The 222,781-nt window shown below is 62.6% G+C and carries 223 protein-coding genes, 2 tRNA genes and 1 pseudogene (1 of these 226 cut by a window edge); 126 read left to right on the top strand and 100 right to left on the bottom strand.

The genetic code is table 11. The features are described 5' to 3' along the window. Both ACERJA_RS06890 and ACERJA_RS06895 read right to left on the bottom strand, forming a co-directional pair. On the bottom strand, positions 1-679 hold the 5' portion of the coding sequence (locus tag ACERJA_RS06890) for a DUF63 family protein (RefSeq protein WP_373607517.1). Its footprint begins 143 nt before the window's first position; 679 of the gene's 822 nt are visible here — the first part of the coding sequence; the start codon lies at positions 677-679; its stop codon lies off the left edge, out of view. Between the two features lie 121 nt (positions 680-800). Beyond that, a complete protein-coding gene (locus ACERJA_RS06895; protein WP_373607518.1) occupies positions 801-1,778 on the bottom strand; it encodes a ribose 1,5-bisphosphate isomerase in 978 nt (325 codons plus the stop codon). A gap of 71 nt (positions 1,779-1,849) precedes the next feature. Here ACERJA_RS06895 and deoC point away from each other — a divergent pair, with 71 nt between their 5' ends. Next, positions 1,850-2,485, top strand: a complete 636-nt coding sequence (deoC, locus tag ACERJA_RS06900) for a deoxyribose-phosphate aldolase (RefSeq protein ID WP_373607519.1) — start codon at positions 1,850-1,852, stop codon at positions 2,483-2,485. Positions 2,486-2,490: 5 nt separating this feature from the next. Here deoC and ACERJA_RS06905 read toward each other — a convergent pair whose 3' ends face one another. Beyond that, on the bottom strand, positions 2,491-3,684 hold the full coding sequence (locus ACERJA_RS06905) for an NAD-binding protein (RefSeq protein WP_373608453.1): 1,194 nt from the start codon (positions 3,682-3,684) through the stop codon (positions 2,491-2,493). Positions 3,685-3,886: 202 nt separating this feature from the next. Between ACERJA_RS06905 and ACERJA_RS06910 the strand changes: the two genes are divergently transcribed. Genes ACERJA_RS06910 through ACERJA_RS06920 form a run of 3 tightly spaced genes read left to right on the top strand, consistent with a single transcriptional unit; the run spans position 3,887 to position 6,652 of the window. Beyond that, the gene (locus ACERJA_RS06910) at positions 3,887-5,137 is read left to right on the top strand and encodes a potassium transporter TrkA (protein ID WP_373607520.1); all 1,251 of its coding nucleotides are present in this window, start codon (positions 3,887-3,889) and stop codon (positions 5,135-5,137) included. Then, the gene (locus ACERJA_RS06915; RefSeq protein WP_373607521.1) at positions 5,134-6,336 is read left to right on the top strand and encodes a TrkA C-terminal domain-containing protein; all 1,203 of its coding nucleotides are present in this window, start codon (positions 5,134-5,136) and stop codon (positions 6,334-6,336) included. Before ACERJA_RS06910 ends, ACERJA_RS06915 begins: the two co-directional genes overlap by 4 nt. A gap of 31 nt (positions 6,337-6,367) precedes the next feature. After that, the gene (locus ACERJA_RS06920; RefSeq protein ID WP_006064990.1) at positions 6,368-6,652 is read left to right on the top strand and encodes a ubiquitin-like small modifier protein 1; all 285 of its coding nucleotides are present in this window, start codon (positions 6,368-6,370) and stop codon (positions 6,650-6,652) included. An 83-nt stretch (positions 6,653-6,735) separates the two neighbouring features. On the opposite strand, the gene ACERJA_RS06925 is transcribed toward ACERJA_RS06920, so the two are convergent. From ACERJA_RS06925 to ACERJA_RS06935, 3 genes are all read right to left on the bottom strand, one after another. Further along, positions 6,736-7,680 (bottom strand): N-acetyltransferase family protein, encoded by a 945-nt coding sequence (locus ACERJA_RS06925; RefSeq protein ID WP_373607522.1) that lies wholly within the window; start codon positions 7,678-7,680, stop codon positions 6,736-6,738. A gap of 83 nt (positions 7,681-7,763) precedes the next feature. Next, positions 7,764-9,014 carry a Glu-tRNA(Gln) amidotransferase subunit GatD gene (gene gatD / locus ACERJA_RS06930; protein WP_373607523.1) on the bottom strand — a complete coding sequence of 417 codons (1,251 nt, stop codon included), beginning with the start codon at positions 9,012-9,014 and terminating at the stop codon, positions 7,764-7,766. A gap of 201 nt (positions 9,015-9,215) precedes the next feature. Next, a complete protein-coding gene (locus tag ACERJA_RS06935; protein ID WP_373607524.1) occupies positions 9,216-9,413 on the bottom strand; it encodes a hypothetical protein in 198 nt (65 codons plus the stop codon). 119 nt (positions 9,414-9,532) lie between these two features. Here ACERJA_RS06935 and ACERJA_RS06940 point away from each other — a divergent pair, with 119 nt between their 5' ends. Continuing rightward, on the top strand, positions 9,533-10,117 hold the full coding sequence (locus ACERJA_RS06940) for a DUF456 domain-containing protein (RefSeq protein ID WP_373607525.1): 585 nt from the start codon (positions 9,533-9,535) through the stop codon (positions 10,115-10,117). A gap of 210 nt (positions 10,118-10,327) precedes the next feature. Here ACERJA_RS06940 and ACERJA_RS06945 read toward each other — a convergent pair whose 3' ends face one another. Continuing rightward, on the bottom strand, positions 10,328-10,984 hold the full coding sequence (locus ACERJA_RS06945; RefSeq protein ID WP_373608455.1) for an ArsR/SmtB family transcription factor: 657 nt from the start codon (positions 10,982-10,984) through the stop codon (positions 10,328-10,330). A gap of 136 nt (positions 10,985-11,120) precedes the next feature. Next, positions 11,121-11,879, bottom strand: a complete 759-nt coding sequence (locus ACERJA_RS06950; RefSeq protein WP_373607526.1) for a hypothetical protein — start codon at positions 11,877-11,879, stop codon at positions 11,121-11,123. Positions 11,880-12,369: 490 nt separating this feature from the next. Between ACERJA_RS06950 and ACERJA_RS06955 the strand changes: the two genes are divergently transcribed. From ACERJA_RS06955 to ACERJA_RS06975, 5 genes are all read left to right on the top strand, one after another. Then, a complete protein-coding gene (locus ACERJA_RS06955; RefSeq protein WP_373607527.1) occupies positions 12,370-12,747 on the top strand; it encodes a DUF5802 family protein in 378 nt (125 codons plus the stop codon). Between the two features lie 29 nt (positions 12,748-12,776). Then, positions 12,777-13,712, top strand: a complete 936-nt coding sequence (locus ACERJA_RS06960) for a Vms1/Ankzf1 family peptidyl-tRNA hydrolase (protein WP_373607528.1) — start codon at positions 12,777-12,779, stop codon at positions 13,710-13,712. Positions 13,713-13,832: 120 nt separating this feature from the next. Continuing rightward, on the top strand, positions 13,833-14,849 hold the full coding sequence (locus ACERJA_RS06965) for a DUF1611 domain-containing protein (RefSeq protein ID WP_373607529.1): 1,017 nt from the start codon (positions 13,833-13,835) through the stop codon (positions 14,847-14,849). After that, positions 14,846-15,886, top strand: coding sequence for a dipeptide epimerase (locus tag ACERJA_RS06970; protein WP_373607530.1), 1,041 nt, complete (start codon positions 14,846-14,848; stop codon positions 15,884-15,886). The genes ACERJA_RS06965 and ACERJA_RS06970 overlap by 4 nt, the downstream gene beginning before the upstream one ends. A 71-nt stretch (positions 15,887-15,957) precedes the next feature. Further along, positions 15,958-16,812: a hypothetical protein gene (locus tag ACERJA_RS06975; protein WP_373607531.1), complete on the top strand. Its 855-nt coding sequence runs from the start codon at positions 15,958-15,960 to the stop codon at positions 16,810-16,812. A gap of 97 nt (positions 16,813-16,909) precedes the next feature. Here the strand turns inward: ACERJA_RS06975 and ACERJA_RS06980 are convergent, their stop codons facing one another. Together ACERJA_RS06980 and ACERJA_RS06985 are read right to left on the bottom strand one after the other, a co-directional pair. Beyond that, positions 16,910-18,292, bottom strand: coding sequence for an FAD-binding oxidoreductase (locus ACERJA_RS06980; protein ID WP_373607532.1), 1,383 nt, complete (start codon positions 18,290-18,292; stop codon positions 16,910-16,912). 218 nt (positions 18,293-18,510) lie between these two features. After that, complete coding sequence (locus ACERJA_RS06985) at positions 18,511-19,122, bottom strand: AAA family ATPase (protein ID WP_373608456.1); 612 nt, start codon at positions 19,120-19,122, stop codon at positions 18,511-18,513. Here ACERJA_RS06985 and ACERJA_RS06990 point away from each other — a divergent pair. Then, a complete protein-coding gene (locus tag ACERJA_RS06990; protein WP_373607533.1) occupies positions 19,093-19,437 on the top strand; it encodes a cupin domain-containing protein in 345 nt (114 codons plus the stop codon). The two genes, ACERJA_RS06985 and ACERJA_RS06990, sit on opposite strands and share 30 nt — an antisense overlap. Here the strand turns inward: ACERJA_RS06990 and ACERJA_RS06995 are convergent. Then, positions 19,434-20,459, bottom strand: a complete 1,026-nt coding sequence (locus ACERJA_RS06995) for a hypothetical protein (RefSeq protein WP_373607534.1) — start codon at positions 20,457-20,459, stop codon at positions 19,434-19,436. The genes ACERJA_RS06990 and ACERJA_RS06995 overlap by 4 nt on opposite strands. Before the next feature lie 197 nt (positions 20,460-20,656). On the opposite strand from ACERJA_RS06995, the gene ACERJA_RS07000 reads away from it, so the two are divergent. Then, entirely contained in the window at positions 20,657-22,246 is a 1,590-nt protein-coding gene (locus ACERJA_RS07000) for an HTTM domain-containing protein (protein ID WP_373607535.1), read from the top strand. A gap of 53 nt (positions 22,247-22,299) precedes the next feature. On the opposite strand, the gene ACERJA_RS07005 is transcribed toward ACERJA_RS07000, so the two are convergent. Next, positions 22,300-23,100: a helix-turn-helix transcriptional regulator gene (locus ACERJA_RS07005; protein ID WP_373607536.1), complete on the bottom strand. Its 801-nt coding sequence runs from the start codon at positions 23,098-23,100 to the stop codon at positions 22,300-22,302. A gap of 244 nt (positions 23,101-23,344) precedes the next feature. On the opposite strand from ACERJA_RS07005, the gene ACERJA_RS07010 reads away from it, so the two are divergent. The 3 genes from ACERJA_RS07010 to ACERJA_RS07020 all read left to right on the top strand — a co-directional run bounded on the left by ACERJA_RS07010 (position 23,345) and on the right by ACERJA_RS07020 (position 25,642). Further along, complete coding sequence (locus ACERJA_RS07010) at positions 23,345-24,334, top strand: DMT family transporter (RefSeq protein WP_373607537.1); 990 nt, start codon at positions 23,345-23,347, stop codon at positions 24,332-24,334. A 117-nt stretch (positions 24,335-24,451) separates the two neighbouring features. Further along, positions 24,452-25,075 carry a hypothetical protein gene (locus ACERJA_RS07015; protein WP_373607538.1) on the top strand — a complete coding sequence of 208 codons (624 nt, stop codon included), beginning with the start codon at positions 24,452-24,454 and terminating at the stop codon, positions 25,073-25,075. Between the two features lie 66 nt (positions 25,076-25,141). Next, positions 25,142-25,642 (top strand): hypothetical protein, encoded by a 501-nt coding sequence (locus tag ACERJA_RS07020; protein ID WP_373607539.1) that lies wholly within the window; start codon positions 25,142-25,144, stop codon positions 25,640-25,642. 57 nt (positions 25,643-25,699) lie between these two features. Here ACERJA_RS07020 and ACERJA_RS07025 read toward each other — a convergent pair whose 3' ends face one another. The 3 genes from ACERJA_RS07025 to ACERJA_RS07035 all read right to left on the bottom strand — a co-directional run bounded on the left by ACERJA_RS07025 (position 25,700) and on the right by ACERJA_RS07035 (position 29,188). Continuing rightward, entirely contained in the window at positions 25,700-26,518 is an 819-nt protein-coding gene (locus ACERJA_RS07025; protein WP_373607540.1) for a DUF2250 domain-containing protein, read from the bottom strand. A 156-nt stretch (positions 26,519-26,674) separates the two neighbouring features. Further along, on the bottom strand, positions 26,675-27,982 hold the full coding sequence (locus ACERJA_RS07030; RefSeq protein WP_373607541.1) for a YhjD/YihY/BrkB family envelope integrity protein: 1,308 nt from the start codon (positions 27,980-27,982) through the stop codon (positions 26,675-26,677). A gap of 90 nt (positions 27,983-28,072) precedes the next feature. After that, complete coding sequence (locus tag ACERJA_RS07035) at positions 28,073-29,188, bottom strand: tRNA (guanine(26)-N(2))-dimethyltransferase (RefSeq protein WP_373607542.1); 1,116 nt, start codon at positions 29,186-29,188, stop codon at positions 28,073-28,075. Between the two features lie 98 nt (positions 29,189-29,286). Here ACERJA_RS07035 and ACERJA_RS07040 point away from each other — a divergent pair, with 98 nt between their 5' ends. Continuing rightward, positions 29,287-29,643: a hypothetical protein gene (locus ACERJA_RS07040; protein WP_373607543.1), complete on the top strand. Its 357-nt coding sequence runs from the start codon at positions 29,287-29,289 to the stop codon at positions 29,641-29,643. Positions 29,644-29,739: 96 nt separating this feature from the next. Here the strand turns inward: ACERJA_RS07040 and ACERJA_RS07045 are convergent, their stop codons facing one another. The 6 genes from ACERJA_RS07045 to ACERJA_RS07070 all read right to left on the bottom strand — a co-directional run bounded on the left by ACERJA_RS07045 (position 29,740) and on the right by ACERJA_RS07070 (position 35,093). Next, entirely contained in the window at positions 29,740-30,573 is an 834-nt protein-coding gene (locus ACERJA_RS07045; RefSeq protein WP_373607544.1) for a hypothetical protein, read from the bottom strand. 92 nt (positions 30,574-30,665) lie between these two features. After that, the gene (locus tag ACERJA_RS07050) at positions 30,666-31,865 is read right to left on the bottom strand and encodes a Cdc6/Cdc18 family protein (RefSeq protein ID WP_373607545.1); all 1,200 of its coding nucleotides are present in this window, start codon (positions 31,863-31,865) and stop codon (positions 30,666-30,668) included. Between the two features lie 941 nt (positions 31,866-32,806). After that, positions 32,807-33,469: an imidazole glycerol phosphate synthase subunit HisH gene (gene hisH, locus ACERJA_RS07055; protein WP_373607546.1), complete on the bottom strand. Its 663-nt coding sequence runs from the start codon at positions 33,467-33,469 to the stop codon at positions 32,807-32,809. Positions 33,470-33,688: 219 nt separating this feature from the next. Next, entirely contained in the window at positions 33,689-34,285 is a 597-nt protein-coding gene (locus ACERJA_RS07060; protein WP_373607547.1) for a uracil-DNA glycosylase family protein, read from the bottom strand. Between the two features lie 63 nt (positions 34,286-34,348). Next, positions 34,349-34,915 carry a DUF99 family protein gene (locus tag ACERJA_RS07065; protein ID WP_373607548.1) on the bottom strand — a complete coding sequence of 189 codons (567 nt, stop codon included), beginning with the start codon at positions 34,913-34,915 and terminating at the stop codon, positions 34,349-34,351. A 4-nt stretch (positions 34,916-34,919) separates the two neighbouring features. Then, positions 34,920-35,093 carry a DUF5786 family protein gene (locus ACERJA_RS07070; RefSeq protein ID WP_006064959.1) on the bottom strand — a complete coding sequence of 58 codons (174 nt, stop codon included), beginning with the start codon at positions 35,091-35,093 and terminating at the stop codon, positions 34,920-34,922. A 186-nt stretch (positions 35,094-35,279) separates the two neighbouring features. Here ACERJA_RS07070 and ACERJA_RS07075 point away from each other — a divergent pair, with 186 nt between their 5' ends. Then, positions 35,280-35,948 (top strand): MBL fold metallo-hydrolase, encoded by a 669-nt coding sequence (locus ACERJA_RS07075; protein ID WP_373607549.1) that lies wholly within the window; start codon positions 35,280-35,282, stop codon positions 35,946-35,948. A gap of 375 nt (positions 35,949-36,323) precedes the next feature. On the opposite strand, the gene ACERJA_RS07080 is transcribed toward ACERJA_RS07075, so the two are convergent. Then, a complete protein-coding gene (locus ACERJA_RS07080; RefSeq protein WP_006064957.1) occupies positions 36,324-36,473 on the bottom strand; it encodes a 50S ribosomal protein L40e in 150 nt (49 codons plus the stop codon). Between the two features lie 96 nt (positions 36,474-36,569). Further along, positions 36,570-37,109, bottom strand: a complete 540-nt coding sequence (locus ACERJA_RS07085; protein WP_373607550.1) for a DUF367 family protein — start codon at positions 37,107-37,109, stop codon at positions 36,570-36,572. A gap of 116 nt (positions 37,110-37,225) precedes the next feature. Between ACERJA_RS07085 and ACERJA_RS07090 the strand changes: the two genes are divergently transcribed. After that, positions 37,226-37,582, top strand: a complete 357-nt coding sequence (locus tag ACERJA_RS07090; RefSeq protein WP_373607551.1) for a nuclear transport factor 2 family protein — start codon at positions 37,226-37,228, stop codon at positions 37,580-37,582. 24 nt (positions 37,583-37,606) lie between these two features. Here the strand turns inward: ACERJA_RS07090 and ACERJA_RS07095 are convergent, their stop codons facing one another. Beyond that, complete coding sequence (locus tag ACERJA_RS07095) at positions 37,607-38,746, bottom strand: rhodanese-like domain-containing protein (RefSeq protein WP_373607552.1); 1,140 nt, start codon at positions 38,744-38,746, stop codon at positions 37,607-37,609. 540 nt (positions 38,747-39,286) lie between these two features. On the opposite strand from ACERJA_RS07095, the gene ACERJA_RS07100 reads away from it, so the two are divergent. The 9 genes from ACERJA_RS07100 (at position 39,287) to argS (ending at position 48,744) form a co-directional block, all read left to right on the top strand. Continuing rightward, positions 39,287-39,712 (top strand): DUF4212 domain-containing protein, encoded by a 426-nt coding sequence (locus ACERJA_RS07100; protein WP_373607553.1) that lies wholly within the window; start codon positions 39,287-39,289, stop codon positions 39,710-39,712. Beyond that, complete coding sequence (locus tag ACERJA_RS07105; protein WP_006064952.1) at positions 39,709-41,364, top strand: cation acetate symporter; 1,656 nt, start codon at positions 39,709-39,711, stop codon at positions 41,362-41,364. The genes ACERJA_RS07100 and ACERJA_RS07105 overlap by 4 nt, the downstream gene beginning before the upstream one ends. Before the next feature lie 2 nt (positions 41,365-41,366). Continuing rightward, the gene (locus tag ACERJA_RS07110; RefSeq protein WP_373607554.1) at positions 41,367-41,828 is read left to right on the top strand and encodes a universal stress protein; all 462 of its coding nucleotides are present in this window, start codon (positions 41,367-41,369) and stop codon (positions 41,826-41,828) included. A 337-nt stretch (positions 41,829-42,165) separates the two neighbouring features. After that, positions 42,166-42,444: a hypothetical protein gene (locus tag ACERJA_RS07115; RefSeq protein WP_373607555.1), complete on the top strand. Its 279-nt coding sequence runs from the start codon at positions 42,166-42,168 to the stop codon at positions 42,442-42,444. Between the two features lie 29 nt (positions 42,445-42,473). Further along, the gene (locus tag ACERJA_RS07120; protein WP_373607556.1) at positions 42,474-44,003 is read left to right on the top strand and encodes a stage II sporulation protein M; all 1,530 of its coding nucleotides are present in this window, start codon (positions 42,474-42,476) and stop codon (positions 44,001-44,003) included. A 204-nt stretch (positions 44,004-44,207) separates the two neighbouring features. After that, on the top strand, positions 44,208-45,167 hold the full coding sequence (locus ACERJA_RS07125; RefSeq protein ID WP_049889663.1) for a succinylglutamate desuccinylase/aspartoacylase family protein: 960 nt from the start codon (positions 44,208-44,210) through the stop codon (positions 45,165-45,167). A gap of 2 nt (positions 45,168-45,169) precedes the next feature. After that, the gene (locus ACERJA_RS07130) at positions 45,170-46,324 is read left to right on the top strand and encodes a threonine synthase (RefSeq protein WP_373607557.1); all 1,155 of its coding nucleotides are present in this window, start codon (positions 45,170-45,172) and stop codon (positions 46,322-46,324) included. Positions 46,325-46,349: 25 nt separating this feature from the next. Beyond that, entirely contained in the window at positions 46,350-46,886 is a 537-nt protein-coding gene (locus ACERJA_RS07135) for an NUDIX domain-containing protein (RefSeq protein ID WP_373607558.1), read from the top strand. 70 nt (positions 46,887-46,956) lie between these two features. Further along, complete coding sequence (argS, locus tag ACERJA_RS07140; RefSeq protein WP_373607559.1) at positions 46,957-48,744, top strand: arginine--tRNA ligase; 1,788 nt, start codon at positions 46,957-46,959, stop codon at positions 48,742-48,744. A gap of 89 nt (positions 48,745-48,833) precedes the next feature. On the opposite strand, the gene ACERJA_RS07145 is transcribed toward argS, so the two are convergent. Both ACERJA_RS07145 and minD read right to left on the bottom strand, forming a co-directional pair. Continuing rightward, positions 48,834-49,421: a hypothetical protein gene (locus ACERJA_RS07145; RefSeq protein WP_373607560.1), complete on the bottom strand. Its 588-nt coding sequence runs from the start codon at positions 49,419-49,421 to the stop codon at positions 48,834-48,836. A gap of 180 nt (positions 49,422-49,601) precedes the next feature. Further along, a complete protein-coding gene (gene minD / locus ACERJA_RS07150) occupies positions 49,602-50,474 on the bottom strand; it encodes a cell division ATPase MinD (protein ID WP_373607561.1) in 873 nt (290 codons plus the stop codon). 192 nt (positions 50,475-50,666) lie between these two features. Between minD and prf1 the strand changes: the two genes are divergently transcribed. Together prf1 and ACERJA_RS07160 are read left to right on the top strand one after the other, a co-directional pair. Beyond that, positions 50,667-51,926, top strand: a complete 1,260-nt coding sequence (gene prf1, locus ACERJA_RS07155) for a peptide chain release factor aRF-1 (RefSeq protein WP_006064940.1) — start codon at positions 50,667-50,669, stop codon at positions 51,924-51,926. A 368-nt stretch (positions 51,927-52,294) separates the two neighbouring features. Continuing rightward, entirely contained in the window at positions 52,295-53,623 is a 1,329-nt protein-coding gene (locus ACERJA_RS07160; RefSeq protein ID WP_373607562.1) for a hypothetical protein, read from the top strand. Between the two features lie 72 nt (positions 53,624-53,695). Here ACERJA_RS07160 and ACERJA_RS07165 read toward each other — a convergent pair whose 3' ends face one another. After that, positions 53,696-53,941 (bottom strand): hypothetical protein, encoded by a 246-nt coding sequence (locus ACERJA_RS07165; RefSeq protein ID WP_006064938.1) that lies wholly within the window; start codon positions 53,939-53,941, stop codon positions 53,696-53,698. 261 nt (positions 53,942-54,202) lie between these two features. Here ACERJA_RS07165 and ACERJA_RS07170 point away from each other — a divergent pair, with 261 nt between their 5' ends. Beyond that, complete coding sequence (locus ACERJA_RS07170; RefSeq protein ID WP_373607563.1) at positions 54,203-54,952, top strand: hypothetical protein; 750 nt, start codon at positions 54,203-54,205, stop codon at positions 54,950-54,952. Positions 54,953-54,970: 18 nt separating this feature from the next. Here the strand turns inward: ACERJA_RS07170 and ACERJA_RS07175 are convergent, their stop codons facing one another. Together ACERJA_RS07175 and ACERJA_RS07180 are read right to left on the bottom strand one after the other, a co-directional pair. Further along, a complete protein-coding gene (locus tag ACERJA_RS07175; protein WP_373607564.1) occupies positions 54,971-55,300 on the bottom strand; it encodes a hypothetical protein in 330 nt (109 codons plus the stop codon). Between the two features lie 86 nt (positions 55,301-55,386). Continuing rightward, entirely contained in the window at positions 55,387-56,274 is an 888-nt protein-coding gene (locus tag ACERJA_RS07180; RefSeq protein ID WP_373607565.1) for an acyltransferase, read from the bottom strand. A gap of 293 nt (positions 56,275-56,567) precedes the next feature. On the opposite strand from ACERJA_RS07180, the gene ACERJA_RS07185 reads away from it, so the two are divergent. The 7 genes from ACERJA_RS07185 to trpB all read left to right on the top strand — a co-directional run bounded on the left by ACERJA_RS07185 (position 56,568) and on the right by trpB (position 62,870). After that, positions 56,568-56,702: a hypothetical protein gene (locus ACERJA_RS07185; RefSeq protein WP_006064932.1), complete on the top strand. Its 135-nt coding sequence runs from the start codon at positions 56,568-56,570 to the stop codon at positions 56,700-56,702. Positions 56,703-56,706: 4 nt separating this feature from the next. After that, entirely contained in the window at positions 56,707-57,690 is a 984-nt protein-coding gene (locus tag ACERJA_RS07190; RefSeq protein WP_373607566.1) for a YeiH family protein, read from the top strand. Positions 57,691-58,022: 332 nt separating this feature from the next. Further along, positions 58,023-59,003, top strand: coding sequence for a PstS family phosphate ABC transporter substrate-binding protein (locus tag ACERJA_RS07195; protein WP_373607567.1), 981 nt, complete (start codon positions 58,023-58,025; stop codon positions 59,001-59,003). A 7-nt stretch (positions 59,004-59,010) separates the two neighbouring features. Then, entirely contained in the window at positions 59,011-59,940 is a 930-nt protein-coding gene (gene pstC, locus ACERJA_RS07200) for a phosphate ABC transporter permease subunit PstC (protein WP_373607568.1), read from the top strand. After that, positions 59,940-60,800, top strand: a complete 861-nt coding sequence (locus ACERJA_RS07205) for a PstA family ABC transporter permease (protein ID WP_373607569.1) — start codon at positions 59,940-59,942, stop codon at positions 60,798-60,800. Before pstC ends, ACERJA_RS07205 begins: the two co-directional genes overlap by 1 nt. After that, entirely contained in the window at positions 60,797-61,633 is an 837-nt protein-coding gene (locus tag ACERJA_RS07210) for a phosphate ABC transporter ATP-binding protein (protein WP_373607570.1), read from the top strand. The genes ACERJA_RS07205 and ACERJA_RS07210 overlap by 4 nt, the downstream gene beginning before the upstream one ends. 82 nt (positions 61,634-61,715) lie before the next feature. Next, positions 61,716-62,870 carry a tryptophan synthase subunit beta gene (trpB, locus tag ACERJA_RS07215; RefSeq protein ID WP_373607571.1) on the top strand — a complete coding sequence of 385 codons (1,155 nt, stop codon included), beginning with the start codon at positions 61,716-61,718 and terminating at the stop codon, positions 62,868-62,870. A gap of 34 nt (positions 62,871-62,904) precedes the next feature. On the opposite strand, the gene ACERJA_RS07220 is transcribed toward trpB, so the two are convergent. The 3 genes from ACERJA_RS07220 to ACERJA_RS07230 form a co-directional block, all read right to left on the bottom strand. Next, positions 62,905-63,315: an HIT family protein gene (locus tag ACERJA_RS07220; protein WP_373607572.1), complete on the bottom strand. Its 411-nt coding sequence runs from the start codon at positions 63,313-63,315 to the stop codon at positions 62,905-62,907. 79 nt (positions 63,316-63,394) lie between these two features. Further along, entirely contained in the window at positions 63,395-64,456 is a 1,062-nt protein-coding gene (locus ACERJA_RS07225) for a glycosyltransferase family 4 protein (RefSeq protein WP_373607573.1), read from the bottom strand. An 86-nt stretch (positions 64,457-64,542) separates the two neighbouring features. Continuing rightward, positions 64,543-65,223, bottom strand: coding sequence for a hypothetical protein (locus ACERJA_RS07230; protein ID WP_373607574.1), 681 nt, complete (start codon positions 65,221-65,223; stop codon positions 64,543-64,545). 332 nt (positions 65,224-65,555) lie between these two features. On the opposite strand from ACERJA_RS07230, the gene ACERJA_RS07235 reads away from it, so the two are divergent. Together ACERJA_RS07235 and ACERJA_RS07240 are read left to right on the top strand one after the other, a co-directional pair. Next, positions 65,556-67,376 carry a prolyl oligopeptidase family serine peptidase gene (locus ACERJA_RS07235; protein ID WP_373607575.1) on the top strand — a complete coding sequence of 607 codons (1,821 nt, stop codon included), beginning with the start codon at positions 65,556-65,558 and terminating at the stop codon, positions 67,374-67,376. Between the two features lie 66 nt (positions 67,377-67,442). Then, on the top strand, positions 67,443-69,242 hold the full coding sequence (locus ACERJA_RS07240; protein WP_373607576.1) for an aldehyde ferredoxin oxidoreductase family protein: 1,800 nt from the start codon (positions 67,443-67,445) through the stop codon (positions 69,240-69,242). A 36-nt stretch (positions 69,243-69,278) separates the two neighbouring features. Here ACERJA_RS07240 and ACERJA_RS07245 read toward each other — a convergent pair whose 3' ends face one another. Then, positions 69,279-70,340, bottom strand: a complete 1,062-nt coding sequence (locus tag ACERJA_RS07245) for an NAD(P)-dependent glycerol-1-phosphate dehydrogenase (RefSeq protein WP_373607577.1) — start codon at positions 70,338-70,340, stop codon at positions 69,279-69,281. 84 nt (positions 70,341-70,424) lie between these two features. Next, positions 70,425-71,414, bottom strand: coding sequence for an NAD-dependent epimerase/dehydratase family protein (locus tag ACERJA_RS07250; RefSeq protein WP_373607578.1), 990 nt, complete (start codon positions 71,412-71,414; stop codon positions 70,425-70,427). Between the two features lie 124 nt (positions 71,415-71,538). Between ACERJA_RS07250 and ACERJA_RS07255 the strand changes: the two genes are divergently transcribed. Then, a complete protein-coding gene (locus tag ACERJA_RS07255; RefSeq protein ID WP_373607579.1) occupies positions 71,539-71,955 on the top strand; it encodes a DUF123 domain-containing protein in 417 nt (138 codons plus the stop codon). A 44-nt stretch (positions 71,956-71,999) separates the two neighbouring features. Beyond that, positions 72,000-72,602 carry a peroxidase-related enzyme gene (locus ACERJA_RS07260; protein ID WP_373607580.1) on the top strand — a complete coding sequence of 201 codons (603 nt, stop codon included), beginning with the start codon at positions 72,000-72,002 and terminating at the stop codon, positions 72,600-72,602. A 630-nt stretch (positions 72,603-73,232) separates the two neighbouring features. Here ACERJA_RS07260 and gltB read toward each other — a convergent pair. Beyond that, positions 73,233-77,777, bottom strand: coding sequence for a glutamate synthase large subunit (gene gltB / locus ACERJA_RS07265; RefSeq protein ID WP_373607581.1), 4,545 nt, complete (start codon positions 77,775-77,777; stop codon positions 73,233-73,235). Positions 77,778-78,288: 511 nt separating this feature from the next. Next, entirely contained in the window at positions 78,289-79,776 is a 1,488-nt protein-coding gene (gene proS, locus ACERJA_RS07270; protein ID WP_373607582.1) for a proline--tRNA ligase, read from the bottom strand. 131 nt (positions 79,777-79,907) lie between these two features. Here proS and ACERJA_RS07275 point away from each other — a divergent pair, with 131 nt between their 5' ends. Next, positions 79,908-80,879 carry a zinc-binding alcohol dehydrogenase family protein gene (locus ACERJA_RS07275; RefSeq protein ID WP_373607583.1) on the top strand — a complete coding sequence of 324 codons (972 nt, stop codon included), beginning with the start codon at positions 79,908-79,910 and terminating at the stop codon, positions 80,877-80,879. Positions 80,880-81,158: 279 nt separating this feature from the next. Here ACERJA_RS07275 and ACERJA_RS07280 read toward each other — a convergent pair whose 3' ends face one another. Genes ACERJA_RS07280 through ACERJA_RS07295 form a run of 4 tightly spaced genes read right to left on the bottom strand, consistent with a single transcriptional unit; the run spans position 81,159 to position 88,647 of the window. After that, the gene (locus ACERJA_RS07280) at positions 81,159-81,668 is read right to left on the bottom strand and encodes an 8-oxo-dGTP diphosphatase (RefSeq protein WP_373607584.1); all 510 of its coding nucleotides are present in this window, start codon (positions 81,666-81,668) and stop codon (positions 81,159-81,161) included. Positions 81,669-81,718: 50 nt separating this feature from the next. Then, positions 81,719-85,375, bottom strand: a complete 3,657-nt coding sequence (locus ACERJA_RS07285; RefSeq protein ID WP_373607585.1) for a UvrD-helicase domain-containing protein — start codon at positions 85,373-85,375, stop codon at positions 81,719-81,721. Continuing rightward, complete coding sequence (locus tag ACERJA_RS07290; protein WP_373607586.1) at positions 85,368-86,420, bottom strand: hypothetical protein; 1,053 nt, start codon at positions 86,418-86,420, stop codon at positions 85,368-85,370. Before ACERJA_RS07290 ends, ACERJA_RS07285 begins: the two co-directional genes overlap by 8 nt. Continuing rightward, entirely contained in the window at positions 86,413-88,647 is a 2,235-nt protein-coding gene (locus ACERJA_RS07295; protein ID WP_373607587.1) for a hypothetical protein, read from the bottom strand. The genes ACERJA_RS07290 and ACERJA_RS07295 overlap by 8 nt, the downstream gene beginning before the upstream one ends. 113 nt (positions 88,648-88,760) lie before the next feature. On the opposite strand from ACERJA_RS07295, the gene ACERJA_RS07300 reads away from it, so the two are divergent. After that, complete coding sequence (locus ACERJA_RS07300; RefSeq protein WP_373607588.1) at positions 88,761-89,165, top strand: CBS domain-containing protein; 405 nt, start codon at positions 88,761-88,763, stop codon at positions 89,163-89,165. Between the two features lie 8 nt (positions 89,166-89,173). On the opposite strand, the gene ACERJA_RS07305 is transcribed toward ACERJA_RS07300, so the two are convergent. Both ACERJA_RS07305 and ACERJA_RS07310 read right to left on the bottom strand, forming a co-directional pair. Further along, the gene (locus ACERJA_RS07305) at positions 89,174-89,548 is read right to left on the bottom strand and encodes a hypothetical protein (RefSeq protein WP_373607589.1); all 375 of its coding nucleotides are present in this window, start codon (positions 89,546-89,548) and stop codon (positions 89,174-89,176) included. Positions 89,549-89,650: 102 nt separating this feature from the next. Next, positions 89,651-90,067, bottom strand: coding sequence for a hypothetical protein (locus ACERJA_RS07310; protein ID WP_373607590.1), 417 nt, complete (start codon positions 90,065-90,067; stop codon positions 89,651-89,653). A 149-nt stretch (positions 90,068-90,216) separates the two neighbouring features. Between ACERJA_RS07310 and ACERJA_RS07315 the strand changes: the two genes are divergently transcribed. Continuing rightward, complete coding sequence (locus ACERJA_RS07315) at positions 90,217-90,405, top strand: hypothetical protein (protein WP_373607591.1); 189 nt, start codon at positions 90,217-90,219, stop codon at positions 90,403-90,405. A gap of 106 nt (positions 90,406-90,511) precedes the next feature. Here ACERJA_RS07315 and uvrA read toward each other — a convergent pair whose 3' ends face one another. Next, positions 90,512-93,475: an excinuclease ABC subunit UvrA gene (gene uvrA, locus ACERJA_RS07320; protein WP_373607592.1), complete on the bottom strand. Its 2,964-nt coding sequence runs from the start codon at positions 93,473-93,475 to the stop codon at positions 90,512-90,514. Positions 93,476-93,679: 204 nt separating this feature from the next. Here uvrA and ACERJA_RS07325 point away from each other — a divergent pair, with 204 nt between their 5' ends. Both ACERJA_RS07325 and ACERJA_RS07330 read left to right on the top strand, forming a co-directional pair. Next, a complete protein-coding gene (locus tag ACERJA_RS07325) occupies positions 93,680-94,183 on the top strand; it encodes a hypothetical protein (protein WP_373607593.1) in 504 nt (167 codons plus the stop codon). Between the two features lie 200 nt (positions 94,184-94,383). Continuing rightward, entirely contained in the window at positions 94,384-96,651 is a 2,268-nt protein-coding gene (locus ACERJA_RS07330) for a PAS domain S-box protein (protein ID WP_373607594.1), read from the top strand. 21 nt (positions 96,652-96,672) lie between these two features. Here ACERJA_RS07330 and ACERJA_RS07335 read toward each other — a convergent pair whose 3' ends face one another. Continuing rightward, complete coding sequence (locus tag ACERJA_RS07335) at positions 96,673-97,506, bottom strand: universal stress protein (RefSeq protein ID WP_373607595.1); 834 nt, start codon at positions 97,504-97,506, stop codon at positions 96,673-96,675. A gap of 175 nt (positions 97,507-97,681) precedes the next feature. Further along, entirely contained in the window at positions 97,682-98,806 is a 1,125-nt protein-coding gene (locus ACERJA_RS07340; protein ID WP_373607596.1) for an aminotransferase class V-fold PLP-dependent enzyme, read from the bottom strand. 157 nt (positions 98,807-98,963) lie between these two features. Between ACERJA_RS07340 and ACERJA_RS07345 the strand changes: the two genes are divergently transcribed. The 3 genes from ACERJA_RS07345 (at position 98,964) to ACERJA_RS07355 (ending at position 101,945) form a co-directional block, all read left to right on the top strand. Further along, a complete protein-coding gene (locus tag ACERJA_RS07345; RefSeq protein WP_373607597.1) occupies positions 98,964-99,737 on the top strand; it encodes a hypothetical protein in 774 nt (257 codons plus the stop codon). A 271-nt stretch (positions 99,738-100,008) separates the two neighbouring features. After that, positions 100,009-100,473, top strand: coding sequence for a plastocyanin/azurin family copper-binding protein (locus tag ACERJA_RS07350; RefSeq protein WP_373607598.1), 465 nt, complete (start codon positions 100,009-100,011; stop codon positions 100,471-100,473). 2 nt (positions 100,474-100,475) lie between these two features. After that, positions 100,476-101,945: a sulfite oxidase gene (locus ACERJA_RS07355; protein ID WP_373607599.1), complete on the top strand. Its 1,470-nt coding sequence runs from the start codon at positions 100,476-100,478 to the stop codon at positions 101,943-101,945. Here the strand turns inward: ACERJA_RS07355 and ACERJA_RS07360 are convergent, their stop codons facing one another. From ACERJA_RS07360 to ACERJA_RS07370, 3 genes are all read right to left on the bottom strand, one after another. Then, entirely contained in the window at positions 101,946-102,479 is a 534-nt protein-coding gene (locus ACERJA_RS07360) for a peptidylprolyl isomerase (RefSeq protein ID WP_373607600.1), read from the bottom strand. A 66-nt stretch (positions 102,480-102,545) separates the two neighbouring features. Further along, complete coding sequence (locus tag ACERJA_RS07365; RefSeq protein WP_373607601.1) at positions 102,546-103,610, bottom strand: alanine--glyoxylate aminotransferase family protein; 1,065 nt, start codon at positions 103,608-103,610, stop codon at positions 102,546-102,548. 66 nt (positions 103,611-103,676) lie between these two features. After that, the gene (locus ACERJA_RS07370; protein WP_373607602.1) at positions 103,677-103,916 is read right to left on the bottom strand and encodes a PRC-barrel domain-containing protein; all 240 of its coding nucleotides are present in this window, start codon (positions 103,914-103,916) and stop codon (positions 103,677-103,679) included. Positions 103,917-104,096: 180 nt separating this feature from the next. Here ACERJA_RS07370 and ACERJA_RS07375 point away from each other — a divergent pair, with 180 nt between their 5' ends. The 8 genes from ACERJA_RS07375 to ACERJA_RS07410 all read left to right on the top strand — a co-directional run bounded on the left by ACERJA_RS07375 (position 104,097) and on the right by ACERJA_RS07410 (position 110,374). Beyond that, positions 104,097-104,246, top strand: a complete 150-nt coding sequence (locus tag ACERJA_RS07375) for a hypothetical protein (protein ID WP_373607603.1) — start codon at positions 104,097-104,099, stop codon at positions 104,244-104,246. Positions 104,247-104,255: 9 nt separating this feature from the next. Next, a complete protein-coding gene (locus ACERJA_RS07380; RefSeq protein ID WP_373607604.1) occupies positions 104,256-104,951 on the top strand; it encodes a triose-phosphate isomerase in 696 nt (231 codons plus the stop codon). A 45-nt stretch (positions 104,952-104,996) separates the two neighbouring features. Next, entirely contained in the window at positions 104,997-105,413 is a 417-nt protein-coding gene (locus tag ACERJA_RS07385) for a universal stress protein (protein WP_373607605.1), read from the top strand. 155 nt (positions 105,414-105,568) lie between these two features. Next, on the top strand, positions 105,569-106,813 hold the full coding sequence (locus tag ACERJA_RS07390) for a digeranylgeranylglycerophospholipid reductase (RefSeq protein WP_373607606.1): 1,245 nt from the start codon (positions 105,569-105,571) through the stop codon (positions 106,811-106,813). Positions 106,814-106,964: 151 nt separating this feature from the next. Further along, the gene (locus ACERJA_RS07395) at positions 106,965-107,978 is read left to right on the top strand and encodes a hypothetical protein (RefSeq protein ID WP_373607607.1); all 1,014 of its coding nucleotides are present in this window, start codon (positions 106,965-106,967) and stop codon (positions 107,976-107,978) included. Between the two features lie 6 nt (positions 107,979-107,984). Next, positions 107,985-109,049 carry an ABC transporter permease gene (locus tag ACERJA_RS07400; RefSeq protein ID WP_373607608.1) on the top strand — a complete coding sequence of 355 codons (1,065 nt, stop codon included), beginning with the start codon at positions 107,985-107,987 and terminating at the stop codon, positions 109,047-109,049. Between the two features lie 3 nt (positions 109,050-109,052). Continuing rightward, the gene (locus ACERJA_RS07405; RefSeq protein ID WP_373607609.1) at positions 109,053-109,796 is read left to right on the top strand and encodes an ABC transporter ATP-binding protein; all 744 of its coding nucleotides are present in this window, start codon (positions 109,053-109,055) and stop codon (positions 109,794-109,796) included. A gap of 134 nt (positions 109,797-109,930) precedes the next feature. Next, positions 109,931-110,374, top strand: coding sequence for a universal stress protein (locus ACERJA_RS07410; RefSeq protein WP_373607610.1), 444 nt, complete (start codon positions 109,931-109,933; stop codon positions 110,372-110,374). A 215-nt stretch (positions 110,375-110,589) separates the two neighbouring features. Here ACERJA_RS07410 and ACERJA_RS07415 read toward each other — a convergent pair whose 3' ends face one another. Together ACERJA_RS07415 and ACERJA_RS07420 are read right to left on the bottom strand one after the other, a co-directional pair. Continuing rightward, a complete protein-coding gene (locus ACERJA_RS07415; RefSeq protein WP_373607611.1) occupies positions 110,590-110,997 on the bottom strand; it encodes a hypothetical protein in 408 nt (135 codons plus the stop codon). Between the two features lie 73 nt (positions 110,998-111,070). Further along, positions 111,071-111,538 (bottom strand): phosphopantetheine adenylyltransferase, encoded by a 468-nt coding sequence (locus ACERJA_RS07420; protein WP_373607612.1) that lies wholly within the window; start codon positions 111,536-111,538, stop codon positions 111,071-111,073. 137 nt (positions 111,539-111,675) lie between these two features. Between ACERJA_RS07420 and ACERJA_RS07425 the strand changes: the two genes are divergently transcribed. Beyond that, a complete protein-coding gene (locus ACERJA_RS07425; protein ID WP_373607613.1) occupies positions 111,676-112,494 on the top strand; it encodes a ZIP family metal transporter in 819 nt (272 codons plus the stop codon). A 19-nt stretch (positions 112,495-112,513) separates the two neighbouring features. Here ACERJA_RS07425 and ACERJA_RS07430 read toward each other — a convergent pair whose 3' ends face one another. From ACERJA_RS07430 to ACERJA_RS07450, 5 genes are all read right to left on the bottom strand, one after another. Continuing rightward, the gene (locus ACERJA_RS07430) at positions 112,514-113,089 is read right to left on the bottom strand and encodes a cysteine hydrolase family protein (RefSeq protein WP_373607614.1); all 576 of its coding nucleotides are present in this window, start codon (positions 113,087-113,089) and stop codon (positions 112,514-112,516) included. Then, positions 113,086-113,883, bottom strand: coding sequence for a YqcI/YcgG family protein (locus tag ACERJA_RS07435; protein WP_373607615.1), 798 nt, complete (start codon positions 113,881-113,883; stop codon positions 113,086-113,088). The genes ACERJA_RS07430 and ACERJA_RS07435 overlap by 4 nt, the downstream gene beginning before the upstream one ends. An 88-nt stretch (positions 113,884-113,971) precedes the next feature. Then, positions 113,972-114,433 carry an MOSC domain-containing protein gene (locus tag ACERJA_RS07440; RefSeq protein WP_373607616.1) on the bottom strand — a complete coding sequence of 154 codons (462 nt, stop codon included), beginning with the start codon at positions 114,431-114,433 and terminating at the stop codon, positions 113,972-113,974. A 63-nt stretch (positions 114,434-114,496) separates the two neighbouring features. Then, positions 114,497-115,189: a YqjF family protein gene (locus ACERJA_RS07445; protein WP_373607617.1), complete on the bottom strand. Its 693-nt coding sequence runs from the start codon at positions 115,187-115,189 to the stop codon at positions 114,497-114,499. 208 nt (positions 115,190-115,397) lie between these two features. After that, positions 115,398-116,138 carry an SDR family NAD(P)-dependent oxidoreductase gene (locus ACERJA_RS07450; protein WP_373607618.1) on the bottom strand — a complete coding sequence of 247 codons (741 nt, stop codon included), beginning with the start codon at positions 116,136-116,138 and terminating at the stop codon, positions 115,398-115,400. Positions 116,139-116,263: 125 nt separating this feature from the next. Between ACERJA_RS07450 and ACERJA_RS07455 the strand changes: the two genes are divergently transcribed. Next, a complete protein-coding gene (locus ACERJA_RS07455; RefSeq protein ID WP_373607619.1) occupies positions 116,264-116,719 on the top strand; it encodes a universal stress protein in 456 nt (151 codons plus the stop codon). Positions 116,720-116,918: 199 nt separating this feature from the next. After that, entirely contained in the window at positions 116,919-117,383 is a 465-nt protein-coding gene (locus ACERJA_RS07460) for a universal stress protein (RefSeq protein WP_373607620.1), read from the top strand. A 62-nt stretch (positions 117,384-117,445) separates the two neighbouring features. Here the strand turns inward: ACERJA_RS07460 and ACERJA_RS07465 are convergent, their stop codons facing one another. Continuing rightward, a complete protein-coding gene (locus ACERJA_RS07465) occupies positions 117,446-117,871 on the bottom strand; it encodes a hypothetical protein (protein WP_373607621.1) in 426 nt (141 codons plus the stop codon). A 155-nt stretch (positions 117,872-118,026) separates the two neighbouring features. Here ACERJA_RS07465 and ACERJA_RS07470 point away from each other — a divergent pair, with 155 nt between their 5' ends. The 9 genes from ACERJA_RS07470 to ACERJA_RS07510 all read left to right on the top strand — a co-directional run bounded on the left by ACERJA_RS07470 (position 118,027) and on the right by ACERJA_RS07510 (position 125,586). Continuing rightward, positions 118,027-118,998: an ROK family protein gene (locus tag ACERJA_RS07470; protein WP_373607622.1), complete on the top strand. Its 972-nt coding sequence runs from the start codon at positions 118,027-118,029 to the stop codon at positions 118,996-118,998. 85 nt (positions 118,999-119,083) lie between these two features. Next, positions 119,084-120,460, top strand: a complete 1,377-nt coding sequence (locus ACERJA_RS07475; RefSeq protein ID WP_373607623.1) for an LVIVD repeat-containing protein — start codon at positions 119,084-119,086, stop codon at positions 120,458-120,460. A gap of 95 nt (positions 120,461-120,555) precedes the next feature. After that, positions 120,556-120,939, top strand: coding sequence for a NifU family protein (locus ACERJA_RS07480; protein WP_373607624.1), 384 nt, complete (start codon positions 120,556-120,558; stop codon positions 120,937-120,939). A gap of 154 nt (positions 120,940-121,093) precedes the next feature. Continuing rightward, a complete protein-coding gene (locus tag ACERJA_RS07485) occupies positions 121,094-121,663 on the top strand; it encodes a hypothetical protein (protein WP_006064869.1) in 570 nt (189 codons plus the stop codon). After that, positions 121,660-122,607 (top strand): homoserine dehydrogenase, encoded by a 948-nt coding sequence (locus tag ACERJA_RS07490; protein ID WP_006064868.1) that lies wholly within the window; start codon positions 121,660-121,662, stop codon positions 122,605-122,607. Before ACERJA_RS07485 ends, ACERJA_RS07490 begins: the two co-directional genes overlap by 4 nt. A 447-nt stretch (positions 122,608-123,054) precedes the next feature. Beyond that, on the top strand, positions 123,055-124,317 hold the full coding sequence (gene tuf, locus ACERJA_RS07495; RefSeq protein ID WP_373607625.1) for a translation elongation factor EF-1 subunit alpha: 1,263 nt from the start codon (positions 123,055-123,057) through the stop codon (positions 124,315-124,317). Beyond that, positions 124,318-124,626, top strand: a complete 309-nt coding sequence (gene rpsJ, locus ACERJA_RS07500; RefSeq protein ID WP_004215311.1) for a 30S ribosomal protein S10 — start codon at positions 124,318-124,320, stop codon at positions 124,624-124,626. A 131-nt stretch (positions 124,627-124,757) separates the two neighbouring features. Continuing rightward, entirely contained in the window at positions 124,758-125,435 is a 678-nt protein-coding gene (locus ACERJA_RS07505) for a rhomboid family intramembrane serine protease (RefSeq protein ID WP_006064866.1), read from the top strand. 79 nt (positions 125,436-125,514) lie between these two features. Next, positions 125,515-125,586, top strand: a tRNA-Ala gene (locus ACERJA_RS07510). A 631-nt stretch (positions 125,587-126,217) separates the two neighbouring features. Here the strand turns inward: ACERJA_RS07510 and ACERJA_RS07515 are convergent. Then, positions 126,218-126,532, bottom strand: coding sequence for a hypothetical protein (locus tag ACERJA_RS07515; protein WP_373607626.1), 315 nt, complete (start codon positions 126,530-126,532; stop codon positions 126,218-126,220). A 106-nt stretch (positions 126,533-126,638) separates the two neighbouring features. Between ACERJA_RS07515 and ACERJA_RS07520 the strand changes: the two genes are divergently transcribed. Further along, positions 126,639-127,652, top strand: coding sequence for a hypothetical protein (locus tag ACERJA_RS07520; protein ID WP_373607627.1), 1,014 nt, complete (start codon positions 126,639-126,641; stop codon positions 127,650-127,652). A gap of 33 nt (positions 127,653-127,685) precedes the next feature. On the opposite strand, the gene ACERJA_RS07525 is transcribed toward ACERJA_RS07520, so the two are convergent. Further along, positions 127,686-128,459 carry a hypothetical protein gene (locus tag ACERJA_RS07525; protein WP_373607628.1) on the bottom strand — a complete coding sequence of 258 codons (774 nt, stop codon included), beginning with the start codon at positions 128,457-128,459 and terminating at the stop codon, positions 127,686-127,688. A gap of 2 nt (positions 128,460-128,461) precedes the next feature. Further along, entirely contained in the window at positions 128,462-129,694 is a 1,233-nt protein-coding gene (locus ACERJA_RS07530; protein ID WP_373607629.1) for a PQQ-binding-like beta-propeller repeat protein, read from the bottom strand. Positions 129,695-129,900: 206 nt separating this feature from the next. Between ACERJA_RS07530 and ACERJA_RS07535 the strand changes: the two genes are divergently transcribed. The 5 genes from ACERJA_RS07535 (at position 129,901) to ACERJA_RS07555 (ending at position 133,153) form a co-directional block, all read left to right on the top strand. Beyond that, the gene (locus tag ACERJA_RS07535; RefSeq protein ID WP_006064861.1) at positions 129,901-130,218 is read left to right on the top strand and encodes a 30S ribosomal protein S24e; all 318 of its coding nucleotides are present in this window, start codon (positions 129,901-129,903) and stop codon (positions 130,216-130,218) included. After that, positions 130,219-130,353: a 30S ribosomal protein S27ae gene (locus ACERJA_RS07540; RefSeq protein WP_006064860.1), complete on the top strand. Its 135-nt coding sequence runs from the start codon at positions 130,219-130,221 to the stop codon at positions 130,351-130,353. A gap of 58 nt (positions 130,354-130,411) precedes the next feature. Beyond that, positions 130,412-132,067 (top strand): bifunctional N(6)-L-threonylcarbamoyladenine synthase/serine/threonine protein kinase, encoded by a 1,656-nt coding sequence (locus ACERJA_RS07545; protein ID WP_373607630.1) that lies wholly within the window; start codon positions 130,412-130,414, stop codon positions 132,065-132,067. A 120-nt stretch (positions 132,068-132,187) separates the two neighbouring features. Next, positions 132,188-132,472, top strand: a complete 285-nt coding sequence (locus tag ACERJA_RS07550) for a DUF5808 domain-containing protein (RefSeq protein WP_373607631.1) — start codon at positions 132,188-132,190, stop codon at positions 132,470-132,472. 129 nt (positions 132,473-132,601) lie between these two features. Beyond that, complete coding sequence (locus ACERJA_RS07555; RefSeq protein ID WP_373607632.1) at positions 132,602-133,153, top strand: XTP/dITP diphosphatase; 552 nt, start codon at positions 132,602-132,604, stop codon at positions 133,151-133,153. Positions 133,154-133,174: 21 nt separating this feature from the next. Here ACERJA_RS07555 and ACERJA_RS07560 read toward each other — a convergent pair whose 3' ends face one another. The 5 genes from ACERJA_RS07560 to ACERJA_RS07580 all read right to left on the bottom strand — a co-directional run bounded on the left by ACERJA_RS07560 (position 133,175) and on the right by ACERJA_RS07580 (position 138,349). Continuing rightward, positions 133,175-133,648 carry a hypothetical protein gene (locus ACERJA_RS07560; protein WP_373607633.1) on the bottom strand — a complete coding sequence of 158 codons (474 nt, stop codon included), beginning with the start codon at positions 133,646-133,648 and terminating at the stop codon, positions 133,175-133,177. A gap of 207 nt (positions 133,649-133,855) precedes the next feature. Then, positions 133,856-134,959, bottom strand: a complete 1,104-nt coding sequence (locus tag ACERJA_RS07565; protein WP_373607634.1) for a putative sulfate/molybdate transporter — start codon at positions 134,957-134,959, stop codon at positions 133,856-133,858. 144 nt (positions 134,960-135,103) lie between these two features. Then, on the bottom strand, positions 135,104-136,720 hold the full coding sequence (locus tag ACERJA_RS07570; protein ID WP_373607635.1) for a methyl-accepting chemotaxis protein: 1,617 nt from the start codon (positions 136,718-136,720) through the stop codon (positions 135,104-135,106). Continuing rightward, a complete protein-coding gene (locus ACERJA_RS07575) occupies positions 136,713-137,342 on the bottom strand; it encodes a heme NO-binding domain-containing protein (RefSeq protein WP_373607636.1) in 630 nt (209 codons plus the stop codon). Before ACERJA_RS07575 ends, ACERJA_RS07570 begins: the two co-directional genes overlap by 8 nt. Positions 137,343-137,467: 125 nt before the next feature. Further along, a complete protein-coding gene (locus ACERJA_RS07580) occupies positions 137,468-138,349 on the bottom strand; it encodes a dihydrodipicolinate synthase family protein (protein WP_373607637.1) in 882 nt (293 codons plus the stop codon). Between the two features lie 135 nt (positions 138,350-138,484). Between ACERJA_RS07580 and ACERJA_RS07585 the strand changes: the two genes are divergently transcribed. Next, complete coding sequence (locus tag ACERJA_RS07585; protein ID WP_373607638.1) at positions 138,485-139,501, top strand: AIR synthase-related protein; 1,017 nt, start codon at positions 138,485-138,487, stop codon at positions 139,499-139,501. A gap of 22 nt (positions 139,502-139,523) precedes the next feature. Here ACERJA_RS07585 and ACERJA_RS07590 read toward each other — a convergent pair whose 3' ends face one another. After that, complete coding sequence (locus ACERJA_RS07590) at positions 139,524-140,075, bottom strand: cysteine hydrolase family protein (protein WP_373607639.1); 552 nt, start codon at positions 140,073-140,075, stop codon at positions 139,524-139,526. A gap of 251 nt (positions 140,076-140,326) precedes the next feature. Between ACERJA_RS07590 and ACERJA_RS07595 the strand changes: the two genes are divergently transcribed. From ACERJA_RS07595 to ACERJA_RS07620, 6 genes are all read left to right on the top strand, one after another. Next, positions 140,327-141,316, top strand: a complete 990-nt coding sequence (locus ACERJA_RS07595; RefSeq protein WP_373608457.1) for an arsenic resistance protein — start codon at positions 140,327-140,329, stop codon at positions 141,314-141,316. A gap of 104 nt (positions 141,317-141,420) precedes the next feature. Further along, on the top strand, positions 141,421-142,782 hold the full coding sequence (gene thiD, locus ACERJA_RS07600; protein ID WP_373607640.1) for a bifunctional hydroxymethylpyrimidine kinase/phosphomethylpyrimidine kinase: 1,362 nt from the start codon (positions 141,421-141,423) through the stop codon (positions 142,780-142,782). Continuing rightward, a complete protein-coding gene (locus ACERJA_RS07605; protein ID WP_373607641.1) occupies positions 142,779-143,777 on the top strand; it encodes a TIGR03560 family F420-dependent LLM class oxidoreductase in 999 nt (332 codons plus the stop codon). Before thiD ends, ACERJA_RS07605 begins: the two co-directional genes overlap by 4 nt. Positions 143,778-143,853: 76 nt before the next feature. After that, the gene (locus ACERJA_RS07610) at positions 143,854-144,183 is read left to right on the top strand and encodes a tRNA-binding protein (protein WP_373607642.1); all 330 of its coding nucleotides are present in this window, start codon (positions 143,854-143,856) and stop codon (positions 144,181-144,183) included. A gap of 81 nt (positions 144,184-144,264) precedes the next feature. Continuing rightward, the gene (locus tag ACERJA_RS07615; RefSeq protein WP_373607643.1) at positions 144,265-145,686 is read left to right on the top strand and encodes an APC family permease; all 1,422 of its coding nucleotides are present in this window, start codon (positions 144,265-144,267) and stop codon (positions 145,684-145,686) included. Further along, positions 145,686-146,435 (top strand): universal stress protein, encoded by a 750-nt coding sequence (locus ACERJA_RS07620; RefSeq protein ID WP_373607644.1) that lies wholly within the window; start codon positions 145,686-145,688, stop codon positions 146,433-146,435. Before ACERJA_RS07615 ends, ACERJA_RS07620 begins: the two co-directional genes overlap by 1 nt. A gap of 66 nt (positions 146,436-146,501) precedes the next feature. Here ACERJA_RS07620 and ACERJA_RS07625 read toward each other — a convergent pair whose 3' ends face one another. Beyond that, positions 146,502-147,338 (bottom strand): universal stress protein, encoded by an 837-nt coding sequence (locus ACERJA_RS07625; protein WP_373607645.1) that lies wholly within the window; start codon positions 147,336-147,338, stop codon positions 146,502-146,504. Between the two features lie 123 nt (positions 147,339-147,461). Here ACERJA_RS07625 and mutS point away from each other — a divergent pair, with 123 nt between their 5' ends. After that, the gene (gene mutS / locus ACERJA_RS07630) at positions 147,462-150,095 is read left to right on the top strand and encodes a DNA mismatch repair protein MutS (RefSeq protein WP_373607646.1); all 2,634 of its coding nucleotides are present in this window, start codon (positions 147,462-147,464) and stop codon (positions 150,093-150,095) included. A gap of 453 nt (positions 150,096-150,548) precedes the next feature. On the opposite strand, the gene ACERJA_RS07635 is transcribed toward mutS, so the two are convergent. The 6 genes from ACERJA_RS07635 to ACERJA_RS07660 form a co-directional block, all read right to left on the bottom strand. Further along, entirely contained in the window at positions 150,549-151,208 is a 660-nt protein-coding gene (locus ACERJA_RS07635) for a DUF1028 domain-containing protein (protein WP_373607647.1), read from the bottom strand. Beyond that, positions 151,205-153,328, bottom strand: a complete 2,124-nt coding sequence (locus ACERJA_RS07640; protein WP_373607648.1) for a dipeptide ABC transporter ATP-binding protein — start codon at positions 153,326-153,328, stop codon at positions 151,205-151,207. The genes ACERJA_RS07635 and ACERJA_RS07640 overlap by 4 nt, the downstream gene beginning before the upstream one ends. Next, positions 153,325-154,248, bottom strand: coding sequence for an ABC transporter permease (locus ACERJA_RS07645; RefSeq protein ID WP_006064840.1), 924 nt, complete (start codon positions 154,246-154,248; stop codon positions 153,325-153,327). Before ACERJA_RS07645 ends, ACERJA_RS07640 begins: the two co-directional genes overlap by 4 nt. Continuing rightward, the gene (locus ACERJA_RS07650) at positions 154,248-155,207 is read right to left on the bottom strand and encodes an ABC transporter permease (RefSeq protein WP_006064839.1); all 960 of its coding nucleotides are present in this window, start codon (positions 155,205-155,207) and stop codon (positions 154,248-154,250) included. Before ACERJA_RS07650 ends, ACERJA_RS07645 begins: the two co-directional genes overlap by 1 nt. 72 nt (positions 155,208-155,279) lie before the next feature. Next, positions 155,280-156,848, bottom strand: a complete 1,569-nt coding sequence (locus ACERJA_RS07655) for an ABC transporter substrate-binding protein (RefSeq protein WP_373607649.1) — start codon at positions 156,846-156,848, stop codon at positions 155,280-155,282. 297 nt (positions 156,849-157,145) lie between these two features. After that, on the bottom strand, positions 157,146-158,396 hold the full coding sequence (locus tag ACERJA_RS07660) for a M20 family metallo-hydrolase (RefSeq protein WP_373607650.1): 1,251 nt from the start codon (positions 158,394-158,396) through the stop codon (positions 157,146-157,148). Positions 158,397-158,866: 470 nt separating this feature from the next. Between ACERJA_RS07660 and ACERJA_RS07665 the strand changes: the two genes are divergently transcribed. The 3 genes from ACERJA_RS07665 (at position 158,867) to ACERJA_RS07675 (ending at position 162,001) form a co-directional block, all read left to right on the top strand. Next, the gene (locus ACERJA_RS07665; protein WP_373607651.1) at positions 158,867-159,670 is read left to right on the top strand and encodes an IclR family transcriptional regulator; all 804 of its coding nucleotides are present in this window, start codon (positions 158,867-158,869) and stop codon (positions 159,668-159,670) included. 727 nt (positions 159,671-160,397) lie between these two features. Beyond that, positions 160,398-161,057, top strand: a complete 660-nt coding sequence (locus ACERJA_RS07670; protein ID WP_373607652.1) for a heme-binding protein — start codon at positions 160,398-160,400, stop codon at positions 161,055-161,057. A gap of 146 nt (positions 161,058-161,203) precedes the next feature. After that, positions 161,204-162,001, top strand: coding sequence for an SDR family NAD(P)-dependent oxidoreductase (locus ACERJA_RS07675; RefSeq protein WP_373607653.1), 798 nt, complete (start codon positions 161,204-161,206; stop codon positions 161,999-162,001). A 415-nt stretch (positions 162,002-162,416) separates the two neighbouring features. On the opposite strand, the gene ACERJA_RS07680 is transcribed toward ACERJA_RS07675, so the two are convergent. Further along, positions 162,417-163,241, bottom strand: coding sequence for a helix-turn-helix transcriptional regulator (locus ACERJA_RS07680; RefSeq protein ID WP_373607654.1), 825 nt, complete (start codon positions 163,239-163,241; stop codon positions 162,417-162,419). A 297-nt stretch (positions 163,242-163,538) separates the two neighbouring features. Between ACERJA_RS07680 and ACERJA_RS07685 the strand changes: the two genes are divergently transcribed. The 3 genes from ACERJA_RS07685 to ACERJA_RS07695 all read left to right on the top strand — a co-directional run bounded on the left by ACERJA_RS07685 (position 163,539) and on the right by ACERJA_RS07695 (position 167,115). Then, the gene (locus ACERJA_RS07685; protein ID WP_373607655.1) at positions 163,539-164,432 is read left to right on the top strand and encodes a dihydrodipicolinate synthase family protein; all 894 of its coding nucleotides are present in this window, start codon (positions 163,539-163,541) and stop codon (positions 164,430-164,432) included. Between the two features lie 171 nt (positions 164,433-164,603). Continuing rightward, positions 164,604-166,808 (top strand): DNA mismatch repair endonuclease MutL, encoded by a 2,205-nt coding sequence (gene mutL / locus ACERJA_RS07690; protein WP_373607656.1) that lies wholly within the window; start codon positions 164,604-164,606, stop codon positions 166,806-166,808. A gap of 97 nt (positions 166,809-166,905) precedes the next feature. Beyond that, on the top strand, positions 166,906-167,115 hold the full coding sequence (locus tag ACERJA_RS07695) for a hypothetical protein (RefSeq protein WP_373607657.1): 210 nt from the start codon (positions 166,906-166,908) through the stop codon (positions 167,113-167,115). 111 nt (positions 167,116-167,226) lie between these two features. Here ACERJA_RS07695 and ACERJA_RS07700 read toward each other — a convergent pair whose 3' ends face one another. Then, positions 167,227-168,501, bottom strand: coding sequence for an MFS transporter (locus ACERJA_RS07700; protein WP_373607658.1), 1,275 nt, complete (start codon positions 168,499-168,501; stop codon positions 167,227-167,229). A gap of 202 nt (positions 168,502-168,703) precedes the next feature. On the opposite strand from ACERJA_RS07700, the gene rtcA reads away from it, so the two are divergent. From rtcA to ACERJA_RS07735, 7 genes are all read left to right on the top strand, one after another. After that, complete coding sequence (rtcA, locus tag ACERJA_RS07705) at positions 168,704-169,807, top strand: RNA 3'-terminal phosphate cyclase (protein ID WP_373607659.1); 1,104 nt, start codon at positions 168,704-168,706, stop codon at positions 169,805-169,807. 149 nt (positions 169,808-169,956) lie between these two features. Beyond that, positions 169,957-170,910, top strand: a complete 954-nt coding sequence (gene kdgK1, locus ACERJA_RS07710; protein WP_373607660.1) for a bifunctional 2-dehydro-3-deoxygluconokinase/2-dehydro-3-deoxygalactonokinase — start codon at positions 169,957-169,959, stop codon at positions 170,908-170,910. A 238-nt stretch (positions 170,911-171,148) separates the two neighbouring features. Continuing rightward, entirely contained in the window at positions 171,149-172,168 is a 1,020-nt protein-coding gene (locus tag ACERJA_RS07715) for a thiamine pyrophosphate-dependent dehydrogenase E1 component subunit alpha (RefSeq protein ID WP_373608458.1), read from the top strand. After that, positions 172,168-173,181 (top strand): alpha-ketoacid dehydrogenase subunit beta, encoded by a 1,014-nt coding sequence (locus ACERJA_RS07720; protein ID WP_373607661.1) that lies wholly within the window; start codon positions 172,168-172,170, stop codon positions 173,179-173,181. The genes ACERJA_RS07715 and ACERJA_RS07720 overlap by 1 nt, the downstream gene beginning before the upstream one ends. Continuing rightward, a complete protein-coding gene (locus tag ACERJA_RS07725; RefSeq protein ID WP_373607662.1) occupies positions 173,178-173,456 on the top strand; it encodes a lipoyl domain-containing protein in 279 nt (92 codons plus the stop codon). Before ACERJA_RS07720 ends, ACERJA_RS07725 begins: the two co-directional genes overlap by 4 nt. A gap of 111 nt (positions 173,457-173,567) precedes the next feature. Continuing rightward, complete coding sequence (locus ACERJA_RS07730) at positions 173,568-174,737, top strand: hypothetical protein (protein WP_373607663.1); 1,170 nt, start codon at positions 173,568-173,570, stop codon at positions 174,735-174,737. 212 nt (positions 174,738-174,949) lie between these two features. Continuing rightward, a complete protein-coding gene (locus tag ACERJA_RS07735) occupies positions 174,950-175,372 on the top strand; it encodes an Hsp20/alpha crystallin family protein (protein ID WP_373607664.1) in 423 nt (140 codons plus the stop codon). Between the two features lie 46 nt (positions 175,373-175,418). Here ACERJA_RS07735 and ACERJA_RS07740 read toward each other — a convergent pair whose 3' ends face one another. Then, the gene (locus tag ACERJA_RS07740) at positions 175,419-175,553 is read right to left on the bottom strand and encodes a hypothetical protein (RefSeq protein ID WP_373607665.1); all 135 of its coding nucleotides are present in this window, start codon (positions 175,551-175,553) and stop codon (positions 175,419-175,421) included. A 217-nt stretch (positions 175,554-175,770) separates the two neighbouring features. Here ACERJA_RS07740 and ACERJA_RS07745 point away from each other — a divergent pair, with 217 nt between their 5' ends. Beyond that, positions 175,771-176,301, top strand: a complete 531-nt coding sequence (locus ACERJA_RS07745) for a GNAT family N-acetyltransferase (protein WP_006064821.1) — start codon at positions 175,771-175,773, stop codon at positions 176,299-176,301. Between the two features lie 114 nt (positions 176,302-176,415). Here ACERJA_RS07745 and ACERJA_RS07750 read toward each other — a convergent pair whose 3' ends face one another. The 4 genes from ACERJA_RS07750 to ACERJA_RS07765 all read right to left on the bottom strand — a co-directional run bounded on the left by ACERJA_RS07750 (position 176,416) and on the right by ACERJA_RS07765 (position 180,445). Then, the gene (locus ACERJA_RS07750) at positions 176,416-177,714 is read right to left on the bottom strand and encodes an RNB domain-containing ribonuclease (RefSeq protein ID WP_373607666.1); all 1,299 of its coding nucleotides are present in this window, start codon (positions 177,712-177,714) and stop codon (positions 176,416-176,418) included. A 99-nt stretch (positions 177,715-177,813) separates the two neighbouring features. After that, positions 177,814-178,107: a hypothetical protein gene (locus ACERJA_RS07755; protein WP_006064819.1), complete on the bottom strand. Its 294-nt coding sequence runs from the start codon at positions 178,105-178,107 to the stop codon at positions 177,814-177,816. 223 nt (positions 178,108-178,330) lie between these two features. Next, positions 178,331-179,701, bottom strand: a complete 1,371-nt coding sequence (locus tag ACERJA_RS07760; RefSeq protein ID WP_006064818.1) for a metallophosphoesterase — start codon at positions 179,699-179,701, stop codon at positions 178,331-178,333. A gap of 87 nt (positions 179,702-179,788) precedes the next feature. Next, entirely contained in the window at positions 179,789-180,445 is a 657-nt protein-coding gene (locus ACERJA_RS07765) for a TMEM175 family protein (protein WP_373607667.1), read from the bottom strand. Between the two features lie 181 nt (positions 180,446-180,626). Between ACERJA_RS07765 and ACERJA_RS07770 the strand changes: the two genes are divergently transcribed. Further along, positions 180,627-181,106, top strand: coding sequence for an RNA-binding protein (locus ACERJA_RS07770; protein WP_006064816.1), 480 nt, complete (start codon positions 180,627-180,629; stop codon positions 181,104-181,106). On the opposite strand, the pseudogene ACERJA_RS07775 reads toward ACERJA_RS07770, so the two are convergent. Next, positions 181,107-181,244: pseudogene (locus tag ACERJA_RS07775) on the bottom strand (DUF1028 domain-containing protein); the annotation flags it as partial. Positions 181,245-181,367: 123 nt separating this feature from the next. Here ACERJA_RS07775 and sepF point away from each other — a divergent pair. The 11 genes from sepF (at position 181,368) to ACERJA_RS07830 (ending at position 190,254) form a co-directional block, all read left to right on the top strand. Then, positions 181,368-181,730: a cell division protein SepF gene (sepF, locus tag ACERJA_RS07780; RefSeq protein ID WP_006064815.1), complete on the top strand. Its 363-nt coding sequence runs from the start codon at positions 181,368-181,370 to the stop codon at positions 181,728-181,730. A gap of 160 nt (positions 181,731-181,890) precedes the next feature. Next, positions 181,891-182,544 (top strand): helix-turn-helix domain-containing protein, encoded by a 654-nt coding sequence (locus tag ACERJA_RS07785; protein ID WP_373607668.1) that lies wholly within the window; start codon positions 181,891-181,893, stop codon positions 182,542-182,544. A 169-nt stretch (positions 182,545-182,713) separates the two neighbouring features. After that, complete coding sequence (citZ, locus tag ACERJA_RS07790) at positions 182,714-183,862, top strand: citrate synthase (protein ID WP_006064813.1); 1,149 nt, start codon at positions 182,714-182,716, stop codon at positions 183,860-183,862. A 334-nt stretch (positions 183,863-184,196) separates the two neighbouring features. Beyond that, on the top strand, positions 184,197-184,604 hold the full coding sequence (locus tag ACERJA_RS07795) for a gamma-glutamylcyclotransferase (protein WP_373607669.1): 408 nt from the start codon (positions 184,197-184,199) through the stop codon (positions 184,602-184,604). A gap of 255 nt (positions 184,605-184,859) precedes the next feature. Next, positions 184,860-186,071 carry a threonine ammonia-lyase gene (gene ilvA, locus ACERJA_RS07800; RefSeq protein WP_373607670.1) on the top strand — a complete coding sequence of 404 codons (1,212 nt, stop codon included), beginning with the start codon at positions 184,860-184,862 and terminating at the stop codon, positions 186,069-186,071. 43 nt (positions 186,072-186,114) lie between these two features. After that, entirely contained in the window at positions 186,115-186,495 is a 381-nt protein-coding gene (locus ACERJA_RS07805) for a Rid family detoxifying hydrolase (RefSeq protein ID WP_006064811.1), read from the top strand. A gap of 3 nt (positions 186,496-186,498) precedes the next feature. Next, positions 186,499-186,774: a hypothetical protein gene (locus ACERJA_RS07810; protein ID WP_373607671.1), complete on the top strand. Its 276-nt coding sequence runs from the start codon at positions 186,499-186,501 to the stop codon at positions 186,772-186,774. A gap of 27 nt (positions 186,775-186,801) precedes the next feature. Then, a tRNA-Ser gene (locus ACERJA_RS07815) sits at positions 186,802-186,883 on the top strand. A gap of 438 nt (positions 186,884-187,321) precedes the next feature. Further along, a complete protein-coding gene (locus ACERJA_RS07820; RefSeq protein WP_373607672.1) occupies positions 187,322-188,035 on the top strand; it encodes an SOS response-associated peptidase in 714 nt (237 codons plus the stop codon). A gap of 214 nt (positions 188,036-188,249) precedes the next feature. Next, complete coding sequence (gene thsB / locus ACERJA_RS07825; protein WP_193787977.1) at positions 188,250-189,899, top strand: thermosome subunit beta; 1,650 nt, start codon at positions 188,250-188,252, stop codon at positions 189,897-189,899. 214 nt (positions 189,900-190,113) lie between these two features. Continuing rightward, on the top strand, positions 190,114-190,254 hold the full coding sequence (locus ACERJA_RS07830; protein WP_006064806.1) for a hypothetical protein: 141 nt from the start codon (positions 190,114-190,116) through the stop codon (positions 190,252-190,254). 80 nt (positions 190,255-190,334) lie between these two features. Here ACERJA_RS07830 and lrp read toward each other — a convergent pair whose 3' ends face one another. After that, positions 190,335-190,796, bottom strand: a complete 462-nt coding sequence (lrp, locus tag ACERJA_RS07835) for an HTH-type transcriptional regulator Lrp (protein ID WP_006064805.1) — start codon at positions 190,794-190,796, stop codon at positions 190,335-190,337. Positions 190,797-190,922: 126 nt separating this feature from the next. Here lrp and glnA point away from each other — a divergent pair, with 126 nt between their 5' ends. Further along, the gene (gene glnA, locus ACERJA_RS07840; RefSeq protein WP_373607673.1) at positions 190,923-192,278 is read left to right on the top strand and encodes a type I glutamate--ammonia ligase; all 1,356 of its coding nucleotides are present in this window, start codon (positions 190,923-190,925) and stop codon (positions 192,276-192,278) included. 131 nt (positions 192,279-192,409) lie between these two features. Here glnA and ACERJA_RS07845 read toward each other — a convergent pair whose 3' ends face one another. Then, on the bottom strand, positions 192,410-193,081 hold the full coding sequence (locus ACERJA_RS07845) for a metallophosphoesterase (protein WP_373607674.1): 672 nt from the start codon (positions 193,079-193,081) through the stop codon (positions 192,410-192,412). A gap of 140 nt (positions 193,082-193,221) precedes the next feature. On the opposite strand from ACERJA_RS07845, the gene ACERJA_RS07850 reads away from it, so the two are divergent. Next, complete coding sequence (locus tag ACERJA_RS07850; protein ID WP_006064800.1) at positions 193,222-193,740, top strand: gamma carbonic anhydrase family protein; 519 nt, start codon at positions 193,222-193,224, stop codon at positions 193,738-193,740. A gap of 18 nt (positions 193,741-193,758) precedes the next feature. On the opposite strand, the gene ACERJA_RS07855 is transcribed toward ACERJA_RS07850, so the two are convergent. From ACERJA_RS07855 to pdhA, 5 genes are all read right to left on the bottom strand, one after another. After that, positions 193,759-194,208 carry a cyclic nucleotide-binding/CBS domain-containing protein gene (locus ACERJA_RS07855; RefSeq protein WP_006064799.1) on the bottom strand — a complete coding sequence of 150 codons (450 nt, stop codon included), beginning with the start codon at positions 194,206-194,208 and terminating at the stop codon, positions 193,759-193,761. A gap of 168 nt (positions 194,209-194,376) precedes the next feature. Continuing rightward, positions 194,377-194,523 (bottom strand): rubrerythrin-like domain-containing protein, encoded by a 147-nt coding sequence (locus tag ACERJA_RS07860; RefSeq protein WP_373607675.1) that lies wholly within the window; start codon positions 194,521-194,523, stop codon positions 194,377-194,379. A 189-nt stretch (positions 194,524-194,712) separates the two neighbouring features. Continuing rightward, on the bottom strand, positions 194,713-195,912 hold the full coding sequence (locus ACERJA_RS07865; RefSeq protein ID WP_373607676.1) for a CaiB/BaiF CoA transferase family protein: 1,200 nt from the start codon (positions 195,910-195,912) through the stop codon (positions 194,713-194,715). Positions 195,913-196,017: 105 nt separating this feature from the next. Beyond that, positions 196,018-196,515, bottom strand: a complete 498-nt coding sequence (locus tag ACERJA_RS07870) for a hypothetical protein (protein ID WP_373607677.1) — start codon at positions 196,513-196,515, stop codon at positions 196,018-196,020. A 77-nt stretch (positions 196,516-196,592) separates the two neighbouring features. After that, on the bottom strand, positions 196,593-197,720 hold the full coding sequence (gene pdhA / locus ACERJA_RS07875) for a pyruvate dehydrogenase (acetyl-transferring) E1 component subunit alpha (RefSeq protein ID WP_373607678.1): 1,128 nt from the start codon (positions 197,718-197,720) through the stop codon (positions 196,593-196,595). 103 nt (positions 197,721-197,823) lie between these two features. Here pdhA and ACERJA_RS07880 point away from each other — a divergent pair, with 103 nt between their 5' ends. Both ACERJA_RS07880 and ACERJA_RS07885 read left to right on the top strand, forming a co-directional pair. After that, positions 197,824-199,482, top strand: coding sequence for an acyl-CoA synthetase (locus tag ACERJA_RS07880; protein WP_373607679.1), 1,659 nt, complete (start codon positions 197,824-197,826; stop codon positions 199,480-199,482). Positions 199,483-199,586: 104 nt separating this feature from the next. Continuing rightward, positions 199,587-200,009 carry a universal stress protein gene (locus tag ACERJA_RS07885; RefSeq protein WP_373607680.1) on the top strand — a complete coding sequence of 141 codons (423 nt, stop codon included), beginning with the start codon at positions 199,587-199,589 and terminating at the stop codon, positions 200,007-200,009. A 210-nt stretch (positions 200,010-200,219) separates the two neighbouring features. Here ACERJA_RS07885 and ACERJA_RS07890 read toward each other — a convergent pair whose 3' ends face one another. Further along, entirely contained in the window at positions 200,220-201,668 is a 1,449-nt protein-coding gene (locus ACERJA_RS07890) for an aldehyde dehydrogenase (protein WP_373607681.1), read from the bottom strand. Between the two features lie 361 nt (positions 201,669-202,029). Here ACERJA_RS07890 and ACERJA_RS07895 point away from each other — a divergent pair, with 361 nt between their 5' ends. Continuing rightward, a complete protein-coding gene (locus ACERJA_RS07895) occupies positions 202,030-202,893 on the top strand; it encodes an SDR family oxidoreductase (RefSeq protein WP_373607682.1) in 864 nt (287 codons plus the stop codon). Between the two features lie 115 nt (positions 202,894-203,008). After that, complete coding sequence (locus ACERJA_RS07900) at positions 203,009-203,455, top strand: universal stress protein (RefSeq protein WP_373607683.1); 447 nt, start codon at positions 203,009-203,011, stop codon at positions 203,453-203,455. Here ACERJA_RS07900 and ACERJA_RS07905 read toward each other — a convergent pair. Next, the gene (locus ACERJA_RS07905; protein ID WP_373607684.1) at positions 203,436-205,082 is read right to left on the bottom strand and encodes a spermidine synthase; all 1,647 of its coding nucleotides are present in this window, start codon (positions 205,080-205,082) and stop codon (positions 203,436-203,438) included. The genes ACERJA_RS07900 and ACERJA_RS07905 overlap by 20 nt on opposite strands. Before the next feature lie 99 nt (positions 205,083-205,181). Further along, complete coding sequence (locus tag ACERJA_RS07910) at positions 205,182-205,403, bottom strand: hypothetical protein (RefSeq protein WP_373607685.1); 222 nt, start codon at positions 205,401-205,403, stop codon at positions 205,182-205,184. Between the two features lie 120 nt (positions 205,404-205,523). On the opposite strand from ACERJA_RS07910, the gene ACERJA_RS07915 reads away from it, so the two are divergent. Next, positions 205,524-205,931 (top strand): SRPBCC family protein, encoded by a 408-nt coding sequence (locus tag ACERJA_RS07915; RefSeq protein ID WP_373607686.1) that lies wholly within the window; start codon positions 205,524-205,526, stop codon positions 205,929-205,931. Positions 205,932-205,955: 24 nt separating this feature from the next. Here the strand turns inward: ACERJA_RS07915 and ACERJA_RS07920 are convergent, their stop codons facing one another. Beyond that, positions 205,956-207,218, bottom strand: a complete 1,263-nt coding sequence (locus tag ACERJA_RS07920) for a GTP-binding protein (RefSeq protein ID WP_373607687.1) — start codon at positions 207,216-207,218, stop codon at positions 205,956-205,958. A 377-nt stretch (positions 207,219-207,595) separates the two neighbouring features. Between ACERJA_RS07920 and ACERJA_RS07925 the strand changes: the two genes are divergently transcribed. The 3 genes from ACERJA_RS07925 to ACERJA_RS07935 all read left to right on the top strand — a co-directional run bounded on the left by ACERJA_RS07925 (position 207,596) and on the right by ACERJA_RS07935 (position 210,913). Then, positions 207,596-207,892 carry a hypothetical protein gene (locus ACERJA_RS07925; RefSeq protein WP_006064785.1) on the top strand — a complete coding sequence of 99 codons (297 nt, stop codon included), beginning with the start codon at positions 207,596-207,598 and terminating at the stop codon, positions 207,890-207,892. 3 nt (positions 207,893-207,895) lie between these two features. Continuing rightward, positions 207,896-208,867 carry an ArsA family ATPase gene (locus tag ACERJA_RS07930; protein WP_373607688.1) on the top strand — a complete coding sequence of 324 codons (972 nt, stop codon included), beginning with the start codon at positions 207,896-207,898 and terminating at the stop codon, positions 208,865-208,867. Positions 208,868-209,047: 180 nt separating this feature from the next. After that, positions 209,048-210,913, top strand: a complete 1,866-nt coding sequence (locus ACERJA_RS07935) for a carbon starvation protein A (protein ID WP_373607689.1) — start codon at positions 209,048-209,050, stop codon at positions 210,911-210,913. A 202-nt stretch (positions 210,914-211,115) separates the two neighbouring features. On the opposite strand, the gene ACERJA_RS07940 is transcribed toward ACERJA_RS07935, so the two are convergent. Next, positions 211,116-211,748, bottom strand: coding sequence for a hypothetical protein (locus ACERJA_RS07940; RefSeq protein WP_373607690.1), 633 nt, complete (start codon positions 211,746-211,748; stop codon positions 211,116-211,118). A gap of 104 nt (positions 211,749-211,852) precedes the next feature. Between ACERJA_RS07940 and ACERJA_RS07945 the strand changes: the two genes are divergently transcribed. Continuing rightward, the gene (locus ACERJA_RS07945) at positions 211,853-212,077 is read left to right on the top strand and encodes a hypothetical protein (protein ID WP_373607691.1); all 225 of its coding nucleotides are present in this window, start codon (positions 211,853-211,855) and stop codon (positions 212,075-212,077) included. Between the two features lie 33 nt (positions 212,078-212,110). Here ACERJA_RS07945 and ACERJA_RS07950 read toward each other — a convergent pair whose 3' ends face one another. Beyond that, positions 212,111-213,310: a redox-regulated ATPase YchF gene (locus tag ACERJA_RS07950; RefSeq protein ID WP_373607692.1), complete on the bottom strand. Its 1,200-nt coding sequence runs from the start codon at positions 213,308-213,310 to the stop codon at positions 212,111-212,113. Between the two features lie 208 nt (positions 213,311-213,518). Next, positions 213,519-213,665, bottom strand: coding sequence for a hypothetical protein (locus tag ACERJA_RS07955; RefSeq protein ID WP_006064779.1), 147 nt, complete (start codon positions 213,663-213,665; stop codon positions 213,519-213,521). A 277-nt stretch (positions 213,666-213,942) separates the two neighbouring features. Here ACERJA_RS07955 and ACERJA_RS07960 point away from each other — a divergent pair, with 277 nt between their 5' ends. The 4 genes from ACERJA_RS07960 (at position 213,943) to ACERJA_RS07975 (ending at position 216,565) form a co-directional block, all read left to right on the top strand. Then, positions 213,943-214,137: a cold-shock protein gene (locus ACERJA_RS07960; protein ID WP_008160330.1), complete on the top strand. Its 195-nt coding sequence runs from the start codon at positions 213,943-213,945 to the stop codon at positions 214,135-214,137. A 274-nt stretch (positions 214,138-214,411) separates the two neighbouring features. After that, on the top strand, positions 214,412-215,278 hold the full coding sequence (locus tag ACERJA_RS07965; RefSeq protein WP_006064777.1) for a deoxyribonuclease IV: 867 nt from the start codon (positions 214,412-214,414) through the stop codon (positions 215,276-215,278). A gap of 76 nt (positions 215,279-215,354) precedes the next feature. Beyond that, positions 215,355-215,726 (top strand): hypothetical protein, encoded by a 372-nt coding sequence (locus ACERJA_RS07970; protein ID WP_006064776.1) that lies wholly within the window; start codon positions 215,355-215,357, stop codon positions 215,724-215,726. A gap of 41 nt (positions 215,727-215,767) precedes the next feature. After that, the gene (locus tag ACERJA_RS07975; RefSeq protein WP_373607693.1) at positions 215,768-216,565 is read left to right on the top strand and encodes a class I SAM-dependent methyltransferase; all 798 of its coding nucleotides are present in this window, start codon (positions 215,768-215,770) and stop codon (positions 216,563-216,565) included. A 102-nt stretch (positions 216,566-216,667) separates the two neighbouring features. Here ACERJA_RS07975 and ACERJA_RS07980 read toward each other — a convergent pair whose 3' ends face one another. The 3 genes from ACERJA_RS07980 to ACERJA_RS07990 form a co-directional block, all read right to left on the bottom strand. Next, a complete protein-coding gene (locus tag ACERJA_RS07980; RefSeq protein WP_373607694.1) occupies positions 216,668-216,868 on the bottom strand; it encodes a hypothetical protein in 201 nt (66 codons plus the stop codon). A 164-nt stretch (positions 216,869-217,032) separates the two neighbouring features. Beyond that, positions 217,033-217,695 (bottom strand): hypothetical protein, encoded by a 663-nt coding sequence (locus ACERJA_RS07985; RefSeq protein WP_373607695.1) that lies wholly within the window; start codon positions 217,693-217,695, stop codon positions 217,033-217,035. Between the two features lie 69 nt (positions 217,696-217,764). Then, positions 217,765-218,232, bottom strand: a complete 468-nt coding sequence (locus tag ACERJA_RS07990) for a DUF4442 domain-containing protein (protein WP_373607696.1) — start codon at positions 218,230-218,232, stop codon at positions 217,765-217,767. A 151-nt stretch (positions 218,233-218,383) separates the two neighbouring features. On the opposite strand from ACERJA_RS07990, the gene ACERJA_RS07995 reads away from it, so the two are divergent. Together ACERJA_RS07995 and ACERJA_RS08000 are read left to right on the top strand one after the other, a co-directional pair. Further along, positions 218,384-219,118 (top strand): alpha/beta fold hydrolase, encoded by a 735-nt coding sequence (locus ACERJA_RS07995; RefSeq protein WP_373607697.1) that lies wholly within the window; start codon positions 218,384-218,386, stop codon positions 219,116-219,118. A gap of 63 nt (positions 219,119-219,181) precedes the next feature. After that, positions 219,182-220,141, top strand: coding sequence for a TIGR00269 family protein (locus ACERJA_RS08000; protein WP_373607698.1), 960 nt, complete (start codon positions 219,182-219,184; stop codon positions 220,139-220,141). A gap of 132 nt (positions 220,142-220,273) precedes the next feature. Here ACERJA_RS08000 and ACERJA_RS08005 read toward each other — a convergent pair whose 3' ends face one another. The 3 genes from ACERJA_RS08005 to ACERJA_RS08015 all read right to left on the bottom strand — a co-directional run bounded on the left by ACERJA_RS08005 (position 220,274) and on the right by ACERJA_RS08015 (position 222,757). Next, positions 220,274-221,047, bottom strand: coding sequence for a nucleotidyltransferase family protein (locus tag ACERJA_RS08005; RefSeq protein WP_373607699.1), 774 nt, complete (start codon positions 221,045-221,047; stop codon positions 220,274-220,276). Between the two features lie 340 nt (positions 221,048-221,387). Then, positions 221,388-222,575, bottom strand: coding sequence for a cell division protein FtsZ (gene ftsZ / locus ACERJA_RS08010; protein WP_006064766.1), 1,188 nt, complete (start codon positions 222,573-222,575; stop codon positions 221,388-221,390). 2 nt (positions 222,576-222,577) lie between these two features. Beyond that, positions 222,578-222,757, bottom strand: a complete 180-nt coding sequence (locus tag ACERJA_RS08015; RefSeq protein ID WP_006064765.1) for a ribbon-helix-helix domain-containing protein — start codon at positions 222,755-222,757, stop codon at positions 222,578-222,580. Positions 222,758-222,781 lie beyond the last annotated feature (24 nt).

The following is a 222,781-nucleotide window of genomic DNA, read 5'->3' on the forward strand; positions in this document are numbered from 1 at the left end:
CTTTCACGAGGATGAACAGCCAGCCAGCGCCGATGTACGCCTCGGTTGGCAGCGCTTCGCCGGCCTCGAGGAGCAGACGCGAGAGGGGGACTTCCTCGCTGGCTCCGAGGATGTCGTAGCCGATCGCTGTCGAAACGCCGTCTAAGGTGTGGCCGAAGACGACGAGTGCACCAGTGAGCCCTGTTGTCGCAGCGACGTCGGTAAACGAGAGACTGAGTGCGACCCAGGCGATCGCGGTGACGATGCCGGTGACGACGACGGCGATGACCGGCCAGAACGGGTCGATCGTTCCGCGCTCCCAGCCGATGTTGAATGCGATCATCGCGAAGACGGCGAAAAAGGCGGTTCCAGAGATGCCGACGAACCGCGAAATCGTCGACTGGAGGCCGCCGGCATACAGGAGACTCGCGATGATCCACGCGGCGCCGGCGATGACTGCCGTCACCAGATACACGCTTGGTGATGCGAACAACACTTCGATGTGGTCCGGATAGGCTTCGATTCGGTGGAGGACGTGCAACGTAGCACCGAACATCATCCACGGCGCAAACGCCAGCACGGTTCGATCGGTCACCGGTGGATCGAGTGCCCACAGCAGTGCGATGACTCCCGCCAGCACCACGAGTAACGGAACGAGGAGGTACCACGGCGGAAGCACGAACCCCTCGGGTAATACCATACAGGTATTGGCACAGACCAGCGACTAACAGTTTCCGATCGACAACGATTTTGATGGATGAAATTTTCTCGCCGTTCGCGTCGACGACCGTCGACGTCGACGCGAGGAGTGGTTGTGTGTCCTACGGCTCCCACGGTTCGCCAGTCGTCTCGCCGAACAGCTCTCGCATCAGCGTCACGATGCTTTCGGGCGGAAACTGGCCGCGCTCGGTGACGATGGCGTCGACGTGCCGTGGTGGCGTGACATCGAAGGCAGGGTTTTCGACGACGAGCCCATCGTCGTCGCGCTCACCAGTGATATCAGCCCGTTGGTCGTCTGCAAGGACCTCGGTTTCGTCTCGCATCTCGATTTCGACGGTGTGGCCCGTCATCGTGTCCGGATGGAGCTTGAGTGTCTGGGCAGCAACCATCACTGGCACACCTCGCTCGCGGGCGTTGACCGCCAGCCCGCTGGTCCCGATTTTGTTGACCACGCTCCCGTCGGCGGCGATGCTGTCGGCGCCGACCAGCACGTGATCTGCCTCGTCGAGATATCGCCGAGCCGCGTTGTCGACGATCAGTGTCACCGGCACCCCCCACTCGCGTAGCTGTTGGGCCGTGATGTGTCCCTGCTTTCGCGGACGCGTCTCCTTGACGATTGCCTCGATCTCCTTGCCGTCCTCGAGAGCGGCCTCGAGACACGAGAGGGCGTCCGTCGAGTGACAGTGAGTCATGACGACATCACCGTCGCGGAGTCGGTTCGAACCGACCTCGCCCAGTTGTTGCTGTGCCTGTGCCAGTTCCGCCCGGAACTCCTCGGCGCGGGCGATCGTCGTGGCTCGCAGCTCCGAGACTGTCTCGCCGTCCATCCCGCGAAGCACGTACCGAAGCGCGTTCGGCAGGCTCACTGCAGTCGGTCGAGTCTCGTAGAGCGTTTCTGCGGCGGCTCGCAGCTGGCGCTCGAACGCCGCTGGCTGCGTTGTCTCGGCTCGCTCTGCCTGTGTCGCAAGCGCCTTCGCGGCCGCATCGGCGATCGTCGCCGCCCCTCGGGTTCGCATCGCAGCGATGTCGTCAGCAGTCGCCACGACAGCTGGATCGACGTCGGGCTGGCGGTTTTCCATGTGGATACGATGCATGCCAGCAGACAAAAGTGATCGGGCGGGTTTTTGCCCGTTCGACGACTCGTTCCCGTATGAACCGCAGCGAACTCGCTCCCGTAATCGATCACACCGTTCTCGGCCCCGAAACCACACCTGCTGACGTCCGGCAGGTCCTCGAGGAGGCCCGCGAGCACGGGATGAACGCCTGTATCCCACCCTATGCCCTCGAGCTGGCAACCGAGTACGCACCCGAGGTCACGCTCGTCACCGTTATCGGATTCCCACACGGGCAGAACGACCACGACGTGAAACGGCGGGAAGGCGTCCTCGCCTGGAAGGCCGGCGCGGACGAACTCGATGTCGTCATCAACGTCGGTCGGTTGCAAGCAGGCGAGGACGACGCCATCAGAGCCGAACTCGCCGAGCTCGTCGCCGCGGTGCCGATCCCGGTCAAAGTGATCCTCGAGACCGCACTGTTGACCGACGCCGAGATCGAACGGGCCTGTGACGCGGCCGTTGCAGCCGACGCCGCGATGGTCAAGACGTCAACGGGTTTCGCCGATGGCGGGGCGACGATCGCAGACGTCGAGCGCATGCGCGAGTATCTGCCCGTCAAGGCAAGCGGCGGAATCGGCAGCTACGACGAGGCGATCGCTATGCTCGAGGCCGGTGCAACACGGATCGGTGCCTCGAGCGGGGTCGAGATTCTCGACGGTGCGCCAGAGTAGCACGCTCAGCGTGACTGCTGGTCACCGTCGATAAGCTGCTGGATCAGGTCGCTGTCGTCGCTGCCGAGTGCCGACCGCACCAGCAGGTGGCCGCCCAGCACGGAGGGGCTGATCACCGAATCCGCACCGGCGTGCTCGAGCTTTCGGGTATTCTCGCGATCAGTTGCGGCGGCGACGATGCGAGTGTCAGGCGCGAGCTGGCGTGCGGTGATGATCGCAAGTGCGTCTTCGGCGTCACGGTTGGTCGCGACGAGGATCGCGCTCGCACGGTCGATTTTCCCCCGTTGTAACGGCTCCTCGTCGCTTGGGTTGGCAGTGATCACTGCGATCCCGCGATCGGTCAGTTCCGGTGCGACTTCGCGGTTGTTCGTCACGACGACGAACTCTCGGCCGCTGCTCGCGAGTTCGTCGACGATCGGTTCCGTCAGTTCGCCGTAGCCGAGGACGAGGATGTGATCCTCGAGCAGTTCGAGTTGTGAGTCGGTCATCTTTCCGAGTGTTTTCGTGATTCTCGTCTGAATTGCCGGGCCGACGAGTGCCCCGATCGCGATACCGAAACTGGCCACGCCGAGGACGACGACGGACATCGTAAACAGCATCGCTTCGTGCGTCTCCGGGCCGATGTCGCCGTAACCAACGGTGCTCGAGGTGATCAGCGTAAAATAGAAGGCGTCGAGGATGTTCTCGATCCCGTCGAAATCCTCCCGAAGCGCGTACGCGCCGAAGGTGCCGTAGGCCTGGACACCGACGAGTGCGCCCCCGGCCGCGAGCTGTGTCGTGGTCAGCGCCAATGCCTGATCGAACCGCTTGCGGGTAAACAGGAGGAGCGGAATCGAGAGCAGCGAGAGGACGATGAGCGGTAGCGAGTACTGGCTTACCTGCAACAGCCCCTGAACCGCCGTTACGGGCATGAGGATCAGTGTCGCCCACCAGCCGGCTCGCAGCCCCCGGCGCAAAGCGAGTGCACTGCCGACCATTAGAAACCCGGTCAGCGCGCCAGTGAAGCCGACCGCCTGCTGGACGGCATCGGGGACCATTCCGACGAGCGGCCCCTCGGCGACGGTGTCCTGACTGATGTGGATCACGCCCGTGGCCACCGAGAGGAGTGCAACGATCAGCGCGAGACCGATGGCTGCGCGGACAGTCACCAGTCGCTTCCAGTTGTCCGGGAGCCGCTCGAACAGGGCCTCACCGACCATACACCGGGTCGGAGACGGCATTAGTTAACGCCTCCGTCTCGGGATGAATCTGCGGCTAGCAATCCTCGACCATCGTGGCCACTGCCGAGAAACGCCCTTTGGCTCAGCCACCTTGCTCGCTTGCCACCGCTCTCGGGCTGTCGATCCTGCGACGGGCTGCCGCGTCGGTACTCCTTTATCATTCCCGGGCCTGTCGCCCACAATGACACTTCCGGTCGAGATACTGCTCGGGCTCTATCTCGGACTCCTGACCGGCATCGTCCCCGCCTTCGTCGCCGGTTCGCTCGGATTTCTCGTCCGCTACTTTACCGGTGTTACCCTCCCTGGGTTCGGTGTCGTCGTTCTGGCGCTCTCGATCGCCAGCGTGCAGGGAGGGTTACTCGGCCTCGTCGAGCCCGACATCGCCCAATCGCCGCGGCTCCTGGTCGCCGTCCTCGTCGTGCTCATGCTTGCACTGTATGCCCACAATCAGGGCGACAAACTCGGCGCTGAACTTCCCCGCCGGCTCTCGCTGACCTCGATTCGCCAGCGAACGCTGTCGGCCGACGTCGTCGAACTCGTCGGCACGATGGGACAGGTCACGGTCCGACCAACCGGAGAGATCCGCGATATGGAGGGGTATCCGCCACTGTCGCCGGCTCTCCGGGAGACACTACAAAACGGGTCGTGGAAACTGCCCGCCGATATTCCGCTCTCGGAGCTCGAGCTCCGCCTCGAGGAACGCCTGCGCACGGATCATGATCTGGCCGACATCGATGTGACGATCGACGAGCAGGCGCGGGCAACGATCACTGCGGCACCGCCGTCGGGCGGACTCTCGCGGCGCGTTCCCGAGGGCCAACGTGCTGTCACGATCGCAACGCTGGTGCCGACGGGGGTCGCCCGCGGGGACGAGGTACTCGTCCGGACAGGTGAGCGAACGATCACTGGAACGGTACTGAGCGCTGGAACCGAAATCGACGCAGAACAGGCCGACACAGCGACCACCAAGCCACCAACCGAGGACGGAACAGCCGTGTCTCCCGACGGCGAACCCGAGTCGGACCCGGAACCAACCGAACGACCGACTGCATCGACTGCCGGCGGCGTCGGCCGTGTGACCATTGCCGTCGCCCGCCGAGCGGTCACCTCGCTACTCGAGGCGGAGTCACCACGACTCGTCGTCCGATCGCGAGGCACGAGCCAGGAGTTCGAGGCCTTCGCGCTGATCAGACGGTCCGGGTACGTGATCCGACGGCTCACTGTCGGCTCGACCGATGCGGTCGACGATCCGGCGTCGGAGACAGACGTGACAATGCTTGCCGTTCGCCGTCAGGGAAGTGAGACGGGCGGCCGTCGACACGGCTGGGTGTTCGGGCCCGGCATCAAACGCGCACTCGAGAGCGGTGATGAGGTGTTCATCGCGGGGCCGGAAGCAGCGATCGACGAGTTCGTGGCGGTGGTCGGTCGATGAGTGACCTTCTCGTCGGCCAGCTGATCACCTCGGAGACGCTGCTGGACGCGATCATCCGTCTTCTCGGCTTTAGTTTCCTCGCGGCTGGGACCGGCGCCGGCGTCGCGTTCGTCTTTCGCTGGTACAGCGCTGAGGAGATTCCCGAAGGGATCGCCATCTTGCTTGGGGTTTCGACGGTCGCGCTCTGGCTGAACACCAAGTCGGCACTCCAACAGGCGATCATCGGCGATACGGGAATGCTCGAGCCCGCGACCGCCGTCTACACCGTCGGCGCGTTCGTCGCAAGTGCAATCGCTGCCGACGGCGGCCGTCGGCTGGGCGACTACCTCGCAACGGACGTCTTCTCGATGACGGCACCCCAGACGATGACCGAAGTCGGGCAACTGGTCCGTTCGGCCGGCCGCGTCGTCAGCGTCGACCTTCCCGAGACGATCGCGGACGTCGATGGCTACGACTCCGTCGACGACTCGACGAAAACCGAACTGGCGGGCCAGACGATGCTCCTCCCACGGCGACTCTCCATCGAGCAACGTCGAACGCGGCTGCTCGACCGCCTCAAACACGATTACGGGATCGGTCACGTCGACGTCGAATTCGCGGCCGACGGGACGATCGAGTATCTCGCGGTCGGGAGCCGTCCAGCGGGGATCGGCCCGACGCTCGCACCGGGCAGTGTCGCCGTTGCGATCCGTGCCGACCCTGCACCCGATGCCAGCCCCGGCGATGCCGTTCGGATCTGGTGTCGCGAGGGGGACTCGCTTCGCCGGGTGGCCGGTGGGGAACTTCGTGGCGTCGCAGGCGACGTCGCAACCGTCGCTGTCGACGCTGACGACGCTCGGCGCCTCGAGGCCGACGACACGTATCGGCTCGTGACGCTCCCGCGAAGCCCCGGGACGGAACGAGAGCTCGTCTCCGTGCTTCGAGCGGCACCCGAGACCGTGATCACGCGGCCGATCACAGCCGGCGACGCGCTCGACGGCGCAACTATCGACTCGCTTCCAGTGCTCGTTATCGCCATCGACCGCGGCGGCTTGGATGAGAGCGGCCAGCTCGCACTGCCAGCGGGCGAGACCCGACTCGAGGCTGGCGACGTCGCCTACGTGCTGGGCCGACCGGAGGCTCTGCGTCGGCTTGCCGAGCTGGAACGCGAGGACCGATCGGGCGAGCCGTCGCCGACAGCACATCCTCAGGAGCGGTAGCTACTTGCCTCCGGCACCGATACCGCCACGTATGTCCACGGAATGGAAGCTCTTTGCTGACCTCGCCGAACATGCGGGCGACAAACACGTCACCGTCGACGCGGCTGCCGGTGATACCGTTGGTGACGCTCTCGAGGACCTCCTTGACGACCGTCCTGCTCTCGAGGAGCGCGTCCTCGACGACGACGGCGAGTTGCGATCCCAGATCAACGTGCTTCGGAACGGAACCAACGTGTTAGTCGAGGCGAAGGGCCTCGAGACGGAGCTCGAGGGTGACGACGAGTTGGCGCTGTTTCCACCGGTTAGCGGCGGATAGCCGCCCTCGAGTCGTCGGACGTGTCCGTCAGTGTCGTGCATCCGCGACGCGTGCGAGATCACAACCCGGGACGGCGGCCCGTCTCAGTGGACTGTGAGATCAATGCCAAGGACGAAGTCGGGCTCTTCGGCGAGTTCGACGCCCGCGTAAGCGGCGTCGCTGACCGCACGAGCAGTCTCGGGGATCAGGACGCGCGTCTGGTCAGCCCCACAGGCGGCAGCGTCGCGGGCAATCGCCGCGAACAGCGAGCGCCCAGCCGCGGCGTCGTCCCACGCACCGACGCCGTACTCGGCCCACGTTTCAGTGCTCGAGTCGCCCGACTCGTCCTCGACGTCCCGCTCGAACGTTCGTGAGCGGTAGGCCGCGCCTGCAAGTCCGTCCTCGCTCTCGACTGCGAAGACGGCCGTCTCGTCCGCGAACCGTTCGAAATCGTCGCGTGTGATCTCTCTGATCGCCCACGGCTCCTCCGGGGCAAGCCCGAGTCCCGAGAGCTGGGTGCGAGTGTCGCTGTGGGTCCAGTAACGCCACGTGGCTGTCGGATCGCTCGAGACTGACTGTGGCCCCTCGGCGTCCGAGTCGGGGGTTGGATGGGCGAACCGAAACTCGGTGATCGGCTCGTAGCCGCTGGCTCGCGCTGCACCGACCGAAACCGTGTTCCACGAGAAGATCATCACGCGGGCGACCGTGGCCCCCTGCGCTCGCGCCCACTCGAAGCAGGCCTCATTGAGTCGGTGGCTGACACCCCGTCCCCGGTAGTCGGCCGCGACGCGAATGCCCTGAAACCAGGCCTCGTCGGGTGTGAGCATCACCGCCTGCACGATGCCTGCGGCCTCGCCATCGACCGCCGCGAGGAACGTTTTCTTGCCCGTCTCGTTGTCGGCCTCGAGCCAGTCGTGGTAGATGTCGGGAATGTAGTCACCGCCGCGGTCAGCCCAGATGTCGCTTGTAAAGTCGACGACAGCGTCGTAGTCGTCGTGAGTCGCGCGGCGAATCTCGAGGTCGAGAGCAGCGTCTGTCGCGTCGCTCATAACCCAATTGTTCGGGCCGTAGCAGGAAAGGCCTCCCCCTCAGTTAGCGCGTGGTTCGCCAACAGCGACGAACAGCGAGCCGACTACTCCCAGGGAACCGAGCGCTGTTGAATCTCGCCGGCCAGTGACGTGCTCATCGCTTCTTCGACGTCCTCGCTGTGCTCAAGTGCCCACATCAGTTTCACTTTCGCCGTCCCGGGGAGCGTGTCGCCGGCTTCGACGACGCCGGCCTCGAGTAAGTCCCGACCCGTATCGTAAACGCGGTCACAGACCCGCCCCTCGAGACATTGGCTGGTCATGACGACCGTCGTGCCGTCGTCAACGAGGGCTTCGATCCGGGGAATAAGATCGGTGTGGATGTGGCCGAGGCCGGTGCCCTCGATGATCAGGCCTGCCGAGCCCTCGACAACGTCGAGGAACGCGGGATCCATCCCGGGCGTGAACTTCAGTAGTTCGACGTCGCTCTCGAGGGCCGTGGCTCGCTCGAGGTCGACGGCGTCTCGCTGCTGGTACGGTCGCCGGAATTCGATCGCTTCGCTCTCGTAATCCACTTCGCCCAGCGGCTCCGCCCCGACGGTCTCGAAGGCGTTTCGGCGCGAGGTGTGGTTTTTCCGGACCCGCGTGCCGCGGTGGAGTGCACAGACATCGTCGCTTTCGGTCCCGTGCATACAGACCAGCACCTCCGCGCAGTCGCTTTTCGCGGCTTCGACGGCCGAAACGGCGTTCATGACGTTATCGGAAGAAGGCCGGTCGGCCGATCGCTGGGAGCCCGTAAAGACGATCGGCACCGGCGTCTCGAGCATAAACGAAAGCGCAGCAGCCGAGTACTGCATCGTGTCGGTGCCGTGCATGACGACGACGCCGTCGGCGCCGGCTTCGATCTCCTCGGCGACGGCATCAGCGAGCTCCTGCCAGAGCGGCGGTTCCATGTTCTCCGACAGGATGTTGGCGACGACTCTTCCGCGGTAGTTCGCTCGTCCCGCCAGATCCGGCACCGCCCGCAGGACGTCCTCGGCGTCGAACTGTGCCGTCACGGCACCCGTACGGTAGTCGACCGTCGACGCGATCGTGCCACCTGTCGAGATCAGCGAGATCGTCGGCAGATCGTCGTCGAACTCGATCTCAGAGGCCCCGTCGTCGCCCGTCGCGTCCGTGCCGTCGATCTCGTAGACATCCGATTCGAGCTGTTCGACATCGGCTTCGGTGCGGTCGATCCCGATGTTGTAGCCGCCCTCGAGTTTCACGACGAGATGCTCGTCGGTGCTCGATGGGAGTAACACGCCTTCGTACGTGCGATCCGCGCGGTCGACGCGAACGCGATCGCCTGGATTCATGGGTGGGCGTTGCGCGGCATCGGACTTGAAGGCACGCTTTCTGTGGCCAGTGGCTCCAGCGGCGACTCGAGCGCGTCTGCCGGGGAGTCATGCGGGTGGCCGGACAGAGCGACGTGCAGATCGAGTCTGTCACTGCGACCATCGCCGTCGTGATGACCACGCGTTCGTGACTGGCTGTCTCTTGAGTGCCGTCTGCCGGTCTCAGCCGAACAGACCGAGCAGGACCAGGCCCAGTCCGGCCAGGAGGAGGATGCCGGCGATCATCGCGGTCAGAAGCTGTAGCGAGGACTCGGCGTCGTCGGGCAACTCGAGTCGTGGATAGAGGCGGCGGGCGGCGACCAACACCCCAACTCCCAGGGCGAGTGCGCTGGCGCCGAACGCCAACAACTCGGCGTTCATCGATCACTGGTACCGGTTCCGTCGTGAAAAAACGGGAGCCTCGTGTCGGCTGTCGAACACGGTGGCGGACTCGAATGGGCAGGGAAAAGCCCATGCTCTCGGCGACGCAACGGTTTCGTATGAGCGACCGCTCGGACGAGGTGACCGAGAGCCGCGACACCGAGGACCTCCTCGAGGAGACGGATCGACTGCTCTCGGATGCTGGCCTCGAGTCCGGTGGTGACGAGTCGTCGGCATCGGCTGATCGGCTGTCCGACACGAGTGCTGATCTGTCGGCCGAATCGACCCACGAGATGCCGTCCGACGACACGAAAACGGATTCCTCGCGGCTCGAAGGGGTCCGATCGTGGCTCTCGGCCGACTCCTATTTCTCACCGCGGGCGTTTCTCGCGTTCGTCCTCCTCATCGGCGCTGGGCTGCTCGCTGGCGGGATGACGATCCCGATCGCTGGACGGATCATCGGCATCCTCGGCGTTGCGTTTGCTGTCGGGTTGCTGACGTCCAGACGGCGCTATCTCGAGTTGACGGCTGCCGGGACCACGGTCGGTGGGGTGTCTGCGGTGGCCAGTAACGCGTTTCTCGCCGCCGCTGGCTCGTTCGAGACCGTTGTCGCCGTTGGCGTTGCCGTCGGACTGGTCGCCTCGCTCATCGGCTACTACTTCGGTCGCGACTTGCGAAACGGGTTGACCCGCGAGGTTCCGTGAAACGGTACGTTTGTCCTTCGACGGCGCGTCTCCCTGTCCTCGAAAAGCGATGCGGTTCGGCTGTGGTTCGAGATGGTACGCGTCTCGTCCTCACGAAAGACGGCCGTCTTTCGACCGACAGCGAGAGCTCTGCTCTCGCCATGCCGTGAACGGCGAGGCGTTGTGCTTGCTCCGAAAGGCTGTCCGACGGCTGTCAGTGGCGTTTGAACGCTACTCCGACGTCAGCTCCCAGCCACGCTCGGCTCGGCGAACGATTCCCTCGTCAGCCATCGACTCGAGCAGTTCGGCGACGACTTCTCGAGGGGCCTCGACGTCTCTGCTGAGTTCACCCACCGACTTCGGTTCCGTTCGAATACTTGCCAGTACGTCAGCGTAGATTCGACTTTCGGGTCCGGTACCGGCGGTTTCAGAAATCTGGTCGAGTACGTCACAGAGTTGCCCCTGCACCCACCGTTGGGCCAGTGAGAGTTCGTTTTCGAGTTGCTCTAACTCCTCGAGTGCACGCAACAGGCCGTCGAGGTCGTCCATCTCGTCGGGAAAGACGTCGAGTGTGAGATGCCGCCAGGACGTGATATCGAGGCTACTGTTTGCAGGGTAGGCGCTCTTGCTCGCAAAGCCATACGGCGAGACGTTGACCTCGAGACGGACGTGACGGGCGATATGAAAATATTTCCGGCGTTGATCGTCGACGCGGCTCTCGATCAACCCCGCGTCCTCGAGCTTTCGAAGGTGTTCGATGACTGCCTTGGGACTCACGCCGAGATAGTCGGATATTTCAGTGACATAACAGGGTTTGCGGGCGAGAAGCCGGAGAATACGCCTCCGGTTTTCGTTTCCCAACAAATCCAGCAGTTCGGCGGAATCCATCATGAGATGGTTGGGAGTCGCCGCTAAAAAGAGTGTCTGCTCGCCACTACCGTTTTCGCCCAGTTCAGGGCCGTTACCGTCTCACAGAGCCGTCAGATGCCGACGTGGGTGACAGACTGGCAGCTTTCCGATCGGCTCAACTGTCGGTGTTCGGGCTACTGTCGGAGCCAGCCCCGGCTTCTGAGCCGGGACTCGAGTCGGCATCCGAGCCGTTTGTCGGCGGTGCAGTGTCAGACTCCTGCTCGGAATCCGAACTGGCGCCTGGTGTCTCCGCCGGTGGGCCGGCCTCGGCTCCCGTAGTTGCAGTCGACTCGTTGCCTGGTGTCTCCGCCGGTGGGCCGGAGCCGTTGGATGGCCCCCCGCCAGCGAGACTCCGTGCGAACTCGGACACTTCGGGGCCGGTCAACGCTGATGCGTTTGCCTGGAGGTGAGCGACCCGGTCGCCAACACCGGCCTCGTCAGCCCGGTGTTCGATCTGTCCTGCTGATCGGTCGAGCGACTGAATTTCGACAGTGAGTCGCGTCATCCGCGCCTGATACTCCCCGGGGTGGAGGTCGTCCTGTTGCTCACGAAGCGCTTCGCGTTCGGCCTCGAGCGCCTCGAGTTTGTCCTCGAGATCAGCCGTTCGATCGTGGACGAGAGCTGTCTGACTGTCGTTGTCTGCAGCGCTATACTTCGCTTCGAACATCCCGTCGTCAACCGCGTTTTCAGTCTCGGCTGCACTGGACTGCATAAACATCGACACGGAGGTGTTTGTCGCCGAGTCGGTGGTTTCGGTCTCGGTTGTCGTCTCATCCGTTAACACTCCTGCGACGGCACCGCTTGCAATGGGGGCAATCATCAACCCAACGGTGGCGACCAACACGAGAAGTGCAACCGACCGAGTGGTGGTCATTACCCTTCTGTACTTTCGAACATACTAAAAAGACAGACCTTCGTTTGAACCGTTCAATCGGTCCACGACTGTTGAAAATCCGTTCGAAGCGTTTACACCAGCTTCACCCACGTTCACGGAAGTCCAACCGGTGCCTGAACCTCGAGTGTGGGGCCGCTGTAACCGAGTCGATCCTATAGTAACAACTGCAACGATTTACACACTGATCGCACAGCCGTCGTGCGATCAGGTGTGCATTGACTTGCAGTGGCTACTATACCACTGCGTTGGAGACCAGCGATGGCCCTCGCCAACGGTCTCACCTCGTGATCATCGTTCACAGTGGCTGTTTAACCGTTTATAAAATGCTTGTTCGACGCGCAACGACCTCGAGAGCCGAACATGTGTCTCGTTGTGTCCGAATCCTGTACCGATCTTCTGCCCTGATAGTCCTCCAACTTAACTCTGTTCGAAAATAGTTATATCTCGCCATCCCTTGGTATGACATACCATGTTCGAGGTGTTTTCGCGGAGCTACTATCTCGGACGACTCTACGTGACCCCAACCGACGGGGATCACGCCCTCATGGATAGCAAGCAACACGAACGACTAAACGAGGAGCTCTATGCACGCGGTGACGGCATTGAACGGCTCGATGCGCCACTGGTGATGAAACTCGAGTCCCAGCACTTCTCGGTTCATGGAAACGATGCCGTCCCGACGAACACGCTTGCCCTCCCCGAACCGGTACTCGAGGGAACTGACGTTCGAAATCCGCCCTCGCTTCGTGAGGTGTTGCTTGCCCGCCGCGAACGTGCCCAGCAGTTGCTCGCGTTCACTGGCGACTGGTCGGGTCCCGGAAACGACCTGCCGGACGCCGGAACCTAGAAGTATTTTCGCTTCGCCTGTTCAGTCAGATGCTCGATGAGTTGCTCGGCCGCGCCTCGCTGAAAGCGCGTATCGACGAACTCGAGGAAGAAAACGAGCGCCTGCAAAAGCGCTACGAGGCCGAATCCGACCGCCGCGCGGAGGCTGCCACGGCCAGACAGGACGTCGAAGCGGAGGTGAACCGGCTCGAGGACCGCATCGCCCAACTCGAAGGCGAACTCGAGCGGGTCGGTGACGACGAAACTGGCCTGGAGGTGCGCCGCCGCGAACAGCTTCGCGGCAGCCGACTCGCCGAGGTGGTCGACCGGCTCACCTCGTTCCGGACGGGTCCCGAAGGCGCGTTGACGGCAGTCGTCGGCGAGGACGGCCTCGCGGGGCTTCAAGACGAGGTCGATGTCGACCTCGAGGACGTCCTCGGCGAGCGAGTCGCGCTTGTCGATGACGCCGCCCCCTGCGTGGTGTGTGCTGACGATGCTGGCCTCATTAGTGTCACGCTCGAGCCGCCGGTGCATCTCGACGGTGACCACCGAGTCGGCTGGGGAGATCAGTTCGCACTCGAACGCGAGTGGTTCCTGCCGACCGGCCGCTATGCGCTTGCGCTCGTGCGGGCCGATCTGTTCGCGCTTGGGATCTACGACGGCGACGAGCGCGTCGACTATCGCGGGTTCGACAGCGACGTCAAAGGCAGTCACTCGAAAGGCGGCTTCTCGCAGGCTCGGTTCGAACGCATCCGCGACGATCAGATCGACGCCCACCTCGAGCGCTGTGTCGACGCTCTCGAGTACGTCCCCGACGACGTCGAGCGCCTGTTCGTCGTCGGCCAGCGCGGCGTCGTCGGGACGCTCGTCGACGACGCCGGCCTCGAGCCCGCGGGCACTGCGGCTGTCGATGCAACCGGCGATCCGAAACCCGCACTCGAGGATGCTCACCGGTCGTTCTGGACGACGGATCTGCGAGTGCTCTGAGGCTGGCACGCGACAGGAGACTCCTCGAGGACTGGTGTGCTGAGCGTCGCGGGAGCCGACTACCGGCTGCCATTCTCTTGTGATCTGTACGGTTAAATAGGCCGTCGACAATGCTCGTGTATGCGCGTCGCAATTCTTGCACATGAGAAGTTCCCCGACCGTGCGAAAACAGCACTTGGTGTGCTTCGGTACGCCGACTACGAAGCCGTCGCCGTCCTCGACCGCGAGACGGCCGGACAGCGAGTCAACGACTTCGTTTCGGACGTCCAGGATGCACCAATTCGTGAATCGATGGCCGACCTCGAGGCCGACGAGGTCGACGCCCTGCTGATCGGTATCGCGCCGATCGGGGGCGGCTTCGAGGAGAGCTGGCGTGTGGACGTCCGCACGGCCCTCGAGCGTGGCTGTGACGTTATTTCGGGACTGCACTACTTTCTCGACGAGGACGAAGAGTTCGTCCAGCTCGCCGCCGAGAACGACTGTGAGCTTCGAGACGTCCGAAAACCGAGCGACGACCTGACGGTCAGTCAGGGTGTCGCCAACGAGGTCGACGCCGAGGTTATCCTCACTGTCGGTACCGACTGCTCGGTCGGGAAGATGACCGTCTCGATGGAACTCGCCCGTGACGCTCGCGAGGCCGGCTACGACGCTGCCGTAATCCCGACTGGCCAGACGGGGATCATGATCGAGGGCTGGGGGAACCCGATCGACCGGGTCGTCAGCGACTTCACCGCGGGGGCCGTCGAGGAGATGATCCTCGAGAAAGGTGACGAGCACGACTACCTCTTCGTCGAAGGGCAAGGCAGCATCGTCCACCCGGCTTACTCCGCCGTGACCTGTGGTATCCTCCATGGCGCGATGGCGGACAAACTCGTGCTCTGTCACGACGCCGGCCGTGAGGTCGTCCACGGCTACGAGTCGTTCCCGCTTCCCGACCTCTCGACGTATATCGACCTCTATGAGAGCCTTGCCGCGCCCGTCGCCGACAGCGAGATTGTTGCCGGCGCGCTCAACACGTCCGACCTCGAGGACGACGAAGCCCGTAAGGCGGCTGATGAGTACGCCGACGCGATCGACGTTCCTGCGACCGACGTCGTTCGGTTCGACAGTGAGACGGTCCTCGACGCCCTGCTATGAGCCTTGAAACATCGTTCGAACGGCGCTCGCTCCCGCTCGAGTATCCGTTTACGATCGCTCGTGGGACACAGACCGAATCGGAAGTCGTGACGGTTCACGTCGAAGACGAAGACGGACGGGTCGGCATCGGCGGCGCAGGGCCGGCTCCACATTACGGTGAAACGCCGGCCACCGTCGAAGCCGTCCTGCCGGACCTGCTCGCCGTCGTCGAAGCGGTCGACGACCCGCACAACCTCGCGCGGATCGAACGTCGCATGCGCGAGACGGTCGAGCGCAACCCGGCCGCCCGAACTGCGGTCAGCATCGCCTGCCACGATCTCGCGGCGAAACGCCTCGACGTTCCACTCTATCAGTACTGGGGACTCGACCCTGCCGACACGCTCGAGACCTCCTACACCATCGGGATCGACGATACGGAGTCGATGCGCGAGAAGACGGAGACGGCACTCGAGCGCGGCTACGGCCGCCTGAAAGTCAAACTCGGCACGGATCGGGATATCGAGATCATCCGGACGATCCGATCGGTCGCCCCCAACGTCGACCTCTTCGTCGACGCCAACGAGGCCTGGGCCCCTCGCGAGGCGGTCCGGAAGATCGAGCGGTTGACCGAGTTCGACCTCGAGTTCGTCGAACAGCCCGTGCCCGCCGAGAATCGCGAGGGACTGCGATTCGTCTACGAGCGCTCGGCGTTGCCGATCGCCGCCGACGAATCCTGCGTGACCCTCGAGGACATCCCACAGATCGCCGACCGCTGTGACATCGCGAATCTGAAACTGATGAAGTGTGGCGGTCTTCGGGAAGCGAAACGGATGATCCACACCGCCCGCGCCCACGGCCTCGAGGTCATGTGTGGCTGTATGACCGAGTCTAACGCCTCTATTGCGGCGGCTGCCCACCTCGCGCCGCTGCTCGACTACGCCGACATCGACGGCTCGCTGTTGCTCGCCGACGACCCCTACGACGGCGTCCCGATGCCTGACGGCCGGGTCGACCTCGCGGCTCTCGAGCGACCGGGCACCGGCGCGGCCCTCGAGTAGTCACGCAACTGGACAGTCACGATACCCACCAGCAGGGGTTTATGAGAGTCGTTGGTGTGGACAGTGGTCGTATGGACGACAGTAACGGCCATCGACACGTGTCACGTCGGTCACTCTTGCGGGCTGCAGCGGGAACGGTCACTATTGCAGCAGTTGGGACAGGACAGGCGAGCGCGGAGGGAAGCGTCTCGACCAGCTGGTTCAACAGTCACTGTCCCGACGCAACGCTCGAGCCGAGTATGGGTCACTGCGTAGATGACGGGATGGCTGGCTGTACGGACGACCATCCAGCGACGGTCGAACTGCGAGCGGCGGTCCAGGAGACGCTCGAGGAGCAGTATTCAGATGCGGGCGCGCTGGTCGAGGCAGGGTTTAAACCGTACTTCGACACGCTCGACCGGGATGCCGACGGCTGGTCACACTGGATCAACCCGGAATACGTCGGCGACGACGCCGTTCTCGACCCCGAACGACCAGAATCCGTGCTCGTCGACAACGAGACGTGGCGCTCGATCGGTGTCATGTTCATCGCGACGGAAGACGGCGAGCCGATCGAGCCGCCCGCAGTCTACGGCGACGACACCGAGGATCTGTGTTCGCCCTGGCACTACCACGCCGGCCTCCCCGGCCGATTCGCATGGTGGTACTACCGGCAGGCCTACGAACGCGATTTCGAAGACGGCGACGTAACACTGCCCTGTCGGACGCCCTGTATGATGCACGTCTGGACGGTCGACCACCCCGAGGGTGTCTACGCCCACGACGGACCGCCGCGGGAGTATCGGGATCAAGAGCCTGCCGACGACCCCGGCTTCGAAACCGGTGCCAAACCCGGAACCGACACCCTCGATTGGGACGCGCTCCCGAGCGACCTCGTTCCCGAACAGCGCCCCGACGAGCTTGCGGCGCTGACTCCCGAGTTGTAGTTCCCCTCGACATTTGAGTCCCCGCGCTCGAAGCGCCGCGATCGCGTCGTCACTGTAGACCGACGAGCTGCGAGTGGATCGATCCCCCTGACGTGACTCATTGTGCTGGCTTGATGTTCTGGTTCACGTTGAAGAAGTTGTCCGGATCGTACGTCGCCTTGATCTCTTGCAACCGCTCGTAGTTGTCGGCGTAGGTGGCTTGTATCCGGTCCTGTCCTTCATCCATCATGAAGTTAACGTACGACCCACCTGCCGTGTGTGGGTGGACTGCTTCCCAGTAGTCGCGGGCCCAGTCCGTGATCAGGTCTCGAGTTGCAGGGTCCGAATCGACACCCGCAATGACCATAGACCAGGTAGCGTCACGGTGTCCCCAGGCAGTGTCGTGTTCGTCGACGCGGTGGACAGCACCATCGATCGGATAGAGATGCATCGTCGATTTCGGCGTCGGAACCTCCCCAAAGCGCAGGTGTTCGGCGATGGTGTCGTCGGTCAGTTCATGTACGAAATCGCCCTTCCAGTGCCACTGGTCGCCTGATGGGTAGAGATCGTCGAACATGCTCTGCAGCGCTGGATACGGAATCGGGTCGATGTGTTCGAACAGCGGCTCGGCAACGTCTCGCGCCGGTTGGATCGCGTCCGCGGCCTGGTCTTCCGGCCCCAGATAACACCAGAGGAGTCCACAAACCTTCTTGCCGTGGATCTCTTCAGGGAAGGGATCTCCCGGGACCTCGGCGACCAGGTAGAAGGCGTAGACGTCATCTGGTGCGTCTGGGAGCCACTCACGGTACCAGCGCATCGTCTCCTCAAGCTCGTCGATCGGCCAGAACAGCGGGCCGGCGACGACCGTTTCGACGGGATGTAACTGGAACTCGAAGGACGTGACCACGCCGAAGTTGCCGCCTCCGCCGCGTAGCGCCCAGAACAGGTCCTCGTTCTCGTCCTCGCTTGCGCTAACCAGGCGACCGTCGGCCAGCACGACGTCTGCGCTCACCAGATTATCGATGGTCAGGCCGTATTTGCGGGTCAGATAGCCGTGGCCGCCGCCCAGGGTCAGCCCCCCGACGCCGGTCGTGGAGACGACCCCGCTGACTGTTGCCAATCCGAAAGCGTGAGTGGCGTGATCGACGTCGCCCCAGGTACAGCCGGGTTCGACGCGGACGGTCTCGGCTTCAGGTTCGACGCGGATGCCGGTCATGTTCGATAGATCGATGACCAGTCCGTCGTCAACCGAGGACAGTCCGGCTCCGTTGTGGCCACCGCTGCGGATCGCCGTTTCGAGATCGTGTTCGCGACCGAACGTTACGGCTGTGAGTACATCTGCGACGTCAGCGCACCGAGCGATTAGCCGCGGATGCTTGTCGATCATTGCGTTGTATATCGTACGCGCGTCGTCGAACTCGGGGTCATCGGGGCGGATCAACTCGCCTCGGTGCGTTCCCTCCAACTGCTCGAGCGCCACGTCGCCGTCTGTTGTCGTCATGGATTATTTCCTCTCGTTCTCCGTTCTGGAGAGCAGCTATTTCGCCTCAGTAACTCGCGTCGTGTCACCGAGTCAAAGAAAGTCCCACTGCAGAAGCAAAGTAGCTAGCCGGTGACAGCCTGGCAGCTACTGACTGCTGTGCAACCGATGCATGGGGATCACTGCCTGCAAGCGATCGACCGATTGCGCGAGACCGGTTCGATACCACGCTCCCTGTCTCACGTCTCGTCCGCGAGCCAGCCCCACGCCTCGAGGGCACGCTCGAGGCGACCGACAGCCGTCTCGACGTCACAGTCGTCGGTATCGATCTCGAGGGCAGCGTCGGGCTCGTCGAACTCCCGGTAGACGACGTGGACGCCCTGCTCGTCGATCGGGTCGGCTCGCGATCGATTCCGCTCGAGGCAGGTCTCGAGGCTCGCGGTGACGTGGACGAACCGAACGTCCTCGAGGGTGTGAAACTGGGTCTGCCATCGGCGCTTGTAGAAGGTGCCGTCGACGATAGTGAGCGCGTCTTCGGGGTCTTCGCGTGCCCGTTCGTACAGTTGTTCGTAGGTCCGACTCGAGAACTCGTCGGAGTGATGGAGGGTGACGGCTTCGCCGCGGGCCTCGAGTCGCTCGGCGAGCGCTGTCGCGATCGTGGTTTTGCCCGCACCGGGTGGCCCGCAGATGACGAGGATCACGCACCGATCACGAGCGCTGGTAGGGGCTGGGGATAAAACAGTCGTCGGGTTCGACTGCGGACAGCGTGGGTGGATTCCGGCACCCCCATCGGTTTCACAGTCGCGTTCGAACGTTGAGGTATGGGCTACGATACCGCGACCAAGACCGATCCGGAGTCAGTCGTTCCCGAAGAGTGGGGTGGGATGTGGTTTCTCAAAGACGAACTCGAAACTGACCATCTCGGCATTTCGATCCTCGAACTCGAGCCCGGTGGCAAGGGCAAAGCACACGACGAGACCCACACCGGTCAGGAGGAGATCTATTGCGTCGTCAGCGGAAGCGCCGAAATCGAGTTGGCCGACCGGGACGAGACGGTGGCACTCGAGACAGACGACCTGATCCGACTCGATCCGGACGAGTCACGACAGATTTTCAATCGCGGCGACGAGCGCGCGAAACTCGTATTAGTCGGCGCACCACGCTAGCCGAGATCCTCGTCGCGTTCGGACTCCCGGAGAATAAAGGGCCCCATCGCGAGGGTTCGCTTTGCGATAGTCGCGATTCTGAGAATGTACGCAATGAAAATCACGAACGGCGAAAGTCCGACGACGAAGCCGGCGCTCGCCACCCAGACGAGGTTGTCGATGCCGAACGTCGTGCCGAGCAGGGCGTTGCCGTCGATGTACATGATCATGAGTCCCATTACGGTCAGCGATGGAATTGAGATGTACAGCAGCGCTCGTGAGAGGTTGATCAGCTCCCACTGGAAGTACAGCGTCTTGAAATGCTCGCGAGCCGGGCCGAACAGCTTCAACGTCTCGATCGTGTGATCGAGCTTCTCGTTTGCCTCGTCGGAAAGTGAGTCCTCGTGGTCGGATCTGATCCTGCGTGCATCGTAGATCTTCCGTGAGTAGTTGAAGTTGAGCGCGTTCCAGATCACCCCGAAAGTGCCGAACTGAGCGTTTTCGAGGTCTTTCTTGACGGTCTCAGCGTTTCCGGTGGCGTCCTCGACGTAGTCGCTGACCTTCTCTCGGAGCTCCTCGTCGCGTTCGTCTTGCATCACGTCCTCAAGTTCGATTGCTCGCTCGTGAACGCCGTCGACGAGTTCGTAGAGGAAGGCGGCGGGCTCGGGTGGACTCACATCCTCCTCGATCGTCTCTTCGACATCCTGTCGAAACGTCATCGCCTCCTGCATCCGGTTGCGCTGGTCACCGATTGCGCCGAGTTCTTGTGAGAGCACCAGCTGGTTGATCGTGACGACGATCGAGGTCCCGGTGATGATCGCGCCGATAAACGCCGAAAAGAGGAACTCGATGCCGTCCTGGTTGTCGACGATCACACGTAATGGCGTGAGGTCGACCACACTGGACGCGACGAGGACGACGTACACGATCCCGAGGATAATGCCCGTAAACGCCCAGCGGTTCAGTCGCAGTAGGAGCCACAGACGGGCCCCACCGAGTCTTTCCTGCCCATCTGACTCATCAGCTGACTCTCCATCGCTCATCGACTGTCACAGACGACACTGCCGGCTGATAAAATACCTCGGCCGGGAGACGACGGTCCCACCGCCCATACTGGTTGAGCGCAGTCACTCCCACACGGCACGGGACTCCCCCAACGACCGTCGGCAGATCGGTTGGCACTCGCTCGAGCACGCTGTAACAAGAAGACATATGCCCGTTCTGTGAACGTTTCTAACAGATGAAGGGGGCGAACGTGATCGACCCGTCCACAACGGTCCGCAGTCTGTGTGCTGCTTTGCGGGCGCGTGTACGGATCGACACACGGACGCTGGCTGTGTTCCGTATCGGCGTCGCGATGTTGATCCTCGCTGATCTGTTTCTCCGTGCACGGAACTTCTCGCTGTTTTATACGGACCAGGGTGTCGTCCCCCAGTCGCTTGCAAAGGAAGCTGCACCGATCGACGTGTGGTCGGTCTATTTCGTTTCGACGGAGCCAGCGGTGACCGCGGCGTTGTTCGTCTTGCAGGGGCTGCTCGCGGTGCAGTTGCTTGTGGGCTACAGAACCAGGATCGCGACGGTTCTCTCGCTCGTGTTTGTCGTCTCGCTCGATCTGCGGAACCCGCTCGTGTTGAGCTATGCCGACGTGCTGTTCTGGTGGCTGCTGTTCTGGGCGATCTTTCTCCCGCTTGGCGAACGGTGGTCGATCGACGCCGCCCACGCTGACCGCCAGCCGAGAGACGCCGTTGCAAACCCCGCATCTGCACTGATCCTGCTGCAGATGATCACGATGTACGTCGTCAACGGCTATCACAAATCGCAGTCCGAGCTGTGGACGAGCGGCGAGGCAGCCGTCCTCGTGCTCGGACTCGACGACATGACGTTTCTACTCGCCGACCTCGTCGGCTCGGTCCCGTCGCTGCTGCAGTACGGTGGGCTAGCGTGGTACTACATGCTGCTGTTCTCGTGGCTGCTCGTGCTCGCTCAGGGACGCACACGGACGGCTCTCGTCTCGGTATTTATGTTCGCACACCTCTCATTTGCCGTCACAGTCCGGATCGGCGCATTTGCTTTCGTCGCAATCGCTGGCCTGTGTTTGTTCTTGCAGTCGTCGTTCTGGAACGACCTCGAGGCGCTCTCGAAGCGGATTGGTGTGCCAGCCGCTGCTGACAGCGCCTATCGCTCGAGACTGGATGCGATCGCGACCTCAGTTCCACGATGGCGACTCGGGATCGATACCAGCGCGTGGATCCCACGAGAGCCACGCAAAATCGCGGTCACAGTAGCCGTTGCCGTCTTCACACTGGTCGCGCTCGTTTCGATCCTCTCGGCTGGCGGCCTCGTCGACGACGACGCCGCGTCGATCGATGGGGCAGAACGCGGTGTGGCTGCGTTCGTCGATCATCAAACCGAATGGAGCATTTTCGCGCCAACTCCCAGAACGTCGGCCAGATACTACGTGTTCCCGGCGGAAACCGAAGCGGGTGACAAGGTCGATGTCTACAACGATCGGCCGCTGACGTACGAGCGACCAGACGGCGAGCTCCAGAAACAGTATGACACGTATCGAGAGCGGTTTTATATGAATAGCGTCAGCGCTGCAGAGCCACCTGACGCGCCGACTGAGCTGGCCGAGCACATCTGCACAGAGTGGAACACGGCACGGAGTGACGAGCTCACGCACGTGAACATGTATCTCGTCGAAGAAACCGTGACCCTCGAGACGGCCCAGACGCCCGCAGAGCGTGACAGCACGGCGAGACAGCTCTACACACACGGCTGTGGCGACAACGAGCCAAAAGACGTTGGGCCACCATCGGCGTTCGAGTAGCGACGACCGCCACGTCGTGGCCCCAACTGCCGTTTCACGGACTGGCCCGCCAGTCACTCCGAAAACTCGTCGTCCTCGAGGTCGAGTGGCGTCGCATCCGCCCAGTAGTCGTCGACTGCGTCCTGTGCCCACGAGCGGACCACCTCATCGTCGGTATCGATCGACGCTCGCAAGACACCGTACTCGTCTCGCAAGAGTAGATAGACGACGTCATCGAGGATCATGACCGCGAGCGGGACGTCGCCATCGAGAACCCGTACCGAGGCGTCGTCAGTTCCAAGCAGCGCCTCGAGCCGGCCACGAAGCTCTGTGTCGGCCGCCAGCGCCTTGATTGCGCGCCGCGAGAAAACGCCGTTGAACAGCTGTGAATCAGTCGCGGTCTGTTCTTGCACGACGGTAATCGTCTGCTCATTGAACGCATGGGAGACCGTCTGGACCTCATCGGCGTCTTCGAGCAACTCGAGCAGCCGGGAGAGCGGTGCGTTCGGTCGGGTCTGGCTCGGGGTCGTGATCGTCGCGTTGGCCAGTCGCTTCAGGTCGAAGGTCATCGACGCGGCCGGCAAGAAGTCGACGACATCTCGGAGCCGGCGTTCGGTCTCGATGATCGCTTGGAGATCGGTAAACCCTGTCGCGACGAGCTCTCCTGTCGCAGTCGCCGTATACTCGCTGTCCACGCGTCGGATCCACGACCGTTCCTGAAAATCACTGAGGATTCGGCCAAGCGTCGCCTGGGAGGCACCCGTCTCCGAGGCCAGTTCGGTGCGTGTGTGGCCACGCTCTGCGAGCAACCTGAGCACGTCGACACGATTCGCCGAGAGGGCGAGAAACTCGATCTCCTCGAGTGCCGATTCCATATGATTGCTGGTCACTGTTGCATCATAGTGCTTTCGCACCGTGAAATACTTTCATAGTGTGCGAGTGTACGACGCCGATCAACTCCTGTCTGGGTACGGAAGCGTTTCTCGCTGCAACACATTTTCTGAACGAAACTATAACCCTAGCACCCATATTTGTTTCTAAGATGCAACCCGCTTCCTCCATGTTGATCGGTCACCGATCAGCAAAATTGTTGTACGAACGCCGAACCGAGGTGAGTCCGTGATCGACCGTCGTACGCTCGGGTTTTTCATCCTCTCGAGTCTGTTCTTTGGCGGGACGTTCGTCGCTGCAAAAGCTGGTCTCGAGTACTTCCCACCGCTTTTGTTCGTCGCACTGCGGTTCGACATCGCGGCGCTCGTCATGCTGGGTTATGTCGCCGTAACCGCCTCGCGTGAGGAACTGCGACCCAAGACGCGGGGTGACGTCGTCGGCATTCTCGCGACCGGTGTGCTCGTGATCGGGCTGGCGAACGCACTCATCTTCGTCGGCCAGCAGTACGCGACCAGCGCTGTCGGCGCGATCGTCTTCAGCCTCAACCCGATCCTGACGCCGGTGTTTGCAGCCGTTCTCCTCTCCGACGAGCGCCTCTCTCCTCGCGGTGCGGTCGGACTTGTCCTCGGGCTCATCGGCGTCGCGCTCGTGGTCAGCCCAGACCCCGCGAACCTACTTGGTGGTGACGCCATCGGCCGTGCGATCCTGTTTGCCGGCGCAGTCAGTGCGGCGCTTGGAGCCGTCCTCATCCGCCGTGTCGGCTCGAGTGCAACGCTCTCGAGTACGGTTCGGGTTGCGTGGGGGCTGCCCATCGCCGCGGCGCTCTCGCACGGCTTTGCGCTGTCGGCCGGCGAGTCGATGACTGCGATCACGTGGTCCTCGAACGCGCTCATCGCACTCGCATACGTCAGCCTCGTCGCCGGTGTCCTCGCCTACATCGCCTACTTCGGGCTCCTCGAGTCGACGGGCGCGATTCAGGCGAACCTGATCTTCTATGTCGTCCCGGTCGTCGCAACGCTGGGCGGCTGGGCGCTACTGGGAGAGGCCATCGCACCGCTTGCCGTCGTCGGGTTCCTGCTGATCTTCACCGGCTTCGCCGTGCTGGGGAGCAACTCCATCGACGTTCGATCGTGGCTCCCCGAGACGGTCGTCGAGACGCCGGTTGCCGATGAACGAACGTCGGTCGCTGAGGAGCCTCGAGGCTTCCGGTCCGATTGAAATCGAGGCTTTCACTCCGTCGAGGTGGCGGGCTATGTGACGGTCGCCGAAGCGTTCCCGAACCCACGACGAACCAGAGGGTTTACGGCCTTTCCCGCTAAACCGGTCGGATTATCTATGTGTGCAACGTTTACAGACGACGATGTCGGAAAGCCAGTCGAGCGTGCCGACGGAAAGGTAATCGGAACCGTTGCGTCACTCGACACGGCAACGGCTCGCGTCGAACCCGCACCCGACGTCGTTGATGCGATCAAAGCCCGCTTCGGATGGGAGGAGATCGGTGGTCCGTTCATCCTCCACGAAGCTGACGTCCGCGAGATTTCCGAGACGCGCGTCCACCTCGCCGACGGATTCTCGAGAGCGAACGCGCCGACCCCGACGGCAGATGAATCGGCGGACCACGCGGACGCCGACGGCGACGATGAGCCCGCTCCCGAAACCGACCCGGAGGACCCGAATCGAACTAACGGTGGGACGGGATCGGTTGCCAACTCGGCTGCGGACTCGAGCGGTGTCGGTCCGTTCAACAGCCGCTTTCAGATTGGAGCCGCCGTTGTCTCGGGACTCAGCTTCCTCTTTGCACTGGTGTTTGCCTGGACAGGGTATCAGGAAATGGCGCTGCTCGCCGTCGGGCCAGAACTCAACATCGTCGCCGGAATGGCTGGCCTGATGCTCGCCGGGTTCGTCGGCGTCGTTGCACTCGTTGCCGCGTTCTACATGGAACCTGGCTTCGATCAGTAACACTCGAGTCGTCCCTGACGACTGCAGGCATCACTGTCTTCTTTTCGGCTACTGGTAACACCGCGTATGTGTAGAGTGATTACAGCCGACGATATCGGCAAGCGCGTCGAGAACGCTGCCGGCGAAGACGTCGGCGTCATTACGACGATTGACGACGACGGGGCGCACGTCAGGCCCGCTGCAGACGCGATCAAATCGATCAACTCCTCGATTGGCTGGGATGACGTTGGCGACGTCACCTATCCACTCGACCCCGACGCCGTTTGCGAGATTACCGACGAGGTGGTTCGGCTCGAGGGCGGACTCCCAGCAAACGATTTCGCGACCGACACCGAGGCCGAACCGGGCGCTAGAGACGCCACGGATACCCAACACGGCGCAACCAGAACCGGGGCCGACGAGGAGACGATGGACCGCGGACTCGAGGTCGATCCAACGAAACTGGCAGGAGCGAATCAGACGGTCGGTACCCAGACCGACGCAGCCGTCGACCCGGACGCCGTCCGCGACGCCGATCGCGGATCCAAAACCGACCCTGAGGCCGACAATCGAGACGAGACGGAGTGACTGGGGCCGTGTGCTGGGCTGGCCACCGCTTTGCGATCGGGGCCGCCCGTTCGAAGCTCACGCGTCCTCGAGGTCGCGCAGAATCCGGTCTGTCACGTCCGTGGTCACGTAGTACGTGTGTTTTCGGTGGGTCTCGGTTTTTGGTTTGAGTTTCCGTTCAGTTCCCTTGATGATCGATCCCTCGTATATTCTTACGAGCCCAATCGCCTCCATCGCCCGGTAGCAGTGGCGGACGTGTGCCAGCTCCAGCCCGAGTTCGGCGGCGGTCATCCGTGGATAGTCGGGTCCACCGCGAGAGAGACGGCGAGCGAGCGTTCGCGGGTCGTCAAGCCACCGAAGGAACGTTTCCTTCCCGTCACGGTCGGCGAGAAAGTCGAGTACGCCTCGCCCGTCATCCGTGAGTCGATACGTCGTCGGCGTCTGCTCGCGATCGACAGCGACGAGCCCACTCGAGACGAGTTCGGTACAGTGATCGGCGACGCGGTCGTGGTCAGCGTCCAGATCGCCCGCCATCGACCGCGAGCCGTCGCCGTCGATCGCCGCGAGGTGATAGAGGACGAGATAGGCGAGTGGCTCCGCGGGAACCGGCGCCAGCTTCCCCGCGACGGCTTCGCGTCGCTCGAGTGCTGACTCGAGTTCACTCGCGCGTTCGTACCGCTTTTGAGCGTTTTCGGCCGCACTGCAGTCGAGATCGAGCGTCACGCCGATCGTCTCGCCGGTCGGCGTCTCGAGGTCAAGGTCGAGTTCCCGCCGGTCCCAGTGGTCGCCGGCTTCCGAACGGGCCCGCTCGAGGGCCGCAGTGACTCGCTCGAGACGCGTGAAAATGGTGTCGGCCTCGGTCCGCAGTCGTTCGATTTCTGCCCGTGAAACGACCATCAGTTGTCCGTCATTAGATTGGCTCGGATATACTGATTGCGCTCGCTGATGGTCACTCTCACAACAGTTCGAGAGCGGGGTCAGATGTCCCGGGCAACGGTTTCACCCTGCCGTAATGAGTGCAAAACAGAGACAGGTGAGCAAAACAGTGCTGGCTCAGGAGCGGCGCTCGCCGACGAGATCACGGACGCGGCCGGGGATATCGAGCAGGGAGATCCCGAACCCGAACAGCACCATCAGCACGTAGACGCCGAGCGTTGACGTCCAGACGACGAGCAGCGCAAGGATCGCCCAGCCGCCCGAAAGGAAATAAAACGCCGCGATGGACATCGCTGTCCCGTACAACAAGACGAGATACGGCCCCCAGTCGCGGGCGTGACCGTGGCGGACCCGGCGGCGGACGTAGCGTTTGAGCTCGCTCTGGAGCGACTCTTTCTTGACAGTCCGGCGCTCGACGTTGTCTTCGAACGACTCGACGCGGTCGCGCAGCCGCTCGATCTCTTCGCGGAGTGCTTCGGGATCGTCGGATCGGTCCCGCGTTCGGGCGCTTACGCGGGCGCTCGTCCCGGTTTCTGCACCCGTTGCTGCGTGGTCCTCCGTCGCCCCCTCGTCGTCACCCGTGGCGTCGTCGGTCATCGCTTCTGTTGGAACCTGTCGCACGCCGGGACTTTGTAGCTGCCGATCCATGTCACGGCTGGCAAGGACTGCGTTGAGGATCGCCCCGAAGACGAGAATGATCGCGCCGATGTAGAGCCAGATGAGCACCAGAAAGACCGCTCCCAGTGCGCCATAGACGGCGTACTCGGTCGCAAACGTCGTATACAGCGAGAACGTTCGGCTCAGTACGAACCAGCCAATCGCGGCCACGACCGTCCCGGGCAGCGCCTCACGGACATCGATACCCGAGTCCGGGAAAATGACGTACAGCGGCAGGAACGTCACGATGAGCCCGACCACGACGAAGATTGGTCCGAGAACGCTGACGCCGACAAACGGCACGAATCGGATCACCACCTCGAGGATGGCGACGATGGTCAGCCCGAACCCGATCACGACGAAGACGATCGTCGCGTCCCAGATCGTGTCGAGCAGCGATTTTGATCCAGCAGTGCCGTACACTTCTGAGAACGCCCGATCGATCCCACGGAGCACCCGACTTGCTCCCCACAACAGGCCAAGTGCCCCGAACACGGTCGCGCTCTGTCGTCCAGTCTCATCGAGGACCGTCTCGGCGAGCAGTTCCTGTGCTGACGGCGTGAGCACGTCGCTGACGGCGTCGGTCAGCTGCTCCGCAAGCGCCTCCCCGCCGATCGAGGCGGTGATCCCCAGCCCGAGGAGGGCTAACGGAATGAGCGAGATGAACCCATAGAAGGCGACGCCGGCCGCCAACAGCGTCAGCTGCTCGTTGCGCGCGAGGATGGCGACGTCACGCGCGATCTTAAGACCCTGTCTGTAGTCGATCACGTCCGTCCATATCGGCGGCCAGGGCAATATGCGGTCGTGTCGGAATCGTTATCTGAAACTGTGAGCAGATGCGGGAGAGAAAGCGGAGTGTTAGACGAGGTTGTGTTCAGTCGCTGCGCGAATTTCGCCGACGCTGGCGTCGGTTTTGAACGTCGTCCCGCCGTAGTGGGCTTTCGACGCCTCGAAGCCAGCGGCCTGTAGATCCGCGAGGAACTCGTCCATCGCATTGGCCGGCAGCCCCCAGTTGCGACAGAGTTTGTGCTGGTCATAGTGGGTCGGCTCCTCGAGTTCGGCCGCGAGCGTGTCACAGAGTTCGCGAGCCGCTGGTGCGGTGTCGAACGTATAGGGGATTTCATTACGGACTGCGGTGACGAACTCCGGCTCCTGAATCGGGCCAAGCCAGACCGGTCCGGCGGTGAGCAGTCGGCTGCCGCCACAGTGTGGACACGTCTCGAGCGGGTCGGCGATCATCCCCACGTCTGTCTCGCGGTAGAGACAGTCCTCACAGTGGTAGATGTAGCCCAGTTCGTCGATCGCTGCATCCGCAGCGGTGGGTTTGTGCTCGAGTTCGAGATAGGTGCGGACGTAGTGGCTGGTCGCATGAGTCAGGATCGGCTCGACGCCGACGTCGAAGCGAGCGCCACTGCGGGCGAGCGCAGAGATGAGAATTCGGGCGCCCATTTCGGCGTGGTAATCGGTGTTCTGGGGTACCGCAGAGTACGATCGGACACCGCTGTTGAAGTGAGCGCCACACATCGGCGCGGTATCGGTCGCGGTAACACAGAGCAGGTCTCGGCAGTTCGAAAACGCCGCATCGGCGAACGGCATCGGCGTCCCGTACGGATCGAGATCGATCACGTCGTACACCCCATCGTGCATGAGCGCGTTGACGTTCCGGTGTTCGACGGTTGCCTCGAGATCGTTTCGCACGAGGTTCGCTCGTGCGAGGTCGACTGCCTCCTCGTTGACGTCACAGCAGGTCACGTCCCAGCCGTCGGCGGCCGCCCGAACACCACGGATGCCGCTTGCTGTCATCGCATCGAGATACGTCTCGGCGCGGTCCTCACGGTCACGATAGGCCCGCAGCGTTGCGATCGTCAGATCCCGGTTCAGTTCCTGTCGCGGGTTGTAAAATACTGATTCCTCGACGCCCTCGGTCTGTTCGCCGGGGACCTCGAGTTCGACCCCGCCCTCGGTGACGCGCATACACTCCCTCGTCGGTAGCGAGCGAAAAGCAGTGTGGTCTCGAACGGAATCGTTCGCACAACCAAACCGATTTTACAGTTCGGGACACAGTTCCGGTCGTGCCGAAGGCCAACCCAGTCGAGCGATGGCAGGCGGAGCTCGAGGAGACGGGGAAACTCACGCCCGAGATCGTCGAGCAGATCACGCGCATCCACGGCGACCGTGGGGTGCGCGCGATCGAGGCCGTCAGCGAGAACCGAGTGAAGGCCTACCGCGATTTTACGATCGTCGTCGGCTACGACGATGAGTATATCGTCGAAGACGGCGGCTGTACCTGCAAGGACAGCGAGTACAATCTCGATCCCGACGACCCAACTGACCGCTGTTGGCACGCCCTCGCCGTCGCGATCGCCCGCCGGGTCGGTCACGTCGACTACCACGATATGTGGTACTCAGACGTGCGCGAGCTATTGTAATCGAACAGTGCCGTGTTTTCGCGCTCAGACGGACTGCTGGAGTCAGTGACCGCTGCTCACCAGCCCCGCCGCCCGTGATCGGTACAGCAGACCGTATCAGACGGTGAGCGCTGGTGTGTCTGCCTCGCGAACGCGCCGAATAACGTCTCGGACAGTATCTGCATCGTCCGGGTACGTGCCGTAGACGATGGTATCCGCGTGAGCCTCGAGCTGCTGTGTCAGTCCCACGAGTCGATCGGCGTCGACGCCGTCCGCCGAGAGCTGGATCGTGAGGTCCACCTCAAGGTCCTCGAGCTCGTGAGCGAAACCACGCGCCAACGACTCCACCCAGTAGGTCGTCCCGTAGCCGACATCACAGAGGGGGACGACGAACTCGTCGACGAACGGAGCGAGCGCGCTGGGCTCGAGGCCGGCGCGTTCCCGAAGGTTTCCGGGGTAGGGATCTGGGTAGAGTGTCGCGAGGAGGTCACCCTCGACGCACTCCGCCGCGGCGGCGACGAAATCAGTGATGACCGCGGTTCGCCACGCGTCGCGCTCCTCGTGGTCGCTCGCGGCGAACTCCCGATCACAGCGCTCGCAGTGACAGAACGACGCGCCGGGGAATCCAGGTGTCGTGAGTCGGACGTCACCCACCGCGCCGACTCGCTCGATTCGCTCGAGTAACGCGGCGCGGTAGTCAGGATCGGTCGGGCAGACGGTGCCCCAGTCGTGTCCCTCCGCATCGGGCGTCGCACGCGTTCCGTCGGCCGTCACGGCGGCGCGCGCTGGTTCGTCACGGACGGTTGCCGTGTCGCCCCAGCAGGCGATGGAGTTGGCCGCGCCCGCAAGCGGCTCGCGGCGTGTGCCGTCGACGGAGTCGGCGAAAAAGTGTGTGACATCACCGAGGTCGGCTCGAGCGAGGTCCCGATCTGCTGTGAGAATGCCGTGCATACCTGTGTACACCGGGTGAATCAGTATAAAACCTGACCTGCGCTGTCGATGGACTTGCGCGCCGACAGCCGATAGTGGATGAACGGCTGCCGTCAGTCGGACTCGTTGCAGGCTGCGATGATGACCTCTGGATCGTCGATCAGCCGGTTTTCCATATAGTTGCCTTTCCCTTTGCCGGCCCACTTGCGCTCCTGTTCGATGATCGAGAGGAACTCGAGTTCCGAGAGGATGTCCCGTACCCGGCGGAGCTTGAGGTGGTCCGACTGGTCGCGATCACAGAGCCGTTTGTAGAGGTCGTACGCTTCGTTGGTTTTGACCGGGACGTCGTCACCCTCCTTTTGCTGGGTGAGCAGCGCCATCGCCTCGAGAACGAGTTTCGCGTGACTCGGACTTTTCGAGATGAGTTCGGCGAGGCGGCTGGTCTCCTCGCGTTCGTGGGCCTGATCGACGCAGGCCTCGGTGACCGACTCGAGGTCGTTCTCCTCGGCGATCTCGCCGGCAAACCGCAGGATGTCGATCGCCTTTCGCGCGTCACCGTGTTCGCGCGCCGCAAGCGCCGCCACGCGCGGGACGACGCCGTCCTCGAGGACACCCTCGTGGAACGCATCCGAACGAGAGCGCAGGATCTCCCGGATCTGGTTTGCGTCGTACGGCGAGAAGACGTACTCGCGTTCACAGAGACTCGATTTGATTCGCTCGTCCAGCGAGTCTTTGTACCGGACCTTGTTCGAGATGCCGATGACACCGACCGTGCTCTCGGTGAGTTTGCCGGATTCGACCGCACGCGAGAGCTGCATCAGGATATCGTCGTCTTCGATTTTGTCGACCTCGTCTAAAATGATCAGGGCGACGTCGTAGCGGCTGTCGACAATCCGCCACAGCCGACGATAGTATTCGGACGTACTCAGCCCCGAGTGGGGGATCGAAATCCCCGTTTCGTCCTGGTCGTTGAGCTGATGGCCGGTCGACTGGACGGCCTGGGTCTCCGTCGACTCCTGTAGGCAGTCGACGTAGGCGACCCCGATCGAAACCTCGTTGTTCTTCGCGCGCTCGATCGCCTGATTCGTGATGAACTTCGAGCACAGCGACTTTCCGGTTCCTGTCTTCCCGTAGACGAGGACGTTGTTCGGCGTGTTGCCTCGAGTCGCCGGTTTGATTGCGTTCGCGAGGTTCGTGAGTTCGTCTTCACGACCGATGATCCGGTCGCCGTCGGGAAGGTGTGAAACCTGCAGGAGCTCTTTGTTCTGGAAAATCTCGTTTTCGCTCCCGAAGTAGTCCGTGGCGTCCGACATTCAATTGTCGTGAATACTATTCGGAGGTGTCTTAAGCGTTCGGAACCTGACTGCCGCTGTATTAGACAGGATTCCGGCGTGTGAGTGTCTGAGGCGCGCAAACGACACCCCTTAGTGCCGCTGTATAGACAAAAGGAGACCCCGAGTTTCCGCTGTATAGATGACGGTGGACCCCGGATTTCCGCTGTATAGCCGACAGACCCCGGAGTGCCGCTGTATCGTGAGGTCGATTGTCACTGGGGAGAAGCAAGCATCCCAGGGTCGCTCAAGCGGAGATACCGTAATTCCGCTGTATGGATTCAAAAGGATTTCTATAGGAATCCAGCCCGTCGTTTGACACCCCTCGGTGCCGCTGTATATAGACACACACACCCCGCGGTGCCGCTGTATCGATCCGAGGGGAGGTATCGATCTGAAACGGGGGTTCTGCTGGACTGGTGATGGATTGATTAGCGCTGTCCGGAACCATCGACCAGCGTGTCAGGGCAGTAATACGGCTTTCGGGATGGTGAGTTACCCACCCTCAAGAGCAGAGCACAAAAAGAAAACTGTGGGTTCAAATCGACTCGAGACCGGAGCTATCGTTCACGATCCGTGAACTAATAACGTTCACTATAGCCAATGGACTTTGACACAGGTGCTGTATTTAGTAGTTTTGTATTTGATTAAACGAAGCTACTAGATTGATGTTACTTCTCTCCTTATTCTAACCGATTCGCTCTACCCGACTGAGTATCCACTCCCTCTCTCGACGCTATACAGCGGCACTCCGGGGTGTGTCTCTCCACTGTTTTTCCACCGCCGGTTGGCCGTCGACTTCGAGACATCGTCGCCCTGTCGTACGTTTTTTCGGCGTCCAGTCACAGCTAGCACGACGGTGAAACGGATCTCAAAATCAGGGTGAAAGAAGACTGCTCCCGACCGGTCACCTTCTGCGCGGCTTACTCCGCAGCGCAGATGTCGACGAAGTTCCGCAGGATCTGCAGTCCCGTCTCGCCGCTTTTTTCGGGGTGGAACTGCGTCCCGAAGACGGTCCCATCGTCGTTGGCGATGATCGAGGGGAACTCGAGTTCGTAGTCGGTCGTCGCAACCGTCGCGCCCTCGTCGTCGGGAACGGCGTAGTAGGAGTGGACGAAGTAGGCGTACTGTCCGTCGACGCCCTCGACCAGCGGGTGATCGCGTTCGACGTTGAGTTCGTTCCAGCCCATGTGTGGGACCTTCTGGCCTTCGGCGAATCGGACGTTAGTGCCCGGAATCAGATCGAGCCCCTGGACGGCTGAGTCGCCGTCGGTTTCGCCTTCCTCGCTCGTCGTCAACAGCATCTGCATGCCGAGACAGATCCCGAACAGGGGGGTGCCGTCGGCTGCGACCTCGAGGAGGTCCTCTCGAAGCGGATCGGCGTTCTCGACCCCCTCGCGGAACGCGCCGACGCCCGGTAAGACAACACCATCGGCATCGGCGAAGGCGTTCGGATCGTCGGTGATTTCGACGTCTGCACCCGCGCGTTCTAAGCCACGGGTGACACTGCGTAGGTTCCCCAGCCCGTAGTCGACGACGACGACGGACGCAACCGACTGCTCCTGTGAAGACGAAGCGCTGCTCATACGCCTACTCGTGGTGGCGTGTTGAAGTCAATTACCTTTCGTGCAACCGGGAGTGAGTAGACGACGACAGTCGTGCAGTAGGTGGTGGAGACGACGACACGCGAGACCGCGACGCTCGAACGATGGCTTCAGCGAACGGAACTACCCCTCATTGGCGATGAACAGAGGTGGTTCCATCGAGCGACGAACGGAGGTAGCCCCCACGAGCGACGAACGGAGCTAGAATCCGTCGAGCCGTGTCTGTCCACTGTCGCTATCGCCCACGTCTGCGAGTTCTGCTGCCCGCTCGAGGGCGTTTGCGAACGTTTCCTCCTGACTGCGGTCGTACAGCGTCGCTGCTGGGTGGACACAGAGCAAGACACGTCGTGGCGTCCCCTCGATACGAACTTCCTCGAGCGAACCTGCCTCGTTCGTGATCGCCACGGAGCGGTCGAGCAAGTGCTCGCTGGGGACTTTTCCCAGCGTGATAATCACGTCCGGATCGAGGCGGTCAATCTCCTGATCGAGGTAGCCTCGACAGTGCTCGAGTTCGTCGGTTGTCGGATCGCGATTCTCCGGCGGTCGACAGCGGACGCAGTTCGTAATCCTGACGTCCGCACGCGCGAGGCCGACGTTCCGAAGGCCGTCGTCGAGGACGGTGCCGCTGCGACCGACGAACGGTTCGCCCTTTTTGTCTTCCTGTGCACCTGGCCCTTCGCCGATAAACAGCATGTCGGCGTCCTCGGGCCCGGTTCCGTTGACGATCCGGCTCCGTGAATCGACGAGCGCCGGACACCGCGTACATTCGCCGACACAGAGTCCATCCATCTCTTCCATACTGGTGGCACAGACGGCCGCCTCCTACGTCTTTCGGGTCACAGTGTCTAGGTGCCGTCAGGATCACGCGAGCGACCGAGCGTACGAATCACCGGCTCGAGCGGCCTGCCGAGCCACCCGAATCGGCTCCGGGCGGCCGCCTTCGGGTGTAAACGCGCGGACGACTGCAGCTGCCTCGTCGGCCTCACAGCCGATGTGTCTGATGTAGACGGTCTCGTCGTTGACCGACACGGCCTGGCGGTCGGGCAGCGAGCGATAGCGCTCGAGGCGGGCCTCGAGCGCGGAGCCGGAAAACGCCTCCCGAAGGCCGGTCTCGAGGCCGTCGCTTGCCTCGAACGTGACGGCAATCACTGGACGGTCGGCACGCTCGTGTATCGTCGGAACATCGAGAAGGTTGTACCACGCGGGGGCGACGGCGCCGACCAGCACGTACTGGACGTCGGGACGTCCGAGATCGCCGACGAGCCCGGCGACGGCGTCGGTCGCGTCGGTGCCGCCAACGGTACACGCACGGTATGCGAGCCCGTCGAGGACACGGTCGGCACGGACGACGGCACCGGCGAGCGTGCTCCGTTCGTCGTCGCGACCGAACGACTCGGCAATTCCCAGCGCCCGCGCTCCGGGCTTCATCTGCTCAGCTCTCGTCTTTGATCTCTTGGAGCCGATCGAGCAACTCGTCGCTTGAGGCGCCGTTTTCGAACTCGATCTCTCCGTCGTGGCTGTTTTCGCTAGATTGTACCGCGTCGTCGTCGTCAAAATCTGCGTCGACTTCTTGCTGTTCGGATTCGTCGTAGCTCCCGAATCCCATACAGTAGTACCCTCGTGCTTGGAGCTAAAAAATCTCGTGTGTCAACCAATACCATTTACCATGTCGTCTCCCTTCTTTTCATTCGTGCGGGCCTGTGAACGCCGGTCTGGACATGAGCCCCGGCAGGACGACGGTACCAGACAGCGGGACGGCACCATTTTGAGTCCGGGCCTCGAGCCGTCGTGTATGGACATCCATCACGTCACCGAACCTGCAGAGACGTTCACCTGTAACGCGTTTCTGGCAGTTGGCGAGGAGACGACACTGGTCGATGCTGGCGCGTGGGACGGCGTCGTCGACGAGATTCGAACCTATACCGACGAACTCGACGCCGTCGTTGTGACGCATCAACACGGCGATCACGTCGCCCAACTCGAGGCGGTCTGTGAGGCGTTCGATCCCGACGTCTACGCCTACGCTGAGCATCCGCTTCGAACACACACGATCGATGACGGCGACACGGTCACGATCGGTGACGAGGCGTTCGACGTCGTCTACACGCCGGGCCATGCCGACGACCACGTCTCGTTTGTCTCCGAGACATCGCTGTTTTCGGGCGACGTCGTCGTCCACGACGATGGCGCGTTCGACTACGGGAGTTTCGGCCGTACTGACATGGCCGGCCAGTCCCGTGAGCGACTCATCGAGAGCATCGAGACCCTTCTCGAGCGACTGCCCGACGGCGGTCGCGCGAGCGGTGCGAGTGCGACCTCGGGAGACGAGCGAAGCGAGTCTGCCGGTGTCGAGCACATGTACGCGGGCCACGGCGGTGTCTTCCACGGCGACGTTCGGGATGTCGTTGAGACGGCACTCGGGCGGGCAGAAAAGCGAGAACCGAAATACCCCGACGAGTAGCGCGCGCCCACTTGTCGACGGCTGAGACAGACTGCAGTCAGTCTGTGTCAGTGTATCCGCGACCTGCCCGGGGTGTACCGAGAACTCAGGACTGCAGACTGCTTCGTGGGGTGTACCGGGAACTCAGGACTGCAGACTGCTTCGTGGGGTGTACCGGGAACTCAGGACTGCAGACTGCTTCGTGGGGTGTACCGGGAACTCGAGACCGCGGACCGTCTGGGTGGCTGTGCTCTCGATGTCAACGTGCCGTTCAGCACGTCTGTCTCTCCGCGAACGCTCGACGCTCGCCTCGCGGACGAACCGTCGGCCGAACGGCACACTCACTAGCCGGCTGTTTTGCTGTAGAAAGTCGAGAGAACGGACGCAGACGGTTGGTTACGTGGCTCGTGCTTCCTTCGCCTTTGGGCGAAGCTTCTTGTAGCCGCATTTCCGACAGCGGTTTGCGTCCTTGGAGTTACGAGCGTTACAGCGCATGCAGATCATTTTTTCGAGCGTCCGTTTCTCGGCTTCTTCGAAACTGGCCATATCGCTCCGTTAGCCCGTGGTGCATATAATCGCTGTGGTCTTGGGACCGACCGGTGACGCAGACGAAACTGCAGGCAGTGGTCGCTGCTGTCGTGCTCACTGCGTTTCGCCAGCGTCGTCAGCCCGCTCCTGTTCGTCTTCGGCAGCCAAGTAGTCATCCTGGACCGCGACGATCTCACTCGAGTCCACACACTCGCTGTAGCGTCGCAGCGGCTCTTCGTTGAGCGTCAGGAAGGTCTCGCCCCAGCGGAACGGCTCGAGGAGGTCCTCGGCCGCCTCGTACTCGTCGAAGATACAGCAGGCGGCGGCGAGCGCCTCGACGGTAGTCAGCTGGAACGGACGGCCGTAGTTGACGGGGTTGGCGGCGACGAGAAACGGAAGCGCCCGGTGGACGCCGTTCATCCGGAACGAGGCCGCTTCGGCGGACTCCCACGAACAGTCGAGGGCGACGAGTGTCCCGAGACCATCCTCGGCGTCGGCCGGCGAGAGCGCTTGCTCGGCGTGTGGGTTGAGCACGACGCCGTAGGGGACTTGCTCCATTCGTCGATAGAGGGTTGCTTTATCGAACTTCTCGAGGCGACGCGCGGTGCATTTCTTCGGATCGTCGTCGCCTTCGTAGTAGACGTGACACTCCACGAGCAGGCATACGTGCAGGCGGGAGAAAAGGGGTCCGAAACGGCTGCAATGGGGCTGACTACGCGAGTGGTCCACGAGAGTCGGATGCTTTTGTCGGTGGCGACGAAGATACCGATATGGACACGGAGCCGAATACGGCTGCAGACCCTGGCGATGGGGCCGCCATTGCTCGACGATACTACGCCGCACTCGACGACCACGAGTACGACGCACTCGAGGAGCTGCTCGCCCCCCAGTTCACGCAACGTCGTCCCGACCGGACGTTCGAGGGGCGTGACGCGTTCGTGCAGTTCATGCGCGACGGGCGGCCGAACCCGGACACCAACCACGACCTCGAGACGGTGATCGCCGACGAAACCGGCGTCGCGGTCCGTGGTCGGGTGGTCGATGGTGGCACAGAACTGTTTGGCTTCGCGGATTTCTTCGCCCTCGAGGGCGGCCGAATCGTTCGCCTCGAGACGTATTCGCGGTAACCCGCGCCGGTGTTCGCACTCGGCTCAGGCCGAACAGTTGTTCGGCCCTAACTCGAGTTCCGTCCGCTCTTCGGGTGGCAGTTCGGTTGCGCCACGGTTCTGGTCGATAATCTCCTTGTAGTTCGCTGGTTTCTCGCCAGCGTCGGCCATCCGGTCGACGAACGCGGACTGCTCGAGGCTGAGCAGATCGATCTCGGTGCGTGCCTCTCGGATCGTCGTCGTAATTGCCTCGCCGGGCGCGCCATGTTCGAACTCGCCGTCGGCGGTGACCGTGACGTGGCCCGGGAGGACGGTGATACTTTCGGGTTCGGCAAGCACCGTCCGGTGGAGGGTCTCGTAGAGCAGCTTCGCCCCTCGCTTCCCCTTGTCCTCGCTGAACTCGAGTTCCGTTCGGCCGGTCGAGTTGACATGGAGCGTATCGGCGGTCAACAGCGCCTCGTCATCGACCAGGATGGAGAGTATCTCGCTCGTGTGACCCGGTGTGGCCAGTGCCTTGAGTTCACGTTCGCCGACCGCGAGGACTTCGTTTCGCCCGAGGGGCGTGAACTCGAGTTCGACATCGCGTTCTTCGGCCCGCTCGCTGAGATAGTAGGGCACGTCGAGTCGAGCGGCGAGTTCGGGACCGCCGGAGATGTGATCCGCGTGAACGTGTGTATCGATGACGCCTGTCAGCGTGAGCCCGTTCTCTTCGGCGGCGACCTCGTACTCCGCAACGTCTGCGGTCGGGTCGACCGCGACGGCGTCGCCAGTCGTCTCGCAGCCGACGACGTAGCCGAGACATCCCTTCGCACGACGCTGTATCTGGATGATACTGAGCCCGTCGCCTGCGAGTTCGACGTGGTCGTAGACGCCACTCCAGCCTTCCATTCCATCGCCGACTGTCTGGACGTCGTACGCATCGGTGGCTGACTCGAGCTGTGTTGCCAGATTCCCCGAGGAGATGCCTTTCGCACAGATGGTGATCACTCGGTCGGTGTCGCCCACCAGGGCTTCGAACTCCTCGAGTCGTCCGTCGAGTTCCTCCTCAGGACCGAACGGGAAGTGGACTGCGCCTGAAATGTGCCACGACTCGTAACTTTCCTCGGGACGTGTGTCAACGAGCGTAAACTGAGCCTCTTCGTCCTGGAGCGCTGCGAGTCGGTCCGCAGAGAGCGTGGTGACCATACAATCTACTCGGTTTACATCGCCGTAAGTCTCCCCACGGCTACTGAGCGCTCCACCGGCGACTGGTGCGACGAAGATGGGTAGTGACGTCACTGAGCGGCAGTGTCCATCTGACCGAACGACGACTGTGCGATTGAATTGCTGTTACTGATCCTACAGTTTGGCACATCTGTGTTGCCCTATCATAGAGACACCCTCACATGAGTGGAACCATCATACTACTTATGATAGAACAATCGAGCTGAGCGATTGAACAGATATTGCCGGCCTGTGCTACTGATTATCAAAATAATCAATCATGTATATTTTTGTGTGGGAAGTTATCAATACCCTTGTTCCCTCCTGCGCTTTGGTGGCAAGTCTTGCGGGCATATACGGACTTAACTATCATGATAATTCTATACTGACCTGCATGAGTGACATTCGTGGCAACAAATCTCACGAAGTGAAATATCGTATACAATTGTTATGGTCTCCGGGTGGGCCGCTCGGCCCACAGTCGGCTGGCATGACACGCGAGATTTCGGGTGAGTGCAGCCGATGACTGCTGATGAGTCAGCTGCGACTGAGACGGAAGAGCGCCGCCTCGAGACCGATGGTGGCCACGACACTGTCGACTATCTCGACGAGAAGATCCACATGTTCAAGCCCGCAACGCCGTTTATGAAAGATCACCTGAAGGTGATCTGGGGGCTGTTTGCCGTCTGGATGCTGTTTACGTTCGGACCCGTGACCGCGACGTGGGTCGCGACGGATTTCATGACGAGTACCCAAGTGCTTGGCTTCCAGTTGCACTACTTCCTGACTGCGATCGGCTCGCCGATTGGCGCGCTCGTCCTGTGTGCAGCGTACGCCTGGCAGCGTGACCGCCTCGATGCACAGTACGGCATCGACCACGAGACCGAGGCTGAAGCCGAGGCCGAAGCCGGCAAGGCTGTCGCCGCCGACGGTGGTGAACAGGCGTGATCGAGCCAGTTCTGCTCGAGTCCGTGACCGGCCTCTTCGACGGCGGGTTCAAACTCATTCCGGCGTTGACGCTCGCGGCGATGCTCGCGCTGTTCCTGGGCGTCGGTTGGTTCTTCCGTGTCGCATCGGTTGACGACATGTGGGTCGCTGGTCGATCGATCGGGAGCATCGAGAACGGGATGGCGATCGCCGCAAACTGGATGAGCGTCGCCGCCTATCTCGGTGTTGCTTCGACCGTTGCCTTCCTCGGCTACTTCGGGCTGGCGTACGTCGTCGGCTGGACAACGGGGTATTTCATCCTGCTGATCTTCCTGGCCGCGCAGTTCCGCCGGTTCGGGAAGTACACCGCGCCCGACTTTGTCGGTGACCGCTACTACTCCGATCTCGGGCGGGCGATCGCGGCAACGACGACGCTGTTGATCGCGTTCGTCTACATCATCGCTCAGGGGAACGGCCTCGGGCTGATGGCCCAGTACATCTTCGGCGTCCCGTATGAGGTCGGCGTCGTCTTGCTGATGACGATCACGATCGGCTACGTCGCGCTCTCGGGCATGCTGGGTGCGACCAAGAACATGACCTTTCAGTACATCATCCTTATCAGCGCGTTCCTGCTCGGTCTGTACGCGACCGGCTGGACGCAGGGATGGTCGACGGTCCTGCCGTTTATTGAGTACGGGTCACAAGCGACGGAGGTCGCGACGGAGATCGACCGACAGTTCACCGAGCCGTTCCAAGACGCGGGCTACTACCACTGGATCGCCCTCTGTGTCAGCCTGATTGCCGGTACGTGTGGCCTCCCACACGTCCTCGTGCGTTTCTACACCGCTGACAACGAGCGCAACGCCCGCTGGGGAACCGTCTGGGGACTGGTCTTCACGCTCCTGCTGTTCCTTGGCACGACCGCCTACGCCGCCTACGGGACCCTGCTCTACCAAGAGAACGTCGGCGAATACACCGACATGACCGGCACGGAGGCCGACACGCTCGTCGTGCTCACGGTCCATCTTGCCGAACTTCCGGAGTGGCTCGTCGGCATCGTCGCCGCCGGTGCAGTTGCAGCCGGACTGGCGACGACGGCCGGACTGTTCATCTCCGCGTCCTCGGCCGCCGCCCACGACATCTACACGAACCTCTACAAAGAAGACGCAAGCCAGCGCGAACAGATGATCGTCGGTCGACTGACCATCCTCGGACTCGGTGCAGTCGTCACGTATCTGGCGCTCAACCCGCCAGCGCTCATTGCCGAAGTCGTCGGGATGTCCTTCGCACTCGCTGGCACCGTCCTCTTCCCGGTGTTCTTCCTCGGTCTCTGGTGGGAAGACGCCACGCGTGAGGGTGCGATCGCCGGCATGTTCGTCGGGCTGTTCTTCGGCTTCGGCTCGATCGTCAACGAGATCCTCCCGCAGTATGTCAGCGCGATCTCCGGTGACGCGATTGTCCCGGCGTTCGCGACGGTCGTCCCTGCGACGTCCTCGTCGCTCGTCGGTGTCCCAGCGGTCATGCTCACGATCATCGTCGTCTCGATGTTCACCGAGGACCCGCCGGAGGACGTCAAGCGCCTCGTCCGACAGTGTCACAGCCCCAAGCCGATGGAGAAGATGGATTCGGCAGAAGACGTCGCCACTGACGGCGGCACCCCACAAGACGACTAACGATGTACGATACCATACTCATCCCGACCGACGGAAGCGATGTCGCCGAGAACGCGATCGATCACGCGATCGATCTCGCCGAACAGTACGACGCAACGCTCCACGCGCTGTATGTCGTCGACACTGATGCGATCGATATCGGTCTCGGCACCGAACAAGTCCAGCGCATCAAAGACGGGAAGTTCGGTGAGATGTCCGAACTGAAAGCGCGTGCTACCGAGGCGACCGATGTCGTCACCGAGCGGGCCGGAGACGACCTCGAGGTCGTGCAGTCAATCGAGGCTGGCCGACCCCACGCAGTTATCAGCGAGTACGCCGAGGACAACGACGTCGACCTCATCGTGATGGGATCGGCCGGACGTGGTGGCGTCCGCCGGGCCATTCTCGGCAGTGTCGCCGAACGCACGCTTAGAACGACACGGATTCCGGTGTTGGTCGTCGACGCTCGCGAAGACGACGAATAGGATCCCGTCCTCATCGAGGACGCCTAGTGGTTCGCCGCCTCTCCTGTCGACCCATTTTCCGGCACTGTCCTCGAGTTCGTGATCTGATTTCCCGAGGAACCCAACTCCGATCTAGAGCCCCCAGCTGTAGCGGTGACCGACGATGACTCGGGTTGGTCACCTCGGAGACGTTACGCTCGAGCGACATCCGCCCCCCTCGCCCGTCGAATGCGTCCCACAGCTCCGAGACCTACTCGGCTGAACGCGCTCTTCCCTTTGAGATTCGATTCAAATCACTCCTCGAGCGGGGCCGATGTCACAATACCTACGTCCTCGCATCCAAAACGCGAGTGTAACGATGTCATCGATTCGCTCCATCTTGCGTGGGCTCCTCGCCAGCGTCATCGGTATCCTCGTGATCGGACTCCTCGCAACCATTGTCTTCACGGTCGCCATCTTTGTGGTCTCGACCGGGGCCGGCCTCGCTGGCTACGATCCCAGCGCAGACTTCGTTGTCCTCTCGGCGTCGCTGGTCGTCGTCGCCGTCATCCTCACCGGCGGGTTCACGCCGCGGCTGTCCGGTGGACGCGGTGACGACGAGACAGAGGAGACGTTCGACGATCGAACGTTCAACTGATTTAACTGGTTTCCGACCGAAGCCTCGGTATGGCCCTCTCCGATTCCATCACTGCCGTCGTCGCCGTACTCCGTCGCCGACCGGCTGACATCCTGCCGTGGTATCTCCTCGGTGCTGCGGTTCCCGCGGTCGCTCGTGTGATCCCGTTTCTCGCCCTCACAATCGGCTTTCTCTACCTCGAGGTCACTGGCCGTCTCGCAGCGGCCCAGGAGGCGGTGACTGGACTCGAGACCGATCCACCAGATCCAGACGCCGACCCGGAGGCGTTCGAGGAGTGGCTAACCGAGTTCGAACCCGTTGTCGAACAACTGCTCACGCCGGGGCTTATCCTCCTCGTTGCCGTGACGATTGTCGCGACGCTGCTCGTGGGTGTGGTCCTCTATGCAGCTGTCACCGCCGGCCAGCTGACGGCCTGTGCCGCTCGGCTGCGCGACGAGCGTGGACTGACTGCTGGGCTTGCGGGTGCCCGGCGCTACTGGCTGCGATTTCTCGGCCTGTATGTCCTCGAGATCCTGCTGTGGCTTGCCGTGTTCCTGACGGTTGGAATCGGTGTCGCACTCGTCGCCGCGCTCGTCGCGGTCGCCACCGGATCGATGCTCGTCGCCGGCCTCGTGGCACTGCTTGCGGGACTCGTCCTCGTTGCCGTACTCGCCGCCGTTCGGGCGCTGTTCGCGTTCGCGCCGGTGTCGGTCGTCGTCGACGACGCGACCGTCGTCGGATCGCTGTCGAACACCGTCTCTTTCATCCGCGCTCGCCCGGTCCGGGCTGGCTTTTACTATCTCGTCGCCGTCGGCACGCTTCTTGCGTTCTCGGTCGTCTCGGGCGTGCTCACGCTCGTTGACGTCACTGCCTTCCCCTCGCTGGTGACTGTCGTGCTCGTCTTCCCCGCCCTCGATCTGTTGAAAACGGCCCTCTACAGCGGCGCTCGAGGCCGACTCTCCCCACCGGCAATGCCTGAGCGATCGCTTCGCGGCCAGTTCAGTGACGGCGTTCGTCGTGGCTGGACTGAGATGACAGTGTTCGTTCGGGGAACACTCGGCACGCACGCACTCGTCGTTGTCCTTGCCGTCGCCAGCTTCTGGGTTGGCTGGGAGCTTTCCGAGCCACTCGTTGGCCCCGTCGAAACGTCGATTTCAGCCCGCCTCGAGGGCCACATCGCCCCAGCCGCAGCCCTCGAGTTCTTCGGCAACAACTGGCTGGTCGCGCTCACGACAGCCGTCTCTGGTGTGGTGCTCGTGCTCCCCGCAATCGCCTCGCTGCTGTTTAACGGGCTCGTCATGGGTCTCTACGCACGAACTGAGGTCGCTCCGATGGAACTGCTCGCGTTCGTTATTCCGCACGGGATCTTCGAGATTCCGGCGATTTTCATCGCCACGGCGCTCGGTGTCCACCTTGGGCTCGCGGGCTGGCGAACGATGCGAGGGCGAGCGACTCGAGCAGAGTTGGCCGATGCCCTCGAGCGAGCGTTCTGGGTGCTTATCGGCGTCGGCATCCTGCTGGCGATCGCGGCGGTGATCGAGGGCTTCATCAGTCCGTACTACTTCCGGCTGTTCCTCTGATCTCGCGAGCGACGTGGGCCTGACGGCGACGGCTACAGGTCAACAGGGCGAGTGCCTCGGTGTTTGCCCCCGATCATCATCCGGACGACTCTGCGTTCCCCTTCGATGGGAGTCCGTCCGCTGGCCGGCTGGTCGACCACTCGATCTCCCCGCTGGCTGGCGAACACCGAACCAATAAAGATGAACGGGTCCGTCGTCAGGGACATGACGACGACGCTCGGAACGGCGAGCGCAAGGCCCGGAGAGATCGATACGGGCCGTCTCGAGGTTGGCGAAACCCGGGACGGAAGCTCGTTCGGTCTGCCCGTTGCCGTGATCAACGGCGAGCGGTCGGGAAAAACGCTCTACATGCAGGCGGCGAGCGATGGTGACGAACTCAACGGTGTCGGTGTTATCAAGCGTGTTGTCCCCCAACTCGACCCAGCCGAGATCGCTGGCACAATTCTGGTCGTTGGGATTGTCAACTACCACGCCTTTCAGGTCGCCGAACATCGCAACCCGATCGACGACACGAAGATGAACCGGGCCTACCCCGGCAACGAGAACGGAACCTCGAGCGAGCGGATCGCGGCTGCGACGTTCGAGGCCGCGACTCGGGCGGATCTGATCCTCGATCTCCATCAGGGGTCGACCAGCCGCATGATCGATGAGGTTCGGGTTCGCTGTGGAACACGCCACCGAATCCACGACAAGTGTCTCGAGCTGGCGAAGGCGTTTGGCTGTGGCTACATCCTGGACCAGAAAGGGCCTGATGGCCAGCTTGCCCGTGCGGCACCAAACGAGGGTATTCCGACTGTCGACCCCGAACTCGGCGGCTGTGTCGGCTGGGACGAATCGAGCATTCGGAAAGGTGTCGAGGGCGTGTTCAACGTCCTTTCCTACTACGGCTTTCTCGACGGCGAGGTCACACTCGAGACCCAGACCCGCGCCCACGGGTTCGAACAGTTCGGTGCACCAAACGGCGGACTCGTAACGTTCCAGAAAGAGCTGGGCGACCGCGTCCGCGCCGGTGAGACGCTGTTCGAACTCACGACCCCCTTTGGCGAGCCGAAAGCCGAGGTCACAGCAGACAGCAACGGAATTCTCTGGCGAACCCGCCGGCTGCCACAGGTTGCGACCGGTGAGTACGTCTGCTCTGTGGCGACCGACATCGACGAGTACTAACAATGCCGTCTGCCCTCCACTGTCCGGCTTGTGACCGTCTCTACGACCCTGGACCTGACGAACCCTGGCGCTGTGCGTGTGGCCACGCCCTCGAGTTCGCGGATCGGCCACGTCCACAGGGCGAGCCGCTCCCTCTCCATCGGCTCGACACCAGCGAGGGGCTCTGGACGTTCTTCGAGTTCCTTCCGATCGAGAAACGCGTCACGTTCCACGAGGGGTTTACCCCGCTCGTCGACGCTCCCGAATGGGACGTCCAGTTCAAACTCGAGTACGTCTTTCCGACGGGGTCGTTCAAAGACCGCGGTGCGACGACGACGCTCTCTCGAGCGCTCGAACTCGGCGTCGAGAAAGTCATCGAAGACTCCTCGGGCAACGCTGGGGCATCGATCGCGACGTACGCCGCTCGTGCGGGCCTCGAGGCGGACATCTACGTCCCGGCGGACGTCACACAGTCGAAGCTGATGGCCATCCAGCGAGCCGACGCTCGACCGGTCCGGGTCGAAGGTGATCGTCAGGCCGTCACGGCTGCCTGTCTCGAGGCCGTCGAGGGCGAGGCCTCGCAGATCCCAGACGCCGAGAGCGGAGCTGCCCCGCGACAGACGGGTTCGGGCTGGTACGCCAGCCACGCCTGGAACCCGGCCTTTTATGCGGGGACGATGACGTTCGCGTTCGAAATCGCAGCGCAACAGGGCTGGACCGTGCCGGATGTCCTCGTGCTCCCGATCGGTCACGGCACGCTCTTTCTCGGCGCTTATCGTGGCTTTTCGCTGCTCAACGAGGCCGGTATCGTCGACGGAATGCCGCGACTGCTCGGCGCCCAGGCGGCTGGACACGCCCCTATCGTCGCCGAACTCGGCGGCCGAACGGTCGCCGATACCGACTCTGACACCGATATCGCCGACGGCATCCAGATCACCGAACCGGCCCGCAAAGCCGAGATCCTCGAGGCGATCGCCGAGACCGACGGTGACGCCATCGCACTCGGCTCTGATCCGATCGAGAGCGCGCTCGACAGACTCCACCGCGGCGGATTCTACGTCGAGCCTACCTGTGCGGTTGCCCCCGCAGCACTCGAGGCCTACCGCGAGGCCGGAACCATCACCGACGATGACGATGTCGTCGTTCCTCTGACTGGAAGCGGATTGAAAACCCTATGAGGACCGAGTACTGACGGTGCGATAGATGGTCAGCCGTCCAGCCGACTACTGTCCTCACTGCGGCGAGTCACTCGAGACGATCACGTTCGACGGTCGCGAGCGCAGCCACTGTCCGATCTGTGAGGACGTGGTCTGGCATAACCCGGTTCCCTGTGCCAGCGTCGCTGTCGTCGATCGGTCGCGTTCGGAGCCCGCAGTGCTCTGTGTTGAACGGGCCGTTCCGCCAGGTATCGGCGAGTGGACACTCCCCGGCGGCCACATGGAGGTCGGTGAGGAGCCTGCGGCCGCCGCCGTCCGTGAACTCGAGGAAGAAACCGGCGTCGCACTCGCCGCCGACGCGCTCGAAATTCTCGATGCGACGACGATGCCGCCCCGGAATGGCAAGCACGTGACGACGATCCACTACGTCGCCGACTGGGCCGACGCGACCGGCAAGCCAACGGCCGGCAGTGACGCGAACACGGCCCGGTTCTGGTCGCCGACGACGTTCACCGCCTCCGGCGAGACGTTCCGGCCGATTCACGAGGCGTGGTTCCAGGCTGCGGCCACGTACTTCGACTGACAACCGACTCGACGACCGACGAGCGGCGAAACCCGACATTCCTTTAGTTGCCCCCTGAATACGAGCGGGTATGTTCCTCTCCCTACGCGCGGAGGTCGAGACCGCCCTCGAGGAGGCACTCGCAGCACTCGACTTCCCGACGGACGACCTCGGAATCGAAGAACCGCCGGAAGACGTGCCGAGCGTGCTTGCCTCGAGCGTCGCCTTCCGACTCGCTGGCGAAGCCGGAGCCCCACCGCCACAGGTCGCGGGCCAACTCGCCGACGAAATCGACGCCGACGACCTGACGTACGTCTCCGAGGTGCAGACGCAGGGCCCGTATCTCAACTTCCTGCCGAGTGACGCCTACTTCGCGGCGACGCTCGAGACGGCAACCGACGAGCGTTACGGCGCGCTCGACGACCGCGAGGAGTCCGTCGTCGTCGAACACACGAGCGCGAACCCAACCGGCCCGGTCCACGTCGGCCGCGCGCGAAACCCCATCATCGGTGATGCGGTGGCGAACCTGCTTGCTATGGCCGGCTACGATGTCGACCGACACTACTACGTCAACGACGCCGGCCGACAGATGGCCGTCTTCACCTGGGCCTACGAGACCTTCGACGCGGCTGATCTCGAGGACGAGCCCGAACGCGACCGCATCGAGTACGACCTCGTCCGCTACTACCGCAAAGGCAACGCCTACCTCGAGAACGCCTCCGAGAGCGAGGTCGAGGCGGCCGAAGCCGAGATCGAGTCGATCATGCAGGGACTCGAGGCCGGCGACGAGGAGGCCTACGAGCGCGTCAGCGAGGTCGTCGACCAGGTGCTCTCGGGCATGAAAGCCTGTCTCGGCCGGCTGCCCGCGGAGTTCGACGAGTTCGTCAAGGAGACCCGATTCATGCGCAACGGCGACACCGACGATCTCATTGCCCGACTCAAAGCACTCGACGAGGCCGTTTACGAGGAAGACGCCTGGCAGCTCGAACTCGACGACCACGGCATCGACAAGAACCTCGTCTTCCTGCGCTCGGACGGCACCTCGCTGTACGCGACCCGCGACCTGGCCCACCACGAGTGGAAGTTCGATACCTACGACCGCGCGGTGACGGTCCTCGGTGAGGATCACAAGCTGCAAGCCAAACAGGTCCGGAGCACGCTCGAGTTGCTCGACAACGACACCGACGGGCTCCAGCAGGTGCTCTACTCCTATGTCAACCTGCCCGAAGGGAAGATGTCCACCCGCCGAGGAACCGGTGTCGATCTGGACGACCTGTTAGATGAGGCGATCGACCGCGCCCGCGAGGAGGTCGAGGATCGACTGGACGATCGTATCCGAGACGACGACCTCGATGCGGACGACATCGAACGCATCGCCCACCAGGTCGGAATCGGTGCGGTCCGCTACGACATCGTCTCCAAGCAGCCGACGAAAGCGATCACCTTCGAGTGGGAGCAAGCGCTCGACTTCGAGGCCCAATCCGCGCCATACGTCCAGTACGTCCACGCGCGCTGTTGTGGCATCCTCGAGGAAGCCGGTCTCGACCCCGATGTCGACCTCGCGACCCAAGACGTCGAACTCGAGGCACTCGAGGCCGACCTGCTCGAAACCGACGCGGAACGGGACCTGCTCGAGACGATCGCCCGATTCCCGGCGGTCGTCGACGAGGCGGCCGACGATCTCGAACCACACCAGGTTGCGACGTTCACTCGCGAGTTTGCTGACCGATTCAACGCGTTCTACCGGGAGTGTCCGGTGCTCGCCGACGACGTCGACGCCGATGTTCGTGAGGCACGCCTCGCGCTCGTGGCCGCGTCGAAACATACGGTCGCGAACGCACTTTCGATCCTCGGCGTGGAACCGCCGCGGTCGATGTAAACAAGGCGCGTTCGCCAATCACCCGTCGCTACCGGGTGGTTGGTATAAAAAGTCGATACTGTCGGCCTGCTCACCACGTTCGATCGGCGCTACAGTTCCGCCGCTTTGAGTTTCGATTCGAACTCGTCTCTCGATAGCTTGCCCTCGTGGTAGTCGACGAGCCATGCAACGTCGATCGAGTATGCGGCCATCGTCTCACCGCTGTGGGTGATAAACAGCTCGATGGTCTCAATACTGTCGGCGAACGCCTCGTGGTCGATGATCCCGTGGTCGAGATCATCGGCGATCGTTTCGAGGTCCGCGTACAGTTTCTTCTGGTCGGTCGTCTCGCTGTCGACGGCGACGACGAGCGTGTCGCCCTTGCGTTTGATGGCCGAAATCGACACGTAGTCGCCTTTGAGGTCGACTTTATCTGTATCGTACCCAGGAACGTCGTCGTGTTTTTTGTCCGTTTTGTCTTTCTCCTTCTCGTCGGTTTTCTCTTTGTCTTCCGTCTTCTGTTCGTCTTTCTCGCCGTTGTCTCCGTTGTCTCCGTTGTCGCCGCTGTCTCCGTTCGTTGATGATTCGGATCCGTCGGTGTTCGATCCGCTCTCGTCGCTTGTATCCTCGCTGGAACAACCGGCCAAGAGGGTCGCGAGCGCGGTACCACTGCCGAGGAGTACGTTTCGTCGCTCCATGCTCGTTCCGTCATCACTGTCGGTGATTAGTAATGAGGCTGTTACTCTCTCACGAGTATGACTGTTTGATCCGACTGGAGTTCGACGCTTGAGTGTGCGTCCTTGATGCAGACTGACCGCTGGAGAGCGGTTTCACTTCGAATTCGATGACAGTATGGATCGCATTACGGTCAGCGATTCCTACTCGGAACCGGATTCGGCTTCGGTGATCGCACTCGAGACATCGTCGTGTGCTGCTTCCCGCTCGCCGCGGTCGCCGTCACTGTCTGCTGAACTGCTTTCGGACTCGGACTCGCCACTGAGTTCGGACACCTCCTCGTCCGTTTCGCTCGAGTCGGGGATATCGATGCCAGCCAGGTCCGCGGCGAGTTGTCGGTAGGCGGTGGCGGCAGGGCCATTGGGTTCGTAGACGATCAGCGGCGTGCCAGCGTAGACGCTCTCTCGAGCCGCGGCGTCTTCTGGAATCGTTGCCAACAGGTCTGTCTCGAGGCGTGTGGCAATCTCTTCGTGGGAGATGTCGCTGTCGGGCAACGTGCGAGTGACGACGAGTCCGGCGACCGTGCCGCCGGCCCGTTCGGTCAACTCGAGGGTTTTCTTCGAGTCGTGGACGGCTGCTGGTTCAGGTGTCGAGACGAGGATGACCGAATCGGCCAGCCCCAGCGGGAGAACAGTTTCGTGATTGACGCCGGCACCGACGTCGAGAAAGACGTAGTCGAACCGATCTCGAAGCTCGGAAACGACCTCGCGGAGCCCTTCCGGTGAGGTGTCGGCGTACTCATCGAGGCTGGTGCCGCTTGGAACGGCGACAATATTCTCAGTAACACTGTAGATGGCATCATCGATCGATGCCGCTCCGGACAACACGTCGTGTAGCGTCATCGAATCTGGAGTCAGGCTGACGAACCCGGCGAGGTTCGCCATCCCGAGATCAGTGTCAACGATAGCGACGCGTTCACCAGCCTGTGCTAGCGCCGTGCCGAGATTGACCGTCGTCGTCGTTTTTCCGACGCCCCCCTTCCCGCTCGCGATAGCATAGACCGTCTCGTGAGACATACTGATGTACTGTCCGGACAGTAGAACGGGAGCACCTTAAATCGTCACCTCAACTCCCGGCCCATGGAATGTGGCCGACACGTCGGTCTCAGCCCCGATACGGACCGTTGCGGTGGCTGTTTACCGACAGCCGTTGACAGGTCGACAGGTGTGTCAAAGGATTCTTACCCACAGCACCGTTCTGTACGACCAATGAGCCAGGAGGGCGATCAGGAGCAGTCCGACCGGAAAAAATACGAGTTCCGGAAGGTCATCGAGGATCTCAAAGATTTCGATGGCTCCGGTACACAGCTCGTGTCGATCTACGTTCCCGAGGACAGACAGATCAGTGACGTGGTCACTCACGTTACCCAGGAACACAGCGAAGCGGCCAACATCAAATCAAAGCAGACCAGAACGGCCGTCCAGGACGCACTGACGAGCATCAAAGACCGACTCCGGTACTACGATGTCTACCCACCGGAGAAAGGGATGGTGCTGTTTTCGGGGGCCGTCGACTCCGGCGGCGGCCGGACCGACATGGTCACGAAGGTCTTGGAGAGCCCACCGCAGCCCGTCGAATCCTTCCGCTATCACTGTGACTCGGATTTCCTCACCGAGCCGCTCGAGCACATGCTGGCGGACCAGGGCCTCTACGGCCTGATCGTCCTCGACCGTCGTGAGGCCAACGTCGGCTGGCTGAAAGGCAAACGCATCGAGCCGGTCAAGTCCGCTTCGTCGCTTGTCCCTGGCAAACAGCGCAAAGGTGGCCAGTCCGCCCAGCGTTTCGCCCGCCTGCGCCTCGAGGCCATCGACAACTTCTATCAGGAGGTCGCGGGAATGGCAAACGATCTGTTCGTCGCCAAACGCCACGAACTCGACGGGATCCTCGTCGGTGGTCCCTCGCCCACGAAAGACGAGTTCCTCGACGGCGACTATCTCCACCACGAGATTCAAGACAGCGTCATCGGGAAGTTCGACGTCGCCTACACCGACGAGTCCGGTCTGAAAGACCTGGTCGACAACGCCGAGGAGGCGTTGGCCGACGCCGAGGTGATGAAAGACAAAAACGAGATGGAGGAGTTCTTCAAGCAACTCAACGCGGGTGACCTCGCAACCTACGGGTTCGAGCAAACCCGACGAAACCTCGTGATGGGTGCGGTCGACCGGCTCCTGATCAGTGAGGACCTCCGCAAGGACGTCATCGTCTACGACTGTGCGGAGTGTGGCAACACGGACTACGAGGTGCTCGACCGCCGCAAGTCGACGCCGTCACACACCTGCAGCGACTGTGGGGCCGAGGTCGACGTCACGGACGACGACCGCGAGGACGCGATCGACCACCTCATCGAGATTGCCGAACAGCGCGGTACTGAGACCAAGTTCATCTCGACGGACTTCGAGAAAGGTGAACAGCTCTACAACGCATTCGGCGGCTTCGCTGGTATCTTGCGATACAGCACCGGCGTGTGAATCGCCTCGAGGGCAAGTCCCTCGAGAATCGAAGACTCTCGCGGACATCGTGGAGCTTCGCTCTGCTCAGTCACGGAAATCTCTGATTGCTGAACGACCCCAGGACAGTCTCCTAGACCGCCTGTAAACGGGACCATATCTCCTCTTCGCGCGTGTCCTGTTTGCGTGAATCGGCCACATCGCGTGACACACTTTCACGAGTCTATTCCATCCCACCAGCACTGCCTGACGAGCATCAGTTCGGTCGCGAGCAGACGAGCGAATCAGGCTGATCGGCAGTCACTGCTCGCCAACACGCTGTCCGAAAGACGTGATTGTGACTGCAACGTTGGAGGGCCTTTTGTGCTCGAGTGTCAGTAGCGACGACTATGCGAGAGGGCGTACCAAATCGGCGGACGATCCTCGAGGGGGTTGCGACAGGGATCGGTCTCTCCCTCGTCGGTGCTGGCAGTGTGACTGGCGTGACTGGCCTCGAGCGACGCTATCCGGCCAGCGAGGAGATTACGATCGAACCGGGATCGACGGTGCTGTTCGAGGCTGAGCCGCCGACCGATATCGAACCGAACGACGTTGAGTGGGATGGGGGTGGTGATGTGGATAGTGCTCCGCTCCCGGGCGACTACGTATACGCGACCGGTCGACCGGCGACGTTTCGGACGTTCGAGTCGACCGGCACGTACGACATCACGTGTACGTATCAGGGTGGAACTGGGACGAGGACGGTCGAGTGGACGGTGGTCGTCGAGTCGGGCGGTGTGAGTCCACCAACCATCGACCTCGACACTGACCCCGGTGCAGATGAGCGTGTCGGGGTTGACGAGACAATCGAAATTACGGCGAGTGCAACTGCCACAGACGGGAGTCTCGAGCACGTGATCTGGATCGAAGGGCAGAACATGACCGTTCCCGACGTGTCCAGCCTTGCGGGACGGGAAGATCGCACAACACTCACCACGAGTGCGGGGTGGATCAGCGCCGGCTATCCAACCGGTGCCAGGGCTGTCTCCGAACGTGGACTCATGAGCGAGCCCGAATACGACGACGGGCCAGCGGTCAGGCCACCGTTAACGATCGATATCGTCGAGACGAACGATCCGGTCGACGCTGGTGAAACACTCGAGGTCGTCGCCGAGGCCGAGAACACGGGTGACATGATGATGGCTGGCGACCCAACACAGCAACTCGAGTTCATTGTCGGCGAGGATCCCGTCGTCGCCGACACGGAGACCGTCTCCGTCGACTGGAACGAGACAGAACGTGTCACCCTCGAGTACGAGACGTATCCCGTCGAGCAGGACGACGAGTTCCCGGTACGCGTCGAGGGAGCGGACGACACCGCAGAACGCAGTGTGCTCGTTTCCGGTGGTGACGACGGTGAAACCAGTGGACGAGGCGTTGCCGTCGCAATTCGTGAGACGAACGACCCGGTCGACGCCGGTGAGACGCTCACCGTGACCGCCGAACTCGAGAACACTGGCAGTGAGGAAACGACACGGTCGCTCGAGTTCATTGTCGGCCACGATCCCGAGGTGGTCGAGACCCGGTCGGTGACGGTCGGTGGGAGTGCGACCGAGACGGTCACGCTGACGTTCGAGACGGCAGCCGTCGAACGGACACAGTCGTTCCCGGTCCGGATCGAAACTGACGACGCATCGGCCGAGCGTCCCGTTCGCGTGGTGGGGACGGCTGACCCATAGTAGACACCCGAATCACTGAGCGGTTTTTCGAGCGATGTGGAAACCGCAGCGATCGAACAGCCTGCCTGCTTTTCAGAGTGTGCCCCGAAGATAGACCGCATCGTCGGTGATTTTCTCGATACTGCCTTCGTCGAGCGGATATGCCGATTCGCTTCGCGTCGCCCAGCCGAGTTTTGCCTTAATCGTCTCGGTCAGACTCGGATTGGGTTCGACGTATCCGTGGCCGTCGCGAACGTCGACGATACGGCCGACTCTGGTGCCGTCGGTGTTCAGGACCAGTTTCCCTTCGTCGGCTTTGGTGAGCGCGTCCTTGGTCATCAGTTGTGACGGAGCTCGCTTTCGCTCGGCGGATCAGCTGTCAACACACTATCATCGGTGAGCGGAGCAAGTACTGGCGGCAGGTCTGCTCGAGCAATAAAGCGCGGAAATCGTTTCCATCAGCCGCGATACTGTTACGCCCCGGGTAGCAGATTTCCATCGAGTAGACAGTCCTTACACTGTGAGTCCACGTCGTCAGCACGTCTCGAGCCGAGCACAACAGAAGGGTTATGCTGGTAGTCACGTATTACCACTCGATCAATGGACGAGTCCCCGTCTTTTGCCGCGTCGTTCGACGACCCGCGGATCACCTCGCAGTTCTGCCGACGGGTGACCGGGGCGGCAGGCGATTACTATCTTCTCGGCGTCGTTCACGACCATCCTGCAAGCGTCGCCCGCGTCGAACGCGTCCTCGAGTCAGTCGACCCAGACACGCTCGCGCTCGAACTCCCCACAGCAGCGCTCCCGCTGTACCGTGCCTACGCTCGCGAGGGCACGGACGAGACGCCGCCACGGTTCGGCGGCGAAATGAGCGCGGCGATCAGTGCCGCACCCGACGCCACCACCGTCGGCATCGACGCTCCGAACTGGTCGTTTCTGCGACGGCTTGTGACGCGGCTGATCGCTGACCGTGTCTCGACGACGACGGCTCGACGCGTTATTTCGAGTCTTGGTGGAGCGACACGGGAGGCGCTGACCTGCCGGCTCGCGGCGACGCTGACTCATGCGACGTCGATGACCGTTGCCTGCGACGACCCGATCGAGTACGGCTGTGAACACACTGATCCCCCGACGGAACAGGCCGCCCACGAACGTTCACACGTCGCCAGCGTGCAGGCGCTGCTCGGCAGCGTCCAGACGGCCGACAGCGCGCTCACGTATCGGGACGAAACCCGCGAACACTGCATGATCGACCGCCTCGAGGCGCTTCGAGCGACAACTGACGGTGCCGTCGTCGCTGTCATCGGTGTCGATCACCTCGAGACGATCGCGGATGGACTGTCCGCGTGAGCCCGTTGGATCCTGTTTTCACTGACGGAGTGAAGAAATACAGTTCCAACAGTACGTAAACGTCTGATCGGCCTCGTTCCGGACACCACAGTGTGGACAACGAATCGTTTCCCCCTCGAACTCGAGTTCGTGGTCGTCCTCGAGGTCGTCGGGGTCGTCGACGTCGCCGGATGGCCCTGGATAGTGGTCGCGACCGGCCGAAGTGCGCGGATTTGCACGGTTGGGATCGGCAAACGACGGAGAGCCCGTGCTGTCACCGTCCCCGCCCTGGACATAGACGTAGTACAGTAGCAGGTGGAGAAGGGCAAACAAGACGACGTACCCAATGAGCCATCCCCAGAGCTCCATTGGTATGCTGTAGGTTCTCAAGCCACTTGGGTATTCCCTGCGTCGGGATTCCAAGAAAATAGCGCGAAACTGAACGTATGGTCTTTCTAGAAGTCGCGACCGAACTCGTCGAAGACCTCGAGGTCGTCGGGGAGCTCGTACTCGATGCGTCGCTGCTCCTGTCGGTTGATGCCGGCGTCGTCGAGGGATGTTGCGACGTCCTCCCAGCCCGGTTTGATCTTGACGCTCTTGGCCGGTGCGCCGATGGCGATGTGGTGGGCAGGCACGTCGTGCTGGACGATTCCACGAGCGCCGACGATGGCGTTTTCGCCGACTTTACAGCCGGCACGGACCATCGCGTCGTAGGTGAGCCGAACGTCGTCCTCGACGATCGTGTGGTAGTTTCGGACCTCGGTCTGGTCGACGACATCGTGATCGTGACTGTAGATATGGACACCGTCTGAAACCGAGACTCGATCGCCGATGGTGAGTTTCCCGCGATCGTCCAGGTGAACGTCGTCATGGACGACGCTGTTGTCGCCGATGGTGATGTTGTGTCCGTAGGTGAACGTCACGCCCTTGAAAAATCGGCAGTCGTCACCACACTCCTCGAAGAGATGGTCGGCGAGCATTCGGCGAAATCGCAGGGCGAACTCGACGTTGTCTGCGATTGGTAGACTGTCGAACTGTCGCCAGAGCCACTGAAGGTGTTTCGAGCGACGGAACTGCGCTTCGTCTTTCTCGGCGTAGTACTCGCTTTCGAGGGTGGTGTTACAGGGATCGTAACTCTGCAAGCGGACACGCTCGGCTGGGGTAGTCGACTCCCCATCCTGCCAGCGTTCGTAGGCCTCGCGGTCGCCGGAGAGATCGATCAGGACATCCTCAACGACCGAACAGGTGCTCTCGTCGCTTGCCAGTCGCTGGTCGACCTCGTCGATGAACTCACGCATCCCCGCCTCCGCCTCGTCGGGGAGCGAGACGTACCGCTTTGTCATACTCCGAGGTATTGCCCGCAGAGTTCATAGGGGTTCGGTTGTGCGGACACGTTGCCAGCATTCGTCCGAGCGAGACCTGTGGGACCGCTCAGTAACGTCATTTGCCCGACTGCCAGCGCAGAACCGTCACAGATTGCTGCAAAATTTTCTGGTATCGCCGACACGATCGACAATTATTAACTGTCTCGATCCGGAGACATCGAACGAATGTCGTCCGATGGACGGAGTCGTGGTCGCTCGTCGGCTGCATCGACGGAGAGTGTTCCGACTGACCCGCAGATCGATGCGTGGTTATGACTGCCGTCCAGCAGTCTCTCGCGGCGATCCGCTCGTACTGGACTGCTCTCGAGCGAGATTGGCAAAGCGTCGCCGTCGGGGCGGTGATCGTCGTCCTGACGGTCGTTTTCGAGATACAGATCCCCTGGTAGCGAGATGTCCGCCTACCGGCTGCTTCCGGGGCTCGTCGTTCTCTGTCTCGGAGCGCTTGCTGCGCGTGCCATCGGCCTCACCGTCGGGCTCAACCACCTGCTCGTCGCCATCGCGCTCGGATTCGCGCTAGCGAACGGCCCCGGCGTCCCCGACCGTCTCAGACCGGGGATCGAAACCCACAAGCTCTGGTTAGGTGCTGGCATCGTCCTCATGGGCGCGTCGTTGACGCTCGAGGCAATCCTCGAGGTCGGGGCCACTGTCTTGTTGGTCGTCGCGCTCGTTATCGCCGTGACGATCGTCGTCGTCGAAGTGCTCTCACGGAACGTTTTCGGGCTCGCCGAGCAGCTCGGCTCGTTGCTTGCTGCTGGGGCCAGTATCTGTGGCGTGTCGGCCGTCGTCGCGGTTGCGGGGGCGATCCGCGCACGGGAAGATCAGATCGCCTACGCGGCGGCGACGGTGTTGTTGTTCGACGCGATCACGATCGTCGTCTATCCGATCGTCGGTGGACTGCTCGGCCTCTCGGACGTCGTCTTCGGGGTCTGGGCTGGTGTCAGTATGTTTTCGACGGGGCCGGTCGTCGCGGTCGGCTTCGCCTATTCGGAGGTCGCCGGTCAGTGGGCGACGATGACGAAACTTTCACGCAACGCCTTGATCGGCGTCGTCGTCCTCGCGTATGCGAGCTACTACGCCCAGCAGGGAGAGGGTGGTCGCCCGTCTATCGGACTGCTCTGGGCGGAGTTCCCGAAGTTCGTGCTCGGCTTTATTGCGCTCGTCGTCCTCGCGAGTGCGGGTGTCTTCTCCCCAGCCCAGGAGGCCACGATCGAAAACGCCTACAACTGGCTGTTTCTCCTCGCGTTCGTGGGACTCGGTACAGAAATCCGGATCGCCGAACTCCGGAACACTGGCGTGACACCTGCGATTGTTGTTCTGGTGTCACTGCTCCTCGTCAGCGCGTTCTCGCTTGCGCTGCTCGTACTGTTATTCTGAGAGCTTGTCGAAGACCGCGGCAATACTTGCGAACACGGCTGTGGCTGTCTCGTTGCCGTGGAATCGAACGGTTCGATGATCGCTTCCACGTGATACACCTGATTTCCGGCTCGAGTTCCATCGCTTCGGGAGTTCGGCGACAGTTCGAAACCCGACTTTCATTGCGGTAGGGCGGTTGCTGCCTCGGTTCTGCGGTCGGGACCGTCCGAACGGCCATTCCGTGTGTAACACATATGCATGAAAACGAGAGCTTTGCTGCTTTTCGGTTGCACACCAAAGAATTGCAGGGGAGCAAGGTGGTACAAGTCCCTAGCGAATACGGGGTGATACTCATGGAACGCACCTATTCGCGTCGTTCTGCGCTACAGCTTGCTGGAGTTGGCTCGGTTGTTTCGCTTGCGGGCTGTTCGTCTGTTCTTGGCGGCGGCTCTTCGGTTCGTATCTCGGGTGGGGTCGGCCCACTGCCAATGGTCGAAGTCTGGGCGGATCGCTACGAATCGAACACGGACACATCGTTCGACATCTCCGGCGGCGGCACTGGCGTCGGCGTCTCCGACGTCTTAGGCGGCCAGGTCGATATCGCGATGATGGGCCGCGAACCCGAACCGGAAGAGATCGACCAAGGGCTGTTCGCCGTCCCCATGCTCATCGACACCGTCGTCGCGACGGTCAACGCCGACAACCCCGTTCTCGAGGAACTCCAAGAAGACGGACTGAGCCGCGAGGACCTCGAGGCCATCTTCACGAAAGAGGTCACGAACTGGGGCGAGGTCGTCGACGCCGACGTCGACGAGGAGATCACAGTCTACGGGCGCTCGGACGCCTCCGCAGCCTACAAACAGTGGGGCGATTTCCTCGGCGGCGAGGACGACGCCTACACCGAGAGCGAACTCGAGGATCTCTCGGACGGCAACCACAACGGCGACCAGCCGGTCGCCGAAGCCGTCGGGTCGAACGAGACTGCCATCTCGCTGAACAACATCAACTACGTCTACGATCTCGAAAGCGGCGACCTCGAGGGCGACATCCGGCCGGTGCCACTTGACGACGACGGCGACGGGACGATCTCCGAGGACGAAGACTTCTATGACACCCGCGAGGAGTTCCTCGCCGCCGTCGAGGAGGGCCGATATCCGGCACCGCCGGCACGCGAGATGTACCTCGCTTCCGACGGCCCGTTCGACGAGGAGGCTCACGACTTCGTCGAGTGGGTGTTGACCGAGGGCCAGGAGTACGTCCGAGACAACGGCTACGTCCCGCTCGAGGCGGACAGACTCGAAGAGGCACAGGACGATCTGGCCGAGGGGCCGTAGCTGAACGATGGCAGGGTCGACGGAGTCCAGGAGTCAACGGCGACTCGATCGGCGGCTCCTGATCGAACGTTTGAGCAGCCGCTGGCTGCAGGGAGCTGGCTACTTCGCCATCGCGCTGTTTGCCCTGATCGTGCTGGCATTGCTCTACCAGTCGCTGCCGCTGCTGTCGGAGTACTCGCTGGTGCAGGCACTGACGTCCTCGAACTGGGACCCCGCACAGAACGAGTTCGGCTTCCTGCCAGCGATCGTCGGCACGATCTACGTCACTGCGCTCACGATGGCGATGGGGACGCCGATCGCGATCCTCGCAGCGATCTACATCGCCGAGTACGCCGAGGGACGGGCGAAGACGATCGTCTCGTCGTTTATCGACGTGCTCGCGGCGATCCCGAGTGTGATCTTCGGGCTGGTCGCACTGATCGTCGTCGTCCCCTTTGTCGGCGACTATCTTGCGCCGGCCGTCGGCTCGAGTGCGACCGGTCTTGGCATCTTCACAGTCAGTCTCGTGATGGCGATCGTCGTCACCCCCTTCATGATCTCGCTGTCCGTCGAATCCCTCGAGGCCTTGCCCGACGAGCTTCGGGAGTCCTCGCTCGGCGTCGGCGCGACGAAGTGGGAGACGATCCGGTCGGTGCTGTTGCGGGCTGCTGGCCCCGGCATCTTCTCGGCCGTGTTGCTCGGCTTCGGTCGTGTCTTCGGCGCGACGATCGTGCCTGCGATGCTGATCGGCGGCCAGACCCACCTGCCGAGCTCACCGTTTGCGACGGGCCAGACCTTGCCGACACTGATCGTCAACGATTTCGGTGAGCTGATGAGCCTGCCGTTGACACAGTCGGCGCTGATCTTCGTCGGCCTCATGCTCGTGCTCGTCGTCTGGCTGTTCAACTTCACGGCGATGCTCGTCCGCCGGCGACTCCAGCGGAGGTGGCAGTACTGATGGACCGACACGCCAAAGGGCGGTTGTTCGGCCTCCTCGCTCGTGGCGCAGCCGCGCTCGTCGTCGCCGTGATGGTGCTGGTCGTCGCCGTGACGATCTACCGTGGCGGCCGGGTCTTCCTTACGGATCCCGCAATCGCGATTACGCCGCCGGGCTCTCGATACATGCTCGAGGGCGACGGCGGCTTCCTCCATGCCGTCCTCGGCAGTCTGTTCATCGTCGTTCCGGCGACGGTCGTCTCGGCGGTGCTTGCCGTCTCGACGGCGATCTATCTCCAGAGCGATTACTCGAGCGAGCGGTTCTCGGACGTGGTGAACATGTTCCTGAACGTGCTCTGGGGGACGCCACCGATCGTCTACGGGGTGTTCGTCCTGACGATCATCATCGCGATCGGTGCCCGAACGAGTCTGTTCTTCGGGATCATCGCGATCGCGATCTTCCAGTACCCGATCATGACCCGCTACACCGACGAGGCGTTGCGCTCGGCTCCTGAGACGGTCAAGGAGGCAACCTACGGCCTCGGCGGGACACGATTCGAGGCCGCGCTGATGACGTTCCGCGCGGCGCTGCCGGGGATCATCGCCGGGATCATCATGGGCTTTGCCCGCGGCATCGGTGACGCTGCGACGGTGTTGTTCACCACTGGTCGAAGTACGAACATGCCGGGTGGCCTCTTTGAAGGGGCAACGACGCTCCCGGTTCTCATCTTCGATCAGGCGATGTCGTTCAACGCCGAGGTTCGCTCACACGCCTACGCGGCGTCGTTCGTCCTCATCGTTGCCGTCCTCGCGTTGATCATCGTCTCGAAACTGCTCGCTGGACGCTATGCACGCTACGCACCAGGAGGCCGCCACTCATGACAGACACTGCACTTACCACCGACAACCTCGCCGTAACGTACACCGGAAACCGCGACGTCGAGGCGCTGAAAGGCGTCTCGATCGAGTTCCCAGCGAACCAGCTGACGGCCATCATCGGCCCCTCGGGCTGTGGGAAATCGACGCTGCTCAAATCGCTGAACCGACTCCACGAGATCCAGCCCAACGTCGAGATTTCGGGCGACGTCCTGTTGGGCGAGCAGTCGGTCTACGACACCGACGAGCCGGTGCCGGAGCTTCGCAGACGGATCGGCTACGTCCCGCAGACGCCGACCGCACTGCCCGTGTCGATCTACGAGAACGTCGCCTACGGGCTGAAAATCCACGGTGACTACGACTCGAGAGCCGAACTCGATGATCGGGTTGAACACTACCTGCGGAAGGTCAACCTCTGGAGCGAGGTCAAAGACCGGCTCGACGCCCCCGGCGCGGAGCTCTCGACCGGCCAGATCCAGCGACTTTGTCTCGCTCGCTCGCTGGCCGTCGAGCCGGAAATCTTGCTCTGTGACGAGGTGACGTCGGCGCTCGATCCCGTCTCCGCCGAAACCGTCGAGGAGACTCTCGAGTCGCTCAAAGACGAGTATACGATCATCATGGTCACCCACAGTATGGATCAGGCAAAACGGCTCGCCGACGAGGTCGTCTTCCTCTATCTCGGCGACTGCATCGAGACGAACGACACGCGGTCGTTCTTCGAAAACCCACAGCACGACCGCACCGCGGAGTTCGTCTCAGGACACACCGTGGTCGGGGACGACGATGATGAGGAGTCGGAGCCGGCATCGACTCCGCACACGGTCGCAGCCGAGCGATAACACGACACGCCAGTTGTCATCGCGTTCGACAGCCGGGCCGGTGACAGAATATATTTAGCGCCCGGGTGCGAGTGGCCGACATATGTCTAATGGCGCGTTCGAAGGGTACGGTGGACGCCACGTTCCCGACCCCCTGCAGGAACCACTCGAGCAACTCGCAACTGCGTACGATGAGGTCGCCGACACCGACGCGTTCCGCGCGGAACTGCGCGATCTGCTCGAGACGTTCGCTGGCCGACCGACGCCGCTGTACTATGCGAGCACGCTAAGCGACCGGTACGGAGCCGACATCTACCTCAAGCGAGAGGACCTGCTCCACGGCGGGGCCCACAAGATCAACAACGCACTCGGGCAGGCCTTGCTGGCCAAACAGAGCGGCCGCGACCGGATCATCGCCGAAACCGGCGCGGGCCAACACGGCACCGCGACCGCGATGGTCGGTGCGTTGCTCGATCTGGAGACGGAGATCTACATGGGCGCGAAAGACGTCGCCCGCCAGGAGATGAACGTCTTCCGGATGCGACTGATGGGTGCCGAGGTCAACGAAGTGACCCGCGGCGACGAAGGCCTCGCCGACGCCGTCGACGCGGCGCTCGAGGACTTCGCGAAAAACGTCGACAACACCCACTATCTCGTGGGCAGCGTCGTCGGCCCTGACCCGTTCCCGCGGATGGTTCGGGACTTCCAGAGCGTTATCGGCCGCGAGGCCCGCGAGCAGTTCCAGGAGCGAACGGGCGAGTTACCCGACGCAGCTGTCGCCTGCGTCGGGGGCGGCTCGAACGCGATCGGTCTTTTCCATGCGTTCCGTGACGACGATGATGTCGACTTCTACGGTGCCGAAGGCGGCGGCAAAGGTGCTGACTCGAGTCGGCACGCAGCCCCGCTCGATTCGGGGAAAGACGACGTCATTCACGGGATGAAAACGCGCGTGATCGACGACGATGTCGAGGTCCACTCCGTTTCGGCGGGGCTCGATTACCCCGGCGTCGGCCCCGAACACGCCATGTACCGTGCGGTCGGCCGCTGTGAGTACACTGGCGTCACCGACGAGGAAGCGCTCGCTGCCTTCCGCGAACTCAGCGAAACCGAGGGGATCATCCCGGCTCTCGAGTCCAGCCACGGCATCGCCCGCGCGATCCAACTCGCCGAAGCCGGCGACCACGAGACGATCCTTGTCAATCTCTCCGGACGCGGCGACAAGGATATGGAAACCGCGGCGTCGAAGTTCGACCTCTAATCGGCGTCGACCATCGCTCGAGTCGAACTCCGTTCTACAGTGCCGAGCGAATACGCTTCGCCAGCTGTGTCGCCTCGTCGCCAGTCAGCTGCCCACGAGACAGCGACAGCGCCACGCCGTCGCCCTCGCTCCGGGGAACGAGGTGGACGTGGGCGTGGTCGATATCTCCAACTAGTGGCCCGCTGGTGTGAAAGACGCTGAACCCGTCGGCCTCGAGCGCCGTCTCCAGTGCCGTCGCGACGGTTCGAACCGTTTCGAAGACCGCGCTCGCGGTCGGTTCGTCGATCGTCAGGACGTCTTCTTCGTGGCCGCGCGGGACGACGAGCGTGTGTCCCGTTACTGCCGGGTTGCGATCGAGAAACGCACACGTTTGTTCATCTTCGTAGAGGACGTGAACCGGCTGGTCTCCGGCGACGATCCGACAGAACTCACAGTCGTCACTCATACTCGAACTGTCTCGTGGACAGATATATAGCCATCCCCGCCAGTGCCGTCCCCGTCCGACGCGCCGGCGTCGGAACCGCCTACAACAGACCGTACGCTTCCTCGAGCGTTCGATACTGCTCGAGATACGCCTCGGCGACGGCCGAGCGGTCGTAGTCGGCAAACCGGTCGTCGAACGTGCGGTGCTCGAGGTCGCCGGCCGCGAGGATCGCATCGGCGAGTTCCGCCTCGCTCGTCGTTCGAAAGCCCCGGTCCCAGCCTTCGACGAGTTCGTGGGCGCTCGAGTCGACGTGGTACTCGACGATGCCGACACAGCCCGATGCCAGCGCCCACAGCATCTCCGTCGGGAACACGCAGTGTTCGGCCGTCTGTGCGAAGACGTGTGCGCCCCGGTAGGCGGCGATGCGCTCCTCGAGCGAGCAGTCGCCGGCGAACGAAATTCGATCGTCGATCCGGAGATCACTCGCGAGGCGTTCGTACATCGCTCGTTCGGGACCGTCGCCGATGACGGTCGTCTGCCAGTCACGGTCGCGAAGCTCTGCCAGCGCGAGCAGCAGGCTCTCGAGGTTTGCCGCCTCGTCGAGTCGGCGGGCGTAGATCACGTCGACCTGCTCGCCCGGCGGCACGTCCTGAATGCGCTCGAGGTCGACCGGGTTCGGAATCGTCTCGATGAGTTCGCCGTCAGCACCCCGTTCGCGGACCCACGTTGCGACGAGTTCCGACGGCGTGACGAGACGAGCCCCGCGTTTCGCTGCCAGTTGTATCCACCGATCGTTGTCGATCCCGCCGTCGCCGTACCACTCGACGACCAGTGGTGCACGCGCGAGCGTTGCCCCCCAGCTGGCTGCGAGGACCGCTGCAGAGGGCTGTGCGCGCGTGTGAACGATATCAGGGGCGGCGGCTGCGAGGACGAACGGCAACCGGACGAGAAACGACCTGCGGGCCTCGAGACCAGTGACAACGCCGTGATACGTAATCCCATCCTGCTCGAGGGTCGACGTTTCGCCGGCCCAGAACTTGGCACAGTAGCAGTGCACGTCGTGACCGTGAGAAGCCAGCAACTCGAGAGCAGTCTGGAACCGGTGGTTCGTCTCGGTATCGCGGTGAGAAGCCGTTTCGAACGAGACGAACGCGACACGCATATGACGCGGGACGTAGTGCCGGGATAAAAAATCACTTCTTTCCTCGAGTCGGCTGTTCCGGCCGTCTCTCGTGTCGTCACCGGGCGCTACTCGTCGTCATCGCTGGACGTCGAATCAGAGATAAAATCGGCGATTCCGTCGATGATGCTGTCGTCTTCGTCATCTGCATCATCGTCATCCTCGTCGCTTTCGTCGTCTCCATCGTCCGCGTCATCGCCATCGCCGTCTCCGTCGTCTTCATCATCCGCGTCATCTGCACCGTCGTCGTCTTCATCATCCGCGTCGTCCTCGTCATCTGCGTCTTCGTCATCCTCGTCATCCGCGTCGTCCTCGTCATCTGCGTCATCGTCATCCTCATCATCCGCGTCGTCCTCGTCATCTGCGTCTTCGTCACCCTCGTCATCCGCGTCGTCTTCGTCATCCGCATCATCTGCGTCCTCGTCGTCTTCGTCATCCGCGTCGCCCTCGTCGTCCGCATCCGCATCGCTTTCATTGCCTTCATCGTCTGCATCATCGCCGTCGTCACCACCTATCGAGTCATTGTCCGTCTCTGTCTCTTCGGTGTCCGTCTCGGTTGTCTGCTCGTCGTCACCAATGTCGATCGAGTCGGCGTTGTCGTCTGTCTCGGACTCGCCGGTGGAGAATCCGGCGCCGACGGCTGCGATCGTCATTCCGAACGCAACGAGGACAACCAGAATCGTCACAACGACTGCTGCAGTCGATGTCCCGCCGTGACCATCGTCGCTACTCCCGCCTGTCCCTTGCATTACTGGATGGATCTGTTTCGACGGTTTTTGTTACGCAGGGCATTCGGTCCCCTGGTGTCCGCGAGTGTCTTCCGGTTGTCCTGACACGGTTCTGTACCCCGCTCGAGACGACTACCCACGCGCTGGCTGCTGGCCGATGGCGATGTAGGGCCTGCCTAGGGTCTCGACTGAGCGGGCGCGATGAATCACATGCCCGTTGTGCGACCAGCTGTGCACCGACGGGCAGTGAGTCCCGTGTCCCACGTGCCGACTGCTCGAGTGATTTGGATGTGAAACCGGCTTCTAATCTCCGTAACCCAAACGACTACGCCCTCGAGCGGCTAGCTGCGCGTATGAGCTACGAGATCGACCGCTATCTCAACATCCGAAGCGCCTACGGTGCGTCGTTTGGCCCCGACGGCGAACGGCTCTCGTTTCTGATGGATACGACCGGCACGGCACAGGTCTGGACGCTCGAGGCCCCCCGGGTGTGGCCCGAGCAGCGAACGTTTGACGACGAGCGGGTTACGTTCGCCTCGTGGTCACCTGAACACCCCGAACTGATTTTTGGGATGGACGAAGGCGGCAACGAACGCGCCCAGTTGTTCCGGCTGGACGCCGAAACGGGCGTGATCGAGAATCTGACAGCGATGCCCGACGCGAAACACCGCTGGGGTGGCTGGAGTCACGACGGCGAGCGCTTCGCGTTCGCTTCGAACCGCCGCGACGAATCCGTCTTCGATATCTACGTGCAGGAACGCGAGGAGTCCGGCGACGAAGCAACGCTCGTCTGCGAGGGCGACGGCTGGCTCTCGCTGTCGGGCTGGGGTCCTGACGACTCCCGCTTGCTGGTCTCGCAGGCGTACTCGAACTTCGATCAAGATCTGTACGTGCTCGACCTCGAGGCCGACGAGCCTGAACTCGAGCATCTCACGCCCCACGAGGGGGACGTCCGCTACGGTAGCGCCAGTTGGGCCCCCGACGGCGAGGGCGTCTATCTCGTCACCGACGAGGGCGACTCGGACACGCTGTATCTGGCGTATCTCGACCTCGAGAGTGGTGAGTTTGACACTGTGGTTGAAGGAGACGGATGGAACGTCGACGGCATCGCGCTGGACGAGGAGACGGGCCGATTCGTCTACTCACGAAACGTCGAGGGCTACACCGAACTCACCGTTGGCGAGTTCGACGCTGACGACCCGACTGCGTTCGAGACGTTCCCCGAGCCCGACCTGCCGGGTGGCATCTCCGGCGGCGTGAGCTTCGATCCCGACGCCGAGCGATTTGCGCTGTCGACAACCGGCGATACGGTCAACACGAACGTCTTCGTGGTCGACATCGAAAGCGGCGAGGCCGAGCGCTGGACCGATGCCCCGACGGCTGGCATTCCCCACGAGTCGTTCGACGAATCCGAACTCGTCCACGTCGAGAGCTTTGATGGACTCGAGGTGCCGGCCTTCTTTACGCTGCCCAACGACGCCGAGGACGGTGCCACGCCGGTCATCGTCGACATCCACGGCGGCCCCGAAAGCCAGCGTCGGCCGTCGTTCTCGAGTGTCAAACAGTACTTCGTCGATCGAGGCTACGCTTACTTCGAGCCGAACGTCCGCGGGTCGGCCGGGTATGGGGCCGACTACGCTGCTCTCGACGACGTCGAGAAACGGATGGATTCGGTGGCCGACATCAACGCCTGCGTCGAGTGGCTTCACGACCATCCGGCCGTCGACCCCGACCGAATCGCCGCCAAAGGTGGCTCCTACGGCGGGTTCATGGTGCTCGCGGCGCTGACTGAGTATCCCGACCGCTGGGCGGCAGGCATCGACGTCGTCGGCATCGCCAACTTTGTCACGTTCCTCGAGAACACCGGCGACTGGCGGCGCGAACTGCGCGAAGCCGAGTACGGAAGTCTCGCCGAGGACCGCGAATTCCTCGAAGAAATCTCGCCGACGAACAACATCGAGCAGATCGAGGCCCCACTGTTCGTCCTCCACGGTGAGAACGACCCGCGTGTGCCGGTCGGCGAGGCTGAACAGATCGCCGAGAAAGCCGAACAGCAGGGTGTTCCAGTCCGGAAGCTGATCTTCGACGACGAAGGCCACGGCTTCTCGAAACTCGAGAACCGGCTCGAGGCCTACTCAGCGATCGCGGACTTCCTCGACGAGCACCTCGGCTAGCGCGGACGATAACACTCCCCTTGAGACGGCATGACACTAATTAGTGTCAACCACGAATACCGTGTTATGCCCCACGTGGACAGGATACTGCGGGTCGACCTCTCTGCCGAACGAACGACGAGTAGCGAGATTCCCGACCGGTGGCTCGAGAACTACGTCGGGGGCAAAGGAATGGGCGCGCGCTATCTCTACGAGGAACTCGAGCCGGGGACGGACCCGGAGGCACCGGCGAATATCCTGCTGTTCATGGTGGGGCCGCTGACCGGATACACGCCCGGCGAGCAGCGGTACGCGGCGATCACGAAATCGCCGTTGACCGGAGCGTTTCTGGACTCCTACGGCGGGGGCTCGTTTCCCAGTCGGCTGGCCGGCTCGCTTGGTGACCACCTTGGAATCCTCGTTACAGGCGAGGCCGACGAACCGGTCGTGCTCTCGGTCACAGACGGCGAGGCGACACTCGAGCCCGCCACGGCGCTCTGGGGACTCGATGCTACGGAAACCTGTGCGCGATTCCCAGACGCTGCGGTCGCCTGTATCGGCCTCGCCGGGGAGTGTGGCGTCCGGTATGCGACGATCGCATCTGACGGCGGTGACCACCACGCCGGACGGGGCGGTGCGGGGACCGTGATGGGGGCGAAGAATCTGAAGGCCGTCGTCGCCCATGGAGCGGTGCCAAACGGGCTCGCCGACCTCCGAGATCGGTACGGCGAGGCGTTCGCCGAGAGCGATGCAGGACGCTGGCTCGCCGCGAGTGACACGCTCGAGACAGTCGACTTCGCCAACGAGGTGGGCGTGCTTCCGACCCGTGGCTGGCAGGCGGGACAGTTCGACGGGGCTGACGAAATCGGCATCGAGCGCGTTCGCGAAGACGCCCATGGACGAGAACGTCCTGACGACCACGTCCCGGGTGGGTTTCAGGTCGATAGCGACGAGGGAGAGAGCGTTCCGCGTGGTGCGACGCCGATCGTCCTCGGCGCAGGGCTCGGGATCGACGACTTCGACGCGGTTGCGACGCTGGGTGCGATCTGCGATCGGCTCGCCATGGACGTCATCACGGCCGGGAACGCCATCGCGTGGGCGATCCGGGCGAGCCAACAGGGGGTGATCGACCGTGAGCTCTCCTTTGGCGATGAGGCGGCTGCTCGAGCGCTTATCGACGAGATCGTCACCCAGTCAACACCGCTCGGCGAAGCGCTCGCAAACGGTGTCGAGGCTGCGGTCGGGCGCTTTGGTGGCGAGGACCTGATTCCGACCGTGAAAGGCATGGAACTCTCTTCGTACGATCCGCGCGGGGCGGAGACGATGGCGCTGGCGTACGCCACGAGCGATCGTGGCGGCTGTCATCGCCGTGCCCGGCCGGTCGAACTCGAGGCAGTCGGCGATGCGCCGGATCGAGACTCCCGAGTCGATGCCGTGATCGCCGAACAGAACCGCCGGGCAGTGCTGTGGAGTCTGATCGTGGACGACTTTCTCGCGGAGGTGTTCGAAACGGACCACGGGGCAGAGTGGCTCGCCGCCGTCGGCTACGACCTCGAGTCGGCCGCTCTCGAGCAGGTCGGCGAACGGATCTGGACGCTCGTCCGCCTGTTCAATGTCCGTGAAGGCTTCACTCGAGCGGACGACGAGTTGCCGGAACTGTTGACGGAACCGCTCGGCGACGGCTCGAGCGAGGGAACTGCCATCGATCGGGCGACGTTCGACGCGTTGCTTGATCAGTACTATGCGGCACGCGACTGGGATCGTCTGGGTCGGCCGACTGCGGAGCTCCGCAACCGACTGGACCTGGAGGGTGTTTTCGATGAGAAAACGTCGGTTTCGCAGTCACCCACACACGACAGGGTGACGGAGCCGACCAACGACAGCTGACACGGGCTGCCGTTCCAGCCGATCGAACCGACAGTGTCAGGAAATGACGCCGGTCTTTGTCGCCACTTCGCGTGCCGCTCGCTCGTCCATGCCGTCACCAAGGATCGTGTACCGATCACGGATTTCGTGACAGGTAGTCAGCGCTTCGATAACGGTTTCGTCGTCGATGCCAAGCCCGTCGGCAGTCGTCGGCGCATCGATACTGGCCAGCGCGTTCCGAATGTCCTGCCAGATGCCGCGTTCGCCGCCGTGGAGATACGCGGTCATGATCGAGCCAACGCCGACCTGATGGCCGTGTAAGGCTGCGCCGGGGGCGAGTCGATCGAGCTGGTGTGAGAAGAGATGCTCTGCACCACTTGCCGGTCGGGACGAGCCGGCGATGCTCATCGCGACGCCCGACGACATGAGCGCCTTCGTGACGACCCAGGACGACTCCTCGAGTCCCGGCCGGATGAGGTCGGCGTTGTCCACGAGAATCTCGGCAGTCATCTCCGCGAGCGCGGCCGCGTACTCGGAGTACTCGACGTTTTTCAGCCGATGGGCGAGCCGCCAGTCCATTACGGCAGTGTAGTTCGAAATGATGTCTGCACAGCCTGCCGTCGTGAGCTCCCACGGCGCGTCGGCCAGAATCTCGGTGTCTGCGATGACTGCAAGCGGTGGCTCGGCCGCGACGCTGTGTCGGGTGTCTCCGTCCGGAACGGAGCCACGATTACTGACGATCCCGTCGTGGCTGGCTGCTGTCGGCACCGAACAAAAGCCCATCTCGAGGTGATAGCTCGCCATCTTGGCGATGTCGATGGCCTTTCCGCCACCGATGCCGACGAGATAGGAGACGTCCTCGGCGTTGGCGGTCTCGATCACTCGCTCGACGGCGTCGAACGTCGCTTTCTCGATCGTGACGACGGCGGGGTCGACGCCGGTGGCTTCGAACGCTGCGACGATCGGCTCCGCGGCGACCTCCCGTGGCGTCGGACTGGTCACGAACAGCGGCCGACCGTGTAAATGCAGATCATCGATGACGTCGACGACCTGATCGATGACTCCGTGACCGACGACGACGTTTCGCGGCAGGCGAATCCATGCCGACTTTTCGAACATACGTGCTCTCACTCACCCGTGGGCCATGTGTTTTTCCCGTTACTCGAGCGCTCGACGATCTCGATGCCCGCACCACTGTCTCGGTCAGAGCGTCTCGAGAATCCCTAGCACTCGCTCTTCTGCCTCTCGATCCGGGCCGTGCTCGCTGCCGTCGCGGTCGCTCTCGAGATGGGAGTCGACGGCCCGTTCCATGGCTTCCTCAAGCGGCGTCGATTCCCAGCCGAGTGCGGTGAGTTTCGCCGTCGAGAGGATATGTGGGTATGCGCGGTACAGCAGGTAGTCCTCGAGATCGATCCCGCCTGCCTCGAGTTCGTGCTGGCCGGCGTGGACGATCTCGACGTCCGTCTCTAGCTGCGCTGCAATTACATCGACCAGTTCCTCGAGCGTCGTGAGTCGCCGGTCGCCGACGTTGTACGCCTCGCCAGGCTCGCCGCGTTCGGCGACGATCCGAAGCGCGCTGGCGACGTCCTCGACGTAGGCTCGATGCCAGATGTTCGTTCCGTCGCCGGGAACGAGCACGCGATCGAACCGGTTCACCCGGTCGATCCACCAGTCGAGGCGTTCGGTGTAGTCATGTGGCCCGTAGACGATACACGGCCGGACGCTCATCGCGTTGCGTCCTTTCTCTGCGGCCGCAAAGACCGCACGATCGCCTTCGGCCTTGCGGTTGCCGTAGGTGTCACTCGAGTCGTCGATCGCCTGCTCGGTCGTACAGGACTTGAGTGGCGTCTCGCCTTCGCGTTTGGGGAGTTCCTCACGGCCGTAGGCTGCACCGCTCGAGACGTAGACGTACGCCTCGCAGTCGTCGAAGATCCGCGTCGCTGCCTGCACGTCTTTCGGGTGGTAGGCGACACAGTCGAAGACAGCGTCGGGGTCGACCGTGGTTGCGGCAGCCTCGAGCGCCGAGTCGTTCGTCCGGTCGCCTTCGATGTGGCTGACGCGGTCGTCAGTCTCGAAGGGGTTGTCGTGGCTCCCTCGATTGAAAATCGTTACATCATACTCGTGCTCGAGTAACTCTTCGACGAGATGGCGGCCGATAAACCGCGTGCCGCCGATGACGAGTGCGTTGTCCATGTCCGTTCGTCGTCGCTGCCGGGGAAAGGTTCAGCGGTCTGTGGTGCGTCGTGTGTCGCGGTTGGGTGTCATGGCTGTGGCTCCGAACCAGACCAGTTTTTTCGGCTCGTCTCTGACAGCCAGTATGGGCGGCACCTACGTTCTCGTCATTGATCTCGCTCGAGCGGCGACTCTCGACGTCGGCGCGTTGGGTGCGTGTGCGTTTCCCGCCGGAACCTACGCGTACGTCGGCAGCGCCTTTGGCCCGGGCGGGTTCGCCCGCGTCGATCGCCACCGCGAACTCGCCGCCGGCGAGCGCGAGACTCGCCATTGGCATATCGATTATCTGCTCGGCCACCCGGAGACGACCCTCGAGTCAGTGATCAGATTCCCCGACGCCGACCGGGAGTGTGAGCTGGTAGCCTCACTTCCCGGCGATCACGTCCCCGACTTCGGGGCGTCGGACTGTGGCTGTGAGGCACACCTGCTCGAGTCACCGGGTGCTGATGTCGTCTGCGAGGCAGCGACCGACGCCGGCGGCGTCGTCGACGCCAGCCGTTGAAATTGGGCCTCTGAGTTATTACGAATGCGTGTGAACCAGTAGCTATGAGTGAGTCAGATTCCAGCACCGATCCACTGCTCAACGACGACGCGATGGCCCAGTTCCCCGTTCCGGCGTTCGACGAACTACCCGACGATCTACAGGAACGAATCGCCGCAGAAACCGACCGCGCCGGCTTCACGCCGAACGTGTTCTCGGCAATGGCGTACAAACCCTCCCACTTCCGCGCTTTCTTCCAGTACCACGACGCCCTCGTTGAGGATGCCGCCTTAGAGCGTGAGGAGATCGAGATGATCGTCGTCGCCGTTTCGGGTGTCAACCACTGTTATTACTGTAACGTGGCCCACGGGGCGCTCGTCCGGATCTACGCCGACGACCCCACACTGGCCGACCAACTCGTCGCCAACTACCGGACGGCGGATATCAACGAGGCCCACCGAACGATGCTCGACGTCGCCGTGACACTGACCGAGCACCCGACCGAGGTCGAACCGGACGACCTCGAGGCGCTGCGCGAGGCCGGTTTCAGCGAGGAGGCGATCTGGGATATCGCGGCGGTCACCGCGTTCTACAACCTGAGCAACCGGCTCGCGATGTTCGCCGGGATGCGACCGAACGACGAGTTCCACACGCTCGGCAGGGAGTAGTGGAATCGTCGCGGTCGACGGCTTGGTAATCGACACGGTCGCGTGAAACAAACGGCAGAAATTTAGCCATCACTAAATATTAAGTTAGTCGCCCGAAAAGACAAATCTGTCAATGGAGGTGATGAGACAACGGCAAACGAACTGACATCGCTTCGATTCACCATTACCGGGCGTGATCGTGCCAGGTGACACAGGCCCGGTACACAGCGGAAGCCGGTATGTGGGTACGACACGGCGTTTCGACAGGTGGTCAGTCTCGTAACTTCCGTCCGTAACCCGCTCCTATAGCCCAGTAACAATCCGCTGTTTCGCTCTCACGACCATACTTCTTGACGGTCTATTACGTGATTCGTGCCGCAATCTCTTCAGTGCTATCGTTTAGATACATCTAACTAATTCGGTAGCCACTCATCTCCTCGTGATAGTAGAGCGACCTCCAAGAGACGTGGTCATCAACTGAAACGGGTCGTGAACTGCTGTCCCGGCATAACTCTGAGGCAAGTCGTCGGTGTACGGAAACTGATACTGGGCCGTTCGTATCAGTGGCCGCTCTGCCGTCCGTTCGGTTCGACGTGGCGACCGGAACCGATGACGGTCGCTCGATTCACTCGGCTACTACGGCCAGCCGTTTCAGTCGTCACTCGTGGCGACGCTTGCCGACTCGGCCTCGAGTTCGGTCTCGGGCACGCCGGGCAGTTCGTTACGGACGTCGTCGCTCCCCTGCTCGGTGATCGCCTCGTGGTAGGCGTCGGGCATGATTTTGACGAAGCACTCGAGTTCGCGCTCCCAGTTTTCGAGCAGGTGTTCGCCCCGCTCGGAGCCGGTGTAGGCGACGTGGTTCTCGACGAGTCGTCGCAGCATCTGTTCGTCCTGGTCCTCGAGTTCGTCGTACAGCGAGACCATCCCGGTGTTCGCGCGGTCGGCGAACTCGCCGTCGGGGTCGTAGACGTAGGCGACGCCGCCGGACATGCCGGCCGCGAAGTTCTTGCCGGTCTCGCCGAGCACAGCGACGACACCACCGGTCATGTACTCACAGCCGTGGTCACCAACGCCTTCGACGACGGCCTTGGCTCCGGAGTTCCGGACGGCAAATCGCTCGCCAGCGACGCCGTTGACGTACAGCTGTCCGTCAGTTGCACCGTAGAGCGCAACGTTGCCGATCGCGATGTTTTCGGTCGGATCGTAGGTCGCCGTCTCGGGCGTTCGAACGGTGAGTTTTCCACCCGAGAGCCCCTTGCCGACGTAGTCGTTGGCGCTGCCGTCGAGATGCATCGAGACGCCGCTTGCGAGAAACGCTCCGAAGCTTTGGCCGGCTGTCCCCTCGAGGTCGACCGAAATCGTATCTTCGGGGAGGCCGGGTTCGCCGTAGCGGCTGGTGATGCGATTCGAGAGCATCGCGCCGACGGTTCGGTCGACGTTCGTCACGTCGGCCGAGAGCATGACCGGCTCCTCGCTTTCGATCGCGTTGGCGGCGGCCTCGATGAGGTCACGATCGAGTTGGGCCTCGAGTTCGTGGTCCTGCTCGCGGATCTTGCGCCGAACGTCGCCCTCGGGTTCGGCCAGCACCCCCGAGAGGTCGACGCGGCGGGCTTTCGGATGGTCGATGTCCTCGCGTTGGGTGAGCACGTCGACCTGGCCGATCATCTCGTCGATCGTCTCGAAGCCGAGTTCGGCCATGAGCTCACGCAGCTCCTGGGCGATGAACGTCATGTAGTTGATGACGTGTTCCGGCTCGCCAGGGAAGCGCTTGCGCAGATCCTCACGCTGGGTAGCAACCCCGACTGGGCAGGTGTTGTTGTGACACTGCCGGGCCATCACGCAGCCCGAGGTGACGAGGCTGGCGGTACCGAAAACGTACTCCTCAGCACCGAGCAAGGCGGCGACGGCGACGTCGCGGCCGGTTTTCATCCCACCGTCGGCGGAGACGCGAATGCGGTCGCGCAGCCCGGTCGCACAGAGCATCTGGTTCGCTTCGGCGAGGCCGAGTTCCCAGGGGAGACCGGCGTTTTTGATCGACGTTCGTGGCGAGGCACCCGTCCCGCCGGAGTGGCCCGAGATGTGGACCACGTCGGCGTTTGCCTTCGCGACACCCGCTGCGACCGTGCCGATGCCAGCCTCGGAGACGAGTTTGACGTTGATGCCTGCCTCCTCGTTTGCCGCTTTGAGATCGAAGATCAGCTGTTTCAGGTCCTCGATCGAGTAGATGTCGTGCAGTGGCGGCGGCGAGATGAGGCCGACCCCCGGCGTCGACTTGCGGACGTGGGCGATCATCTCGTTGACCTTCTGTCCGGGGAGATGGCCCCCTTCGCCGGGCTTCGAGCCCTGTGCCATCTTGATCTGCAACTCGTCGGCACTCGAGAGATACGTCGAGGTGACGCCGAAGCGGCCCGAAGCCACCTGCTTGACGTTGCACTCTTTCTCGGTGCCAAAGCGCTCCGGCGGCTCGCCACCTTCGCCCGAGTTCGACTTGCCGCCGATGCGGTTCATGGCGATCGAGTTGTTCTCGTGAGCTTCCGGCGAGAGCGAGCCCAGACTCATCGCGGCCGTCGAGAAGCGCTGGACGATGTCTTTGATCGGCTCGACGTCCTCGATCGGCACCGGGTCGCGATCGGAGTCGAACTCGAGGAGTCCACGCAGGGTCTGGAGGTTCTGTTGTTGGTCGTTGATCAGCTCGGCGAATTCCCCGTAGCGTTCGTAGTCGTTCGAGCGGACGGCCTGCTGGAGCGTGCCGACCGTATCCGGATTCCACTGGTGGTGGATCCCGCTCGAGCGGTGTTCGAACTCGCCGTGGCGGTCGAGGTCGCTGTCGTCGTCTTCGAAGGCCGAGCCGTGACACTCGCGGACGTCCGCCTCGAGTTCGGCGAGACCGATCCCTTCGGTGCGGTTCTCGGTGCCGTCGAAGTACTCGGCGACGAGGTCCGAATCGAGGCCGACGGCCTCGAAGATCTGGGCTCCTTGGTAGCTCTCGACCGTCGAGATCCCCATTTTGGCCATGATCTTCAGCAAGCCGTCCTCGAGTGCGCCGACGTAGGCGTCGATTGCGGTCGCCGTATCTGCGCCGTCGGAGCCAGCCGTGATGTCAGCGATCGTCTGGTAGGCGAGGTACGGGTTGATCGCGCCGGCGCCGTAGCCGACGAGCGTCGCCATGTGGTGGACGGTTCGGGGGTCAGCGGACTCGACGACGAGGCCGACGTGGTTGCGCAGGCCGTTTCGCACGAGATGGTGGTGGACGCCGCCGGTCGCGAGCAGGCTCGGGATCGCGGCTCGGTTCTCGTTGACGCCTCGGTCGGAGAGGATCAGCACGTCGTGGCCCGCTTCGATTGCGTCGACGGCGTCCTCGCGGACGCGTTCGATCGCCGTCTCGAGGCCAGTTCCCAACTCCTCGCTCGCGGGCTCGTAGGTAATATCGATCGTCGCCGCCGTGATACCGTTTGCCGAACAGTCACGAATCGACTCGAGGTCGCCGTCGGTGAGAATCGGCGACTCGAGGACGAGTTGTCGAGCGTGTTCGGGCGACTCGGTGAGGAGATTGCGCTGGTAGCCGAGTCGGCTCTCCATCGACGTCACCAGCTCCTCGCGGATGTAGTCCAGTGGCGGGTTGGTAACCTGGGCGAACAGCTGTTTGAAGTAGGAAAACAGCGGCCGGTTGAACTCGGTGAGCACCGACAGCGGCGTGTCGTCGCCCATCGAGCCGACGGGGTCTTTCCCCTTTTCCGCCATCGGCTCGATCATGTTGTCGAGTTCGTCGTGGGTGTAGCCAAAGGCAGCCTGATGGGTACGCAGGTTCGAGACCGACTGGCGGGGCGAACTGTCGTCGCTCGTCCGGATGTCGCCGAGTCGGACCTGTTCTTGCTCGACCCACTCGCCGTACCGGTCGTCAGTGAGGTCCTCGAAGACCTCGTCGTCGGGGATGACGCGTCCCTCGTTCGGATCGGCGAGGAACAGCTGTCCTGGCTTGAGTCGGCCGCGTTCTTCGATCTCCGCGGGGTCGGTCTCGAGTGCGCCGGCCTCGCTGGCCATGATCAGACGGTTGTCCGTCGTCACGTCGTACCGACATGGTCGGAGGCCGTTCCGATCGAGAACGGCACCAACGCGTTCGCCGTCGGTCGCCGCGACGAGTGCGGGGCCGTCCCACGGCTCGACCAGCGAGGCGTGGAAGTCGTACCAGTCCTTGCGGTCTTGGTCCATCGCGTCGTCGCCGCGCCAGGCTTCGGGGACGAGCATCCGCAGGGCGTGCTCGAGGTCCCGACCGTCCTGCATCAGCAGTTCGAGTGCGTTGTCGACGCTTGCGGTGTCCGACTGGTCAGGGTCGTCGATGATCGGCTTGACCGCCTCGAGATCCTCCAACACGTCGCTCTCGAGGTCGGTCTCGCGGGCGCGCATCCAGTTGATGTTGCCCTGGATGGTATTGAACTCGCCGTTGTGGATGATGTTCCGGTATGGGTGAGCGAGATGCCACGCGCCGAGTGTGTTCGTTGAGAACCGCTCGTGGACCATCGCGAACGTCGACTCCATCCGGGAGTCAGTGAGATCAGGGTAGTAAGAGGCGACCTGCTCGCCTTTGAGTAGCCCCTTGTAGACGAGCGTCTCCGAATCGAGCGAGCAGACGTAGAAGCGCTCTGCGCCGTCGATATCGGCGGCCTCAACCTCGTTTTCGAGTGCTCGGCGAGCGACGTAGAGCCGCCGGTCGAACGCGTCGCCAGTGCTGTCGTCAGTCGGCGTGACGACGACCTGCCAGACGTCCGGTTCGGCGTCGACGGCCGTCTGGCCGAGGTCCGCGTTGTTCGTCGGCACGTCGCGCCACTCGAGGGCCTCGAGGTTGTAGGTCTCGAGCGAATCCTCGATGATCGAGATCAGTTCCTCGCGTGCCGCCTCGTCCTGTGGGAAAAAAATCGAGCCGACGGCGTAGGTGTCGGGTAGATCGGCCTCGAGAACGCCTTCGAAGAACGCATCTGGCATCTGCAACATGATCCCCGCACCGTCGCCGGTGTTTTTTTCCGCACCAGTCGTCCCGCGATGCTCGAGATTGACGAGAAGCTCGAGTCCGTCAGCGACGATGTCGTGTCCTCGGTTTCCATCAAGATCCATGACAACGCCGACACCGCAGTTCGACCGCTCGTCGGTGGGGTCTGCAAGCCCCCGCGAACGCTTGGCAGACATGTGTGGCTGTGACATACCTACAGATAGCGAAAACACCTATAAGAGGCTGATCCATAATGACTAAGTGTATTATAGACACATATAATCAGATATAAGGTGTATTGTCTGGAATGAAAGTTAATAATATATCGTACGTCCGTGGGCCGTTTGTAATACTGTCAGCTCATAGCTGTGTCCGACGGTGTCACTGCGTCGTCGAGTAGAGATAACTGCCCGGAGAGGGCAGAAGTGTCAGAGGCACGTAGTGCTCACCCACCAGAGTGAACACCACGCAAACTCATTATCTTGCTATCCATAAGCAGTATGCGGTTAAAGAATTAGGTTTGTCTGTAACTAACTATCATGAACGCCTTAGGGGCGGATCTGATGTGAGTGCTTCCGGGGCCGTTCTGTCTCTCGGTTTCGACCACGACGGCGCTAGTGGTTTCTCGATCCTGTTAGATAACTGATTATATATCAAATAACGCACATATACACTCCGTCAAACAGACCGACGAATTTCTCCTTCGGTCTCCGGATGTCGGTCTCAGTACGACTTCGCGAAGTAGGCGATTTCCTCCGCCGGTTCGCCACAGACCGCACACGTCGCGTCGTCGTCCTCGGGGGCTTTCGGCTTGGCCGCTGTCTGGCCGCCCTCTTCCTCGAGGGGTTGCATGACGATCTCGGCGGCGACTTTCTCCTTGATCGCCTCCTCACACGCTTCGTCGCCACACCACGGCACCTTCACGTATCCGCCGTGTTTGCCAATTGTCCCCATGATATCCTCGGGGCTGTCGGCCGTCCGGATGTTCTCCTCTAGGTTCTCCTCGGCGGTGGCGTACAGTTTGGCATAGACGGTCTCGAGGTGGTCGTCGACGCTCTCGACGATCTCGTCGCGGTCCTCGACGGCCTCCTCGTTGTCGGGGCGATGAACCAGCGTGACCTCCTCGTCTTCGACCTCGTAGGGACCGATCTCGAGGCGCAGCGGCACGCCGTTTAGCTCGTGTTCGTTAAATTTGAAGCCGGGATTGCGCTCGTCGCGGTCGTCGAGTTCGACGCGGAATCCGGCCGCCTCGAGGTCGTCGGCGATGTTCTGGGAGTACTCGAGGACGTCGTCTTTGGTGTCGTCCTGCCAGATGGGGACGATGACGACTTGCGTCGGCGCGATCGTCGGCGGGAGCACGAGCCCCTGATCGTCGGAGTGAGTCATGATCAGCGCGCCGATCGCTCGCCAGGAGAGGCCCCACGAGGTGGTGTAGGCCGTCCGCTCTTCCTCGTCTTCGTCGGCGAAGGTGATGTCGAACGCCTCGGCGAAGCTCTGGCCGAGATTGTGACTTGTCGCCCCCTGAACGGACTTGCCGTCGGGCATCAGCGCTTCGACCGTCGTCGTCGTGTCGGCGCCGGGGAACTTGTCATGTTCTGGCTTCTTGCCGCGCAGGACCGGGATCGCCAGCACGTCCTCGTAGAGATTTTCGTACTGACCGAGTCGAGTCCAGACCTCATCCCAGGCACCCTCGTTCGAGGCGTGGGCCGTGTGGCCTTCCTGCCACATGAACTCCTTCGTCCGGAAGAACGGCTTCGTCTCCGTCGCCTCCCAGCGAACGACCGAACACCACTGGTTGAGCCGCAGCGGCAGGTCGCGGTGGCTACGGGTCCAGTCGGCCATGAAGGGCGCGATGATCGACTCACTGGTCGGTCGGACGGCGAGGCGCTCCTCAAGTTCGTCGTGGCCGCCGTGGGTCACCCACGCGACCTCGGGGTCGAAACCTTCGACGATGTCCTTCTCGCGTTCTAAGAAGCTCTCGGGGATGAACATCGGGAAGTAGACGTTGTCGACGCCAGTTGCTTTGAACTCGCTGTCGAGGGCGTCCTGAATGCCTTCCCACAGCGCGTAGCCGCGCGGTTTCGTGACAATAAAGCCACCCATCGGGGCGTAATCCGCGAGACCTGCCTTCTGGACGACTTCGGCGTACCAGTCGCCGGGCTTGTGCGATTTCGACTCGGTGATACCGAGTTCTTGACTCTCGTCGCTCATTGTGTCGATATGCAGTCAGCGCGGGCTTAAACCATGCGAAGGCAGATCCACCCTGAAAACGGGGCGAGAACGGCCGGTCAGTTCATTCCGGTTCTCGGAGCTTTATGCAGGTGTGTGACACAGAACTGGACATGAAAGCGATTCAGGTAGCCGACTACGGCGACAGCGACCAACTCGAGCTCGTCGACGCCGACCTGCCGGAGCCAGGTCCGGGAGAGGTCCGCCTCGAGGTCGAGGCAGCGGGGATCAACTTCGCGGACATCATGCAACGCCGTGGCGTCTATCCGGGCGGTCCCGACGCACCGTATCATCCCGGCATGGAGGCTGCGGGCACGATTGACGCGACCGGGGAGGGCGTCGGATTAGATGAGGGCGACCGCGTCGTCGCGATGCTCAACGGCGGCGGCTACGCCGAGTACGCGACCGCGAACGCACAGATGCTCTTCCCGATTCCTGAGGGGATGGGCTTCGAGGAAGCCGCCGGCTTCCCCGTCCAGTTTCTCACCGCCCACAGCTGTCTGTTCGAGTGGGGCGGCCTCGAGGCAGGCGAATCGGTCCTGATCCAGGCCGCCGCAGGCGGCGTCGGCACGGCCGCGGTCCAGCTCGCTTCGAACCATGGGGCGGAGGTCTTCGGCACCGCGAGCACACAGGAGAAACTCGACCTCGCCGCCGAGTTGGGCTGTGAGCATCCGATCAACTACACCGAGACTGACTTCCGCGAGGTCGTCGACGACGAAACAGACGGCGAGGGCGTCGACCTCGTCTTAGAGAGCGTCGGCGACGACGTCTTCGAGCGCAGCCTCGACGCGATGGCTCATTTCGGCCGGATGGTTACCTACGGCGTCGCCAGTGGCGTTCCAGCCGCAGCCGAGAACCGCCGCCTGCTGTTCGAGAACAAGTCCGTCAACGGCTTCCACCTCGGCCAAGCCGCCACCCACGACCCGAGTCGGATCATGAAAGCCGTCCCCGAACTCACCGAGAGCCTGACGACCGGCGACCTCGAGGTCATCGTCGGCGAGTCGTTCGCACTCGAGGACGCAGCCGAGGCCCACCAGTATATCGAGGATCGCAAGAGCTCCGGCAAAGTCGTGTTGAAACCCTAACTCGGCAGCCGACTCTGTTGGAATACAATTCTACAGATGTGTTTTCGCATGAAACACACGTTCAGTACAGATGCAGACCGAACTTTTGCGCTGCGGGCGCGACGGATCGCGCCCTCGGCAAAACTTCGATGAAAAGCACTCCTCCCTCCCCTACGGGTCGGTCGTCGGCCCGCTCGCTCATTTCAGTCGCTCGCGGTGAGTGCACACTGCTCCGCCTGTACTGATCGTCCAAGTTGGCCAACCCTACACCCTCGAGAACGTCCACCGAAGCCCCACCTTCTACTTACGATCGGCCGCAAACGAGACCTCCCACTCGAGGTCGTGCCCGACGAATTCAGCCTCGTCCAGCGGTTTCCCACCCTCGAAGCGGAACTCACCAGCGACAGTCTCCCCCTCGAGGACGCCTGGGAGCCAGAGATAGTCGTCGTCCCACATCTGCTCGTAGGGCACGTCGTCGACGGGGACCCACTCGGGATACGCTTCGTCCGAGGCGGTCGGCTCGCCTGCAAACGACTCCGTGCGGTAGACGTGACAGAACGTGTGTCGCTCGCCGTCGAGCAAGAAGGTGAGTTCGCCCGCTTTCTCGAGTGCGCTGGGTTCGACCTCGAGGCCGACTTCCTCGCGGGTCTCGCGGACGGCACACTCGCGTGGGGTTTCGCCGCCCTCGAGTTTCCCGCCGGGGCCGTTGTACCACCCTTCGCCGAGGCCGCGTCGCTTCTCGATCAAGAGCACCGCCGTCTCACCCTCACTTCCTTCCCGCATCGGAAAACACAGCGTCGTCTCGCGCATATCCCAGCGTTCGCTCGCGGTGGGATAAGGGTGTTCGCTCTCGAGTGCGGTCAGTCGTCGCTCGAGATGGGCAGTTCGGTGTATTCCTCAGGCGCACAGCCAAGCGACTGATGCGGGCAGTACTGACAGTGCTCGCCCGGTGTCGTCTCCTCGAGCGAGGGGTCGTCGACTGCCGTGAGCGTCTCGCGGACGACCGACCACGGCGGGAGGTCGTCGGGGTCGATGAGGTCGACGCGCGGTCCGTCGACGTCGCCGACGTAGACGTAGCCGCCGACCGAGATCGGTTCGTCGAAGCGTTGCTCGCAGGCGCGGGCGTACAGCGCTAGCTGGGTGGCGTCGGTGGGTTCGATCCGCTCGGCCGTTGCCTTGTAATCGAGGACGGCGAGGTCGCCGTCGGGCGTCCGCCGGATCGAGTCGATGTAGCCCACGAGGCTGCCGGTGACGCCGTCGATTGCCTCGAGCATGAACGGCAGTTCCGCGGCGACTGGCTCCCAGTCGGCGACCGGGTCGTCGAACGCGGGCGCACTCGCCTCGAAGTAGCGCCTGATGCAGGCGATCACGGCCTCGCGGTGCTCGAGCAGATCACGCGCGGTCAGCTGTCGGATGGCGGCCGTCTGCCACTCCTCGCGGGTTCGGTACTCCCGGTAGAACGCTTCCTCGGCGATGTCGTGAAAGAGCGTGCCGACGAGGCGTGACCCAGTCCCGTCAGTCGGTCCGACACCAGGTATCGACGCCAGCGGATCGTCGGTCGCCCGCACGACGTGCTCGAGGTAGTGCTTTCGCGGACAGGTGGCATGCGTTTCCATCGCCGTGTAGCTGTGGCGCATCGCGACCGGCAGCTCGGTCGCGTTCGAGAGCGTTTCGACGGGGAACCGAACCGTCTCAGTCGTCAGCGCGGACGCCCGGCGACCGCCCGGCACCGATCGCGTCACTCCCTCGAGTTCGTGCTCGAGTCCCCCGAAACTCGCCGCGTCGGCTGCTGGTAGCAACACCCCCTTGCGAAGCAACCGGCCGAGTTTGTGGACCGTCCGAATCGCCTCGCGCGTCTCGAGGGGTTCGTGCGGGCGGTCGTCGTAGCCGGCGTAGTAGGTGATGGTTCCCGGACTACGGGTGGCCGACAGCGCAATCTCGTCGGTTCGGTCGACGACAGTTTCTGGATAGGTGTCCTGTACGCGATCGAAACTCGCCCGCAGCGACGCCCAGAGGTTCATCCGCTGGCCCGTCACGGACCACTCGATCTCGCTTGCCAGACACGCCTCGGCGGTCGACGCTGCGAGTTCGTCCTCCTCGCCGTCGTAGTCGTACTCGGAACCGAAGACGAACAGGTGGTTCTCGGCGCGGGTGAGCGCGACGTGTAACACGCGCCACTCCTCGCCGACCGTCTCGGTCGCGAGGTCGGCACACAGCGGCGAGTCGATCCCGTCGTCGAGTGCTGCCGCGAGCAGGCGGTACTGGGCGCGCTCGGCGTAATCGCGCTCGACACACCACTCCTCGTCGGAGAGGTAGGGGACGAGGACGGTATCAAACTCGAGGCCTTTGGCCTGGTGGACCGTCATCACGTCGACCGAATCGGTCGACTGCGTGCCCCGCGTCCGATCGGTGCCGGCGCCCTCGAGCGTTCCCTCCAGTGCGTCGACAAACCGTGGCGTCAGCGTCTCGATCACCGAGTCGGCGGTGTACGCCTCGACGAAGCGCTCGACGCGCTCGAGTTCCTCGCGCTCCGCCGCTGTAAGGAACCACTCGAGGCGCGTCAGCTCACGAAAGCGGCTGAAAAAGCCGGAGAGTGGGTAGACGTTACAGAGCGTTTCGAGTGTCTCGAGGTGGTCGCGCGCTCGCTCGAGCCGGTCGGGAGCCTCAAGCGTCGCTGAATCGATTGTCATCACGGCATCGTACAGCGTCCCCTCCCGTCGCTGGAGCGTCGCGAGATCGTCCTCGGAGAGGCGATACCGATAGAGCAGTACACGCCGGAGGTGGGCGTCGGCATCGGAATCGACGAGTACGCGCAGATACGACAACAGTGTCCGGATTCCGGGCTGGATCTCGCCGCGTGGCGACCCCGAAATCTCGTATGGGATCTGGCGGTCTCGCAGTTCGTCGGCGACCGCCTGTGCGTGGCGGTTCGTTCGCACGATGACCGCGATGTCCTCGAGCGTACGCTGGGGGACGTTTTCGGCGTCGTCGTTGAGCAGCCGCGAGACGGTCGTCGCGACCTGTTCGGCCGTCGAGCGGTCGATCTCGTCGCTTTCGATTTTGACGACACGATCCGGCGGCTGGCGTTCCGTTCCAGCGCTATCCTCGTCGTCAGTCCCGTACTCGCCGGGCGTGCGCCCGTCTTCGCGCAGTGTCTTCGTCGATTGGGGACCGTACTCACAGTGATTCGTCAGATCCAGGATCTCCTGTCGCGAGCGGAAGTTGAGTTCGAGTTCGATCGCCTCGTGGTCGTCGTAGGCGTCGGCGAGCCTGTCAAGCCCTTCCCGGTCGGTGCCCCGCCAGCCGTAAATCGCTTGATCCTTGTCACCAATGGCCAGCAAGTCGGGCCTGTCGGGACCGTCGGTCAGTTCGGTGATGAGCGCGAACTGCGTCTCGTCGGTATCCTGGAACTCGTCGCAGTAGACGTCGGTCCACTGGCTCGTGATCTCGTCGGCGATCGCGGGATCGTCGAGCAGTTCCGTCGCCGTTCGTACCAGCTCGTCGAAATCGAGCGTCCGCTCGCGCTCGAGATGGTCGTGATAGTCGGCGTACACGTCAGTGTAGTGGCGCGCGAGACGCAGGAACTCGATGTAGTGTTTCAGCCGCCCGAACGGGCTCTGTTCGATCCGATTTGTCGCCGTCCGCCAGATCTCGTTGCCGAACAGGGCTCGTGGAAGCTGTTTGGTCGTCGGATCATCGAGGTCGAGCACGTCGATCGCGTTCGTCACACAGCCCTGGAGCACCCGGAGATAGCGCTCGACGTCGCGAACGACGTCGTCTTCGCGGAACGTCGCCGGCGCTTCGGCGATCTGCTCGCGACAGAACTCGAGGAGTTTGCCGTAGCCGACCAGTGACTCGGTGGTCGCCTCGAGGTGGTGATCTTCGTTGAAATATCGCAGCGATTCGTTGTCAAAAGAGAGGTCTGCGCTTGCTCGTCGCTCAAGCCGGAGGACGAACTCGTTGCAGAGCTCGAGGGTGCGGACAGCTGGCAGCTGTGTCTGTAGCTCGTCGGGGGTGATGTCTTCCTGGCTCATCGACTGGATGAACCGGTCGACGTCGGCGGCGAACTCCTCGGGTGAGCCGTCGCCACGCACTGACGCGGCCGCGAAGTCGTAGTCGTTCTCAGCGAGCAGTCGGCCGACGATCCGCCGGCGTTTGCGTTCGGTGATCACGTCGAACTCGGGCGAGTAGCCCAGATAGTAGGCGTACTCCCGGACCAGCCGGTAACAAAACGAGTGGTAGGTGTAGACGTCGATCGCCGCGGCGGCCTCGGGGTCGAGGCGCTCGGCGACCGCATCACGGATGCTGCCGGCGGCTTCGTTTGCGAACGTCAACACCAGAATGTCGTCGGGATCGACATCGCCGCGTTCGATCGCGTGCTCGATCCGCATGAGCATCGTCGTCGTCTTCCCGGTTCCCGCGCCGGCGTCGACGGAGGTACAGGCTGCCCGGCTGTCGATGACTGCCTGCTGGTTCCCTTTCGGCTCGTCGACGGCCTGCGCTCGGTGTTCACCCATCGAACTGCACCTCTTGGGCGATGTACTCTTGACAGCAGACCGTGTACGAACAGTCCGGACAGGCGTGGTTCGAAATCGACTCCCAGCGGTCGGTCGGATCGAACGCGCCTGTGGCCAGGCGGCCGGCGACAGTCGCCAGCCGATCGTCGACGATTCGATTGCGGTGTTCGTGTGTCATGCCAAACGTGTGATGGTCGATGTAGACGTCGGTCAGATCTGCGACCTCGAGGCTCGTTTCGACGGTTTTGCGAGCCCAGTTGACCGCCGTTTGCGAGCGGTCAGCGAGCGGAATCCGGACGTACCGGCAGGTTCGGCCCTCGAGGCCCAGCCGCCGACAGTAGTTGCGAAGCCCGTCGATGACGACGGCGGTTTCGAACAGTGCGCCAACGAACGCCGGCTCGAAGACGTCCGCGTCGGGGTCGAAGTGGTCGGTAAACTGCTCGGCGACGGCCCCCTCCCACTCCGATCGGTAACGAAGCAGGCCGAGCGATCTGAGCGTCGGGACGAACTGGACGCCGACGACCGCGGAGCCGTCGGCGTAGACGTAGTCGACGCTCGCGTCGATCGGCACCGTCATTTCGTCGGTTTCGTCCGTTTCCGGAACCGACACCGTACTCGAGAGGGGAAGCCCCGGCCCGATCACGGCTCCCTCGGTCGCCTCCGACGCCAGTCGTTCGATCCCGGCCGCGTGGTCGACGCCGACGCGGTCGACGTACGCTGTCGCGGTCGCCTCGAGCACTCGCCGTTCGTGGCGTCGCTGGGCCAGCGAGTGAAACGACTCGTCGTGGCCGTCCCATAGCGTCTCGAGTCGCGCTTTGATGGCGTCTTCGAGGGCCTCACGGTCGAGGTCGCCACGTCGAAGCCCGTCACAGATCGCCGTCCGCAAGAGAGCAACGCGGTCGTCGACCGTGGTGTCGTCGTCGCTGCCAGCGAGGCCGTGGTCGTGGGCGAACTCGTACCGGCGCGGACAGTGGAGATACGTCTCGAGGCCGTCGACAGCCAGTTCCATCGCGTCGGCCTCGTCGTTGCGGGCGTGCTCACTCATTGCGAATCACTTCTCCTGTGGCGAACTCGAACTGCGAGCGCACTGCTTCGGCGAGGTCGTCGTCGATGTCGCCGTCCTCGAGGACGACCGCGATCTCCTCGAACAGCTCCTCAGTCGTTCCGAGGTCGGCCTCGCCGCCCGTACTCGCCTCCCGGAGGATTCGCTCGAGTTCGCCGTGGGGTTGGGCGAGCAGCGCCTCGAGGGCGTTCGCCTCGCCGTGGATCGCCGCCGTCGGCTCGTCGTCGATGCTCGCCAGCTCGAGGCCAGGGGTCGAGTCGAGTAGGTGCAGGTAGCGAGACTCGTCGTACGTTCGGCGCAGGCCGCCGGCGCCGCGTTCGTACGAACAGCAGTAGAGCTGCGTGCGGGCGGCTCGAGATGCGAGGGCGAGCCGTCGCCGAGAGCACTGGGCGTGGTACGTTTCGAAGGGGTCGCCGACGCCCTCGGGCGCGACGGTGGAAAACGTCGCCGTCAGCTCCGCTCTGGTGGGATCGGTGACGGCCGGATACGTCGGCATCTCGCGTAGCCACGCCGTCGGGAACAGCTGGGTGAGAAACTGCTCGCCGGGGTAGCTGTCGTCGATCAGATCGAGCAGGAAGACGGCCTCCCGCGCGTCGTATTTGAGGTCGTCGACGGCACAGACCGTGACGCCGCCGGTCGGCGGCTGCGTCTCGACGGCGTGGACGTAGGGAGCGTCGTACTGGATGGTTCGTCGGAGCATCCGTCGCAGTCCCTGCCAGTCCGGGCCGACGAGATCCGTCTCCTCGACGAACCGGGCAATCTCGAGCACCCGACGGACGCCTTCGTACTGTTCGCGTGCGTCGACCCACGCCTCGTCGCGGGCGATGCGGCCTTTCAGATCCGTCCGGTGGAGCCACCGCTCGAGCGATCGGGAGACGCTCGAGCCGGCACACGACTCGAGTAGGTCGGGCGAGAACTCGTCGACGCGAGCCTGCAGTCGAGCGAGCGAGACGTCGAGCGGATCGCCCGCGTCTCGATCGGACGTGGTTGTGTCGAACAGATCACGTCGCCCGGAGCCACGCTCAAGGGCACACTGCAGCGTCACGAACGCGTACAGTTCGTTGACGGCAGGATCCTCCGCAAGCGAGGGGGTGCCGATCGTCGCCGTTGGGATCCCGGCCTCGCGAAGTTGGGCTCTGGTTTCGGGCACGCGTTCGATCCGTGGCACTGCGACGGCGACGTCGTCGTACGTCCAGTCGTGGCGACCCCGGAGGGCCTGGATCTCGGTGGCGACGCGTTTGACCTGTCCACGTGCGGTTCGAGCGCGGATTCGGCGTGCCCGACTCGGTGCCTGCTCGGTGGTTTCATCCGCTCTCGCTGCCGACGGTGATGTTCCCGTTGCCAGAAACCGCGTTATCTCCCGGTGTGGCGGCTCGCTGTTCTCGCTGTCTTCGGGCCCTGTCTCGAGCACCTCCACCGCGAGGCCGTCGCCGACGTGGTCCTCGATACGGCCGGGTTCGATACGCGTGCGTTCGACGCTGGCGTGGCGCTCGCCCAGACAGACGAGTTCCGAATCGTGGGTGAGTGCCCCGAGATAGCGCCGGTCGAGCCGCCGATACTCCTCGAATTCGACGGCCAGGACAGCATCGACTGCGTCGGTTACTCTGGTCTGTAGCCCGTCGGCGTCCGCCTCGAGCAAGTCGACGGTCCGCGGGATCACGTCTGCCCGCTCGACGTAGCCTCGAGCCTCGAGTTCGGCGTGGAACCGATCGTTCATTGCATAGAGGAAGGCCAGACAGTCGTGTGGCTCAGCCTCGAACTCGTCGCGTCGAAGCCGCTGGCGGGTCGCCTCGAGCAGCAGTTGCCCGACGTCGCGAGCGAAGCTCTCGTGGCTCGCCGCGCGCTCGAGGTAGTCCGGCACGTCGCGGCTGGCGCCGTCGATCACCAGCGAGATGAGTTCGATCCGCTCTTCGTACTCGAGGCGATCCAGCGTCGGATCGTACTCCTCGAGCACTTTCGAGGCGTGCTCGGGCAACGACTCGACGCGTGGCGAGCGTGGGGTGCCGCTGGTCGCGTCGACCCCGGAAAGGGCGTCGGTCAGTGACTCGAGGCCCGCCGGGTGTCGTTTCAGGACGAGGACGTTCCGGGGGCCGTACTCGTCGGCGAGGGCGGCGTATTCGGACGCAATCCGCTCGAACAGGGCGTCGCTGGGCACGGGCTCGGAAAGGAGTTTGCAGGTACCCTCGAGCGGGGCTGGAGGAGACGCCATCAGTTGATCTGTCCCTCAGTATGGCCGAGTTGGTATTTAAACCTGCGGCGGCTGCCGGATCGACGCCCTGCCGCATTGACAACCCTTATCATGTATACACCAGACAACCATTCATGGACGATATTTTCGTTGCGCGAATCATGTCTTCGTCGGTACATACGGTCTCACCGGACACGCTGGTCGAGGACGCCGGGAACCTGATGCTCGAGGAGGACATCGGCTCGGTGATGGTCGTCGACGAGGACAACCAACTTGCGGGCATTCTGACGACGACGGACTTCGTGCAGATCGTCGCCGAACGCAAGCCCAAAGATCAGACGCCAGTCTCGACGTACATGACTCAGGACGTGATCACGGTCTCCGCACAGGACGGTATCCGTGACGCTGCGGACGTGATGGTCGAACACGGCTTCCACCACACCCCTGTCGTCGACGAGGACGAGGGCGTTATCGGGATGCTCACAACCTCCGATCTGACGTCGTACCTCTCGCGTGCAGAGACGCCGAGTCCGGAGTAAGACGCCGCTTAGCGTTCGTCTTCCTGAGTGGGTTCTGCTCCGTCGGCTTCGGTCATCCAGCGAACAGTCTCGTCGAGGTGGTCCCGGAGCGCCCGTGCTTCTGCCGGCGTCAGCGTCACGTCTGCGTGCCCCGTCCCGTGATCGCCAGCCATCGCGTCGATACTCAACACGAGCCGATGGCCTCCGTCATCTTCGGGTCGAACTGAGACGTCCGCTCGGTCGGGGTAGTCCCGCGGCGGCCCGAACTCGAGGTCAGTCTCGCCGCGGGTGACACCCACCTCGACGCGTTCCGGGTGCTCGAGATCGAACGAGTCTGTCGGATCCTCCGTGATCCGTGTCGGCTCCGACTCCTCGGGCTGCTCGTCACTGGTGTCCTCTTGCATAGATACCGATTGGCCCGCAGTTGCCTTGGCTGTATGGCCGAACACAGACTGATGATAGTCTCGTGCGGGCGCCTGTCCGTCAGCTTCGGGACAGGACCCGCTTCAGTCGACAGCGAACGTTTCTGCCTCGAGCAGCGCGCCGCCGACCCAACACTCGCGAGCGAACCACGCGAAGTAGCCCACCACAAGGGCGGTGATGACGGCCTCGAGCGTTCCGAGCCCGGTGATGCCGTCGCCCTCGAGCAGTCCCACGGCGCTGACGGTGGCCCAGCCGACGGCGAGCATCGCGATCGCGACGGCGGCGATTCGGGGCCAGCCGACGGTCACGGAGCCGATCGAGACGCGCTCTCGCGTGCCGGCGGCGAGCATCGACCCGCCAACGGCGACGAGCCACGCCACCAGCGCGACCGTGGTTGGACGCGTCGGCTCGCCGAGGACGAGAAAACTGGCCGCCAGCAAGAGCGTAGCGAAGCCGCCACCGGCGAGCCCGTGGCGAACGACCCGCTTTTGGCTGTTCATTGGGTCGCGTTTCGCCCTCGGCCGCCGTTAACGGTTCGGATCGCTACCCGAACGGTCGATCAGCATCCGCCTCGAGACGGAGAGTCTCGAGCGGTGGTTATCTAGTGTAGCCCGCGACGTTATTAGCGATCGAGGGTAAGTGAGCATCCATGAATGAAAAAGGCACACAAACCATGACCACGTTCATGGGGCTTGGCATCCTCATTTGGTACGTTTCACTGGGCGTCACGGCGAATCCGGTCGTTCGGTTGGCAATCCTCATCGGAGTGGGGGTGGTTGTGCCACTGCTGATCAACGAGTCGAGAACGAAACTGCAGCCTATAGCCGATCAGCAGTGAACCGACAGCCGTGCCGGACGCTGTTCATACGGACTGCTGTCGTCACTGACCGCCGATCACCGGCTCCGTCTCTGGTGATCAGCGGTAACTCGTACAGCAGACCGTCTCAATCGTCGTCCATCGGCGCCGTCACGGGTTCGACACGCTCGCCGCGTGGTCCCTCGAGATCCACTTTCGGCAACAGATCACGCAGATAGCGACCAGTGTGGGAGTCCTCGAGGCGGGCGATCTCCTCGGGTGTGCCGGTGGCGACGATTTCGCCGCCGTTCTCGCCGCCTTCGGGGCCGAGGTCGATGACGTGGTCGGCGTTTTTCACGAGATCGAGTTCGTGTTCGATGACGACGATGGTGTTGCCGTTGTCGGTCAACCGGTGGAGGACGTCGATCAGCTTGCGCTCGTCCTCGCTGTGAAGTCCCGTCGTCGGCTCGTCGAGTAAGTAGAGCGTCTCACCCGAATCTTTCTTTCCGAGTTCTTCGGCGAGTTTGATCCGCTGGGCCTCACCGCCGGAGAGGGTCGTCGAGGGCTGGCCAAGCGTCATATAGCCCAGCCCGACGTCTTTCAACAGCTGGAGTCGGCGACGGATCTGACTCGAGGACTCGAAAAAGTCGTAGGCCTCTTCGACTTCCATATCGAGGACGTCCGCGATGGTCTTCCCCTTGTAGGTGACGTCGAGTGTGGCGTCGTTGTAGCGTGCGCCGTCACACTCCTCACAGGGGACGTACACGTCCGAAAGGAAGTTCATCTCGATTTTCACCGTTCCTTGCCCACCACACTCCTCACAGCGTCCGCCCTTGACGTTAAACGAGAAACGCCCCTTCTCGTAGCCGCGCTGTTTCGCGAGTTTGGTCGAGGCGAACAGCTCCCTGATGTAGTCGAAGACGTTCGTGTACGTCGCCGGGTTCGATCGCGGCGTGCGGCCGATCGGTGACTGATCGATCAGGCGAACCGTTTCGATCTCCTCGAGTCCCTTGAGGGCGTCGTGGTCGCCCGGAATCACGCTCGTGTTGTTGTTCATCTTGCGGGCGAGGCCCTTATACAGCACCTCGTGCATCAGCGTCGATTTCCCGGAGCCCGAGACGCCCGTGATCGCGGTGAAGTTGCCAAGCGGGATGTCGACGTCGACGTCGTCTAAGTTGTGCTGGCGTGCCCCGCGGATCGTCAGCGCGCCGTCGGGATCGCGACGTTCGTCGGGCACGGGGATCTGCCGGCGGCCAGAGAGATAGTCGCCGGTGACGGAGTCCTCGCAGGCTTTGAGCTCCTCGACGGAGCCGTTGACGACGACCTCGCCGCCGCGTTTGCCGGGACCAGGTCCCATGTCGACGACTTGGTCGGCACGACGCATCGTCTCCTCGTCGTGTTCGACGACGATCAGGGTGTTGCCGATGTCGCGCAGTTCCTCGAGCGTGTCGAGCAGCCGGTCGTTGTCCCGCTGGTGGAGCCCGATCGACGGCTCGTCGAGCACGTAGAGGACGCCGACGAGTCCGGAACCGATCTGTGTCGCCAGTCGAATGCGCTGGCTCTCGCCGCCCGACAGGGTGGAGGCCTCTCGATCGAGTGTGAGATACTCGAGGCCGACCTCACACATGAAGCTGAGTCGCGAGCGAATCTCTTTCAAGATCTCCTCGGCGATCACCTTCTCGCGCTCGGTGAGGTCGGCTTCCATCGACTCGAAGTGCGCTAAGGCGTCGCCGATGCTCATCGCGTTGATCTCGGTGATCGAGGTGTCGTCGACGAGCACGGCCCGGCTCGCGGGCTTCAACCGCGTGCCATCACAGGCCGGACACTCCGTGACCGACATGTAGTCCTCGATGTGTTCGCGAGTCGAGTCGGAGTCGGTCTCGAGATACCGCCGCTCTAAGTTCGGGATAACGCCCTCGAAGCGCTTTTGCTTGCGCCGGGTGCCGTTTTTCGTCTGTCGCTTGAAGACGACTTCGTCGGTCGTGCCGTAGAGAAACGCTTGCTGGATGTCCGCGTCGATCTCCTCGAAGGGTGTCGACAGCGGGATGTCGAAATGCGCTGCGACGGAATCCAGCCGGGTCTGGTAGTACGACCGGTTGTAGCTCCAGGGTTCGAAGACGTGTTTCAGCGGTTTGGATGCGTCCTGGATGACGAGGTCCTCGTCGACCTCCTTGGTCTCGCCTAAGCCCTCACACTCGGGACAGGCGCCGTGGGGCGAGTTAAACGAAAACGAGCGCGTCTCGATCTCGGGGACGTCGATCCCACAGTGGGTACACGCCAGATCCTTCGAGAACTCGACGACGAAGCGGTCGTCGTCGTCGGTTTCGTCGCCCAGCGCACCCGTCTGGCGGGCCTCCTCGCCCAGATCCGCGGCGATCTCCTCGGAGGCATCTGGAAGGATAACTTTCAAAACGCCTTCGGCCTCTTCGAGGGCCGTCTCGACGCTGTCGATGATCCGTGGGCGATCTTCGACACTGACTTTCACGCGGTCGACGATGACGTCTACCGTGTGATCGAAGTTCTCGTCCAGGTCGGGTTTCTCGAGCGTGAGGTCGTGTTCCTCGCCGTCGACTTCGACACGGGCGTACCCCTCCGAGACCAGTTCGTCGAACAGATCCTCGAACGCCCCCTTCTGGTCGCGAACGACGGGGGCGGCGAGTTTGGCCTTGGTTCCCTCGGGGAGCTCGAGGATGCGTTCGACCATGTTCTGGGCCGACTGCTCGCCGACCTCACTGCCACACTCCGGGCAGTGGGGAGTGCCGACGCGAGCGTAGAGGAGCCGGAGGTAGTCGTGGAGTTCCGTCACCGTTCCCACCGTCGATCGGGGGTTGTTCGCGGCGTTTTTCTGGTCGATCGAGATCGCTGGCGAGAGCCCTTCGACGGTCTCGACCTGCGGTTTGTCCATCTGCCCGAGGAAGTTGCGGGCGTAGGCGGAGAGACTCTCGATGTAGCGGCGCTGGCCTTCGGCGTAGATCGTCTCGAACGCCAGCGAGGATTTGCCCGAGCCCGAGAGGCCGGTAACGACGGTAAACTCCTCACGGGGGATCGTCACGTCGAGGTCCTTGAGGTTGTGTTCCTCTGCACCCCGAACCGTGATGTACTCCTTGCTCATGGTTCGGTATCGGCTGGTGGCTGCGTTAGTTCGTGACTCACGGCTCGGTTCATTGTGGATGTATCAGTGGCTGAACGAACTTAACGAGTCTGAAAGGCGAACCGCACGGTATCTGGTAGCACTTCGTTGGTGGCGCTCCAGAGATGCGACACGGCGTGTCGACCGGTCCAAAGTGTCTTCGGCTGGAAGCTCCAAGGGGTGGTCATGAGCGACGACACTGGACCCGGGCTCTCGGTCGACGAATTCGTCGACTACTGTCAGACCCAGGCCGGACTCCTCTCCGGGCGCGTCGAGACGATGCGTACCGAAGCCAACGACTTGCTCTCCGAGATCGACGCAGAGATGACCGAACTCCGGAGCCGGCTCGAGGACCACACGAAGGCGGTCGAGGGCACCGACGGCCCATCGACGCCACCCGGTCCCGACAACAGCTTCGACGTCGACGCACTCGAGGCCCTCGAGCGTGAGGTCAAAGAAAAACAGCTGCTCGTCGAGGCCAAACAGACGCGGATGGAGCTCTTTCAGGAGCTGGCAGCGGGCTACACCGACCTCGCCGCGGAGTTACAGTCGTCGGTCGATGACGGCGATGCGGCGTTAGAACGGGTGGTCCATTTCGAGGCGGACAACGACGCACCGGCGTACTTTGCGGATCGACAGACGATGGTCGAAGCGGTCACCGAGTCCCGTTCGTCGGCCGATGACGAGTAACTGGTGTTCCCCTCATCGCCTGCTGCGGACGTGATACAGCAACAAGCGTTATTACGCCGTCCTGATTTGCATAGCGCATCCAACATGTCTCTACGCCACACGGTGCAGTCATCTCCGAGCGTCGATACGCGTGTTTTCGACCCCATCTCTGGTATCGGCCCCAACTCGATGGCCACCGCTGATAAACTGCATTTCGATCGATGACGGGCCAGATATGCTGTCTCGTTTCTGAACCGTCCGTTCAACGGGCGCTCGTCGAGTCGCTCACTGAACGACTCACCGATCGCTCGGTCACTGCCGTCTCGTCTCCTGCTCAACTCCACTCGAGGCTCGAGGCGGCGCCGATCGACGGTGTCGTGGTTGGTCACGACGAGTCGGACCTGGATGCCGTTGCCGTTCTCGAGCGGCTTCGGGATCGACACCCGGCCGTTCCCGTCGTCGTCTTCCCTCGAGATGGCTCGGAAGCACTCGCGAGTGCTGTCCTGGGTGCCGGTGGCACCGACTACGTCCGTCGTGTCGACGGCTACGAGACACTTGCTGCGCGCCTCGAGCGAGCAGTTGATGACACAGACGTACACGCTGATCCCGACTGCTGTGCAGTCCTTGATTCGCTCGACGACGCGGTCATCATCTCTGAGCCGTCCAGTTGCACGGCTACCGACATCAACGAACGGGTGTGTGAGTTCGTCGGCTGTCACTTCCAGGATGCCCGTCGCTGTACGCTCGATACGCCAGATGCTGCCAGTGGCGACCGGACAGTGCAGTCGATTGTGGACCGCACACTCGAGGACGGTGCCCAGCAGGTCGAATGGCAGTGTCAAACGACCGACGGCGACGAGTTCTGGGCCGAACTCACGTTCGAGCGTGTCCTTCGTGATGGGGCTCCGAATGTGGTCGCCATCTGTCGTGATATTTCGACCTACAAGCGTCGACGACACCGGCTTCGGCGTTTCCAGAGAGCGCTCGAGCAGGCGGGGCATTCGATCTACATCATGGCTCCCGATGGAACGATTCAGTATGTCAATTCCGCGTTTGAGGCGAACACCGGCTACAGTGCTGACGAAGCAGTCGGAGCGACGCCTCAACTGCTTACCTCGGGCGTCCACGGACCTGCGTTCTATCGCGATCTGTGGGACACGATTCACGCCGGTGATGTCTGGAACGATCAGATCGTCACCCGTCGAAAGAACGGGACGGAGTACACCGCCAACCAGACGATTGCCCCGATCACCGACGAGGATGGGGATATCGTCAACTTCGTTGCCGTCAACGCCGATATTTCCGACCAGAAGCGCCGAGAAGCCCAGTTTCGGCAGCTTCACCACGCTGTCCGTGAGTGGATCGAAGCGACGACGCGTGAAGATGTCGCGACACGGACGATCGCTCATCTCGAGGAGTTGCTCGAACACGAACTCACCGCGGTCTTCCTGCACGACCCTGCGAGCGCCCAGCTCCGCCCCGCGGCCGTGTCGGCGGCTGCAGACGAACTGTTCGAGACGCATCCCCGATTCGACGAAGATGAGGGGATCGCCTGGCGCGTCTTCGAAACCGGATCGGAAGCGATGTACGACGATGTGCGCCGGGCAGCCGACGCCTACAACCCCGAGACGCCGATCCGGAGCGAGATCGTTCTGCCACTCGGCGACCACGGCGTGTTGTTCGTCGCCTCCCAGACGGTGGCTGCGTTCGACGAAACCGACCACACGGTACTTCGAATCGTCGCCTCGAGTCTCGAGGCGACCTTCGACCGGATCTGTCGCGAACAGACACTCGAGCAGCAGAGAGACCGTTTCGAGAAGTTTGCCCACGTCGTCTCACATGACCTGCGAAATCCGCTGACCGTCGCGATAGGTGAACTCGAGCGGGCCAGAGAAACCACCAACGACGAGGCCTTCGACCACGTCGTGCAGGCCCACGAACGCATCGCAAACATTATCGACGATCTGCTTCTGCTCGCCCGTGAAGGTCGAGCGATCGACGATCGACAGCCAGTCTCACTCGCCGACGTTGCGTCGAACGCCTGGGATACCGTCGACGCAGCCGGCGTGTCGCTCGAACTCGCGTGTGATCGACGCGTGCTGGCCGATCCAGGGCGGCTCCAGCAGCTGTTCGAGAACCTGTTTCGGAACAGTGTCGAGCATGGCTTGGTACGCCCGGACTCACACACTCGACAGGACGCTGTCAAGTGCGACTCGACACACAGTCGGCCACCGGCAGACGACACGGCGTTGACCATCCGTGTCGGTCTCACGGATGATGGGTTCTACGTGGCCGATACCGGCGTCGGCATCCCCGACGCTGAGCGTGAGCGAATTCTCGAGACGGGGTATACGACGGCCGACGACGGGACCGGACTCGGGCTCTCGATCGTCCAGACGATCGTCGACTCCCACGGCTGGTCACTCGAGATTACCGACAGCGAGGCAGGTGGGGCGCGCTTCGAGATTCGTTCGGACGTCGTCGACTGACGCCGCCGCCTCGCGAACGGGTCACTCTTCGACAGGTGCACGAACCGTCACCACTGGCGTCGTCGCCGTCCGCAACACACGCTCCGTGACACTGCCGAGGAGGAGTCGATCGAGCCCGCTGCGGCCATGTGTCCCCATGACGATCAGATCTGCATCTTCGTCGTCGGTATACGCTCTGATCTGTCGCTGTGTCGAGCCGTGTTGTACCGCTCCCACTGCGTCGACACCCATCTCTTCGGCCTGCTGTACGCCGTCGTCGACGACCTGTTGGGCGTACTGTTCGAGTCGCTCGAGTCTGAGGTCGTTGCCGTCATCGATCCCGACGGGAGCGACGTCGACGACCGAGAGGCAGTGAACGGTTGCGTCGTGGTGTCTCGCAATCGCGAGCGCCTGCTCGAGGGCGGCGTCGGCGTTCCTGCTCCCGTCGATCGGGGCGACGACTGTCTCGAGTGGATAGCGCCGCCTGACCTCGGCTGCACCCCGGACGACGAGGACGGGAACGGCCGCATCACGGACGACCGCTTCGGTCACGCTACCGAGCAGGAGTCGACCGACGCCACGCCGTCCCCGTGTCCCCATGACGATCGCGTCGACATCGTGAGTTGCGGCGTACTCGAGGATCGCCTCCTGTGGCTCGCCGGTATGGACTTCGTCGATGACGGGCGCACCGGTGTCACCCGCCCATTCGCGGCCCTCCGTAACCGGCTCGCTGGCGTCGGCTGGATCGGCATCCGTATCGATCACATGCAAGATGTGGACGGTCAGATTCTCTCTGGCAGCGATCTCGCCGGCGTACTCGAGGGCGGCGTTCGCTGGGCCGCTCCCGTCGGTCGGAACGAGGATCCGTTCGAACATACCGTATCGTTGCCACAGAGTCACTTACCCCTTCCCCACTGTTCCCACTGAACGGGTAGTGCAGGTGATCGCTCCTCAAGCAGCGAGCGCCCGCAGTCGGTTACGGCGTTCGCACGACCTGCGTTTGTGCACGCACCGGAGCGCGACGGGTTCGTCGAGATCGATGGGTCGCGCTTCACTCGGCTAGTGAGAGCGCCTCGAGCAGCGTTTCGACGTCTGTACGAGTGTTGTACGCGTGGATCGATGCTCGGACCGCGTCGTGGCCAGGCAGCGTGCGGACGACGATGTTCTGCTCGGCGAGTCGCTCGACAGTCGTCTCCGGCTCGTCGACGCCGATCGTGACGAGCCCCGATTCGTACGCACGTGGACTCAGCAACTGCCCCTCGGGAACGCCGTCTTTGAGCTGATCTGTGAGCAGTTCGATCCGACTCGTGATCTGCTCGAGACCGATCTCCTCGAAGAGTTCGATCGCCTCGATCAGGCCGGCGTGGGCGACGGGGCTCGCCGTCCCGACCTCGAATCGACGGGCACCGCTCTCGTACCGGTACGTTTGGGCGTTCGCGTCGACGACGCTTCGGTAGCCGATCGCCGCGGGAACGAGTGCCTGCTCGTCTTCGAGCCCCGGTCGAACGTAGAGAAAGCCAGAGCCGAACGGGCCGACCAGCCACTTGTGACCCGAGCCGACGACGAAGTCGGCCCCCCACTGCTCGACGTCGATCGGGACCTGCCCGGGCGCCTGGACGGCATCGACGAGGACGTGCGCGCCCGAATCGTGGGCGATATCGACGACGTCTGCCATCGGGAGCCTAGTGCCGTGGGTCCAAGTGAGCGAGCTGAGACAACACAGCGTTGCCCCACGTACCGCTGTTTTGACGTCCTCGAGATCGAGTCGACCGCCCTCGGTCTCGAGGACCCGCACCTCGACGCCGTACTCGCGTTCGAGACGCTGCCACGGGAGGATCCCCGACGAGTGCTCGAGGTCCGTTCGGACGACGACGTCGGTTTCATCCCAGTCGAACGCCGTGGCGACGCGGTTGATCCCGTCGGTCGTACTCTCCGTGAGGGCGATTGCCGTCGGCTCGACGTCGAGCAGGCTGGCGACGGCCGCTCGCGCATCATCGTAGATGTCGAACGCTGCGGGGTACATCCCGCCAGTCGTCGGCGACTCGTACTCGTGGGCCTCGAGGCTCGCTTCGGCTGCCTCGACAACACGACGTGGACTCGGGCCGCCAGCTCCCCAGTTCAGATAGGTACCAGTCTCGAGTGCGGGGATCGTCTCACGCAGTTCCGTAGGCGTCATCACCTGCTCGTTTGCGTTCCGGCGTGTTATACTGTCGGCTGCCACAGCGGGTGTGCTGTGGCGACGCCGTCGTTGCGTTCGACTTCCGTTCAGTTCCCGTTGGTCGGCAATTTGGGAATGGGATTTTACCTGTTGCAGTTGTCAGCCGCTGCTAGGAATGTTCGACTTCGCGCCGTCGATCACGTTCGATGCGACCGACCCGGCCACGACGGTCGCCCTCGGCCAGCTGTTCGCGTATCTCGCGATTGGACTCGCTGCGATCGTGCTCCTCTACTACACCTCCGTCTACGTTCGCGATGTCCTCGCGGCCGACGTCAGCGACGCACAGTGGTATCTGTTCGTCGGGATTGGGGCGGCGATCGTCTACGCCGTCGCCGGGATCGGGACGCTGTTGCTCGAGGGCAACTGGCTCTCTCTGTTCGTCGAGGGTGCAGTGTTGTTTTTCATCCTCTTTCTTGCGCTGGCGATTCGGGCGATGTATCACGCCGAACGGACGGGACGTGGCCGCTCGCGGCTCCTTCCCGCGTGGGCTGATTACGCCGTTATCGCGATCTTCATCGCGGCATGGTGGGGAACCTTCCTCACCGGTGCCGACTGGACGCGTCCGGTCGTCGCGGCTGGCTGGATACTCACCTCCGCGTGGGCAGTTTTCTACGGCGTTCAGACGGTTCGTGTCCACGAGGGAACGACGCTTGCGGCGCTCACTCGACACCTGCTGCCGGCGATTCTCTGTGTTGCCGGTGTCGTCTTCATCGATATCGTGACGGGCGCTCTCGCCGGCTACGACGCCCTCGCTGACGCCGTCTGGATCGTCGGGACGACGCTCGTCGCCGCATTCCTCTTCAACACCGCCGTCGCCATTCGACAGCAAGGCGGTGAACTCGAGCGACTGTACGACTGGACGACCTGGCGCGAACAATCGTTGGACTGAGACGGGTTGCTGTCACTGCGTCTCGAAGCGACTGTACGCTGGTTCGCGGTCGCTCTGAAACTGACTGGCGGCAGACTGTTCGGGACTCGAGTCCGAGACACCAGTTCGACCGTCTTTCTGAAGTGCTTGTGTAATAGATACAGGAAAAGATAGCCAGAATACTAGCTGATAGTGGTTTCGCTCGCGGCGAAAAACACCAAATCACGTTATCTGGAGGAGTATGTTTCCGCTATCTCGGCTGTTTTGACAAATGACAACATCTATCATGTAGATGGCTGACGAGACACATAGTCGTCGGGGATACCTGAAATACGCCGGTGCCATCAGTTGGATTGCACTTTCGGGATGTCTCGACGCCGATGCGTCGGATGATGAGTCAAACGGAGATGATGACGAGGACGATGCGTCGGATGAGTCGGACGACCACGAAGTCATCGTTGGACCGGACGGCGACTGGGAGTTCGATCCCGAGGAACTCACGATTACCGTCGGTGAGACTGTGACCTGGTACTTCGACAGCCCGGGACACAACGTCACGTCCCATCCGGACGCGGACAACGATTGTGAAAACCCGGAGGGAGCAGAGCCGTTCACTTCTTACGACGGGGATAACCACAATGCGGTCATCGAGGAGGGGGGCGAATTCGAGCACACGTTCGAGGTGCCTGGGGAGTACGTGTACGTTTGTACACCTCACACCCCACAGATGGTTGGTGAAATATACGTCGAAGAGTGACAATGTCATCAGAACATACAACCGAACGAGAACGGGACGTACAGGCCGACGAATCAACGGACGACGACCGCCGCCGCCGGTTTCTCGATCGGCGACGGTTTATGTTGGCGACTGGAACCGCGGCGACTGTTGCACTTGCCGGCTGTGCCGGCGAGGAGGAAGCCGATGACGAGGGCGAGACCGACGATGACGATGACGACAACGGCGAACCCGAACCCGGTGATCGGGAGTACTTAGAGGAGAAGTTCCCCGGCTTGCTGGTTCATTCGGCGGACCCGGAGAACGCGGAGGCTGCCCAACGGGAAACGTACACCGAGTACATCACACAATCCGAGGAACACTACATCCGAAACCACTATCTCGCCCCTCGGATCGAGGAAGAGGAGTGGGAAATTTCGTTGGGCGGGATGATCGACGAGGAGGCCGATCTCACGATGGCAGAACTCCGCGAGGAGTTCTCGACGGAGACGGTCACCCACGTCATGCAGTGTTCAGGTAACGGGCGATCGTTTTTCGACCCAGAAATCGGCGGCAATCCGTGGATATACGGCGCGGTCGGCAACGCCGAGTGGACCGGTGCGCCGATGAGCGAGATCATGGAGGAGTACGGTGCGGACACGAGCGACGGGATGTGGGTGATGTTCGCCGGCGACGACCATCCCGAGGGCGAAGACGTGTTCGCTCGGTCGATCCCGATGCAGAAGGTCATGGAAGACTGCATCCTCGCCTACGAGATGAACGGCGAGCAGATGACCGCCGAACACGGCCACCCTGTCCGCCTCGTCGTCCCGGGCTGGTACGGCAACAACAACGTCAAGTGGATCGCAGAGATCGAAGTGATGGAGCGGATGATGATGGGTGACGACGAGGAGCTCTTCCACGAGGACTACGAAACCGACGACTACGAGCAGTATCTCCACTGGCAACAGAACTCCTACCGCATCCTCGCCGAGGGCCAGGAGTCGATCCGCGTCGAGTCCATCGACGAGTTCGATACGCGAGAACAGATGGATATGGAAGCCAGCGGCGAGATGGAGGTTCCGCCGTACATCTACGACCAGAACGTAAAGTCGCTAATCGGCTACCCCGGCATCGACGACACGGTCGAGCCACGGGAGGAAGACGGCATGATAGAGGTCATCGGCGTCGCCTGGGCCGGTGACGACGAGGTCGCCGAGGTCGAGGTCTCCGCCGACGGCGGCGAGACTTGGGAGAACGCGGAGTTCTTCGGCGAGGACAACGGCCCCTACGCCTGGCGACAGTTCCGATACATGTGGGACCCCGAAGAGGAAGGTGAGTACACCCTCTACTCACGAGCAACCGACGAACTCGGCCGCTCCCAGCCACGGACCATCTCCGACATCGAGGAGGGCCAGATCACGGTCGAAGACGACATGTTCCCTTACGAGATGGGTGGTTACTGTCTCAACACCTACGAAGAACACGGCGTCGACGTAACCGTCGAGATGTAGTCACTTCGACCGGCGTTTTCCGTACTTTTTCTCCCAAGTTTTCGCGCTGTCGTCACCCGGCTCACCGTATACGTCGAGCAGTCTGACCTCGACCTCGAGTCGTTCACCTGCCAGTTCGTGGTTGAAATCGAGCACCACGCGGTCGTCGTCGACGGCCGTCACCCAGCCGGTCCGGTTGTCCTCGGTCGTCACGAGGCTTCCTTCCTCGGGCACCTCGCCGACCAGCTCCGCGACGGCGTCGGACTCGAGCTCGTAGACCTCACGCTCGTCGTACGTACCGAAGGCCCGTTCGGGGTCGGCGACCTCGGTCCGTGTCTCACCCGGCTCGAGGTCCTGAACGACGTCCTCGAGGACGGGGGCGACGCCACCGTCCCCGACACGGAACTCGAGCGGTTTGTAATCACGGTGGTTGTGGTAGATCCCTTCTTCCCGTGCGATGTCGACGTCTGTTGTGTCGACGATCGCTCCTGAATCGGGGCCGTCGACCAGCCGGGCGGTGTAATGAACGACCGCGATCTGCCCTTCTTTTGCCATGTGTAGACGTGTGTCATAGCCAAGTAAAAAATCACCGTCGGCTCCCCGGTCGTGTCGTCGGTGGTATCACTCCAGCACAGCGTCGAGGGCGTCCATCGCTCGCTCGACCGTCTCGAGGTCGGCGTTGTACCCCATATGGCCGATCCGAAGGATGTCGTCGGCCATGTCACCCAGCCCGGTCGCCAGCACGACATCCTCTTCGTCGGCAACTCGCTGTTGAACCCGTTTTGCCTCGCCCGGCAGCCAAAACGCCGTCACGGTCGGCGAACGCCGCTCGGGGTCGGGATAGCATTCGAGGCCGAGTTCGGCGCCGCGCTCGCGACAGCGTTCGGCGGCCGCTTCGTGGCGCGCGTAGACGTCCTCGAGCCCTTCCTCGAGGAGCAAGTCGAGGGCCACGTCGAGTGCGGCGACGTTTGCACTCAGATGCGTATATGGGAACCCATCGGAGATGTCTCGCCACGGCAGGAAGTTCGTATAGAGCGACGACGGTTCGCGGGCGTCCATCGCGTCCCACGCCCGGTCGCTGATCGCCGCCGTCGTCAGCCCCGGCGGCGCGCTGAAACACTTCTGGGAGGCCCCGAGACAGACGTCGATTCGGTCGGTCGGCACCGGCGTCCCGCCAAGCGAGGAGACGGCGTCGACGACGCTCACCACGTCGTGGTCGTCGAGCAAGTCAAGCACGGGCTCGAGGTCGTTGAGCGTCCCCGTCGGCGTCTCGCAGTGGACCATCGTCGCCAGCGTGTACGGCTCGCCATCGACGGCGGCCGCCTCGAGCGCCGCTGCGATGGCCTCGAGGTCGTAGGGCTCGTCGTATGGGACAGCGACGAGGTCGGCGTCGCCGTCGTAGGATTCGACGAAGTCGGCGAAGCCGTCGCCGTAGAGGCCGTTGGAAATACAGAGCACGCGGTCGCCGGGCGCGACCAGCGAGGCGATCGCCGCCTCGAGGCCGAGGATGCCTTCGCCGCCGGGGACGACGATGTCGTGGGACGTGTCATAGATCGTCTCGAGTTTCGTACAGACGTCGGCGTAGCGCTCCGCGAACGCGGCCTCGATATCCGGATTCGGTTGTGGGTCGGCCATCGCTTCCCTGACCGCAGGTGGCACCGCCGTTGGTCCTGGCGTGACGTTCATACTCAGTCATGCGACCCGCTCTCATTAGCCGGTTGCGGTTGGTGTTCTGGCGTCGGTTTTGCCGGCTCAGATCGTTCCCTGAAGGACGATCTCGTCGTCGATCGACTCGACCATCGACTCCGTGACGACGTAGTCTTCCTCGTCCTCGCCTTCGATTCCCAGCGACGCGAACACGTGCTCTGCGATCGAGGGGTTCGGATCGACGGCAGCGCGTCCATTGTCGACGTTCGCGACGATGCCAAGTTCTTTCCCCGCTGCGTCGACGACCGTCTTGCCGACGTCGTCGTCGGTTACTGCTGCGTTCATGCTCCATCCGTTCACAACCACGCCGATACCTGTTCGGCCGGCACGAGACGGCCGCGGCGTCGCTCACGTCGGGTGTCGCCGGTTTCGAGCCCGATATCGGCAGGGTGCTTGTCGGTGTGCCCCCGACCTATTTGATGCTGGTTGGTGAGGATACAACCGAAGTACTGCTTCGTGATCGCTATGACCCACACGATCGAAATCAGCGACGACCTGAAGGATCGACTCGACGACCACTGTGAGGAAGACGAAACCTACGAAGAGTTCCTCGAGGAACTCGTCTCGATCTACGAGACCGAAGGCGCGTTTCTCCAGGAAGGCTACTCCGAGTGACGGCAGTCGATGGTACTCGAGTATCCGTACTTTCTGATTAATTTCAAGACGGCCACGGAAACGGTCGGCGAGGACGGGCTTGCGTTCGCCCGGACGATCGAGCGCGTCCGAGACGACACGGGGCGCCACTTCGCTGTTGCCCCACAGCTTACCGATCTCCGACTCGTCGCCGAGCGAACGGCGCTCCCTGTGGTCGCTCAGGCTGCGACGCTCGCTGAGAACGCCGTGATGGGAGCGACGACGTACGAGGCGGTCGCAGCGGCCGGCGCTGACGCCGTCTTCATCAACCATCCACAGAACGAGGCCACCTTCGCCGACGTGGCCCGCGCAGTCGGTCGCTGTGCCGACCGCGGCCTCGAGTCGATCGTCTGTGTCAACAGCCTCGAGCAAGGTCGGGCCGCCCTGACGTTTGATCCCGACTGTCTGCTCTTCGAACGACCCGACGACATCGCCAGCGAGTCAGGGATGGTCCGAACACACCCGGAGCGAATCGAGGCGTTCGTCGACATGGTCGCAACCGAGAACCCGCAGACGAGGGTGTTCGTTGGGGGCGGGATCCGGACGGCTGCAGACGTTGAGCAGGCCTTCGCGTGCGGTGTGGATGCGACGGGGGCTGCCTCGGCGGCACTCGAGGCCACGGATCGAGCGGCGTGGCTTCGATCAGTTGCGGGTAGCGTTCCACACACAGCTGCGTCGAGTGACTGATCACCGAGACCGGGAGTGAAGTGGCTCCCCGCCTAACGGTCAGATATGGAACTGCTGATCGCGCTCGACGACTCGGAACCGGGGTGGAACGCCCTCGAGTACGTCCTCGAGAACCATCCCGACGATGCCGTCACCGTGGTCCACGTCATCGATCTGAGCCGGAGCGAGTACGGTGAGCTCGCCCATCTCGGCCCGGAGACGATGCGTGAGCGCCGTCGAGAGCGTGCAGACGAACTGTTCGATGGCGCCCGCGAACGCGCGGCTGAACGCGGCTGTGAGATCGAAACGGAGCTTCTGGTCGGCCAGCCTGTGGCGTCGATCGTCGACTACGCTGTTGAGTCTGCGGTCGATCGCATTGTCGTCGGCAGTCACGGCCGGGATGGCATCTCGCGGGTGCTCCTCGGCAGCGTCGCAGAACGGATCGCCCGCCGGGCGCCGACGCCCGTCACGATCGTTCGATAGTCTTGCCCATGTGGGTTGATGACACGATATGGCGACCGTTTCACTTGTCCGTGTCAACCTATTATGGTTAATGTTGAATATAAAATATGTGTTTGGAAGCCGTTATTCCGTCGCGACTGAATAAACTAATGTGGCTCCGAAATAGTCTCGACGTTATGAACAACCGCTACGATGTGGTCATCGCTGGTGCCGGGCCGGCCGGCGGCCAGTGTGCACGCGACCTCGCTGCCCGGGGCTACGACGTCGTGGTCCTCGAGACCGAGTCCGAAGACGAGTTCCCGCGCCAGAGCAACAAATCGACCGCTGGCACCTTCCCCTCCATGATGTCGTCGTTCGGGATTCCGGACGATGTCGTGATGCAGTACACCGATAGCGTCGTCCTCGAGTCCCCGACGAACCACTACGTTCGCGAACAGCCTGGTGCCGTCCTCGAGTTCGCCGACTTCAAACGGTTCCTCGTCGAAGACAGCCGCGCCGATGGCGCGGAGTATCGCTTCGACGCGCGCGTCACCGCACCGATCATGGAAAACGGTGAGATCATCGGCGTCAGATACAACGGCGACGAGGAGGTCTACGGCGAGATCATCATCGACGCGACGGGGCCGGCCGCACCACTCGCGAAGAAACTCGGCGTCGTCGACCTCAAACGCGAGAACCACGCGATCGGTATCGAGTACGAGTTCGAGGGAATCGATATCGACCGTCCCGGCTTTGCGGACCTCCACGACGCGATGATGCTTCGACTGGACCATGAGATCGCTCCCGGCGGCTACTCGTGGGTCTTCCACACCGGCGAGGATACCGCCAAGGTCGGCCTCTGTTACATCCAGAACGGTAGTCACGAGCAGTATGCACGCGACGACTTCTCGATCGACGACTATCTCACCCACTGGCTCGACACCGACCCGCGGTTCCGGGACGCCGAGCGACTCGAGGGGAAACAACACCGCGGCTCTGCACACATCCAGCCGCCGGGGAAACTCCACACCGACCGGTTCATGGCGATCGGCGACACCGTCCCGACGGTCGACCCGCTGTGGGGCGAAGGGATCAACAAGTGCATGCAGTCCGGCCGCATGGCCGCCGCCGCCGCCGACACCTGTCTCAAACACGGCGACCTCGAGCCAACCGCCGAGAACCTCGAGGTGTACGACACCCTCTGGCATCGTGACGTTGCGCCGAATCAGCGAAAGCGGCTGCTGATGACCCAACTGCTCTATCTCGCGCCGAACGAGCGATACGACCAGCTTATGGCCGACCTCCGTCGGCTCGACGACGACACACTCACGAAAGCAAACCGCGGTAACATCCCTGCCATCGCGAAACTGCTCGAGCCACGCGACATCCCACTGCTCGCGACGTTCGCAAAAGAACGGCTCAGTCTCGGCAGTTTCCTGTAACCGGTTCAACTTTCCCAGGCGGGGTCTCCGTCTTCAAAGCGCATTACAGCCCGCGTGAGCGGACAAGAAGCGCAGTAGGGCGGGGTAGTTGACTCCCTGTCGTCGCAGACACCCAAACGGTTAATGACCATCGACTCTGAGAAATGACACGATGTCACCCCGCTCGCGACGCCACACTGCTGCTGGCGCTGCCCTCTCGAGACGAGCGGTGCTTGCCGCTGGAGTCGCGCTCGTCACTGCAACGGCTGGCTGTACTCGTTTCTTCGACGACGAGGACACCGACACAACCGACGAACTCGTCGCCCACGCACCCGCTGATTCGACCGTCCTCACGCACCTCGATACGAGTGCAATCGCGGCCGCCGACGACGCCCAGCAGGTGCTCGACGACCTCGCGACCGTCGATCCGGACCACGTCGACGGTGTGACGGCGTCCATCGACGCCCAAACCGGGCTCGATCCGCTCGCGGCAGCCGAGGTGTTGGTGTTCGCCGTGGCTGACGCCGAGTCCGACACCACTGCCATCCTCGAGAGTGACTGGACTGAAGCCCACGTCGTCGAATCGCTCGAGGAGACGACGGGCCACGAGTACGAACGCGTGACCGACGAGGACGAGCCAGCCCGCTACGAGCCAGCACAGACGCCGGCCGAGGACTCGAGCGAGGCGGCCCTCGAACCGTCAGCGCTCGGCGTCTACGGCGACGGACGGTTCATCATCGGCGACGTGGACGCTGTTCGGGCCTCACTCGCGATTCACTCCGACGACGCGGCTGCCGTCGCTGGGCCAATCCGTGACGCATACGATGACGCTCGTGGCGCACAGATAGCCGTCGCTTCGGAGTCGGCCGGCTCACCCATTCCTGCGGAGTATGCGTCACTGGCCGGGCTAAACACCGACATCTTTGACGAAGTCGAGGCCGTCGGCCGAAGCTACACTGCCGTTGAAGCGGGCGTCGCACTCGAGGTTCGGTTCCACGTCGGCGACGAACGCGATGCCACGGAACTCGAGACGGTTCTCAACGGTGCACTGCCGGTGCTCGGTGAACTCGACGCTGAACTCGAGGCGGCTCGCGAGGACGTTATGATCTCACGGGACGAGACAGTGGTCGAAGTGGCCTACGAGGGCGACGCCGACGCCGTCTTTGCGTTGCTTGATGAGGTGTAACGTCGCATGGATCTCCTCGCGTTGCTCCGCAAGGAGGCGATCACGGTCCGGCGAAATCTGGGGTTGATCCTTGTCTTGCTCGTCGTGCTTCCGGGCGGAATCGTCGCTGGAACCGCCGTCTTCGAGCAGACGATCCCGCGTGACGTTCCGGTTGGTGTCGTCGCTGAAGGGGACGCCACCGACGACGATGTCGCGATCGCCGAGGCCGGACTGGTCGCGTTTGCGACGCCGATCGAGTACGATTCCTCGGCTGATGCACGCGAGGCGCTCCAGCGTGAGGAGGTGTATCTGGTGGTTTCCGTCCCAAGTGACGTCATGGTCGAGGGTAACGAGGCGAACGTGACGGTCGTCTCCGATCACGCATTCGTCCCGTTCGAAGAGCCGGTCAACGAGAGTATCGGCCTCGCAGCGTCCGAGTTCGATCAGGCCGTCCCAGCCGACGTCTCCGTCGACCACGAGCGCGTCGGCGAGCCACGGAGCCTCTCTGAGTTTCTCGTACCGACCGGCCTGTTCGCGTTCGTCACTCTCTATGCACTGGTGTATCTACCGTATCAGGTTCGCTCCGAGCGACTGGTGCTCGATCGCTTACAGACCGAGTCTCGACTCGAGACGGTCGTCGCGAGCAAACTCCTTTTTTATGGCGGGGCGCTCATCATCCCAGCAGCGGTTGTCGCCGCCGTAACGACGTGGTTCGGCTACGACGTGGCTGTTCTCTCACCGGCGACGTTCGCCGTCCTCGGGCTGACGTTCTGGTATCTGGCAGCCATCGGACTGGCCGTCCTCTTCACACTCGGCCTCCGCCAGTCGGCGCTGTTCGTCAATCTCGGGCTCGCACTCGCCGTCTTCGGGCTCTCGAGTCTCGTCTATCCGGTCGGCTTCTTTTCGACGAGCCAGCGGACGATCGCACGCGCGCTTCCGACACATTACTCCGCAATCACGACCCGGAGTACGATGCTGCGGGACACATCGGCCTCGCTGTACGCTGACTATCTGCTGTGGCTCGCCGCGACGGCGCTCGTCTCGCTCGTCGTCCTGCAACTCGCTCTGGTGGTCTATCAACGGAGACGCTAACGCATGACTGACAGTGATCCGCCCTCCGACGACCGCACCGAACGTTCGTCCGGCCACGACCGAGCGAAAGCCACCGACACCGACGGGCTCACGCTCGTCGACGTCACGAAACGCTACGGGGAGACGACCGCACTCGAGGCGCTCTCGCTTACGTTCCGTCCGGGCACGTTCCACGGCCTGATCGGGCCCAACGGCTCCGGGAAGACGACGCTGTTCGCGCTGCTTGCGGGACTCACCCGTCCCTCGAGTGGCCGGATCGAACGCGACAGCGCTGCGACTGTCGGCTACAGCTTTCAGGAGCCGCGATTCTATCCCGCGTTGACCGTCCGCGAAAACCTCGAGATCTTCCGTGGCTTTGCCGACGAGCCGCCGCCGGACACATGGCTCGAGACGCTGCTCGAGGAGCTGCGGCTCGAGCCCGCTGCCGACCGACGGGCTGGCGAGCTATCGGGTGGGTTTCGCAAGAAACTCGACCTCGCCCTTGCGCTGGTCAATCGTCCACAGTTTCTGTTGCTCGACGAGCCATTGGCCGACGTCGACGACTACTCCCGACGGCGTATCCGGTCGTTTCTCGAGACCTACCAGACGAACGATCGAACGGTCGTCGTTTCGACACACAACGTCGCTGCGTTTGCCGATCGTCTCGATCGACTGACCGTCATCGTCGATGGCGACCTCCGGTTCGACGGGCCGCCGGAAGACGATGTCGTTGCCCAGTATCGGACGGTGTTAGAAGCGACGGAGTGAGACGGTGCTGTCCCGGCTGTCTGGCGTGACTGCGCCCCATCTGCGGGCGCGTCGACACTGATAGTGCAGTGTTCGACCGAGACGCACTGTCATTCGGCAGGAATTTGACGGCTCTCGCTGTATCTGGCTGTACGATGTTTGAGACGATCCTGATCCCAACCGACGGCAGCGAACACGCTGAGAGTGCCGCCGAAACCGCTATTGAGCTCGCAACTATCCACGACGCGACGGTGCACGTCGTCTGTGTCGCCGACACCGGCCCACTGGGAGAGCTCCGACTCCCGGGCGACGCCGCGAGTGCCGAAGACGCGATGCGCGGTCAGGCCCAGGAGTACGTCGACACGATCGTCGAACGGGCCGAGGCAGCCGATCTCGAGGTAACGGGGGCCGTCCTCGAGGGGCCACCGGAGCACGAACTGCTCGAGTACGCTGACGATGTCGGCGTCGATCTCATCGTCATGGCGACCCGCGGCCGGGGCGGTGTCCAGCGGATGGCGATGGGGAGTGTCACCGACCACATCGTTCGATTCGGCGACATCCCCGTTTTCGTGGCGAACTCCGGGACTGAGTCGGACTAAGCTGTAGCCATCCGAGGGGATCGTCCGACGGTATCCGATTTCGTGACTGAGCAAAGCAAAGGGGGAGCGACGCTGGGTGTCAGCGCTCAGTCTGTCCCGCCCCCTCGCGAGGGTGACTGGATGGTGGTGCCCGACTGCAAGCGAGTCCGTCGCCATCGACTCGTCGCGACCGGCGGTTTCGACCACCGCCACGGCTCAGATCGTCACTTGGCCGTTCACTGCTTGACGATCTCGTTGATCGCTTCCGTTCGGCGGCCGATCGACCAGCCAAGCAGCGCGAGGCCGACGTAGATCCCGATCGCGGGCACGACGTATGCCTCGAGGATTGCTTCGGGCGTAAAGCCGAACGAATCGAGTGCAGCCCCGAGCAACAGCGAGACGAGAAAGAGTGCAATACCGATATCCGCGGTCCGCATGCTTGGCAGCTCTCGAGGACTCGACTGAAGCCGTCCAGCCACGTAAAAGACGAGCGTATACGTGACCCAGCCGGCGACGAGCGCCAGCCCAGTCATGAACACATCATCGGGGAAATACTGCGGGATAAACGAGAGATGGATCACTACTGTGACGAGCAGCGCACTGCCGAGAAGAACGAGCAACAAGGGTCGTCGATCTGTACTCATTAGCTTGACTGACTGTCTCCGCATCCATTACTATTGTGTCATCATCCGGTCTCGAGGCGCAGCCGCGTCGCCGTCACTCGAGGACGGTCCCGTGCTCGTCGATCTCGCCGTTGACGATTCGCGTCGAGGAGATGCGTTCGCCGTCGTCGGCGAGGACGTACGGCGCGACGATCCCTGACAGCGGCTCGAATCCACGCTCGCGCCGGCGGTCGTTGATGATCTCGAGTTCGGGCGCTGTCTCGGGGGAGACGACCAGCGCGTCGATCACAGGGTCCTCAGCGGCGATACCGTGTTCGCCGGCCAATTTCCGGATCTCGACGCCGCGGCCCCACTCGTCGAGGGCGGCGACCTCGTCGGTCACGGCCCGAACGCGCTCGTCGAAGGACGGAATCGGACGTGGCTTGTCGCGTGTTTCGGCGGCGAGTTCATCGCTCGTCAGCGCGACGACGACACCGTCCTCGCCAAAGCGAAGCGCGTGCTCGAAGAGGGTTCGATGCCCGTCGTGGATCGGCCCGAACGTGCCGGCGACTGCGACGTGCATACGGCACCCGACACCGAGCAGGCGTATAGTTGTGTCATGCGCTTTCGAGTGCTGTGACACTGCCGTTGATGGCCGGTCTCAGCGCAAGTAACGTGGATATATGAGCGTCGGGTGTCATCCAGCAGTATAGCGTTTTGATGACCTTCGGAACCGAACTGGCGCTCGTCTTCGTTGTCGGCCTCATCACTGGGCTCGCCACGGGCCTTGGCGTTGCTCCGTTCTTCGTCGTTCAGACAATCAGCGACCGCTGGCTCGTCGTGTTGTGGGGGCTTGCCGTCGGCATTTTGCTCTCGGCGTCCCTGTTCGGGTTGCTCGGTGAGGCGCTTGCTGACGGTGCGCCCGTTCATGTCCTGTTCGGTGTGCTCGCCGGCGTCGGGTTCGTTTTCCTCGCTGACCGCGTCGTTGCGGGCTATGAGGTCTCACCGCGGGCGGTCTCGTCGGTCGACTCGAGAACGGTCATTCTGACCGTCGGCGTGTTGACGATCCATAGCATTCCGGAGGGGATCGCCGTCGGCGTCGCGTTCGTCGATCTGGGAACCGACGCCAGTGTCGAAATTGCCGGCCTGGCACTGCCCGCGCTGGCGGTCTTCATGGGGATCGCGATCTCGCTACTGAACGTCCCGGAGGGGCTTGCGATCGCGATTCCGTTGATCGCCTACGGGATGGACCGATGGAAAGTCCTCGGCTGGGCGGTCTTCTCCGGACTCCCACAGCCGATCGGTGCAGTGCTCGCCTACACCTTCGTCAGTACGTTCGAAGGGCTGTTAGCGATCAGCTTTGGGTTCGCTGCCGGTGCCCTCTTCTATCTCGTCTTCACCGAGTTCCTCCCCGCCGGACTCGACGCGGGGGATGCACTCCCCAAACGGGGCCGAGCCGAGCTCGTCTCGGGTATCTGCGTCGGGTTCGCTGCGACGCTGGTGATCATCGTCGCAGTCGACGGGATTGGGACGGTCTGAGTGGACTCGTTTTCGCTGCTCACTCGAGCAGGTCGGCCGTCGTCATCACTGTCGCGAACTCGCCCTCGAGGTGGGCCAGCGCGGTTCGGTGGACCGTCTCCGCGTCGAAGTGGTCGCCGTCGTAGCGCCGGTCGAACGTCGCTGTCGCGTCGGCGACGACGGTGACGTCGAAGCCGAGATTCTCCCCCATTCGGGTGCTCGTCGAGACGCAGTGGTCAGTCGTCAGCCCCACGATAACGAGCGTCTCGTGGCCCTCGTCTCGGAGCCACTCCTCGAGCTCTGTCCCGATGAATGCGCTGTTGACCGATTTTGCCATCGTCGGCTCGTTCTCGAGCGGTGCCGTCTCCGGTTTGAACGCGAACCCAGCCCCGTCGCCCCGAAGCGGCGAGTCGGGCTCGGTCGAGTCGTGACGGACGTGGACGACTGGCCGCTCCGTCTCCCGCCAGCGCTCGAGCAGTCGCGCGGCGTTCGCTTCGGCGTCGGGATTGTTCCGTGTTCCCCATGCCGGGTCGTCGAACCCCGTCTGGAAGTCGATCAACACGAGCACGGCGTCCTCGAAGCGGTCGGCGTCGTGCTCGTTTTCGACGTCGGTCATGGCAGCCGAGCGGCGGGTTTCGGGTGCTCTCGCGTGACCGTCATCGGACACGCCGACGGTGCCTGTTCCTCGTCTGCTGACAACATATACTGGTGCCACTCGCGGTCGCCCTCGACGCCCCAATCGCCGATATCGGCGTGTGGACAGACGCCGTCGTACTCCTCGATCCGATCCTGGATAACGTCGCGAGCGTTCTGGCCGGCGTCGGTGTCAGCTGTCACACCGAGGTTCTCGAACAGCGCCCGCGGCTGGAACGTGATCTCGAGGCCGATCGGACAGTAGCGGCTCTTTCGCTGGTCGTAAAACGGTGCTCGACAGGTGGGGAACATCGGCTCGCCGCCGAGACTGAACTCCCAGTGTGGGTCGTCGGGATCGGTTGGGATCTCCTCGGGCCACGGCTCGGGGTCGTGCAGGTGCAGCGTCTGGAGGATGTGCCACAGCGTCTCATGGTACGCTCGCTCCGAGAGCGGTGTTTCCGGCGGCTTGAAGAACGTGACGAGCGACGCCCGCTCGGAGTGGTCCTGATAGACCTCAAGATACTCGAGGATTCGATCCCGCAGCGTCAACAGCGCGTCGGCGTCGCTCATCGAGGGGACAGCGGTGTACAGCGGCTCACCCTGCTGGACCGACTCGACGCCGAAGTAACACGGGAACGGACTCTCGTTTCGTTCGCCGAGCAATCCCTCCTGAAACGACGCCCAGTGATCGGCGACCCACTCCGGGGTTTCGCCATCGCGGACCCGCTGGTCGAGCGTCTCCTGATCCATCAGTGATTGGACTCCCGGCTCGTTCATGCTGTGACTCTTAGCGCTCGCAGGAATGTATGTTTAGGTTTGTCTCCCTAGTTGGATCACCGAACATATCCGGATAATCGCCGGAAATCTACACTCGGTCAACAACGGCCCCGGGTCGGACAACGCCACCCTCGAGAATCCGTGCGCGAAGTCCGCCGCGATGGACCAGCGCCTGGCGAACGCCCTGTTGCTCGAGGTGGCCCTCGAGATACGAACACGGCTCGCAGAGTTCGGTTCCCTCACAGACAATTTCGCCGACCCGAAACTGCTCGCCGACGAGGTGGTTCAGCGCGACTCCCTCGGTCGTGAGATTCCGGCGATGGATGCCGTCCTCGAGGCCGATGTCGTAGTCGCACTCGACCGCCTCGAGCGTCTCGCGTTCGATCAGCGTGAGGTCGCTGCCCGCCCGGTCGGCGAACGTTCCCTCGGTGTCGAAGTAGCGATCGTCCTCGAGACCGCGGCCAGCGACCGCACGCACTGCCTCACGAGGTTCCATCGGCGCGCCCTGTTCGGCGGCGACGTGGATCGCGCGAATCGTTCCAGTCGTCATCGGTTGGAGCGACGGCCGCGAGCATGGTATATCGATCGTTCCTCGCGAGACCGCTTGTGTGGCTTACCGCCAGCGACGATTTCTCGAGGAGGTGATGTCGACGCCGCGGCTGTAGTAACAGATCGGGGAGCCCGTGGGTGGCTCGAACCCGTTGGCCTCGAACAGCGTGTTCGCCTCGATCTCGACCGACGCCTTCCGGAGCGTCCACGGCTCGTGGTCGATATTGGCGTAGCGGATCGATCCGTCGCGCCCCGTCGTGTAGTAGCGATAGCGCTCGGTGAGAAACGCTGCGAGCGAGTCAGGTTCGGGAACGAACGGTTCGCCGACTGGCTCGTACATCCCCGAAAACGTCGCAGGGAACGCACCCGGATGGCGACGCTCACTTTCGAACGCGATCGCGCCGTCGGCTGTGGTCAGGTCGATGTCGGCGGCGTAGTACGGCAGGTGATGAAAGAGGCGTGCGCCGACGACGCCGAGAACGCCCTCGGCGTCGAGACTGAAGAAGTAGATGCCAGGCTCGCCGTCGCACGTGACGTACGTTCGGAGGTTGAGTTCGGGCAATTCGAACCCAACACCGCCGGGAACCCCGCGCGGACGGACGTCGACGTTCAGGTACGGAACGACCGAGAGCCACGCCTGACCGTCGTACGTATCGACGCTGAGACCGTCGGGAAGCCGTGTCGCGACGACGTCGGGTTCGACCGGCCAGTTGGCAAACAACAGGTGTCGCCACCCCATCGCGATCGGAAGTACCATACACAACGTTGGTCGCACCGAGGTTTCAACCCGCTGCCAAACGAGTCATGCCGACGCAAACCGTCTCGAGCAACCAGCCGCCGTCGACTTCGATGTTCTACACCCACCGTTTTACTTCGTCGGGGGCTCTCGCTGCGCTCGAGCCCCACTCCTCGCAAAAATCTGGACCAAAAACAGCCCGCGGCGCACAGCGCCGCGGTTCGATCACTCACACAGTCTCAGGTAACCAGCCGCCGTCGACTTCGATGTTTTCGCCGCTGATGTACCCACTCTCCGGATCGAGGAAGAAATACAGGGGAGCGATCAGGTCCTCGAAGCTTGCAGGTCGACCTCGAGGAAGGTCAGCGGGGAACTCGTCGGAGTTTTCGACGACGTACGGTGAGATGGCGTTGACGGTGATCCCGTCGTCTTGCGTGTCGGCTGCGAGCATCCGCGTAAACATCAACACGCCTGCTTTCGCGACGAAATAGGGGAAGTTCTTCGGGCTGACCAGACCCTGCTCGCTCGAGGCGTAGCCGATGTTGACGATCCGGCCGTACGACTGCTCGCGCATCGCCGGCAGTGCGCGCTTCGAACAGAGATAGGTGCCGTTGAGGTTGGTCTCGAGTACCCGGTTCCAGGTGTCGAACTCGAGGTCGGCCCAGTGGCTGGGCGCAAAATCGCCGACGTTGTTCACGAGCACGTCGACAGATCCGAGTTCGGCTTCGACGGCCGCAAAGAGCTCATCGACGCTTTCGGGATCGGTGACGTCTCCCTGAACCGTCATCGAGTCGCTCGGGCCGCGTGCTGTTGCTTCCGCGGCCACCTCGCTGGCTGCATCTGCACTCGAGTGATAGTGAACAGCCGTCTTCGCGCCGCAGTCAGCCGTCGAAAGCAGGAGTTCGCGGCCGACGCCTTTCGCACTGCCCGTCACGAGCACTGTCCGTCCCTCGAGGTCGGGTCCGTCCATACAGCCCCATCGCCGACTGGGTGGAAAAGCACTCGGGACCGGACCTCGAGGCGTCCATCCACCAATTAAACACTGAGTTGATAGGACGTCCAGATTTTAAGTAGGATGGTGGGTATAGTCGGGTCATGTCACTCGATACTGTTCTCCTTGCTGTGGGTCCCGGTGACGCTGATCGACTCGACGAACTGGCCGCGGCCGTCGTCGAGGTCGCCAAACCGGCCGACGCGACCGTCTCGCTTGCACATGTCTTTACAAACGACGAGTACGACGAGGTGGTCTCACGGCTCGACTTCGCCGCCGGAGACGACTCGATCGACCCCAACGAGGTCGCACGACGACATTCGACGATCCACGATCTCACCGCAGTGTTCGACGAGCACGATATCGACTACGATGTGAGTGGGGCGATCGGCGAACACGGGCCGACGATCGTCGACCTTGCCACCAGCGTCGACGCGGACCGAGTCGTCGTTGGCGGCCGACGGCGCTCGCCGACCGGCAAGGCGGTCTTCGGCTCGACGGCACAGGAAGTCCTCCTGTCGGCACCGTGTCCAGTGACGTTCGTCAGAAATGATGAGTGAGACGGTCTGCTGTACCGATCACCCGCGATGGAGTCGGTGATCGGCGGTCAGTGACGACAACAGTCCGTCTGAGTCGGCGCTCGGTCGGTCCTTCGTTTCGACCCGTGTTCGGGATACTCGCATATAACCGTCGCCGACGACCGCCGGAATACTGTGCCGACAAGAATACTTAAGCAGGTGGCACTACCACTGTGCTGACATGGCGATCGATACGATACTGCTTGCAGTCGGGCCGATGGATACCGTCCGCGCCGAGGAACTCGCCGACACCGTCCTCGAGATCGCAGAACCGCTCGATGCGAAGGTCGTGATCGGCCACGCATTCACGGAAGACGAGTACGAGGACATCCACGACGACCTCGGCTTCGACGCCCGTGTCGACGACGTCGACCCCGACGAAGTCGCTGCCAGACGCTCACCGGTCGGCGACCTCGAGGAAATCTTCGCCGATGCCGGCGTCGAGTACGAGGTCCGTGGCGCACTCGGCGAGGTCAGCAGCAAGGTCGTCGACATGGCGATCGATGTCGATGCCGACCGAATGGTCGTCGGCGGCCGACGGCGCTCGCCCGCAGAAAAGGCCGTCCTCGGCTCCGTCTCTCAGGAGATCATCCTGCAGGCACCGTGTCCGGTCACGTACTTCCGTGATCTCGACGTGATGGAGTAGGCAGACTGTCTCAGCTGACACCGACGCTTTTCACATTCGATCAGTTCGACGATGCCGGACTACTATGGCTTGCTGGCCCGTTCTTTCCACGCTCGTTCTTGCCGACGTTCTCGGACGTGGCGCTCTCCGTCAGCCAGTTCACGCCGTACCCGTCGCTCGACTGCCCTCGATTCCGCCAGCAACGTCTCCTGATAGTTCTCGAGGACGTCGTACGACCAGCGATGCTCGTCGACGACGCCCTGGGGGAGGAGTTCGTCTCGGATCATGTCGGCGAGTTCGTCGTGGCCAGTTGCTCTGAGCAGTATTTCTGCCTCGCGAAGATGATCCATTCCGTGGCCTGTCGCGTGGTGGAACTCGAGGAGGCTTCCGTGCGCGCGCTGGATCCACTCGAGGCCGAGCTCGACCTCGTGGAGCGCATCGCACTCCGTCTCACTGAGTGATGCCACTGGCTCTGTCTCCGTCTCGGTCGGTGGATCGTCGGTGGTCATACATATAACTATGTCACAACCTACCATACGTGTACCGCTGTCCGACGCATGACCGTCGACTCGAGTAAACAGAACGCCAGATCTATTGGAACGGTTACTCGTTGTCGAGTACGATCTGTGTAGTTAAGTACGGTGACGGTCGTCTTTAGGATAAGATGGACTACTACGCGGGCGTCGATCTCGGCGCGACGAACGTTCGGGCCGCCGTCGCGACGGACGATGGAACGACGGTCGGCATAGACCGTCGGCCCACACCACGCGGTCCAACGGGGATTGACGTCACGGAGGGCGTACTTCGCACGGTTCGGCGTGCCTGTAGTGATGCTGGGATCGCTCCTGAGTCGATCGTCGCTGCTGGCATCGGCTCGATCGGCCCGTTTGACCTCGCGGAGGGGACGGTGATCGATCCCGCCAACCTGCCGGATTCGATCGACCGCATCCCGCTGACGGGGCCGGTCGAAAAACTGATCGACAGCGACGAGGTCCACCTGCACAACGACACCACTGCGGGCGTTATCGGCGAGCGGTTTCACGCCGACCGCAATCCTGACGACATGGTCTACATCACCATCTCCTCGGGGATCGGTGCCGGCGTCTGCTGTGACGGCGACATTATGGGCGGCTGGGACGGCAATGCGGGTGAGGTCGGTCACTACCTCGTCGATCCACGTGAGCGCCTGACCTGTGGCTGTGGCCACGACGGCCACTGGGAAGCCTACTGCTCGGGTAACGGAATTCCGAACTACACTCGTCTGCTCGCCGAGGACGACCCGACGATCACGACCGACCTCCCCCTCGAGGACCCTGACTTTACGGCCAAAGACGTCTTCGACTTCGCCGGTGAGGACGAACTGGCCGACTACGTGATCGAGCAACTCGCCCACTGGAACGCGATCGGTGTGACGAACGTAATCCACTCGTTCGCACCGATCGTAGTCTCCTTTGGCGGGGCCGTTGCCCTGCACAACGAGGAACTGGTCGTCGACGCCATCCGCGACCGCGTCTCGGAGATGGTGATGACCAACATGCCCGAGATTCGCGTCACCGATCTCGGCGATGACGTCGTTCTCGAGGGCGCACTCGCCAGCGCTCTGACCGGTGGGACGGGCGATCGACGCCGACTGTAAGACGAGCCACGCGACGGGTTCTCGGGCTGTGTCGGCACCTGGTGCTGACCACGTTTTATTTGACTGCCCGGACGTTGGGTTCTGTATGCAGCGGAGAGCGTTCCTTCGAACGGGCGGCGCCGTCGGCACCGCCGTGGCCCTCCCGCAGTCAGTCGTCGCGTCGACAGCAGCCAGCGCGTCGACTGCACTCGAGTCCACTCCGGACGGCGACCCACTCGGCCGTGTCGAGGTCGACGGTGCTGCCGAAGCCGTCGTCGGCGACGACGGCGAGACGGCGTATCTCGCCGCTACCACCGGCTTCGTCACCGTCGACATCAGCGACCCTGCAGATCCCACCGTGCTCGCCGAGCGACTCGACCTCGAGGTCGATGGCACTCGAATGACCGAGATCCTCGATGTGAAAGTCGACGGCGATCGACTCGCTGTCGTCGGCCCGGCGAACAGAACGTCTGCAGACGTCTTCCACGGCTTCGTGATCTACGACGTGAGCGACCCCGCTGATCCAGTCACCGTCAGCGATCCCTACGAAACCGGCTCTCACATCCACAACTGCTTTCTCGAGGACGACCTGCTCTATGTCGTCGAAAACGACACCGATGCCCACTCGCTCGTTATTTTCGACATCGGCGACGAGCCGACGGAGATCGGTCGCTGGTCGCTGCTCGACCACGAACCCGAGTGGGAGGCCATCTACTGGCTCGCTCGCTATCTCCACGACGTGTACGTTCACGAGGATGTCGCTGCCCTCGCACACTGGAACGCTGGCACTTATCTGCTCGACGTGAGCGACCCGACCGACCCGGAGCTGCTCTCGCGGGTCCGAGACACCGATCTCGAGACACAACGAGCACTCGAGAACGAGGATGCACAGATGGGGCTGCCGGGCAACGACCACTACTCGGCGATAGACGACAGTGGTGACCTTCTCGCGGTCGGTCGAGAAGCCTGGGAGACGGGTGGTGACGCCCCGGACGGACCGGGCGGGATCGATCTCTACGACATCAGCACCCCGAGCGAGCCAGCCTTCCGGGCGACGATTGACGCACCCGCAGCCGACGACGCATCCTACTACGGGGGGATGTGGACGACAGCGCACAACTTCGAGTTGCGTGACGGGCGACTCTACTCCTCGTGGTATCAAGGCGGTGTCAAAGTCCACGACGTGAGCGATCCCGCTGCACCCGACGAACGCGCCCACTGGCATGACGTCGACGAGGCAGGGTTCTGGACTGCCCGTGTCGCCGACCCCGGCGAAACGTTCGTTGCGAGCAGCACACCGTTGATCCCCAATGCGGACACCGAGGGGGCGCTGTACACATTCAGGAACGATCTGTCCGAGGCGAGCGCGGACTCTTCCGACCCGATTCCCGGCCTCTCCGGACCCACAGCCGCTGTTGGACTCGCAAGCGGGGCCATCGCCCTCGAGTGGCTGCGCCGACGCCGCGGTGTCGACGAGCGCTGACGGGCTGGTGTCTCTCTGAAACGTTCAGGAACAACCGTGATGGACGATAGCAAACGTCAAAACCTTATTGATCGCTCGAGTTCCTAGTTCCAGTAATGACGGATTCCAACGCTGTCTCTGACGCCGACACCGAGGCACCACTCAAAGAGCGTGTCGAGCGCTGGCTCAGCCGCGAGATGCCGATCATCCAGATGCACGGTGGGACGAGTGCCGTTCGTGCGGCTGACCCGGAGACCGGTGAAGTGATCATCGAACTCGGCGGTGGCTGCAAGGGGTGTTCGGTGAGTGATATCACGACCAGCAACATCGAGGCCGAACTGCTCACGTGGCCCGAGATCGACGACATTACGGTCCGCGTCCCCGACGCTCGCGAGAGTCTCGGCGGTCCCGACCAGGCCGAGTCGATCATGGGTGTCGACCGAACCGAAGGCGGCCGCGGTGACTGGGGTTCGTCGAACCCGGGCAAAGACCACCTCTAAGGACCTATTTCGTTGTGGCGTCTCGACTCCCATGACAGCGAGTTACGTGTGCCACGGTAACGAAGATGGCCTGTTTTGGGAAGTCCTATATCCTTTTACGCTCCCACTACAGAGTCATATATCATGATGACGCGTGGACGCCTGAACGCAGGAGGTGGCGGCAGTGAGTGACGACCCCGTCGACGAAGACGAGACGGAGACAGATGGCGGCGTTCGCGCCTACACTGTCCGTCTCGAGCTTGTCGATGAACCCGGTGAGCTCCTTCGCGCGCTCTCGCCGATCGCCGACAACGGTGGCAATCTCCTGAGTATCCACCACGAGCGCGGGAACATTACCCCTCGCGGGCATATCCCCGTCGAGGTCGACCTCGAATGCCCGCCGGACCGATTCGATGGCATCGTTGACGCGCTTCGCGACGCCGGTGTCAACGTCATTCAAGCCGGTGCCGAACACTACGGCGAGGAGATCAGCGTTGTCCTCGTTGGCAATCTCGTCGAGCGCGACCTCTCGAACACGCTCTCGCGGATCGAAGACGAGGCCAACGCCGTCGTTCGCGACCTCTCGCTTGCTGCACCCGACGGCACGGAGGCCGTCTCGAGTGCTCGAGTCCGGCTTGCGATCGACTCCGGTCGCTCCGATGCAGCACTTGAAGCGATCCGCTCGATCGGCTCGGAGAAGGAACTCACTGTCGTCGAACCACTCCTTGGAGGTGATGCCGCATGAAACTCGCAATTCTCGGTGCCGGAGACGTCGGCCGCTCGGTTGCTGACCTCGCCGGCGAGTACGGACACGAAGTCGTTGCGCTCGCTGACTCGACCACCGCCACAGTCGACGACGACGGGATCGATGTCGCCGGCGCACTCGAGCGAAAAGCCGGCGACGAGGCACTCGGCTCGAGCGAGCCCGACGACGTCTTCGACGCCGACTACGACGTCCTCGTCGAGGCGACGCCGACCACACTGGACGATGCCGAACCCGGCTTCTCGCACGTCAAACGCGCCCTCGAGGCCGACCGCCACGTCGTGTTGGCCAACAAAGGCCCCGTCGCAGAACGCTACGAAGAACTGCGCGCCCTCGAGGCCGACAGCGCGGGCTCGATCCGCTTTGAGGCCACCGTCGGCGGCGCGATTCCGGTGTTATCGACTATCGAAGACTCGACGCCACAGGCCGTCACCGCGGCCCGCGGCGTTCTGAACGGGACTGCGAACTTCATCCTGACGCGGATGGCCGCCGAAGGCCTCGACTACGAACACGTCCTCGCGGAAGCCCAGGACCTCGGTGTGGCTGAGGCTGACCCGACGTTCGACGTCGACGGCACCGACGCCGCGCTCAAGTTCGTCATCCTCGCGAACGTCCTCGCTGATGGTGGCTTCTCGCTCGAGGACGCCACGGTAGAGGGCATCCAGTCGATTCCTGGCAGCGCACTCGACCTCGCCGCCGAAGACGGCCGCACGATCCGCCTCATCGGCGAAGCGACCCGCGACGGCGTCCGCGTTGGGCCGCGACTCGTCCCCGAAAACGGCCCGCTTGCCGTCACCGGCACGCGAAACATCGTCCAGATCGAGACGCGAAACGCCGGCTCGCTGCACTCGAGTGGTCGCGGCGCTGGCGGCCCGGAGACAGCGACGGCAGTGCTTTCCGACGTCGGTCGACTCCCACCGCTGTAGTCGGTCGACACGCTCCGTCCGTTCACTTTTCACTCGAAATTTGACGTTCTCGAAACGCCGCGCGCGAGCGGTGGATCAACAGTATAGTAACAACTGAACCGACGGACACACGCATCGCACAGCCGTCGTGCGATGCGTGTGTATTGACGTTCAGTGGCTACTCTATTCAACGCTCGATTGCGCTACTGCGGCCGTCACCTCCGGGGACGGTTGCGAATTCGCGACCGACGTGTCACTGACTGCTGTCCCACAGTATAACAGACGGTCGTTCGCCGTGAGGACTCCAGATTTGGCGTTTCGTTTCCGCCGGTTGAACGTCCTGTACCGTGTGAATACTAGACAAACCGCAAGAAGGCGTCGGGGTCGACAGAATACGCTTTCGAAATGGTTTTAACCGCAACGAGCAAAATAGACCGATATAAGCGCCTTTGCGCGTGAGCTACAACAATGAGCGAACAACACCAGAACCTGGCCGTCATCGGCCACGTTGACCACGGGAAGAGTACGCTCGTGGGACGCCTCCTCTACGAGACGGGGAGCGTACCAGAGCACGTCATCGAACAGCACCGCGAAGAAGCAGAAGAGAAAGGCAAGGGCGGATTCGAGTTCGCCTACGTCATGGACAACCTCGCAGAAGAGCGAGAGCGTGGTGTCACCATCGACATCGCCCACCAGGAGTTCACCACCGACGAGTACGACTTCACTATCGTCGACTGTCCTGGCCACCGCGACTTCGTGAAGAACATGATCACGGGCGCATCCCAGGCGGACAACGCCGTCCTCGTCGTCGCCGCTGACGACGGTGTCGCGCCCCAGACCCAGGAGCACGTCTTCCTGGCTCGTACCCTCGGTATCGACGAACTCATCATCGGCGTCAACAAGATGGACGTTGTCGACTACAAGGAGTCGACCTACGACGACGTCGTCGAAGAGGTTACGCAGCTGCTCAAGCAGGTCCAGTTCAACACCGAGGACGCCTCGTTCATCCCGATCTCGGCGTTCGAAGGCGACAACATCGCCGAGGCCTCCGACAACACGCCGTGGTACGACGGCGAGACCCTGCTCGAGGCACTCAACAGCCTGCCAGCACCACAGCCACCAACGGACGCACCGCTCCGACTCCCAATTCAGGACGTCTACACGATCTCCGGCATCGGTACCGTCCCAGTCGGACGTATCGAGACCGGTGTCATGAACATCGGCGACAACGTCTCCTTCCAGCCATCGGACGTCGGTGGCGAAGTCAAGACGATCGAGATGCACCACGAAGAGGTGCCAAAAGCCGAGCCCGGTGACAACGTTGGATTCAACGTCCGCGGCATCGGTAAGGACGACATCCGCCGTGGTGACGTCTGTGGCCCAGCCGACGACCCACCAAGCGTCGCCGAGACGTTCCAGGCCCAGGTCGTCGTCATGCAGCACCCATCCGTGATCACGGCCGGCTACACGCCGGTCTTCCACGCCCACACGGCTCAGGTCGCCTGTACGATCGAATCCATCGACAAGAAAATGGACCCCGCAAGCGGCGAGGTCGCCGAGGAGAACCCAGACTTCATCCAGTCGGGTGACGCTGCTGTGGTCACCATCCGACCACAAAAGCCCCTCAGCATCGAGCCATCGAGCGAGATCCCCGAACTCGGGAGCTTCGCCATCCGCGACATGGGTCAGACCATCGCGGCCGGAAAGGTTCTCGAGGTCCACGACAAATAAATGCAGCAGGCACGCGTTCGACTCGCGGGCACGAGTCCAGACGACTTAGACGACATCTGCGACGACGTCCGCGAGATTGCGAACAACACCGGCGTCAACCTGAGCGGTCCGATCCCGCTGCCGACGAAGACCCTCGAGGTGCCGACCCGGAAGTCGCCTGACGGCGAGGGTACCGCCACGTGGGAGCACTGGGAGATGCGCGTCCACAAGCGCCTGATCGATCTGGACGCCGACGAACGCGCACTCCGCCAGCTCATGCGCATTCAGGTGCCAAACGACGTCTCCATCGAGATCGTCCTCGAAGACTAACGGCCGATCGCGACCGGAATCCGTTTTTCACCGTTTTCTTATCTGGTTACGAGCACCTGCGCTCGAGTGACGGTCGCGCTTGCTGCAGTCCGGCAGAGGGGCTTTTGTTCTTCGCTGCCCACTAAGCTGCCATGGTGGATCGATCGCGGTCGCGGTCGGGACGCAGACGCCGATCCGGGACAGACACAGTCGACTCGAGCAGTCCGATCTTCGATCTGCTGGTCGTCTTCGCCCTCGTATTTGTGGTCCAACAGTTCACGGCGCTGCTCGGACTCGGCGTGATGGCCGGGCTGTTCGTCCTCGCACCGCCGTTGACCACCAATCCGTGGACAGTCGTCACGAGCGTCTACGCCCACGGCGGCGTTGGGCACCTACTCTCGAACAGCCTCGCGCTGGTCGTCTTCGGCTGGCCAGTCGCTCGAGCAACGACGAGACTGCGATTTCACGCGTTCTTTCTCGTGACGGGCGCGATCGCCGGCGTTTCACAGATCCTCCTGACGAACGCCGCGGCGTCGGCACCGCTGATCAGCGTCGCCGGAACCCAAGGCGTCCTCGGTGCCAGCGGCGCCGTCTTCGCACTGCTTGGCTATCTCATCGCCTCGAATCGGCTCTCGAGTAGCCTGCGCTCCGTTGTCGACATCCCACGATGGCTGGTCATCATCATCGTCATCGGCCTCGCAACTGCCGTCACGCTGGCAACTGCAGCCCCCGGTGTCGCGTTGCTCGCTCACTTTACGGGCTTTCTCCTCGGCCTGCTCGCTGGCCGTGTGCGCCTGTTGTCCGTCGGCTCACGTCGCGCCGCGATGTGAGAGACTGCGTCGCCACCGGGCTCACACGTCGGCTGCGAAACACAAGCTACAAGTAGAATCCCTGGGTATGAATGCTCGAGGGCTCGTAGATCAGTGGTAGATCGCTTCCTTCGCAAGGAAGAGGCCCTGGGTTCAAATCCCAGCGAGTCCACTATTTTGCGCCGCAAGCAAATTCCCGAGCGGCGCGAATCGTCGTCGACGACGGGATTTGAAGCCCTCCCAGTCGCGCGCAGCGAAAGCGAGCACGTCTGGTTTCTGGCTCAAACCCCAGCGACCCCAGCAATATTTTGTACCGTTTCGAGTTATGTCGATAGTCGCATCCGTAGCGACTGACACTACAGTATGCAGCAGCGGTTCGACCCTCCCTCAAAATCGAGTGGTTGCCGGTACGGGATTTGCCCCCGCGTTGGCTGGCGATGTTCGTGGAGGGAACCGGGAGTGGTCATGGTCGGCGTGACGATTTCGCGTTGGTCGTCGGCCACCGTTCTATGACCACCCCAAAGCGGTCGCTGCCGACACCGCCAGTCGGCCAAAAATACTATATCTGAACTGACATTCCATGAAAATGGGCTGGGACGGTAGGTGGTGGTTCGTTTCCAGCCCGATATCGGATTTGATAACTACGTTCTTTAATCACACGATATCCGGTACCAAACATCGGCTTTCGAACGGCTGCTCGAGTCTACTGTGGCGTTGCCTGCTCGAGTCACAACCGTCGTCATCTCGCCAGTCAAACGCGCTCGAGCAGTTCTGGTTCGTCTCGGTGCCGTGCGTCCAAGCCGTTACCGCGCTGGCTTGCTCGCAAGCCACGAGTGGAGCCGTTCGACGAGGGCTGCAGCCACAGTCTCGGCAATTCGGTCGGGTGACTCGGTCAGGTCCCAGACCACGTCGCCGGTCTGGGTGACCGTCACCCACCTGACGTAGTCGCCGCGGTCCAACTCGAGCAAGACGTCCTCGAGCGCTGCCTCGTCGAGTTGATAGTCGATCGTCGCTTCAATGCGGGCGGCGAGCTGGCTGGTCGTCGCGAGTACGCGATCGTCATCGGACTCGAGTGAGGGGCCAGCGGAGATCGTTGGGGAGGGTGGCTGCTTCGTCACGGTTGCTCGAGCGGTTGTGCGCCGGCTCGGATGACAGTTCGCCTTCAGCGGGCCGCCACCTATATGACCCCGAATCGTTAGGCCTCGCCGCTTCGTCTAGACTCCTATGCCGACCGTTTACGCCGCACTTCGGGATCGCCTGCTCGTCTGTACGAGCGCCGACCGTCGCCCCAATGTGTGGACCACTGTCACTCGACTCGAGGGTCACACACTCGAGTGTATCGCTGCGTCGCCTGCCCGACCGGAGCGGGTGTTCGTCGGGACGTTCGAGGGTGGCCTGTTCCGGTCCCAGACGGGCGGCGACTCGTTCGAGCGCCTCGAGACGGGGTTTGTCAGCGACGCCGTACTGTCGCTCACCATCAGCCCGCACGATCCGGACGTCCTCTATGCCGGAACGGAGCCGAGTCGCGTCTATCGCTCGACGGACGGTGGCGATACCTGGACGCAGCTCACGGGGCTAACCGATCTCCCTTCTGCCGACGAGTGGTCCTTTCCGCCGCGGCCCCACACCCACCACGTTCGCTGGCTCGAGGTCGATCCGTTCGATCCCGAGCGGCTGTACGTCGGCATCGAGGCGGGCGCGTTCGTCCTGAGCACTGATGGTGGCGAGACGTGGCAGGGACGACCGGCCGGCTCCCGTCGGGACAACCACACGCTGGCGACTCACGCCGGCCGGGAAGGGCGGGTCTACACTGCTGCTGGCGACGGCTACGCTGTAAGCGACGACGGCGCCAAGACGTGGTCACGTCCACAGGACGGGCTCGCACACACCTACTGCTGGGGGCTGGCCGTCGATCCCGCCGATCCGGACGCGGTCATCGTCTCGAGTGCGAGCGGCGCTCGGAGCGCGCACACAGCCGAGACGGCCGAGTCATACGTCTATCGGCGGACCGGTGAGGTGCCCTGGGAGCGACTCGACGACCACGGGCTGCCGACGGGCGACGGCGTCGTTCGCGCTGTCTTCGAGACGACGGACGAGGACGGCGTCGTCTACGCCCTGAACAACCGAGGTCTGTTCGTCACCGACGATTTCGGCGACGAATGGGGTCGCGTCGGGATCGACTGGGACGAGGAACTCGAGCGCCAGACACCTCGCGGGATCGTGGTCCTTCCGTCGTGACACGATCGAACGAATCACTCGAGTAAGATTACGTCAGTTGTCGACGCTCGAGTGCTCGAGCAGGACGACGATCGCGACGGCATGGACTGGTGCCAGGAGGGCGGTCGTCGTGACCGTCCCGCCGGAAAGACTCGCAAGCGCCCACCCGGCGAGGCCGACGACGAGGATCACGCCGAAGACCGTCCAGCCGTGGCCACGCGTTCGGCGGACGCTCTCGCCCAGCGCTCGCTTCGGACTGCGGCCCGCGACGAGCAAGCCCGGAACGGCAAAGAGCCGGACGGTGACGGCGAGATACAACACCAGCAGCGGCAGTCCCCACAGCCCCATTTCCTGGAGCGCGTCGATCGATCCGAGCCCCCGCTGGACGAGGTCGAACACGATAACGAACCCGAAGACGGAGCCCACGGTCGCAAGCCGTACGTCCCGATCCATCGCGCGGGCCATCGTGACGACTCCCGCGAAGACGACCACCACCAGGGGAAGCAGATACAGTGTGAGCCCCCAGGCGAGATACTCCGGGTGGAGGCCGACCAGCGACTCGAGCGGCGTCATCGTCTGTGCCACGCCGGTCGGATAGCCGGCGTACTCGAGATCGATCGAGAGGCCGTTCTCCCAGGGAATCTCCCGCTCGAAGGTCGGGATCGGATCGCGTCGCCGGAGTGCGTCGACGACGGCGAGGACGAACCCCGCGACAGCGAACGGAACGAGCAGGGACGGGTTTCGACGGAGCCGGCCGACGGCCGCCGAGAGGACGTGCGCCACGGACGACTCTCGACGGTCGGCCCCATCGTTTCGGCTGCGCGCCACTGTTAGCTCGCCTCCTCGAGGGCCAGCAGTCCTTCGTCGGTGAGGACGTACAGCGTGCCGTCGTCGACGATCGGCTGCGTGAAGTACGTCGCCCCCTCGTAGGTCCACCGTCGGTCGCCTGTCTCGGTGTCGATCGCGACCAGTTCGGAGATCTGGTAGCCGAGGTAGACGACGCCGTCGGCGACGATCGGGTCCGTGTCGGGACGGTAGTCGGCGGTCCACTCTCGCTCGCCGCTCTCGAGGTCGATCGCGTGCAACGACTCCGCGCCATCGGTGACGAACACCGTCCCGTTGGCGACGGCGGCGCTGCCGTCGGTGCCGTTCCCGTCGTGAGTGTACTCCCACAGCACGCTCCCGTCGGCCGGATCGAGCAGCGTGAGCCCCTCTTGGTCGGGGACGACGAGTCCCGCATCGGTCGCTGTCGGCGGCCCGAAATTGCGGTATCTCAGGGGGCTCTCCGGGTGTGGTTCGGGCCTGTCGCTCCAGCGAGTGTCGCCCGTCTCGGCGTCGAACGCGACGACGTCGCCGGGACGACTCGAGACGAAGACGGTCCCGTCGCGGACCGCCGGTCGGTTCGAACCGCTCGACCGTTCGTCGCCGACCGTTCGCTCCCACTGGACGTGGCCACTGCTTCCGTCCACGGCGACGACGCGATCGGTGTCGGGAACGATCGCGTACACCGCACCATCCGCAGCGACGGGTGACGGTTCCTGTGGGGACGAACTGGACCAGCGCTGGGTCTCTCGGCCGTGGCTGTACCAGCGCTCGGTGCCAACCGACCGTCCGAAAACCTCGTAGCCGCCGTCCGCGCTCAGTCCGAGCAGTCCCTCCCGGCCACTGACGGCGAGCGTGTCGCTTCGGTAGGCGCTCGCCGTGGCTCGAGCCGGCGTCGACCGGTACTGGCCGTCTCGCGTGAACTGAATCTCGCCGGTGTCGCGATCGAACGCGACGAGCGACTGCCGGCCGACCGCGTACAGCGTCTCCCCGACGAGAATCGGTGCCGTCAGCCCGTACATGCTCGAGTCCGTGTCTCGCTGCCACGCGACCTTGACGCCGTCTTTCGGCCCACTCGAATCGGGGTTGTACCCGGTTCCCGCGGGATCGTACCGCGCCATTGGCCACTCGATTTCGGAGACACTCGAGACCGATATCGGTCCATCAAGGAACCGGGCGCCGCCAGCGAGGCCCGCGAGGGCGAAGCCGCCACCGGCGAGTACATGTCGTCTGGAGGGCATCACCGAAGGGGTTCGCCCACAGAACATGTAAACACTCTCATTCGTTCGGGCTGAATTCAACGGCGACTGTCCGCTTTGGCGCACTCACCTGAGCGGCGTTCTCGCCGGCTGACGGAGCGACCGACTCGAGTGTCCGTGCAATCGGGTGCATGCTTCGAAATCCTTTTAGGCGCTACACGGGCATAGTAGAGTAACTGAGTGATATCATGGACGTCGACATCATCTCCGAATCGGAGAACCCCATGTTGCATCGAACAGACGTTACCTTCGAACTGACCCACGAGGACGCTACGCCCTCTCGTCTGCAGGTTCGAGACAGTCTCGCGGCCAAACTGAACAAAGACGCCGACGAGGTCGTCGTCCGCAAACTCGACACCAAGTTCGGGATGCGCAAGACCGTTGGCGAGGCCAAAGTCTACGACACGGCCGACGACGCCCGCGAGGTCGAGCAGGACCACATGCTCGAGCGAAACAAGATCGGCGCTGAAGAGGCTGAGGCGGAAGCCGAAGCGGAGGAAGCATAAATGTCCCGACACGAACTCTACAACGACGACGGCACCACCGACCGAGAAATGTGTCCCCGCTGTGGCGACGTTTTCCTTGCTGACCACGGCGACCGCACCCACTGTGGCAAGTGCGGCTACACCGAGTGGGCATAACGGTACTGACCAGTTCCACTACTCGCCGCGCATTCGTGTCGAGACGTAGACACCACACGTGAGTTCTGACACCCGAATCCTTGGAATCGAAGGCACTGCCTGGGCAGCCAGCGCAGCAGTGTACGATTCTACGACCGACGACGTCGCCATCGAGAGCGACGCGTACGAACCCGAAAGCGGCGGCATTCATCCTCGCGAGGCCGCCGAACACATGCACGAGGCGATCCCTCGAGTCGTCGAAACGGCCCTCGAGCACGCCCGCAAAACCCACGATGGGCCGGCGACGGAGCCGCCCGTCGACGCGATTGCATTCTCGCAGGGCCCCGGACTCGGCCCCTGTCTCCGTATCGTCGGGACGGCCGCACGAGCGCTGAGTCAGACGCTCGAGGTCCCGCTCGTTGGCGTCAATCACATGGTCGCCCACCTCGAGATTGGCCGCCACACCTCTGGTTTCGACTCGCCGGTCTGTCTGAACGCAAGCGGGGCCAACGCCCATCTCCTCGCGTATCGCAACGGCCGATATCGCGTGCTTGGGGAGACGATGGACACCGGCGTCGGCAACGCGATCGACAAGTTCACACGCCACGTTGGCTGGTCACATCCCGGTGGCCCGAAAGTCGAAGCGGCCGCCGAAGACGGCGAGTACGTGGAGCTTCCCTACGTCGTCAAAGGGATGGACTTCTCGTTTTCGGGGATCATGAGCGCCGCCAAACAGCGCTACGATGACGGGACTCCTGTTGCAGACATCTGCTTTTCGCTCCAGGAGAACATCTTCGGAATGCTCACCGAGGTCGCAGAACGTGCGCTCTCGCTGACTGGCAGCGACGAACTCGTCCTCGGCGGCGGTGTCGGACAGAACGCCCGGCTGCGCGAGATGCTTGCGGCGATGTGTGACCAGCGCGGGGCCAGCTTTCACGCCCCAGCTGCTCGGTTTTTGGGTGACAACGCGGGCATGATCGCCGTGCTCGGCGCAAAGATGTACGACGCTGGTGACACCCTCGAGCTCGCTGAGTCGCGCGTGAACCCGAACTACCGGCCTGATCAGGTGGCTGTTACGTGGCGTGGGAAGTCCGAGCGAAGCGAGGACCTCGAGATCGGACGCGAGACGGTACAGGGCGCTGAAGCCCTCGTCGATCTCGAGCCCGACGCCGGCCGCGTCACGAAGCGCCGCGAACCGAAGCGCTACCGCCACCCCGACCTCGACGACCGCCTCCGCCGTGAGCGCACGACTCTCGAGGCCCGACTGACGAGTCTTGCTCGTCGTGCGGGTGTTCCGACCCCTGTCCTCACCGACGTTGACCCAACCGACGCCCGACTCGAGTTCGAGTACGTCGGCGAGGCCGATCTCCGCGATGGGCTGTCCGTCGAGCGGGTTCGCGACGTCGGCCGTCATCTCGCACGACTCCACGGGGCCGGGTTCGTCCACGGCGATCCGACGACGCGGAACGTCAGAGTCGGGCAGACAGAACGACCGTCTCGAGATGGCGACCGCGAACGAACGTTCCTCATCGACTTCGGGCTCGGCTACCACACAGATCACGTCGAAGACTATGCGATGGATCTCCACGTCTTCGATCAGAGTCTCGTCGGCACGGCCACCGACCCCACCCCACTCCGAGAGGCCGTTCGAGAGGGGTATCGCGAGATCGGCGACCACCGCGTCCTCGAGCGTCTCGAGGACGTGGAGGGGCGTGGTCGGTACGTAACCGACTGAGACCGTCGTGCCCGCAGAACTCTCTTCGGGTGTGCCATAAGACAGCGACGGCGATGGTCTGGCTGCGCGGACGGAGACGAGCACCCAATACTCATATCACGGGAGACCGTACTGTCGCCCATGGCAGACAAGCCGACTTCCGGAGAGATTCTCGGGATCCCGTACAACTTCGAACGACCGAACTTCAGCAACATGCTCTCCGCACACTGGCAACCCGGCGAAGGGATGCTTGTGGAGAAACCGTTCGGTGTTGGCTACACCCTGAACCTCGCCAACTGGCGCTCGTGGGTTGTTGTACTCGTCGCCGGCGCACTCCTGTGGCAGCAAGAACAGGGCTCCGCCGAGGAGTCACAAGACGCCGACGACGAACCTGTCGAAGTCATCGTTGACGACGACGGCAACTAACGTTTTCTCGGGTCACGGCGACCCATTCTCGACGCGTTCGTGTAGACTGTGAGCCGCTGCGAGCGATCTCTCGAGCGTTCGAACCGGTCAACCGACGCCTATTTTCCGTCTGGGACCCCCGCCTCGTACATGGCCATTCGATTCGTCACTGGCAACGAGGGAAAAGTCCGTGAGGCACGCGAGTATCTCGCGGGAATCGAACCAGTCGAACAGATCGAGTACGATTACACCGAGATTCAAAGCGACTCGCTTTCCGAGATCGCCGCCCATGGCGCTCGCGAGGCCTTCCGTGAATCCGGCTCTGAGCAGCCAGTGCTTGTCGACGACGCGGGGCTGTTCGTCGACGCTCTGGGCGGGTTTCCGGGGCCGTACTCGGCGTACGTCGAAGACACCGTCGGCGTCGAGCGCCTTTGGCGACTCGCACGCGAGGAGGACAACCGTCGTGCACGCTTCAAAACGGTGCTCGCGTACGTGGATGCAACTGGCACCGAGACGTTCGAGGGCTCGGTCGCCGGGACGCTCGTTGCCCCGCGTGGCGACGGTGGCTTCGGCTACGATCCGATCTTCGAGTACAACGGGCAGACGATGGCCGAGATGAGCACCGAGGAGAAAAACGCGATCTCGCACCGTGGCCGCGCGCTCGCCGAATTTGCGGAGTGGCACGCCGACCACGAGGCGTAGTCTCGGCGCTCGACTTGCGTCTTATTCTCGCGGATCGCAGTCTGGGCCCGGATACGTGCCGCCTTCGACGGCCTCGTACAGACTTTCGGGATCGAACAGCCGCGCGAACGCATCCGGTGGGCGAACGCTGACGGCGACATGCGACTGCAAGGAAAGCCCGGCCTGTGCCGATCCCAGTCCGTCGTCGTACGACAGGAGGTGTGCTGCACCACCGCGATAGGCCGATGCGAGCGCCGGATGATCGCCTTCGGGATGGTCGACGGCGACGCGGTCGGCCTCGAGTCGCACCCGATGGTCGGCTGCGAGTTCCGGATCGGCAAGGGCCGTGACGAGCCGTTCCGTTTGCTCGAGCAAGGGATCGCTCGCGACCAGTTCGACCCACGAGTGACGGCGGACGTGATCGAGCGCGTCGCGGGCGTCACCGTCGACGAGCAGATCGGCAGCGAGGACAGCTGCGTCCGCAACGACACGTGCGGGGTTGGGCTGGTCAGGCATCGGTCGCTGCCTCCGAACCCGAGCAGTCATCGTTCGTCGTCTGGATCTCCTCGAGGTCGACGTCGTACGTGTCGGCGCGTTCGAAGAGGGATTCCCAGGACACTGTCATCGCTGGCTCTTCGATGCCCGGGGAGAAAAGCAGCGTGTCTCCCACGCTGTGTGGCGTTCGTTTCGTCCTGTGTTCACCACCCAGCACTCACTGGCCGGTCACTCCGACCGGGAGCTGAGCCAGCAGGCGACGGTCCCGAGGACGAAGGCGACGCCGACGTTGACCGCCAGTCCGACGACGCCAACGCCGATGACGATGACGAGCGCTCGAGACCCGGCGATTGGGGCGATGGCGGCTCGAGCAAGCTCGAGGGCGACGACGACGAGCAAGACACCGAGCAGGGAGAGCGGAAACGCAGCGAGGAGTGCGCCGGTTGCGACCAATGCGAGTGCGAGATATCCCACGCCAAGGATGACGTTCGCGCCCCCGGTTCGGGCACCGAAGGCGTACTTGCCCGCGAGCCCGCCGCTGCCGTGACACATCGGGACGCCACCGATCGGGATCGCTGCGAGACAGGTTACGCCCATGCTCGTCGAGAGCGTGTCGGACGAAACGTCTCGATCGTAGAGATCGCCACAGAGCAGGGCGGTTGCAATCGCTGCGTTCCCGACGGTCATGCCGAGCTGAGCCACGGTTCCCTCGAGAGCTGCGCCGGACAGCGTCGGTGTCCCTGCGGGAAAGAGTGTGGGATCGGGGAGTCGAGGTGTCGGCATCCCCGTCGTCGCGACGGCAACGACGCCGCCGAGACCGAGGACGAGCAACACGCTCGGCTGTCGGTAGCCAACGACCGCAAGCAGGCCGACGACGGCGAGTCCGACGGCTGCAACCGGGAGGTTTCCAGTCGAGAGCCCGACCGCTGCCTCGAGCAAGAGCAAGGCGACGGCAAACTGGACACCTCGGATCGCGGGCTCGCCGACGACCGTCTGGAGACGGCCGACGAGGCCGAGGTTCCCCACAGTTAGGAGGACACCGCCTGCGAGCAATCCGGCAGCGGCGAGTTCAGGATAGGAAAGCGAGCCAACGATCGCCAGCCCAATTAGGGCCTTCATCGGTTCGACAGAAAGCGGCATTCCGTAGTACACCCCCCAGATGATCTGGAAGACACCGAACCCGAGTAGAACGTGGGGTACGGAGACAGTCGTCGTCGCTGCGAGAGCAACCAACAGGGGGAGTACTGTAACCGAATCACCTAGCGCACCCGTGAGTTCGCTTGCAGAGATCTCGAGCCCAGAATCGGTCTCTGAGCGGAGCGAGTGCGCCATCAATGGCCGATATGCTCGGCGACCACTTCACTCTTGGCTGTAACTGATAACAATTACATTCTCGAGGTGGTCATAGTGGATTCGGTTGCTTCGAGTCGCTCGAAAAACTGTCACGCAACGCCGGCGAGACGGCACAGCCCGTTCTTATCTCGATGCTGGCTCTGCGTCGCCGATCGAATCCGGCACTGGAGTGGCTGTCGAGACTGCCTCAGGGTCGACGTCGTCGGCGGCTCTCGCCTCGGGCAGTTCGTAGCCGCTCTCGGTATCATAGCGCTCGAGATGCGCGTTCAACTCCCCGGCGTGTTCGGTGAGGACAGTCGCGCTGTGGGCGACGTGTGAGAGCGCATCGGCCTGTGCGGACGCACGGCGGGCCGCTCTGGCTGATGTCGTCGCGGTCTCGTTGCTCGTCTCGGCAGCAGTTTCGACCAGCACAACGACCTCTTCGGTCGCGGCCGCCTGCTGTTGGGTCGCCGCAGAGATCTCTTGGACGCCGTTGTTCGTCTGCTCGGCGAGGCTGGCAATTTCCTCGAGTGCGCTTGCGGCGTTTTCGACGTCGTCGGTGCTCTCCTCGATCCGTTCGCGGCTGGTTCGGACCTCCTCGGCCGCCGACATCGCTCGTCCTCTGAGCGTCTCGAGGCGTTCCTCGACCGATTTGACCGAGTCGTAGACCTCTTCGGAAAGGTTCTGAATCTCGTCAGCGACAGCACTGAATCCCTGCTCGCCGCTGTCGATCGATCGCGAGGCTTCGATGTTGGCGTTCAACGCCAGCATGTTCGTCTGCTCGGCGATATCACTGATCGAATCGACGAGATCGTCGATCTGCTCTGCTTCAGCTTCCAGTCGCTCGATCTCCTCGAGCGTCCGTTTGGTCTCCGCATCGATCACGTCCATCCCGTTGATCGCGTCGCTTGCGGCTTGACTTCCCTCTTGGCCGGCTCGTGCGGTTCGGTCTGCCGTATCAGCGACTTCTGAGGCCGTCGCGGCGATCTCTTCGATCGTCGTCGAGAACGACTCCATCTCCGCGGCGACGGTCTGAAGCTGTTCGTGTTGCTCCTCGTTGTCTTCGACGACCGCAGTCAACGCCTCGCTCGTGCGGTCGCCCTCTTCGCGGACCGTCTCCATGCTCGTGTTCAGCTCGTGGCTGTAGGTGACGACCTCGCCGGAGAACGATTTCAGTGTCGCGAACGTCTCCTCGATTTCGGCAATCATCTCGTTCGAGTTGCCTGCCAGTTCGTCGACCACGTCGTGGCTTCCGGGGTGATCGAACCGCTGGGTGAGATTTCCGTCGGCGATCGACCGTGTCGTCTCCGCGTGTGTTTCGACCATCTGCTCGAGGTTCGTCAGCGACTGATCCGTTTGTTCGCTCGCTGCCAGCTGATCCCGAATCGACGCGAGTGATGCCTCGAGAGCGGCGCTGTCACCGTCGCCGTCGGTCTGAAACGAGACGTCGTACGTCCCGTCCTCGAGCGTGGCTGTTCGATCGGTGATGTCGGCGATCGTCTCGCGAAGCTCATCGCGCTGGCGCGGTGCGGTTCGGGCATCCGAGACTGCAGCGATGAGCATGGCCGTTGCGCCAGTGGCAACGACGCCGACAGCTCCAACACCGAGTAGCTCCGGCGTCAGATCGCCGAGGGCGACGGCGGCGAGGGCGACGGCGGCGACGCCGACGAGCATGATCGTGATGGCAAAGCCAAACGGCCGGTTCGACTGCAGCGCGTTCGGAAGCGCTGATGAACTGGTCGCCGGTGTGGTGTCAGTCATCGTTGCCTCCAGTTGGTGTGTCAGCCGTCGATTCGAACTCGAACTCGGCCGTTGTGTCGGCGTCGAGCGCGGCCGTGTCGGTCGCGGTCCGTCGAATATCGAACCGACAGGCGTCGTCGCCGTCGTGCATACACGTCTGTTCTTCGTAAACCAGGTTCTCGTCGAAGTGGTCTGCGACGCCCTCGATCGCGCCGCGAGCGATGTCACACAGCTTTCGGTCCGAGTCGTACGTGATCTTCACCTGGTTTTCGTCGATCCGTTCAGACCGAATCCGAGGTGTCGTCAGCGTCGTCAGATCCCGTGTCCGCAACGACGTGTGAAACTGCTGGATGTTCGCGATGAGTTCCAGTCCATCCCACTCGTCGTCGATGTGGAGATCGTAGGTCTCGAGCAGCGACGGGACGACCCACTTTCCGTACTGGGCCAGAATCGTCCGCGGGCTCTGGTCGGTGAGTTCCCCAGCCGTGTGCACGAGTTCGTAGACGTCGCGGTCTGGATAGACCGTTACCGGAACGTAGACTTTCTCCTCGAGGTCGGCCTCTCGCTGAATCGACAGCCAGGCGTCCTCGCCGTAGGTGTCGACGACGAACGCTTGCAGTGTTTTCAGAATTATACCGTGCATGCAGCTGCCCTCCTGTTGGCTCGCCAGTCGTTCACCGAAAATGATCTATCAATCATTATGATATCTGCCGGCTATTTCTGTCACTCCATCTTAGCTGTTTTCCCACTAACCCGTTGACAGTGACCTCACCGACCGGCTGTCGACTCGAGGGCGGCGTCGAGAATCGACTCGAGCGTTGCTCGCGCTTCCTGCTGAAGCGCCTGGAGCGGGCGGCGCGGCTCGCCGACGTCCTGGCCGCGCAGTTCGAGGGCTGCTTTGACGCCAGCAACGCCGTAGGTACCTGTCACGGCACGATTGAGTTCGACGAGGGCTGTATTCTGTGCTCGAGCTGCGTCGAGTCGCCCCTCCTCGTGGGCGCGGTAGATTGCACTGGCCCGTTCGGGAGCGACGTTTGCCAGCGCGAGCACGCCACCGTCGGCGCCGACTGCAAGCCCCGACGCATACGTACTTCCGCTGCCGACGAGCACCGAAAACGCCTCGTCTTCAGTCAGCGTGACGAGTCGCTGGACTGACTCGAGGCTCCCGCTCGAGTCTTTGATCCCTGCGATGTTGTCGTGTGTGGCCAGCGAGCCAGCGGTCTGTGGCGAGAGCGTGTGATCGGTGAACTTCGGCACGCTGTATAGCACGATCGGAATCGGCGACTCGTCGGCGAGATCCCGATAGTATGACTCGAGCGCCGCGTCGTCCGATCCGTAGTACGATGGTGTGACGACAAGTGCTGCATCTGCACCTGCCTCGGCAGCGCGTTCGGTCGTGTCGAGGGTTGGCTCGTACCCCTCATGACCCGTTCCCGCGAGAACAGGGAGCTCGGTCGTCTCAGCGACGGTTTCGATGACATGTCTGCGTTCGTCGGCCGTCAGCAGCGGTGCTTCACCAGTCGAGCCACAGGGGACCAGGAAATCGACCCCGTTCGTCTCGAGCCAGTCGGCAACCATCGCGAGTCGGTCGTGATCGATCGCTCCAGCATCGTCAAACGGGGTCACAAGCGGAACGCCAGTGCCGTACATGAGTGAAACCCTCACAATGGTTCCTAAAGGATACTTCGGTTCATCGCTTGACGGCGATCCAGCCGCGTACGACCGGCCAGTCGGTCTGTCTCGTGGATCACCATCGCTAAGGTTACCCGGCTAAACCTGTCGACTGTGAGTGATCTCGGTAAAATCGATCGTTCGTTCTTCGAGCGCCACGTCGCGCCGAATCTCGGCGCAGCGCGCAGTGACGTCGCCGTCGGGCCGCAACACGGCGTCGACTTCGGCGTCATTGATATCGGCGGACAGGCACTGGTGACCGCGACCGATCCCGTCTCGATCCTGCCGGCACTTGGCTTCGAGCGGGCGGCCCGTTTCGCTCTCGATCTCATTCTCGCGGATGTGGCCGTCAGCGGGATTGCGCCGTCGCATCTCTCGATCTGTTTTACGCTCCCCGAAACGATGACCGACGACGAGTTCGCGACGGTCTGGGAGACGATCCACGCGGAGTGTGCCGATCTCGGTGTCGCCGTTGTCACGGGCCACACCGCCCGGTATTCGGACCCCTCTCATCCGTGGGTCGGCGCAGCGACCGCGATGGGCGTCGGCGACCACGACGCAATCGTCCGCCCTGATGGTGCACGTGAGGGTGATCGACTGCTCCTGACGACCGGGCCCGCCGTCGAGTCCGTTGGGCTCCTGAGCACCCTCTTTGGCGACCAACTCGAGCTCCCTGCCGACGTCGTCGCCGACGCACAGGCCCGACTCGAGGAGGTCTACTGCGTTCGTGATGCGCTCACTGCAGCCGCGGCTGGTCCCGTCAGGGCGATGCACGACGTGACCGAGGGTGGCCTCGCTGGCGCACTCAACGAGATGGCCGCCGGCGCGGACGCTCGGTTCACGATCGACCGTGACGCCGTCCCCATGCGCCCCGGCGTGCAGGCGGTGTGTGACACCCTCGAGATCGATCCGTGGGCGGCGACCAGCAGCGGTTCACTGTTGCTCGCTGTCGATTCCGACGGTGTCGACGCTGTCTGCGCAGCGCTCGAGGACCGCGACACCGTGGTCGCCGAGATCGGGCGCGTCGAGTCCGGTTCGGGCGTGGTCGTCGACGGCGAGGCACTCGAGCATCCGGACGTCGATCCGTCGTGGGACGCCTACGCCGAACTGGCCGACGCAGCTGATGAGTGACAGCGTCCGGCTTCGCCGACGGCTACTCGCCGGCTTTCCACTCCTCGATGAGCTCGGATGCGGTCGTGCGGTCGGCGTTGTAGACCCGCGCTAAGTAGTCGAGACCGTCCTCGTACTCGTCTTCCGTGAACGCGTCCGTGCAATCCTCAGGGACGACGATCTCGTAGCCGTTGAAAAACCCGGTCGCGGACGTGTGGCGGACACACATGTTCGTATGGAGGCCGGTCATCACGAGCCGATCGACGCCGAGACTGCGGAGATGCTGGTCGAGCCCCGTCTCGAAGAACGCATCGTAGAAGCGCTTCTCGAAGACGTGGTCGCCGGCTTCGGGCTCGAGGTCGTCGATCACCTCGGCTCCCTCCGTCCCGCGCATCGCGTGTTCGCCCCAGACCTCGAGTTCGAAGTCCTCCGGCCGATGCGCGTCATTGGCGTAGACGATCGGGACGTCGTGTTCGCGCGCCGCCGGCAGCAACTCATCACGGAGCGTCGGAATGATGTTCTCGGCGCGGTCGGCGGCGATTTCGCCGGTCACGAAGTCGTTCAACATGTCTAAAACAATGATCGCGTCACCCATACACGGCCGTTGGCTGAATCGAGCTAAAGCGCTTGGGGGTAACCAGAACTGCTTCTAACCCTGAAATTCGGGTGATCTGGGAACTGTTTTACCACTGTCTTTTGAAATCCGCTCGTGACAACTGACACGAGTGACGACCTCATCGCACGACCGTTGTGCGATGGGCGTGTCAACCGTTCCAGTTGGTCCGCATGGGTCCTTCCGACAGCGACTTCCAGTGTTTTAACCGCTATCTCCCCGAACGAGGATCCGTGAACGCCATCGAGCGGTATCAGACCCTCGTTATTCTTCTCGCGATCATCGGTGGCATCCTCGCCGGACAGATTGCTGGAGTCCCTGCCGTCGCCGAACGACTGATCCTCCCGTTTCTGCTGGTTATGCTACTGGGGGCCTTTCTTCAGATCCCGCTGCGTCAGCTTCGTGGCGCGTTCCGGAATCGGCGCGTCGTCGGTCTGAGTGTCCTGGTTAACTTCATCTGGAACCCGTTGTTCGCCGTCGGCCTCGGCTTCGTCTTTCTCCGTGATCACCCGGCGTTGTGGGTCGGTCTGATCATGCTCATGGTGACGCCGTGTACCGACTGGTATCTCATTTTCACCGACATCGCAGACGGTGATGTCCCACTCGCGACATCGTTGCTCCCGTACAACCTTCTTCTCCAACTGATTCTCCTGCCAGTGTATCTCTATCTGTTCGCCGGTGAACTCGTCGCGCTGCCGGTTGTGACCTTGCTCGAAAGCGTCGTGCTTGTCCTCGTCACCCCGCTCGTGTTGGCTGCAGTTGGCCGTGTGACCCTTCCGAAACTACTGGGCGATACCTACTTCACCCGCACGCTCTTGCCAGCACTCGGACCGCTACAGATACTCTTTCTCGCACTTGCAATCGCGGCGATGTTCGCCTCGCAGGGAACTGTTATCCTCGACAACCCCGGTCTGCTGGGGCTCCTTGCGATCCCCGTTCTCGTCTTCTATCTCGTCAATTTCGTCCTCGGGTTGGGGATCGGGCGTCTCGCTGACTTCAGCTACGAGGAAGTCGTCTGCTTCAATTGTACGATTCTCTCACGAAACTCGCCGACGGCACTCGCAATCGCGGTCGTCGCATTTCCACACGAACCACTCATTCCACTGGCGTTAGTGATCGGGCCACTGCTTGAACTGCCGCTACTCAGCGTCGTCTCGCAACTGCTTTTGGGACTTCGAGAGCGAGATCTCTGGCGTGTACCGCAGACGAGCGAGCCGGAGTAGTCTCGCTATGAGTTTGAGTGGATACCGGCATCAACGAGCGGTGATGGTGACTCTCCAACTCGCCGACCATCACCGCTTAGTATAACCGCGGAATATATCTCTGCATGAGAACGCCCGCACCCGACAGCCGACCCGTTGCGCTGACGATCGCCGGCAGCGACTCCGGTGGTGGCGCGGGGATTCAGGCCGACCTCAAGACGATGGCCGCCCACGACGTCTTCGGAACGTCCGCGATCACCGCTGTTACCGCCCAGCACACCCGTGGCGTCGAGTCCTCACATGTCCTCCCACTCGAAGAGATCGAGGCCCAACTCGAGGCTGTCACGGACGATTTCGACGTCGGCGCAGCGAAGACGGGGATGCTCGCGACGACTGAGATCGTCGAAACGGTCGCCGACCACGCCACAGCGTTCGAGTTCCCGCTGGTCGTCGACCCCGTGATGGTTGCGACCACTGGTGACCGGCTGCTCGAGCCCGAAGCCGAACACGCCTACGAGAGCCTGCTGGGGGAGGCGACGCTTGCGACGCCAAACACTGACGAAGCCGCGGTTCTGACCGGGATCGACGTCACCGACGAGGCGACGGCTCGCGAGGCGGGTGAGACGATCCTCGAGACGGGCGTCGATGCGGTGTTGCTCAAAGGCGGCCACGTCCCTGGCGAGACGGTTCGTGACCTGCTCGTCACCGACGATGGGACCCGAACGTTCGAGCACCCGCGAATCGACACCGACGCGACCCACGGCTCCGGCTGTACGCTTGCCGCCGCGATCGCGGCCCGGTTGGCGACCGGTGAGTCGCTCGAGGTCGCCGTCGAAGGAGCCACCGAGTTCCTCGCCCGCGCAGTGCGGTACTACGCCGACGTCGGAGAAGGCCCAGGCGCGGTCAACCACACGGTCGCACTGCGGAACGCGGCCCACCGAGAACCCACAGCCGAAGCGGTGCAGGTGATCGTGGACCAACTCGTCGATGCCGACGTCTCCGCACTCGTTCCCGAAGTCGGGATGAACGTCGTCGGCGCGACACCCTACGCCGAGTCCATCATCGAGACGGCTGGCGTTGAGGGTCGCATTACCCGGACGCTGTCGGGCATCCAGCCCAATCGTGGGGTTCGATTCGGCGCCTCGAGCCATGTCGCTCGATTCCTGCTGTCGGCTCGTGAGTTCGTTCCCGACCTCCGATTCGCGGTCAACTGTCGCTTTGGCCCGGATGTCGAAGACGCTCTCGAGGCCCTCGAGTGGCCGGTCGCCGAGTACGACCGAGAGACGGAGCCGACGGACGTCAAAACCACAGAGGGGAGTACGATGGGCTGGGGCGCACGCCAGGTTTTCGAGGGCTGTACGGAGCCACCGGTTGCCATCATTGATCGCGGCGATGTCGGGAAGGAAGCGATGACGAAACTCGTTGCGAGCGATCACGAGACGCTCGCCGAGCGTGTGCTGGCGCTCGACCGTGAGGTGACCGAATGACCGCTTCCGAGGCCAGAGACGGGACCGCAGCCGACCTCGACGTTGGCGTTATCCTCCCCCAGTACGGCACCGCCTTCGAGACGGTTCGGAAGACGGCCCTCGAGGCCGAGTCGCTGGGGTACGATGCGCTCTGGCTCGAGGACCACTTCCAGTCGTGGATCGGCGACCCGCGGCGAAACACCTACGAATGCTGGACGACGCTCAGTGCCGTCGCCGAGGCAACCGATCGAATCCGACTCGGGACACTCGTCACGAGCCAGTCCTATCGCCATCCCGCGCTGCTGGCGAAGATGGCGGCCACAGTCGACCACGTAAGCGACGGGCGACTCGAACTCGGCCTCGGCGCGGGCTGGTACGAATCCGAGTACGACCGCTTTGGCTACGAGTTCCGGGAGCCGCCGGCCAAACGACTCCGCCGACTCGCCGAGACGGTCGAAATCCTGCAGGGACTGTGGACGAACGACACCTACAGCCACGAGGGGCGACATCTCGAGGTCGACCTCGAGGACGCCTTCTGTGAGCCCCAGCCCGTCCAGGAGCCCCACCCCCCAATCTGGATCGGCGGTGGCGGTGAGCAGTTCACGCTCCGATATACGGCCGCGCTGGCCGACGGCTGGAACTACGGGACGCTCGAGTCCGAGGGGTTCGCCGGGAAACTCGACGTGCTCCGCGAGTACTGCGAAAGCGAGGCGCGCTACGACGAGATTCGCAAATCAGCCGAGCTGTTCGTCTTCGTCGGCGAGACGACCGCCGAGGCCGAGAAAAAGCGCGAGCAGTTCAAACGAGAGGTTCTCCCCGACGAACCCAGCGAGCCACGCGAGTTCTTCCTCGGGGGTTATCTCGAGACGGCACCGACGGGGACCCCCGAGGCGGTTCGCGAGCGACTCGACGCGTACGCGGCCGTCGGTATCGAGACCGTCATGCTCGCAATACCGAACGCAGCCGACGACGCGGACGACAGTTTGGCGCTGCTGGCCGACGAACTGCTCGCGTGAGGTGGGCCGCGGGTCGTCTTCCGTCGGGATGCCGGAACGGGAAGGCTCATTTTCGTGGCACACAGTGCCATGACGCATGGTCGAGAATCCTTTCGAGACAGAGATCCGTGTCGGCAGGGTACTGGAGGCGAAATCGTTCCCCGAGGCGAACAAACCCAAGATGACCAAGCTCTGGATCGACCTCGGTGAGGACCACGGCGAGGTCCAGTCGGCGGGACAGTTGGACCACCATTACGAGCCCGAGGAACTCGAGGGCAGACAGGTGCTCTGTGCGACGACGCTCGGCTCGGTCCGGATCGCCGGTTTCAAATCCGAGGTGTTGACCGTCGGCGTTCCCGACGAGGAGGGGTATCCGGTCCTCGTCGAACCGGAGACGGACGTGCCCCTCGGTGGAGTCCTGTTCTGATCGCCGCCGATGGCGGCGACCCGTTTCCACCCGCCTGTAGTCAGCAGTAACAATATACGTCCGGCGTGAATCACGGCCAGTATGGGTGATACGTCGCCGTCGTCCGACGGGACCAACATCGAAGGCGAGTCGCCGCAGGTCGAGCCGACGGTCGAAACGGATGAGGCGACGATCACTGACGACGCTGAACTCGAGCGAACGATCGGGCTCACTGGCGGACTCGCGATCGGAATCGGGACGATGATCGGTGCCGGAATCTTCGTCTTTCCCGGGCTCGCGGCGGGCAACGCCGGCCCAGCCGCCTCGCTGTCGTTTGCGATCGGAGCCGTCGTCGCCCTGCTGGTTGCGTTACCGGCTTCGGAACTCGCGACGGCGATGCCAAAAAGCGGCGGTGGCTACTACTTCATTTCGCGCGGGCTGGGCACGCTCGCGGGAGCCGTCGTCGGGCTCTCGCTGTGGTTCGGGCTGGTGTTCGCGACGGCGTTCTATCTCGTCGGCTTCGGCTTCTACGCCGTCGATACGCTCGCCGAACTCGGGATCACAGTCGGTAACGAGCTCGTGATCCCAATCGCGGTGCTGTTCGGCGCGGGGTTTACCGTTTTGAACGTGACGGGGACGGAAAACGCGGCGAAGCTCCAGAACGGGATCGTCGCCCTGTTGCTCTCGATTCTGGTCGTCTTCCTCGGCTATGGCGGCCTCGATGCGGCGGGAATCGTTGGCGAGCCATCTGCTCCCGAGCAGTTCGCGCCGTTCGGGACGATGCCCATCCTGACGACGGCAGCGCTCGTGTTCACGTCGTATCTCGGCTTCGCGCAGGTGGCGACCGTCGCCGGCGAGATGAAAGACCCTGGACGGAACCTCCCGCTGGCGATGGTCGGCTCGGTGCTGATAGTCGGCGTGCTCTACGTGGTGACGATCTTCGTCGCGACGAGCGCGCTCGGCAGCGAACGCCTCGCAGGGCTCGGCGAGACGGCGATGGTCGAGGTCGGCCGCCACTATCTCGGTGCAGCCGGCGCGTTCGCGATCGTCTTCGGCGGCCTGCTCGCAACGATGTCGAGTGCTAACGCCTCCATCTTAAGTACGTCTCGGTCGATCTACGCCGTCTCGAGAGACGCCCTGCTGCCAAAACGGGCGAGCCGGATCAACCTTCGGTACGGCACACCACACGTCGCGCTGGGGATGGCTGGCGGGCCGATCCTCGTGCTGACGGCGACCGGGCAGGTGGAACTGCTCGCCGAAGTCGCCTCTTTCCTGCATCTCATCATGTACGGGCTCATCTGTGTCGCGCTGATCGCGCTGCGTCGCAACGAGCCCGACTGGTACGATCCCGACTTTCGGGTGCCGGGCTACCCCATCGTCCCGGCACTCGGGGCGCTCGCTAGCTTCGCCCTGATCGGGTTCATGCAGCCCGCCTCACAGCTCATCGGCGTCGCTATCATGATCGTCACCGCCGGGTGGTATTTCTACTATGCCCGAGACGTGACGCTCAAGGGGAAACTGTAATGACACGCATACTCGTTCCACTGGCGATCCTCGAGGGTGAATCGGTCTCGGCCGGGCTCACGACGTTGCTTGAGCCGATGCACGTGACTGTACTCGGCTATCACGTCCTGCCAGAGCAGACGCCACCGGATCAGGCACGGCTGCAGTACGAAGAGCGGGCGACCGACGCCCTCGAGGACCTCGCAGCCGAGTTCGGGGCCGACGAGGGCACCGCCGACTATCGCCTCGTCTTCACACACGATCGAAAGCAGACGTTCGATCGGGTCGCTGCGGAGACGGCGTCGGACGTCTACGCCATCCCGGGTGCGACTGGCCCGGTCGAGAACCTCCTCGTAGCGCTGACCGGCGACGTCGCCGTCGAACGGATCGTCTCGTTCGTCACCGAACTGGTTGGCGGCCGCGATATCGGTGTCACGCTCTTTCTCGCAACCGACGACGAACACGCCGGTCGGGAGGCTCTCGAGGCGGCCGCCGTGACTCTCTTCGACGAGGGACTCCACGTTCGGACCGAACTCGCGGTCGACGAACCACCACTCGAGGCACTCGTCGACGCCGCCACCGGCCACGACGCGATCGTCATGGGCGAACAGGCCCCGTCGCTTCGCTCGCTCATCTTCGGCGAGGAGACCGAACGCGTTGCCGCCGAGTCGATCGGCCCGGTGCTCGTCGTCCGAAATATCGAGGATGCTGACGAGTCGGTCGAAGCCGCCGAGCGCCCGTCTCCGTCCGACGTCACCGACGACTCCTGACTGACGTCGCAGACATCCCTGCGCTGTCGGTCATCATGAGTCACCGGGACGGTGGCTCGAGCGCGCTCATGACTCGTTGTCAGGGCTCTCCGTTTCGTCGGCTGTCGCCCCATCTCTGCCCGCGTCGTCGTCGATCGGGAGCTCAGTATCGTCGACCGTGAGCTCGGTGTTGTCGGCCTCGAGATACTCACCACGAATCACCAGCACTGGATTGACCGTCCCCTTGGCAAGCGTTTTGGCCCGATCTCTGAAAATGAACCGGCGAATCGATGGCCGACTCTCGCCGACGACGAGCAGATCGTAATCGCGTGTGGCATCGAGAATCGCCGTCGTCGGTGAGCCGTCGACCATGAGCGAGCTGTCGATCCGGTCGCGGTCGACGCCGGTGTCGGCCAGCGCGTCAACGGCGGCATCGAGGAGTTCGGTGCCACGCTCACGATCCGTCTCGTCGGCGACGACGTGGAAGAACGTCACCGTGAGCTCGGTGCCAGCAAGCAGCGTCTCGAGATGCATCGCAATGTGGTCGAGGTTGACCTCGCCGCGGATCGCGACGAGTACCGACTCGAGCACGGGCGCGGGATTGAGCAGCAAGACCGCATCACACGACGCTTCGACCGCGATGCGTTCGAACGTCTGCAGGCGATCGTGGGTAAAGACGAGTCGGGAGGTGACGTCGAGACAGCCGGCGTCTTCGAACGCGGTGTGGAGTTTCTCGAGTCCGGCTCGAGCGCGCGCGCCGTACTGGTCACGGGCATGATCCGTCCCAGTCTGGTCGGGCAGTTCGCGATACCCGAGCAAGACGATCGGGACCGATGCGAACGCATCGATGACTGTCGTGGGAACGGATTCGCCACCGAGGACATCAACCGGGATGAGCACGCGATGGTCGCGGGGAGCAGCCATTATCGGATACGATTCTCTAGGACAGCGAGCGTAATAGTCCTCTGTAGCGATGTTGATGACTGTCATCGTGGCCGATCACACGGATCCCGCAGGGTTTTAGCGATGGAAGGACAGTCACCGGGTATGACAGAGGCGACGGGGATCGTCGGGGAGTTCTTTTCGATCAAAGAGTCCACCGACGCCGACCTGCTGGCGATGCAGTGTGGTGACTTCTACGAGTTCTTTGGCGAGGACGCCGAGACCGTCAGCGACGAACTCGATCTCAAGGTATCTCAGAAGTCTTCCCATGGCTCGTCGTACCCGATGGCCGGCGTTCCACTCGCCGATCTCACGCCGTATCTCAAGGCGCTGGTCGAACGCGGCTACCGCGTCGCCGTCGCCGACCAGTACGAAACTGACTCCGGCCACGCACGCGAGATCGTCCGCGTCGTCACGCCCGGAACGCTCCTCGAGACGACCGACGCCGACGCACAGTATCTCGCTGCAGTAGTCGACGGCAGTGGCTCGGACGCCTACGGGCTCGCCGTTGCCGACGTGACCACCGGCCGGTTTCTCGTCACGGAGGCCGACGACGCCGACGACGCGCTGACGGAACTGTACCGATTCGACCCTGTCGAGGTGTTGCCCGGCCCGGAGACGCGAACCGACGACGACCTGCTGGGGCTGATTCGCGAGCGTATCGACGCGGCGCTGACACTCCACGAGACGGAGAGCTTCGCCCCGAAACGCGCGACTCACACCGTCCGCGAGCAGTTTGGCCGGGAGACAGTCGATCGCCTCTCGGTCGGCGAGCCAACGCTTTCAGCCGCCGGAGCGATTCTCGACTACGTCGAGGAGACCGGCACGGGTGTCCTCGCCTCCATGACTCGCATTCAGGCCCATCACGGCGACGACCACGTCACCCTCGATGCGACGACCCAGCGCAACCTCGAGTTGACCGAAACGATGCAAGGCGACAGCGACGGCTCGCTGTTCGAGACGGTCGACCACACCGAAACCAGCGCCGGCGGCCGCCGCCTGAAAGAGTGGCTGCAGCGACCTCGCCGTTCGCTTTCGGTCCTCGAGCGACGCCAGGAGAGCGTCGCGGCACTGGCGTCGGCTCCCCTCGCCCGCGACCAGATTCAGGACGTACTAAGCGAGGCGTACGATCTGGCCCGGTTGGCGTCGAAAGCGACCCACGGCAGCGCGGATGCGCGGGATTTCCTCTCGGTCCGGGACACGCTCGCCGTTCTCCCTGCGCTTGCAGACGCCATCGACTCGAGTCCCGACCTCGCGGCCTCGCCGCTCGCCGAAATCGTTGATCGACCCGACCGCGATGTCGCGCGGGAGTTACAGGAGTCACTCGCGACCGCAATCGCCGAGGAGCCACCGTCGACGGTGACACAGGGCGGGCTGTTCCAGTACGGGTACGACGAGGAACTCGACGAGCTCATCGAGCGCCACGAAGCGGTCATCGAGTGGCTCGAGACGCTTGCAGACCGCGAAAAACAAGCCCACGGCCTCTCTCACGTCACGGTCGACCGCAACAAAACCGACGGCTACTACATCCAGGTCGGCAAGTCCGCCGCCGACGGCGTCCCCGACCACTACGAGCAGATCAAGACGCTGAAAAACTCGAAACGGTTCACAACCGACGAACTCGAGGACAAAGAACGCGAGATCCTGCGCCTCGAGGAACGACGCGGCGACCTCGAGTACGAACTCTTCGAGGACCTCCGTGAGGAGGTCGCCGCCCACGCCGAACTGCTCCAGGACGTCGGCCGAACGCTCGCGACCGTCGACGCCCTCGCCAGTTTGGCGACCCACGCGGCCGAAAACCGGTGGGTCCAGCCCGACCTGCACGGTGGGGATCGCCTCGAGATCGACCAGGGTCGCCACCCGGTCGTCGAGCAGACGACGGAGTTCGTTCCGAACGACGTCCGCTTAGACGAAGAACGGGGTTTTCTGGTCGTCACCGGCCCCAACATGTCCGGGAAGTCGACGTACATGCGCCAGGTGGCCTGTATCGTCCTGCTCGCACAGGTCGGGAGTTTCGTCCCCGCCAAGGACGCCGATATCGGCCTCGTCGACGGGATCTTCACCCGGGTGGGCGCACTCGACGAGCTCGCACAGGGTCGCTCGACGTTCATGGTCGAGATGAGCGAACTCTCGAACATCCTCCACACGGCGACCGAGGAGTCACTGGTCATCTTAGACGAGGTCGGCCGTGGCACCGCGACCTACGACGGCATCTCGATCGCGTGGGCCGCCACGGAGTATCTCCACAACGAAGTGCAGGCGAAGACGCTGTTCGCGACTCACTACCACGAACTGACCGGCCTCGCCGAGAACCTGCCTCGCGTCGCCAACGTCCATATCGCCGCGGACGAACGCGACGGCGACGTCACCTTCCTTCGCACAGTGCGGGACGGCCCGACCGACCGCTCCTATGGCATTCACGTTGCCGACCTCGCCGGCGTGCCCGAACCCGTCGTCGATCGCTCGAGGGTCGTGTTAGAACGCCTGCGCGAGGAGAAAGCCATCGAAGCGAAAGGCGGAACCTCGAGCGAACCCGTCCAGGCGGTGTTCGACGTCTCGAGCGGCCAGTTCCGCGGCCCGGCTAACACTGATGGTGGCGAGTCAGGCGAGGACGGCGAGTCGATCGATCCCGAGACGAAGGCAGTGCTCGAGGATCTCGAGGGAATCGACGTGAACACGACGCCGCCAGTCGAGTTGATCGCGAAAGTCCAGGAGTGGCAAGCGCAGTTAGAGGAGTAACGCTGCCACTCTCCCGTTTCCGTTTTCGATCCGACACTCGAGTGACGACACCACCCTCCCACAGCGGCGTCTGTGACTCGAGTCTGTGGGTTCATACTGTAACAATACTGGCTGCTCCCAAAGCATATAATTTGGAGCACACTATGTGGTCAAATTGGCTCTCCGAGAGAGAAAGCCGACCAAAGTGCTCCAAAAACGGTTGAAATGCCTATCTGGGTCGAATAGGCTCTCGAGTTCTGAACCCATCTAATTCCGTGACACATCGGTCCAGGCCGGTCCTGAACCATGTTTGAAGGCATTATCGAGGGGTTGACTCAGACAGGGGAGCAACTATCACAAAGACAATATGTTATCTCAATATTTGTATTTGGTATATGGTATTTCTGTCTTCGACTGCGCTTCACTCTGTGCTCCCGGACGATGTGCACTCGAGAGTGGGAGCCGTCTCGAGTGTTACTCTGGATGGCGCTGGAGGTCGACCGCCGGGAATCGCTCCGCCCAGTCGGCACCCGTCGTACTCGCGACCTCGTGGAGTCGCTCGAGTTCGGTGACGGCGTCGTCGTGTTCGTCGACGCGCAGGTCGTGCTCGAGCCGCGGCTCGTCCGGATCGAACACCGACAGCGCCGCGCTCTGTGCGTGGTCACGGCGTTTGTCGCCGCCTGCGTCCTCGCCAGCCCGGAGCGCGACGAGAAGACGCTCGTCGAGCGACCGGTCGGCGTTGGTTTCGAAGGCGTCGGCGACCGCCTCAAGGACGCCCTCGCCGACGAGCATGTTCCCCGCGACGGTGTAGCTCTCGCCCTCGCAGTCGCCGGCCCACGCATCGCACGCGTCGCCCGTCATCGCGACGGTCGTCCCCGTGTGATCGACGCCGTGGACCTGCCGAAGCGACGCATCTGGGTCGTCCTCGAGTAGCGCGGTGACGGCGTCGTCGATCGACTCGCCGTCGGCGAGTCGACGCGTCGTCCGAACGCCGATGGGGGTGTTCGTCATCGCCTGCGTACAGACCGCGCCGTGACGGCAGACGAACGGGGCCGTCGAACCGACGCCGATCGCTTTCGTCGCAACGGCGGCCCCGTGGCGGCCGTCGACTGTCGCACAGAGCGAGAACGTCACGGCTGTTTGACCTCTGTGTCCGACTGCTGGTGGGTGAGTGGCTCTGACATTTCGGCTTCGGAGAGGTGACAGGCGATCGTGTGGTCGTCGTCCCCGTCGACCGGCTTCGCGCGCGGTTCGTCTCGTTCACACTCTCCGCCGATTTTCTTCGGACAGCGGGTGTGGAACGGACAGCCCGAAGGCGGGTCCATCGGACTGGGCACTGTGCCCTCGAGGAGAATCCGCTTCGTCTCTCGGTTCGGATTCGCGTGGGGGACGGCCGAGAGGAGACTCTCCGTGTACGGATGGTACGGCGGCTCGAACACCTGCTCGACGGAGCCGAACTCGGCGATCTTGCCGAGATACATGACGGCTACGCGGTCACAGATGTGCTGGACGACGCTGATGTTGTGTGAGATAAACAGATACGAGAGGTCGAACTCGTCCTGAATATCGTCGAGCAGGTTGAGGATCTGGGCCTGCACGCTCACGTCCAGCGCCGAGACGGGTTCGTCACAGACGATGAGATCCGGCTCGACGGCGAGGGCGTTCGCGATGGCGATCCGCTGTTGTTGCCCGCCCGAGAACTGGTGGGGATACTTGTCGATATCGCTCGCCGCCAGCCCGACGCGCTCGAGTAACTCCTCGATCCGTTCGCGTTTTTCGTTCCCGGTTGCGATGTTGTGTTTCTCCATCCCGCGGCCGATGATCTGGCCGACGGTTTTGCGCGGGTTGAGCGAACTCTTCGGGTCCTGGAAGATGATCTGCATCTCCTGGCGGAGACTGCGAATCTCGGACTTGCCGAGTTCGTGGAGCGGATGGCCGTCGAAGTACACTTCGCCGTCGGTCGGCTCAAGCAGCTGCATGACCGTTCTGGCGACGGTCGACTTCCCACAGCCGCTCTCGCCGACGAGTCCGACCGTCTCGCCGCGGTTGATGCTGAAGCTCACGCCGTCGACTGCCTTGACGTATCGGCGCTCGAGTGTCAGCCCGCCGCCGTCGGTTCGGGCAAGCGAGAGGTTGCCGAACAGCCCGTCTCCTGCCGAGAAGTACTTTTTGAGGTTGGCGACCTCGAGTAGCGGCTCCGTCGTTTGCTTTCGGTGGCGACGTTCGCCGTCCGTCTCAGTGCCGGGGTCAGAGAGGTCGAGTTCAGCCGTCCGGAAACACGCCGCGTGCGAACCCGCCGGGGCATCCGGTACGGCATCGAGTGTCGGATCGCCGCCGGAGTGACAGTCATCAGTCGCGTGTGGACAGCGGTCGGCGAAGTTACAGCCATTCGGCAGCGACTGCAGGTTGGGCATCGACCCGCCAAGAGCGTAGAGGCGGTTCCGATCCGCGCCAACTTCCGGGATCGCGTCGATGAGCGTCCGAGTGTAGGGGTGTCTCGGCCGGTCGAAGATGGCCTCGACTCTGCCCGTTTCGATGAGATTTCCGGCGTACATGACCCCGACGCGGTCGCAGGTCTGGGCGACGACACCGAGGTTGTGCGTGATCATCAGGATCGAGACGTTGCGCGTCTCGCGGAGGTCGTTGAGTAACTCGAGGATCTTCGCCTGCGTCGTCACGTCGAGTGCCGTCGTCGGCTCGTCAGCGATGATGAGATCCGGCTCACAGGCGAGGCCGATCGCGATGAGCACACGCTGGCGCATCCCACCGGAGAACTCGTGTGGATACTCGTCGATGCGCGATTCGGGATCCGGAATCTCGACCTCTGCCATCGCCTCGATCGCGATCTCGCGAGCCTCGCTTTCGCTGACGTCCTGATGCAGCGTGATCGTCTCGGTGATCTGCTGACCGACCGTGAGCACGGGGTTGAGCGACGTCATCGGGTCCTGTGGGATCAACGCGATCTTGTTCCCACGGACGCTTTGCATCTCTTTTTCGGAGTGCTCGAGGAGGTCCTCGCCGTCGAAGATGACCGAACCCGAGGCGATCTCGCCCGGGTAGTCGATAAGGCGCATGATCGACTTCGCGGTCACGCTCTTTCCGGCGCCGGACTCGCCGACGATCCCCATCACCTCTCCTCGGTCGAGGGTGAACGAGACGTCGTTGACTGCAGTGATGGTGCCGTTTTCGGTTTTGAACTGTGTGCGAAGCGATTCGACTGCGAGCAGTGGGTCGGTCGTAGCGTTGGTGGTCATTCGATGATCTCCCCCTTCGGGTCGAGGACGTCACGGAGGCCGTCGCCGAGTAAGTTGAAGCCAATCACCGCGGTTGCGATAGCGAGTGCAGGGAAGAAGACGAGCCACGGGGCATCGCCCATGAACGCCCATCCCTGATTGATCATCAGCCCCCACGACGCCGTCGGTGGCTGGACGCCGAGGCCAAGGAACGAGAGACTCGCTTCCAGCAACATCGTGAACGCGATGTTGATCGACCCCTGGACGAGCAACGGTCCGACGCAGTTGGGCAACACCTCTCTGAAGATGATGTAGGTGTCACTCTCACCGCGGGCGACGGCTGCTTCGACGAACGATTCGTTGCGAACGGAGAGTGCGGCACTCCGTGCGACCCTGGCGATAAACGGCGTGTAGACGAACGCCAGCGCGAGGATCAGGTTGGTGAGATTCGGCTCCATCACGGCGACGATCGTCAGCGCGAGCAGGATCGGCGGGAACGACATCATCGCGTCCATCGCCCGCATCAGCCCCTCGTCGACCAGTCCCTGGTAATAGCCAGCGACGATGCCGATCGTCGTCCCGAAGATCATCGCGATGCTGATCGACGTGAAGCCGACCAACACAGAGATTCGTGCCCCCGCAAGGACGCGACTGAAGATGTCACGACCGAGATTGTCGGTCCCCATCAGATGCTCCATCGACGGGGCCTGTTCTCGGTTCTGGACGTTCGTGGCCTCGGGATCGTGCGGGACGAACGAGAACGGCTGTATCGTCACGTCGATGAGCGGAACGACGATCTTCTGTGCAAAGATGGCCACGAAAAAGAGCATGACAATTATGCCAAGCCCGATCACTGCCTTCTGGTTGTTGCGGAACTGGCGGATGAACCGCCCGTAGTGGGCCTTGCGTTCGTCCGTCAGCTGGAACCGGTTCGTCGACATTATTCGGACCCTCCGTAGCGGATGCGTGGATCAACGTACGCATAGAACGCGTCCGCGATGAAGTTCGAGAGCATGTATATGAGCGCGATGATGATGATACATCCCTGCAACAACGGGATGTCACGGTTCTCGATCGCCGTCAGCGTTAGTTGCCCGATACCCGGCCAGGAGAACACTTCCTCGAGGACGACGACGCCGCCGAAGGCGTAGCTGAACTGAAACGCGACAACCGTGATCACGGGGATTGCGGCGTTTTTCAGCGCGTGGCGCAGGACGACCGCGCGTTCGTTCAGCCCCTTGGAGCGGGCGAACTCGACGTAGTCCTCGCTCAGTTCGTCGATCATACTCGAGCGCGTCATTCGCATAATGTAGGCCGTCAGCGCGACCCCCATCGCACTGGCGGGCAAAATGAGATGATGGATCGCCGCGATCGGGTCCACCATCGGTGAGACGTACCCGCGGGTCGGGAACCCACCGAGTGTGAGTGCGAACACGTAGATGAACACGAGCCCCCACAGGAAGATCGGCAGCGAGAGGCCGATGAACGCGAGCATCGATGCCGTGAGGTCTGACGGCGTGTTCTTTCTCACTGCAGCGATGATTCCGAGCGGGATCGAGAGGGTCACCGAAATGATCGTCGCGGAGACAGCAAGCAGCAGCGACCGTGGCAACCGCAGTGCGATCAGGTCGACAACGGGAACGTTGTATCGGAGCGACATCCCCAGATTACCGCTGAACAGCCCAGCGACCCACTCGACGTACTGAACATACAGTGGTTGGTCGAGTCCAAGCTGTGCCTCGAGCTGTGCGATCGATGCCTCGGTCGCGTTCGGTCCGAGAATCAACAGCGCCACGTTGCCCGGCAAAATCTTGGTGAGGCCGAACGTGATGAGCGTCACCAAGAACAACGTGATGAGCATGAAGCCGAACCGCTTGAGCAGGTAATTAACGAACGCCATTTATATACATAACGAGGATGGGAGTGTGTGTTTCATGTCTCGGTGATCGTGTGCGGGTGTTCCAGCTGATACCTACTCGAACTGAACTTCTTCGAATCTGAACGTCGATCCGTCGGGCGACATGATCTCGCCCGTCACGTCTGTGTCACGAGCCATCAGCGTCGGCATCCAGTACAGCAGGATGTGGCCCGACCGACGCTCTTTGAGGAGTTCGGCGGCCTCGTGGTAGATGGGTGCTCGTTCGTCGATGTCGTAGCTCAGTCGTGCGCTGTCGATGAGGTCGTTGTACTCCTCGTCTTCCCAACCGGTGAAGAAAAACGCCCCTTCGGAGTGGAGCGGGCGGTGGAACCCGGCGTCGGGGAACCAGAGACCGAGATACGAACTGGTCGTCGCCTGGAAATCCTGATCCGTGTAGACGTCGCTGAGCCAGTTGCTCCACGTGATCATCTGGATGTCGAGGTCGATGCCGACCTCCGACGCCTGGGATTCGATCACCTGTGCGGCAGTGACCTGATCGTTGTACTGTTGGGGGATCTTGAACGACGCTTCGAAGCCGTCCGGGTAGCCCGCTGCGTCCAGGTGTTCTTGGGCCTTCTCGAGGTCTCGCGGTCGCGGCTCGAGGTCGGGATGTTCCCACTCACTGTCCGGTGCGGCGGGACTCGCGGCGACCTGTCCCTGCCCGTACAGCGCGGCCTCCATGACCTCGTCCTTGTCGATTGCGTACTCGAGGGCGAGTCGGGCGTCGCGGCTGTCGAACGGCTCTTCGGTGCAGTTGACACCGAGGTAGACGAGCGATTTCGGGAACCGTTCGATGAAGTCGATATCCGGGTCGTCCTCGAGGCTCTCGGCGTGACGCGGCGGCACGTCGTTGATGAAATCAAGCTCGCCGGAGCGGAACGTATTAAGCCGGTTGTCGTCGTCCGGGACCTCGTTTTTGATGATCTTGTCGAGATACGGGAGGGCGTCGTCCCAGTAGTCGTCGTATTTCACCATGACGAACTCGGAGTCAATCTCCATACTTTCGAACTGGAACGGGCCGGTCCCGATCGGCTCGCTGAACGCGCCCTGCTGTTGTTCGGCCTGTTCTGCGGGAAGGATATGCATGTGCGACGTCGCCATTCGCGACAGCAACGGCGCGAACGGCTCGGTCAGCACCATCTCGAACGTGTAGTCGTCCGGCGCGTCCATCGACTCGACTCGAGACATGTAGTCGGCGGCGAGTCCCTCGCGCTCGTCGATGCGCTCGAAGGAAGCCAGCACGTCCTCGGACGTAAACTCCGATCCGTCGTGGAACGACACGCCCTCGCGAAGCGAGAACGAAACCTCCGTGTTGTCCTCGGAGAACTCCCAGGATTCTGCGAGCAGCGGCTCGAGTTCGTAGTCCCAGTTGACCCTGACAAGTCCCTGGGTGATGTTCTCGAGAACGCGAGCGGTTGCTGCGGCGCTTTCGAAGTGCGGATCGAGACTCTGGACCGGGACGCTGCCTCCCCACAGCAGTTCACCACTTCTTTCGATGTCGTCGACGTCGCCCGCACAGCCTGCGAGCGCGATGGGAACGCCTGCTGCAGCGGCTTTCATGAAAAGACGGCGGCTCGGACCGTCTACGGACTGTTCATCGGCTGGGTTGTCAGTATCTCCCATGTACTCTTGCAGCGTTGCAAATACTGATACATAAACTTTGTCCTTATTGGTGTTAAAGGGTCGTTACCCTCCCTTCCGTAATATCACTTATTTGAATAGTGCCGCAGTGTTGACTGGGTGGCCACTGACGGTCTTGACTGATTACCGGTCGACGAACATGGGGTTACTCACCTCGAGCAGTCACTCTCCTCGTTGTCCGTTCGAGAACCGCTCGAATACTGTCTGCAGTACGGTATTTCCGATGGAACGGTCACCGTCGTGTCGCCCCGGGTGTCGGCTCCAGCCAGCAGTCTCGGATTACGACTCGGCGAGGCGCGCGAGTCCCTCCGCGAGAACAGTGGTTGCCCCAGCGCAGTCCGACCACTCGGTCCACTCCCGTGGATTATGGGAGATCCCGTCACGCGACGGTGCAAACAGCAGTCCCGCGTCGGTGACTCGAGCAACGTTCATCGTATCGTGGGCTGCCCCTGAGTGCATGAGCAACGTGTTGAGTCCCGTTGCAGTGCCGGCGTCGACTAACGTCTCACGACAGCGATCCGCCATGGGTTCCGGCGGCACGTCGTACGGCCGCGAAACGGTCGTCTCGACAGCTCGTTCCCGTTCGACTCGCTGTGCACTGTCCTCGAGTGCGTCGACGAGCATCGAGATCGAGCCCGCCGACACGTCGCGGATGTCGATTCCAAGTCGGACCTGTCCTGGGATGACGTTCGTCGCGTTCGGCTCCACGACCGCCTTACCGACTGTTCCCACCGCAGACGGAGACTCGTCGTCGACGAGTTGCTTTGCGGCTTCCTCGACATCCAGAACGACTTCACTCGCTGCAGCGAGGGCGTCCGCACGTCCGGGCATCGGCGTCGATCCAGCGTGGTCGGCTTCGCCGTTGACCTCGAGATAGCAGTGGGTAATTCCCGTGACGTTCGTGACGATGCCTGCAGTTGCGTTCTCCTCCTCCAGGCGCGTCCCCTGTTCGGGATGCAACTCGAGCCAGGCGTCCCACTCGGCAGCGTCGATCCGTCCTTCGCCGCGAAAGCCGATTTCGTCGAGTGCGTCCGCCAACGTCGTTCCGTCGTCGGCTTCGAACGCCAGCGCGTCGTCGACCGACCGCTGGCCGGTGGCGACGGACGAGCCGAGCAGTCCGTTGCCGAACCGTTGGCCTTCCTCTTCAGTGAAACAGACGACGTCTATCGGCCGTTCGGGCGTCCGATCAGACTCCTGTATCGCACGGACCGCCTCGAGGCCGCCGTAGACACCGAGCGGGCCATCGAAGATCCCACCGACTGGGACCGAGTCCAAGTGGCTGCCGGTCGCGATCGGCGCGGCGGACGGATCGACACCCTCTGGCACCCACCGGCCAACGATGTTTCCGACCGCGTCGATCCGAACGTCGAGCCCCGCCTGCTCGAGTCGATCGACGAATCGCTCTCGAGCACGCCGGTTCGCGTCCGTCCCGGTGAGCGTCGTTCGTCCGTGGCCGTCCACGTCGGATAGTGCGCCAAACTGCGCGTTAGCTTCGATATCTCGCCGAAGCCTCCCCTCAGAGACATGCATTCCGATGCGTGATCGGAAGTCCGCTTTGTTAAGTGTTTACGTTCTTCGCAGCGGACCCGACATCGACAGCGACACAGATCGTAGCCACTGACCGTCAGTGTGCAACCGATCGCACGACGGCTATGCGATTGCTGTGCAACCCGTTTCAGTTGGTACTGTAACTGGAACACCAGGACCAATCACGATTAGCGCGACTGCGCGATCACCGACCGATGGGTTTCCGAAATGTGAACATTTTTCGCATGGACTCGAGCGACTGGTATCGGACCAGCTGACACGAGTTACACGCATCGCACAGCCGTCATGCGGTGTGGCGTGCAGTGACGGTGGTGACTCGCTTCCGACGTGGGATCACCGCGTGTTCGGCGTCGCCTCCGGGCACTTGCGGCACGTCGTTCTCGAGGTGCCACGCCAGCGACGTGCGTTCCCGAAATGCGAACAGCTATTCTACTCGCGGCCTACGTGTGCGTATGCGTGAGACAAACGACAAAGGGCCGAGGCAGCTCGAAACGGTCGCTCGAGCGTGCGATGTCATCGACGCACTCGAGGAACTCGACGGCGCTGGCGTGACGGAACTGGCCGACGCGCTCGACATCTCGAAGAGTTCGGCGTATTCGTATCTCTCGACGCTGCGGACGAAGCGGCTCGTCGTGAAAGACGACGACGACACGTACCGACTCAGCCTCGAGTTTCTGTATCTCGGGAAGACGATTCGGCACCGACACGTGCTGTTCGAACACGGCAAACAGCAGATCGACCGACTGGCCGAGGAAACTGGAGAGTACGTCCACCTCATGTGCGAACAACATGGCCTCGAGCGGAATATCTACAAGGTCGCAGGTGAGAACGCCGTCGGCGACGCCTACCACACGACCAAAGAGCGAAAAGCCGATTTCCTCCATTTTACCTCGACTGGCAAAGCCGTTCTCGCCTATCTCCCGGACGCCCGAGTCGAAGCGATCATCGACGAGTACGGCCTCGTCCGAAAGACCGAGAACACGATCACCGACCGCGATGCTCTCTTCGAGGAGATCCAGACCATCAGAGAGCGCGGCTACGCGGTGAACGACGAAGAGGAGGTGGCAGGAATCCGGGCTGTCGGGGCACCGATCCGTGATGCAAACGGGGCGATTCTCGGTGCGATCAGTGTCTCCGGACCGACGAGTCGACTCAATGATGACCGATACCACGAAACGCTCCCGAAGAAGGTCATGGAGAGTGCGAACGTCACTGAAGCGAGCATCAACATGTCCAACGCGAGTCAGTCGCTCTGAAATCGGCGTTCACACACGTGCTTTTACAAGAATATTATTGTAAAGTAGAGCCCATTTCTCGCGCCATTACACGACCGATTCACAATCCGTTCGCATTTCGAAAACGCCCTGCAGGGACGTCCACACCAGGTCTTTTTCCATCGGGGCAAGCGGTTGCTGGCTCGAAACCGAACTGATCTGGAGCGAGTTACTCGAGGAACTACGTGGCTGGTCCAATGGGTGTCGCGGGGCGGCTGGGACGTCGCTAGCTGCTGTCAACACCTATCATTATCTTTTGTATCTATCTAAATAGACATTTTGATACTCTCACCCTTCCCCAGAAACTGAACAAAAACCGTATCTTAGGTTAGAGTGTGAGCAAATGCAAAATTAAAATCTCAGTAAGCGCAGAAATAGGAACTTACGCTTGTGATATTTCATCACTCAGAAAAATATTGGCTGAGTCATCGAACTCGTTTTTGAATCCTCGGCTATGATTCAGTTTTGGTTGTCTCCCCGTCTTAGGCCCCTCAAAACAACGACCCATTCATTCCCGATCATTTCCCTTGACCAGTACTCTGTTCATCACTTTCGAAGCATGATATATATGTCTGAGTACGTATGTGGAAAACTGTCTGAAGAATACTATTTTTGTTTCGTCGGGTGGTCGTTGTGATTCGACGGGCCGGTGGCGACGGCTGAACCGAGCCACTGGCGAGCTTTTGGTGTCTGGGTGCGTATACGGCGTATGCGAACTCGAGTTACCGCAGCCGTGTCGGTTCTCGTTGGTCTCCTTGCCGCCTGGGTCGGCTGGGGGCTCTACGTAATCAGGACAACTGAGCGGGTGCCGTTCGAGACGCTCGAGCGCGACGGTGCGTTCGAACGGCGGCGCTATCCAGCCACGATTCTGGTCGAGACGACGGCGCCGGACCAGCGAACGGCGTTCCGACGACTCTTCGATTATCTTTCGGGTGCAAACGAAACCGACGACGAACTCGAGACGACTGCCCCCGTCGCGACGGTCGATGAGACGCGTTCGATCCCTGCCCCAGCTCAGCCGAGCAACGGTGAGTCCGTGCCGATGACCGCACCTGTCCGCACCGCCCGCTCCAGTGAGGGTGTGACGATGGCGTTCTATCTCCCGTCGACTGTCTCGCTCGAGGCGGCACCCATGCCAACCGATCCGACCGTTCACCTCCTCGCCGAACCGTCACGGACGGCCGCTGTGTGGCGGTTCTCCTGGTACGCGACGGACCGTCGCATCGAGCGCGCGCGACAGGCGCTGGCTGCCCACCTCGAGGAGCGCGGCCTCGAGGCGCGTGACGAGCCGACGGTGTTGCAGTACAACGACCCCTGGACACCGCCGTTTCTGCGCCGCAACGAGGTCGCCGTGACGGTCGAGTACTGACGGACGAACGGTCGGGCCACACGTCGGTCGGCCGCTACTGTTGATGACTGTTTCTCTCCACGCAGAATTTACTGAATATCGTTCAATATTCAACGAGTTTACTTTCCACCGGTAACATTATAATCTGATAGACGAGTGATAGCATAATGCACGAACCAGACTACAGCGTGGCAGGCGAGACTGCGATCGTCACAGGCGCAAGCCAAGGAATCGGTCGGGCGATCGCGGAGACACTCGCTGCGGGCGGTGCGAACGTAGCGATCTGCTCGCGATCGATGGATCGCATCGGCCCGGTTGCCGACGAGATCAACGCTGCCGAGGATGCGGGTGAGGCCCTCGCCGTCGAGTGTAACGTTCGCGAGCGCGAGCAGGTCCAGCAGCTGGTCGACGAAACCGTCGAGACGTTCGGCGACGTCGACATCCTCGTCACCAACGCCGGCGGCGAGTTCGTCGCCAACTTCGAGGACATCTCGGCGAACGGCTGGGAGACGATTCTCGATCTCAATCTCACCAGCACCGTCCACTGCGCCCAACTCGCTGGCGAGGTCATGCGCGAGGGCGACGGCGGCGTCATCATCACGCTCTCGAGTGTCAACGGCCAGCATGCAGCACCCGGCGAGAGCCACTACGGGGCTGCGAAGGCCGCGATTATCCGCCTAACCGAGACGCTGGCCGTCGAGTGGGCCGACGACGGCATCCGCGTCAACTGCGTCGCGCCCGGTCTGATCCAGACCCCCGGCGTTGCCGAGACACTCGGTGTTGACAGCGAATCCATGCCCCCACGCGAGAAGACCGACCGCCGGATCGGCCACGCTGAAGAGATCGCCGACGTCGTCCAGTTCCTCTCGAGTCCCGCCGCCTCTTTCATGACCGGTGAGACGGTGACCGTCAAAGGGGTCCCGCTGGCCGGCAACTCGATGACACAGGATCTGGGCCTCGAGTAACAGGGTCATCGCCTCCACCGACGATCCACGGCACTGCTGTGGCCCGCGTCGGATTGTGGTGTTCGACGAATCCGTGCCGTGTGATCCGGGTAAACCGGATCGAACTGCGACATGGTCGGTTACGCCGCGCTGACGACCAGACCTATCTCGTGAGCGAGGCGCATCAGTCTCATACGGGTGAGCGAGTGGCTCCGGCGGCCAGGATATCTGCGAAGCAGCAACTGCGCTCTCGAGACGCCGTGCTCGAACGTCGTCTCACCTTGCACGCTGCATCGAGACCGAACGAACAGCGATGGGAACACGACCGCGCAGAAACGAACCGTCGCTGAGACCGTCATTCGGTCTGCTGTCCGTCAGTTCCGGTGCGACCAGAAGCGACGGCGGTTGCGCCGGTCAATCGGTTCGGCAGACCGTCTCACTCCACGATCCGTCGTGGATCGACGTGTCGAGAGTCGGATTCGTACCGCTCGTAGACCGATTCTGCCCACTCGCGGACGTCGGGGGCGGCAGTAACGATCAACGCTTGGACCGTTCCGCTGCCTTGCTCGTAGCAGCTGATGATGACGCGCTCATCGAGCAGCCCGATTCCGTACGCGGGTAAGTCCTCATGGGTGAGTACCGTGAAGTTGTCCTGTTGCAGCATCGCGACACTGCGCTCCGGGTACGTCGAAAGAAAGTATGTATGGCAGGGTGTTCGGTCGATCAACGTGATGTCTACGCCGTCGTCGATCAGTTGACCCAGAACCGAAAAGCAAGGCTCCATCAGGGCAACCTCGGGGCGGAGAAATCGCAACGTGGTCGTCTGCTGGAGCAGTGATTTGAACCGGTTCACCGGACAGTACGGAGAATCGGGCTCGGCGACGGTCACGCTCATCTTCGACCACGTCTCGATCGGGAACTCGCTGATCTCATCAGGGAGCCAGTGCCAGATATCACGCAGCTTCCGTTCCGTTTTGACCCGCTCGAGCAGGTCCTCCGTCCCGGATGCGACCACCTCTCCGAGTCGGGTTGCAACGTACTGGTGTCCGTCTTTGCGGATCCAGACCCGGTCATCGAACTCGTCCAACGTCCGTCGCATCGTCGACGAGGACACCCCGGTCAACTCACAGAGTTCAGCGCGACTCCGCGGCCGCTCTGTCAGCGCGATGAGTGCCGGAATGCGGTGTTCTGACCGTGTGAGGTACCCGACGTCACCAATCGGCGAATCGGTGGGTGTATGTGCAGCGCTATCGAGGCTCATAGGATAGATACGCAAAGAAGCGAGAAAACTATTCGCACCTCTCATGTGACCGTTCAGTAATTTCTGTGACACTATCTGGAGAACTGTTCAGACGGTGGCTTCAGTACCGTCGGTCGTTCCAAAGATTCCTCTTACGACTGAAATCGTGGGCTCCTCCGTGCATCTCTGTGAGAAGACACGTGAGCAAACCGGCTGTCCTCCTACCACACTGCAGCCGATCCGACTCGACGCGGTTGCCGTCTCCTCATGTCACGGCGAGCAGGTACGTTTTTGCAGTCGCCGCGAAACCACCATGGTATGGAACTCCACCACGCACTCTCGGGTATCACCTGTCCGGTCGTCACGCCGTTCGACGACGCTGGCGCGATCGACGACGACGCGTTCGTTGACGTCCTCGAGCAGCTCCTCGAGGGTGGCATCGACGGACTCTTTCCCTGCGGCACGACGGGTGAGTTCGCCAGCCTCACACGCGAGGAGCGCCGGCACGTCCACGACCTCGCGGTCGAACACGCTGGCAGCGAGGTGCCGGTGCTCGCCGGTGCGGCCGCGACGAGTGTCGCCGAAGCGGTCACCTACACCGAAGACGCGGCCGATGTCGGTGCCGACGCCGCCGTCGTCACACCACCGTACTTCCACACGGCGAACGATCCCGCCGGGAACCAGCAGTTCCTCGAGCAGGTCGCAGACCGGTCCCCGCTCCCCCTGTTGCTCTACAACATCCCGGTCTGTACGGGCGGGCGGATGGAGCCCGAGACGCTCGCGGCCGTCGCGACCCACGACAATATCGTCGGGCTGAAAGACTCGAGTGGCGACCTCGAGTACTTTCTGTCGGTCATGCGCCAGACGCCCGATGAGTTCTGCATGCTGCAGGGCTACGACGCGCTACTCGTTCCCGCACTCCGGATGGGCGCCGACGGCGGACTCAACGCCCTCTCGAACGTCGCGCCCGAGGCATACGGCGACCTGTACGAGACGTTCGACGAGCGCCGCGGGGAGACGTTACAGGACGCAATCGTCCCACTGTTCGACGCCTGTGCTAGCTATGGCTTCGCGCCGGCGACGAAGGCTGCCCTCGAACACCGTGGCGTCGTTCCTACCGATGCCCTTCGGCCGCCGCTCGTCGAAGTTCCCGAAGCCGGTCGCCCGGCGATCGCCAGCGCTGTCGATGGGCTGCTCGAGTCGGGTCCGTGACTGCCATCGCATGCACTGGTCACCAATCCACAGTTTAACCTCGCTTGAACGCAAGCCACAACGCATGCACCGAACGATCGGAATCGATGGGCGGCCGCTGACTGCCGCCCCGGATCGACTGCAAGAGCGTCGCACCTACTTGTGGTCCGACGGTCACGAGCAGTCCGAGCTATGACCGGCGACCAGTCACCCGAGACCGATATCCACCAGCTTGATGACGACACCGTCGCCCGAATCGCCGCCGGCGAGGTCGTCGAACGCCCCGCAAGCGCAGTCAAAGAACTCGTCGAGAACAGCCTCGATGCCGACGCCTCGAGCGTCGACGTCACCGTCGAGGAGGGCGGCACCGAACTGATCCGTGTCGCAGACGACGGCGCGGGCATGAGCGAGGCTGATCTCCGAGCCGCCGTCCGCCAGCACACGACGAGCAAGATCGAGGGGCTTGAGGACCTCGAGACGGGCGTCGCGACCCTCGGCTTTCGCGGTGAGGCGCTGCACACCATCGGCTCCGTCTCGCGGCTGACGATCAGATCCCGGCCCCAAAACGCCGACGGCGCGGGCACGAAACTGGTCTACGAAGGCGGCGAGGTGACGAGCGTCGAGCCGACGGGCTGTCCTACGGGCACCATCGTCGAGGTCGACGATCTCTTTTACAATACGCCCGCACGCCGAAAGTTCCTCAAGACGACGGCGACCGAGTTCGCCCACGTCAACCGCGTGGTCACTCGGTATGCGCTCGCAAACCCCGACGTGGCCGTCTCCCTGACCCACGACGGCCGCGAGGTGTTTGCGACGACGGGACAAGGCGACCTGCAGGCCGCCGTGTTGTCGGTCTACGGCCGCGAGGTCGCGTCGGCGATGATCCCCGTCGACACAGACGAACTGCCACCCGGCCCCCTCAAGTCCGTCTCCGGGCTTGTCTCTCACCCCGAAACCAACCGCTCGAGTCGAGAGTATCTCGCCACCTACGTCAACGGCCGCGCCGTCACTGCCGATGCGGTTCGCGAGGGAATTATGGGTGCCTACGGCACTCAACTGGGTGGCGATCGCTACCCCTTCGTCACCCTCTTTCTCGAGGTGCCCGGCGACGCCGTCGACGTCAACGTCCATCCACGAAAGCGGGAGGTTCGATTCGACGACGACGACGCCGTCCGCCGACAGGTCGACGCTGCCGTCGAGTCGGCGCTGCTCGAGCACGGCCTCCTTCGGTCGCGTGCGCCTCGGGGTCGGTCGGCACCTGGTGAGGCGCGACTCGAGCCCGGGGCTGTTCGAGGCGGTGACGGGACGGCGAGCGACGAGCCTGCACAGGAGCCGCTCTCGAGTCCGGACGACGTGACTGCTGACACACATCCGGAATCGACGGCTAACACCGCCTCGGCTGGCACCGATTCAAGCGAGACCTCGGCTGGCACCGATTCGGGCGACACGGCAGCGGTTGCGGAGTCGGATGGGACGACAGCGACAGCAGACACGAGCGAGACGACGACATCGACATCGTCCTCGAGTCACCCATCTCGCGGCGACGAATCGACGTCCGGAACGCCAGACAGCCAGCCAACGACCGATACCAGTCGTGACGACCCGACGGCGTCCGCAGCCAGTTCGGTACGCGACTCGAGTACCCGCGACGTGACTCGCTCGAGCGACGACCCCTTCTCGTCCGAAGACGACCCGAACGCGACTCGTGAGCCGGACCGCAAGTTCGATGCCGGCACCGAACAGCAGACACTCACCGGCGATGTCGCGACCGGCGACGAAACCGCGTTCGACTCGCTACCGTCGCTGCGCGTGTTGGGGCAGTACACCGACACCTACCTCGTCTGTGAGACGGCCGACGGGCTCGTTCTCATCGACCAGCACGCCGCCGACGAGCGGGTGAACTACGAACGCCTCCAGCAGGCGTTTGCTGACGACCCCGCTGCACAGGCGCTGGCCTCGCCGGTTGACCTCGAGTTGACTGCCGTCGAAGCCGAGGCGTTCGAGAGCTACCGGGAGGCGCTCTCTCGGCTGGGATTTTATGCTGATCGGGTCGACGACCGAACGGTCGCCGTGACGACGGTGCCCGCGGTGCTCGAGGAGACACTCGAGCCCGAACAGCTCAGAGACGTCCTCGCGTCGTTCGTCGAGGGCGACCGCGAGACTGGTGCCGAGACGATCGACGCGCTGGCCGACGAGTTCCTCGGTGATCTGGCCTGCTATCCGTCGATCACCGGAAACACGTCACTGACCGAAGGGTCGGTTGTCGATCTGCTCGAGGCGTTAGACGGCTGTGAGAACCCTTACTCGTGTCCACACGGCCGACCAGTGCTCGTCCAGTTCGATCAGACGGAGATCGAAGACCGGTTCGAACGGGATTATCCGGGCCATCAGGGCTGATCAGACAGACGCCGCTGTGGCACCTGCTGGCGTTTGTGCGTTTTTGTCGGCTAATTCAAGCTGTTCGCTTAATCCCATCTCGACCGGAGTGGCTGTCATGAACGTCCCAACCGACCGGCTCTTGCTGATGCTCGTCGCTGCGACTGGGTTCGCCGTCGTCGCTGGCGGGTGGGCAGCGGCTCTCGTCCACGCCGAGGCAACCGGACTGGAAGACCTCGTCCTTCGAGTGATAATCGGGGCTGTCTTCTTTGCCGTGCTGCTTGGCTTCTGGACCCTGCTTTCCAGTACGGACGACCAAACAGCGTGAGTCGTACTGACCACTCAGACGGCCGCCGATGTGACGCGCCGATTCGAACTGCTCGAGCGTGCCCCCGTTCGAACGGGACACACTCTCCCCCGTTCCTCGTCTCCAGGATCATCAGCGCTGTTCGTGGCGATAGAGCCAGATCGCACAGAGAAACGCAATCGCGCCGGCGGCTGTCGCAATAGCAAACGCGAGCTGATAGCCGATTTCGGTGTAGACTCGGGTGCCGCCGACGAGCTCTCCGGCCCAGTAGTCATCGAGTGCCCACCCCATCGCTGTCGGAAGAATCGCTGCCCCGAAAAAGCTCGCGCCGTTGATCGTCCCCGTCGAGAGACCGCTTGCATTGGCCGGGTGGCGGTCCTTAACGATTGCATACGCAAGCAGGAACGACCCGATCAACAGGCCACTGAGAAAGTACACGAGACCAACGACCGGCAGCGGTGGGTCGCCAACGACGGCGATGATGCCCAGACTGCCCGTAAACAGACCCCCTCCGACGACGATCAACTCGACCCGCCGTTCGAGTCGATCGGAGAGCCAGCCGATCGCCGGCGGGCCGATCATGATGCCGACGCTGCCACACAGCGTAAACACGGAGGCGTACGTGACTGAGACATCGTATGTCTGGACGATGTAAGGAACTCCCCAGAGTCCGAACAGGGTGAGGTTCACCCCGGTAACACAAAACAGCATGATGCTGACGACCCAGACCAACGGATCTCGAAGAATGTCCGAAAGCGACGTCTTGAGCTGTGCGTTCGTCAGTGTCGACTCTCCCGGAACCCCCTCGAGCGGCTCGAAACCGGCTTGTGTTGGCGTGTCGCGGACGAGCGCGAAGACGACGACAGTAAACAGCAGGCCGACCACGCCAAAGCCACCGATCGCCGTTCGCCAGCCTGCGCTGTCGACGAGTATCGCAAGCGGTGTGGTCGCGAGGACACCACCAAACCCGGAGAACGCGAAGGTGAGGCCGTTCATCGTTGCGAACTCGTCGGCGCGATACCAGTTCGCACAGAACCGAAGAATGCAAACGAAAATCACGCTGCCGCCGAGGCCGACGAGGCCGCGGGCCACGATGGCGGTGAGATAGCTGTCGGCGAACGCAAACCAGATCACGCCGACGTTCATCACCGCCACACCGGCCGTCGCCGTTCGTCGTGGTCCGATTCGGTCGGCGAGGATCCCCGTCGGGATCTGCATGATGGCGTACACCCAGAAAAAGATCGCATGCAGTGTCCCCAGTTGTGCGCCCGTCGTCCCGAACGCGCCCATGAGCTCTTCGGCGAGGACTGCCGAGGAGAGCCGATTCATATTGACGAGCAGAAAGACGACGCCGAGCGTTGCCCAGAGGAGCCAGCGCCGTCTGAGTGGATCCGTCCACAGTCGCATTCGGTGACAGTCTCCGCTGACGGAGTGAAAAACTTGGCCAAGCGGCACGCTATAGTAACAACTGCAACGAGTTACACACTGATCACACAGCCGTCGTGCGGTCAGGTGTGCAGTGACGTGCAGTGGCTACTATAGGAACCGACGCCGCCGCGGAACCAGCCACACCACCAACGGTAGGGTACTCGAGGCCGTATCGGCTGCTATGACCGCCGTACGCGAACTCGACGGGTCGGAGGCGGGCGGACAGTTCGTCCGGACCGCGCTGACACTGTCGGTACTGGAAAACGAACCCGTTCGAATCGAGCACATCCGCGGGAACCGACCGAATCCCGGCCTTGCTCACCAGCACTTGGCTGTCCTCGAGACGATGGCCGAACTCTGTGACGCCGAGGTTTCGGGGGCGGAACTCGGCGCGGAGACGGTCGTGTTCGATCCTGCGCTCGAGGCGACTGCGGGAGCGACGGGCTGGAACGGGCAGGATCGGGGCCAGCTCCCGGGTGGGGAGTACGCCGTCGATATTGGCACCGCCGGCAGCATGACGCTGTTGTTCGATACTCTCCTGCCGCTCGCGTCAGTGCTCGACTCACAGCTTTCGGTGACCGTCACTGGCGGGACGGACGTCAAATGGTCGCCCCCACTCGACTATTTCCGCCACGTCAAACTCCCGTTGCTCCGACGGGTCGGGCTCACCGCCGCCTGCGATGTCGATCGGCGTGGGTTCTACCCCGATGGCGACGGCCGGGCGACGCTGCATCTCGCCCCCTCGAGCCTCGAATCGATCGATCTCGTCGAACGGGGGCCGCTCGAGGACGCCCGACTGTATTCGGTCGAATCGGCCTCGCTCGCCGACCGCGACGTCGCTCACAGACAGGCCGAGGGCGCACTCGAGCGCCTCGCACTCGAGGACCGTGGCCTCGAATGCAGTGAACGCCGCGAGGCGACCGCGACAAGTCCCTCTCCGGGGTCGGCGATCGTTCTTCGACTCGACCACGGCACGGGAATCGCGGGCTTTTCAGCCCTTGGCGAACGGGGGACACCGGCCGAACGCGTCGGCGAAGACGCCGCAGACGCCGCGAACCGATTCCTCGAGGCGACGGACGAGCCAGCGTCGCCGGTCGACCGCCAGCTGGCTGATCAGTTACTCGTCTTTCTCGCCCTCGAGGGTGGCCAACTGCGCGTGCCCGCAGTCACGGACCACGTCGCCACGAGCTGTGCACTCCTCGAGGCGTTTGGCGCAGCGGTCGCCGTCGATGACACGCCGAGCGAGACAGCGCTGGTGACAGTCGAATCGACGGTCGACGCGTAGGCGGGCGCTCGAGGCGTCTGCTGACGCGTCAGCTCCTCGCAGACACTCTAGGAAACCAACATAACGTCATAACTTATACGATAGCCGTTCGTTGGTCCGAGTATGACCGACGCACATCGCATCGACCGAGACGTTCGGAGGGCCGAGCCGTGAGCGATCTCGTCACCTTCGGGGAGACGATGCTTCGCCTGTCGCCGCCGGACAACGAGCGCCTCGAGACCACGACCGAGTTCGAGGTCCGCGCGGCGGGTGCAGAGAGCAACGTTGCGATCGCCGCGGACCGGCTGGGTGCGACGGCGACTTGGCTCTCGAAAGTGCCGGAGACACCGCTTGGCCGACGCGCCGTCGGCGAACTCCGCCAGTACGGAATCAAGACTGACGTCGTCTGGAGCCACCGCGGCCGACAGGGAACGTACTACCTCGAGCGGGGGGGCAAGCCTCGCGGGACGAACGTCGTCTACGACCGAGAGAACGCCGCGATTACGACTGCGGAGGCTCGCGAGTTCGATATCGACCGGGTACAGGACGCCCGCGTCTTCTTTACGACCGGCATCACGCCTGCGCTCTCCTCGACGCTCCGGGAGACGACGATGAACATGCTCAAAGCGGCCAAACAGGGCGGGACGACGACCGCGTTCGACTTCAACTACCGGCGCAAGCTTTGGTCGCCCGAGGAGGCCAAACAGACGATGACGAAACTGTTTCCGGGGATCGACGTGCTCGTGATCGCCGCCCGCGACGCCCAGAACGTCCTCGGATTCGAGGGTGACCCGCGCCAGCTCGCCCACAAACTCGGCTCCCAACATAACTTTACGACCGTCGTCGTCACCTGTGGCGCAGACGGCGCTGTCGGCTGGCATGACGGAGTCGTCCACGAACAGGACGTCTACGAAACCGAGACCGTTTCACAGATCGGTACCGGCGACGCCTTTACCGGCGCGTTCATCGCCCGCCGACTCCACGGCGAGGACATCCCGACTGCCCTCGAGTACGCCGCGGCGACGGCGGCACTCAAACGGACGATCCCCGGTGACGTCGCGCTGGTCACCAAAGACGAAGTTGACGCGGTTATTTCGGACGGCGGGACGGCAGTCTCCCGGTGAGAACGCCACGCTGGCGTCGCTGACTACTGACTCGTTTTCGTCGCTTATCGCCCACATGTGCCGTTCTCGTCGCTCCGACGGACATCGTTTGTCCCCTTGCGGTCGACTCGAGCGCACTGTCGGCTCCGACACCGTCGCGTGACTGTCAGGCTGTGGGGCTGGTGAACAATATTATACTAGCTGGTGGGGTGTATCGGGACGGACTATGGGGACTGCCACCACAGCACAACTACGGTCGATGTACGAGGATATGGTAACGGCGCGATACTACGAGGAGCGCCTGCAAGATGAGTATATGGAGGGGAAGACCCCCGGATTTGACATCAGCGCCGGACCCATTCCGGGCGAACTCCATCTCGCGGCGGGCCACGAGGCGACCGCGGCCGGTGTCTGTGCGCATCTGACCGACGAGGATACCGTTACGGCACCGCACCGGCCACACCACATCGCCATCGCGAAAGGTGTCGATCTGAAACGGATGACTGCGGAGATTTTCGGCCGGGAGACGGGGCTCAGCGCCGGCAAAGGCGGACATATGCACCTGTTCGACCCCGACGTCAACTTCGCCTGCAGCGGCATCATCGCACAGGGCTGTCCGCCCGCTGTCGGCGCGGCGATGGCCGCGAAAAAGCGCAACGAGACGAACGTCGCGGTCGCCTATCTCGGTGAAGGTGCGATCAGTCAGGGAGCCTTCCTCGAGTCGCTCAACCTTGCGAGCCTGCACGACCTGCCCGTGATCTTCGTCGTCGAGGACAACGACTGGGCGATTAGCATGCCCAAAGAACGGATCAGCGCGCCACCGGATGGCTCGAAACGCGCCGCCGGCTTCGACATGCCGGGTGTCCGTATCGACCACGACGACGCCACCGCGGTCTCCGAGGCCGCCGCCGAGGCAGTCGGGCGCGCTCGAGACGGCAACGGACCGACGCTCATGTCGGTGCAAGTCCACCGCCGGATGGGTCATTTCATGGGCGATCCGGAGACGTATCGCCCCGACGCCGACCAGCAACGCCATCAGGAGCGTGACTCCATCGAGCGCCTGGCGGCCGACCTCGAGGCCGCCGGCGTCGACGACGAGGAACGCGAGGCGATCCGCGAGGACGCCCACGAGCGTGTCGACGGCGCGATCGAATGGGCTAAAGATCAGCCAGAACCGGAACCCGACGCCGCCCTCGAGGACGTGTTCTCGAACCCACCCGCGGGTGTGACGGACGAGGATCCGACACCCGAGTTCGCCGGTAACGGAGGTGGCAACTGATGAGTGCCGAGGGAGAGCGACAGGCGACGATGAGCACGGCGATGGTCGAGGCCATCGCGACTGAGATGCGAGACAACGACGAGGTATTTTATATGGGCGAAGACGTCGCCGACTACGGCGGCATCTTCGACTCGACGGACGGCCTCCTCTCCGAGTTCGGCCACGATCGGATCATGGACGTCCCGATCAGCGAGACGGCGTACATCGGCGCGGCGGTCGGGGCCGCACAGGAGGGGATGCGGCCGATTGCCGAGGTGATGTTCGTCGACTTCTTCGGCGTCTGTATGGACCAGATCTACAACCAGATGGCCAAAAACACCTACATGAGCGGGGCGAACGTGAGCGTCCCGATGGTCCTGACGACGGCCGTCGGCGGCACGTACAGCGACGCAGCCCAACACTCCCAGACGCTGTACGGCACCTTCGCTCACCTGCCGGGAATGAAAGTCGTCGTCCCCTCGACAGCCTACGACGCCAAGGGGCTGATGCACAACGCCATCCGAGACGACGACCCGGTCGTCTACATGTTCCACAAGCGCCTGATGGGGATCGGCTGGATGCCGGCCCCCGACGGCCCGAAAACCGCCGTTCCCGAGGAGTCCTATACGATTCCGTTCGGACAGGCCGACGTCAAGCGCGAGGGGGCCGACGTCACCGTCGTCACGCTCGGCTTGCACGTCCATCGCGCGCTCGAGGCCGCAGCGAAACTCGCCGACGACGGCATCGATGTCGAGGTGATCGACCTCCGGACGCTCGTGCCACTGGACGAGACAACGGTCCTCGAGTCAGTCCGAAAGACCGGGCGACTCGTCGTCGTCGACGAAGACTATCGCTCGTTCGGTCTCACCGGTGAGGTCATCTCCCGTGTCGTCGAGGCCGAGCCGAACGCCCTCGAGGCGGTCGAACGGCTCGCTGTCCCGGACGTCCCACTGCCGTATGCGCGCCCGCTCGAGAACAGGGTAATCCCGGATAGCGACGACATCGAAGACGCGATTCGGAAGACCCAGCCATGAGCGACGACGGATCGCGCGTGGCGCTCGATTCGGCCGACTTCTGGCCTGCCGACGCGGACCAAGAGGAGGGGCTCGTCCTCGAGTGGTACGTCAGCGAGGGCAGTCAGATCGCTGAGGGCGACCTGCTCTGTGAGTTTCAGGTCGAGAAGATCGATGTCGAGGTCGCTGCCCCGACGAGCGGGAGCGTCGACGAGATCGTCCTCGAGAAAGACGCAGAACTCGAGCGCGGCGACACGCTTGCCTATCTCACGCCGGATTCGGGCGCTGCAGGCTGATTTCGCGGGCGTTGTCTCGCGTTTTCGACAGCCAAAACCGGATGTGTGTCCGGACGTTTGGACGGTTTTGTCAGAATCTACTTTATAAGCCACTCGAATGTCCCGGGTACGATGACCCGAACTGTAGCTGTCTTCCTTGCAGTGCTCGTCATGACGGCGACTCTCACGATCGCTGCCGCTGGCGGGGCTGTGGGCGCGTCACAGCCCGCCGAACCGATGGCGACGACGGATGCACAGGCCGACGGATACGCTGGCACTCACGTCGAATTCGACACCTCGAGCAACGCCGTCGTCGACTACCGCGTCGGCGGCCAGCCGGTGTTCGAGAACGTCACCGTCGACTCTCAACGCGACCATCACGGGCAGGCCGGCATCGGTGCTGACGTCGGTCTTTCGGCCGTAACGAACCTCTCCGGAATCGGCCTCGAGATCGCAGCCCAGACCGAGACGCGGGCTGAGATCGCCACCGAGGGATCGGCGTCGCTGTCGGCCCACGACACCGACCGCGGTATCCTGACGGTCAACGCCGGCGAAGATGCCCAGTACGTCCAGCTGAACCTCTCCGAGGAGAGCACCGCCGAAGGCAGCGATGAGGGCGACCGCGTCCACGTCGAGAGCGGCGACCGAGCCGGCGTCCTCCTCGTGGCCGGCGACGGCGCGGTTGCCGTCACTGACAACGGCGACGTCGCAGCCGACCTCGAGAGCGAGTCGACGCTGGTCTTTCGCTCGTACGACGACGGCGAGCGCGACGACAACGCCGTCGAACAGGAACGGCTGATCGCCAACGGGACGGCGACCGCCGAAGTCTATGCCGACGACCGTGACGGCGATCGCGTTGCAGACGTCGCAACCTACGGCCAGGACGTCGCCGTCGAGACCCATGATGAGGCCGACGATCGCCTCGAGATGGCCGTCGAACGCGCCCAGCACGAGGGGACGGTTGTCATCGTCAGCATCTCAGAGGCCGCACTCGAGGCCGTTGGCAGTGCCGACGACCTCGCGGTGACCGTCGACGGCGAGGCTGCCGTCGAAGCCGATTCGTACAGCGACCTCGAGGGCGGGATCGGTGAGGAGCCGCGCTACATGGTGACCCACTCGAGCGAGGCATCCGCAGCTGCCGACGTACTCGTCGCAGTGGACCACTTCTCAGAGCGCGAGGTGGCGATCCAGGGCGACACCGAGGACGGTGCTGACAGCAGCGAAAGCGACAGTGTGCCCGGCTTCGGCATTGCCGCCGCAATCGGTGCGTTGCTCGCCGCCGTCGGCGCACGCGTCCGGTAAGCTATCGTAGCCACTGGCAGTCAGTGCGCACCTGATCGCACAGCTGTCGTGCGATCAGTGTGCAAACCGTTCCAGTTGTACTATACTGCCGAGTTCCGACCGCGACGAATGGCCAGAATCGATGCTTTTCACGCTATCTCGTCGATAGATGTGTCAGCATACGTCTAGAAGCCCTTATTATTGTGGGTGGCCTAATCGATCTCCGATTATCCATGAGATCCTTCGACGAGATGAACCGCATGTTCCGTGAGATGGACCGCGCCGTCGATCAGCTCCGATCGGCCTGGCTGTCCGAGTTTGCAACCCCCGGCCTCGAACCTGCCCTCGAGAGCGGAGCCGAACGCGACATGATGCCTTCGATGTACGCTGGGGAGACGACGGCAACCCTCGAGGACGAGGGCGACCGCTACGTCTATGTGATGGACCTGCCGGGGTTCGAGAAGGACGACATCGATCTCGCGTTCCACGATGGACTGCTGTCGATTCGCGCCCAGACCGACGTCGAGAAGGGCTCCGACGCGTATCGATCCGTCCGCTCGCGTCGGATCAGTCGCCAGGTCCCCGTCCCGAACGTGGTCGTCACCGACGAGATCACCGCCAGCTATAGTAGCCACTGCAAGTCAATGCACACCTGATCGCACGACGGCTGTGCGATCAGTGTGTAACTCGTTGCAGTTGTTACTATACCACAACGGCGTTCTCGAGGTCCACTTGCCGATCGTTGACGACGACCGTGACGACCACGGCCACCACATCGACATCGAGTGAGCCGGCTGCGAGATTCGATCCGGCCGATCTCTCTTCTGCAGTCGCCATCTGCAATGTCGGCACAACTCGAAGCCAACATCGTGCAACAGTCTTGGGCCTTGTTTAGAACCTATCAGTTGCTGCTGCTGAACTCTCTTCATACTCAATGCGATCTCCAGGCTTGAGGGCCCGATTGGCAGACTCTCTGTGGAATAACTATACGATTCCGTACAGAAACTCAACGGCCGGCCACGCACTTTTCCCTCCCGAGGTGATACTGCTGTCTGTGACTCGAGTGGTCCGGCAGGCAACCACTGACGATATCTGGGCCGTCCACGCGACCGCGCGCCAGAGTTGGCACGCCGCGTACGACGACCTCCTCGGTGCCGACCGCGTCGACGACATCGTCGACGAGTGGTACGCGATCGGCGACCTCGAGTCGTCGATCAGCGACGCGAGCGGCCGCGCTGACATCGCGTTTCTCGTCGCCGAGGGCGCTGACGCTGCCGGCGACGGGTTCGCGGACGACTGCTATGGATTTGCACAGGTCGTCCCGTGGCCGGAAGACACTACGGTGGGGTATCTGACTCGACTCTACGTCCGACCGGACGTGTGGGGCGAGGGCGTTGGTACAGCGTTACTCGAGCGTCTCGAGGCGGATCTCGACGACACGTTCGAGCGACTGCGACTGGCTGTCCTCGTCGACAACGAGCGGGGGATTTCGTTCTACGAAGCTGCGGGGTTCGAACACGTCGCGACGCGAGAGACGGATCTGGCCGACGGCCTCGAGGAACGCGTCTACGAGAAGTCGCTCTGAACTCGCCCACAGAACGGTGCAGCGACTCGGAGCAGTTCGGGCAGTTCGGCGATGAGCCATACACTGGCTCGAAATTCGATCGGGGACGATCGAGCCGATGGGCAGCGCCGCTACTTACAGCGTTTTCTCCGCTTTGTCGTCGTCGACGACTTCGATCCCGCGGTTGTTGACTGCCATCGGATCGAGCCCGACCTCCTGCAGGAAGTTCTTGTACTCGCGTTCGCACTGCTCGGCGTCTTTCTGTTTGTCGCTGGCCCGATCACAGAGTTCGATGAGGTTCTCCGGGACGTCGTTCTGGTAGACGATCCAGTGGTTGATCAGGTCGCTAAGCCGGCGAATCGGGCTCGTGAAGTGGCCGTAGATCTCGAAATTCAGCGCGTGGTGGCCGCCGAACGGATCGTTCATGTACTTCGCGCGGGGCATCACTTTCATCACCGCCCACTGGATCTTGTCGAGTTGGCGACCGGGAGCGTCCTCGAGTGTCGCGTTGACGGCCTTTCGCGGGTCGTCCCACGTGTCGCCGGGGATGGAGACACCGTCTAAGTCCTGGATCTCTCGAAGCGCTTCGGACCACTCGTCGGGGCTTGGCTGTGGGTGGACCCGGTACATCGCCTCGACGCCACGGTTCCACATCAGTTCGTGCGTGACGGCCTTGTTGGCCTTGAGCATACACTCCTCGATGATCGTGTGGGCGCGGTCTCGAGCGGGATTCAAGACGAGCGACCCGTCCTCTTTGCGCTGTTCGTGCATCCGGTCGGCGACCTCATGCACCAGTGTGTTCTCCTCGTGCAGCGGCGCGTCGGGATCTTCGAGGCGATTCTCGGCCTGGGAGTAGGTGAGTCGCTCGTCGGATTCGATGACCGACTTGTAGATGTCGATGGTCTCGTAGGAGAGATGCTCCTTGTCGAGGTGCATCTCGACTGTGTGAGCCAGTCGGTCCTCGTTGGGAACCAGTGAACAGACCGTCTCGGCCAGCACGGGCGGGAGCATGTGGATCGTATAGCCCGGCAGATAGACCGTGTTCCCGCGCTCGACGGCTTCGTCCCACATCGCCGTCTCGGGGTTGACGTAGTGGGTCACGTCGGCGATGTGGACCCAGAGCACGTACTCGTCCTCGCGTTCTTCGATCGAGAGCGCGTCGTCGAAGTCCTGTGCGTCGATCGGGTCCGTCGTCCACGTCGTCAGGTCCCGCAGGTCTTTGCGTTCGTCGAGTTCCTCTTGAATCTCCGCCTCGACGCCCTCGGTTCGCGCCTCGGCTTCCTCGAGGACGGCCGCGGGAAACTCACCACGAATCTCGAGTTTCTCGAACAGTTCTTCGCGTTTGTTCTCCAGATGTCGTGCGAGGTCCTCGCTGATCTCGACAGGGCCCTGCCCTTCGGCCGTACCGGCTTCGGCCTGTGCGTCGTCACTCATACGGAGGGGTACGAACGAAAGCGTAAAAGTCGTGTCGGGACGGCCGGCACAGTCATCTGCCGGTCGCGACGCCTCGAAACCGACACACGGTCGACGGGGTCAGGACTCCTCTTCAAGCGTTCCGTACCGTTCCTCGACGGTCTCGAGATAGCTCGAGAGAAAGCGTTCCCGTGTCGCTTCGCCCGCTTCGAGTTCGACCAGCAATCCCTCGAGTTCGTCCCGCGGGTAGTGACAGAGGCCGTCGTAACAGGATTTACAGAGATGTTCGAACGACTTGTCGTCGCGGTCCCAGCGGTCGCCGTGTTTGTCGTACTCGCGCGCCTTCGACCGGGACACCTGCTCGCCGCAGGCGAGACATGTAACCGTCTCAGTGTGGGTCCGGGAGAGCCACATGTCTTCACCGACTCTGTGCTATTACTTAGCAATTCTCACACGTCTTCGCCGAGACGACTGTCCGGGCGACCGATCAGTCGTCGGACTGGGGTGTTTCCAGTACACCGGCTTTCGGCAGGACAGTGAGCCGGTGCGTCGGTCTCTCGTTCGTCGCGTGAATCGGTCTCGTCACCTGGTGTCGGTCTCGTCGCGTGAATCGGCTGTGATCGCGGCCGACTGCACGCTATTCGCCGTCTCCACCGTCGGGAACGGATGGTCGTTCGCGTTTGCTGTCGAGGTCTGTGTCAGCGTCGGGCACCTCGAGCGGCCCGTCCGGATCGATCACCGTTCGCGCGGGAATCGGCTCTTTCGGCGGCGGACGACGCGCGATCAGTCGCTGGAAGCGCGTGAGATCTCGAGGCTTGTCGGTATCGATCTCCTCGTACTCGACGACGATCCGATCCCCCTCGGCGAAGATTCGGACGTAGTTCAGCTGGAACGAAGGCACGTAGACGCCCGGCAGCCGCGAGAACCGCGTCTCGACGTGTTGGAGTTTCTTCAGCCAGGTGCCCGTGTTGACGACGACCCGGTCGCCCCACTTCGCCAGCGACGCGCGGTGGGTGTGACCGTAGACGTAGACGCAGACGTCGCGGTTCGCCTCGAGCGTTTCCTGGGCCGCGTTCAGGAACGGCTCGTCGCCCTGTCCGACGCGAATCCCCGAGAGTGCGACGCCGAAGCGCTCGAGCGTGTGCCTGAGATCGTGTCTGAAGAACCACAGCGGGACCGCGAGCAACAGGAGGACGGCTATGATCACGAGGTTGATCGTGACGATGATCTCGAGGACGATATCGGCGATGCCGAGCGCGTGGACAACGAGATTGTCGGTGAACAGTCGTGCCGGGAGGATCCCCGCGACCTCGAGAACGGTCCCGAAGAGGTAGACGAGCGTGATGTTGAAGAATAACAGCAGCGGGACGATGATCGCCCGCAGGTACGGACTCATCTCCCGGTAAAAGTAGTTCGAGAGGAGCCAGCGCGGGATCTCCTCCATCGGGGCCACCGACTGGATGTCGCGCAGCCAGTCGCCGCTGGCTCGTCCCGAGTAGCGGCCAGCCGTATCGACGATCCGCTGGACGACGAAGTAGCCGACCGGGAGCGCGTCGGGGTTGCCCCAGTCGGGCAGCCGGTTGTTCGCGTCGTGTTGCTGGCCGTGTTCGATCCAGATCTCCCCGTCGCCGACTTCGCGGGTGATCGCGATTTCGGGCTCGAGCGCGACGTTGAACTCCGCGAGTCGATCGACGTGTGCAGGGTAGCAGGCGAGATCGTAGTCGTGGTTGCCCGGAATAAGCGTGATATCGATCTCCGCACCGGTCGCGCGGAGTTGCTCGAACACTCGCGGATGATCCGCGATCACGCGCTCGAGTTTCGCCGGTCCCGTCACTTCGGCGTACTCCCACAATCCGAAGGCGTCGCCGTTGATAATCAGTTCGACGTCGCCGCCGCGCTCTTCGAGATCCGCGAGAAAGTCGAGGAGTTCGACCTCGAAATCGAGCGTCGTGAGCTGCTCGTCGCCGCCCATGTGGAGGTCGCTGATAAAGACGTACTCGGTGGCCATCAGTTCTGCTCTGGCGAGCTACCAGCCCCGGAATCATAGTGGTTTGCCCGTTCCCGACGATCGGCGGGAGTCGGTTGCTCACCGGGATCAGTCCAGTTCTCGCTCGCTCCGATTCCGTCTCTTCTTCTCCTCGTCCGAGTCGTCGGTTTCTCGTTGATAGTACCGGTTCCAGACCATCTGAGCCGGCGCGATCAGTATCGGGATGAAGTACGCCACGGAGAGGCTTACGGTGGCGACGACAACCGAGAGGGCGAAGACGGCCGGCGAGATCAGCCCTCGAATCGTGATCAGACGCGCGGCTCCGTCGCTGATCTCGTCGGCCGTAAAGTCGGCTCGAGCCGCATAGGTCCAGACTGCGGTGATGAGCACGCCGACGAAGACGAAGTTGATCGAGTACAGCGTCCAGGCGAACTGCGTTCCGTAGGTTCCCAGCAGCTCCGTCGGATAGGGGAGAAACGATATCGAGAGCAAGAATAGCAGATTCAGCCACAGCAGAATCCGATCGTGGGCCTCGATGTACCGAAAGTGGTTGTGGTGGATGTTCCAGTAGAGTCCGACGACGACGAAACTCAGGAGGTAGCTGACGAGCAGCGTCTCCTGGTCGGCCACCGCCGCCGGCAGCTCCGAGACGGAGACGTCCGGCACCTCGAACTGCAACACCAGCAGCGTGAGCACGATGGCGAACACGCCGTCGCTCAGCCCCTCCATTCGGTCCGTCTCCGGACCGCCGAGCGTCCGTACCATACGTGGGTGTCTACTCGAGGCGACGAATACGCTGCCCCGGTTCGCTCGCAGTGAGGGTTCGCCGACGGTCAACGGCTGGTTGTTGGTCGGCGGTCGATGGTCCACTCGAGATCACTTCGGACCCTCGCTCGACTTGACGCAGAATCTAATCTATTAAATGCACACGGGCGGAAGGGCGAGTATGCAGGTTAAGTCCCGACACCACCTCCGGAGTGACGCCGTCTCGGACGTAGAGACCACGCTCGAGGAGCAACTCGGCGTCTCACCTGACGGTGATGCCTACGAGCGTGTCGAATTCGAGAACACCGACTGGGAAGTCATCCTTATCGACGGCGAGCCACAGGTCGCCTACTTCGACGATGAGCCGTTCCTGACGGTTCGCGGGGCCAACGTCTACGAGCCCGAAAAGCAGCTGGTGACGGTCGATTCCGGCGCGATCTCGTTCGTCAGCGACGGCGCGGACGTGATGCGGCCGGGGATCACGGCGGCCACCGATGACATCTCGCCCGACGATCTGGTCGTCATCGCCGAGGAAACCCACGGCAAGGTACTTGCCGTCGGCCGCGCCCGCGTCGAGGGGTCGGATATGGTCGGCGACGAGGGCAAAGTCGTCGAGTCGCTTCACCACGTCGGCGACGATCTCTACGAGTTCGCCGGGTAGTCACCCGTCGGCTTCCGCGAGCAAATCCGCCTCGAGGGCGTCGTCGACGGCGAAGTCATCCGCGATGTACTCGAGGCCGTGTTCGCCGAGGTCGGTGTTGACGAGACTCTGCGTCGCGACGGCGGCGTGTTCGCTGCCGAACGGACAGCGTTGTCACTTTCCTCCCGATCCGCTCAGGTCGTTCGTTCCAGCGATCAGTATCGGGACACAAGACATTGTCTGACGTAAGAACTATACTGACGGCGGCGGTGGGTTACGCCAATGGGATTTATGAGCAAAATTCTCGGCGGCAGTCAGTCGCGGACAGCCGAGGATTACGTCGAACTGAATCTCGACGACGTATCGGCGAGTTCGGCTGACGCGGCGATGCAGGTCCATATCGCCGAGGTCAGCGGTCAAGCCGATGCTATCGACATCAAAGACGCAGTCTACGACGGCGACATCGTTATCGCCGACATCACGCGACTGCGAACCGAGGACAGCACCGTCGAACACATCATCGACGAACTCAGACAGGTTGCCCACGAGGTCGACGGCGATATCGTCCGGAAAGGCGATGATCAGATGATCATTACGCCGACTGGCGTCCGAATCAGCCGTGAAAAGCTAGGCCAACGGGCCTGACCCGACACTCAGTCGACCAAATGCGCTGGTTGGTCACTGTACTGTCACCCGGTCTGCGTTCCTCGAGTTTGAGGACAGTCTCCTCGTGTCTGGCCGGTGTGTTTTCACCGGCCGGGAATTCCAACGTCGGCTTATTATAAACGAGGACATAGCACCTCATATGAGTGGTTTTCGAGCGACAGTCGTCGTCGACGATCCGATGGACTGTCCGATTGCAGATGCCTCTTCGACCACCGACGAGCCGATCACATCTGTCACGCGCTCGAGCACGGCGACGGACGAGACCGTTGTCGAAGAGTTTGGTGTTGCTGATGGGTCGTCGCCGGAGGCGATCGACGCAGGCACCGAGGCCGAGTTGACGCCGATCCAGACGAACGAGCGCGAAGACATCTATCGGTTCGAACGCGATGCTGGCGCTGGGTGTGCGTGTGAAATCGTCGAGCAGACCGGAACACCGATCTCCGCCGTTCGCGCACAGAACGGCTCGCTGCTGTTGACGTTTCGGACGCTCGAGCTCGATGTGGTCTCCGACATCGTCGGCGATCTCCGAACCCAGTTCGACGGCGTCCTCGTCGAGGATCTCACGCAGGACCACGATGACGAGTCGACGGATCCTGTCATCGTCGACCGGGAACTGTTGACGACGCGCCAGCGCGAGATCCTCGAAACGGCCCACGAACTGGGCTATTTCGAGTATCCAAAAGGGGCAAATGCGACAGACGTTGCTGAGGAACTCGACATCGCTCGCTCGACGTTTACTGAGCATTTGGCTGCTGCACAGACCAAGCTGTTGAATGCCATTCTCGAAAAATAATGTAAAATAATACACCCCGGAGATCAAACAGTGAACGCATGTCGACTTCACGGCCGGCACTTCCTGTTCAGTTTTCGAATCAACGCAACGAAACGGCGACATCGCACGTGTTCGGGCGTGACAGCGAACAAACGACAATACTTTTCCATCGGGGTGCGAAATGCCGAGTATGGTTGACGATCTCAAGAAGGGATTGGAGGGAGTCCTTGTTGCAGAGTCCGGACTCAGCTCGATCGACGGCAGCGAAGGTCGGCTGATCTATCGCGGCTATACGATCGAAGATCTCGCCCGTGGCGCGAGCTACGAGGAAGTCGTCTATCTCCTCTGGCATGGCCACCTGCCAAACGAGGACGAACTCGAGGCGTTCACTGAAGCGCTCAACGAGGAACGCGACGTCAGCGATGCCGTTCTCACGACGATGGAACAGCTCGCGGAAGCTGACGAGCAGCCGATGGCCGCACTCCGGACTGCGGTTTCGATGTTCTCGGCTTCCGAACCCGAGCGCGATGCAGATCCCGAAGACCTCGAGGCGTCACTCCGAAAGGGGCGACGCATCACCGCCAAGATCCCGACCGCACTTGCGGCGTTCGAGCGCTACCGGCTCGGCGAAGAGCCGCTCGACCCACACCCTGAGCTGGGGCTTGCAGCGAACTTCTTGTACATGCTGACTGGCGAGGAACCGAGCGATGTCCACGCCGAAACGTTCGATCAGGCGCTGATCTTGCACGCAGACCACGGCTTGAACGCCTCGACGTTTACGTCGATGGTGATCGGCTCGACGATGGCCGACATCTACAGCGCCGTCTCTGGCGGTGTCAGCGCGCTTTCGGGCCCACTCCACGGCGGCGCAAATCAGGACGTTATGGAGGTCTTAAAAGAGATCGACGAAAGCGACCTCGATCACCGCGCGTGGGTCGAACAGGCGACCGAAGAGGGACGACGTATCCCCGGCTTTGGCCACCGCGTCTACGACGTCAAAGACCCACGGGCAAAGATCCTTCAGGAACGCAGCAAGGAACTCGCCGAGAACGGTGAGGACAAGTGGTACAACTACACCACGACGATCGAACAGTACCTCACGGAGGAGAAAGGGCTGGGTGAGAAAGGAATCGCCCCGAACGTCGACTTCTATTCGGGCTCGGTCTACTACCAGCTTGGCATCCCGATCGATATGTACACTCCAATCTTCGCGATGAGCCGCGCTGGCGGTTGGGTCGGCCACGTCCTCGAGTACCAGGAGGATAATCGACTCATTCGCCCGCGCGCACGATACACTGGTCCCCAGGACAAGGAGTTCGTCCCGCTCGAAGAACGATAACGACAGGTCCCGACTGAGCCGTCTTTTTGTCTACTGTCTTCATCATCGACTTCCCGTTCGTTGTGCGTGTCTCGCTTGGCCAACCGTCCCACTGCTGAGCTGATACTGCCGGACAACACGATTCACGCACCGATCACACGCGAACGGTCGTCGCCGAAGACGACGAGCCGTGAGACGTGGTCGGATGGTTACTGACTGTTGTCTATAGTAGCCACTGCAAGTCAATGCACACCTGATCGCACGACGGCTGTGCGATCAGTGTGTAAATCGTTCCAGTTGTTACTATAGCAGTGTAACCAGCACGAGCAAGGCAGTGGAGTCCGAGCAGGTTCGTATGCGTGTCTTCGTCTATGGAACGCTGACCGATCCCGACCAGACCGCAACATTGCTCGAGGATGGCCCCGGCGAGTACGAGTTCGGTAGTACGGCCGTCCTCGAGGGAGTTCATCGTGTCGATGGACACTATCCAACGCTCGCACCGGGTGGGAGCGTCGAGGGACGACTGCTGGTCGTTGACGAGACAGCGCTCGAGCGACTCGATCAGTACGAAGGTGTCGATCGCGGGTTGTACACGCGGGTTGCCGTGTCCCAGACCGATCAGCAGCCGGTCTGGACCTACGTCGGCGACCCGGAGCGACTCGACGTTGATCTCGACACGCCATGGCCCGACGGTCCGTCGTTCCGTGCGTCCGTTCGTTCGTATCTCGACCGAACGGAGACTGCGGTACGAACTATCGAATGACGGTCGTCTGCCGGGCGTCAGACAGCCTCGTTTCGGCCGCTCTGTATTGCGATTTCACTTTCACCACGGAGCCATGAGCTTTATATGCCACGCGGTCCGTTCTACACTCGCACGTCACACGCCGTGCATTCCTGTATTCCCTGTCGTGTTGCCGATCTGGCAGCACATTCCTGTTGGGGGACTTGGTCTGCGGGCTGGGACGACTGGCGAACCAGTCCCCGACAGTCTTACAATACCTGCCGAGTAGTCGACCGTATGCTCGAACTTGCCGACATTCTCGAGGCGCACGAGCGGGTCCGAGAGACCTCTCGACATACACCGCTCGAACACGCCCACACGTATTCCGCGATGACTGGGGCTGACGTCCACTTGAAACTGGAGAACTTCCAGCGGACGGGTGCGTTCAAGATCCGCGGCGCAACGAACCGGATCGCAACACTCTCAGCGGAGCAAAAGGACGCGGGCGTCGTCACCGCGAGTGCGGGGAACCACGCCCAGGGTGTCGCGCTCGCAGCCACGCGCTCCGGTGTCGATTCGAAGATCGTGATGCCCGAACACGCACCGATTTCGAAGGTCAAAGCGACGAGAAACTACGGGGCCGAAGTCGTCCTCTCAGGCCGAGACTACAACGAAGCCGCCGAGCGCGCTCACGAGATCGAACGTGAGGAAGGCCGAACCTACGTTCACGCCTTCGACGACGAAGATATCATGGCCGGGCAGGGAACGATCGGCCTCGAGATCCTCGAAGACTGTCCCGACGTCGAGACCGTCGTCGTCCCCATCGGTGGTGGCGGCCTCATCAGCGGAATCGCAACCGCCATCAAAGAGCAAAAACCCGACACGCGCGTCATCGGTGTCCAGGCAGCGGGTGCCTCGAGTGCTGCAACCTCCCTCGAGAAGGGCGAACGCGTCTCGCTCGAGGGTGTCGACACCATCGCGGATGGGATCGCCACCCGGAGCGTCGGCGAGCAGACGTTCCCCTACATCCAGCAGTACGTCGACGAGGTCGTCACCGTCTCGGATTCCGAGATCGCCGTCGCACTGGTCTATCTCCTCGAGCGTTCGAAGACCCTCGTCGAGGGCGCTGGTGCGGTGCCGCTTGCGGCGGTCCTCTTCGAGCAGTTCGACTACGCTGACGACGAGACGATCGTTGCAGCGCTCTGTGGCGGCAACATCGATCTCAACACGCTGACGAACGTCATCGTCCGTGGCCTCGTCGAGACCGGGCGGTATCTCAAGATCCGGACGGTGTTGAAAGATCGTCCTGGCGCGCTCGAGGACTTGCTCGACATCTTCACCGCCCATCAGGCAAACATCTACGCGATCCACCACGACCGGACCTCCCGTGATGTCGAGATGAGCGACACCGAAGTCGAGATCGAACTCGAGATGCGCGGTCCCGATCACGTCGATGCCTTTCTTTCTGATCTCCGTGGCTCCGGCTACGAAGTCGATATCCTCGCATAGCGTTTCGCCCCGTTTTAAGCCCGGTCAGCCCGAGAACTGGGATATGAAACGGATCATTCAGACCGACGACGCCCCCGCTGCGGTCGGTGCCTACAGTCAGGCGACAACTGACGACTCGCTGGTGTTCACCGCTGGCCAGATCCCACTGACGGCCGACGGTGAACTGCTCGACGACGAACCGATCGAGGCCCAGACCGAACAGGCACTTTACAACCTCGATGCCGTCCTCGACGAAGCCGGGGCGACGCCGGAAGACGTCCTCAAGGTCACCGTCTTCCTCGACGATATCGACGACTTCGACGCGATGAACGAAACCTACGCTGACTACTTCGACGACGAACCACCGGCCCGAAGCGCCATCGAAGTCGCTGCCCTCCCCAAAGGCGTCGGCATCGAAATCGAGGCCATCGCCTCGCTCGAGTAACGGATGTCAACGACTGTCGCTGGGCTCTCTCGACGGACGCTCTCCGCACTGTTGTGGGGCGCTGTCGGGTTCATGGCCTTTCTCGTGCTCGTCCAAGGCTACGCGCTGATCGTCGAGCCACTCGTCTCGATCGGTCAGGGCGTCGCCGTTGCCGGTCTCGTCGGCGGTATGACGGCGGGTAGTGCGTACGTCCTCGAGCACCGGATCGCCGTGTGGTCGGCCCGGCGGGCGATGGATGAAACCGCGTCACACGGCGGCGACGATAAAAGTAAGAGTTAAACGACCGACGTGGTTATGAACAGATAGGCCAGGATGGCCGAACGGTAAGGCGCACGCCTGGAAAGCGTGTTCCCTTTCGGGATTCTGGGTTCAAATCCCAGTCCTGGCGTTTTTGCCACTTTCAATCTGCTTAGCAGTGTGTTTGTATGTTCAACCGCTAAGACAAGTTGCTGAGACGGTTACGGATTCAGCCGTCAAAAATGATGCTGTGGATGAGCGGTCCCGTGGAGGCGAGACGGTTATCGCTCAATCTCGGCCGGCGAGTCGGTTGTAATCCAGCAGTTGGGGTCGTCCGGATCTCGAAGCTCTAGCTTGCCGCTTTGACACACCACCAGTTCGTACTGATCCGTCATTGTGACCCCATCGAGTGCTCCGGTGGGATCGGATATCGTAACAGGGTGCTTACTTTCGAGTTTTCCGAGAGTATGGACCCCATACTGTCAGGGAGAGACCGTTTGCTCGAGTGTGAAGCAGGCCCTGTGACGAGCGATTGCTGGGCTGCGGTCGAGCGGACAACGATTTATTTGGAGGCCACCGATGGTTCAGTATGTGTGGTCGCTACACGCTGATGGTCGAGCCGGCGGATCTCGAGGCGCGTTTCGACAGTCGATTCGCAGCTCCGGAGACTGTCGCGCTGCCCCGATACAACATGGCGCCGGGACAGCAGCTGCCGGTGATCACGGGCGACGATCCCGAGACGATTCGGCAACTCGAGTGGGGGCTGGTGCCGTCGTGGGCCGACGACGACAGCGGTGGACTCATCAACGCACGGGCGGAGACGATCGACGAGAAACCGAGCTTTCGAGACGCATACGCCCAGCGCAGGTGTCTGGTGCTGGCGGACGGCTTCTATGAATGGGTCGAAACCGATGGGCGGAAACAGCCCTACAGGGTCGCGTTCGAAGACGACCGCCCGTTCGCGATGGCGGGGTTGTGGGAGCGCTGGGAGTCCAACGCCGAGACGACCCAGGCCGGCCTCGAGGCGTTCGGTGGCGGGATTGCGACGACCGACGCTGACGGCGGCCCGCTCGAGACGTTTACGATCGTTACCACGGAACCGAACGACCTCGTCTCGGAGCTCCACCATCGGATGGCAGCGATTCTCGAGCCTGAACACGAACGCGAGTGGCTGACGGCCGACGAGCCACGGACGCTGCTCGAGCCACATCCCGCCGATGAGATGCGTGCATATCCCGTCTCACGGGCGGTCAACGATCCGTCGACGGATGTGCCCTCGCTGGTCGACCCGGTTGAGCAGTGACCACAATTCCAGTCACTCTTAAATATGGCGGATTATCTCATTCTATCATCTCTGCAGATGGCTGTTAACACACACCACAGTTAGTACGACGCCGGGCCGCTGTACGGTGGTTTCGGGGGTATCTGATCGGAACATGCACTCTGTCGTGAATACCAGATAACACAATCTTTATGTAGAAGGACAATCAATGAATCAGCTGACTATGAGCCAGCGAATGCAGCAGGGACAGCCGATGATCGTGATGAGCGAGGATTCCCAGCGCGTCAAGGACAAGGACGCGCAGGATTACAACATCAGTGCGGCCCGTGCAGTCGCCGAAGCTGTACGGTCGACACTGGGTCCGAAAGGCATGGACAAGATGCTCGTCGACTCGATGGGATCGGTAACGATCACCAACGACGGCGTCACCATCCTCCAGGAGATGGACATCGACAACCCAACGGCCGAGATGATCATCGAAGTCGCCGAAACCCAGGAGGACGAAGCTGGGGACGGCACCACGACCGCCGTCGCGATTGCCGGCGAGCTTCTCAAAAACGCCGAGGATCTTCTCGAGCAAGATATCCACCCAACGGCGATCATCAAGGGCTTCCACATGGCAAGCGAGCAGGCCCGCGAGGAGATCGACGACATCGCAAGCGACATCGACACCGACGACGAGGAACTCATCCGCAAGACGGCTGAGACGTCGATGACCGGCAAGGGAACTGAGGTCAACAAGGAACACCTCGCCCAGCTCATCGTCGACGCTGTTGGGCAGGTTACTGTCGAGGACGCAGACGGCAACAACGTTGTCGACCTCGAGTATCTCAACATCGAGACCCAGACTGGCCGCGCCGTCGGCGAGTCCGATCTGCTCGTGGGCGGCATCGTGGACAAAGACCCTGTCCACGACAACATGCCGACCGAAGCCGAGGACGCTGACATTCTGCTGCTGAACGAGGCCATCGAGGTCGAAGAGACTGACGTCGACACCGAAGTCTCCGTTACCGACCCTGACCAGCTCCAGAAGTTCCTCGACCGCGAGGAGAAACAGCTCCGTGACAAAGTCGACACGATCGCTGACCTCGACGCTGACGTCGTCTTCTGTCAGAAAGGCATCGACGACCTCGCCCAGCACTACCTCGCCAAAGAAGGCATCCTCGCTGTCCGCCGTGCCAAGAAGTCTGACCTCGAGTTCCTCTCGGAAGTCGTCGGCGCGTCGATCGTCTCCGACCTCGAGAGTGCAACCGAGGACGACCTCGGATTCGGTGACGTTACCCGCGACGACGAGGACGAACTGTTCTACGTCGAAGGCGACGACGCTCACGGCGTTACGCTCCTCCTTCGCGGTTCGACCGAGCACGTCGTCGACGAACTCGAGCGCGGTGTCAACGACGCACTCGACGTCGTCGCACAGACCGTCTCCGACGGCCGCGTGCTGGCCGGCGGCGGCGCAATCGAAGTCGAACTCGCCTCGCGCCTCCGTGACTACGCTGACTCCGTCTCCGGGCGCGAGCAGCTGGCCGTCGAGGCCTTCGCCGACTCGCTCGAGCTCGTCCCACGCGTGCTCGCAGAGAACGCTGGCCTCGACTCCATCGACACGCTCGTCGACCTGCGTGCAGCCCACGACGACGGCGAGGTCCAGGCTGGACTGAACGTGTTCTCGGGCGACGTCGAGAACACCTTCGACGCCGGTGTCGTCGAACCAGCCCACGCCAAAGAGCAGGCTGTCACGTCCGCGTCCGAAGCCGCGAACCTTGTCCTCAAAATCGACGACATCATCTCTGCTGGTGACCTGTCGACCGACAAGGGCGAAGAGCAAGAAGGCGGCGCACCCGGCGGCATGGGCGGCATGGGCGGCGGCATGGGCGGCATGATGTAAGTTCGGCTAACGCCTACTCCATCCACCCCACGCTGTTGTTCCACCGTGTACCGTTGACGATCATCACGACGTTTTTTGCGGACCGACCTCGAGCGCCGAGCCGTGGCTCAACTGGAGTGAGTCCGCCGCCGGCGTTTCTCGTACCTTCGACGTGCTGACTGACACGAACACTGACAGGCAAACGAACTATGGGGCCGGCTGGTGGAGGACGACTATGGCATATCGAACAACCATCGGTTGGTCACTGTTTTCCTCCGGCGTCGTCACACTCGGCTTGAAACTACTGCCCGGCGATTCGCTGTGGTGGGGGCTGCTGTTGCTCGTCCTTGGCGTGTTAGTGTTGTATCTCAGATAGCGCTCGAGGCGATGACGGCTGTCTGGTGGCTGGTAGTGATGGTCGAGAAGACGGGCAGTACGTTCAGCTGAACGGTCGGATCAGGTGTCGTCGATATCGAGTTCGAACTGCTCGTTCTCGGAGACCGCGTTGAGAACGACGCTCGTGTTCGAGGCTTTGATGTCGGGGTCGGTCAGCAGCTGTTTGATCTGGTCGTTCATCCCATCGGTGTCTTTGAACTTGCCGATGGCGATGACGTCGTAGTCACCAGTAACCTCGTAGACGCTGATCATCTGGCGGTGGTCGCGCAGCGTGTCAGTGATGTCGGGCAGCGCGTTCCCTTCGACCTGGAGCTGGATGACAGCAGTGACATCGTAGCCGACGGCGTCGTAATTTACCCGCGGTGTATAGCCCTCGATTACGCCCTCTTCCTCGAGGTCAGAGAGATGATTCGAAACGGTCGTCACAGAGACGTCAAGCTCCTCGGCGAGGCTGCGAAGACTCGCTCGGCCATCGCCCAGAAGTGCATTCACTAATTTTGCATCGAGATTTTCGTACGTCATCACATCCAACCTCTCACTGTAGCCTTTAGAACTTTACGAATATACAGTTTCAAGCGGTGGAGAGAAGATTTGCTTGGAGCAGTAGGGTTTTAGTAGCGGAGTTACTTGGATAGCACGACGAGAAAGATGACAAGCGGAAACATCACTGAGACCGAGCAGGCCGTACTCGACGAGATTGACGAGAAAGATATTGACTTCCTTCGACTGCAGTTTACGGATATTCTGGGGACGGTCAAGAACGTCTCGGTGCCGGCCCGACAGGCCGAGAAAGCGTTTACCGACGGAATTTACTTCGATGGCTCTTCGATCGAAGGGTTCGTACGCATTCAGGAATCGGACATGCGACTCGTGCCCGATCCGGACACGTTTGCCGTGCTTCCGTGGCGAAACCGCGATGACGGTTGCTCTGCCCGGATGATCTGTGACGTCTACAACACCTCCACGGGCGAACCGTTCGAGGGCGACCCACGCTATGTGCTCAAGCAGGCACTCGACCGCGCCCACGAGATGGGGTATACAGTCAACGCCGCCCCCGAACCCGAGTTCTTCCTGTTCGAGGAAGACGAGGAGGGCCGTGCAACGACCAGAACGAACGACGCTGGCGGCTACTTCGACCTCGCACCGAAAGACCTCGCAAGCGACGTCCGTCGTGACATTATCTACGGCCTCGAGAACATGGGCTTCGAAGTCGAGGCCAGCCACCACGAGGTCGCCGAGGGCCAACACGAGATCAACTTCGAGTACGACGACGCGCTGACGACGGCGGACAACGTCGGCACGTTCCGCACTGTCGTCCGTGCGATCGCCGCCCAGCACGACTACCACGCGACGTTCATGCCGAAACCGATCCCGGAGATCAACGGCTCGGGGATGCACACCCACATCTCGCTGTTCACCGAGGACGGCGAGAACGCCTTCCACGATGGCGACGACGAGTTCGACTTGAGCGGCACTGCCAAGTCGTTCCTCGCGGGCATTCTCGAACACGCCCCCGCGATCACCGCAGTTGCGAACCCAACGGTCAACAGCTACAAACGCCTCGTGCCAGGCTATGAAGCACCGGTCTACGTCGCCTGGTCCGACCGCAACCGCTCGGCGCTGATCCGCAAACCGGCCGCTCGCGTCCCTGCGGCTTCGCGTATCGAACTGCGCTCGCCCGACCCCTCGTGTAACCCCTACCTCGCCATCGCCGTCATGATCCACGCCGGTCTCGACGGCATCGAACAGGATCTCGAGGCACCAGACCCAGTCCGGGACAACATCTACGAGTTCGACGAAGCTAAACGCGACGAACACGGCATCGAGACGCTGCCATCGAACCTCGGCGAAGCCGTCGACGCCCTCGAGGAAGACGACGCAATCTCCGGCGCGCTCGGCGACCACATCACCTCGAAGTTCGTCGAAGCCAAACGCCAGGAGTTCGAGGAGTATCTCATCGACGTCTCCGACTGGGAACTCGATCGCTACCTCGAGACGTTCTAACCGAAAGACAGCGCGAGTTCCCCGCCCCGCCGTGGGCGAGGTCGTGCACGACGGACGCGCCTCGATTCGCGAGCGCTTGTCTGGGAAGCGTTGTCCCGTAATTTCCGCCCGGTACTGCTGTTTTCCCGCCGTTACGGCCCGTTGCCTGTCGATGCAGCGTCGGAACCGAACTCGTGGCTGTGTGCCTCGAGTGAGAACCCGTCGGGGTCGCCCTCAAGCGTGTAGTACCGTTCCCAGGCAGGTGCGAGGCTCACGACGCGGGTGCCGTCGATCTCGGCCTCGCGGTGGCGGTGATGGTGTCCGACTAGACAGAGCGCCGGCGACAGCGTCTCGAGTAGGCCGTCGATGTGTTCACAGCCTGGATCGTAGCCGTACGACAGCAGGCCGGTCGGCGCCTCGTGGGTGACCAGGATGTCCACGTCGGACAGCGTGGCCGCCCGTTCGACGTCTTCGTGGGTGAAATGGCGACGACGGTCGCCCTCGAGTTCAGTTCGCGTCCAGTCGTACTTCGTCGGCGCGTAGTTCCCCGAGAGACCAGCGACGCGCCAGCCGTCGACGGTCGCGGCTGTACTCGCAAGCAGGGTGGCGGTCACCCGCGTCGGTGGCTCCTCGCCCGCCCGAAGCGCTTCGATAACGTCGAGATCCTCGTTGTTGCCCGCGATGAACCACGTCGGCGCTGGCGGGTCGTACAGTTCCAGGTCGCCGGCCTGAACGACGTACTCGGGCTCGAGCGTTCGATAAATCGCGAGCAGCGTCTCGCGGCGGGCTGGATCAGACGCGTGGACGTCACCGAGGACGAGCATATCGGTCTACACGAACTCGACGGGGAAAGCATCGATGCCGTCGAAGGCTGCCCACCCTTGCTCGAGCGATACATATGCTCGGATGAGGGTCACAGAAGCCGTAACGAACGCTTATTAGCTGCGGCGTGGCCCCCACTCCCATGGTGGATAGTCGACACTACGCGTTCGAAGGAACGACGCCGACGATCGACGATAATGCATCGGTCAGCCGGGAGGCGACGCTCGTCGGCGACGTCCACGTCGGGGCCGACGCGAGCGTCTGGCCTGGGGTCGTCCTCCGTGGAGATATCGGTCCCGTCCGCATTGGGCAACAGGCACATATCGGTGACAACGCAACGATTCACGCCTCGACGCTCGCAGACCGCGTCATGGTTGGCCACGGGGCAGTGCTCAACGAGGCGACCATCGACGAACAGTCGCTGGTCGGGTTCAACACGACGGTCAATACGGGTGCAACGATCGGCTCGAACACCGTCGTCGCCGCCGGAACGGTGATCCCCGACGAGTACGACATCCCGCCCGAGTCGTTCGTTCGCGGCGTCCCCGCTGAAATCACGCCGCTCGAGGAGACGACAATCGACCCCGAGGAGATCTTCGAGATGTTCTCCTCGGGTGAGTACACGGATCTCGCGGAACGACACGAAGAACTGTTCGAATGACGTCTTTCGAGGGGCGTCTCACTCGCTGACTCGAATGCCATGACCCTCGCCGGCGTCGATTCGAATCGGGTCGTCCTGCCAGTCGATCTCGAGTCGGTTCCGTGAGAGGTACGGGGCGAGCATGGATGCCGAGACGAGTCCACAGTAGGCCCCCTCGTCGACGACTGGCAGGTGTTTGACGCCATCCGCTTGCATCAGTTCGGCGGCAGCGATGAGTGACTCGCCCGGTGAGATCGTCGTGACTGGCGACGACATGACCGTCTCAACCGGGTGGGGCTCGAGCGTTTCGGCCACGAACGCGACGACGTCCGACTCAGTGAGGATGCCGACCACAGTCTCGTCCTCGAGGACGACTAGCGTCGACACCTCGGGTGCACGAAGCCGCACCGCGGCCTCGGTAATGGGCGTCTCCGGCGCAATCGTCGGTGCAGCATGCCTCAGCACGCGTTTGACTGGAATCTCTATCATAGCTTGGACAACGGTACCATGAACCAGTATATATTCGCTGTGGGTATATCCTCGGTATCTCCTAGAACAGTGGCGAACCGTGCATTATTAGACTAATAGCTGCACGTATGCCCACTACTGGTCGGAACGTCGCTGAAAAATGTCCTCGAGAGCCGGCGACGAGTGTCCTCAGCTCCCTGTCGCTTCGCCGCCGCGATACCGTGTCGCTGTGGAACGAAGGGAGCCACCACAGTCCGGACAGTTCGCCCGATACGAGACTGGATGGACTTTCGTTGCACAGTCACGACACTCGTAGCGACTTTCGTATCGCTTCATTCACCGTTCACCTGTCTACTGCAATGGTGTCTCCCCTAATAACTATTTTCCTGGACGAACATCCAGTTCTGGGCTGGTGAATCGGCGACGGTACTCACGACTGAGCAACCAGTGTGCGGCCGGTTTCGCCTCGACGGAACCGAGTTCTAACCGACGTTGGACCCCGGATGAGTGGGCGTGTGCTGGCGGTTAGTGGCTCCTGTCGGGCTCGTCGCGCCGGACAGCGCCGGACTCGAGGAACGCCTCGATTTCCTCGTCATCGTATCCTGCGTCGGCGAGATAGTCGTGGGTGTGTTCGCCCTGTGCCGGAACGGTTTCGTCGGTCTCCTCTGGGACGTCGCTACCGCAGGCAGGAAACCCCAGCCGTGGCGGTGCGTCGTCGGGGTGGATGACAAGCTCTCGAGCTTGAAACTGAGGATGGTCGACCATCTCTGCGGGCGTGTAGACGCCGGCAAACGCCGCATCGACGTCCTCGAGCACCGTCTCCCACTCCGTCCGTGTTCGCTCGCGAAACAGCGCTCGGAGTTCGTCCTCGAGCGCCTCGAGCACAGCCGGATCCTGTGAGCCGTGTTTGTCGACGAGGTCCGCCCGGTCGACCGCGTCACAGAACGCCCGCCAGAACTTCGGCTCGAGCGCGCCGAACGTGATCCACTTGCCGTCGGCGGTTTCGTAGCTGTCGTACCACGGCACGCCACCAGTCAGCGGCGTCGCTCCCGGTCGCGGCTCGGCAGGATCGCCAGTTAACGACTGGTAGGCAACCGACTGGGAGAACGACGCGACGACGTCGGCCATCGCGACGTCGATGTACTCGCCGCCGGCGTTGCCCAGCTCGCGCGAGAGCAGTGCGCCGACGATGGCAAACGCAGCGAACAGCCCGCCAGCCATATCGCCGATCTGGTAGCCAGGAACCTGTGGTTTTTCCTCAGTTGAATCGCGGGTCATATCGACCAGTCCGGCCAGCGAAACGTAGTTGAGGTCGTGGCCGGCTCGATCCGCCCAGGGGCCGTTCTGTCCGTAGCCGGTGAGCGAGCAGTAGATCAGGTCGTCGTTGTACTCGGTGAGCGTTTCGTAATCGATTCCCAGCCGATCGACCACACCTGGTCGGAAACTCTCGAGGACGACGTCGGCGTCTTCGACGAGCCGATAAAAGGCTGCCTGCCCGTCTTCGTCTTTCAGATCGATCGCGACGCTGTGTTTCCCCCGGTTGACCATCTCAAAGATTGCACCGATCTCGCGAGTCGTCAGTGGCTCCATCGCTCGAGCGTAGTCACCGGCGCCGGTGTCTTCTATCTTGACGACCTCGGCGCCCGAGTCCGCGAGTAGCTGTGTCGCATAGGGGCCGGGCAACAGTCGCGAGAGATCGAGCACGCGAACGTCATCGAGTTGCATACCGGACTCATCCCTGTACCGATACTTTACCTTACGGGCCTGCCATCGAAACCGACGGCGACTCGAGGACGATACCGGCAGTGTTGCAGCCGGTGCCCGGTAAAATCAGGACCGTTGTGGTGCCGAGCCGATCTCGAAGCATTCCTCGTAGAGGCTGTCGGCGAGCGCATCGAGATTTGCTTCTGCCTCGCTTGCATCCATCGTGTCGCCAACGCCTTCCCACTCGACTGAGAGCTTAGCGATCGGAACCAGCGCGATCCCGCCGACTGTAATCTCTCCGCCGGCCGTGTGAACCGTCCACTCCGTTCGCATCCCGTCGGCTGACCGCGTGACGTCGTCGATCTCTCCACCGGCCGCAATCCACCGTTCGACGAGGCCGTCGGTGATCCGGCGCAGCTTTCGCTCGCCGAGTACGTGGACGACGACGCCACCACCCACGAGCACGACGAACGCTGCGACCGCGACCGGAAGCCCGCCGTAGGGGACGTTCACCGACGCTGCCAGCCCCGCCGTGATGACGACGAGACCGAGTAGTCGGATGTCGATCGCGCTGGGTATCGTCCCGCTCCAGCCGGACTCCTGTGTCGCCTGCTCGAGTTGCATCGTGTGCGAACGCAGCGGCGATGTGCGGATAGCCGCTGCCCTGTCCTATTGCGTCTGTTATATCGGACCTGTCAAACTCATTCGTAATCGAGTAATTCGTCGTCGCCGTGGGTGTTCCGAAGGGCTTCGAGGGCGGCTCGCTGTTCCTCGAGTCGCGGTGTTAGCTCGTCGTACGTGTCGTCGAACATCGCCAGCGGATCACGTTCGCCGGCTTCGGCACGGTCGATCAGTGCGGCGAGGGCCTCGTCGACTTCGGCTTCGATCGCGTCGATCCGCTCGGCGTCGAGAACCTCGTTGTTCCGCAGGTAGGCCTCGAACCGGTCAATTGGATCCTTTGTGCGCCAGCGTTCGACCTCCTCGTCGTCCCGATAGACCGATGGATCGTCGGCCGTCGTGTGTGCCCCGTAGCGATACTGGACCGCCTCGATCAGTGTCGGTCGCAGCTGTCCGTCGCGTGGCTCGAGCGCCCGCTGTCGGGCTGCGTTCGTGACGACGTAGCTCGCAAGGGGGTCCATGCCGTCGACCTGAATGCCATCAAAGCCGTAGGCGTGGGCTTTCTGGGCGATGGTCGCGCTCGCGGTTTGGTCCTCGCGCGGGATTGAGATGGCCCACTGGTTGTTGTTACAGAAGAAGACCGTCGGCGTATCGAAGACACCCGCGAAGTTCATCGCTTCGTGGAAATCGCCTTCTGAGGTGGAGCCGTCGCCGAAATGTACGAGACAGAGCCGTTCGTCACCCTTCAGTTTCGCGGCCCACGACCAGCCGACGGCGTGGGGGAGGTGGCCGCCGATCGAGATGTTCAGCGGGAAGACGTTGATCTCAGCCAGCGCGGCGTTGCCCTCCTCGTGGCCCATCCAGTAGTGCAGATACTCCCAGGGCATCCCCCGCGCCGCGACTGCGCCGTGTTCTCGGTACTGAAACGACAGCAGGTCGTCCTCGGCGAGTGCGTACGTCGACCCGATCTGGCTGCCCTCCTGACCCGCAAGCGATGCGTACGTCCCGACTCGACCCTGCCGCTGGAGGCTGATCATCCGTTCGTCGAACCGCCGGGAAAACCACATATCGCGGTACATCGCTCGCAGCGTCTCGGCCTCGAGGTCCGGCTCGAGGGCGGGTGCGACGACGGTCCCGTCGGCGTCGAGGATCTGCAGTCGATCGTCGGGTTCTCGATCGGAGACAGCGTCCTCGAGGACGTCTTGTGACATGGATGCACTGTCGAACGCTCGATACATATACTGATCGCCGCCTCAAGTGTCGGAGCAGCGACGTGCCGAAAGATGCTATGTGTTGGCCCAACAATCCTCACGCATGACATGGACGGTGATGCCGACGTTCGACGAGTACGCCCACGCCAGGGAGACGTTTCAGTGGGACCTTCCTGAGTCGTTCAACCCTGCTGTCGACTTCCTGCGGAAACACGATGATACGAGTCGCACGGCGCTTCGATACGAACAGCCCGACGGCGGCCTCGAGACCTACTCCTTCGACGATCTCGATGCGCGCTCCGACCGACTTGCGGCCGCCCTCGCCGACCTCGGCGTTGAGGCGGGCGACCGCGTCGGCGTCGTCGTCCCCCAAAAGCCCCAGAACCCGCTGACCCACCTCGCAAACTGGAAGCTGGGTGCCGTCTCCGTCCCGCTCACCGTACTGTTTGGCCGTGACGCGCTGCAGTACCGACTGGCAGACAGCGAGGCCGTCGCCGTCGTCGTCGACCCGAGCGTTCGCGAGACGATCGATGAGATCCGCGATGAGTGTCCCGCCCTCGAGCATGTAATCGAACTCGGCGACGGCTCATCGGTCGACGGCGACGCCCACGCCTTTGCGGACCTGCTCGTGGCCCACGAGCCCGGCATCGACGTCTACGACGCGACGCCGGAGACGCCGACGGCGATCATGTATACGAGCGGCTCGACGGGCCCGCCGAAAGGCGTCCGTCACAGCCACGCGCTCTGGCTCGGCCGGGCCGCCGCGGCGTACAACTACTTCGATCAGGGCCTCGAGGCGGGTCAGACGACGGTGTGGACACCTGCAGACTGGGCCTGGGGAGCCGCCCTCGGCGGGACGCTCTTTGCGGCGTGGCACCACGGCTGTACCGTCGTCGGCTGGCCCCGAGACGGGTTCGACCCCGAGGCGGCCTACGACCTCATGGAACGCCACAGTGTGACCAAGGCGTTTATGCCGCCGACGGCGCTTCGGATGCTGATGGCCGTCGACGACCCCGAGGGGCAGTTTGATCTCTCCCTCGAGACGTTTGCCTCGGCCGGCGAACCGCTCACCTCGGAGGTCGTCGACTGGGTCGACGAGACGTTCGCGGACGTCGCGATCAACGAGTTCTACGGCCAGACCGAACTCAACCTCGTCGTCGGCAACTCCTCGAGTTGGTTCGACACGCGCCCAGGGAGTATGGGGAAACCGTTCCCCGGCTACGAACTGGCGGTGCTCGACCCCGAGACGCACGAGGAACTCGCAGCCGGCGAGACGGGCGAACTGGCGGTCAAGCCGGGTGATCGCCGCGTGTTCTTCGACGAGTACTGGAACCTGCCCGAGAAGACGGCCAACAAACAGACTGCGGAGGGGTGGTTCCTCACTGGCGACCTCGTCAAACGCGACGCTGAGGGGTACCTGTGGTTCGTCTCCCGGACCGACGACGTAATCCTCACAAGCGGCTACCGTGTCGGACCGATGGAAGTCGAGGAGGCGATTCTCCACCATCCCGACGCTGAACAGGCGGGCGTCATCGGCGTCCCCGATGAAACTCACGGCGAGGCGATCAAAGCCTACGTCCAGCCCGCAACCGATGACTACGACCCCGAGCGACTCCGTGCGGAGATCCGCGACCTCGTCCGGGATCGACTCGCCGAGTACGAGTATCCACGGCGGATCGAATTCGTCGATGAACTGCCGACGACGACCACCGGCAAGATCCAGCGCCGGTCGCTGCGCGATCGTGACGGACTCGACGAGTAACAGGTCGTCCCGGAGCGGCCCGCCTCGAGTCCCAACGGCGTGTTTCCGCTCCCGAACTGACAGCCGGAGTCGGTTTTATTAGTGTGGTATGTGATATCTTTACTATGCATCGCGTCTTAGTACCCGTCGACACGAACGAGGATCGAGCGATCGCTCAGGCCAGATACGTCACTTCATTGCCAGACGCGTCCGAGTCGGTCGAGGCGTATCTCCTGTTCATTTTTACCGACGATAGCGAGGACCTGCCCAAGGATTTTAAGCAGTTCAAATCGGCATCGCGAATCGGTTCTGTCCGGCGAGCACAAGAACATCTCGAGGACCACGACATCGACGTCACCGTCCTCGAGGGCAGCGGTGACGTCGAGGAAGGCGACATCTTAACGCGGGCCGACGAGTACGATGTCGATGCGATCGTCCTCGGTGGGCGGAAACGCTCACCGGTCGGGAAGGCGGTGTTCGGCAGCGTCACCCAGTCCGTGATCTTGAACACTGAGCTCCCGGTCGTCGTGACCGGCGGCGGCGACTGATCGGGTCTCGAGCGCTTCTGAAGCGATCTCTCGGTGTCCGTACGTAACAGCTACACGCACAGTTCGTCCGCTCGTCCGCCGTCTCCCGTTCGACGGTTGCGATCGCTCAGTGATTGATGCGTGTTGTCGGAGACTGCAACCGGCTGTGCAGCGCTGTAGTCTGGTCGAAGCCGTCTTTCAGCCGAGTACACATGTCGAGTTGCTGTGTGCTCAGTGTCCGTCCTCGTCGAGATTTATGGCGATGTTTTTCGTCTGGAGGTACGAATCGAGCGCCTCGAGGCCTTTCTCGCGACCGATTCCGCTCTGTTTCATCCCGCCGAACGGCGTTTCGACTGAGCCGCCGAACCACTCGTTTACGTAGACGCCGCCGGCGTCGATCTCGCGAGCTATGCCGAGCGCTTGCGTGATATCTCGAGAGAACACGCCACCTGTCAGCCCGAACTCGACGCCGTTGGCGATCTCGAGCGCCTCCGTGCGATCCGCGAACGGAATCACCGCAAGCACTGGCCCGAAAATCTCCTCCTGAGCGATCCGCATCTCGGGGTCGACGTCCGAGAAAACCGTCGGCGGGACGAAATGGCCGTCTTCGTCGAGTGGTTCACCGCCAGTCTCGAGTGTCGCTCCGTCCTCGAGCCCGGTCTCTATGTAGTCGACGACCGTCTCGAAGTGCTCGGCGTGATTGAGCGGTCCCATATCCGGATCGTCCGTACCCGGACCGAGGTCGTACGACACAGCGTGGTCGACGAGTAACTCGATGAACTCGTCGTAGATCGATTCGTGAACGAGCGCCCGATCGGCCGCGGAACAGATCTGACCGGCGTTCGTAAAGATGCCCGTTGCGATCCAGAACGCCGCCGCGTCCAGATCCGCGTCCGGCATGACGATCGCCGGGTTCTTCCCGCCGAGCTCGAGTGTGACAGGGGTAATCGTCTCCGCTGCGGCTTTCATCACGGCCTGGCCCGTCGGCACGCTGCCGGTGAACGTGAGTTGGTCGACACCGTCGTGTGACGTCAGTGCGACACCGGGCGCTGTCCCGCCGGTGACGACGTTTACGACGCCGTCAGGAACGCCGGCGTCTCGACAGAGTGTCGCCAGATGAAGCGCCGACAGCGGTGTCGTCGGGGCCGGTTTCACCACGACCGTGTTTCCGGCCGCCAGAGCAGGTGCAACTCCTCGAGCAGTGATGCTCAATGGGAAGTTCCACGGAATGATCTGGCCGCTGACGCCGTAGGGCTCTCGAACGGTCATATCGAGCGTCTCGTCACCGCGTGGAATGCTCTTGCCCTCGAGTTTGTCGGCTGCGCCGGCGTAGTACTCGAAGTATCGGGCCGCGTCTTCCACGTCGCTTTGGGCCTGCGTCAGCGGTTTTCCCTGATCACGGCTTTCGATTTGCGCGAGGTCGTCGGCGTTGGCTCGGATCTGTGTCGCGACATCCTGAAGGATCTGTCCTCGTTCGACGGGCGTCTTCGAACGCCACGCCGACACTGCCTCGCGAGCCGCGCCGACCGCTCGGTCGACGTCAGCCGTGGTTGCTTGGGCGAACTTCGCGATGGGCTCGCCGGTCGCGGGATCGTTCGTCACGAGAGCGTCGTCTGTCGATGCGGGTACCGATTCACCGTCGATGTGGAGCTGGTAGTGGTCGTTGAGATTCATGATCATACGTGCGCTGGCAGTGGCACAGCGGAATACGCTGGGTTCGCTTGCACCACCCCTCTAATCGGGCCAAAGGAACTGTGACAGATAGCGTTATTGGTTACTTATTCAATAAATAAACCACTAGTGGTTTCATTTCGGACATCAGTGGTCGATAACGAATCCAATGGCGGTTACACGACGATGCGAGATCGATATCCCCTATTCGATGTTATCGGCGAGATATACCGGGCATATCGGCTGCGACCGTCCTCGGTGGTCAGTCGCGAATCTCCGCCGGTACCGAGAAACGTAAGACACGTTCGACGGCGTTGATACCCGCTTCCGGTTTACAGAGCCTTATGAGCTAGCCGGTGAATGCGAACGTATGACAGTGTCCCAACCGGATCTCTCCGGACAGACGGCGTTTATTACCGGAACGACACGCGGCATCGGCAAATCGATCGCGCTTGCGCTGGCCGAGCAGGGCTGTAACATCGTCTCGACCGGCAAGACGAGCGAAGAAGACGACGACTACGCGGATAGCGACCTCGAGGGCTCGATCGAGCAGACGGCTCGCGAAGCTCGGGATCACGGTGTCGAGGCGTTGGCGCTCAAACTCGACGTTCGCGACGAGGCAGCCGTCGAGGCCGCAGCGGAGCGTGCAATCGAGGAGTTCGGCACGGTCAACATCGTCATCAACAACGCGAGTGCGATCCAGCTTGCGACCGTCGAGGAGTTACCACCCAAGCGGTTTGATCTGCTGACCGACGTGAACGTGCGAGGGACGTATCTCACCTCGAGGGCCTTCGCCGACCACCTGCGCGAGGTCGACAACGCGTGGCTGCTGACGAACGCGCCGCCAGTTGGGATCGACCGCTCGCCGGGTTCGGGACCGTACGCGTGGTCGAAACTCGGGATGACGTTCATCACGCTGTCGCTTGCGAGTGAACTCGGTGGCGATGACGTCGGCTGTAACGCCTTCTGGCCTGTGACTGCGATCGATACGCGTGCCACGCGGTACTTCGGGATGGGAACTGAAGACGACTGGCGTACCCCCGAGATCGTCAGCGACACCGTCCTCGAGATTCTCAGTCGTGACCCATCCGAGTTCACCGGCAACAGCGTCTACGACGAGGAACTCCTTCGTGAAGCCGGCGTTGACGACTTTTCGCAGTACAACCTGACCGAGGGCGATCCGGCACCAACCTCGGCACAGCTGTTCGAGCCCGACTACCGTCGGTCGGAATAATTCGTTCTCGTCGTCGCTACAGCCCGAGCTGCTGTGGCGTCACGAATCCGTTGCCAACGGAGTAAAACCGTCGAAACGCCTATTGAGGGGCGAGATAATATCACAGACGATACTAATGTACGACCGGATACTTGTGCCGACGGACGGAAGCGACCCAGCCACTGCCGCAATCGAGGAGGCAATCGAACTCGCCACACAGAACGACGCAGAACTCCACGCGCTGTACGTCGTCGAGCCCATTCCGCTCGGCGGCTTCTCGGCCGGTGCAGAACCGGCGTCGGCCGAGTGGGGTGACGTCGTCGAAAAACAGCGAGACGAAGGGAACGCTGCGACCGCCGAGATCGCCGAGCTGGCGCGCGAACACGACCTCGAGGTCGTCGAAGCGATCGAACACGGCAAGCCTAATGTCCAGATCCTCGAGTACGCCGACGAGCACGACATCGATGCGATCGTGATGGGAACCCACGGCCGATCCGGTGCGGATCGACTCGTTCTCGGCAGCGTCACCGAAAAGGTCGTTCGAAAGAGCGACGTGCCCGTCCTCACTGTGCGGATGGGGTGATTGGACTAGCTGACCACGGGCCGCTGTCGCCGCTGGCAGTGGCTTCGGGGCTGACGATCTGAGCCGGTGCGGTCGGCTCGCTCGAGCTCCCCTCGGTCTCCTCGATCACGTACCGTTGGCCCAGCATGGGGTCAAGCAGGCTATCGACCTCGCCGCGGTCGTCCCGGAGGATGGGGGCGTCGCTGTCGGACTCGGTCATGTGATTGTCGACTGCATCCGACAGGTCGATGCCCAGCTCGCGTTCGGCGTTCCGGGTGGCGAGGTCGGCCTCGCTGAATCCAGTCTCGTCGTTCGTGGCGACGATCTGAATGTTCTGGATGGCGCTCGAGTCTGAGGTCCGGAAGCTGTAGGTGTCCGGGAAGACCTCGTTCATTGTCCGCTGTTGGGCGTGATAGAACTCGGACGCGGGGCCGCTCGGTGACGCGATGACGTTGGCGTGGAACACGCCGTCGTCAGCCAGTCGATCACTGACGAGGGTCATGAACTCGATGGTCGTCAGATGGAACGGGACCTGATCTTGCTTGTAGGCGTCAAGGACAATGACGTCGTAGGTCTCGTCGGTGTGCTGGAGGAACTGCCGGCCATCGTCCGCGTGGGCGGTCATCGTCTCGCTTTCCTCGAGGCCGAAGTATGCCTCGGCCGCGGCGGTAACGTCGGGATCGATCTCGACGACATCGACGGTGACATCGTAGCGCTCCTCGAAATCCTGCGGGCCGGTGTACCCACCGCCACCGATAAACAGCACGCGATCGACGTCGTCGACATCGTCGGTCATGAGCATCGGCAGGTGAAAGTATCCCGTGTACTCGAAGACGTGGCGGTCGGGCTCGCTGAGATCGATTGCGCTGTGGCGAGCGCCATCGAGGTACATCGTCCGAATCTCGCCGTCGTCGACGATCTCGAGTTGCTGGTGGGCCGTCTGAGTCTGGTGGACGACGTCGCCGCGGTGGTCGTAAGCGACCGGCCCGACACCAGTTGCGGCGATGAGTAAGAGGACGACGACGGCGCTTGCGATGAGTGGCTTTCGCGAGATCGAAGGCAGCGTCAGGATAACGGCCGTCCCGACGAGGAGAACCCCGAAGAGGAGGCCGATGGCATCGATGCTCATCGCTGGGATGAAGACGAACGTGGTCGCGGCCGAGCCGAGGATGCTCCCGATCGTCCCAAGGGCGTAGACGTGGCCGGACGCCTCGCCAGTTCCCGCTTTCTGTGAGAGCTCGGCGGCGTAGGGGCTGATGAAGCCGAGCAGATACGTTGGGGGGCCGAACAGGATGATCGCAGCCGGGAGCGCAGCGTACCGCGGCGGCAACGCCAGTGTCGACGTCTGTATCAGGAGCAGTTCGCTGGCGTAGATCACGATCGCGACGTACACCGCCGTTGCGAGCAACAGCCACGACATCTCCCGATTCGTCGCCCCGCGTGCACGTTTGCCACCCTGCCAGTAGCCCAGGCTCAACGCCGCGAGCACGACTGTCAGAATGCCCCCAACGGTGTAGATATGGCTGCCGAACTGTGGCGCGATGATCCGAACTGCAAGAATTTCGAGGCCCATACTGATGACCCCGGCGACGAAAACCGCGAGTTCGGGCTTTGTCGGCCGATACGTCGCGGCGGTCCGCAACTCCATTAGCTGGGGTGAATGGATCCGTCCGTGAGTAGTTGTCGGCTCGTTGCAGGACCTCGAGTCCGGCCGTGGGTAGCTGTAACTCGCCTACAACCGCCGCCACTACCGCGTCATTATGTGTGTGAGCACGAACAACGCGACCGCCACGGCTGCAACGGTTGGCAGTCCGTACTCGAGGGCCCCAATGAGCGACCCACCCCAGACGATCATCACGGCAAACAGTAGCGAAAGGATCGCGTTCAGTATGACCAGTACGCGTGGGTCGCCACGGGAGGACTCGAGGCCCTCCTGTAAGCCCTCTCGGTCAGTGTCGGGGTCAGCCATGCCGGGATACGGGACCGTTGCTCACTTAGCCGTTTCCCTGTGTGTATCGCCCATCCGAGCCGCCGGCGTCGGCAGGCGGCGACACCGGCATTTATGCCAATTCCCCCGTACGTGGTCGGTATGCAGGAGGTAACGGTGTCTCGAGTTGTCGATGCGTCGCCCGTCGTCGTCTCGCGCTGGCTCGATCCACCGACGATCGTCGAAGCGGAGGGGAGTTTCACTGTCGAGACGATTGACGACCAGGCCGACGCCACCATCGTCGTCGCCAGCGGGCCCGGGATGCAGCTGCCGCTGCGCTTCGAGGACCGCGACGGTGGGGTCTACTACACACAAGAGGGCGAACAGGGACCGTTCTCACATATGGAGACGTGGATCGACATCGAGGACGTGGCCGACGGCACGCAGGTCACATTTCGGTCGTCGGTCTCGCTTGCGGCACCGCTGCCGTTCGGCGACCGGATCGCCGCCTGGAAACGGAAAGGCGAACTCACGCGCGCACTCGAGACGCTCGAGGCTGCACTCGGGTAACGAATCGTCGGTGGGCGCTGGTTCTCAGGGCTCCCGAAGCACCACGTCCACGTCCTCGTCGTTCGGAAACGGGTTCTCGAGGGCGGCCGCCTGGTCCCACTCTTCGTCCGTAACCAGACAGTCCTCGAGTGCCGACCGCAGCGCCGTCTCCTGAGTGTCGGTGCCGATGAAGACCAGTTCTGTCTGCCGGTCGCCGTGCTCGTCGTGCCAGTCGAGGTCGGGTCGGTTGGACCGGTACAGATCTTGTTTTATCGCTGGCAGTGCGGCGATCCACGGTCCTCTGACGCTCGCTCGAATCGACGGCCCAGCCTGGGAGACGTCCACTTTGACGTCTCGACCGGCGAGCCACGTGATGCCTTTCGATCGGATGATACTCGAGGGGAGGGCCTCGAGAAACGCCGCAAACCGCTCGGGATGAAACGGCCGGCGCGCACGGAATACGAACGAGTCGACGCCGTAGCGCTCGTCAGGGTGGCGGTGGTCGTGTTCGTGGTGGTCGTCGTCGTGACTGTGACTGTGATGGTCGTGGTCGTGCTCGTCATCAGCATGGTCGTGACTGTGCTCGTCGGCCAGCGCGTGCTGCCAGCCAGCTAACTCGCCCATTCGGCCGGCGTCGAACAGTTCGACCCCGAGGAGACGGTCGGGATCGACTGCGCTGAATTCCGTTCGGATCGTCTCGGCCTCAGGCTGGAGTGCCGTAACGAGTGTCTCTGCCTCCTCGAGTTCCGACGGCTCACAGAGATCTGTCTTGTTGAGAACAACGAGGTTTGCGACCTCGAGTTGCTCGATCAGCAGATCCGCGAGTGGGCGTGTCTCGTCGTCGCCGTCTGTCCCCTCGCCGCGGCGTTCGGGAACGCCCTCGCCAGCGAACGTATCGAGAAAGAGCCGTGTGTCGAGGACAGTCACGAGCGCATCGATCTCGTAGCTGGCTGCGACCCGCGAAGCGGTCGTAAACAGCCGTGCGACCGGTTCGGGCTCGGAGATCCCCGAAGACTCGACGAGCAGATGGTCGAACGATCGTTCACGGGCCAGTCGGACGACCGCGGTCTCGAGGTCGTCCTGGAGTTCACAGCAGATACAGCCGTTCGAGAGTTCGGCGACGCCGCCAGTGTCGAGATCCGAGCCGTCGGCGACTAGGTCAGCGTCGACGTTGACCGATCCCATATCGTTGACCAGCACGGCGAGGTCACGGCCGCCGGCGTTTTCGAGGAGGTGATTGAGCAGCGTTGTTTTGCCCGCACCGAGGCTCCCAGAGAGAACGGTGACGGGGATCTCGTTTGAGTGCATACCGAGTGGTTGTGACTCGAGCGCAAAGAAGCGTCGTCTCACTGCTTCGACACCGTGTGTCACGCGGCAGTGACTTCCGTCTACGTGGTGACTGATGAGTGGACTGTCAGTATCCGATGCTGTTATTAGCCCGCAGTTTCGACTGCTACCCACGGGAGCATTGGCATCGCAAGACACACCACCAGCTCCCGTTTTCACGACACCGTGACGGTGCCGAGTCGTGACGCCGTGTGCCCGTGTGGCAACGGCTACTGTGGTGGGAACCGGTAGGCATGTCACCGTTCGCGGTCGACACTGGTAACTGTTCGGCAGACACCCGTCTGACGAGCGGCCCGGACGCGACATACTTTTGTCTCCGGGCCCGAGCATGACCGACGATGACACTCGCCGATCGGATCGAATCCTTCCGCGCCACGCTCGAGGAGTGGCTTCGCGGACTCTATCATGGGATGTTCACGCATCCAGCGTACGAGAAGATCGAGGCCGAAGCCGAGGATACAGAGGACGCGTTCATGCTCGCGTGTTTCCCCGACGCCTTTGGCATTCCAAGCCCCGTCTCGTACTACACGGCCGAACTCCTGCCCTATCTCGAGGACGAGTATCAGTCCTGGGAGCGGCGGATGTGGGACCGCCAATCGGTCATCGAGCGCAAGGGCCACCAGTATCATTTCTAATCGATGGCACAGTTCACCTTTTTCGGCGGCAAAGGCGGTGTCGGCAAGACGACCGTCTCGAGCGCCTATGCGCTCGAGTGTGCCAACGCTGGTCTCGAGACGCTCGTCGTTTCGACGGACCCAGCACACAGCACGGCCGACGTCTTCGACCAGGAGTTCGCCGACGAGCCCCGATCTGTCGAGGGATACGACGGGCTCTCGGCGATGGAGATCGATCCGGAACAGGAGGTCCAGGACCACCTGCAGGATCTCAGACGGCAGCTGAACTCCCAACTCAGCGCGGCGATGGTCAACGAAGTCGACATCCAACTCGAGATGGCCCACCAGACCCCCGGCGCCTACGAGGCCGCGCTGTTCGATCGGTTCGTCGACGTGATGCGAAACGCCGACCCCTACGATCGGGTCGTCTTCGACACCTCACCGACCGGCTCGACGCTGCGACTGCTCGCCCTGCCGGACCTCCTCGAGCGCTGGATCGAGCGGCTGATGGACAAACGCGAGCGCAGCATCGATCTCTTCGAGAAGGCCGCGATCGGCAAACAAGAGCCACGGCGCGTGATGGAAGGCGACCCGATCCTCGCGCGCCTCCAGGAGCGCAAGGAACGCTTCGAGTACGCTGGCGAGGTGTTGCGCGACGATGCCGCCTTCTATCTCGTCTTGAACCCTGACGAACTCTCGATCAGGGAGACGAGCCGGTCACTCGAGACGCTGTCCGACGCCGAGTTGCCCGTTCGCGGACTCGTCGTCAACCGTCTGACGCCCGAACCGGAACCTCACGAAGAGGGCCGCGGTGCGACCTACCTCCGGGATCGGGTCGACACCGAACGCGACCGACTCGAGTACATCGAGACTGCGTTCGACACGCCGGTGGTCGCGACGATCGAGACACGCGTCGAGGAAGTCCGCGGGAGTATTCTCGAAGACGTCGCGGGCGACCTCGAGATTTCTGTCGGCGACGAGCCGCGGGCGAGTTGAGCCGGGACCTCAATCATCTTACGGAACTGGCATTTCGACAACTTTCTACCCAAAAATTGCTGCACTTTTACACGTATGGCCATTTTAACACGGGTTAAGAGTGAGAATATAAATAGGCAGAACGTCAATGAATTATATTTATATTCCTCCCGTTCGTCGCACGTCTAGAGAGACAATACCATGGCAGGTGTAATTTGGATCGTGGCACTGGTGCTGGTGACGTTTACCACCGCGTACATCGTGTACGGGCGGTACCTCTCGCAGTTCGTGGGGCTCGATGACAGTCGAGAGACGCCAGCACACAAGTACCAAGATGGACAGGAGTACGTACCGGCGAAGAAGCCGGTCTTACTGGGGCATCATTATTCAAGTATCGCAGGCGGCGCGCCTGTTGTCGGACCGATCACGGCCGCACTGATCTGGGGCTGGATCCCGGCTGTGCTGTGGGTTGCAATCGGGAACCCGCTGCTCGGTGCGGTCCACGACTTCATCTCGCTGTCGAGCAGTCTTCGACACAAGGGGAAGTCGATCGGCTACATCATCGGTGAGTACGTCGGTGAACGCGGCAAGAACATGCTACTGTGGTTTGCGTTCTTGCTGACGATCCTCGTTGTGGCGGTGTTCGCACTCGTCATCGCAGTCGTGTTCAACGCGTTCCCATCGGCGGCAACCGCGAGTCTCCTGTATGTCACACTCGCGTTCGTGTTCGGCATCTGGCTCTACCAGCTGGGACTGCCGTTCTCGGTTGGGACAGTCATCTTCGTCGCCGGCGTGTTCGGCTCGGTCTGGGTCGGTATTCAGTACCCGCTCGCGATCGTTCCCGGCGATTACGCCGCCGGAACGACCGTCTTGCTCGATTCGACGTCGTTCTTCCCGGAACTGCTCGGGAGTGCGAACATCGGTGCGTGGGTGCTCGTGATGCTCGTTTACGGCGCTGCGGCCAGCGTCCTGCCGGTCTGGATGCTGTTGCAGCCACGTGACTACCTCTCGTCGTTCCTTCTGTACACGGGAGTCGGTGGGAGCCTGCTTGCGGTCATCGTCGGCACGTACATTACCGGAATGGGGGGCGACGCCATCCACCCCGAAACCGATGCACAACTGAGCTTCGAGATCACGACTGGGGCCTGGTACGGCTTCCTCGGACAGGGTGGCCCGCTCGCCGAGTCCCTCCCGCTCATGCCCTTGCTCCCGCTGTTGTTCCTTACCATCGCGTGTGGGACCATCAGCGGCTTCCACTCGCTAGTGTCCTCGGGGACGACAGCCAAGCAGCTGAACAAGGAGACGGACGCCAAACTCATCGGCTACGGTGGGATGCTCGCAGAGGGACTGCTGGCTGCAGTCGCCCTCTGTGCGGTGACGATCGTCGCAATCCCGGCCGACACCGGCGGAATCGGGCTCGCACTGCCGAACTTCGCGACTGGCGGTGGCGCAATCCTCACCGCCCTCGGAATCCCCTTCGAGTACGCCGTGCCGTTCATGGCGCTTGTGCTCGCGAGTTTCCTGCTGACGAGCATGGACACGGCTGTCCGTCTGGGCCGGTACATGTTAGAGGAGATCGTCGGAACGCCGGAGACGCCAGTCGAGTCGTATGCGGCAAACCGGTACGTCAACACGACGGCTATCGCCGTCCTCGCGTTCTTCCTGCTCGGTAGCGGTCGGTGGGAGGACCTGTGGACGCTGTTCGGCGGCGCAAATCAGCTGCTGGCGTCGCTGGCGCTGCTGACCGGGACCGTCTGGCTCGCAAACTGGGACAAGTCCAAACAGCTGGTCTCTACCGGTGGCCCGATGATTTTGATGGCGTTCATCACTGTCATTGGTCTCACCTGGACCGCACTCTATACGATCCTTGGCGGGCGGCTGCTCGGTATTACCGCCGAAGCGGAGACATCGCTGCTCGGTCAGTCTTCGGCCGTCGTCCAGATCGTTATCATCGCAACCCTCATCTGGCTGGCGCTGTCGCTACTCAAGATCGGCTACGACAACATGACGGCAGCTGGTGACACAGACAGCGGACTCGCCGCCGACGTCAGTACTGACGACGACTAATCGCGACTTCGGGTCGCGATCCTCAACCGCATCGACGCTGTTTTTTGACGACTTCGACCGACTCAAGACACGCAGCTGTCTCGCGATGCAGACAAGGGAGTACCGTGTTGTCGGTGTCGATCGTATCGCAACAGCTGAAACAATTGACACACTGATCGCACGCCAACTGTCCGATCAGGTGTGTCTTGACGGTCAGTGGCTACTACAGCTGCAGTCGCCGCGAGAGCAGCCCGAGCAGCCCTGGCTCGTCCTTCTCGATCGGATCCCAGAGACGGAACGCGGTCGCAACGTCCGCGTTGTCGCTCGCAACCAGCTCTTTGCTGTCGGGAGCGATGACGGCCAGATTGATCTCGTAATGGCCGTGATAGCCGTATTTCAGCAGTGTTCGCCCGTCGAACCCGGCGACGCGTTCAGCGATCGATTCTGGAATCGAAGCTGTAACCGCGACGAACGTAAACTCCGTACAGAAGTGTTCTTCGTCAGGTTCGATCCACTCATCAGCCAGTCGCTCGCCGAGTTCGACGAACCGATCGAGTGTTCGGTCGTCGACGCGGTCGACTTGCCTGACAAAGAGGTGTTCAGTCGACTCGTGTTCCGCCAGCGAGAGTGCCGGATGGAGGAAATGTTTCTTGCTCACCAGCTCCATCGTTCCATACAGCGTGAACTGTTCTCCCTCGACGGCGAAATCCTTCTCGAGGTCGTAGTTGTGCATGAGCCGATCGCTCACCCGGTCGACGTACTCGTCGTCCCAGTCGGGAACCCCCTCGAGGCGCTCGCCTGTCCGCCGGTCGGCCGCCATCTCGCCAGACTCCGTGGCGGACTCGTCGTCGTCCATGTGTGGTGATGCCACGTCGCGAGTAAAAGTCCGTCGCCACTGCGGTCGCAGTCGGCTGTGCCAGCAGTTAAGCAGTGGGAGTCCGTACACTGAGACGAACACATATGCCAAAGGAACGTGAGGCGTGCGGTCGCTGTTCGATGTCGGTCGCCGTCGACGTCGCGAACAGCGACCGAGACGCCGACGAACGGGCTGCCCGCGATCCGTACGGCGACGCGCGGATCGAAGTCGACGAGGACCAGCTCCGGAGCCTGTCGCCGAGCGCCTGGCTCGGGGAGCTCTCGAGTCGCCTCGACGACCTTGCGAATCGACTGATCTGGCGGCGATAAGGAGGCGGTCGATCCGATTTTACGTGTCGTCGGTCAGTTCGTCGTGATAATTTCAATCACGTCGCGGGGCTCGACCTCGTAATCCTTGCCGAGTTGTCGGTTGCTCCGGCAGTCGATGGCGTGGAGGAAGCCATCGCCGATATCGGAGTGGAGGCTGTACGCGAAGTCCTCCGCGGTCGACCCTTCCGGGATCAGATAACAGTCGGGCAAGACCTCGCCGCGTTCGTTCCCGAGGCCGTTCGCGCCGCCGGGGAACACCGACACGACGCCCAACACGTCGAAGAGCGCGGTCTCGAGTGCTGGCTGGACGCCTGTCGAGCCAAATTCGGCGAGAAACTCCCGGATCTGTTCTAAGCCCTCTTCCTGTTCACCGGAGACGTCACCCGTGATCTCGAAGTCGCCGTCACCGGGACGGTAGTCGACAACGCCGGCTTTGTCGGCGGATTTGAGCGCGCGCTCGGCGTGGGCGCTACAGGGAACGATCGTCAGGTGCTCGTACTCTGGGTCCGACGTGATCTCCTCGTAGTTCGCCTGGGACTGTGGCTTGTCCATCTTGTTCGCTGCGATCACCATCGGCTTGGTCTCCTTGCGGATCTCGCGCGCCAACTCGAGTTTGTCATCGTCGTCCCACTCCTCGGGCTCGAAGCCGACGTCGACGCGGCGGATGAGGCGTTTGATCTCGTCTTCGTTCGTCTTGAACGCGCTCATCTGCTCTGCGAGTTCCTCCTCGATGGCGTCGTCTTCGGTGGTGTAACCCGACTCGTATCGGTTGATCCCTTTTTCGAGGACCCCGAGATACCACTGGTCGAGTTCCTCCTCCAAGAAGTCGATGTCTCTTCGGGGATCGTGTCCCTCGGTAGATTCGCCCTCGAGGTCGGTCTCCCCGGAGAAGTCGACGACGTGAATCAGGACATCGGTTTCGTTTAGATCGGTCAGGAACTGGTTGCCGAGGCCTTTCCCCTCGTGTGCGCCGGGGATCAGCCCCGCAACGTCGACGAGTTTCGTCGGAACGAAGCGGGTGTCTCCGTCGAGGTAGCCCACGCTCGGGGTCGACGTTTCGTCGAACTCGGGTGCGGCGTCCTCGACGCGGACGTAGGCCTCGCCCACGCTCGGGTCGATCGTCGTGAAGGGATAGGCCCCTTCGGGCACGTCGTTCATCGTCGCCGCGTTGAAAAAGGAGGACTTGCCGACAGAGGGTTTGCCGACGAGTCCGATCCGGTGGCTCGTACTCATTATCAATCCCTGGAACGGCCGGGCTAAACGGGTTTTGTTCCGTCGCTGGGGTGATATGAGTACACCTGCCATGAGTCCCCTCGAAGTACTCGGACGGTCTCCTAGAAGCCATTTCCACCCCATCTGCGACCGTCTTTCAGTTGTACCGAGAAACAGAGACAACGATCCGTGTCAGATCATCGACAGCGTCGTACCGTAAACGAGCAGATCACACGGGCACGTCGTTATCGTCGCCGTCGTAGAATCGCTTGCGATTCTGCGGCCCGTCAGATCGGCGCTCTGACGACGGCATTGAAAAGGAGGACTTGCCGACAGCGGGTTTGCCGACGAGTCCGATCAGGTGGCTCGTACTCATTGTCCGTCCCTAGAACGGCCGGGCGAAACGGGTTTTATTCCGTCTCGAGGTTGGTATGAGTGGACCTGCCATGAGAACCCAGGAAATACCCGTACAGTCTCCTAGAAGTCATTTCTACCGCATCTGCGACCATCCGTCGGCCGCACCGAGTGGTACACGTTGCGGGTCCGTCATGCGATGAGGGGGCAGAATGCGTGTAACTCTCTCACAGGACTGTGCTCGTGGTACCGCGACCCTCGCAAGTCTTATCCGTGTATCGGGTGTACATTTGTTTGTAATGGCGAAAGGTAACGTTGATTTCTTCAACGACACAGGCGGCTACGGTTTCATTTCGACGGACGACGCGGACGATGACGTTTTCTTCCACATGGAAGACGTTGGCGGTCCGGACCTCGAGGAAGGCACAGACATCGAATTCGACATCGAACAGGCCCCCAAGGGTCCCCGCGCGACGAACGTCACCCGCGAGTAATATCGGCATCTCCGTCGCCTGACGGCGACTTTGTATGACGACATTTTCCAGACAACTACGCTCCATAGTCACGACGCTCACACCATTGCACGGCCGTGTGCACTCACGTGGACTGTGACTGTCAGTGGCGACTACTGATACGGACTCCTGTCGTCATGTCCCACCGATCACCGACCCTGCCGCTGGTGATCGACGGTCACTCGGTACAGCAGACCGTGTGTGTCCCTCGAGTCGCTCCGGTATCCCTATCAGGGATCGGTACTGACGAGACGCTATGAAGATCGGTGCACACGTTTCGATCTCCGGTTCGCGCGTCTCCTCTGATGACGAAACACCGCCGTACGACGACGTTCGGAACGCGGTTCATCGCCAACTCGCGTTCGGCGGCAACTGCGGACAGATCTTTACTACCTCACCGCAGGTCTGGGCCCAACCCGAGATCAGCGACGAGGCTGCCGAGGGCTTCCGAGCGGAGTCAGACGAACACCTCGAGGGGCCGTGGGTGATTCACTCCTCGTATCTGGTCAACCTCTGTACGCCAAAAGACGACCTCCGCCGGAAGTCCAAAGAAAGCATGCAGGCCGAACTCGATGCCGCCGAGCGGCTCGACGTCCCTTACGTCAACGTCCACCTCGGTGCGCACACGGGCGCTGGCGTCGAGGGCGGCCTCGACAACGCGGCGAGTCTGATCGACGAACTCGAGGTGCCCGACGGGGTCGAGATTCTGATCGAATCCGACGCAGGTAGCGGAACGAAACTCGGCGGCGAGTTCGCTCATCTCGCGGGGATCATCGACCGCACCGACACCGACATCGGCATCTGTATCGACACGGCCCACACGCTGGTCGCGGGTAACGACCTCACGACGCCCGAGGCCGTCGACGAGACCGTCTCCCGCTTCGACGACGAAGTCGGCCTCGAGTACCTGAAATATCTCCACCTCAACGACTCGAAACACGACGTCGGCACGCACAAAGACGAACACGCCCACGTCGGCGAGGGCTACATCGGCGAGGACGGCATGCAAGCGATCGTAAACCACCCCGACCTGCGCGAACTGCCGTTCGCACTCGAGACGCCGACTGAAGACGGCCGCGGCTTCGCGTGGAACATCCAGAAAGTGCGGGAACTGCGCGAGTAACCTTCGCTCGGCGCGACCGTCTTTTTTCGACTGTCCTAACGGGAAGCTATAGGACAACTCGCCGATGAATACGCGTATGGACACAGCTGAAACGACGTCCACGCTCGGGATCGTCCTCGGCGCGGTCCTCGTCGTCGTCGGCATCGCCGCCTACGTGGTCTCGGACTTTGCGAGTATTACTGCACTCATCCCGGCCGTTTTCGGCGTCATCATCGCTGGGTTCGGTGTCGTGGGTCGCCAGACAGAGCGACGCCGCCTTGCCGTCATCGGGATCGGCGTACTCGCCCTGCTTGGCGTCGTCGGCTCTGTCCGTGGGATTTCCGACGTGATCGCGCTGTTGACCGGCGGGGCCGTCGACTCGACTGTCGCCGCGGTCGCACAGGGGTCGATGATCCTGGTCGGCCTTATCCTGCTTTTCGCCGTGGGCCGAGAGCTGGGTCGGAACTAAGAATCGACCCGCTTTTACTCGAGACGGCCGAACGACATCTCGTGCGCGAGTTCTCCGAAGACTATCTTCAGCGGACCCGCCAGGGGATGTGGGACGACTCTCGGGAGGCGCTTGCCCCGCTCGCCCTCGAGTCCCACGAGCGAATTCTCGACGTCGGCTGTGGCACCGGCGAGTTGAGCCGCGTGCTCGAGGCCGAATCGTCGGCCGACGTGATCGGCTGTGATGCCGATCCGGACCTGCTCGTGGCGGCCCGCGACCACGTCCCGGTCGTCGCCGGCGACGCGCTTCGACTCCCGTTTCCCGACGATACGTTCGACCTCGTGGTCTGTCAGGCGCTGTTGATCAACCTCCCTGATCCGGCGGCCGCCCTCAGGGAGTTCGCCCGCGTCTCGAGCGACTGCGTCGCCGCTATCGAACCCGATAACGCCGCCGTCGAGGTCGACTCGAGTGTCGACGCCGAAGGACCGCTCGAACGACGAGCGCGACAGGCCTATCTCGAGGGCGTCCCGACGAATGTCGCCCTCGGAGCCGATGCTCGCGACGCGTTTGAGACGGCCGAACTCGAGGTCTGTGAGACACGCCGATACGACCACGTCCGAACCGTCGAACCGCCCTACAGCGAGGGAGCGCTGCTCGCAGCCCGGCGCAAGGCAACTGGGGCGGGACTGGCCGACGACCGCGAGACGCTGCTCGCTGGACCGCTGACTGAGTCGGCGTACGACGACCTCCGTGGCTCGTGGCGACAGATGGGCCGGGACGTCATCGCCCAGATGGAAACACAGGAGTACCGTCGTGAGGAAGCCGTGCCGTTTTTTGTCACTGTTGGCCGAGTTGTCTGACAGCGCTGTCCGACACTCGACGCAGACGGTCTGTTGTAATTCGTTCCCGATGATCGCTCGAACGGGACAGCGATCACCGGTATAACGGGACACCGATCCGTATTATTCGTGTTCCTGACTGTCTTGCTGGCCCAGCAGCGAGACGACGATGCCTGCGAATCCGAGCCCGACGATCACGACGCCGGTGAGCAAGTCGACCACGCCAAACAGGGCAAGTACTGATCCCGTCATCACGAGCGCGAGATTGGCAAGCATCGCGGCACGGGGCGAACGGAGCTGCTGCAGAACCGACGAGACGCTCATACGAGGACACTCGCTGGGAGCGCAAAATCCGTTGTCATCGTGCTCGAGGAACTCGTCGCCAACGTCGATGCACGGAGCGCGTCGTCGGCCGAGACTGATGGCGACCGACACCCACTCGACAGTGATGGCTCTAGAACCCCTTCGCTCGAGCAGGCTCCACAGCGTTAGACGACGTCACCGCGGACCGTCACTCCGTCCTGTTGTTCACGCCAGGCGTGGAGTTCCTGTGCTGCCGCTGTGGCCGCTTCGCTCTCGAGGCCGAGCATCTCGAGGGCAGCCGACAGCGTCGGCAGCGCTAACTCGCTCTCGCGGAGTTTTCGGAATGCCTCCTCGCTTCGAGTGCCATCGGCCCAGAGACAGACGCCGCGCGGGTCGAGCAACTGCGTGTAGTCCTCGCGCAGTGTCGCGCCACGCAGCCGCTGGGTGACGTTGTCCTCGAATGAGGCGTTACAGACCTCGAGATGAATCGGTTCGTCGTCGCCGAGCAGGTGGGCCGCGAGACATTTCTCGGGTGCGGCGTGGCCGTTGGCGTTCGCCCGGAGATGGTGGGGGTAGGCGGCGGCCCAGTCCGCGCGAACGGATTGCCCGACGCCGTCGACGTCGTACGCCTCGCTTGCGTCGGTCTCACCAGGGGTGGGCTCGCTGTCGTCTCGCACGAGGATGTCTTTGGTCAGGTAGATATCCAGCCGGTCGACGGGGTCGACGCCAAGTGCGACATCGCCGAACGCCCAGATTTCCCGCACCGGGACGGGCATTCGGTCCGCTTCGACGGTGTCGACCAATTCCTCGAGCCGATCGACTGCGTCACGGCGATCAAAGCCACTCATTGGCGGATGTGAGGTCTCGAGTCGCAAAACGGTTTCTTCGAGCCATGCCCGCAGCCACGGGCAGCCTGTCTATGCGTCTCGATCGTTCGCAATGTAGACAGTCTTTCGAACGGTTGCGTGGACCGTTCCATCGGCGTCGACGAGGTCGACGGTGTAGTGGCGGTCGATCGACTCCGTACCCTCGGTTTCGAGTTCGGTCCGAATCGCCTCGAGTTCTTCGTCGGAGAGTCGAAATTTCGCGTACAGCGTCTCTCGGCCAGGTTTTTTGAATCGAACCTCGGCTTCCTTGTCCCAGACGACGTACTCGTCACCGAGCGTTTTCAGCAGCATCATCATGTAGAACGGATCGACAGCCGCGTAGATGCTGCCGCCGAAGATCGTCCCGACGTAGTTGCGTGTCCGCCACGACAGCGGGAGCTTGATCTGGACTTCCTGCCAGTCGGGTGCAACGTACGTCACGCGGCCGCCAGTCCCACGATAGGCCGGAAACAGATTGAACCCCAGCCGGTAGAGCCGAGCTCTGAGGGCATCGAACATGGGTTCGATTCGTGTGGCCGCTCGGAAAGCTATTTGTGAACGAGTGTCCCATTTTCTGCCGTTGTCTCGTCATCGGCGGCCCACTCGCGTTGCGGCCGCAACTCGTGTCAGGAGAGCACCTTTTTTATCCGTTCCGGGTGAACGAAATCCTATGAGACACCGAATCTTCGGCGAGGACGGCGACGCAGATCTCGTGTTCGTCATGGGCTGGGGAAACCGCTGGACCCACGAGAACGTCAGTTGGCTCATCGGAAAGCTGACTGACGCCGGCTACCGTGTGCATGCGTTCGAACTCCCGACGAATATCGAGGACTTCAAAGCCGACTGGCTCGAGCCAATCGCCGAATACGTCGTCGACCTCGAGTCTTACCAGCTGCTGGGACACAGCGCGGGTGCACTCATCGCTCAGGCGCTAGACGGCGCGGACAACCACGTCTATCTGAGTCCGTGGTGGGGATACAGCGAGGCGTATCCGGACCCACTGTTGGATGTGGTATCGAAACTGCCAACGACGTTCCCATGTTTGCCGATCGGCGAAATGGATCGCGCGGCACTCGGCGAGAAGGCAACGGACCACCAGATCGCGACGACACCGCGATGGGTGTCGCCGGCGTTCGTCAGCGAAACCCGCCGAGCCCAAGCCGAGTTGCTGACGATCGACCACGACGCGGTCGTCTTCTGTTCACTGCGCGATCCCGTCATCAGTCTGGCTCCGATCGGCGAGCGGGTGCCTGCTGAACACGTCGTCCTCTACGACGGCGGTCACGAGCTGTTCTCCTCCGTGAGCCGCGACCACCATATCGACACGCTGCTTGCTGCCCTCGAGAACGGTGCCGACGCCGTCGAGGAAGACGAGACGAGCGGAGAAGAGCCCGTTCCGGCCTGACGATCCCGCTGAACCGACGAAGAGACGAAACGGACATACGCGTTCGTCGGTAAGCTGACCACAATGGATTGCAACCGGTGTCCCGAGGAAGCAGTCATGCACGCTGCCTACTCCGGGGCGCATCTCTGTGCGGACCACTTCCGCGAGTCGGTCGAAAAACGGGTGCGCCGCCGCGTGCGTCGGGACGATCTCGTCCCACACGACGTGACGCCCGAAAACCCACAGACGTGGGTGATCGGCCTCTCTGGGGGCAAAGACAGCGTTGTCCTCACGCAGATTCTCCATGATACCTTCGCCAAAGATCCCCGTATCGAGCTTATCGGACTGACGATCCATGAGGGGATCGAGGGCTACCGAGACAAGAGCCTCGAGGCCTGTCTCGACCTCACCGACGATCTTGACATTCGCCACGAAGTCGTCAGCTACGAGGAGGAGTTCGGCGTCCGGATGGACGACGTCGTCGAGGACGACCCCGAAAACATGGCTGCCTGTGCCTACTGTGGCGTTTTTCGCCGGGATCTCCTCTCGACGTACGCCGAAGACCTCGAGGCCGACCTCCTGTTGACGGGCCACAACCTGGATGACGAGGCCCAGTCAGCGCTGATGAACTTCCTCGAGGGCGACGTCGAACAGATGGCGAAACACTTCGACGCCAGCCTCGGGCCGCTCTCCGAACGCGACGAACAGGATGAGTTCGTCCCGCGTGCGAAACCCCTCCGAGATGTCCCCGAAAAAGAGGTTGCCCTCTATGCCCACCTCAACGACCTCCCCGCCCACATCACGGAGTGTCCCCACTCGAGTGAGGCCTACCGTGGCGAGATCCAACAGCTCCTCTACGGGCTCGAAGAGAACCATCCCGGGACGCGTCACTCGATTCTCTCGGGCTACGAAGAACTCGCCAGCATCCTGTCCGACGAGTTCAGTGGCGATGACGGCGCCGACTTACAGGCGTGTGCCGAGTGTGGCTCGACGACGACCCGTGATATTTGTCGGAAGTGTTCGCTGCTCGAGTCGCTCGTCTAATTCGGGATGTGATACTGCCAGACAAAAGTCAGTAAACGCCCGATCGCGTCTCACGGCTCGTCGCCTTCGGCGACGATCGTTCGCGTACGATCGGTTCGTGAATAGTTTTGTCCGGCAGTATGAGTGGCCGTCTTACTGTGGTTTCTCGAGTACGTTTCGTGCTCGATTGAGATCCGCGGGTGTGTTGATGTTCAGGTGCCAGCCCTCGAGTTCGACGCCGACGTATCGCCTCCCGCCGGCGAGTAGTGACTCGAGGGCGTCGGTCAGTTCGTACTCGCCGGTGTCGCTTCGGTCGACTGTCTGACAGGCTCGAAACAGTGCGCGAGCGTCGTGGGTCTGGACGCCGGCAGCGATGACGCCTGACTCGGCATCGGTCGTTGACTCGAGCGACCGAACCGTTCCGTCGTCGTCGAGCACGCAGCGGGCCGCCGTCTCGGCCTCGTTTCTCGCGACACGATCGAGCAAGAGCGTGCCGTCAACGCCCGGCTCGTGGTGGCGGTCGATCAGTCTCGAGAGCGTGCAGTCGCTGTCAAAGACGTTGTCGCCGTTAACGGTCACCACGTCGTCGGGAACGGCATCGCGGTGCGTGTCGGACAACGCTGTGGGATCGGTCACGCCGTAGCCATCCTCGAACGCCGTACAGACCGCGTGGGCAAGCCCCCGCTGGTCGTTTTGGACGGCATACCGCACTGGGACGTCGTCAACCGCGGTCCCGATGGCATCGATGATCTCATCCGCACGGTAGCCGACCACGATGACGATTGCCTCGACGCCAGCGTCGACGACTGTGTTGAGTGTTCGCTCGAGCAACGGGTTGCCATCGATCTCGAGGAGTGGCTTCGGTGTCGCGTCCGTATACGGCCGTAAACGGGTGCCACGGCCGGCTGCAAAGACGAGTGCGTGCATGCGTGTGAGGGGAGATCGACTATCGGAGCGTACGAGCCATACGGAGGGCACGCTCAAAAACCGTCGTCTCGACGACGAGCCACACAGTGTGATTGAGTGACCGCTGACCGTTGTCAGACAGCGATGTCTCTGGACCCGACTGCTGTCCCTCTCCGTATCTGTCCACGAAAAAAACGAGAACGGCAAAAACGAGCCGTCTCGGTAGCGACACGACATGCCGCGTGCGGCGGGTGGTGTGTCAAGTGCCGCGTGCGGCGGGTGGTGTGTCAAGTGCCGCGTGCGGCGGGTGGTGTGTCAAGTGCCGCGTGCGGCGGGTGGTGTGTCAGCTACCGTGTGCCGATTACCGGATCACGTCGACGCCGTTCTGTTTCTCGAGTTCCTCGCGGCCGCCGTCACTGTGCGCGCCGACGTTGGAGCCGCCGTCCTCGATGTGATTGCTCGCGTCGAAGTCGGTGTTTCGCACGCCTTCGATACTCTGGCGAGACTTGTCGGCTTGCTTCTGGGTGGTTGGGCCGAGCACCTGTGCGCTCTGGACGCCAGTCATGATCGCCATAACTCGCACCTTGCCTTTGTAGTTGTCCTGGATACGCGCGCCCCAGATGACGTTCGCCGAGGCCTCGAGGCGCTCGGTGATGTTGTCGGCGATGCCCTCTGCCTCTTTGAGGGTGAGATCTGGGCCGCCGGTGATGTGGACGAGTCCACCCGAAGCACCGCGGTAGTCGACGTCCAACAGTGGGTGGTTCATTGCGTCTTTGACGACCTCGTCGGTCTTGTTCTTGTCCTGGGTCTCACCGACCAGCATGACGGCGACGCCACCCTGGTTCATGATGGTGGACATGTCCGCGTAGTCCAGGTTGATCAGCGACGGCTGGGTAATCGTCTCCGAGATGCCTTTCACCGTTTCGGCGATGATCTGGTCCATCACCGAGAACGCCTTGCCGATCGGGAGGTTCGGGACGTAGTCGAGCAGCCGGTTGTTGTCGAGCACGATGATCGAGTCGGCCTGGTCGCGCAGTTTCTCGAGGCCTTCTTCGGCTTTCACCGTGCGGGCGCGTTCGACGTTGAACGGTGTCGAGACCATTCCGACGACGATTGCACCTTGCTCCTTTGCGATTTCGGAGACGACGGGGGCGGCACCGGTCCCGGTCCCGCCACCCATGCCTGCGGTCACGAACACGAGGTCTGCGTCACCGAGGACCTCTTTGACCGTTCCCTGAGCCATCTCGGTCGCACGTTCTCCCATCGAGGGATCGCCGCCAGCGCCGAGCCCGTTCGTGAGCGACTTGCCGACCAGAATCTTCGTGTCGGCCTCGATCATCTTCAGATGCTGTTTGTCCGTGTTGATCGCCACGGTATCGGCACCGTCGACGCCGATGTTATACAGCCGGTTGATCGTGTTGTTACCCGCACCGCCACAGCCAACGATGACGATCCGTGGATCGCCGAACTCATCGTCGTCCATGTCGGCGTCCATCTCTCGGGACTCCTGCTCCGCGTTTTCGAGTGCGTCTTGAACGATATCCTGCATCGTTACACCTTGGCCCACGTTCGTTTGCCGGACTGTTCGGTCGGCCCGTCCTGTTGTTCGTTGATCATTTCACGGACGGCCGACCGGATCGCCTCGCTCCGGTTCGGAAACTCGCCCGAGTCGACTAACTGTTCGACCTCCTCGATCTGCTGTTTCGGAATTCGCAGTGTCACACGCTCCATGGTTGTATTCCCTGTAGAGTAAGA

Source organism: Natronorubrum sp. A-ect3 (assembly GCF_041821125.1).
GTDB classification, from domain to species: domain Archaea; phylum Halobacteriota; class Halobacteria; order Halobacteriales; family Natrialbaceae; genus Natronorubrum; species Natronorubrum bangense.

Bases quoted from the DNA above. Each gene is read 5' to 3' on its own strand.
- ACERJA_RS07625 (WP_373607645.1), bottom strand. From the start codon at position 147,338: ATGGCTGCTCCCCGCGACCATCGCGTGCTCATCCCGGTTGATGTCCTC.
- trpB (WP_373607571.1), top strand. From the start codon at position 61,716: ATGTCTAATGGCGCGTTCGAAGGGTACGGTGGACGCCACGTTCCCGAC.
- ACERJA_RS07565 (WP_373607634.1), bottom strand. From the start codon at position 134,959: ATGGCGCACTCGCTCCGCTCAGAGACCGATTCTGGGCTCGAGATCTCT.
- ACERJA_RS07760 (WP_006064818.1), bottom strand. From the start codon at position 179,701: ATGGCCACCGAGTACGTCTTTATCAGCGACCTCCACATGGGCGGCGAC.
- ACERJA_RS07185 (WP_006064932.1), top strand. From the start codon at position 56,568: ATGACTGCCGTCCAGCAGTCTCTCGCGGCGATCCGCTCGTACTGGACT.
- ACERJA_RS07770 (WP_006064816.1), top strand. From the start codon at position 180,627: ATGCAGGTTAAGTCCCGACACCACCTCCGGAGTGACGCCGTCTCGGAC.
- ACERJA_RS08000 (WP_373607698.1), top strand. From the start codon at position 219,182: ATGGATTGCAACCGGTGTCCCGAGGAAGCAGTCATGCACGCTGCCTAC.
- ACERJA_RS07380 (WP_373607604.1), top strand. From the start codon at position 104,256: ATGGTACTCGAGTATCCGTACTTTCTGATTAATTTCAAGACGGCCACG.
- ACERJA_RS07475 (WP_373607623.1), top strand. From the start codon at position 119,084: ATGCAGCGGAGAGCGTTCCTTCGAACGGGCGGCGCCGTCGGCACCGCC.
- ACERJA_RS07170 (WP_373607563.1), top strand. From the start codon at position 54,203: ATGGACGAGTCCCCGTCTTTTGCCGCGTCGTTCGACGACCCGCGGATC.
- thsB (WP_193787977.1), top strand. From the start codon at position 188,250: ATGCAGCAGGGACAGCCGATGATCGTGATGAGCGAGGATTCCCAGCGC.
- ACERJA_RS06935 (WP_373607524.1), bottom strand. From the start codon at position 9,413: ATGAACGCCGAGTTGTTGGCGTTCGGCGCCAGCGCACTCGCCCTGGGA.
- ACERJA_RS07895 (WP_373607682.1), top strand. From the start codon at position 202,030: ATGACAGTGTCCCAACCGGATCTCTCCGGACAGACGGCGTTTATTACC.
- ACERJA_RS07620 (WP_373607644.1), top strand. From the start codon at position 145,686: ATGACACGCATACTCGTTCCACTGGCGATCCTCGAGGGTGAATCGGTC.
- ACERJA_RS07575 (WP_373607636.1), bottom strand. From the start codon at position 137,342: ATGCACGGTATAATTCTGAAAACACTGCAAGCGTTCGTCGTCGACACC.
- ilvA (WP_373607670.1), top strand. From the start codon at position 184,860: ATGCTCGAACTTGCCGACATTCTCGAGGCGCACGAGCGGGTCCGAGAG.
- ACERJA_RS06980 (WP_373607532.1), bottom strand. From the start codon at position 18,292: ATGACGACAACAGACGGCGACGTGGCGCTCGAGCAGTTGGAGGGAACG.
- ACERJA_RS07645 (WP_006064840.1), bottom strand. From the start codon at position 154,248: ATGTCGACGAACCGGTTCCAGCTGACGGACGAACGCAAGGCCCACTAC.
- ACERJA_RS07740 (WP_373607665.1), bottom strand. From the start codon at position 175,553: ATGGCGACTGCAGAAGAGAGATCGGCCGGATCGAATCTCGCAGCCGGC.
- ACERJA_RS07665 (WP_373607651.1), top strand. From the start codon at position 158,867: ATGCGTGAGACAAACGACAAAGGGCCGAGGCAGCTCGAAACGGTCGCT.
- ACERJA_RS07385 (WP_373607605.1), top strand. From the start codon at position 104,997: ATGGAACTGCTGATCGCGCTCGACGACTCGGAACCGGGGTGGAACGCC.
- ACERJA_RS07640 (WP_373607648.1), bottom strand. From the start codon at position 153,328: ATGACCACCAACGCTACGACCGACCCACTGCTCGCAGTCGAATCGCTT.
- ACERJA_RS07795 (WP_373607669.1), top strand. From the start codon at position 184,197: ATGCGTGTCTTCGTCTATGGAACGCTGACCGATCCCGACCAGACCGCA.
- ACERJA_RS07830 (WP_006064806.1), top strand. From the start codon at position 190,114: ATGGCATATCGAACAACCATCGGTTGGTCACTGTTTTCCTCCGGCGTC.
- ACERJA_RS07865 (WP_373607676.1), bottom strand. From the start codon at position 195,912: ATGCAACTCGATGACGTTCGCGTGCTCGATCTCTCGCGACTGTTGCCC.
- ACERJA_RS07025 (WP_373607540.1), bottom strand. From the start codon at position 26,518: ATGGTCGTTTCACGGGCAGAAATCGAACGACTGCGGACCGAGGCCGAC.
- ACERJA_RS07570 (WP_373607635.1), bottom strand. From the start codon at position 136,720: ATGACTGACACCACACCGGCGACCAGTTCATCAGCGCTTCCGAACGCG.
- sepF (WP_006064815.1), top strand. From the start codon at position 181,368: ATGGGATTTATGAGCAAAATTCTCGGCGGCAGTCAGTCGCGGACAGCC.
- ACERJA_RS07935 (WP_373607689.1), top strand. From the start codon at position 209,048: ATGGCAGGTGTAATTTGGATCGTGGCACTGGTGCTGGTGACGTTTACC.
- ACERJA_RS07445 (WP_373607617.1), bottom strand. From the start codon at position 115,189: ATGGTACTTCCGATCGCGATGGGGTGGCGACACCTGTTGTTTGCCAAC.
- ACERJA_RS07735 (WP_373607664.1), top strand. From the start codon at position 174,950: ATGAGATCCTTCGACGAGATGAACCGCATGTTCCGTGAGATGGACCGC.
- ACERJA_RS06960 (WP_373607528.1), top strand. From the start codon at position 12,777: ATGCTCGATGAGTTGCTCGGCCGCGCCTCGCTGAAAGCGCGTATCGAC.
- ACERJA_RS07890 (WP_373607681.1), bottom strand. From the start codon at position 201,668: ATGATCATGAATCTCAACGACCACTACCAGCTCCACATCGACGGTGAA.
- ACERJA_RS07750 (WP_373607666.1), bottom strand. From the start codon at position 177,714: ATGAGTGACGACGCACAGGCCGAAGCCGGTACGGCCGAAGGGCAGGGC.
- ACERJA_RS07820 (WP_373607672.1), top strand. From the start codon at position 187,322: ATGTGTGGTCGCTACACGCTGATGGTCGAGCCGGCGGATCTCGAGGCG.
- ACERJA_RS07670 (WP_373607652.1), top strand. From the start codon at position 160,398: ATGCGAACTCGAGTTACCGCAGCCGTGTCGGTTCTCGTTGGTCTCCTT.
- ACERJA_RS07755 (WP_006064819.1), bottom strand. From the start codon at position 178,107: ATGTGGCTCTCCCGGACCCACACTGAGACGGTTACATGTCTCGCCTGC.
- ACERJA_RS07310 (WP_373607590.1), bottom strand. From the start codon at position 90,067: ATGAACAGCCAAAAGCGGGTCGTTCGCCACGGGCTCGCCGGTGGCGGC.
- ACERJA_RS07980 (WP_373607694.1), bottom strand. From the start codon at position 216,868: ATGAGCGTCTCGTCGGTTCTGCAGCAGCTCCGTTCGCCCCGTGCCGCG.
- hisH (WP_373607546.1), bottom strand. From the start codon at position 33,469: ATGAGCAGCGCTTCGTCTTCACAGGAGCAGTCGGTTGCGTCCGTCGTC.
- ACERJA_RS07880 (WP_373607679.1), top strand. From the start codon at position 197,824: ATGACATGGACGGTGATGCCGACGTTCGACGAGTACGCCCACGCCAGG.
- ACERJA_RS06995 (WP_373607534.1), bottom strand. From the start codon at position 20,459: ATGAGCGATGGAGAGTCAGCTGATGAGTCAGATGGGCAGGAAAGACTC.
- ACERJA_RS07505 (WP_006064866.1), top strand. From the start codon at position 124,758: ATGGTGGATCGATCGCGGTCGCGGTCGGGACGCAGACGCCGATCCGGG.
- ACERJA_RS07095 (WP_373607552.1), bottom strand. From the start codon at position 38,746: ATGGTCACCACGCTCTCTGCGGACCGACTCGCAGCGCTCCAGGACGAA.
- ACERJA_RS07435 (WP_373607615.1), bottom strand. From the start codon at position 113,883: ATGAACGAGCCGGGAGTCCAATCACTGATGGATCAGGAGACGCTCGAC.
- ACERJA_RS07805 (WP_006064811.1), top strand. From the start codon at position 186,115: ATGAAACGGATCATTCAGACCGACGACGCCCCCGCTGCGGTCGGTGCC.
- thiD (WP_373607640.1), top strand. From the start codon at position 141,421: ATGAGAACGCCCGCACCCGACAGCCGACCCGTTGCGCTGACGATCGCC.
- ACERJA_RS07165 (WP_006064938.1), bottom strand. From the start codon at position 53,941: ATGACCAAGGACGCGCTCACCAAAGCCGACGAAGGGAAACTGGTCCTG.
- ACERJA_RS07950 (WP_373607692.1), bottom strand. From the start codon at position 213,310: ATGAGTACGAGCCACCGGATCGGACTCGTCGGCAAACCCTCTGTCGGC.
- ACERJA_RS07005 (WP_373607536.1), bottom strand. From the start codon at position 23,100: ATGGAATCGGCACTCGAGGAGATCGAGTTTCTCGCCCTCTCGGCGAAT.
- gatD (WP_373607523.1), bottom strand. From the start codon at position 9,014: ATGAATCCAGGCGATCGCGTTCGCGTCGACCGCGCGGATCGCACGTAC.
- minD (WP_373607561.1), bottom strand. From the start codon at position 50,474: ATGTCTCACGAGACGGTCTATGCTATCGCGAGCGGGAAGGGGGGCGTC.
- ACERJA_RS07695 (WP_373607657.1), top strand. From the start codon at position 166,906: ATGAACGTCCCAACCGACCGGCTCTTGCTGATGCTCGTCGCTGCGACT.
- ACERJA_RS06955 (WP_373607527.1), top strand. From the start codon at position 12,370: ATGTTCGAGGTGTTTTCGCGGAGCTACTATCTCGGACGACTCTACGTG.
- ACERJA_RS07075 (WP_373607549.1), top strand. From the start codon at position 35,280: ATGGACATCCATCACGTCACCGAACCTGCAGAGACGTTCACCTGTAAC.
- ACERJA_RS07945 (WP_373607691.1), top strand. From the start codon at position 211,853: ATGCCAAAGGAACGTGAGGCGTGCGGTCGCTGTTCGATGTCGGTCGCC.
- tuf (WP_373607625.1), top strand. From the start codon at position 123,055: ATGAGCGAACAACACCAGAACCTGGCCGTCATCGGCCACGTTGACCAC.
- ACERJA_RS07330 (WP_373607594.1), top strand. From the start codon at position 94,384: ATGACGGGCCAGATATGCTGTCTCGTTTCTGAACCGTCCGTTCAACGG.
- ACERJA_RS07305 (WP_373607589.1), bottom strand. From the start codon at position 89,548: ATGCAAGAGGACACCAGTGACGAGCAGCCCGAGGAGTCGGAGCCGACA.
- ACERJA_RS07315 (WP_373607591.1), top strand. From the start codon at position 90,217: ATGAATGAAAAAGGCACACAAACCATGACCACGTTCATGGGGCTTGGC.
- ACERJA_RS07145 (WP_373607560.1), bottom strand. From the start codon at position 49,421: ATGGAGCGACGAAACGTACTCCTCGGCAGTGGTACCGCGCTCGCGACC.
- ACERJA_RS07210 (WP_373607570.1), top strand. From the start codon at position 60,797: ATGACAGACACTGCACTTACCACCGACAACCTCGCCGTAACGTACACC.
- ACERJA_RS08005 (WP_373607699.1), bottom strand. From the start codon at position 221,047: ATGCACGCACTCGTCTTTGCAGCCGGCCGTGGCACCCGTTTACGGCCG.
- ACERJA_RS06950 (WP_373607526.1), bottom strand. From the start codon at position 11,879: ATGACCACCACTCGGTCGGTTGCACTTCTCGTGTTGGTCGCCACCGTT.
- ACERJA_RS06910 (WP_373607520.1), top strand. From the start codon at position 3,887: ATGACACTTCCGGTCGAGATACTGCTCGGGCTCTATCTCGGACTCCTG.
- ACERJA_RS07430 (WP_373607614.1), bottom strand. From the start codon at position 113,089: ATGACCGACGTCGAAAACGAGCACGACGCCGACCGCTTCGAGGACGCC.
- ACERJA_RS07860 (WP_373607675.1), bottom strand. From the start codon at position 194,523: ATGAAGCGATACGAAAGTCGCTACGAGTGTCGTGACTGTGCAACGAAA.
- ACERJA_RS07480 (WP_373607624.1), top strand. From the start codon at position 120,556: ATGACGGATTCCAACGCTGTCTCTGACGCCGACACCGAGGCACCACTC.
- ACERJA_RS07450 (WP_373607618.1), bottom strand. From the start codon at position 116,138: ATGGACGGACCCGACCTCGAGGGACGGACAGTGCTCGTGACGGGCAGT.
- ACERJA_RS07080 (WP_006064957.1), bottom strand. From the start codon at position 36,473: ATGGCCAGTTTCGAAGAAGCCGAGAAACGGACGCTCGAAAAAATGATC.
- ACERJA_RS07985 (WP_373607695.1), bottom strand. From the start codon at position 217,695: ATGAGTGGCTTTGATCGCCGTGACGCAGTCGATCGGCTCGAGGAATTG.
- ACERJA_RS07350 (WP_373607598.1), top strand. From the start codon at position 100,009: ATGGCTGACGAGACACATAGTCGTCGGGGATACCTGAAATACGCCGGT.
- ACERJA_RS07345 (WP_373607597.1), top strand. From the start codon at position 98,964: ATGTTCGACTTCGCGCCGTCGATCACGTTCGATGCGACCGACCCGGCC.
- ACERJA_RS07415 (WP_373607611.1), bottom strand. From the start codon at position 110,997: ATGAGTACAGATCGACGACCCTTGTTGCTCGTTCTTCTCGGCAGTGCG.
- ACERJA_RS07650 (WP_006064839.1), bottom strand. From the start codon at position 155,207: ATGGCGTTCGTTAATTACCTGCTCAAGCGGTTCGGCTTCATGCTCATC.
- ACERJA_RS07960 (WP_008160330.1), top strand. From the start codon at position 213,943: ATGGCGAAAGGTAACGTTGATTTCTTCAACGACACAGGCGGCTACGGT.
- ACERJA_RS07160 (WP_373607562.1), top strand. From the start codon at position 52,295: ATGCGAGAGGGCGTACCAAATCGGCGGACGATCCTCGAGGGGGTTGCG.
- ACERJA_RS07135 (WP_373607558.1), top strand. From the start codon at position 46,350: ATGGTCAGCCGTCCAGCCGACTACTGTCCTCACTGCGGCGAGTCACTC.
- ACERJA_RS07070 (WP_006064959.1), bottom strand. From the start codon at position 35,093: ATGGGATTCGGGAGCTACGACGAATCCGAACAGCAAGAAGTCGACGCA.
- ACERJA_RS07560 (WP_373607633.1), bottom strand. From the start codon at position 133,648: ATGCCTGACCAGCCCAACCCCGCACGTGTCGTTGCGGACGCAGCTGTC.
- ACERJA_RS07605 (WP_373607641.1), top strand. From the start codon at position 142,779: ATGACCGCTTCCGAGGCCAGAGACGGGACCGCAGCCGACCTCGACGTT.
- proS (WP_373607582.1), bottom strand. From the start codon at position 79,776: ATGAGCGACGAGAGTCAAGAACTCGGTATCACCGAGTCGAAATCGCAC.
- ACERJA_RS07850 (WP_006064800.1), top strand. From the start codon at position 193,222: ATGGTGGATAGTCGACACTACGCGTTCGAAGGAACGACGCCGACGATC.
- ACERJA_RS07175 (WP_373607564.1), bottom strand. From the start codon at position 55,300: ATGGAGCTCTGGGGATGGCTCATTGGGTACGTCGTCTTGTTTGCCCTT.
- ACERJA_RS07490 (WP_006064868.1), top strand. From the start codon at position 121,660: ATGAAACTCGCAATTCTCGGTGCCGGAGACGTCGGCCGCTCGGTTGCT.
- pstC (WP_373607568.1), top strand. From the start codon at position 59,011: ATGGCAGGGTCGACGGAGTCCAGGAGTCAACGGCGACTCGATCGGCGG.
- ACERJA_RS07550 (WP_373607631.1), top strand. From the start codon at position 132,188: ATGGCAGACAAGCCGACTTCCGGAGAGATTCTCGGGATCCCGTACAAC.
- pdhA (WP_373607678.1), bottom strand. From the start codon at position 197,720: ATGTCACAAGACGTCCTCGAGGACGCTGTCTCCGATCGAGAACCCGAC.
- prf1 (WP_006064940.1), top strand. From the start codon at position 50,667: ATGAGCCAGGAGGGCGATCAGGAGCAGTCCGACCGGAAAAAATACGAG.
- ACERJA_RS07225 (WP_373607573.1), bottom strand. From the start codon at position 64,456: ATGCGTGTCGCGTTCGTCTCGTTCGAAACGGCTTCTCACCGCGATACC.
- ACERJA_RS07675 (WP_373607653.1), top strand. From the start codon at position 161,204: ATGCACGAACCAGACTACAGCGTGGCAGGCGAGACTGCGATCGTCACA.
- ACERJA_RS07220 (WP_373607572.1), bottom strand. From the start codon at position 63,315: ATGAGTGACGACTGTGAGTTCTGTCGGATCGTCGCCGGAGACCAGCCG.
- ACERJA_RS07130 (WP_373607557.1), top strand. From the start codon at position 45,170: ATGCCGTCTGCCCTCCACTGTCCGGCTTGTGACCGTCTCTACGACCCT.
- ACERJA_RS07285 (WP_373607585.1), bottom strand. From the start codon at position 85,375: ATGGGTGAACACCGAGCGCAGGCCGTCGACGAGCCGAAAGGGAACCAG.
- ACERJA_RS07905 (WP_373607684.1), bottom strand. From the start codon at position 205,082: ATGGAGTTGCGGACCGCCGCGACGTATCGGCCGACAAAGCCCGAACTC.
- ACERJA_RS07275 (WP_373607583.1), top strand. From the start codon at position 79,908: ATGAAAGCGATTCAGGTAGCCGACTACGGCGACAGCGACCAACTCGAG.
- ACERJA_RS07720 (WP_373607661.1), top strand. From the start codon at position 172,168: ATGAGTGCCGAGGGAGAGCGACAGGCGACGATGAGCACGGCGATGGTC.
- ACERJA_RS07300 (WP_373607588.1), top strand. From the start codon at position 88,761: ATGGACGATATTTTCGTTGCGCGAATCATGTCTTCGTCGGTACATACG.
- ACERJA_RS06895 (WP_373607518.1), bottom strand. From the start codon at position 1,778: ATGGAAAACCGCCAGCCCGACGTCGATCCAGCTGTCGTGGCGACTGCT.
- ACERJA_RS07615 (WP_373607643.1), top strand. From the start codon at position 144,265: ATGGGTGATACGTCGCCGTCGTCCGACGGGACCAACATCGAAGGCGAG.
- ACERJA_RS06965 (WP_373607529.1), top strand. From the start codon at position 13,833: ATGCGCGTCGCAATTCTTGCACATGAGAAGTTCCCCGACCGTGCGAAA.
- ACERJA_RS07440 (WP_373607616.1), bottom strand. From the start codon at position 114,433: ATGACGACTGGAACGATTCGCGCGATCCACGTCGCCGCCGAACAGGGC.
- ACERJA_RS07915 (WP_373607686.1), top strand. From the start codon at position 205,524: ATGCAGGAGGTAACGGTGTCTCGAGTTGTCGATGCGTCGCCCGTCGTC.
- ACERJA_RS07180 (WP_373607565.1), bottom strand. From the start codon at position 56,274: ATGACAAAGCGGTACGTCTCGCTCCCCGACGAGGCGGAGGCGGGGATG.
- ACERJA_RS06920 (WP_006064990.1), top strand. From the start codon at position 6,368: ATGTCCACGGAATGGAAGCTCTTTGCTGACCTCGCCGAACATGCGGGC.
- ACERJA_RS07245 (WP_373607577.1), bottom strand. From the start codon at position 70,340: ATGTTCGAAAAGTCGGCATGGATTCGCCTGCCGCGAAACGTCGTCGTC.
- ACERJA_RS07785 (WP_373607668.1), top strand. From the start codon at position 181,891: ATGAGTGGTTTTCGAGCGACAGTCGTCGTCGACGATCCGATGGACTGT.
- ACERJA_RS06915 (WP_373607521.1), top strand. From the start codon at position 5,134: ATGAGTGACCTTCTCGTCGGCCAGCTGATCACCTCGGAGACGCTGCTG.
- mutL (WP_373607656.1), top strand. From the start codon at position 164,604: ATGACCGGCGACCAGTCACCCGAGACCGATATCCACCAGCTTGATGAC.
- ACERJA_RS07000 (WP_373607535.1), top strand. From the start codon at position 20,657: ATGAAGGGGGCGAACGTGATCGACCCGTCCACAACGGTCCGCAGTCTG.
- ACERJA_RS07015 (WP_373607538.1), top strand. From the start codon at position 24,452: ATGTGTGCAACGTTTACAGACGACGATGTCGGAAAGCCAGTCGAGCGT.
- rtcA (WP_373607659.1), top strand. From the start codon at position 168,704: ATGACCGCCGTACGCGAACTCGACGGGTCGGAGGCGGGCGGACAGTTC.
- ACERJA_RS07065 (WP_373607548.1), bottom strand. From the start codon at position 34,915: ATGAAGCCCGGAGCGCGGGCGCTGGGAATTGCCGAGTCGTTCGGTCGC.
- ACERJA_RS07535 (WP_006064861.1), top strand. From the start codon at position 129,901: ATGGACGTCGACATCATCTCCGAATCGGAGAACCCCATGTTGCATCGA.
- ACERJA_RS06905 (WP_373608453.1), bottom strand. From the start codon at position 3,684: ATGGTCGGTGAGGCCCTGTTCGAGCGGCTCCCGGACAACTGGAAGCGA.
- ACERJA_RS07375 (WP_373607603.1), top strand. From the start codon at position 104,097: ATGACCCACACGATCGAAATCAGCGACGACCTGAAGGATCGACTCGAC.
- ACERJA_RS07655 (WP_373607649.1), bottom strand. From the start codon at position 156,848: ATGGGAGATACTGACAACCCAGCCGATGAACAGTCCGTAGACGGTCCG.
- ACERJA_RS07715 (WP_373608458.1), top strand. From the start codon at position 171,149: ATGTACGAGGATATGGTAACGGCGCGATACTACGAGGAGCGCCTGCAA.
- ACERJA_RS07530 (WP_373607629.1), bottom strand. From the start codon at position 129,694: ATGCCCTCCAGACGACATGTACTCGCCGGTGGCGGCTTCGCCCTCGCG.
- ACERJA_RS07125 (WP_049889663.1), top strand. From the start codon at position 44,208: ATGACGACGACGCTCGGAACGGCGAGCGCAAGGCCCGGAGAGATCGAT.
- ACERJA_RS07090 (WP_373607551.1), top strand. From the start codon at position 37,226: ATGGACACGGAGCCGAATACGGCTGCAGACCCTGGCGATGGGGCCGCC.
- ACERJA_RS07680 (WP_373607654.1), bottom strand. From the start codon at position 163,241: ATGAGCCTCGATAGCGCTGCACATACACCCACCGATTCGCCGATTGGT.
- ACERJA_RS06945 (WP_373608455.1), bottom strand. From the start codon at position 10,984: ATGGATTCCGCCGAACTGCTGGATTTGTTGGGAAACGAAAACCGGAGG.
- ACERJA_RS07050 (WP_373607545.1), bottom strand. From the start codon at position 31,865: ATGTCGGACGCCACGGACTACTTCGGGAGCGAAAACGAGATTTTCCAG.
- ACERJA_RS07990 (WP_373607696.1), bottom strand. From the start codon at position 218,232: ATGTTCGATGCCCTCAGAGCTCGGCTCTACCGGCTGGGGTTCAATCTG.
- ACERJA_RS07115 (WP_373607555.1), top strand. From the start codon at position 42,166: ATGTCATCGATTCGCTCCATCTTGCGTGGGCTCCTCGCCAGCGTCATC.
- ACERJA_RS07955 (WP_006064779.1), bottom strand. From the start codon at position 213,665: ATGAGTACGAGCCACCTGATCGGACTCGTCGGCAAACCCGCTGTCGGC.
- ACERJA_RS07920 (WP_373607687.1), bottom strand. From the start codon at position 207,218: ATGCACTCAAACGAGATCCCCGTCACCGTTCTCTCTGGGAGCCTCGGT.
- ACERJA_RS07520 (WP_373607627.1), top strand. From the start codon at position 126,639: ATGCCGACCGTTTACGCCGCACTTCGGGATCGCCTGCTCGTCTGTACG.
- ACERJA_RS07110 (WP_373607554.1), top strand. From the start codon at position 41,367: ATGTACGATACCATACTCATCCCGACCGACGGAAGCGATGTCGCCGAG.
- ACERJA_RS07250 (WP_373607578.1), bottom strand. From the start codon at position 71,414: ATGGACAACGCACTCGTCATCGGCGGCACGCGGTTTATCGGCCGCCAT.
- glnA (WP_373607673.1), top strand. From the start codon at position 190,923: ATGACAAGCGGAAACATCACTGAGACCGAGCAGGCCGTACTCGACGAG.
- ACERJA_RS07255 (WP_373607579.1), top strand. From the start codon at position 71,539: ATGGGCGGCACCTACGTTCTCGTCATTGATCTCGCTCGAGCGGCGACT.
- ACERJA_RS07400 (WP_373607608.1), top strand. From the start codon at position 107,985: ATGGATCTCCTCGCGTTGCTCCGCAAGGAGGCGATCACGGTCCGGCGA.
- ACERJA_RS07540 (WP_006064860.1), top strand. From the start codon at position 130,219: ATGTCCCGACACGAACTCTACAACGACGACGGCACCACCGACCGAGAA.
- ACERJA_RS07965 (WP_006064777.1), top strand. From the start codon at position 214,412: ATGAAGATCGGTGCACACGTTTCGATCTCCGGTTCGCGCGTCTCCTCT.
- ACERJA_RS07205 (WP_373607569.1), top strand. From the start codon at position 59,940: ATGGACCGACACGCCAAAGGGCGGTTGTTCGGCCTCCTCGCTCGTGGC.
- lrp (WP_006064805.1), bottom strand. From the start codon at position 190,796: ATGACGTACGAAAATCTCGATGCAAAATTAGTGAATGCACTTCTGGGC.
- ACERJA_RS07325 (WP_373607593.1), top strand. From the start codon at position 93,680: ATGAGCGACGACACTGGACCCGGGCTCTCGGTCGACGAATTCGTCGAC.
- ACERJA_RS07340 (WP_373607596.1), bottom strand. From the start codon at position 98,806: ATGACGCCTACGGAACTGCGTGAGACGATCCCCGCACTCGAGACTGGT.
- ACERJA_RS07995 (WP_373607697.1), top strand. From the start codon at position 218,384: ATGAGACACCGAATCTTCGGCGAGGACGGCGACGCAGATCTCGTGTTC.
- ACERJA_RS07290 (WP_373607586.1), bottom strand. From the start codon at position 86,420: ATGAGTGAGCACGCCCGCAACGACGAGGCCGACGCGATGGAACTGGCT.
- ACERJA_RS07730 (WP_373607663.1), top strand. From the start codon at position 173,568: ATGACCCGAACTGTAGCTGTCTTCCTTGCAGTGCTCGTCATGACGGCG.
- rpsJ (WP_004215311.1), top strand. From the start codon at position 124,318: ATGCAGCAGGCACGCGTTCGACTCGCGGGCACGAGTCCAGACGACTTA.
- ACERJA_RS07810 (WP_373607671.1), top strand. From the start codon at position 186,499: ATGTCAACGACTGTCGCTGGGCTCTCTCGACGGACGCTCTCCGCACTG.
- ACERJA_RS07460 (WP_373607620.1), top strand. From the start codon at position 116,919: ATGGCGATCGATACGATACTGCTTGCAGTCGGGCCGATGGATACCGTC.
- ACERJA_RS06970 (WP_373607530.1), top strand. From the start codon at position 14,846: ATGAGCCTTGAAACATCGTTCGAACGGCGCTCGCTCCCGCTCGAGTAT.
- ACERJA_RS07240 (WP_373607576.1), top strand. From the start codon at position 67,443: ATGCCCCACGTGGACAGGATACTGCGGGTCGACCTCTCTGCCGAACGA.
- ACERJA_RS07120 (WP_373607556.1), top strand. From the start codon at position 42,474: ATGGCCCTCTCCGATTCCATCACTGCCGTCGTCGCCGTACTCCGTCGC.
- ACERJA_RS07610 (WP_373607642.1), top strand. From the start codon at position 143,854: ATGGTCGAGAATCCTTTCGAGACAGAGATCCGTGTCGGCAGGGTACTG.
- ACERJA_RS07885 (WP_373607680.1), top strand. From the start codon at position 199,587: ATGCATCGCGTCTTAGTACCCGTCGACACGAACGAGGATCGAGCGATC.
- ACERJA_RS07910 (WP_373607685.1), bottom strand. From the start codon at position 205,403: ATGGCTGACCCCGACACTGACCGAGAGGGCTTACAGGAGGGCCTCGAG.
- ACERJA_RS07405 (WP_373607609.1), top strand. From the start codon at position 109,053: ATGACTGACAGTGATCCGCCCTCCGACGACCGCACCGAACGTTCGTCC.
- ACERJA_RS07470 (WP_373607622.1), top strand. From the start codon at position 118,027: ATGGACTACTACGCGGGCGTCGATCTCGGCGCGACGAACGTTCGGGCC.
- ACERJA_RS07100 (WP_373607553.1), top strand. From the start codon at position 39,287: ATGACTGCTGATGAGTCAGCTGCGACTGAGACGGAAGAGCGCCGCCTC.
- ACERJA_RS07045 (WP_373607544.1), bottom strand. From the start codon at position 30,573: ATGCACGGCATTCTCACAGCAGATCGGGACCTCGCTCGAGCCGACCTC.
- ftsZ (WP_006064766.1), bottom strand. From the start codon at position 222,575: ATGCAGGATATCGTTCAAGACGCACTCGAAAACGCGGAGCAGGAGTCC.
- ACERJA_RS07355 (WP_373607599.1), top strand. From the start codon at position 100,476: ATGTCATCAGAACATACAACCGAACGAGAACGGGACGTACAGGCCGAC.
- ACERJA_RS07725 (WP_373607662.1), top strand. From the start codon at position 173,178: ATGAGCGACGACGGATCGCGCGTGGCGCTCGATTCGGCCGACTTCTGG.
- deoC (WP_373607519.1), top strand. From the start codon at position 1,850: ATGAACCGCAGCGAACTCGCTCCCGTAATCGATCACACCGTTCTCGGC.
- ACERJA_RS07195 (WP_373607567.1), top strand. From the start codon at position 58,023: ATGGAACGCACCTATTCGCGTCGTTCTGCGCTACAGCTTGCTGGAGTT.
- mutS (WP_373607646.1), top strand. From the start codon at position 147,462: ATGACAGAGGCGACGGGGATCGTCGGGGAGTTCTTTTCGATCAAAGAG.
- ACERJA_RS07685 (WP_373607655.1), top strand. From the start codon at position 163,539: ATGGAACTCCACCACGCACTCTCGGGTATCACCTGTCCGGTCGTCACG.
- ACERJA_RS07395 (WP_373607607.1), top strand. From the start codon at position 106,965: ATGTCACCCCGCTCGCGACGCCACACTGCTGCTGGCGCTGCCCTCTCG.
- ACERJA_RS07700 (WP_373607658.1), bottom strand. From the start codon at position 168,501: ATGCGACTGTGGACGGATCCACTCAGACGGCGCTGGCTCCTCTGGGCA.
- ACERJA_RS06975 (WP_373607531.1), top strand. From the start codon at position 15,958: ATGGACGACAGTAACGGCCATCGACACGTGTCACGTCGGTCACTCTTG.
- argS (WP_373607559.1), top strand. From the start codon at position 46,957: ATGTTCCTCTCCCTACGCGCGGAGGTCGAGACCGCCCTCGAGGAGGCA.
- ACERJA_RS07230 (WP_373607574.1), bottom strand. From the start codon at position 65,223: ATGCAAGGGACAGGCGGGAGTAGCGACGATGGTCACGGCGGGACATCG.
- ACERJA_RS07555 (WP_373607632.1), top strand. From the start codon at position 132,602: ATGGCCATTCGATTCGTCACTGGCAACGAGGGAAAAGTCCGTGAGGCA.
- ACERJA_RS06990 (WP_373607533.1), top strand. From the start codon at position 19,093: ATGGGCTACGATACCGCGACCAAGACCGATCCGGAGTCAGTCGTTCCC.
- ACERJA_RS07295 (WP_373607587.1), bottom strand. From the start codon at position 88,647: ATGGCGTCTCCTCCAGCCCCGCTCGAGGGTACCTGCAAACTCCTTTCC.
- ACERJA_RS07925 (WP_006064785.1), top strand. From the start codon at position 207,596: ATGACACTCGCCGATCGGATCGAATCCTTCCGCGCCACGCTCGAGGAG.
- ACERJA_RS07235 (WP_373607575.1), top strand. From the start codon at position 65,556: ATGAGCTACGAGATCGACCGCTATCTCAACATCCGAAGCGCCTACGGT.
- ACERJA_RS07360 (WP_373607600.1), bottom strand. From the start codon at position 102,479: ATGGCAAAAGAAGGGCAGATCGCGGTCGTTCATTACACCGCCCGGCTG.
- ACERJA_RS07060 (WP_373607547.1), bottom strand. From the start codon at position 34,285: ATGGAAGAGATGGATGGACTCTGTGTCGGCGAATGTACGCGGTGTCCG.
- ACERJA_RS06940 (WP_373607525.1), top strand. From the start codon at position 9,533: ATGAGCGACCGCTCGGACGAGGTGACCGAGAGCCGCGACACCGAGGAC.
- ACERJA_RS07845 (WP_373607674.1), bottom strand. From the start codon at position 193,081: ATGCTCGTCCTCGGTGACGTCCACGCGTCTGATCCAGCCCGCCGCGAG.
- ACERJA_RS08015 (WP_006064765.1), bottom strand. From the start codon at position 222,757: ATGGAGCGTGTGACACTGCGAATTCCGAAACAGCAGATCGAGGAGGTC.
- ACERJA_RS07190 (WP_373607566.1), top strand. From the start codon at position 56,707: ATGTCCGCCTACCGGCTGCTTCCGGGGCTCGTCGTTCTCTGTCTCGGA.
- ACERJA_RS07035 (WP_373607542.1), bottom strand. From the start codon at position 29,188: ATGCGCGTCACCGAGGGCGGGGTCGAACTCGAGGTCCCCGGCGAACAG.
- ACERJA_RS07590 (WP_373607639.1), bottom strand. From the start codon at position 140,075: ATGGGTGACGCGATCATTGTTTTAGACATGTTGAACGACTTCGTGACC.
- ACERJA_RS07870 (WP_373607677.1), bottom strand. From the start codon at position 196,515: ATGCAACTCGAGCAGGCGACACAGGAGTCCGGCTGGAGCGGGACGATA.
- ACERJA_RS07900 (WP_373607683.1), top strand. From the start codon at position 203,009: ATGTACGACCGGATACTTGTGCCGACGGACGGAAGCGACCCAGCCACT.
- ACERJA_RS06925 (WP_373607522.1), bottom strand. From the start codon at position 7,680: ATGAGCGACGCGACAGACGCTGCTCTCGACCTCGAGATTCGCCGCGCG.
- ACERJA_RS07370 (WP_373607602.1), bottom strand. From the start codon at position 103,916: ATGAACGCAGCAGTAACCGACGACGACGTCGGCAAGACGGTCGTCGAC.
- ACERJA_RS07365 (WP_373607601.1), bottom strand. From the start codon at position 103,610: ATGAACGTCACGCCAGGACCAACGGCGGTGCCACCTGCGGTCAGGGAA.
- gltB (WP_373607581.1), bottom strand. From the start codon at position 77,777: ATGTCACAGCCACACATGTCTGCCAAGCGTTCGCGGGGGCTTGCAGAC.
- ACERJA_RS07020 (WP_373607539.1), top strand. From the start codon at position 25,142: ATGTGTAGAGTGATTACAGCCGACGATATCGGCAAGCGCGTCGAGAAC.
- ACERJA_RS07410 (WP_373607610.1), top strand. From the start codon at position 109,931: ATGTTTGAGACGATCCTGATCCCAACCGACGGCAGCGAACACGCTGAG.
- ACERJA_RS07425 (WP_373607613.1), top strand. From the start codon at position 111,676: ATGACCTTCGGAACCGAACTGGCGCTCGTCTTCGTTGTCGGCCTCATC.
- uvrA (WP_373607592.1), bottom strand. From the start codon at position 93,475: ATGAGCAAGGAGTACATCACGGTTCGGGGTGCAGAGGAACACAACCTC.
- ACERJA_RS07465 (WP_373607621.1), bottom strand. From the start codon at position 117,871: ATGACCACCGACGATCCACCGACCGAGACGGAGACAGAGCCAGTGGCA.
- ACERJA_RS07970 (WP_006064776.1), top strand. From the start codon at position 215,355: ATGGACACAGCTGAAACGACGTCCACGCTCGGGATCGTCCTCGGCGCG.
- ACERJA_RS07420 (WP_373607612.1), bottom strand. From the start codon at position 111,538: ATGCACGTCGCAGTCGCCGGCACGTTCGGGCCGATCCACGACGGGCAT.
- ACERJA_RS07940 (WP_373607690.1), bottom strand. From the start codon at position 211,748: ATGGACGACGACGAGTCCGCCACGGAGTCTGGCGAGATGGCGGCCGAC.
- ACERJA_RS07390 (WP_373607606.1), top strand. From the start codon at position 105,569: ATGAACAACCGCTACGATGTGGTCATCGCTGGTGCCGGGCCGGCCGGC.
- ACERJA_RS07280 (WP_373607584.1), bottom strand. From the start codon at position 81,668: ATGCGCGAGACGACGCTGTGTTTTCCGATGCGGGAAGGAAGTGAGGGT.
- ACERJA_RS07335 (WP_373607595.1), bottom strand. From the start codon at position 97,506: ATGTTCGAACGGATCCTCGTTCCGACCGACGGGAGCGGCCCAGCGAAC.
- ACERJA_RS07260 (WP_373607580.1), top strand. From the start codon at position 72,000: ATGAGTGAGTCAGATTCCAGCACCGATCCACTGCTCAACGACGACGCG.
- citZ (WP_006064813.1), top strand. From the start codon at position 182,714: ATGGTTGACGATCTCAAGAAGGGATTGGAGGGAGTCCTTGTTGCAGAG.
- ACERJA_RS07660 (WP_373607650.1), bottom strand. From the start codon at position 158,396: ATGCATGTCTCTGAGGGGAGGCTTCGGCGAGATATCGAAGCTAACGCG.
- ACERJA_RS07455 (WP_373607619.1), top strand. From the start codon at position 116,264: ATGTCACTCGATACTGTTCTCCTTGCTGTGGGTCCCGGTGACGCTGAT.
- ACERJA_RS07855 (WP_006064799.1), bottom strand. From the start codon at position 194,208: ATGATAGAGATTCCAGTCAAACGCGTGCTGAGGCATGCTGCACCGACG.
- ACERJA_RS07765 (WP_373607667.1), bottom strand. From the start codon at position 180,445: ATGGTACGGACGCTCGGCGGTCCGGAGACGGACCGAATGGAGGGGCTG.
- ACERJA_RS07930 (WP_373607688.1), top strand. From the start codon at position 207,896: ATGGCACAGTTCACCTTTTTCGGCGGCAAAGGCGGTGTCGGCAAGACG.
- ACERJA_RS07580 (WP_373607637.1), bottom strand. From the start codon at position 138,349: ATGTACGGCACTGGCGTTCCGCTTGTGACCCCGTTTGACGATGCTGGA.